The 230686-nt window shown below is 72.0% G+C and carries 192 protein-coding genes, 5 tRNA genes, 9 pseudogenes and 1 CRISPR repeat array (2 of these 207 only partly in view); of the genes and pseudogenes, 84 read left to right on the top strand and 122 right to left on the bottom strand.

All coding sequences use genetic code 11. The features are described 5' to 3' along the window. The 8 genes and pseudogenes from EJG53_RS28015 to EJG53_RS27975 all read left to right on the top strand — a co-directional run. A protein-coding gene (locus EJG53_RS28015) for a glycosyltransferase family 4 protein (protein WP_125047202.1) crosses the window boundary here: on the top strand, positions 1-127 show its end. The gene continues 1181 nt to the left of window position 1, outside the view; only the last 127 of its 1308 coding nucleotides appear in the window; its start codon lies beyond the left edge, outside the window; the stop codon is at positions 125-127. A gap of 7 nt (positions 128-134) precedes the next feature. Continuing rightward, a complete protein-coding gene (locus EJG53_RS28010; protein WP_125047201.1) occupies positions 135-860 on the top strand; it encodes a class I SAM-dependent methyltransferase in 726 nt (241 codons plus the stop codon). Beyond that, a pseudogene (locus EJG53_RS28005) lies at positions 857-5385 on the top strand (alpha-(1->3)-arabinofuranosyltransferase domain-containing protein). The gene EJG53_RS28010 and the pseudogene EJG53_RS28005 overlap by 4 nt, the downstream one beginning before the upstream one ends. Further along, the gene (locus EJG53_RS28000) at positions 5382-6941 is read left to right on the top strand and encodes a condensation protein (protein ID WP_244955368.1); all 1560 of its coding nucleotides are present in this window, start codon (positions 5382-5384) and stop codon (positions 6939-6941) included. Before EJG53_RS28005 ends, EJG53_RS28000 begins: the two are co-directional and overlap by 4 nt. Positions 6942-6961: 20 nt before the next feature. Continuing rightward, positions 6962-7726 (top strand): class I SAM-dependent methyltransferase, encoded by a 765-nt coding sequence (locus EJG53_RS27990; protein WP_125049644.1) that lies wholly within the window; start codon positions 6962-6964, stop codon positions 7724-7726. 4 nt (positions 7727-7730) lie between these two features. Beyond that, positions 7731-8729 carry a DMT family transporter gene (locus EJG53_RS27985; protein ID WP_371858740.1) on the top strand — a complete coding sequence of 333 codons (999 nt, stop codon included), beginning with the start codon at positions 7731-7733 and terminating at the stop codon, positions 8727-8729. Next, complete coding sequence (locus tag EJG53_RS27980) at positions 8726-9004, top strand: Trm112 family protein (protein WP_050510374.1); 279 nt, start codon at positions 8726-8728, stop codon at positions 9002-9004. Before EJG53_RS27985 ends, EJG53_RS27980 begins: the two co-directional genes overlap by 4 nt. After that, positions 9001-9630, top strand: a complete 630-nt coding sequence (locus EJG53_RS27975) for a hypothetical protein (protein WP_125047200.1) — start codon at positions 9001-9003, stop codon at positions 9628-9630. Before EJG53_RS27980 ends, EJG53_RS27975 begins: the two co-directional genes overlap by 4 nt. On the opposite strand, the gene EJG53_RS27970 is transcribed toward EJG53_RS27975, so the two are convergent. Next, positions 9610-12003 (bottom strand): ATP-binding cassette domain-containing protein, encoded by a 2394-nt coding sequence (locus EJG53_RS27970; protein WP_125047199.1) that lies wholly within the window; start codon positions 12001-12003, stop codon positions 9610-9612. The genes EJG53_RS27975 and EJG53_RS27970 overlap by 21 nt on opposite strands. Positions 12004-12064: 61 nt before the next feature. Here EJG53_RS27970 and EJG53_RS27965 point away from each other — a divergent pair, with 61 nt between their 5' ends. Together EJG53_RS27965 and EJG53_RS27960 are read left to right on the top strand one after the other, a co-directional pair. Continuing rightward, positions 12065-13069, top strand: a complete 1005-nt coding sequence (locus EJG53_RS27965; RefSeq protein ID WP_125047198.1) for a helix-turn-helix transcriptional regulator — start codon at positions 12065-12067, stop codon at positions 13067-13069. A gap of 148 nt (positions 13070-13217) precedes the next feature. Continuing rightward, the gene (locus tag EJG53_RS27960) at positions 13218-14249 is read left to right on the top strand and encodes a rod shape-determining protein (RefSeq protein ID WP_125047197.1); all 1032 of its coding nucleotides are present in this window, start codon (positions 13218-13220) and stop codon (positions 14247-14249) included. Positions 14250-14332: 83 nt separating this feature from the next. Here the strand turns inward: EJG53_RS27960 and EJG53_RS27955 are convergent, their stop codons facing one another. The 4 genes and pseudogenes from EJG53_RS27955 to EJG53_RS42815 all read right to left on the bottom strand — a co-directional run. Next, positions 14333-14929, bottom strand: coding sequence for a histidine phosphatase family protein (locus tag EJG53_RS27955; RefSeq protein ID WP_125047196.1), 597 nt, complete (start codon positions 14927-14929; stop codon positions 14333-14335). Beyond that, entirely contained in the window at positions 14922-15323 is a 402-nt protein-coding gene (gene trxA, locus EJG53_RS27950; protein WP_031003414.1) for a thioredoxin, read from the bottom strand. Before trxA ends, EJG53_RS27955 begins: the two co-directional genes overlap by 8 nt. A 68-nt stretch (positions 15324-15391) precedes the next feature. Further along, on the bottom strand, positions 15392-18307 hold the full coding sequence (locus EJG53_RS41755; RefSeq protein WP_371858811.1) for a molybdopterin-dependent oxidoreductase: 2916 nt from the start codon (positions 18305-18307) through the stop codon (positions 15392-15394). A 3-nt stretch (positions 18308-18310) separates the two neighbouring features. Then, positions 18311-19189: pseudogene (locus EJG53_RS42815) on the bottom strand (FAD binding domain-containing protein); the annotation flags it as partial. Between the two features lie 253 nt (positions 19190-19442). On the opposite strand from EJG53_RS42815, the gene EJG53_RS27940 reads away from it, so the two are divergent. Next, positions 19443-19799, top strand: coding sequence for a PucR family transcriptional regulator (locus tag EJG53_RS27940; RefSeq protein WP_125047194.1), 357 nt, complete (start codon positions 19443-19445; stop codon positions 19797-19799). A gap of 68 nt (positions 19800-19867) precedes the next feature. On the opposite strand, the gene EJG53_RS43410 is transcribed toward EJG53_RS27940, so the two are convergent. The 7 genes from EJG53_RS43410 to EJG53_RS27910 all read right to left on the bottom strand — a co-directional run bounded on the left by EJG53_RS43410 (position 19868) and on the right by EJG53_RS27910 (position 26364). Continuing rightward, a complete protein-coding gene (locus EJG53_RS43410; protein WP_280526787.1) occupies positions 19868-19990 on the bottom strand; it encodes a hypothetical protein in 123 nt (40 codons plus the stop codon). A gap of 339 nt (positions 19991-20329) precedes the next feature. After that, entirely contained in the window at positions 20330-21040 is a 711-nt protein-coding gene (locus EJG53_RS27935) for a type I-E CRISPR-associated protein Cas6/Cse3/CasE (RefSeq protein WP_244955367.1), read from the bottom strand. After that, on the bottom strand, positions 21037-21942 hold the full coding sequence (locus EJG53_RS27930; protein WP_125047193.1) for a type I-E CRISPR-associated protein Cas5/CasD: 906 nt from the start codon (positions 21940-21942) through the stop codon (positions 21037-21039). The genes EJG53_RS27935 and EJG53_RS27930 overlap by 4 nt, the downstream gene beginning before the upstream one ends. Next, the gene (locus EJG53_RS27925) at positions 21939-23294 is read right to left on the bottom strand and encodes a type I-E CRISPR-associated protein Cas7/Cse4/CasC (protein ID WP_125047192.1); all 1356 of its coding nucleotides are present in this window, start codon (positions 23292-23294) and stop codon (positions 21939-21941) included. The genes EJG53_RS27930 and EJG53_RS27925 overlap by 4 nt, the downstream gene beginning before the upstream one ends. Then, positions 23291-23854 carry a type I-E CRISPR-associated protein Cse2/CasB gene (gene casB / locus EJG53_RS27920; protein ID WP_125047191.1) on the bottom strand — a complete coding sequence of 188 codons (564 nt, stop codon included), beginning with the start codon at positions 23852-23854 and terminating at the stop codon, positions 23291-23293. The genes EJG53_RS27925 and casB overlap by 4 nt, the downstream gene beginning before the upstream one ends. Next, on the bottom strand, positions 23851-25350 hold the full coding sequence (locus EJG53_RS27915) for a type I-E CRISPR-associated protein Cse1/CasA (RefSeq protein WP_244955366.1): 1500 nt from the start codon (positions 25348-25350) through the stop codon (positions 23851-23853). Before EJG53_RS27915 ends, casB begins: the two co-directional genes overlap by 4 nt. Positions 25351-26184: 834 nt before the next feature. Further along, positions 26185-26364 carry a hypothetical protein gene (locus EJG53_RS27910; RefSeq protein WP_125047189.1) on the bottom strand — a complete coding sequence of 60 codons (180 nt, stop codon included), beginning with the start codon at positions 26362-26364 and terminating at the stop codon, positions 26185-26187. Between the two features lie 173 nt (positions 26365-26537). Here EJG53_RS27910 and EJG53_RS27905 point away from each other — a divergent pair, with 173 nt between their 5' ends. The 4 genes and pseudogenes from EJG53_RS27905 (at position 26538) to cas2e (ending at position 31592) form a co-directional block, all read left to right on the top strand. Further along, a complete protein-coding gene (locus tag EJG53_RS27905) occupies positions 26538-30047 on the top strand; it encodes a helix-turn-helix domain-containing protein (protein ID WP_167515175.1) in 3510 nt (1169 codons plus the stop codon). A gap of 146 nt (positions 30048-30193) precedes the next feature. Further along, a pseudogene (locus EJG53_RS27900) lies at positions 30194-30286 on the top strand (type I-E CRISPR-associated protein Cas6/Cse3/CasE); the annotation flags it as partial. Next, a complete protein-coding gene (gene cas1e / locus EJG53_RS27895; protein ID WP_125047187.1) occupies positions 30283-31230 on the top strand; it encodes a type I-E CRISPR-associated endonuclease Cas1e in 948 nt (315 codons plus the stop codon). The pseudogene EJG53_RS27900 and the gene cas1e, both read left to right, overlap by 4 nt. Continuing rightward, the gene (cas2e, locus tag EJG53_RS27890; protein WP_125047186.1) at positions 31227-31592 is read left to right on the top strand and encodes a type I-E CRISPR-associated endoribonuclease Cas2e; all 366 of its coding nucleotides are present in this window, start codon (positions 31227-31229) and stop codon (positions 31590-31592) included. Before cas1e ends, cas2e begins: the two co-directional genes overlap by 4 nt. Positions 31593-31720: 128 nt before the next feature. Then, positions 31721-32054: direct repeats of the CRISPR family, unit length 29 nt; unit sequence GTGGTCCCCGCGCGTGCGGGGCTGTTCCC. 439 nt (positions 32055-32493) lie between these two features. On the opposite strand, the pseudogene EJG53_RS27880 reads toward cas2e, so the two are convergent. After that, positions 32494-33161: pseudogene (locus tag EJG53_RS27880) on the bottom strand (class I SAM-dependent methyltransferase). Positions 33162-33304: 143 nt separating this feature from the next. Further along, positions 33305-33751 carry a glycine-rich domain-containing protein gene (locus tag EJG53_RS27875; RefSeq protein WP_125047185.1) on the bottom strand — a complete coding sequence of 149 codons (447 nt, stop codon included), beginning with the start codon at positions 33749-33751 and terminating at the stop codon, positions 33305-33307. Between the two features lie 191 nt (positions 33752-33942). Here EJG53_RS27875 and EJG53_RS27870 point away from each other — a divergent pair, with 191 nt between their 5' ends. Then, positions 33943-35232: a helix-turn-helix transcriptional regulator gene (locus EJG53_RS27870; protein ID WP_174856465.1), complete on the top strand. Its 1290-nt coding sequence runs from the start codon at positions 33943-33945 to the stop codon at positions 35230-35232. Between the two features lie 62 nt (positions 35233-35294). On the opposite strand, the gene EJG53_RS27865 is transcribed toward EJG53_RS27870, so the two are convergent. From EJG53_RS27865 to EJG53_RS27850, 4 genes are all read right to left on the bottom strand, one after another. Next, on the bottom strand, positions 35295-35792 hold the full coding sequence (locus tag EJG53_RS27865; protein ID WP_125047184.1) for a tyrosine-type recombinase/integrase: 498 nt from the start codon (positions 35790-35792) through the stop codon (positions 35295-35297). A 113-nt stretch (positions 35793-35905) separates the two neighbouring features. After that, a tRNA-Ile gene (locus EJG53_RS27860) sits at positions 35906-35979 on the bottom strand. 180 nt (positions 35980-36159) lie between these two features. Continuing rightward, positions 36160-36232: transfer RNA gene (locus EJG53_RS27855), tRNA-Asn, on the bottom strand. Between the two features lie 5 nt (positions 36233-36237). Then, positions 36238-36310 (bottom strand) — tRNA-Asn (locus EJG53_RS27850). 255 nt (positions 36311-36565) lie between these two features. On the opposite strand from EJG53_RS27850, the gene EJG53_RS27845 reads away from it, so the two are divergent. Next, positions 36566-36865 carry a YtxH domain-containing protein gene (locus tag EJG53_RS27845; RefSeq protein ID WP_125047183.1) on the top strand — a complete coding sequence of 100 codons (300 nt, stop codon included), beginning with the start codon at positions 36566-36568 and terminating at the stop codon, positions 36863-36865. 214 nt (positions 36866-37079) lie between these two features. Beyond that, complete coding sequence (locus tag EJG53_RS27840; protein WP_125047182.1) at positions 37080-38549, top strand: FGGY family carbohydrate kinase; 1470 nt, start codon at positions 37080-37082, stop codon at positions 38547-38549. A gap of 15 nt (positions 38550-38564) precedes the next feature. Here the strand turns inward: EJG53_RS27840 and EJG53_RS27835 are convergent, their stop codons facing one another. From EJG53_RS27835 to EJG53_RS27810, 6 genes and pseudogenes are all read right to left on the bottom strand, one after another. After that, positions 38565-39761, bottom strand: coding sequence for an RNA polymerase sigma factor (locus EJG53_RS27835; protein ID WP_031013466.1), 1197 nt, complete (start codon positions 39759-39761; stop codon positions 38565-38567). A 257-nt stretch (positions 39762-40018) separates the two neighbouring features. Next, a complete protein-coding gene (gene dnaG / locus EJG53_RS27830; RefSeq protein ID WP_125047181.1) occupies positions 40019-41941 on the bottom strand; it encodes a DNA primase in 1923 nt (640 codons plus the stop codon). Positions 41942-42041: 100 nt separating this feature from the next. After that, positions 42042-43004 (bottom strand): pyridoxal-phosphate dependent enzyme, encoded by a 963-nt coding sequence (locus EJG53_RS27825; protein ID WP_125047180.1) that lies wholly within the window; start codon positions 43002-43004, stop codon positions 42042-42044. A gap of 79 nt (positions 43005-43083) precedes the next feature. Further along, a pseudogene (locus tag EJG53_RS27820) lies at positions 43084-44360 on the bottom strand (NAD(P)/FAD-dependent oxidoreductase). Positions 44361-44686: 326 nt separating this feature from the next. Continuing rightward, positions 44687-46036 carry a deoxyguanosinetriphosphate triphosphohydrolase gene (locus EJG53_RS27815; RefSeq protein WP_125047179.1) on the bottom strand — a complete coding sequence of 450 codons (1350 nt, stop codon included), beginning with the start codon at positions 46034-46036 and terminating at the stop codon, positions 44687-44689. After that, a pseudogene (locus tag EJG53_RS27810) lies at positions 46033-46988 on the bottom strand (sirohydrochlorin chelatase). Before EJG53_RS27810 ends, EJG53_RS27815 begins: the two are co-directional and overlap by 4 nt. 325 nt (positions 46989-47313) lie before the next feature. Between EJG53_RS27810 and EJG53_RS27805 the strand changes: the two are divergent. Beyond that, the gene (locus tag EJG53_RS27805; RefSeq protein WP_244955683.1) at positions 47314-49407 is read left to right on the top strand and encodes a molybdopterin oxidoreductase family protein; all 2094 of its coding nucleotides are present in this window, start codon (positions 47314-47316) and stop codon (positions 49405-49407) included. On the opposite strand, the gene EJG53_RS27800 is transcribed toward EJG53_RS27805, so the two are convergent. The 6 genes from EJG53_RS27800 to EJG53_RS27775 form a co-directional block, all read right to left on the bottom strand. Next, a complete protein-coding gene (locus tag EJG53_RS27800) occupies positions 49382-50041 on the bottom strand; it encodes an HAD family hydrolase (RefSeq protein ID WP_125047178.1) in 660 nt (219 codons plus the stop codon). The genes EJG53_RS27805 and EJG53_RS27800 overlap by 26 nt on opposite strands. A gap of 48 nt (positions 50042-50089) precedes the next feature. Then, positions 50090-50539, bottom strand: coding sequence for a nuclear transport factor 2 family protein (locus tag EJG53_RS27795; protein WP_125047177.1), 450 nt, complete (start codon positions 50537-50539; stop codon positions 50090-50092). Positions 50540-50654: 115 nt separating this feature from the next. After that, positions 50655-51641, bottom strand: a complete 987-nt coding sequence (locus tag EJG53_RS27790; protein WP_125047176.1) for an NAD-dependent epimerase/dehydratase family protein — start codon at positions 51639-51641, stop codon at positions 50655-50657. 84 nt (positions 51642-51725) lie between these two features. Further along, entirely contained in the window at positions 51726-52181 is a 456-nt protein-coding gene (locus EJG53_RS27785) for a MarR family winged helix-turn-helix transcriptional regulator (RefSeq protein WP_125047175.1), read from the bottom strand. A 138-nt stretch (positions 52182-52319) separates the two neighbouring features. Beyond that, positions 52320-53354: an adenosine deaminase gene (locus tag EJG53_RS27780; RefSeq protein WP_125047174.1), complete on the bottom strand. Its 1035-nt coding sequence runs from the start codon at positions 53352-53354 to the stop codon at positions 52320-52322. 75 nt (positions 53355-53429) lie between these two features. Beyond that, positions 53430-53918, bottom strand: a complete 489-nt coding sequence (locus EJG53_RS27775) for a gamma-glutamylcyclotransferase family protein (RefSeq protein WP_125047173.1) — start codon at positions 53916-53918, stop codon at positions 53430-53432. Between the two features lie 118 nt (positions 53919-54036). Between EJG53_RS27775 and EJG53_RS27770 the strand changes: the two genes are divergently transcribed. Further along, a complete protein-coding gene (locus tag EJG53_RS27770; RefSeq protein ID WP_125047172.1) occupies positions 54037-54741 on the top strand; it encodes a SanA/YdcF family protein in 705 nt (234 codons plus the stop codon). A 31-nt stretch (positions 54742-54772) separates the two neighbouring features. On the opposite strand, the gene EJG53_RS27765 is transcribed toward EJG53_RS27770, so the two are convergent. From EJG53_RS27765 to EJG53_RS27750, 4 genes are read right to left on the bottom strand one after another with little or no spacing between them, the layout of a single operon-like run. Continuing rightward, complete coding sequence (locus EJG53_RS27765; RefSeq protein WP_218041932.1) at positions 54773-55117, bottom strand: DUF6092 family protein; 345 nt, start codon at positions 55115-55117, stop codon at positions 54773-54775. Continuing rightward, positions 55068-55667, bottom strand: coding sequence for a nitroreductase family protein (locus EJG53_RS27760; RefSeq protein WP_244955365.1), 600 nt, complete (start codon positions 55665-55667; stop codon positions 55068-55070). Before EJG53_RS27760 ends, EJG53_RS27765 begins: the two co-directional genes overlap by 50 nt. Then, the gene (locus tag EJG53_RS27755) at positions 55664-56899 is read right to left on the bottom strand and encodes a cytochrome P450 (RefSeq protein WP_125047171.1); all 1236 of its coding nucleotides are present in this window, start codon (positions 56897-56899) and stop codon (positions 55664-55666) included. The genes EJG53_RS27760 and EJG53_RS27755 overlap by 4 nt, the downstream gene beginning before the upstream one ends. Further along, entirely contained in the window at positions 56896-57666 is a 771-nt protein-coding gene (locus tag EJG53_RS27750; RefSeq protein ID WP_125047170.1) for a tRNA-dependent cyclodipeptide synthase, read from the bottom strand. Before EJG53_RS27750 ends, EJG53_RS27755 begins: the two co-directional genes overlap by 4 nt. A 305-nt stretch (positions 57667-57971) precedes the next feature. On the opposite strand from EJG53_RS27750, the gene EJG53_RS27745 reads away from it, so the two are divergent. Then, a complete protein-coding gene (locus EJG53_RS27745; protein WP_167515174.1) occupies positions 57972-58655 on the top strand; it encodes a class I SAM-dependent methyltransferase in 684 nt (227 codons plus the stop codon). A gap of 34 nt (positions 58656-58689) precedes the next feature. Here the strand turns inward: EJG53_RS27745 and EJG53_RS27740 are convergent, their stop codons facing one another. Both EJG53_RS27740 and cutA read right to left on the bottom strand, forming a co-directional pair. Next, positions 58690-59607 carry a trypsin-like serine peptidase gene (locus EJG53_RS27740; RefSeq protein ID WP_125047168.1) on the bottom strand — a complete coding sequence of 306 codons (918 nt, stop codon included), beginning with the start codon at positions 59605-59607 and terminating at the stop codon, positions 58690-58692. Positions 59608-59722: 115 nt separating this feature from the next. After that, positions 59723-60019, bottom strand: a complete 297-nt coding sequence (gene cutA / locus EJG53_RS27735) for a divalent-cation tolerance protein CutA (RefSeq protein ID WP_031002013.1) — start codon at positions 60017-60019, stop codon at positions 59723-59725. 326 nt (positions 60020-60345) lie between these two features. Between cutA and EJG53_RS27730 the strand changes: the two genes are divergently transcribed. After that, positions 60346-60678 (top strand): cupin domain-containing protein, encoded by a 333-nt coding sequence (locus EJG53_RS27730; RefSeq protein ID WP_031002012.1) that lies wholly within the window; start codon positions 60346-60348, stop codon positions 60676-60678. 47 nt (positions 60679-60725) lie between these two features. Here EJG53_RS27730 and EJG53_RS27725 read toward each other — a convergent pair whose 3' ends face one another. The 3 genes from EJG53_RS27725 to fes form a co-directional block, all read right to left on the bottom strand. Continuing rightward, on the bottom strand, positions 60726-61511 hold the full coding sequence (locus EJG53_RS27725; RefSeq protein WP_125047166.1) for a sulfite exporter TauE/SafE family protein: 786 nt from the start codon (positions 61509-61511) through the stop codon (positions 60726-60728). Between the two features lie 186 nt (positions 61512-61697). Continuing rightward, positions 61698-62039 (bottom strand): hypothetical protein, encoded by a 342-nt coding sequence (locus tag EJG53_RS27720; RefSeq protein ID WP_125047165.1) that lies wholly within the window; start codon positions 62037-62039, stop codon positions 61698-61700. Then, positions 62036-63592, bottom strand: a complete 1557-nt coding sequence (gene fes / locus EJG53_RS27715) for an enterochelin esterase (protein WP_125047164.1) — start codon at positions 63590-63592, stop codon at positions 62036-62038. Before fes ends, EJG53_RS27720 begins: the two co-directional genes overlap by 4 nt. Positions 63593-63812: 220 nt before the next feature. Between fes and EJG53_RS27710 the strand changes: the two genes are divergently transcribed. Beyond that, the gene (locus EJG53_RS27710) at positions 63813-65843 is read left to right on the top strand and encodes a glycoside hydrolase (RefSeq protein ID WP_125047163.1); all 2031 of its coding nucleotides are present in this window, start codon (positions 63813-63815) and stop codon (positions 65841-65843) included. A 182-nt stretch (positions 65844-66025) separates the two neighbouring features. Here EJG53_RS27710 and EJG53_RS27705 read toward each other — a convergent pair whose 3' ends face one another. From EJG53_RS27705 to EJG53_RS27695, 3 genes are all read right to left on the bottom strand, one after another. Then, positions 66026-66655: a hemerythrin domain-containing protein gene (locus EJG53_RS27705; RefSeq protein WP_371858739.1), complete on the bottom strand. Its 630-nt coding sequence runs from the start codon at positions 66653-66655 to the stop codon at positions 66026-66028. Then, positions 66652-67857, bottom strand: coding sequence for a hypothetical protein (locus EJG53_RS27700; protein WP_125049637.1), 1206 nt, complete (start codon positions 67855-67857; stop codon positions 66652-66654). The genes EJG53_RS27705 and EJG53_RS27700 overlap by 4 nt, the downstream gene beginning before the upstream one ends. Before the next feature lie 294 nt (positions 67858-68151). Then, positions 68152-69093, bottom strand: coding sequence for a beta-ketoacyl-ACP synthase 3 (locus EJG53_RS27695; protein ID WP_125047162.1), 942 nt, complete (start codon positions 69091-69093; stop codon positions 68152-68154). A 203-nt stretch (positions 69094-69296) separates the two neighbouring features. Between EJG53_RS27695 and EJG53_RS27690 the strand changes: the two genes are divergently transcribed. From EJG53_RS27690 to EJG53_RS27655, 8 genes are all read left to right on the top strand, one after another. After that, on the top strand, positions 69297-69920 hold the full coding sequence (locus EJG53_RS27690; RefSeq protein WP_125047161.1) for a TetR/AcrR family transcriptional regulator: 624 nt from the start codon (positions 69297-69299) through the stop codon (positions 69918-69920). Then, complete coding sequence (locus EJG53_RS27685) at positions 69917-70699, top strand: GNAT family N-acetyltransferase (RefSeq protein WP_125047160.1); 783 nt, start codon at positions 69917-69919, stop codon at positions 70697-70699. The genes EJG53_RS27690 and EJG53_RS27685 overlap by 4 nt, the downstream gene beginning before the upstream one ends. Before the next feature lie 137 nt (positions 70700-70836). Next, on the top strand, positions 70837-72195 hold the full coding sequence (locus EJG53_RS27680; protein WP_125047159.1) for an NAD(P)/FAD-dependent oxidoreductase: 1359 nt from the start codon (positions 70837-70839) through the stop codon (positions 72193-72195). 2 nt (positions 72196-72197) lie between these two features. Beyond that, entirely contained in the window at positions 72198-74825 is a 2628-nt protein-coding gene (nirB, locus tag EJG53_RS27675; protein ID WP_125047158.1) for a nitrite reductase large subunit NirB, read from the top strand. Then, complete coding sequence (gene nirD, locus EJG53_RS27670) at positions 74822-75169, top strand: nitrite reductase small subunit NirD (RefSeq protein WP_125047157.1); 348 nt, start codon at positions 74822-74824, stop codon at positions 75167-75169. Before nirB ends, nirD begins: the two co-directional genes overlap by 4 nt. A 110-nt stretch (positions 75170-75279) precedes the next feature. Then, complete coding sequence (locus tag EJG53_RS27665) at positions 75280-76215, top strand: oxidoreductase (protein WP_125047156.1); 936 nt, start codon at positions 75280-75282, stop codon at positions 76213-76215. Next, positions 76215-76439, top strand: a complete 225-nt coding sequence (locus EJG53_RS27660) for a DUF1737 domain-containing protein (RefSeq protein ID WP_125047155.1) — start codon at positions 76215-76217, stop codon at positions 76437-76439. The genes EJG53_RS27665 and EJG53_RS27660 overlap by 1 nt, the downstream gene beginning before the upstream one ends. A gap of 56 nt (positions 76440-76495) precedes the next feature. Then, positions 76496-77038 (top strand): RDD family protein, encoded by a 543-nt coding sequence (locus EJG53_RS27655; RefSeq protein ID WP_125047154.1) that lies wholly within the window; start codon positions 76496-76498, stop codon positions 77036-77038. Positions 77039-77060: 22 nt separating this feature from the next. Here EJG53_RS27655 and EJG53_RS27650 read toward each other — a convergent pair whose 3' ends face one another. Then, entirely contained in the window at positions 77061-77570 is a 510-nt protein-coding gene (locus tag EJG53_RS27650; RefSeq protein WP_125047153.1) for a hypothetical protein, read from the bottom strand. 405 nt (positions 77571-77975) lie between these two features. Between EJG53_RS27650 and EJG53_RS27645 the strand changes: the two genes are divergently transcribed. Together EJG53_RS27645 and EJG53_RS40740 are read left to right on the top strand one after the other, a co-directional pair. After that, complete coding sequence (locus EJG53_RS27645; protein ID WP_125047152.1) at positions 77976-79865, top strand: APC family permease; 1890 nt, start codon at positions 77976-77978, stop codon at positions 79863-79865. 103 nt (positions 79866-79968) lie between these two features. Continuing rightward, positions 79969-80133 carry a hypothetical protein gene (locus EJG53_RS40740; protein WP_154806406.1) on the top strand — a complete coding sequence of 55 codons (165 nt, stop codon included), beginning with the start codon at positions 79969-79971 and terminating at the stop codon, positions 80131-80133. Here EJG53_RS40740 and EJG53_RS27640 read toward each other — a convergent pair. Continuing rightward, a pseudogene (locus tag EJG53_RS27640) lies at positions 80096-80524 on the bottom strand (integrase core domain-containing protein); the annotation flags it as partial. The gene EJG53_RS40740 and the pseudogene EJG53_RS27640 overlap by 38 nt on opposite strands. After that, a complete protein-coding gene (locus EJG53_RS27635) occupies positions 80520-80885 on the bottom strand; it encodes a VOC family protein (protein WP_125047151.1) in 366 nt (121 codons plus the stop codon). The gene EJG53_RS27635 and the pseudogene EJG53_RS27640, both read right to left, overlap by 5 nt. A 96-nt stretch (positions 80886-80981) precedes the next feature. On the opposite strand from EJG53_RS27635, the gene EJG53_RS27630 reads away from it, so the two are divergent. Together EJG53_RS27630 and EJG53_RS27625 are read left to right on the top strand one after the other, a co-directional pair. Beyond that, a complete protein-coding gene (locus tag EJG53_RS27630; protein ID WP_125047150.1) occupies positions 80982-81947 on the top strand; it encodes a helix-turn-helix transcriptional regulator in 966 nt (321 codons plus the stop codon). A gap of 142 nt (positions 81948-82089) precedes the next feature. Then, positions 82090-82767: a dioxygenase family protein gene (locus tag EJG53_RS27625; protein WP_125047149.1), complete on the top strand. Its 678-nt coding sequence runs from the start codon at positions 82090-82092 to the stop codon at positions 82765-82767. Here the strand turns inward: EJG53_RS27625 and EJG53_RS27620 are convergent. Then, a complete protein-coding gene (locus EJG53_RS27620) occupies positions 82709-83176 on the bottom strand; it encodes an ATP-binding protein (protein ID WP_125047148.1) in 468 nt (155 codons plus the stop codon). The two genes, EJG53_RS27625 and EJG53_RS27620, sit on opposite strands and share 59 nt — an antisense overlap. A 193-nt stretch (positions 83177-83369) precedes the next feature. On the opposite strand from EJG53_RS27620, the gene EJG53_RS27615 reads away from it, so the two are divergent. The 8 genes from EJG53_RS27615 to EJG53_RS27575 all read left to right on the top strand — a co-directional run bounded on the left by EJG53_RS27615 (position 83370) and on the right by EJG53_RS27575 (position 94014). Beyond that, positions 83370-84221 carry a helix-turn-helix domain-containing protein gene (locus EJG53_RS27615; RefSeq protein WP_125047147.1) on the top strand — a complete coding sequence of 284 codons (852 nt, stop codon included), beginning with the start codon at positions 83370-83372 and terminating at the stop codon, positions 84219-84221. Between the two features lie 3 nt (positions 84222-84224). Beyond that, the gene (locus tag EJG53_RS43990) at positions 84225-84602 is read left to right on the top strand and encodes a DUF397 domain-containing protein (protein ID WP_371858738.1); all 378 of its coding nucleotides are present in this window, start codon (positions 84225-84227) and stop codon (positions 84600-84602) included. A 270-nt stretch (positions 84603-84872) separates the two neighbouring features. Beyond that, positions 84873-86462, top strand: coding sequence for an AbfB domain-containing protein (locus EJG53_RS27600; RefSeq protein WP_125047146.1), 1590 nt, complete (start codon positions 84873-84875; stop codon positions 86460-86462). 65 nt (positions 86463-86527) lie between these two features. After that, positions 86528-87067 (top strand): RICIN domain-containing protein, encoded by a 540-nt coding sequence (locus tag EJG53_RS27595; RefSeq protein ID WP_125047145.1) that lies wholly within the window; start codon positions 86528-86530, stop codon positions 87065-87067. A gap of 64 nt (positions 87068-87131) precedes the next feature. Next, on the top strand, positions 87132-87671 hold the full coding sequence (locus EJG53_RS27590) for an RICIN domain-containing protein (RefSeq protein WP_125047144.1): 540 nt from the start codon (positions 87132-87134) through the stop codon (positions 87669-87671). 161 nt (positions 87672-87832) lie between these two features. Then, positions 87833-88945: a hypothetical protein gene (locus EJG53_RS27585; RefSeq protein WP_244955364.1), complete on the top strand. Its 1113-nt coding sequence runs from the start codon at positions 87833-87835 to the stop codon at positions 88943-88945. 182 nt (positions 88946-89127) lie between these two features. Beyond that, positions 89128-93444 (top strand): Hint domain-containing protein, encoded by a 4317-nt coding sequence (locus EJG53_RS27580; protein WP_125047143.1) that lies wholly within the window; start codon positions 89128-89130, stop codon positions 93442-93444. A gap of 105 nt (positions 93445-93549) precedes the next feature. Beyond that, positions 93550-94014, top strand: coding sequence for a hypothetical protein (locus EJG53_RS27575; protein WP_125047142.1), 465 nt, complete (start codon positions 93550-93552; stop codon positions 94012-94014). 379 nt (positions 94015-94393) lie between these two features. On the opposite strand, the gene EJG53_RS40735 is transcribed toward EJG53_RS27575, so the two are convergent. After that, positions 94394-94570, bottom strand: a complete 177-nt coding sequence (locus EJG53_RS40735) for a hypothetical protein (protein WP_154806405.1) — start codon at positions 94568-94570, stop codon at positions 94394-94396. Positions 94571-95515: 945 nt separating this feature from the next. Here EJG53_RS40735 and EJG53_RS40730 point away from each other — a divergent pair. Further along, on the top strand, positions 95516-97651 hold the full coding sequence (locus EJG53_RS40730; protein ID WP_154806404.1) for an FG-GAP repeat domain-containing protein: 2136 nt from the start codon (positions 95516-95518) through the stop codon (positions 97649-97651). 89 nt (positions 97652-97740) lie between these two features. Here the strand turns inward: EJG53_RS40730 and EJG53_RS27560 are convergent, their stop codons facing one another. Beyond that, positions 97741-98364 (bottom strand): hypothetical protein, encoded by a 624-nt coding sequence (locus EJG53_RS27560; RefSeq protein WP_125047140.1) that lies wholly within the window; start codon positions 98362-98364, stop codon positions 97741-97743. 399 nt (positions 98365-98763) lie between these two features. Here EJG53_RS27560 and EJG53_RS27555 point away from each other — a divergent pair, with 399 nt between their 5' ends. Further along, positions 98764-100833, top strand: a complete 2070-nt coding sequence (locus EJG53_RS27555) for an FG-GAP repeat domain-containing protein (protein WP_125047139.1) — start codon at positions 98764-98766, stop codon at positions 100831-100833. A 130-nt stretch (positions 100834-100963) separates the two neighbouring features. On the opposite strand, the gene EJG53_RS27550 is transcribed toward EJG53_RS27555, so the two are convergent. After that, the gene (locus tag EJG53_RS27550) at positions 100964-101248 is read right to left on the bottom strand and encodes a putative quinol monooxygenase (protein ID WP_125047138.1); all 285 of its coding nucleotides are present in this window, start codon (positions 101246-101248) and stop codon (positions 100964-100966) included. Positions 101249-101588: 340 nt separating this feature from the next. Between EJG53_RS27550 and EJG53_RS27545 the strand changes: the two genes are divergently transcribed. The 3 genes from EJG53_RS27545 (at position 101589) to EJG53_RS27535 (ending at position 104716) form a co-directional block, all read left to right on the top strand. Next, a complete protein-coding gene (locus tag EJG53_RS27545) occupies positions 101589-102854 on the top strand; it encodes an ABC transporter substrate-binding protein (RefSeq protein WP_125047137.1) in 1266 nt (421 codons plus the stop codon). 104 nt (positions 102855-102958) lie between these two features. Then, a complete protein-coding gene (locus EJG53_RS27540) occupies positions 102959-103837 on the top strand; it encodes a carbohydrate ABC transporter permease (RefSeq protein ID WP_125049633.1) in 879 nt (292 codons plus the stop codon). Positions 103838-103840: 3 nt separating this feature from the next. Continuing rightward, the gene (locus tag EJG53_RS27535) at positions 103841-104716 is read left to right on the top strand and encodes a carbohydrate ABC transporter permease (protein ID WP_125047136.1); all 876 of its coding nucleotides are present in this window, start codon (positions 103841-103843) and stop codon (positions 104714-104716) included. 34 nt (positions 104717-104750) lie between these two features. On the opposite strand, the gene EJG53_RS40725 is transcribed toward EJG53_RS27535, so the two are convergent. Next, positions 104751-104891: a hypothetical protein gene (locus EJG53_RS40725; RefSeq protein ID WP_154806403.1), complete on the bottom strand. Its 141-nt coding sequence runs from the start codon at positions 104889-104891 to the stop codon at positions 104751-104753. Positions 104892-105029: 138 nt separating this feature from the next. On the opposite strand from EJG53_RS40725, the gene EJG53_RS27530 reads away from it, so the two are divergent. The 3 genes from EJG53_RS27530 to EJG53_RS27525 all read left to right on the top strand — a co-directional run bounded on the left by EJG53_RS27530 (position 105030) and on the right by EJG53_RS27525 (position 106816). Then, positions 105030-105476: a GNAT family N-acetyltransferase gene (locus tag EJG53_RS27530; RefSeq protein WP_125047135.1), complete on the top strand. Its 447-nt coding sequence runs from the start codon at positions 105030-105032 to the stop codon at positions 105474-105476. Between the two features lie 55 nt (positions 105477-105531). Beyond that, the gene (locus EJG53_RS40720; protein ID WP_154806402.1) at positions 105532-105672 is read left to right on the top strand and encodes a hypothetical protein; all 141 of its coding nucleotides are present in this window, start codon (positions 105532-105534) and stop codon (positions 105670-105672) included. 184 nt (positions 105673-105856) lie between these two features. After that, positions 105857-106816 carry a TauD/TfdA dioxygenase family protein gene (locus EJG53_RS27525; RefSeq protein WP_125047134.1) on the top strand — a complete coding sequence of 320 codons (960 nt, stop codon included), beginning with the start codon at positions 105857-105859 and terminating at the stop codon, positions 106814-106816. Between the two features lie 34 nt (positions 106817-106850). Here EJG53_RS27525 and EJG53_RS27520 read toward each other — a convergent pair whose 3' ends face one another. The 3 genes from EJG53_RS27520 to dusB form a co-directional block, all read right to left on the bottom strand. Then, positions 106851-107759, bottom strand: coding sequence for an ArsR/SmtB family transcription factor (locus EJG53_RS27520; protein WP_125049632.1), 909 nt, complete (start codon positions 107757-107759; stop codon positions 106851-106853). A gap of 552 nt (positions 107760-108311) precedes the next feature. Then, positions 108312-111050: a pyruvate, phosphate dikinase gene (gene ppdK, locus EJG53_RS27515; protein WP_125047133.1), complete on the bottom strand. Its 2739-nt coding sequence runs from the start codon at positions 111048-111050 to the stop codon at positions 108312-108314. A gap of 430 nt (positions 111051-111480) precedes the next feature. Next, the gene (dusB, locus tag EJG53_RS27510; protein ID WP_125047132.1) at positions 111481-112608 is read right to left on the bottom strand and encodes a tRNA dihydrouridine synthase DusB; all 1128 of its coding nucleotides are present in this window, start codon (positions 112606-112608) and stop codon (positions 111481-111483) included. Between the two features lie 275 nt (positions 112609-112883). Between dusB and EJG53_RS27505 the strand changes: the two genes are divergently transcribed. Continuing rightward, positions 112884-114362, top strand: coding sequence for an MFS transporter (locus tag EJG53_RS27505; RefSeq protein WP_125047131.1), 1479 nt, complete (start codon positions 112884-112886; stop codon positions 114360-114362). Here EJG53_RS27505 and EJG53_RS27500 read toward each other — a convergent pair. Further along, positions 114335-115225 (bottom strand): helix-turn-helix transcriptional regulator, encoded by an 891-nt coding sequence (locus EJG53_RS27500; protein ID WP_174856464.1) that lies wholly within the window; start codon positions 115223-115225, stop codon positions 114335-114337. The two genes, EJG53_RS27505 and EJG53_RS27500, sit on opposite strands and share 28 nt — an antisense overlap. Before the next feature lie 101 nt (positions 115226-115326). Between EJG53_RS27500 and EJG53_RS27495 the strand changes: the two genes are divergently transcribed. The 4 genes from EJG53_RS27495 (at position 115327) to EJG53_RS27480 (ending at position 119406) form a co-directional block, all read left to right on the top strand. Beyond that, complete coding sequence (locus tag EJG53_RS27495; RefSeq protein ID WP_125047130.1) at positions 115327-116784, top strand: MFS transporter; 1458 nt, start codon at positions 115327-115329, stop codon at positions 116782-116784. A 205-nt stretch (positions 116785-116989) separates the two neighbouring features. After that, a complete protein-coding gene (locus EJG53_RS27490) occupies positions 116990-117997 on the top strand; it encodes an aldo/keto reductase (RefSeq protein ID WP_125047129.1) in 1008 nt (335 codons plus the stop codon). Positions 117998-118110: 113 nt separating this feature from the next. Further along, positions 118111-118695, top strand: a complete 585-nt coding sequence (locus EJG53_RS27485; RefSeq protein ID WP_125047128.1) for a TetR family transcriptional regulator — start codon at positions 118111-118113, stop codon at positions 118693-118695. 75 nt (positions 118696-118770) lie between these two features. Next, complete coding sequence (locus tag EJG53_RS27480) at positions 118771-119406, top strand: Uma2 family endonuclease (protein WP_125047127.1); 636 nt, start codon at positions 118771-118773, stop codon at positions 119404-119406. Here EJG53_RS27480 and EJG53_RS27475 read toward each other — a convergent pair. Both EJG53_RS27475 and EJG53_RS27470 read right to left on the bottom strand, forming a co-directional pair. Beyond that, positions 119364-119996, bottom strand: coding sequence for a response regulator (locus EJG53_RS27475; RefSeq protein ID WP_125049630.1), 633 nt, complete (start codon positions 119994-119996; stop codon positions 119364-119366). The genes EJG53_RS27480 and EJG53_RS27475 overlap by 43 nt on opposite strands. Positions 119997-120016: 20 nt before the next feature. Further along, entirely contained in the window at positions 120017-121228 is a 1212-nt protein-coding gene (locus tag EJG53_RS27470) for a sensor histidine kinase (protein ID WP_125047126.1), read from the bottom strand. 177 nt (positions 121229-121405) lie between these two features. On the opposite strand from EJG53_RS27470, the gene EJG53_RS27465 reads away from it, so the two are divergent. Then, positions 121406-121813: a hypothetical protein gene (locus tag EJG53_RS27465; RefSeq protein WP_125047125.1), complete on the top strand. Its 408-nt coding sequence runs from the start codon at positions 121406-121408 to the stop codon at positions 121811-121813. 109 nt (positions 121814-121922) lie between these two features. Here the strand turns inward: EJG53_RS27465 and EJG53_RS27460 are convergent, their stop codons facing one another. Then, on the bottom strand, positions 121923-123305 hold the full coding sequence (locus tag EJG53_RS27460) for a glycine--tRNA ligase (protein WP_125047124.1): 1383 nt from the start codon (positions 123303-123305) through the stop codon (positions 121923-121925). Between the two features lie 199 nt (positions 123306-123504). On the opposite strand from EJG53_RS27460, the gene EJG53_RS27455 reads away from it, so the two are divergent. The 4 genes from EJG53_RS27455 (at position 123505) to EJG53_RS27440 (ending at position 126798) form a co-directional block, all read left to right on the top strand. Beyond that, a complete protein-coding gene (locus tag EJG53_RS27455; RefSeq protein ID WP_125047123.1) occupies positions 123505-124503 on the top strand; it encodes a metal ABC transporter substrate-binding protein in 999 nt (332 codons plus the stop codon). A 70-nt stretch (positions 124504-124573) separates the two neighbouring features. Continuing rightward, complete coding sequence (locus EJG53_RS27450; protein ID WP_125047122.1) at positions 124574-125347, top strand: metal ABC transporter ATP-binding protein; 774 nt, start codon at positions 124574-124576, stop codon at positions 125345-125347. A 16-nt stretch (positions 125348-125363) separates the two neighbouring features. After that, positions 125364-126272 carry a metal ABC transporter permease gene (locus EJG53_RS27445; protein WP_125047121.1) on the top strand — a complete coding sequence of 303 codons (909 nt, stop codon included), beginning with the start codon at positions 125364-125366 and terminating at the stop codon, positions 126270-126272. A 97-nt stretch (positions 126273-126369) separates the two neighbouring features. Next, entirely contained in the window at positions 126370-126798 is a 429-nt protein-coding gene (locus tag EJG53_RS27440; RefSeq protein ID WP_031001961.1) for a Fur family transcriptional regulator, read from the top strand. A 77-nt stretch (positions 126799-126875) separates the two neighbouring features. Here the strand turns inward: EJG53_RS27440 and EJG53_RS27435 are convergent, their stop codons facing one another. The 4 genes from EJG53_RS27435 to leuA form a co-directional block, all read right to left on the bottom strand. Next, on the bottom strand, positions 126876-127694 hold the full coding sequence (locus EJG53_RS27435; RefSeq protein ID WP_031001960.1) for an isoprenyl transferase: 819 nt from the start codon (positions 127692-127694) through the stop codon (positions 126876-126878). Positions 127695-127796: 102 nt separating this feature from the next. After that, complete coding sequence (gene recO / locus EJG53_RS27430; RefSeq protein WP_125047120.1) at positions 127797-128543, bottom strand: DNA repair protein RecO; 747 nt, start codon at positions 128541-128543, stop codon at positions 127797-127799. Positions 128544-128676: 133 nt separating this feature from the next. Then, entirely contained in the window at positions 128677-129402 is a 726-nt protein-coding gene (locus EJG53_RS27425; RefSeq protein ID WP_125047119.1) for a TerB family tellurite resistance protein, read from the bottom strand. 250 nt (positions 129403-129652) lie between these two features. Further along, a complete protein-coding gene (gene leuA, locus EJG53_RS27420) occupies positions 129653-131431 on the bottom strand; it encodes a 2-isopropylmalate synthase (RefSeq protein ID WP_125047118.1) in 1779 nt (592 codons plus the stop codon). A gap of 303 nt (positions 131432-131734) precedes the next feature. On the opposite strand from leuA, the gene EJG53_RS27415 reads away from it, so the two are divergent. The 4 genes from EJG53_RS27415 to EJG53_RS27400 all read left to right on the top strand — a co-directional run bounded on the left by EJG53_RS27415 (position 131735) and on the right by EJG53_RS27400 (position 135909). Then, positions 131735-132799 carry a M4 family metallopeptidase gene (locus tag EJG53_RS27415; RefSeq protein ID WP_125047117.1) on the top strand — a complete coding sequence of 355 codons (1065 nt, stop codon included), beginning with the start codon at positions 131735-131737 and terminating at the stop codon, positions 132797-132799. 61 nt (positions 132800-132860) lie between these two features. Further along, the gene (locus tag EJG53_RS27410) at positions 132861-133127 is read left to right on the top strand and encodes a protealysin inhibitor emfourin (RefSeq protein ID WP_125047116.1); all 267 of its coding nucleotides are present in this window, start codon (positions 132861-132863) and stop codon (positions 133125-133127) included. Between the two features lie 77 nt (positions 133128-133204). Continuing rightward, positions 133205-134611, top strand: coding sequence for a GH1 family beta-glucosidase (locus EJG53_RS27405; RefSeq protein WP_125047115.1), 1407 nt, complete (start codon positions 133205-133207; stop codon positions 134609-134611). Beyond that, positions 134608-135909, top strand: a complete 1302-nt coding sequence (locus EJG53_RS27400) for an MFS transporter (protein WP_371858737.1) — start codon at positions 134608-134610, stop codon at positions 135907-135909. The genes EJG53_RS27405 and EJG53_RS27400 overlap by 4 nt, the downstream gene beginning before the upstream one ends. Before the next feature lie 69 nt (positions 135910-135978). Here the strand turns inward: EJG53_RS27400 and era are convergent, their stop codons facing one another. The 5 genes and pseudogenes from era to EJG53_RS27375 all read right to left on the bottom strand — a co-directional run bounded on the left by era (position 135979) and on the right by EJG53_RS27375 (position 142489). Continuing rightward, positions 135979-136926: a GTPase Era gene (gene era / locus EJG53_RS27395; RefSeq protein WP_371858735.1), complete on the bottom strand. Its 948-nt coding sequence runs from the start codon at positions 136924-136926 to the stop codon at positions 135979-135981. A gap of 42 nt (positions 136927-136968) precedes the next feature. Next, entirely contained in the window at positions 136969-138237 is a 1269-nt protein-coding gene (locus EJG53_RS27390; RefSeq protein ID WP_125047113.1) for a cation:proton antiporter, read from the bottom strand. 79 nt (positions 138238-138316) lie between these two features. Continuing rightward, positions 138317-139795 carry a cytochrome P450 gene (locus tag EJG53_RS27385; protein WP_125047112.1) on the bottom strand — a complete coding sequence of 493 codons (1479 nt, stop codon included), beginning with the start codon at positions 139793-139795 and terminating at the stop codon, positions 138317-138319. Beyond that, positions 139792-140892: an alpha-hydroxy acid oxidase gene (locus EJG53_RS27380; protein WP_125047111.1), complete on the bottom strand. Its 1101-nt coding sequence runs from the start codon at positions 140890-140892 to the stop codon at positions 139792-139794. Before EJG53_RS27380 ends, EJG53_RS27385 begins: the two co-directional genes overlap by 4 nt. Beyond that, positions 140889-142489 (bottom strand): annotated as a pseudogene (locus tag EJG53_RS27375) (NAD(P)-binding domain-containing protein). The gene EJG53_RS27380 and the pseudogene EJG53_RS27375 overlap by 4 nt, the downstream one beginning before the upstream one ends. Positions 142490-142796: 307 nt before the next feature. Between EJG53_RS27375 and EJG53_RS27370 the strand changes: the two are divergent. Continuing rightward, positions 142797-144335: a class I adenylate-forming enzyme family protein gene (locus EJG53_RS27370; RefSeq protein ID WP_125047110.1), complete on the top strand. Its 1539-nt coding sequence runs from the start codon at positions 142797-142799 to the stop codon at positions 144333-144335. Positions 144336-144386: 51 nt separating this feature from the next. Here EJG53_RS27370 and EJG53_RS27365 read toward each other — a convergent pair whose 3' ends face one another. Next, the gene (locus tag EJG53_RS27365; RefSeq protein WP_032926488.1) at positions 144387-144740 is read right to left on the bottom strand and encodes a cytidine/deoxycytidylate deaminase family protein; all 354 of its coding nucleotides are present in this window, start codon (positions 144738-144740) and stop codon (positions 144387-144389) included. Between the two features lie 88 nt (positions 144741-144828). Next, on the bottom strand, positions 144829-145605 hold the full coding sequence (locus EJG53_RS27360; RefSeq protein ID WP_125047109.1) for an AraC family transcriptional regulator: 777 nt from the start codon (positions 145603-145605) through the stop codon (positions 144829-144831). A 102-nt stretch (positions 145606-145707) separates the two neighbouring features. Here EJG53_RS27360 and EJG53_RS27355 point away from each other — a divergent pair, with 102 nt between their 5' ends. Then, the gene (locus EJG53_RS27355; RefSeq protein ID WP_244955363.1) at positions 145708-146940 is read left to right on the top strand and encodes an MFS transporter; all 1233 of its coding nucleotides are present in this window, start codon (positions 145708-145710) and stop codon (positions 146938-146940) included. Between the two features lie 59 nt (positions 146941-146999). Here the strand turns inward: EJG53_RS27355 and EJG53_RS27350 are convergent, their stop codons facing one another. The 4 genes from EJG53_RS27350 to EJG53_RS27335 all read right to left on the bottom strand — a co-directional run bounded on the left by EJG53_RS27350 (position 147000) and on the right by EJG53_RS27335 (position 151302). Further along, complete coding sequence (locus tag EJG53_RS27350; RefSeq protein WP_125047108.1) at positions 147000-148316, bottom strand: hemolysin family protein; 1317 nt, start codon at positions 148314-148316, stop codon at positions 147000-147002. Between the two features lie 13 nt (positions 148317-148329). Continuing rightward, entirely contained in the window at positions 148330-148827 is a 498-nt protein-coding gene (gene ybeY / locus EJG53_RS27345) for an rRNA maturation RNase YbeY (RefSeq protein ID WP_125047107.1), read from the bottom strand. 20 nt (positions 148828-148847) lie between these two features. Further along, on the bottom strand, positions 148848-149858 hold the full coding sequence (locus tag EJG53_RS27340; RefSeq protein WP_125047106.1) for a PhoH family protein: 1011 nt from the start codon (positions 149856-149858) through the stop codon (positions 148848-148850). 229 nt (positions 149859-150087) lie between these two features. Continuing rightward, complete coding sequence (locus EJG53_RS27335) at positions 150088-151302, bottom strand: carbohydrate kinase family protein (protein WP_125047105.1); 1215 nt, start codon at positions 151300-151302, stop codon at positions 150088-150090. 66 nt (positions 151303-151368) lie between these two features. On the opposite strand from EJG53_RS27335, the gene EJG53_RS27330 reads away from it, so the two are divergent. Further along, positions 151369-152706: a family 4 glycosyl hydrolase gene (locus tag EJG53_RS27330; RefSeq protein ID WP_125047104.1), complete on the top strand. Its 1338-nt coding sequence runs from the start codon at positions 151369-151371 to the stop codon at positions 152704-152706. A gap of 13 nt (positions 152707-152719) precedes the next feature. Here EJG53_RS27330 and EJG53_RS27325 read toward each other — a convergent pair whose 3' ends face one another. The 4 genes from EJG53_RS27325 to EJG53_RS27310 form a co-directional block, all read right to left on the bottom strand. Next, entirely contained in the window at positions 152720-153358 is a 639-nt protein-coding gene (locus EJG53_RS27325) for an MBL fold metallo-hydrolase (protein ID WP_125047103.1), read from the bottom strand. Next, positions 153358-154443, bottom strand: a complete 1086-nt coding sequence (locus tag EJG53_RS27320) for an S-(hydroxymethyl)mycothiol dehydrogenase (protein ID WP_125047102.1) — start codon at positions 154441-154443, stop codon at positions 153358-153360. The genes EJG53_RS27325 and EJG53_RS27320 overlap by 1 nt, the downstream gene beginning before the upstream one ends. A gap of 128 nt (positions 154444-154571) precedes the next feature. Further along, on the bottom strand, positions 154572-155915 hold the full coding sequence (locus EJG53_RS27315; RefSeq protein ID WP_125047101.1) for a glucarate dehydratase family protein: 1344 nt from the start codon (positions 155913-155915) through the stop codon (positions 154572-154574). A gap of 119 nt (positions 155916-156034) precedes the next feature. After that, complete coding sequence (locus EJG53_RS27310) at positions 156035-156676, bottom strand: flavin reductase family protein (RefSeq protein WP_125047100.1); 642 nt, start codon at positions 156674-156676, stop codon at positions 156035-156037. Between the two features lie 172 nt (positions 156677-156848). Here EJG53_RS27310 and EJG53_RS27305 point away from each other — a divergent pair, with 172 nt between their 5' ends. After that, complete coding sequence (locus tag EJG53_RS27305) at positions 156849-157652, top strand: HAD family acid phosphatase (protein ID WP_125047099.1); 804 nt, start codon at positions 156849-156851, stop codon at positions 157650-157652. 34 nt (positions 157653-157686) lie between these two features. Here the strand turns inward: EJG53_RS27305 and EJG53_RS27300 are convergent, their stop codons facing one another. The 3 genes from EJG53_RS27300 to EJG53_RS27290 form a co-directional block, all read right to left on the bottom strand. Further along, positions 157687-158592, bottom strand: coding sequence for a ribonuclease Z (locus EJG53_RS27300; protein WP_125047098.1), 906 nt, complete (start codon positions 158590-158592; stop codon positions 157687-157689). Positions 158593-158616: 24 nt separating this feature from the next. Continuing rightward, complete coding sequence (locus EJG53_RS27295; protein WP_031001933.1) at positions 158617-158973, bottom strand: histidine triad nucleotide-binding protein; 357 nt, start codon at positions 158971-158973, stop codon at positions 158617-158619. Positions 158974-159163: 190 nt separating this feature from the next. Further along, positions 159164-159958 (bottom strand): hypothetical protein, encoded by a 795-nt coding sequence (locus EJG53_RS27290; RefSeq protein ID WP_125047097.1) that lies wholly within the window; start codon positions 159956-159958, stop codon positions 159164-159166. 182 nt (positions 159959-160140) lie between these two features. Here EJG53_RS27290 and EJG53_RS27285 point away from each other — a divergent pair, with 182 nt between their 5' ends. Next, entirely contained in the window at positions 160141-160569 is a 429-nt protein-coding gene (locus EJG53_RS27285) for an OsmC family protein (RefSeq protein WP_125047096.1), read from the top strand. 139 nt (positions 160570-160708) lie between these two features. On the opposite strand, the gene EJG53_RS27280 is transcribed toward EJG53_RS27285, so the two are convergent. From EJG53_RS27280 to hrcA, 4 genes are all read right to left on the bottom strand, one after another. Beyond that, positions 160709-161452, bottom strand: coding sequence for a 16S rRNA (uracil(1498)-N(3))-methyltransferase (locus EJG53_RS27280; RefSeq protein WP_125047095.1), 744 nt, complete (start codon positions 161450-161452; stop codon positions 160709-160711). Next, entirely contained in the window at positions 161449-162600 is a 1152-nt protein-coding gene (locus EJG53_RS27275) for a nitronate monooxygenase (protein ID WP_125047094.1), read from the bottom strand. Before EJG53_RS27275 ends, EJG53_RS27280 begins: the two co-directional genes overlap by 4 nt. A gap of 214 nt (positions 162601-162814) precedes the next feature. After that, positions 162815-163951, bottom strand: a complete 1137-nt coding sequence (gene dnaJ, locus EJG53_RS27270) for a molecular chaperone DnaJ (RefSeq protein ID WP_030021994.1) — start codon at positions 163949-163951, stop codon at positions 162815-162817. Continuing rightward, positions 163952-164968: a heat-inducible transcriptional repressor HrcA gene (hrcA, locus tag EJG53_RS27265; protein ID WP_030021995.1), complete on the bottom strand. Its 1017-nt coding sequence runs from the start codon at positions 164966-164968 to the stop codon at positions 163952-163954. A gap of 252 nt (positions 164969-165220) precedes the next feature. On the opposite strand from hrcA, the gene EJG53_RS27260 reads away from it, so the two are divergent. Together EJG53_RS27260 and EJG53_RS27255 are read left to right on the top strand one after the other, a co-directional pair. Continuing rightward, positions 165221-165955, top strand: coding sequence for an MBL fold metallo-hydrolase (locus EJG53_RS27260; protein WP_125047093.1), 735 nt, complete (start codon positions 165221-165223; stop codon positions 165953-165955). A gap of 28 nt (positions 165956-165983) precedes the next feature. Continuing rightward, positions 165984-166811 (top strand): DUF3097 domain-containing protein, encoded by an 828-nt coding sequence (locus EJG53_RS27255; RefSeq protein WP_125047092.1) that lies wholly within the window; start codon positions 165984-165986, stop codon positions 166809-166811. 15 nt (positions 166812-166826) lie between these two features. Here EJG53_RS27255 and EJG53_RS27250 read toward each other — a convergent pair whose 3' ends face one another. The 3 genes from EJG53_RS27250 to EJG53_RS27240 all read right to left on the bottom strand — a co-directional run bounded on the left by EJG53_RS27250 (position 166827) and on the right by EJG53_RS27240 (position 170899). Beyond that, a complete protein-coding gene (locus EJG53_RS27250) occupies positions 166827-167417 on the bottom strand; it encodes a Uma2 family endonuclease (protein ID WP_125047091.1) in 591 nt (196 codons plus the stop codon). A gap of 105 nt (positions 167418-167522) precedes the next feature. Then, a complete protein-coding gene (hemW, locus tag EJG53_RS27245; protein WP_125047090.1) occupies positions 167523-168755 on the bottom strand; it encodes a radical SAM family heme chaperone HemW in 1233 nt (410 codons plus the stop codon). 119 nt (positions 168756-168874) lie between these two features. Further along, positions 168875-170899 (bottom strand): SpoIIE family protein phosphatase, encoded by a 2025-nt coding sequence (locus EJG53_RS27240; RefSeq protein ID WP_244955681.1) that lies wholly within the window; start codon positions 170897-170899, stop codon positions 168875-168877. Positions 170900-171593: 694 nt separating this feature from the next. Between EJG53_RS27240 and EJG53_RS27230 the strand changes: the two genes are divergently transcribed. Continuing rightward, positions 171594-175733: a HAMP domain-containing protein gene (locus EJG53_RS27230; protein WP_174856463.1), complete on the top strand. Its 4140-nt coding sequence runs from the start codon at positions 171594-171596 to the stop codon at positions 175731-175733. Beyond that, positions 175730-176326, top strand: coding sequence for a response regulator (locus EJG53_RS27225; RefSeq protein WP_031001921.1), 597 nt, complete (start codon positions 175730-175732; stop codon positions 176324-176326). Before EJG53_RS27230 ends, EJG53_RS27225 begins: the two co-directional genes overlap by 4 nt. Before the next feature lie 224 nt (positions 176327-176550). Here EJG53_RS27225 and EJG53_RS27220 read toward each other — a convergent pair whose 3' ends face one another. The 3 genes from EJG53_RS27220 to lepA form a co-directional block, all read right to left on the bottom strand. Beyond that, a complete protein-coding gene (locus EJG53_RS27220; protein WP_125047089.1) occupies positions 176551-178440 on the bottom strand; it encodes an AMP-dependent synthetase/ligase in 1890 nt (629 codons plus the stop codon). A 600-nt stretch (positions 178441-179040) separates the two neighbouring features. Continuing rightward, the gene (locus EJG53_RS27215; RefSeq protein ID WP_125047088.1) at positions 179041-179328 is read right to left on the bottom strand and encodes a hypothetical protein; all 288 of its coding nucleotides are present in this window, start codon (positions 179326-179328) and stop codon (positions 179041-179043) included. Between the two features lie 294 nt (positions 179329-179622). After that, positions 179623-181491, bottom strand: a complete 1869-nt coding sequence (gene lepA, locus EJG53_RS27210) for a translation elongation factor 4 (protein WP_125047087.1) — start codon at positions 181489-181491, stop codon at positions 179623-179625. Positions 181492-181682: 191 nt separating this feature from the next. On the opposite strand from lepA, the gene rpsT reads away from it, so the two are divergent. After that, complete coding sequence (gene rpsT, locus EJG53_RS27205; RefSeq protein ID WP_030023016.1) at positions 181683-181949, top strand: 30S ribosomal protein S20; 267 nt, start codon at positions 181683-181685, stop codon at positions 181947-181949. A gap of 533 nt (positions 181950-182482) precedes the next feature. Beyond that, positions 182483-183217: a hypothetical protein gene (locus EJG53_RS27200; RefSeq protein WP_125047086.1), complete on the top strand. Its 735-nt coding sequence runs from the start codon at positions 182483-182485 to the stop codon at positions 183215-183217. A gap of 34 nt (positions 183218-183251) precedes the next feature. On the opposite strand, the gene holA is transcribed toward EJG53_RS27200, so the two are convergent. Then, positions 183252-184235: a DNA polymerase III subunit delta gene (gene holA / locus EJG53_RS27195; protein WP_031001916.1), complete on the bottom strand. Its 984-nt coding sequence runs from the start codon at positions 184233-184235 to the stop codon at positions 183252-183254. An 84-nt stretch (positions 184236-184319) separates the two neighbouring features. Here holA and EJG53_RS27190 point away from each other — a divergent pair, with 84 nt between their 5' ends. Beyond that, a complete protein-coding gene (locus EJG53_RS27190; RefSeq protein ID WP_030023012.1) occupies positions 184320-184565 on the top strand; it encodes a hypothetical protein in 246 nt (81 codons plus the stop codon). Between the two features lie 106 nt (positions 184566-184671). Here EJG53_RS27190 and EJG53_RS27185 read toward each other — a convergent pair whose 3' ends face one another. Together EJG53_RS27185 and EJG53_RS27180 are read right to left on the bottom strand one after the other, a co-directional pair. Next, a complete protein-coding gene (locus EJG53_RS27185) occupies positions 184672-185466 on the bottom strand; it encodes an arylamine N-acetyltransferase family protein (RefSeq protein WP_125047085.1) in 795 nt (264 codons plus the stop codon). 236 nt (positions 185467-185702) lie between these two features. Beyond that, positions 185703-186188 carry an RrF2 family transcriptional regulator gene (locus tag EJG53_RS27180; protein ID WP_125047084.1) on the bottom strand — a complete coding sequence of 162 codons (486 nt, stop codon included), beginning with the start codon at positions 186186-186188 and terminating at the stop codon, positions 185703-185705. Positions 186189-186369: 181 nt separating this feature from the next. On the opposite strand from EJG53_RS27180, the gene EJG53_RS27175 reads away from it, so the two are divergent. Continuing rightward, positions 186370-187932 (top strand): substrate-binding domain-containing protein, encoded by a 1563-nt coding sequence (locus tag EJG53_RS27175; protein WP_125047083.1) that lies wholly within the window; start codon positions 186370-186372, stop codon positions 187930-187932. Here the strand turns inward: EJG53_RS27175 and EJG53_RS27170 are convergent. From EJG53_RS27170 to leuS, 5 genes are all read right to left on the bottom strand, one after another. Beyond that, entirely contained in the window at positions 187835-190516 is a 2682-nt protein-coding gene (locus EJG53_RS27170; RefSeq protein WP_125047082.1) for a ComEC/Rec2 family competence protein, read from the bottom strand. The genes EJG53_RS27175 and EJG53_RS27170 overlap by 98 nt on opposite strands. Continuing rightward, entirely contained in the window at positions 190513-191262 is a 750-nt protein-coding gene (locus EJG53_RS42800; protein ID WP_244955362.1) for a ComEA family DNA-binding protein, read from the bottom strand. The genes EJG53_RS27170 and EJG53_RS42800 overlap by 4 nt, the downstream gene beginning before the upstream one ends. 573 nt (positions 191263-191835) lie before the next feature. Beyond that, positions 191836-192681 carry a DegV family protein gene (locus EJG53_RS27160; protein WP_125047081.1) on the bottom strand — a complete coding sequence of 282 codons (846 nt, stop codon included), beginning with the start codon at positions 192679-192681 and terminating at the stop codon, positions 191836-191838. A gap of 224 nt (positions 192682-192905) precedes the next feature. Beyond that, positions 192906-193655, bottom strand: coding sequence for a hypothetical protein (locus tag EJG53_RS27155; protein ID WP_125047080.1), 750 nt, complete (start codon positions 193653-193655; stop codon positions 192906-192908). A gap of 163 nt (positions 193656-193818) precedes the next feature. After that, positions 193819-196692, bottom strand: a complete 2874-nt coding sequence (leuS, locus tag EJG53_RS27150) for a leucine--tRNA ligase (RefSeq protein WP_125047079.1) — start codon at positions 196690-196692, stop codon at positions 193819-193821. Between the two features lie 537 nt (positions 196693-197229). Here leuS and EJG53_RS27145 point away from each other — a divergent pair. Together EJG53_RS27145 and EJG53_RS27140 are read left to right on the top strand one after the other, a co-directional pair. Further along, entirely contained in the window at positions 197230-198219 is a 990-nt protein-coding gene (locus tag EJG53_RS27145) for a hypothetical protein (protein ID WP_125047078.1), read from the top strand. Then, positions 198216-199757: an NADH-quinone oxidoreductase subunit NuoF family protein gene (locus tag EJG53_RS27140; protein WP_125047077.1), complete on the top strand. Its 1542-nt coding sequence runs from the start codon at positions 198216-198218 to the stop codon at positions 199755-199757. Before EJG53_RS27145 ends, EJG53_RS27140 begins: the two co-directional genes overlap by 4 nt. Positions 199758-199817: 60 nt before the next feature. On the opposite strand, the gene EJG53_RS27135 is transcribed toward EJG53_RS27140, so the two are convergent. Then, complete coding sequence (locus tag EJG53_RS27135; RefSeq protein ID WP_125047076.1) at positions 199818-200528, bottom strand: SDR family NAD(P)-dependent oxidoreductase; 711 nt, start codon at positions 200526-200528, stop codon at positions 199818-199820. A 141-nt stretch (positions 200529-200669) separates the two neighbouring features. Between EJG53_RS27135 and EJG53_RS27130 the strand changes: the two genes are divergently transcribed. After that, positions 200670-201077 (top strand): winged helix-turn-helix transcriptional regulator, encoded by a 408-nt coding sequence (locus tag EJG53_RS27130; protein ID WP_125047075.1) that lies wholly within the window; start codon positions 200670-200672, stop codon positions 201075-201077. A 157-nt stretch (positions 201078-201234) separates the two neighbouring features. Here the strand turns inward: EJG53_RS27130 and EJG53_RS27125 are convergent. Next, positions 201235-201307, bottom strand: a tRNA-Ala gene (locus tag EJG53_RS27125). Positions 201308-201475: 168 nt separating this feature from the next. On the opposite strand from EJG53_RS27125, the gene EJG53_RS27120 reads away from it, so the two are divergent. Further along, on the top strand, positions 201476-202819 hold the full coding sequence (locus EJG53_RS27120; RefSeq protein WP_125047074.1) for a glycosyltransferase 87 family protein: 1344 nt from the start codon (positions 201476-201478) through the stop codon (positions 202817-202819). Between the two features lie 77 nt (positions 202820-202896). Here EJG53_RS27120 and phsA read toward each other — a convergent pair whose 3' ends face one another. The 10 genes and pseudogenes from phsA to EJG53_RS41215 all read right to left on the bottom strand — a co-directional run bounded on the left by phsA (position 202897) and on the right by EJG53_RS41215 (position 210341). Further along, positions 202897-204732, bottom strand: coding sequence for an O-aminophenol oxidase PhsA (phsA, locus tag EJG53_RS27115; protein ID WP_125047073.1), 1836 nt, complete (start codon positions 204730-204732; stop codon positions 202897-202899). 271 nt (positions 204733-205003) lie between these two features. After that, complete coding sequence (locus EJG53_RS27110) at positions 205004-205237, bottom strand: hypothetical protein (protein WP_031001900.1); 234 nt, start codon at positions 205235-205237, stop codon at positions 205004-205006. A 3-nt stretch (positions 205238-205240) separates the two neighbouring features. Then, positions 205241-205480: a hypothetical protein gene (locus EJG53_RS27105; RefSeq protein WP_125047072.1), complete on the bottom strand. Its 240-nt coding sequence runs from the start codon at positions 205478-205480 to the stop codon at positions 205241-205243. A gap of 257 nt (positions 205481-205737) precedes the next feature. Further along, positions 205738-205810 (bottom strand) — tRNA-Ala (locus tag EJG53_RS27100). A gap of 148 nt (positions 205811-205958) precedes the next feature. Continuing rightward, positions 205959-206612 (bottom strand): histidine phosphatase family protein, encoded by a 654-nt coding sequence (locus EJG53_RS27095; protein ID WP_125047071.1) that lies wholly within the window; start codon positions 206610-206612, stop codon positions 205959-205961. Continuing rightward, positions 206609-207043 carry a ribosome silencing factor gene (gene rsfS / locus EJG53_RS27090; RefSeq protein ID WP_031001897.1) on the bottom strand — a complete coding sequence of 145 codons (435 nt, stop codon included), beginning with the start codon at positions 207041-207043 and terminating at the stop codon, positions 206609-206611. The genes EJG53_RS27095 and rsfS overlap by 4 nt, the downstream gene beginning before the upstream one ends. 177 nt (positions 207044-207220) lie before the next feature. Next, positions 207221-209103: pseudogene (locus EJG53_RS27085) on the bottom strand (LCP family protein). A gap of 60 nt (positions 209104-209163) precedes the next feature. After that, a complete protein-coding gene (gene nadD / locus EJG53_RS27080; protein ID WP_050510248.1) occupies positions 209164-209793 on the bottom strand; it encodes a nicotinate-nucleotide adenylyltransferase in 630 nt (209 codons plus the stop codon). A gap of 52 nt (positions 209794-209845) precedes the next feature. Continuing rightward, on the bottom strand, positions 209846-210007 hold the full coding sequence (locus EJG53_RS41220) for a hypothetical protein (protein ID WP_031001894.1): 162 nt from the start codon (positions 210005-210007) through the stop codon (positions 209846-209848). Positions 210008-210173: 166 nt separating this feature from the next. Then, positions 210174-210341 carry a hypothetical protein gene (locus tag EJG53_RS41215; protein ID WP_167515173.1) on the bottom strand — a complete coding sequence of 56 codons (168 nt, stop codon included), beginning with the start codon at positions 210339-210341 and terminating at the stop codon, positions 210174-210176. A 140-nt stretch (positions 210342-210481) separates the two neighbouring features. On the opposite strand from EJG53_RS41215, the gene EJG53_RS27075 reads away from it, so the two are divergent. Continuing rightward, positions 210482-211609 (top strand): M48 family metallopeptidase, encoded by a 1128-nt coding sequence (locus EJG53_RS27075; protein ID WP_125047070.1) that lies wholly within the window; start codon positions 210482-210484, stop codon positions 211607-211609. On the opposite strand, the gene EJG53_RS27070 is transcribed toward EJG53_RS27075, so the two are convergent. The 11 genes from EJG53_RS27070 to EJG53_RS27020 form a co-directional block, all read right to left on the bottom strand. Further along, a complete protein-coding gene (locus EJG53_RS27070; RefSeq protein WP_125047069.1) occupies positions 211572-212690 on the bottom strand; it encodes an SCO2583 family membrane protein in 1119 nt (372 codons plus the stop codon). The two genes, EJG53_RS27075 and EJG53_RS27070, sit on opposite strands and share 38 nt — an antisense overlap. Before the next feature lie 226 nt (positions 212691-212916). Beyond that, on the bottom strand, positions 212917-213549 hold the full coding sequence (locus tag EJG53_RS27065) for an SCO2584 family spore wall biosynthesis protein (RefSeq protein ID WP_125047068.1): 633 nt from the start codon (positions 213547-213549) through the stop codon (positions 212917-212919). A gap of 149 nt (positions 213550-213698) precedes the next feature. Then, complete coding sequence (locus EJG53_RS27060; protein WP_031001890.1) at positions 213699-214967, bottom strand: glutamate-5-semialdehyde dehydrogenase; 1269 nt, start codon at positions 214965-214967, stop codon at positions 213699-213701. Positions 214968-215065: 98 nt separating this feature from the next. Continuing rightward, a complete protein-coding gene (locus EJG53_RS27055; protein WP_030020521.1) occupies positions 215066-215563 on the bottom strand; it encodes a hypothetical protein in 498 nt (165 codons plus the stop codon). Positions 215564-215920: 357 nt separating this feature from the next. Then, on the bottom strand, positions 215921-217039 hold the full coding sequence (gene proB, locus EJG53_RS27050; protein WP_125047067.1) for a glutamate 5-kinase: 1119 nt from the start codon (positions 217037-217039) through the stop codon (positions 215921-215923). Positions 217040-217276: 237 nt separating this feature from the next. Then, positions 217277-218713 carry a GTPase ObgE gene (gene obgE / locus EJG53_RS27045; protein WP_031001887.1) on the bottom strand — a complete coding sequence of 479 codons (1437 nt, stop codon included), beginning with the start codon at positions 218711-218713 and terminating at the stop codon, positions 217277-217279. A gap of 142 nt (positions 218714-218855) precedes the next feature. After that, positions 218856-219113 carry a 50S ribosomal protein L27 gene (rpmA, locus tag EJG53_RS27040; RefSeq protein ID WP_030020524.1) on the bottom strand — a complete coding sequence of 86 codons (258 nt, stop codon included), beginning with the start codon at positions 219111-219113 and terminating at the stop codon, positions 218856-218858. Positions 219114-219127: 14 nt separating this feature from the next. After that, entirely contained in the window at positions 219128-219448 is a 321-nt protein-coding gene (gene rplU / locus EJG53_RS27035; RefSeq protein ID WP_031001886.1) for a 50S ribosomal protein L21, read from the bottom strand. Positions 219449-219677: 229 nt separating this feature from the next. Beyond that, complete coding sequence (locus EJG53_RS27030) at positions 219678-223673, bottom strand: Rne/Rng family ribonuclease (protein WP_125047066.1); 3996 nt, start codon at positions 223671-223673, stop codon at positions 219678-219680. A gap of 251 nt (positions 223674-223924) precedes the next feature. Beyond that, positions 223925-224668 (bottom strand): TIGR03936 family radical SAM-associated protein, encoded by a 744-nt coding sequence (locus EJG53_RS27025; RefSeq protein ID WP_125047065.1) that lies wholly within the window; start codon positions 224666-224668, stop codon positions 223925-223927. Positions 224669-224786: 118 nt separating this feature from the next. Next, the gene (locus tag EJG53_RS27020; RefSeq protein WP_125047064.1) at positions 224787-225983 is read right to left on the bottom strand and encodes a hypothetical protein; all 1197 of its coding nucleotides are present in this window, start codon (positions 225981-225983) and stop codon (positions 224787-224789) included. 247 nt (positions 225984-226230) lie between these two features. On the opposite strand from EJG53_RS27020, the gene EJG53_RS27015 reads away from it, so the two are divergent. Next, a complete protein-coding gene (locus EJG53_RS27015; protein ID WP_244955360.1) occupies positions 226231-227646 on the top strand; it encodes a recombinase family protein in 1416 nt (471 codons plus the stop codon). Positions 227647-227693: 47 nt separating this feature from the next. On the opposite strand, the gene EJG53_RS27010 is transcribed toward EJG53_RS27015, so the two are convergent. Both EJG53_RS27010 and EJG53_RS27005 read right to left on the bottom strand, forming a co-directional pair. Further along, on the bottom strand, positions 227694-229622 hold the full coding sequence (locus EJG53_RS27010; RefSeq protein WP_125047063.1) for a TIGR03960 family B12-binding radical SAM protein: 1929 nt from the start codon (positions 229620-229622) through the stop codon (positions 227694-227696). A gap of 230 nt (positions 229623-229852) precedes the next feature. Continuing rightward, positions 229853-230686: the final stretch of a CYTH and CHAD domain-containing protein gene (locus tag EJG53_RS27005; RefSeq protein WP_125047062.1), read on the bottom strand. 921 nt of this gene lie beyond the right edge of the window; only the last 834 of its 1755 coding nucleotides appear in the window; the start codon falls outside the window, past its right edge; the stop codon is at positions 229853-229855.

Genomic DNA, 230686 nt, shown 5'->3' with positions numbered 1-230686 from the left:
AGCGCTGGGCGCCGCCGCCGCGCAGCGCGCCGCGCGCTTCCGGTGGAGCGCCACGGTCCGCAGCTTCCGCGCCGTGGCGGCCGAGTCGTACGCCGAAGCGCACCTCGACCTCCCCGCCGGGCGGTGATGCTGAGGTGCGGGACCCTTCCCTGCGCAGATCTCTCACCCTCTTCCGCGCCTTCCTGCGCGAGCAGCACGACCCCGAGCACTGCTACGGCCTGCTCGCCCGGGACGCCGCCGACCAGATCGAGCGGTACGAGCCGCTGAAGGGCCGGGTCGTGGCGGACATCGGCGGCGGCAGCGGGCACTTCACCGAGGAGTTCCGGCGCCGCGGCGCGCACGGCTACCTCTTCGAGCCGGACCTGCGCGAGCTGACCGCGCGCGGCCGTCCACCGAGCGGCGCGGTGCTCGCCGACGGCTATCTCCTCCCGATGGCCGACGGCACCGCCGACATCTGCTTCTCCTCCAACGTCCTGGAGCACGTGGCGGACCCGCAGACCTTCCTCAGCGAGCTGGTGCGGATCACCCGGCCCGGCGGTCTGATCTACCTGTCGTTCACCAACTGGCTGTCCCCCTGGGGCGGGCACGAGACGGCGCCCTGGCACTACCTGGGCGCCCGGCGGGCCCGTGAGCGCTACCGGCGGCGTACCGGCCGGGCCGCCAAGCACACCCTGGGCGAGAACCTGTTCGCGCTGCACGTCGGCCGGACGCTGCGCCAGGTCAGGCGGCGGGACGACGTATGGATCGTGACGGCCCGCTCCCGGTACGCGCCGTTCCTCGCCGAAACGATCCCGCGCCTGCCGGGCGTACGGGAAGTAGCCACCTGGAACCTCCTCCTCATCCTGCGGCGGTTGCCATGACCCAGACGCTCGTGTCCAGCTCACCGGGATCGCCGGACGCCGGAGGCACCCCGGCGTCCGCGCCGGGCGCGCCGCCGCCCGGACCGCCGCGCTCCCGGCGCTGGCTGCTCGCGTTCTGGGCCGTCACCTTCGTGCTCTTCCTCGCCCCGTCGGCCGGGAAGATGACCTTCGAGACGAAGCTGGGGGTGACCACCGACCCCTGGCGCTTCCTGAGCGACCTGGGGCAGCTCTGGCACGACCGGGCGGGCTTCGGCGGCATCACGGACCAGTACGTCGGCTACGCGTTCCCGTCCCTGCCGTACTACGCGCTGACGGACCTCGTGCACCTGCCGGTGTGGCTCGCCGAGCGGCTGTGGATGTCGCTGATCGTCACCACCGCCTTCTGGGGCGCGCTGCGGCTGGCCGAACGGCTGCGCGTCGGCACGCCGCCGTCCCGGCTGCTCGCCGCCGCCGCGTACGCGCTGTGGCCGACGTTCACCATGGTCGTCGGGTCCACCTCCGCCGCCGCGCTGCCGGGAGCGCTGCTCCCCTGGGTCCTGCTGCCGCTGACCAACCACCGCGCGTCCGCGCGCTTGGCCGCCACCCGCTCTGCGCTGCTCATCCCCTTCATGGGCGGCGTCAACGCAGCATCCACCCTGGCGTCGCTGCTGCCCGTCCTGCTGTACGTGCTGTCGCGTACGGGCGCCCGGCGCAGAGCGCTGCTCGTGTGGTGGATACCGGGCGTCGTCCTGGCGACCGCGTGGTGGGCCGTACCGCTGCTGCTGCTCGGGGTGTACGGCGAGGACTTCATGCCGTACATCGAGCAGGCCGACACCACGACCGGCACCATGTCGGCGACCGAACTGCTGCGCGGCGCCGGCAACTGGACCGGCTACCTCAACTTCGGCGAACCCTGGCTGCCGGCCGGCTGGACCATGGCGGCAGGCGTCGTCGCGATCCTCGGCTCGGCGCTGGCCGCCGCGCTGGGCCTGGCCGGGCTGGCCCGCCGGGACGCGCCGGAGCGGCGCTGGCTGCTGCTGACCGTGCTGGTGGTGGCCGGTATCTGCCTGACCGGGTACGCCGGTGCGCTGGGCGGCCCGTTCCACGGGCTGTGGCAGGACTGGCTCGACGGCTGGCTGCGGCCGTTCCGCAACATCTACAAGTTCGGGCCGGGCCTGGCGCTGGCCCTCGCGTTCGGCCTGGCCCACCTGGTCGGGGTGGCCGGCGAGCGGCGCGGCACCCGGCGCATCCCCGGGCGCCGCCACATCCCGCTGGTCGTCGCGCTGCTGACCCTGCCCGCGCTCGCCCTGCCGTTCCTCAACGGAACCGTCCTCCAGCCCGGCGCCTTCAAGAAGCTGCCGAACGCCTGGGAGCGGACCGCCGACTGGCTGAAGAAGAACACCCCCGACAACCGCGCCCTCGTCGTCCCCGCCACCGCGCACGGCATCTACACCTGGGGCTCCCCGATCGACCAGCCCCTGGACGTGCTCGCCCGCTCCCGGTGGGCGCAGCGCGACTACGTGCCGTTCGGGACGCCCGGCGTACGGCGCGCCATGGACGCCGTCGAGCAGGCGCTGCTGTCCGGCTCCGAAGTGCCGGGGCTGCGCGACTTCCTGGGCCGGGCGGGCCTGTACGACGTCGTCGTCCGCAACGACCTCGACCCCGACCAGATCGGCTACCTACCGACACAGACCGTCAAACGCACCCTGGAGGCGTCCGGCTACCGCCGGGTCGCCGCGTTCGGGCCGCTGACCACGGACGGGAAGATCGCCCCCGACACCCCCGTACAGATCCAGGGCCTGTACCCGCGCCAGCGCTCGGTGGAGATCTACGAACCGGTGGACACCCCACGCCCCGGACCGGTCACCGCCCAGCCCGTGTCGGACACCGCGCAGGTCAGCGGAGGGCCGGAGGCACTGCTCCCGCTGTCCGCCGACCCCACGCTGCGCCACCGGCCGGCCGTGCTGACCGGCGACAACCACCCGGGCGTCGGCACCCCGCCGCTCCAGTTGACCGGCGACGGACTGCGCCGTGCCGACACCCGGTTCGGACTGGTCAACTCCAACACGTCGTACACGTACGCGCCCGGGGAGAAGAATCACCCGGACAGCGTCCAGGACCCCGGACGCCCGCCGCGGCAGATCCTGCCCTCCGAGGGCATCGACCACCAGACCACCGGGGTGCTGCGGGGAGCCGCCTCGGTCACCGCCTCCAGCAGCGGCAACTGGCTGTTCCACCTTCCGCAGTACGACCCGGTGAACGCCTTCGACGGCAACCCGGACACCGGCTGGGCCGAGGGCAGCGCGGGCGAACCGGTCGGCCAGTGGCTGCGGATCGGCTTCACCCGGCCCACGTCCGTACCGTCCGAGATCGGGCTGACACCGCTGCCGGGGGACGGCATGCGGGCGGCGCCGACCTCCGTACGCGTCCAGACCGACCGGGGCAGCATCGAGAGCCAGTTGCTGACCAACGGCGTGAAGCAGCAGGTCAGAGCACCGGCCGGGGTCGCGAAGTGGCTGAAGATCACCATCACCGGGTCGCAGACGCCGCGCGCCGGACTGTCCGGCGCGGGCTTCTCCGAGGTGTCGATACCGGACGTACAGGTCACCCGGCTGCTGCGACTCCCCACGGACGACGAGAAGTCCACGGCACCGTCCGCCACGTACTCCCTGCACCGCGGCAGCGACCCCGGCGGCCTCTCGCCGGTCTCCGCCGAGGTCGGGCTGCACCGCCAGTTCCGTACGGGCGCGAGCGCGTCGTACGAGGTGTCGGCCAAGGCCCTGGCCGTACCGGGGCCGGAACTCGACCAGTTGCTGGACCGGGTGGCCCCCCAGCAGAAGGAACGCATCACCGCCACCGCCGACTCCACCAGCTTCGGCTCCGGCCGTTCGCTCAGCCCCCGCAACCTCGTCGACGGCGACCTGACCACCGCCTGGATCTCGGGCGACAAGCCCACCCTGCACCTGCGCTGGCCCGGAAAGCGGCCCGTCGACGAGATCGTGCTGGCCGCGGCGGGCGGCCTCTCCACCCGCCCCGAACAGATCCTGGTCAACTCCCCCGACGGGGCCGCGACCGCCGGCGTCGACGAGAACGGCCAGGCCCGCTTCGACCCGATCACCACCGACCGCCTCGACATCACCATCAGCAAGGTCAAGGAACTCACCGTCCACAACCCGGTCGCCGACCAGGCCCTCCAACTGCCCGTCGGCCTCAGCGAGGTCTACATCCCGGCCCTGGACGCGCTGCGCGTCCCGCCCCCTCGGCCGCCGACCGGTTCTCGCTGCCGTGCGGCCAGGGCCCGCCCCTGGCCGTGGACGGCACCCTGCACGCCACCAAAGCCTCCGGATACGTACGCGACCTGACCGAACGCCGACCCGTCACGGTCGAACTGTGCGCGGGCGAAGCACGCGACGGAAACCTCGAACTCCCCTCCGGACAACACCGGGTGGAGGCCGGCGACCAGGGCCCGCTGGCGCTGACGGACATCACCCTCAGCCGGGGCAGCGCCCCCGCGCCCGCGAGCGAGCGGCGGACGGTGGCGGCGGAGGACTGGGCGGGCGACCAGCGGTCGGTCCGGGTGGGCACCGGCGCCGCCGCGTACCTCCAGATGTACGAGAACGCCAACGCGGGCTGGCACGCGACGCTCGACGGCCGCGAACTGTCGCCGGTCCGGCTCGACGGCTGGCAGCAGGGCTTCCTGATCCCGGCGGGCCGAGGCGGGCTGGTGAAACTCTCGTACGCGCCCGCCACCACGTACGATCTCGGACTGCTCGGCGGCGCGCTGGGCATCGCCGTACTCATCGGCTCCGCCCTGGTACGCCGCACACCGCGCACACCACCGGAACCGCAGGCGCCGCCCGCGCCCTCCTGGGTGCTGGGCGTCGTCGCCCTGACCGTGGTCGTGGTGCTCGCCGCCGGGCCGTACGCCGTGATCGTGCCGCTGGTGGCACTGGCGGCCCGGTTCCGGCCGGGGATCCTCGTACCGGTCGCGCTGCTGGCCATGGTGGGTGCCGGCGTCACGGCGGCACTCGGCGCGGGCGAACCGGCCGCCGCCGATGCCGGGGCCTTCAGCGCCACGGCGCAGGCACTTGCCCTGCTGGCGCTGGCGGCCGCGGTGGTGACGGTGCCCGGGTCATGGGGGCGGCGCGGGGCGCGGGCGCGGGGTGGGGCGGGACCTCGGAGGGAAGGGGAATTGGCGGAGGAACCGGGGGCGGCGGCTACGTCGGCGTCTGTCGGAGGAACGGTGGCGGCGGGGACGCAGGCACCACCGTTGCCTCGCCGCCGACGGCGTGACGCGGCGTCGGAGAGTGCGGAGCCTTCGGGTGGCGCGCAGACTCCGGACAGTGCGCCATCTCCGGGCAGCGCGCCGCCTCCGGGCAGCGCGCCGCCTCCGGGCAGCGCGCCGCCTCCGGGCAGCGCGCCTTCGGACGACACACCGCCTCACGGAACACCGCCTCACGACACGCCACCTCACGGCACGCCACCTCAGGGCACACCACCTCACGGCACTTCACCGGACCGGAGCGGGGAGGAACCCACTCGATGACCGCACTGCAGCCGGCACGACGGGGACCGGCCGGGGACGGGCCGCCCGGCGCGGCGGACCGGACCGTACGGCGCATCCCGTTCCCGGTGGTCGACGAGATCACCCGGCACTGCCTCACGGACGACGAACCGGAAACCGTGCACATCGAGGTGCACCTGCCCGGGAGGCCGGACCCCGACCGGCTGCGGGCGGCGTTCCGGGAGGCGCTGTGCCGGCACCCCCGCATCCTGATGCGCCAGGCTCCGCACCGCTGGTGGCGGCGGCGGTACGCGTGGGAGCTGACCGGCGTGCCGGACGTCGACCCGGTCGTCTTCCCGCCACCGGGCCCGGACGCCCTCGAACGCGCTCGGGAGCGGGCCCTGGCCGACTGCCCGCCGCTGGACACCTCGCCGCCGGTACGGCTGGAGGTCGTCGAGCAGGGGCCGGACGGGGATGAAGACAAGGCGGGGGTGGCGGACGGCGGCACCGTACTGCTCGTCACCATCAACCACACCGCGCTGGACGGTCCGGCCTGCCTACGGGTGCTGGCCACCGCCGCCCAGCTCTACGGAGGCGCCGACAACTCCCCGGCGCCCCCGCCCGTCCGCGCGCCCGGGGCCGCCACGGGCGGCATTCCCCCGGACACGCCGCCGCTCGGCGGGCACCGTCTGGCCCGGCCGGTACGGATCGCCGCCGAACGCGGGCCCCGGAGGACGGACGGCCGGGGCGGCTCGGGCACCATGAGCGGCTCGGCCTGTCGGGGCAACGGGATGCTCATCACCGAGCTGCCCGTACCGGCCCGGCCGCCCCGCGTCGGCGGCGTCGCCGCCTTCACCGTCAACGACCAGCTCCTCGTCGCCACCTGCCTGATGGTGGCCCGCTGGAACCACGTCCACGGGCGTCCGAGCGCCCCCGTCGTCGTGACCATGCCGGTGGACGACCGCCCACGCGGTACGGACATGCCCATCGGCAACGGCACCCGGCTGGTCTCCGTCGGATTCGGCCCGGAGGAGCAGCAGGACGCGCCGCTGCTCACGGCCGACCCGCCCGACCCGGCGGCGGTCGCCCGGCTGCTGCGGCGCACCGCCGCCCGCACCCGTTCCCTGAAGGCCGCGCCGGGATCCCAACTCGGCCTCGGTGCGGCGCTGCTGACCGCGCCGGTGCTCCCGGTCGGCGCGCGCGGCGTCCTCACGCGGGCGCTGCGCACCGCCGCCGCGCCCCTGGCGTCCACCACGCTGCTGTCCAACATCGGCCGCATCCCCTATCCGCTCGACTTCGGGGACGCGGGACGCCCCACCGCCGTGTGGTTCTCGGCCCCGGCCCGGATTCCACGCGGCCTGACCGTCACCACCGTCTCCGTCGGCGGACGCGTCCAACTGGCGCTGCGCTGGTCGCACGCGCTCCTGGACGACGAGGCGGGCGCCCGTCTGGGCACCCTCTTCGCCCGGTCGCTAGCGGCCACGTCCTGGACGCCGGAGGCCGGAGACGACGGCACGGGCCGCACGGGCCCTTCGGACCGCCCGGACCCCACGGACCACCCGGACCCCACGGTCCGCCCGGAAGGAACCACCCCGTGACCCGGCAGACCGCCACCCCTCTGGGCAGCGGTCCACGAACCACAGCGGACCGCGAACCGCCGCACACCCTCCGGGAGTTCTACGAGGACCCCGCCGTCCCCGTCGCCTCCGGTGACGCCCGGAGCCGCCGCCAGGCGCTGATGCTGGCGCGGGCCCTGGGACCGGTACGCCCCGGCGCGCCCCCGGCCACGGTCCTGGACATCGGCTGCGGCGACGGGAGCGCGGCCGCCGTCGCGGCCACCGTCCTCTCCGGCCACCGCATCGTCGGCGTCGACTGGTCGCAGGACGCGCTGCGCCGCGCCGCGACCCGGGTTCCGTACGCCGTACGGGGTGAACTGGGCGACAGCGGGCTGCCATTCGCGGACGGCAGCGCCGACGCTGTTCTCTTCAGCGAGGTCATCGAGCACCTCGTCGACCCCGACGCGGCCCTCGACGAACTGCGCCGGGTCCTGCGCCCCGGCGGTCACCTGATGCTCTCCACCCCCAATCTCGCTGCCTGGTACAACCGCGGACTCCTCCTCGCGGGGGTCCAGCCCGTCTTCTCGGAGGTGAGCATGCGCGGCATCCACGGACGGCCCGGCACCCAGGTCGTCGGCCATCTGCGCCTCTACACCGCCCGCGCCCTGCGCGGCTTCCTGCCGGCCTGCGGTTTCGAGGTCGTACGGATCGCGGGCGCGCCGTACCACGACGTGCCGCGTCCGCTGCGGCCCCTGGACCGTGCCGCCTGCCGACTGCCTTCGCTGGCCTCCGTCCTGCTCGTCCATGCCCGCCGGAGAAGGGAGTAGGGCAGTGCTGTGGTGGGGCGTGGCGGCCGCACTGTTCGCCAACGTCCTGTACAGCACCGGGTTCGTGCTGGAGAAGCGCGCCCTGTCCGCGCTGCCCGCACTGAACACCCGCCGGCCCGCCCGACTCGTCCGCCACCTGCTGAGCAGCCCGCTGTGGCTGGCCGGCTCGCTGGCCCTCGCCGCCGGTTTCGCCGCCCAGCTCGCGGTCTACCGCACCCTTCCCATCGCCGCCGCCCAGGGCATCTTCGTCTCCGGCCTGGTCCTGCTGCTCCTCCTGTCGTCGGTCTTCCTCGGCGAGCGCACCACCGGCCGCGAACGCCGGAGCATCCTGGCGATCCTGCTGGCGCTCGGCATGGTCGTCGGGTCACTCCAGGGCAGCGGCGCCGGCACCGTCACCCGTACCGCGCCCACCGGCACCCTGCTCGCCATCGCCCTGCCGTCGCTGGCCGCGGGGCTGTGGCTGTACGGGTCCGCCGAGCGGCGCGCGAAGCGCCGCCACCGCCAGCCCACCTCGGGCGTCCCCTACGGTGCGGCCGTCGGCCTGCTCTACGGCGTCAGCTCGCTCGCCATCAAGGGCGTCTCCGGACTGCTGAGCGCGCACGACCCCGCGGGCGCCGTCCGTGACGTGTTCACCTCCCCGTATCCGTATCTGCTGCTCTTCACCGGCGCGGTGGGCCTGGTGCTGTCGCAGACCGCGCTCCAGCGCTGCCGTGCCTCCCTCATCGTCCCCGTCTGTACCACCGTGACCTGCGTCTTCACCGTCGCCTGCGGCACGGTCGCGTTCGGCGAGCCGCTGCCCGCCGATCCCCTGCGCCTGGGCCTGCGCCTGGGCGGCACCGCGGTCGCCGTACTCGTCCTGCTGGCCCTGCCCCGCCAGGACGCCCCACAGGAACTGGAACCGGAACTGGAACCCGTCCTGGACCCGGAGCCGAAACCAGCACCAGAGCTAGGAACGGACACCCCCGACACCCGCCCCGCCCCACCCCAAGGAGCTGAGCCGTGACCCCCGACGACCCCCTGCTGCAGATCCTGGCCTGCCCGATCGACAAGGGCCCGCTGACCCTGCTCGTGCCGGACGACGTCCTCTACAACCCGCGGCTGCGCCGCCGTTACCCGATTCTCGACAACATCCCCCAGCTCCTCCCCTCCTGCGGTGAACAGGTCACCGAGACCGAACACGAAGCCATCCTGCGCCGGCTGCCCCCGGACGAACGCCCACCCGACGAGCCCGGTCAGGGTGCTCGCCCGCCCGGTCGTCCGCGAACATGTCCATCATGAACCCCACCACTGACAACGGCCCGGACGACGCGTCCGGCGACGGCCCCGGCAGCGGTGCGGGCGGGCCCGCCGACGGCCCCCGCGCCTTCCAGCTCGTCCTGCTGCGCCGCATGGCCGACCACCAGCCCGGCCTGGTCGAGGACGCGCTGCGCGCCCTCGGCGCCTCCCGCGCCGAGCTGCGGGAGGCCAACCGCCGCTGGCAGGCGTGGACCCACTCGCCACGGTCGCGCGGTGCGGTACAGCGTTACCGCTCGCTGCTCGGCCGCCCCGAGTCCGTCACCGCCCGCCGCATCGGCGACCTGACCTGCGAGGCGCTGACCTGGCCCGTACCGCTCTGGCCCGATCTGCGGTTCGAGGTCCTGACCGGTCCGCAGGGCACCGCGTGGAACGCGTGGCTCGTCCGGGCGCCGGGCGCCGCCGCCCCCGCCCTGCGGACGACCGGCGATCTGGTCCCGTGGTCCTGCACGGTCGACGAGGTGGCTCGCGCGTTCGCCCCGGCGCGCCCCATGGAGGGCACGGCCCCCACCCGCTGGCGCCTCGCGTTCACGGTACCCGACGCCGACGGCGAACCGCGGCCCACGGTCGCGGAGTTCACCTGGGGCCTGCTACAGCGCACCGTCGACTGAGGCCGTGGACGGCCGATCGACGGCTGAAGCCCCGGACAGCCGGCCATCGGCCGAGGCCCCGGACAGCCAACCGTCGAGCGACCCCCGCAGGCACTCGGCCGTGACCGACCCCCGCGCCGCCAGCAGCCCCCGCGGCGTCCCGGCGTACACGATCTCGCCGCCGCGCCGGCCGCCTCCGGGCCCGAGGTCGACCACCCAGTCCGCCCGCTTGACGACATCGAGGTCGTGCTCGATCACCAGGACGGTGTTGCCGCCGTCCACCAGCCGGTCGAGCAGTTCCAGCAGGCCCGCCACGTCGGCCATGTGCAGTCCGGTGGTCGGCTCGTCGAGCACGTACACGCTCCCCGTACGGTGCAGCCGGGTGGCCAGTTTGAGGCGCTGCCGTTCGCCGCCCGACAGGGAGGACACCGACTGCCCCAGCGTCAGGTAGCCGAGCCCGACCTCGACGAGGGCCGACAGCCTCCGTACGACACCTGCCACCTCGTCGCCACCGGCGGAGGCGAGGTCGCCCGCCCCGAAGAACGCCACCGCCTCCTCCCCCGTCATCTCCAGCACGTCCGCGACCGACCTGCCGCTAAGGGTCAGGCCGAGCACCTCGTCCTTGTAGCGCCGCCCCCGGCACGCCTCGCAGGTCGAGGTCACCGGGTCCATGTACGCCAGGTCCGTATGGATCACCCCGCGCCCCCGGCACTCATCGCACGCCCCGGCCGCGTTGAAGCTGAACAGCCCCGCCGGTACGCCGTTCGCGCGCGCGAAGAGCGCCCGTACCGCGTCCATCGCCCCGAGGTACGTGGCCGGGGTGGACCGAGCGGACACCCCGATCGCCGACTGGTCGACCACCACGGCCTCCGGGTGCGCCCCCACGAACGCCTCGGACACCAGCGTGCTCTTGCCGGAGCCCGCCACCCCGGTCACGACCGTGAGCACCCCGGTGGGCACGCGGAAGTCCACGCCCTTGAGGTTGTGCAGCGTCACGTCCCGTACGGTCAGCCAGTCCGTCGGCGTACGGACGTCCGCCTTCACGCCCGTCACGCGGCGCAGCCCGCGCCCCGTAGGCGTGTCGGCCGCCGCCAGCCCCCGCGCCGTCCCCGCGAAGACCACCTCGCCGCCGTGCGTACCGGCGCCGGGCCCCATGTCCACCACATGGTCCGCGACGGCGATGACGTCCCGGTCGTGTTCGACGACGAGCACGGTGTTGCCCTTGTCGCGCAAGCGCACCAGCAGGTCGTTGAGGCGGCGTACGTCGCTGGGGTGCAGCCCGGTGCTCGGCTCGTCGAAGATGTACGTCATGCCCGTCAGGCTGCTGCCCAGATGGCGCACCATCTTCAGCCGCTGCCCCTCGCCGCCGGACAGGGTGGCGGCCGGCCGGTCGAGGCTGAGGTAGCCGAGGCCGATGTCGGTCAGCCGGTCCAGCGCGGTGACCGCCCGTGCCGCGATGGCCGCGCCCAACGGCTCCTCGGCCGGGTCGATGCCGCGCAGCACCTCGCTCAGTCCGGTGACCTCCAGCGCCGCCATCTCGGCGATGTTCTGCCCCGCGACCTGGGACTTCAGGGCCGCCGCGGTCAGCCGCGCGCCCCGGCACTCCGGGCAGGTCCCTTCGCGTACGAAGCCGCGCACCATGTCCCGGGTCTTCTCGGAGAGCGCCGAGACGTCCCGCTTCACATAGCGCCGGTCGAAGTTCTCGACCAGTCCCTCGTACGTGTTGTTGTAGGCCCGCCCACCGCGCTTGACGGTGAACCCCTTGCCGTACAGGAGCAGGTCCCACTCCTTCGGGGTGTACCGGTCCAGGGGCTTGTCGGGGTCGAAGAGGCCGGAGGCCGCGTAGATCTGCCAGCCCGCCGTGCCGACGGCGAGCGGCGGGAAACGGATCGCGCCCGCGTTGAGGGAGCGGCCGGTGTCCAGGAAACGGTCGAGGTCGATGCGGGTGGTGCGGCCCAGCCCGGCGCACTCGGGGCACATGCCGGCCGGGTCGTTGAAGGAGTACGCGGTGGCTTCACCGGCGCTCGGCGTGCCGCAGCGGGAGTAGAGCACCCGCAGGATCGCGTAGATGTCGGTCAGCGTGCCGACGGTGGAGCGCGCGCCGCCGCCGAGGGGCCGCTGGTCCACGACGATCGCCGGGGAGAGTCGCTCGATGGTGTCGGCCTTGGGCCGTTCGTGTTTGGGCAACTGGTTGCGTACGTACCAGGTGAAGGTCTCGTTGAGCTGGCGCTGCGACTCCACCGCCACCGTGTCGAGGACCACCGAGGACTTGCCCGAGCCGGACACCCCGGTGAAGACGGTGATCCGCCCCCTGGGGATCTCCAGGTCCACGTCCTTGAGGTTGTGCTCCCGTGCGCCGGTGATCCTGATGCTGTCGTCGTGCGTTGCTCCCATACGGCCACGCTAGGAACGAATTAGGTCAGAACATGGCCGCCTTCTGCGGCACCCTGGGACCATGAGCGACACCCCGGCGCGCCTCCTGAAGCTGCTCACGCTCCTCCAGACCGGCCGCGAGCGGACCGGCACCGAACTGGCCGGACGGCTGGGCGTCAGCCCGCGCACGGTCCGCCGCGACATCGACCGGCTGCGCGGCCTCGGCTACCCCGTGGACGCGGCCATCGGCGCCGTCGGCGGCTACCGCCTCGCCTCCGGCACCGCGATGCCGCCGCTCCTCCTGGACGACGAGGAGGCCGTCGCCATCGCCGTGGGCCTGCACGCCGCGGCGGGCGGGACGGTCGCCGACGTGGCGGAGACCTCCGTACGGGCGCTGGCCAAGCTGGAACAGGTGCTGCCCGCCCGGCTGCGGGACCGGGTCACCGCCCTCCAGGAGGCCACCGTCCCGCTCTACGGCCTGCTCACCGGCGGCGGCGAGGCCCCCGCCACCGACCCGGCCGTGCTGACCGCCCTCGCCACCGCGTGCCGCCGCCGCGAGCGGGTGCGCTTCGGGTACGCGGCGGCGGACGGCGCCCCGAGCAGGCGGCACGCCGAGCCGTACCGCCTGGTCAGCGCGGACCAGCGGTGGTATCTCGTCGCGTACGACCTGGACCGCGCGGACTGGCGTACGTACCGGGCGGACCGGATCGACGGCCCGCGGCTCACCGGGGCCCGCTGCGTACCGGACCGCCGGCCGCCCACTCCGGACGCCGCCGCGTTCGTCGCCGAATCCGTCACCAGCCATCGCGCGCGGCACCGGGCGCTGGTCACGCTGCACACCACCCTGGAGGACGCGACCGCGCGGCTCCCCGAGGGCACCGGCCTCCTGGAGCCGCTCACCCCGGACTCCTGCCTGCTGCGTACGGGAGGGGACGCGCTGGACTGGCTCGCGTTCCGGCTCGGCCTGCTGGGCGTCCCCTTCGAGGTGCACGAACCGCCGGAACTGATCGCTTACTTGCACGATCTGGGCGACCGGCTGCTGGACGCCGCACGGCGCTCCACGGCCCCGCCGCCCTCCGGCGTCTAGCGGCACCCCCGCCCCTCAGGCCCCGGTGTCCCCCAACCGGACCTCCCCAGCGCGCACCTGACGACCCGTTGGCACACGATGGATCACGAGTGGCCGCCGGCGGCCACTCGGCCCGTACTGCCGAACGCTCCCCGGGGAGGCACCATCCATGACCGCCAGCCTGGCACAGTTGCTCCGTTGCTCGGTCGCCGTCGACCTGGGCGCGGCCCGCACCCGGATGTACATCAAGAACCAGGGCCTGGCGGTGGACCAGCCGACCGTCGCGGCCGTCAACATCCGCACCGGCGCGCTGATCGCCGTCGGGGACCGCGCCGAGGTGATGGACGGCCGCACGCCGGACCACATCCGCGTCGTGCGCCCGGTCGCCGGCGGCACCGTCGTGGACATCGACATGGCCCAGCGGCTGCTGCGCAACCTGATCGACGACCGGCTGCGCAAGGCGTGGCGGCGCAGACCCACCATGCGGGCCGCGATCTGCCTGCCGTACGGCAGTGAGCCGCTGGCGCAGCGGGCCGCGGTGGAGACCCTGAACGGGATCGGGGCCCGCCGGGTGGAGATGGTCGACACGCTGGTCGCCGCGGCGGTCGGCTGCGACCTGCCGGTGGAGCAGCCCGAAGCCACCATGATCGTGGTGTGCGGCGCGGGGACCACGCAGATCGCGGTGCTCTCGCTCGGTTCGATCGTGGCGGCGGAGACCGTCTCGGTGGGCGGCAACGCCATCGACCACGCCGTCGTCCAGCACCTGCGGCTCCAGCACAAGCTGCTGCTGCCGGGTCAGTCCGTACGGCCGCTGCACCTGATGCTCTCCAGCGACGGCGACCTGGCGGCGGGGCCGACCGAGGTGCACGGCCGGGACGTGGTCAGCGGGCTGGCCCGTTCGGTCATGGTCGAGACCGAACCGGTCCAGCGGGCCATCGCCTCACCGCTGACCACCATCCTGGACGGGATCGGGTCGGTGCTGCGGCGCTGCCCGCCGGACCTGGTGGCGGACCTGGGCGAGCGCGGGATCATGCTGGCGGGCGGCAGCGCGCTGATTCCCGGCCTGCAGTCGATGATCCGGCAGGCCACGACCATGCCGGTGCACATCGCGGACCGGCCGGACACCTGTGCGGTGCTGGGGCTGGGCGCCATGATCGAGGGCAAGGTGGAGCCCCTGCACCTCGATCCGATGGCCACCTGAGGGGCCGGGCGGTACGGGTACGGCCGGGCCGACCGAGAGCCCCGAGAGGCGGGCCTTTCAGCCGGTCGCCCCGCCCCCGCCCCTCACAGCGTCCGGGTGTTCCACCCCACCACCGCGGGCCGCCCGTGCTCCTCGCCGAGGATGCCCACCGTGCCCGTCTCGAAGGTGAACAGCGCGCCCGCCGACGCCGGCAGGCCCAGCCGACGGGCCGTCAGCACCCGCTGGAAGTGCCCGTGGCCGACCAGCACCACATCGCCGTCCGCCATGCGCAACTGTTCCTCGATACGGGCGAGCACCCGGTCGGCGCGCGCGCCGACCTGCTCGGGCGACTCGCCCGGGTGTTCCGGGGGCCCGGCGGTCACACCGTCGGTGAACAGGAACCAGTCGGGCCGGGTCCGGTGGATCTCGTCGGTGGAGATCCCCTCGTACCCGCCGTAGTCCCATTCGACCAGGTCGGCGTCGACCTGCGGCTCCGGCAGACCGGCCAGCTCGGCGGTCCGCCGGGCCCGCTGCAACGGGCTGGAGAGCACCGCGCCGATCTTCCGGCCGGCCAGCACCGGCCGCAGGGAGCGGGCCTGCTCCTCACCGCGGGCGGTGAGCGGCAGATCGGTCCAGCTCGTGTGCTGCCCCGATCTGCTCCACTCCGTCTCGCCGTGGCGGATCAGGAGCAGTTCACTCACCGGCGGCCTGCCCCTCCTGCTTCTGGGCCTCCTGCTTCTGGGCCTCTTCGACGGAGGCGCGGACCTCGTCCATGTCCAGGTTGCGAGCCTGGCCGATGACGTCCTCCAGGGCCTCCTCCGGCAGCGCGCCGGGCTGCGAGAACACCGCGATGTTCTCGCGGACGATCATCACGGTCGGGATCGACTGGATCTGGAAGGCGGCCGCCAGCTCGGGCTGCGCCTCCGTGTCGACCTTCGCGTAGACCAGGTCGTCGTTCTTGTCGGACGACCGTTCGAAAACCGGGCCGAACTGCTTGCACGGGCCGCACCACTCGGCCCAGAAATCGATCAGGACGAAATCGTTGCCGGAGACGATCTCGTCGAAGTTGTCCTTGGTGAGCTCTACCGTGCTCATGCGTACTTCCCTGCTTCCGGTTCCGGTCTCTTCTCGGTCCCGCTGCGACAACGGGCTCATCGCCCGCCCTATTCCGCACGCCGGACCGTCCCGCACCCCTGCCCAGCAAACGCCGTCCTATCCATATGAATTTCCTCGCCCGTACGGCGGCGTCCCCGGCCCCCTCGCGCCAGCTCCCGCCACACCCGGTCCCGGGTCAGCGGCAGCCGGGTGAAGCGCACCCCGGTGGCGGCGCGGAGCGCGTTGGCCAGGGCCGGCGCGACCGGATTGAAGGGGCTCTCACTCATCGACTTCGCGCCCGCCGGGCCGATCGTGTCGGACGTCTCTGTGAGGTACACCTCGGTACGGGGCACGTCCGCGAAGGCCGGCAGCCGGTACTCGCGGAACGCCGCGGTGCACACCGCGCCGCGCCCGTCCAGCCGTACGTCCTCGAAGAGCGCCGCCCCCAGTGCCTGCGCCACCCCGCCCTCGACCTGCCCCCGGCACTGCATGGGGTTGATCACCGTGCCCGCGTCCGCCACGTGCACGCTGCGCAGGATGCGGATCTCCCCGCTGTCCGGGTCGACCGCGACGCGGAACCAGTGCGCGTTGAAGGCGACCGTGCGCGGCGTCCCGGTGGCGTGGCCGTACCCGGTCAGCGGCCCGTCGCCGCCCCCGCGCGCGGCCCGGTCCCGTACCAGCCCCGCCAAGGCCCGCGCCGCCCGCAGCACCGCCTCTCCCCCGACCACGGTCCCGGCCGAGCCGAAGGCGCCGGTGTCGTGCCCGACCGCGTCGGTGTCCGCCTGCCGTACGGCGATCCGCGCACTCGTGGTGCCGAGCTCGGCGGCGGCGATCTGGCGCAGTGCGGTGGTGGTGCCGCTGCCGGATTCGATCGATCCGACGGCCAGTTCGTACGTGCCGTCGGCGGTGAGGGTGATCCGGGCGTCGGCGAAGTGCCCGCCCGGCCCGGCTGCGGCGATCATCGATACGGCGCTGCCGTGGCCGATCAGCCACCCAGGGGGCGCCTCCGACCCATCCGGTCCATCCGGTCCATTCACCCCTTCCGACCCGTCCAGCCCGTCCGCCCCTTTCGGCTCTGCCGACGCGGAAGCCTTCCGCAGCCTCCTCAGACACACATCCAGCCCATAACTCCCGATGCGCAGATCGGTCACCCCGTCCACCACCGTCTCCAGCGCGTCGCCGGGCCGCACCACATTGTGCTCCCGCAACAGCAGCGGATCGATGCCCAGCCGCCGCGCCAGCTCGTCGAGCGCGCTTTCCAGCGCGAAGACGACCTGCCCGAGCCCGTACCCGCGGAAGGCACCGGCGGGGACGGTGTGGGTGTGGACGGCGAAACCGTCCGCCTTCTTGTTCGGGCAGCGGTAGAGGGCCAGGGCGTCACCGCACCCGTGCGACAGGACGGTCCGGGCGTGGTTGCCGTACGCGCCGGTGTCGGACACCACGTGCAACTGGAGCGCGGTCAGGGTCCCGTCCCGGCGCGCGCCGGCCTTGACCCGTACGGTGAACGGGTGCCGCGTCGTCGCGCCGTGGAACTGCTCGGCCCGGGTGAACTCCAGCTTGACCGGCCGCCCGGTCCGCAACGCCGCCAGCGCCACGACGTCCTCGACGAGCATCTCCTGCTTCCCGCCGAACGCACCGCCGACCCGCCCCGCGACGACCCGTACCGCCTCGGACGGCAGGTCCAGCAGCGAGCAGAGGGAGCGGCGCACGAGGTACGGCACCTGCGTACTGGTACGGACGACCAGCCGCCGGCCGTCCGGTCCGCTGCCCTCGAAATAGGCGACCGCGCCATGCGTCTCCAGACTCGCGTGCTGCGCCCGCGGCGTGCGAAAGGTCTCCTCGTACACCGCGTCGGCCGCCGCGAACCCGCGCTTCACATCTCCGATCTCCCCATGCACCTCACCCGCCACATTGGCCCCGGACAGCTCCGCGGACCCCTTGACGTACACCACGGGGGCACCCGGCAGCATCGCCTCCTCCGGGGTGAGGACCGCGGGCAGCACCTCGTACGTCACCTCGACACGGCGACAGCCCTCCTCCGCCGCCGCCTCACTGTCCGCGACCACCGCGGCTACCCGCTGACCCACATGGCGGACCGTGTCGTCCAGCAGCCGGGTGTCGTGCGGATCGTCTTCGGGATGCTCGTGCTGAGCGGTGGAGAAGCGGCGGTCAGGGGCGTCGTGGTGGGTGAAGACCGCGTGCACGCCCGGCACCCGCAGCGCGGCCCGGGTGTCGATGGCGATGATCCGGGCGTGGGCGTGCGGCGACCGCAGCAGCTTCATGTGCAGGAGGCCGGACAGGGCACCGGAATCGATGTCGATATCTGCACCGAGGTCGAAGGTGTAGCGGGCCGTGCCGGTGACCACCTCTCGGCCGCCGGATGCGGGCGCGTTGCGGCCGATGGCGGCCGCCGCCGCAGGTTCCTCGATGTGCCGGACGCCCCGTACGGCATCCTCGATGGCCCGGTAACCGGTACAGCGGCACAGGTTTCCCTTGAAGGCGCGCGGCAGATCGGCGAGCAGCCCCTCGTCGAGCACGGCAGCCGTCATCACGAACCCGGCGGTACAGAACCCGCACTGAAACCCCTGCGCCTCCAGGAACTGCCGCTGTACGGGATGCAGCCGACCACCCGCCTCAGGCTCCATCTCCGCATCGGCATCGGCATCGACATCGGCCAGCCCTTCGATGGTCGTGATCGACCGCCCCTCGCCGCGTACGGCCGGATACACGCAACTGTGCACGGGCTCACCGTCCACGTGCACCGTGCACGCCCCGCAATCCCCGGCGTCACACCCCTTCTTGACGCCGAGGCAGCCACGCTCGCGCAGGTAGGTGCGCAGGCACTGGCCGGGGCGGGGTGCGGTGTGGGTGGGGATGCCGTTGACCTCGGCGCGGAAGGAAGCACAGAGGCGCGGACGTACGGACGCGGACGGGAGCGGAACACCCGACCGAACCAGAGCCTGCGAAGCCGCCCCCGCTTCCACCCCCGCCTCCGCCCCCAACTCCTCCCGAATCTCCTCCCCCATCCGATACGTCATGTGCCGCCGCCACTCGGGCAGCCCGTGCACGTCGTCGAACCATCCGTCGTCCGGTACGGCCCGTCCGATCGCCGCGCGCAGCTCGGATGCGGACGGCGGCTCCGGGAACCGCAGCCGCACCGGCCGTACGGTGGCGGCGGTGATCGTCAGGGTGAACGCCCCGTCCACCGGGTCCCGCGTCCCGATCAGCAGCGCGGCGGAGCGCCCGAGCCCGTACAGCGACGTCTGCCGGAACGCCGTACGACACTCCAGCGCGCGGGCCGGCAACGTGACCGAGCGCAGCAACTCGCCCTCCGTCAGCGCGTTGCGCCCGGCGCCGGTGACGAGGTCCGTCACAGGCAGTCGCCGCTCCGTCCCGTCCACGGCCAGCAGCAGGCAGGTGCCGTCCAGCGCCGCCGTAAGGGAGACCATCGGCGCGGCGGGCAGCGCGAGGCACAGGTTCCCGCCGACGGTGGCCGTGTTCCAAATCTTGAACGAGGCCAGAAAGGCACGGCAACACTGCTCGAAGAGCACCCCCACCGACGACCCACCGATGCCGCTACTACTACAGCCGCCACCACCGCCGCCGCTCCTCCCGAACCGGGACACCTCAGCAACAGTGCACGTAGCCGCGATCTCCAGCGCACCGTCCGGTAGCCACCGAAACGGTTCCCAGCCCACCCGGCTCAGATCCAGCAGCCGCCGCACCCCCGGCTGAGGCACGGAAAAGAGGTACGTACCGCCCCCCAGCCAGGCATCACCCGCCCGCCACCCGGGACGTCCCCTCGCCCCCGGAACCTCCCCGCTCTCCCCAACCTCCAGAACCTCCCGCACCTCATGCAAATCCATCCCCCGAGTGAAACAAGCACCCCTCTCCAACAGCCGCCGCCACGCACACAACACACCCCCACCACTCCACCCCACCTCACCCCATCCCCTCCTCGCCCCCTTCCCCCTCCCCTCCCTCCCGCCCTGCATAAGCGCAACTACACACCCACCCCCCTGGCATTTACGATGCTTCTCCGCGCCCTCACCTGGCGAGTGCGCACGGCAAGGTCCGGGCCCTACGCCCGGCGCCCGGACGGTACGAGGAGCACGCCCCATGCCGCACACCACCCCACCCGCCCCCGGAGGCAGCTCCGCCCCCGCCACCCTCGAACGGCTGCTGTCCGCCGTACCCGCCGACGTCCGCGCCGTCTTCAGTGCCCGCACCCTGCGCCCGCTCCTCCCCGAGCACGACAGGACCGGCACCCTGCTGCACACCCTGGAGGTCTTCCTCCGCCACGACGCCTCGTGGTCCCGCACCGCCGCCGCGCTCCGCCTTCACGTCAACACCGTCCGCTACCGCATCCAGCGCATAGAACACCTCACCGGCCGCGACCTGACCCGCCTTCCCCACCGCCTCGACCTGCACGCCGCCCTGCTGTGCCGCGCGGGGACGGCCGGCGGCGAAGCGTAGGCCGCAGCCCCCGGCACACCGCGCGAAAGGCGGGACGGCAACCACCGCCCCGCCCGGAACCGGCCCGATCAAAGGTGCAGCAGGTACACGTACTTCCCGCCCGCGCCCGCGTTCAGGTCCTTGCTGATCTTCGTCCAGCCCTCGGGCTCCTGCTCGTCCCCTTCAAGGATCATGAGGTTGACGACCGCCATGGCGCCCGTTCCTTTCTCGTCGGCGTACGGACAAGAGGCGGGCTCACGCTATGGCCGCCACCCGTGGACCACATCGGACGCAACCGGCCGGCGGACCGTTCGAATCGCCATCAGGTCACAGCACGGCTGAGCTGCTGACCATGTGGTTCACCCCGCAAACCCCCTCGAACACGAACGCCGCACGGCACGCGGACCACTGACCGGTCCCGACACCGCTCCCCTCTCACATCACGCTGGCGTCCCTCGGGTGGGCGGACGGCGCGAATGACACCGACGGGGACCGGCCGAACCGCCTGTGCTCCTCTCTTCGCGGGTAGGCAGAGAAGCACAGGCGCGCCGTCACCGAGTCAGAATGAGCCCGCAGCTGTACGCCCGAGCGTGGCCGATGCCCTCGGAGAGGGCGGTGACGAATGCGGCGGGGTCGGTGATGGTCAAGGAGCCGCGCAGCTCGGCGCGAGCGATCTTCAACCCCTTGTGGGGTGCGGGGCTGGACACCGTGGGCAGCATGCGCACGGAGATGCTGTCGGGGTCGGCAGCGGCGCCGACGCGGCCGGGGGTGTGCCCGTCCCCGAAGCGGCTGCCGCACCACTTCCTGACGCCGTCCGGCTTGGTGTGCGCCACCCGCCGGCCTCGGACCGCTCGCCCGTCCGGGCCGGTCCGGTACTTGCTGTAGGTGGGGTTGACGACGGACCGGAAGCCGACGGTGTCACCGGCGCGGAAGGTGCTGTCGACGGTGATCAGGTGCGGGGCGTCCCTCAGTGCGGCTTTGGGTACGTGTCCCCAGTCCGCGGCGACCTTGGCTTGTACGACCAAGACGAGCGCCGCCGCTTTGAGGTCCAGCGCCCACGTCGACAGGACGCCCATCTGGGCGCGGGCGTCCGGACTGCCGTCGTCGACCCACCCTTGGAACCCGCTCATCACCGTGCGGTGCATGTCTTGCGCATCGATCAGCGACTTGGCCACGTAGGGGTGGCGTGCGTCCAAGGTGAGCACGGAATGCGTCGCGACGAAACGAGCCGTCGCCGTGCGGGGCTGCGGAGAAATGCTCACGGAATGATGTCTTTCCAGTCGGTGGCGTTCGCGGCGATCGTGACCCTGCGGCGGACCTCCCAGCGGGTGGTGTGCTCAGGCCGCAGCGAGTCGAAGCTCACCGGCTGGTCCTGCACCGGCGTGGCGCCCCGCTCGGACGGCGGGACCTGGAGCCACGCCCAGGGCTTGCGCGCCGGGTCGGCCGTACCTTCGGGCCCGGGCAGCAGTCGGCGGGTGCGGAACGCCGTGTCCAGGTCACCGGCGACGGTTTCGAGGGCGAGGGTGCCGGACGGCGGGCAGGACTTGCGGCCCAGCCACAGCAGGTGCTGCGGGTGCTCAAGTGCTCGCGCCACGGTCCGCAGGAAACCCTCGTCCGGGTGCTGGAGCCCCACCAGGAACGTTGCGTCGGCGAGATACCACCGCTCGGTGATGAGGCTGGAGCGGCGCACTTCACCGGAGACCAGTACGCCGGAGTGGGGGTCGGTCGCGATCTTCTTGGGTGCTCCGTACCATCCGGCCAGAGTGTGATGGCCGAACTGGTCCCCGGTGGCCGCATCAAGACCGGCAGATACGGCGGCGGCGCGCCGGTGGTCGGTGATGACGTCGCGAGGGCGCAGTGGGTAGGAACCCGCGCCGACGGTGTGGTAGTCCCGGACGGGGACGCCGGGATGGTCGGCACGCACCCCGAAGACGGCCCCGGCCAGTTGCCCCAAGAGGGTCGGTGTCCTTCGTTCCTTTCCCTCCGCTGACCTGCCCGGTTCGACCAGGCCCATGGACCGGGGCAGTCCCAGGGCCGCCGCGCACATGCCGATCACGGCCGACTTGGTGGGACGGCTGTGCGAGTCGCGGCGGGCGGCGAAGCGGCTGGCCACGCCCCACGACTGCAGGGGCCCGGCCAACCGGAGGAGCAGTACGTAAGTCACGGCGTCAGGCCCCCGACAGAGTCCACCCGGGTCGCGCCCAGGGCGTCCAGTTCGTCGAGGAGCGCGTCGATCTGCGGGTCGTACGTGAGCAGACGGGCCGTACGGATGTCCGGGCGGCGCCGGCTGACGAAGACGTGGTGCTTGAGCAGGCGCTTGACCCCGGCGGGCCCGGCCGGCCCTTCGCCGCCCCTGCCCTCCTTACCCTCCTTGTCCTCCGGATTTTCGTCGACTGGCTTCTGGAAGGCGCCGGCGTAGCTGTACGGACGCTCGCCCTCGAAGGCGAGGACCAAGACCGGCAGCGAGCCGGTGGAGGCCGTGGAGTTCTTCTTCGCCTCGGGAAACGCCTCGACGAAAGCGTTGACGAATTCCTGCTCCGCAGCGACCGCGGCCTCTGCTGCCTCCGCCTCGGTCATGCCGGCGGCCTGGAGGTTCACCTTCAACTGGCGCCGGTCGAGCACGGCGTGCCGGTAGAACGTGCCGGAGATGAGCGACTGGTAACCCGTCATTCCCGCGCCCGCGTCGTCCGCCGCGTCCAGGAAATCCAGCGCGTTCTTCTTCCGTTCCAGCTTGGCATCGTCCGCCGCGGCGTAGAAGTCGTCGACCTGTTCGGCCTCCTGGATCGTGAAGGCATGCGCGCTTTGCACGGCGCCGTCCACGTTGGGCGAATCGGCGATCTCCGCGAGGAAGCGGCCATACAGCGCGATGTCGATGGCGTCGCGCGGAGCCAGTGCCGTGAGCACCGCGGCACGCGTCTCCTTCGGGAGCGGTGGCAGATCTTTCGTCTCCGCGGCCTCACTGTCTCCGTTCGCGGCCTCTTCGGCTGCCTTGCGCGCACCCCGCTTCGGCTTGGCGTTGGCTGCCTGGGCGGCGAGGTATTCGTCCCGCCACCCGCGCAGGCTGTCGGCCGCTGCCGCGATGTGCCCGGCGATCCGCTCGCCGGTGTCGGCCGGTGCGAACAGCAGCACCTTGGTGAGGTTGGCGACCGTCTTCTTGGCCGGGTCGCCGAACTTCAGGCCCGTGGCCTCCAGCACGGTTCGCGCCGTGACGACGGCCTCGTCCTTCTCCCAGCCGTGGGCTGTTTCCAGTACGCGCGCGGTGAGCAGCGCCCACTCACGGGTACGCACCCCTGTGGTGCGCCCGGCCAGCGGGCCGACTCCGGCGTTGGCCCGGTTGCGGGCGTGCACCCGCTCGGCCCGCCGCCGCGCCTGGCTCGTGATCATGTGCCGTTCGACGCCGCCGAAGACGATCGTTTTCGGTGATCCGTTCTCATCACGTACCGGCAGGACCGCGACCAGTGTCTCCAGCAGATGGAGGGAGAGGAACTGGCCGCGTGGGGCGGAGGTCTCGGTCACGTGCTGCTGCCCTTCTGGGTGCTCTTCCTGCCGGTGTCGTACGGTGCGTGGAAGTCGACCGCCCAGTGGTAGGCGATGCGGACCTTCCGGTCGTTCCATCGCTCAAGGTCGGCGACGAGGCCGGTCCAGGACGGCGGTTGCTGCTCGCAGGCGCGCAGCCGGGCGATGCCGTGCTGGAGGTGCCGCCACGGAATGCGTCGGCTGGCCACGATCCGGTCCACCAGCCGCGTGGCACCGGGGTCTTCGGGGCCGCGGCCGCCGGGCCTGCCGATCCTCCGGGCCGCGGTACCGAAACTGCCGAAGCCCTGGGTGGGCCGCCCCACGCCCCGGTGGTAGACGGCGAACAGGAAGGCGACCTGCTCGTAGATCTCCCTGCTGGTCTGGTTGTCCTGGTCCGGGGCGTACCAGCCGGCCCGGATACTGGCGCTGGTGCCGACTGTGGCGCGCCGGAGCTGGGCGAGAACGCCGTATTCACGGTTGTGCACCAACGTGAGGAGCCAGGCGGTGAGCCGGGCTGCCCCCAGCTCCGTGGTCTCCCACCCGGATGATTCGCTGGTCATGCTCCTCCGTTCTTGAGGGCGGTGAGGTCGGCCGGAGCCCGGGAACTGGTGAGTTCGGCCTCGAAGCTTCTGCGGGCCGCCGCGCGGGCACGCAATCCCGGCCCGTTCTTCGGCAACGAGTCCAGTCGGGCGTCCAGAAACTCTCGTGCCATCTGCACCAGCCACTCCACGTAGCCGGGCATGCAGTCGGTCACCATCGCGCCCTCGGCCACGTCCAGGAGCAGGGTGTGGAAGGGCTCCTCCGTCGCCTTCCACTGCTCGCCCCGCGCGTCGAAGCGGGCGAGTTGCGCCTTCTTGTCGCTGGGTCTGGGATTGGGGTACGTGATGGCCCAGGCCGCGTAGGCGGCTCGGTCCAGGCTGCGGGCGATGTGTTCTGCCACCTCGGAGCCGCGCAGCGAGGCCTGGTAGAGGGCCGGGGCCTGTCCCGGAGCGAAAGGGAAGACGCTGCTGACCCAGCCGACGGGAGTGGTCTTGTTCGAGAGGAGGCCGACCGCCAGCAGGTCGAAAGGGTGGCGTTCGGGTCTCCGCTCCTTGGGGAGCTTCGCGAGGCGTGCGTACAGGCCGCCGGCCTCGTTCTTCACCGCAGCGTAGAGTGCGTGCGCTTCACGCCAGAGATCACGGGTTGGCGAAGGCCACAGTGGCTTCTTCTCCCCCGTACGGGTCTGGGACATGACGGCGTCCTGAAGGTGCAGTTCGGTGTCCAGCTCAAGCAGTTCACCGGCTCCGATGAGCACCCGGTCGACGCCGGCCTCTTCTCCGTCGCACCCAGGCTTCGGACGCATCAGCACCGAACGGCCCAGATAGCTGTGCAGGTCCGCGTAGCCGCGCACAGGACGAGCCGGCGGCTTGACCTTGAACCCCCGCCGCTCGATCGGTCCCCGCGTCCAGGTCAGGTTGAGTACGCGCGGGTCGTCGGCGGTCGGCACCAGGTTGAGACGCAGGGTGTGGCCCAGGGTCCGTCCCAGAGCCAGAATCCGGATCCGGCCGCCGAGCCGCCCGGTGGCCAGGTTGGTGATGGCCGGCCCCAGCGTTGCCTTGCCTGAGAGCCGGGCGCGGCCGGACAGGCCGAAGACGTGCTGGGTCAGCATCGCCCGGAACGCTTCGGCCGCGGGCAGCGGATCAGGGTGCTTCAGGTGGTGGTGATCGGCGAACTGGTTGTAGTCACCCGCACGTTCGATCACCAGTTGGGCGGCCCCTGTGCCGTACTCCTCCAGGAACGGTGCGAGCAGGGTGTTCTGTCCCAGGGGCCGCTCGGGGTGGAACAAGTTCCAGTCGTCGTCGGATTGCCTCGTGAGCCACGAGGCAACCTCTCCAAGAGGTTGGCCCTCTTCCACCCAGTGCTGCCACTCCTCCGTCGACCTGGGGTACGTACCCGAGGCGTAGCACAGAGCGAGCAGAAACTCGACGAGAGCGACCTTTTCCCCAGGGGTGTCGCCAGCGATGTCCGTCAGTTCATCGGCCTGAGAGAACAGCCCCGTCAGGGTCCGTGCGACCACCTCACCGTCCAACGACAGAGCTCGTACACATACATGCACGCGAGGGTCCCAACGTGGGCGATCACTCATTGCGTCGAGCGGGGGCTGATCAGCCAGCTGCATGGTGTGTGACCTCGGTATTTCGCATCCGTCTGCGTGAAGTCGGGAGTCATCGGGTGGTTGGGTCCGAGGTGGTGGAGGAGTCACGTGCCCGCCGGAGGCACCGGCTCAGCCGGGCCGGCAGGTGCTGCGCATGCAGCCCGTCGACGCGCCTGCCGGTACCGGCCTTTCGTCCCCGCCGACGCGGGGAAGGCTGAGACGTGTGCGCCAACGAACGCCACCGATGGATCAACCCTACTGGTGCAGGGAACGGGACGGCTCGGGCCCGAAAGCTTCCGGTAGGGTCCCGGAGTAATGGCACATGTGCCGTCACGGTGGACACAGCACGCCCCTTCGGCGAGAGCCGTGCCCCGTGCCCCGAAGACGGTCTCTCCCGGCAATATCGCTGCCGGGAGAGACCTCTTCACATGAGCATCATGAGACGTGAGACCACGGCCGAGACGACGACTTCGAACAGCAGCCACCCCATGTCGCCCCGACGTCTCCGTAACCACCCCCTTGCGTCGACCAGGCGGGACCTGAGCCAGCGCCGTGTACGCACGTGCGCGGTCCTCCTCCCTCACTCTGCTCTCTGGCGTCTGCCAACGAGCGGACCAACGGGAGGAGCGGGGCACCGCCAAGGACCACTCTGGCACGCTGCGATGCGGCGTGCCCGGCCTTCGAGGGAACCAGTCCAACAAACGTGACCGAGTAGCTTGATCACGTCACCGGAGTGACGTACGTCCCAACAGCAGCTCACTCGCGGGGCTTTCGCCGAAGCAGGATCGCCAGCGTCGCCCGCGCATCACGGCGACGGGCCGAGGAGCGGGAGGCGACCGAGACGAGTGCGACGCCGAGCAGAGTCACGGAGTAGCTGAACCCCGTGGCGGCGGCCAGTACCGTGGCATCAGTCAGCAGGGTCGGCAGTGCGGACATGGTCAAGTTCCCTCCCATACAGGCCGGCCAGCGGGTCTGCCGGGCGGCGGGTGGGGCAGTTGTCCCACGTCCAACGGGTTTCCAACGATGTCGAAAGCCCTGGGCAGAGAGCGTTCGCGCTGCTCTCACGCGTCGCAAAAAGTTTCCAGGGACTTTCCCGGGTGGGAGATGACGTGAACGCTCAGGAGGCCGGAGGCACCGACGGTCGCCCCGAACTCGCCCGCATACGGCTCGCTGGTTGCTTGCGGGCGCTGCTTGAGGAAGCCGAAAGGGCATGCGGACGAAGGATCACGCTCGAAGAACTCGCGCCCAAGCTGGGCATCTCTACCTCAACGATCAGTAACTGGCTGAACGGCACGGCCGCGCCGTCCCAGCGAGGCGTCGTCAAGTACCTTTCCCTGATCGACTACTTGGAGGGGCGCGCCCAAAGACCTGCTCGCCCCCGCAGGGAGTGGCAGCGACTCATCAAGGAGGCCGTGGACGAAAGCCGGAGCAACCGCGGTGGGCGGCCGACCATCGCATCCCGTCCGGCCAAGATCGCCCCCTTCCGGTACTTCCACACCGCCGAGAGTTACAAGCCGTTGGAACTGGCGGGCCGGCAGGAACACCTGGGCCGACTCCCGGAGTTGATCCGCAGCGCGAAGGGATACCTGTCCCTCGTCGCCCCGCCCTGGGCCGGCAAGTCCGCGTTCCTGGCCACTTTCGTCACAACGTATGAGGCCGACGACATGGACCTCATCGCTTACTTCGTCCGGTGGGGGCACGGGACGGACAACGCTGCGCACTTTCGCAAGGTCATGATCGAGCAACTGTCGCAACATGCGCGAGGCACGCCGTCGGACGCAACCGACGAAGCCACCCTGCTGACCCTCTACAAGGAGGCCTCCCAGAAGAGCGTCGCGCTTGGCCGGCATCTTCTCCTGGTCATCGACGGACTGGACGAGGACGCCGGAGAATGCAGGCGCAGACAGAGCATCGCCTCGCTGCTGCCACCACAGCCCTACCCAGGTCTCCGCGTCCTCGTCAGCCGCCGGTGGCACCCGCCCCTGCCCGGTGACGTACGCCAGGACCACCCGCTACGGCACGCCGAGCAGATACCGCGATTCCGGCCTTCTCCGGAGGCCGGCGTACTGCGGCAGACCGCCAACGACGATCTGGCCGCACTGTTCGAGGACACCAGGGGCTGGGTACGCGACTTCCTCGGCTACCTGACCTTGGCAGACGGTGGGCTCAGCGTCACCGAACTGGACGATCTGCTCCAGTACTGCGGGCACACGACCGAGCTGATGCCCGCGGACTTGGAGAGACTGCTGCACAGCGTGGCCGGCCGGGTCTTCGGGCCGGAAGACCTGGAACCCGACACCCTCGTCCTGGCACACAAGGAACTGTACGCGGCGACCGAGAAAGGGCTGGGCCCCAGGAAGCTTGCCGAACTGACCCGGCACCTGCACACCTGGGCCGACCGCCACCGGGCCGCCGGCTGGCCCGACTCCACCCCCGCGTATCTGCTCCACCACTACCCTGAACTGCTCTGGGAAGGCGACGACCTCGACCGCTGCCGCGCCTTCGCGCTCGATCACCGCCGTCTGCTGTGCCTCGCGAACCGAGGAGGTACCGACGTCGCGCTCGCCTCGCTCGACCGCGTCATGCGGGCGCTTCCGACGCCCACCGTCCTGGCATCGGCAGCCGCCTCCCGGGCTCTCCTCGATACGAGGAGCCGACCGGTACCACGTGAGGTCCTTCGCGCTCTGGTCGTGGTCGGAGATCTCACCCGCGCCTGGTCGCTCGCGCTCTCGGCCGTCGACCCGGCCTCCAAGGCGGTACGGCTCATGGAGGTGGCTCATGCAGCCCTGGCCATGGGAGCGCTGAAGACCGCGGCTTCGGAGCAGGTGAAAAGCCTGGCGTGCGACGCTGCCGCGTGGGCCACCCACGCCAAGCTGCAGCATCCGGAGGCCACCCCCTCAGCGGAGCTGGAGACCCAGGCGCTCGTCCCCCGGGCCGCCGCCACGCTCGCCGCAGCGGAATCACCGGGCGAGGCGGTCCGCTTGCTGGCAACGGTCGACATCTGCCGGCCCGAGAACGTCGCGGCGGTTGCCGAGACCGCGGCTCTGCTGCTCGTTCCCGAACCGGCCGTCGCGGCTGAGCTGCTCGACGAACTCCTGCTGGAGGCGGAGAGTCATGCGGATACGGCAGAGGGGCGCCCCGTCTTCGCGGTGGAGATCTGGTCAGCCGTAGCCACGGCTGATCCGAGCCGGGCAGAGTCGGTCCACCGCAGGATGAAGGAGTTCGCCGAAAGCGTGGCCCTGGCGGCTCCGGGCCTGGCAGCAGTCGACTGTTGCGCGCTCACGGCCTCCGCGCTCGCCGAAGCCATGCCGGAGGAAGCCCGCCGGCTGGCGTACACCGCCATGCGCGAGGCGGAGAGAGCTTCGGGCTACGTCCCGGAGGGGCGGCTCCGGGAGTCCATGAGCCGGGTAACCCAAGCGCTGCTCGACGTGGGGGAGACACCCAGGAAGGTGCGCGCTCTGCTCCCCGACGCGACCACTGACGACACCTCATGTGCCGGGCAGTCGCTCGACGGTCGTCTCGACGATGAGAGCGCAGCACGGGAAGCCGCCGAAGCAGCGGAGGCTGCGGAATATGAAGAGCTGCTCAAGGAAATGACGCGTCTGTCCGACCTCGGAGACGGCCCCCACTTACGCCGGTGCCTGTACCGGTACACGAAGCGGGATGCCGACGGGAGCGCGCCCGTCACCTGGCTGCCCTTCCTCGCGGAAGCTCTTTTCGGCGTTCTCGATCCCGTCGAAGAGGTCAACTCGCTCTTGAGGGCCGAGCTGTCCGGCACTTCCCTGCGTCTACAGATTCTGACCTCGGCCGCAATGGCTCACGCAGACGCACAGCGCCGCGACGAGGCGTTGCGGTGCGCGGAAGGGGCAGCGGACATTGCCCAGCACATGTCGGACCCACTGCAACCGAAGATCAGGGCCCTGGTCGCCCAGGCGTTCGCTCATACAGGTGACTCCCAACGGGCCAGGCAATGGGCCGCTCCTCCTCACGGAGGCAAACCGCTCGGCAGGGCGGGCGTTCCGTACCGGCGGGCCACCCTGGCCGTTGAGATGGGTCTCGCACCGGAGGCCGTCGTCGCACGTGCCATCGCTGACGGCTTGCCGGGAGCTGGACTCGACACACCCGGAACCGAACTGCTCAAGGCGCTGTGTGATCGCGCCACCGGTGCTCGGACGGACACCCAGCTCGCCTCCCTGGAGGTCGCAGCTCACGCGCGGCTCGGCAAGGACCCCCTGTTCGCTACCGGACTCGCCCTTCTCAGGGCTGCCCACGGTGACGGCAAGCGTGCGTACTGCACAATCGGCAAGTTGCCTGACCCTGCTGCCCGGGGCGTTGCCCAGTCGGTCGTGGCCGCTTACTTGGCCGGCGTACCGCCGCATCTGGATGTGGCTGCCGACGAGGGTTACTGGACCCTTTCTGTGCTCAGAGCCCTCGCACACCACATGCACCCAGCGGAGGCTGTCGACACCGCCCTTGGGCGAAACTCCCTCCTCGAAGCCCTGGCCACCGACAGCTGGTACTGGACGTTGCCGGTGCTGGGCCGCACAGCCCCGGACGCGGTGTCCCAGGTGGTGGGTGTTCTCGAGCAGCACCGGATGGCAAGGAGGACGAAACCGTAAATGTTGCCCGTACGGCCCGGCCGGTCACCCACCGCGCGCTCACACTGAGAGCCGACCTGTGGTCCCCAAGCCCACCGACCGCCGACTGACGCAGTTCGGCGACGCATATGACCTCATCGTGCGCGACCAGCAATCACTCCAGTTCCGCCGCCTTCCGCCGCACCCTCACCCACGGCCTGGGCAAGTCCAAGGCGTACGGCTGCGGCCTGATGACCCTCGCCCCGACAGGAACCCCATGAGCACCGTCAGCCGCCGCAGCACCTCCACCCCACGGGAGCTGGCCCGCGTCGGCGACCGGCTCTCCTTCATCTACCTGGAGCGGTGCACCGTCCACCGCGACGACAACGCCATCACCGCCACCGACGCGGACGGCATCACCCACATCCCGGCCGCCACCATCGGCACCCTCCTGCTAGGTCCCGGCACCCGTGTCACCCACCAGGCCATGAGCGTCCTCGGCGAGTGCGGCGCCGGCGTGGCCTGGGTCGGCGAGCACGGGGTGCGCTTCTACGCCGGCGGCCGCGCCCTGACCCGCTCCTCGGCCCTGGCCGAAGCTCAGGCCACTGCCTGGGCCAACCAGCGCACCCGGCTGGAGGTCGCCCGCGCCATGTACCGCCTGCGCTTCCCCGACGAAGACCCTGCGGGCCGCACCCGCCAGGATCTGCTGTCCATGGAAGGCCGCCGCCTCAAGGACTGCTACCGCCACGGATCAGCCCGCACCGGCGTCCCCTGGACCCGCCGCGACTACCACCGCGACAACTTCGCCGCCGGCGACGCCCCCAACCAGGCCGTCACCGCCGCCGCCCAGTGCATGTACGGCATCGCCCATGCCGTCGTCACCGCCCTCGGCTGCTCCCCCGCCCTCGGTTTCGTCCACTCCGGCCACGAACGCTCCTTCGTCCTGGACATCGCCGACCTCTACAAGACCGACATCGCCATCCCCGCAGCCTTCGACGCCGCCGCCGACGGCCCCGACGACGTGGCCTCCGGCACCCGCAGAGCCCTGCGCACCCGCATCAACGAGGCCAGCCTGCTCGACCGTTGCGTCAACGACATCAAAACCCTGCTTCATTACGATGACACCCGAGACACCCCGGCCGACGACGACCGCATGACCCTGCAATCGGACGGCGGCACCCACCTGGAAAGCGGCCGCAACTACAGCGACGAGGTGCTGTGGTGACCGTCATCATCCTCGCCAACTGCCCCGCCGGCCTGCGCGGCTGCCTCACCCGCTGGCTCCTGGAGATCTCCCCCGGCGTCTTCATCGGCTCGCCGAGCGCCCGCATCCGCGACCTCCTGTGGGACGAAGTCCGCCAGTACTCCGACAAAGGCCGCGCCCTCCTCGTCCAGCAGGCCGACACCGAACAAGGCTTCACCTTCCACACCCACAACCACGCCTGGCACCCCACCGACCACGAGGGCCTCACCCTCCTTCACCGCCCCGCTCCCCGTACCACCCAACCGGAAACAGGCCGCTCACCCAAGCCACCGAAACAGAACTGGAGCAAGGCCGCCCAACGCCGCAAATACGGCCGCCGATAACTACACGGGCCCACATCCTTCACGAACGGAGCACCCCGCCGATGCGCGAACAAATGTCACTTATGCCGGAATCCCTGAAAGTAAGTAAAACCCGCTCCTTCGCCTGACAAAACTGCTGGTGACGTCCTGTGGTCCCCGCGCGTGCGGGGCTGTTCCCGGCCCGTACCGCGAGGGCGTAAAGGCCGCCTGGTGGTCCCCGCGCGTGCGGGGCTGTTCCCCGCCGGGCTCTCACACACCGGCAGCCGGGGCCGTGGTCCCCGCGCGTGCGGGGCTGTTCCCCTTGCGTCCATTCCGCCCGCGGAGCTGTACGGGTGGTCCCCGCGCGTGCGGAGCTGTTCCCGAGTCCCTGCTGTCGATCAGTGACACCGGTTCGTGGTCCCCGCGCGTGCGGGGCTGTTCCCCCTCCGGCCGCAGGTGCAGCACGACACTGGTGGTGGTCCACGCGCGTGCGGGGCTGTTCCCTGGCCCCAGCGGGTGCGGGCTTCCTCCACGCCGTGGTCCCCGCGCGTGCGGGGTCCGGGGTTCAGCCACAGAAGGCTCCCACTCGTGGTGTGCTCCCTGCCCGTGCAGGGATGGCCCCCGCACTGGCGGGCCGTTACTGAGCTTGCAGGCGTGCTGTCGTCAGGTGGGTCTGTGGGGCCGGAGGCATGTTGCGGCAAGGCAACCGTCGATGATCTCTCTGCGGTACTGGATCATGCGGAGTCCGTGTCGTAGAACGCGCACGAAGTGCGTGGGGTCGGCAAAGGCGGTATTGGCCTGGGAACTGCGTCGCAGTAGCGACCAGAACGTCGGCCGCGCCGCGCCTTCCCCCATTACGGCGCACCGCCTCCGCAGCAGCCCGACCGCGCGCATCTTGTGACTACCGGTCGTACACGCGTCCTCGACGTACCGAGCAGGCGGCTCAGCAGTGGGCGACGACCAGCAACGTGCCCAACTGCTCCCCGTTCGGTGCTGCCAGGACGCGCGCGTCCGCATGGGTGAAGCCGGCCCGCTTGAGGTGGTCGGCCCAGGACTGGGGCGGGTATTGCCAGCGCGGTACGGTCAGCTCGCGCTCGCGGCCCTCCAGCCATTTGCCCCGCATGGCCTGTGGCCCGTACGCGCCAGGGGACGGCTCGGCCTGGGAGAACGCGAGCACGCCGCCGGGGCCAGGCGGGCGGCGATGAGCGGGAGGAGCTGTTCGGGGTCGGTGAACCACACGGCGCCCCACACCGAGTAGATCGCGTCGAACGTCTCCTCGGTGCCGGTGAGGTAGGCGCACACCTCGGCGTGGACGAAGTCCAGGTTCGCCATGTCGTGCCACCAGGCGCGGGCGCGGGCGACCTGGACGGCGGAGAGGTCGAGGCCGGTCACCCGGACGCCGCGTTCGGCCAGGTGCGCGGCCTCCTTGCCTTCAGCCGAGCCGAGGTCCAGGGCGCGGCGGGGCGAGCCGAGGAGTTCGGCGCCGGGGCCGTGGCCGGGGTACTGCGTCCATGCGAACCGGCCGGTGGCGGGACGGGGCTGGGGGCCGTCGCCCCGGTGCGGCTTGTACGTGTCCCAGTATTCGGCCGGGGTCTGTGGCGCGCGGGGCATACGGCTCCTCGTGAGGACGGCGGGACCTGGCACCGTACCGGCCCGTCCTCCCGCTCGCGGCGGTTCGCCGTGAAGTCACCCGAGCAGCCGTCGGCCCCGGGAACGCACAGGCGTTCCCGGGGCCGACGGCGGTGTGCGGGCGGTCAGTGGCACTCCTCCCCCGGGCGGCACGGGCCGCACGCCGCGTAGTCGCGCTCCCACAGCTTCCAGTCCACCTCGAAGCCCGCGTCGGCGATCACCTTGGCGGTGCGCTCCACGCTGCCGTCGTACTTGAACGCGATCTCCGGGATGTGCTCCAGGAACTTCCCGCCGAAGTGCCGGTGGCAGAAGTCGCGGTAGTGCTTCGTGTCCAGGATGAAGTTGTGGACCGCGAGATCCACGAGGCGGCCGGCGCACAGTTCCAGGTGCTGGCCCCACTTCTCCATCGCGGTGATCAGGTACGAGACCGCGGCCCCGAACAGCCGGTCGGCCATCACCTCGTCCACCGGGTGGTCCCGCATCAGAAGCTGGATCTGCCGGTCCCACACCTCGCGCGTCACGTAGTGCCGCGGATCGCGGACCTGCGCCGTGGTCTCGATCGCTGTCGCCATCGTGTCCTCCCGTGTGCTGCGACTGTCCGGCCCGTTGCGGGCCGTACGACCACGACACCACCGGCCGGGCCCGGCCGGTGGTCAACTTGCTTACTGTGCAGACGATTTGCAGAAGCCGCACACGACGTCGACGCGGGCACGATGAGTCACTACCGTGGACGGGACCCCGGCCCCGGCGCGCGGGAGGTGCGGTGTCCGGCGACACTCTGTGGTCCTCCGACAAGGTCCGCTCCCTCGTCGCGGCCCGGCACGCCGGCGGGCTGGTCAAGGTCGGGCGCACCGCGCGCGGATGGCGGCAAGAGGACCTGGGCGGGCGCCTGGGGTGCTCGACCTCCACGGTCTCCCGGCTCGAAGCCCGCCGCTGCCCTTCCGACCTGCGTCTGCTGCGACGCGCCGCCGAAGAGGTGGGGGTCCCGACGGATGTTCTGACGGCGTCGCTCGCTCTCAGCGGGGCCCCGGCCACTAGGGTGTCGCTCGATGGTCCACAAGTCGAGGAGGACCCGATGCGCCGCCGCACCCTGCTCGCCGCCGCCGGACTCGCGGCCCCCGCGCAGTTCCTGATCGGCGTCGACGTCGCACTGGCGGGCGTCCCCGACCCCAGCGGCCTGGCCGCGCCCCTCGAACAGCGCCTGGCCCGCGCCCGCAGCCTGTTCGACTCGGGCCGGCACGCCCGGCTCCTGGAGGCGCTGCCCGGCCTGCTGGGCGACGCACACGTGGCGGCCCGCTCCCGCCAGGAACTGGCCCTGGCCCGTCTGTCGACCACCTACAGCCTGCTCGCCCAGGTCCTCACGAAGATCGGCCGCTACGAGCAGTCCCGCCAGGCCGCCGACCGCGCCACCGTTTACGCCGACCTGTCCGGCTCCCCGCTCGCCGCCGCGGCCGCCGCCCGCGAGATGAGCATCGTCCTGCGCCACCAGGACCAGCCCGCCGCGGCCCAGCGCCTGATCCTCAAGGCCGCGGCCCAGGTCGAGGCCACCGGACTCACCAGCAGTGCGCAGACCTCCGCGTACGCCCAGATGCTGTGCACCCAGGCGTACAGCGCGGCCCGCGCGGGTGACCGGGCCCAGGCCCTGGCCACGATCGGCGAAGCCCAGCGCGCCGCCCGCCTCCTGCCCGAGCAGGCCCCGGCCGGCCGCCTGTTCCCGCTGACCCCGGCGGCCGTCGCCCTGTACACCGTCGGCGTCCACTGGGCTCTCGGCGACGCCGGCGCCGCCCTGGAAGCCGGCACGAACCTGCACGAGGGCCAGTTCCGTACGCCCGAGCGCAAGGCCCGGATGCACACCGACCTCGCGCGCGCCTGGTGGCAGATGGCCAGACCCGAACCGGCCGCCGACGCCCTGCTGCACGCCGTACGGGCCTCGCGCGGTGAAGTCCGCGACCGGCCCGCCATCCGCCAGATCGTCACCGACCTGGCTCAGCGCCACCCCCGTACGGCCGGAGTCCGCGAGCTATCGGCTGCCGTCTCCACTCGGCCCAGCTAGGTGCTTTCTCGGAAGCAACGGCTGCTATCGGCGTTCACTGCGCACCTGTCACGCCGCACTTCTTAGATCCTCAGCGGTCGGCGTCGCCCCTGCGGGGTTCTTGGCCCACTGCACGGCCGCCACCGCCTAGTCGTCCGCCGATTCCAGGAGATGGCGTACCGGTCGACCGTGGTGGTAGTGAGGAGCTCGTGTCCGAACCTTTTCTGGATCACGGGCAGCGGGACCTTTCCGGCGATCAGCCCCGAGGCATGTGTGTGGCGGAGGTCATGGATGCGGGGTCTCTTCGACCGTCCTCGGCCTCGTCTCCCTTCGGCAGGCGTGTGTAGGCGCAGGGGTTCGAGTCGTGCAGAGCCAGGGCGGTGGTCACGGCAGTCTGTAGATGCTGAGGAGCAGACCGTGAAGGTTGGCTGTGGCCTTCGGGACGTAGGCCCGCCACGTGGTTCCGGGCTCGTGATGCGGCCCCGGGCGCCCCTCTTCAGCACGGCCTCCGCCGACGCGCCGGACGACCCTGTGTAGGTCGAGGCGCCTGGCTGCCTCGTGTAGGTCTTGATGTTCGCCATGACGACCAGCGCACGGCGGTCGTGTGGGCAGAAGGGTGGCAGAAGTTCCTGCGGAAACTCTCTCGGCGAGACGTTTCCGCAGGCCACATCGTTTCTGCACCGTGATGCAGGAGTGGGGCGGGTGGGACTCGAACCCACGGCCGACGGATTATGAGTCCGCTGCTCTAACCGGCTGAGCTACCGCCCCGATACGGCGCGCCGCGCACATTTGTGCGCGCCGTCTGCCGCAGCATAGCCGCTCATACGATCTGTTGCGCGGGTGGGTCCTCGTTGGGCTGCCATGCTCGTCCAAGAGGACTTCGACTGCCGGGCGTTCGGTTCCCGCGCACAGGAAAGAGGACCCCCTCGGGGGTCCTCTTCCGTCCTGCTCCCCCGACTGGACTCGAACCAGTAACCCTCCGGTTAACAGCCGAATGCTCTGCCAATTGAGCTACAGGGGACCGAGCTCCCCCGACTGGACTCGAACCAGTAACCTGCCGGTTAACAGCCGGCTGCTCTGCCAATTGAGCTACAGGGGAATGCTCTGTGTGCCTCGAATGCACTCCGATCCGGGGACTCCGGACGGCGTGCGCTCGCTGCTGCACATACATTAGCGCAAGCAGGGGGGTGCTCCGCCAATCGGTATGGCCGCGGGTGGTCCCGGATGATCTTCTGGTCTACGGGTAGGCGGGCAGCACAGCCCGGCGGACGCGCGGGTGGGCGGGCGGCGCGGACCGGCGGGGCCCTGCACAGTGCGCGCGAGCGAGACCGACGAGAGGGAAGGTGGAGCGACGATGCGCTACCGGCTGACGTTCATCACGGGACTGGCCATCGGATACGTGCTCGGCAGCAAGGCGGGCCGGGAGCGGTACGAGCAGCTCCGCAAGAGTGCCCGGCGGATCGCGCAGAACCCGGCTGTCCGGAACACCGCGGAGTCCGCCGCGCTCGGCGGCCGCGAGGTGGCCACCAAGGCGTTCGACAAGGTGTCCGCCAAGGTCGGGGACCGGATGCCGGGGCCTGTGGCGGAGCGCATCCGTGCGCTGCGCGAGCAGCGCGGCAGCGGTGAGGACGACTGGGGGACGAGCAACACCTGAGCAGCACCTGAGCGACACCTGAGCAACGACCCGCGCGGGCGGCCGGGGCCCGGCAGCCGGGACCGGTCGCCGGGACCGGTCGCCCGCGCGGCGCCCCGCCCCCGGCCCGGCCTCCTGCCCGGGCCCCCGGCCACCGGCCGCCCGCCCACCCCCCACCCCAACGGTGTGAACCTGGCAGCCGCCCCGTCCCGTCCATGGGGCATCATCTGGGGGCATGGGGATAGTCGCCGGGCTGGACAGTTCGTCCGAGAGCACACGGATCGTCGTCTGCGACGCGGACACGGGTGCCGTCATCAGGCAGGGGTACGCGCCGCACCCCGCCGAAAAGGGACACGAGATCGACCCGCAGGCGTGGCTGATGTCACTCGGCGAGGCCGCGGGCAACGGGCTGCTGGAGGGTGTGCAGGCGATCGGGGTCTCCGCCCAGCAGCAGGGGATGCTGCCGCTGGACGCGGACGGCGCTCTCGTGCGGGCGGCGCTGGTCGGGAACGACAAGCGGGCGCAGAGCGCGGCGGCCGACCTGGTCGACGCGCTCGGCGGGCGGGCCGCGTGGACGCAGGCCGTCGGTGCCGTGCCGCACGCCGCGCAGCCGCTGACGAAGCTGCGCTGGCTGGCGCGGAACGAGCCGGCGAACGCGGCGCGCGTCGCCGAGGTCCTGCAGCCGCACGACTGGCTGGTGTGGCAGTTGCTGGGGCGGCCGGCGCGGCGTACGACGGACCGGGGCGGCGCGTCCGGCACCGGGTACTGGTCGGCGGCGGCCGGTGCGTACCGGCCGGATCTGGTGGAGCTGGCGCTCGGGCACCAGGTGCGGTTGCCGGAGGTGCTGGGGCCGTCCGGCACCGCCGGGTTCACGCCCGAGGGGCTGCTGATCTCCGCCGGGACGGGCGAGACGATGGCCGCGGCGTTCGGGCTGGGGGTCGGCGCGGGTGACGCGGTGGTGTCGCTGGGCGCCTCGGGCTCGGTCTTCGGCATCCACCACGAGGCGCTGGCGGACTCCAACGGCACGATCACCTCGTTCGCCGACGCGACGGGGATGCATCTGCCGGTGGTGCACACGAGTAACGCCGTACGGGTGCTGCGCGGCACGGCCGAGATGCTGGGCACCGACCTCCAGGGGCTGTCCGAGCTGGCGCTGAAGTCGACGCCCGGCTCGTACGGCATGGTGCTGCTGCCGTACCTGGAGGGCGAGCGGACGCCGCACCTGCCGCACACGGCGGGCTCGCTGCACGGGCTGCGGCGGGAGAGCATGAAGCCGGAGCATCTGGCGCGGGCGGCCTTCGAGGGCATGCTGTGCGGCCTCGCGGACGCGCTGGACGTGCTGCGCGGGCGGGGCGTCGAGGTGCGCCGGGTGTTCCTGCTGGGCGCGGCGGCGGAGCTGGGCGCGGTGCAGGCGGCGGCGCCGGGACTGTTCGGTGCGCAGGTCGTCGTGCCGCAGCCGGCGGACTACGCGGCGCTGGGCGCGGCACGGCAGGCGGCCTGGGCGCTGGGCGCGGCACGGCAGGCGGCCTGGGCGCTGGGCGCGGCGCACGGCACGCTGGCTCCGCACGAGCCGCCGCGCTGGCCCGCGGCGGCCAGCCAGGTGTTCGAGCCGGGCGAGGATCTGCCGGTCGGGCAGGCGGTGCGCCAGCAGTACATCGCGGTGCGGGAGGAGAGCTACGCGGGAGCGTTTCTCTCCGCGCAGTAGGGGGGCGAACGGCCCTCAGTCCAGGTAGCCCCTCAGTTGGTCCGCGAAGGCGTGGTCGCGGAGTTTGTTGAGGGTCTTGGACTCGATCTGGCGGATGCGTTCGCGGGTGACGCCGAAGATCCGGCCGATCTCCTCCAGGGTGCGCGGGCGGCCGTCGACGAGGCCGTAGCGCAACTGGACGACCTTGCGTTCCCGTTCGCCGAGGGTGGACAGGACCGCTTCGAGGTGTTCGCGCAGGAGCAGGAAGGCCGCCGACTCGACGGGGGACGCGGCGTCGCCGTCCTCGATGAGGTCGCCGAGGGCGACGTCGTCCTCCTCGCCCACGGGGGCGTGCAGGGAGACCGGTTCCTGGGCCAGGCGCAGCACCTCGCTGACCCGTTCGGGGGGCAGGTCGAGCTGGGCGGCGACCTCCTCGGGGGTGGGCTCGTACCCCCGTTCCTGGAGCATCCGGCGCTGGACCCGGACGACCCGGTTGATCAGTTCGACGACGTGCACCGGGACGCGGATCGTGCGGGCCTGGTCGGCCAGCGCGCGGGACATGGCCTGCCGGATCCACCAGGTGGCGTAGGTGGAGAATTTGTAGCCCCGGGCGTAGTCGAACTTCTCCACGGCGCGGATCAGCCCGAGGTTGCCCTCCTGGACGAGGTCGAGCATGGTCAGGCCGCGGCCGACGTAGCGCTTGGCGACGGAGACGACCAGGCGCAGGTTGGCCTCGATGAGGCGGCGCTTGGCCATCCGGCCCAGGACGACCAGCTTGTCGAGGTCCAGGGCGAGTTGGGAGTCCAGGTCGGGGGCGAGCCGCAGCCGTTCCTCGGCGAACAGGCCGGCTTCCACGCGGCGGGCCAGTTCGACCTCCTCCACGGCGGTGAGCAGCGGTATCCGGCCGATCTCGCGCAGGTACTGGCGGAACAGGTCGGAGGAGGGGCCGCCGGCCTCGGCACGCGGCGGCGGCTCCGGGGCGATCTCCTCCACGAGGATTTCGGGCGCGGGCGGCTCGGCCTGCTGCGGCACGGTGGCCGGTTCCGCGGCCGGCGCGTCGGCGAGGGTCCGGGTCTGCACGGGGGCGACCTCCAGTGTGATCGCTGCTGAGGCGGCGGAAAGGCCGGGACCGTCTGCGGCCGAGCCGCTGTCCGTCCCGTACATCAAGAGCGGTTCCGCGGGGGTTTCCGGTTCCGTACGTCCGGACCCGCCGCGCTCCGAGGACTCAGGCACCGCTCCTCAGTGTGGAGTACGACACAGTCCCGCCACGAGGGGCGTGCGGGCACTTTTTGGGTCCGGACGGTGACCGGGCGGCTACGGCGGGGTGGGTATGGGGGTGCGGGATACGGGTGCGGGGTACGGCAGCGCGGAGTGCGGCGGCACGGAGTACGGGTGCGGGGCGTCCCGCGTGCACGGGGCCGTGTCCCGCGCGTACGGGGCCCTTCGCGCGGGCGGCGGCCTTCTGGTGCCCGCCCGCCGGCCTCCGGCGGTTACAGCGCCGCGTAGCCGCGTTCGCGGAGGGACTGGCCGTACTGCTGGAGGACCCAGAGCTCGTTCTGGACGGCGGCCAGGTGCTGGGGGTCGGCGTTCGGGCCGAGGCGCTGGAGGGCGCCGCGGATCTCCGTGACGCGGCGGTTGACGGCGGCCAGCCGGACGGCGACCAACTGGACGCCCGCGTACGCCTCGTCGGGGTCGCGGCGGGTGTGCAGCGGCTCCACGGCCAGCTCGGTGACCATGGCGCGGACCGTGTCGTCGGGGGCGGCCTCGCGGACCCGGGCGAGGTAGGTGTTGTCGCCCGCGGCGGACAGGGCGCCGCCCGCGTCCTCGATGCAGCGGCGGACGGTGGCGTACGGGGGCGCGGTGAACTCGTCGGCGCCGTACGCGTCGAAGGCGGGCGAGACCAGGTCGGGGCGCTGGAGGGCCAGCTTGAGCAGTTCCCGTTCGACGCGGTGGGCGGGGCTGCGGAGGTTCAGGGCGGGGCCGCGCGGGCCGGCCGGCGCCTGGGCGGCCTCGGGGCCCTGCGGGCCGGCGCGGCGGCCCGTACGGGACGGGTCCTGGCCGTTCTGGCCGTCCCGGCCGCGCTCGCGGGCCCAGCGGGCGAGCTGGCCGACCCGGCGGACGACGAACTGGGTGTCGAGGATGCCGAGCATCCCGGCCAGTTGTACGGCGGACTCGTGCTGGATGGAGCTGTTCTTGATGTTGGCGACGATGGGCGCCGCCTCGTCGAGGGCGGCGGCGCGGCCCACCGTCGTGTCGAGGTTGTGCCGGGCTACGACCTGGCGCAGCGCGAACTCGAACAGCGGCGTACGGGACTCCACCAGCCCGGCGACGGCGGCGTCGCCCTGGGCCAGGCGCAGGTCGCAGGGGTCCATGCCGCCGGGGGTGATGGCGATGGAGGTCTGGGCGGCGAACTTCTGGTCGTCCTCGAAGGCGCGCAGCGCGGCCTTCTGGCCGGCCGCGTCGCCGTCGAAGGTGAAGACGACCTCGGAGCCGGAGTTGTCCATCAGCAGCCGGCGGAGGATCTTGATGTGGCCCTCGCCGAAGCTGGTGCCGCAGGTGGCGATGGCGGTGCGGACGCCGGCCAGGTGGCAGGCCATGACGTCGGTGTACCCCTCGACGACGACCGCCCGGTTGGTCTTGGCGATCTCCTTCTTGGCGAGGTCGATGCCGTACAGGACCTGGGACTTGCGGTAAAGGGGGGTCTCCGGGGTGTTCAGGTACTTGGGGCCGTTGTCGTCGTCGCGCAGTTTGCGGGCGCCGAAGCCGACGACCTCGCCGGCGATGTCGCGGATCGGCCACATCAGGCGGCCGCGGAAGCGGTCGATGGGGCCGCGGCGGCCGTCCTGGGAGAGGCCGGAGAGGATCAGTTCCTGGTCGCTGAAGCCGCGGCCGCGCAGGAACCGGGTGAGGTGGTCCCAGCCGGCCGGGCTGTAGCCGACGCCGAAGTGCTGGGCGGCGGCCTGGTCGAAGCCGCGGTCGGCGAGGAACTTGCGGCCGATCTCGGCCTCGGGGCTGTCGAGCTGCTCGGCGTAGTACTGCGCCGCGATCTTGTGGGCCTCGACCAGACGGGTGCGCTCGCCCTGCTGGCGGCCCGGGGCGTAGCCGCCCTCCTCGTAGCGCAGCGTGATGCCGGCCTGGGAGGCGAGGCGCTCGATGGTCTCGGCGAAGGAGAGGTGGTCGAGCTTCATGATGAAGTCGACGACGTCCCCGCCCTCTTGGCAGCCGAAGCAGTGGTAGAGGCCCTTGGCCGGGCTGACGTGGAACGACGGGGACTTCTCGTCGTGGAAGGGGCACAGACCCTTGAGGTTGCCGCCGCCCGCGTTGCGCAACTGGAGGTACTCGGACACGACGGCGTCGATCGGGACCGCGTCCCGCACCGCCTTCACGTCGTCATCGTTGATCCTGCCAGCCACCCCTGAATTCTACGGGTGGGGTACGACAGTCCCCGCCGGGCCCGCCCGGCGGGGCGGGACGGGCCGCCCGGAACGCCCGGTACGCCCGGAACGGCGGCCCTCAGGCCATCAGCTCCAGAAAGCGGTCCAGCCCGATGTTGCCGCCCGAGATCACCACCCCGACCCGGCGCGGCAGCGGGTCGACGGCGCCGGCCAGCAGGGCGGCCAGCGCGGTCGCCCCGCTCGGCTCGGTGACGATCTTCAGCCGTTCGAAGGCCAGCCGCATCGCGGCCTTGATCTCGTCGTCGCCGACCAGCACCACCGAGTCCAGCAGCCGCCGGTTGATCGGGAACGTCAGTTCGCCGGGCTCCGGCAGCGCCTGCCCGTCGGCGATGGTGCGCGGTACGGGGATGCGGACCCGCTCGCCGGCCGCCAGCGAGCGCCGGGTGTCGTCCCCGCTCTCCGGCTCGACGCCGATCATGCGGATGCCGGGGACGAGCGCGGTGGCGGCGACGGCCGAGCCCGCCATCAGGCCGCCCCCGCCGACCGGGGTGAGCAGGGCGTCCAGCGGGCCGGTCTCCTCGATCAGCTCCAGGGCGGCGGTGCCCTGCCCGGCGATGACGTGCGGATGGTCGTACGGCGGGATCAGGGCCAGGCCGCGTCCGGCGGCGAGCCGCGCGCCGATCTCGGTCCGGTCGCCGGTGTAGCGGTCGTACGTGACGATCTCGGCGCCGTAGCCCTCGGTCGCGTCCCGTTTGGAGCGCGGCGCGTCCTCCGGCATGAGGATGACGGCGCTGCTGCCCAGCTCCCGGGCGGCCAGGGCGACCGCCTGGGCGTGGTTGCCGGAGGAGAACGCCGCGACGCCGCGGGCGAGCTGCTCCGGTGCCAGCCGTGACATGGCGTGGTAGGCGCCGCGGAACTTGAAGGCGCCGGCCCGCTGGAAGTTCTCGCACTTGAGGTGCACCTCGGCGCCCACGAGGGCGTCGAGGGTGCGGGACCGCAGTACGGGGGTGCGGTGGACGACGCCCTTGACGCGGGCGGCGGCGTCCTGGACGTCGGCGAGCGTGACGGTGACTCCGCTCACGGGTGGGTCTCTCCCTGGGCGTCGGCTGCGGTACGGGGGCTCCGGCGCCGGGCGCGCGGACGCGCCCGGCGTCCCGGACTCAGAGCAGCGAGTCCAGGGCCACCTGCGGATCGGCCAGCGCGTTCGGGTCGAGGGTCCGGCCCGAGCGGATGAGCTGCTGGATCGGCCCGGTGACGTCCCACATGTTGACGTTCATGCCCGCCAGCAGCCGCCCCTCGCTCAGCCAGAAGGCGATGAACTCGCGCTTGCCGACGTCGCCGCGGCAGACCACCTGGTCGTACGAGCCCGGGGGCGCGTAGCCGGAGTACTCCAGTCCGACGTCGTACTGGTCGGAGAAGAAGTAGGGAATCCGGTCGTACGTGACGTCCTGGCCGAGCATGGCGCGGGCCGCGGCGGGGCCGCCGTTGAGGGCGTTGGCCCAGTGCTCGACGCGCAGCCCGGCCGGTTCGCCGTGCTCGGCGGCCAGCAGTGAGTACGGGAAGGCGGCGATGTCACCGGCCGCGTAGATGTGCGGATCGGAGGTGCGGAGCGCGGCGTCCACGGCGACGCCGCCGCCGTGCGCCGGGTCGACCAGGGTGAGGCCGGCCTGTTCGGCCAGGGAGGTGCGGGGGGCGGCGCCGATCGCGGCGAGCACGTCGTGGGCCGGGTGCTCCTCGCCGTCGTCGGTGCGCGCGGCCAGCACCACGCCGTCCTGCCCGGCGATCTCGGTCAGCCGGGCGCCGAAGTGGAAGCGGACGCCGTGCTCGCGGTGCAGGTCGGTGAAGAGGCTGCCCAGTTCGGGCCCGACGACGCTGTGCAGCGGGGTCGGCTCGGGCTCCACGACGGTCACCTCGGCGCCGTACGAGCGGGCGGCGGCGGCGACCTCCAGGCCGATCCAGCCGGCCCCGGCGATGACGAGGTGGCCGTTGTCCCGGCCGAGGGACTGCAGGACGCCGCGCAGCCGCTCGGCGTGCGCCAGGCGCCGCAGGTGGTGGACGCCGACCAGGTCGGTGCCGGGGATCTCCAGGCGGCGCGGCTCGGCGCCGGTGGCCAGCAGGAGCTTGTCGTACGCGATCAGGGTGCCGTCGCCGAGCCGGACCGTGCGGGCCACCGGGTCGAGGTGGACGGCGGGCTGGCCGAGGTGCAGTTCGATGTCCGCGCCGGCGTACCAGGCGGGCTCGTGGACGAAGACGCTGTCGCGCTCCTCCTTGCCGAGCAGGTACCCCTTGGAGAGCGGGGGGCGCTCGTACGGGTGGTCGCGCTCGTCACAGATCAGTATCACCCGGCCGGTGAAGCCTTCCGCACGAAGGGTCTCGGCGGCCTTTGCCCCGGCCAGGCCACCCCGACGATGACGAACGTCTGGTGTGCGTCGACCACTTGCTTCCTCCTCGCTGCGGCGCGGTGCGTCCGCGTCCGTGAACGCCCCCGGTCGTGTCCCCGTTCTACCCCCCGCAGTGCTTGCGCCGCGTACTGCCCGGCGCGGGCGGCCGCGTGTTACCGCCCGGTCGTGTGACGCGGATCTGTCATATCGCGTTCCGCGGCCGTCCACCCCGGCGTGTCGTCGTGCACCTGTTTTTGTTTCCCCCGGTACGCGGCACTCAAGCCCGAGCGTCCCGCAGCGGGCGTGCCGCGGGAAGAGGGCCCGTCCCCCAGGGGGCGCGCCGGCCCCGTCCATGGTGGCCCGGCGGCGCGGGCGCCGCTGGTCAGAGCGTGCCCCGCGGCCGGGTGAGCCGGGCGTGCAGGGAGCGTGCCGAGGCGTCGGTGAGGGCGGCGATCTGGTCGATCAGGGCGCGCATCCTGGCGGTGTCGTCGCCCGCCGCCTCGGCCCGGTCGTACAGGGCGCGGAACTGCGGGTCCAGGCCGTCGGGTGCGCGGGCGACCAGTGCCTCGGCCAGTTCGGCGATGACGATGCGCTGGTCGGCGCGGAGCGCCTCCTGGTCGGGGCGGCGCATCACGTAGCGTTCCGCGACGGCCTTCAACACGGCGCATTCCAGCCGGGTTCCGGGCGGTACGACGAGCCGGGCGCGGTGCCGGGTGAGTCCCCCGGTGCCCGGCCGGCCCGGGAGGTGTCCCCACTCGGCGCGGGTGGCGGTCTCGGCGGCGAGGCAGAAGCGGCCGATGAGCTGGCTGGTGGCGTCCTTCAGGCGGGCCTGGGCGACGGCCGTGCCGTCGTAGCCGTGCGGCCACCACTCCTGGTCGAGCAGGCGGTCGAGGGCTTCGCCCAGTTCCGCCGGGTCGGCGCCGGGTGCGTAACGGGTGGCGGCGATCGCGAACACTTCGGCACGTTCGGGCTCGGCGAGCAGGCAGTTCGGGTCCAGGTAGCCGGCGTGCAGGCCGTCCTCCACGTCGTGCACCGAGTACGCCACGTCGTCGGCCCAGTCCATGACCTGCGCCTCGAAGCTGCGGGCCGCCTCCGGCGCGCCCTGCCGGAACCAGGTGAAGACCGGCAGGTCGTCCTCGTAGACGCCGAACTTGGCCGAACCGGGGTCGGTGGGGTGGCCGCCGCGCGGCCAGGGGTACTTGGTCGCGGCGTCCAGGGCGGCGCGGGTGAGGTTGAGGCCGACGCTGACGGCCGTGCCGTCCGTGTCGGGGACGAACCGCTTGGGTTCCAGGCGGGTGAGCAGCCGCAGCGACTGGGCGTTGCCCTCGAAGCCGCCGCAGGGCGCGGCGACCTCGTTCAGCGCCTGTTCGCCGTTGTGCCCGAAGGGCGGGTGGCCCAGGTCGTGGGCGAGGCAGGCGGTCTCCACCAGGTCCGGGTCGCAGCCGAGCGCCGCGCCGAGTTCGCGGCCGACCTGGGCGCACTCCAGGGAGTGGGTGAGGCGGGTGCGCGGGCTGGCGTCCCACAGGTGTTCGGTGCTGCCCGGGGTGACGACCTGGGTCTTGCCCGCGAGGCGGCGCAGCGCGGCGGAGTGCAGCACCCGGGCCCGGTCGCGCTGGAAGGCGGTGCGGCCCGGGCGTTTGTCGGGCTCGGGGACCCAGCGTTCGGTGTCGGCCGCTCCGTACCCCGTACCGTCGTGGCCCGCTTCGCGGCCCGTCGTTCGTGTGCCCGTCATACGGTGACGGTAGCCGCCCCGGGGGAGTCCTGAACGCACTCGCCGCGTGCAGCGAGTGCCTGGTCGTAACGGTGCAGGACCAGCCGGGCCAGCGCGGGGTGGTCGCCGAGCGGCGCGGCGGCGGGCCCGGGGGCGGCCGCGGCGCACTGGGCGGCGAAGCGGCCGGGCGCGGTGAAGCAGGAGGCGAGGGCGGGCCGCCGGTGGCCGCGGGCGGCGAGGGCGCGCAGCGCGGCGGGGACGGAGAGCGGGGTGCCGGGCGGGCCGCCGTCCGCGGGGCCGAGGCGTAGGCGGGCAGGACGGGTACGCCGCCGAGCCGGTCGGACAGGAGCCGTGCCGTACGGGCGGTGTCGGCGGCCGATTCGGGGGCGCGGGACCCGGCGGCGGCCAGGACGACGGCGCTCGGCCGCCGGGCTCCGGCCTCTTCGAGGCGGGCGTGCAGGGCTTCGGCGAGCAGGGGGTGCGGGCCGAGCGGGCGGGCGAGGCGCGTGGCGAGGTGCGGCGCGTCGGCCAGCGCGGCGGGGATGTCGTGGTTGGCGTGCAGTCCGCGGGCCAGCAGCAGGGGTACGGCGACGGCCTGGCCGTGCAACTCCGCCAGGGTGTCCGGGAGCAGGGGCGCGTTCAGCTCGATGTGACCGAGGCGGACGGCGAGGCCGGGGCGCAGTTCCCGTATCCGGTCCAGGAGGGCGGTGACGGTGCGCAGCGCGGCGGGGTCACGGCTGCCGTGCGCCACGGCTAGGAGGGTGGGGTGGGCGGCGTCCGGCGGATGGACGGGGCGAGGGGCATCCGGTGGGCGGTCGGCCCGGGGCCGCGGGGGCAGGCCGCGCAGCCGGACCCGGCTGAGCCGGTCGCCGAGCTGGATGCTGATCTCCGTCATGAGCTGCGCCGTACTGTCGAAGGGGACCGCGGTGCCCGAAGGGGCCGCGGGCGGCGGGGGCGGGGTCGACGCCTGCATGAGGGGAGCCTGGCAGCCGGGCGTTGCCGGGCCGTTGCGCGGGTGTGACGGCTGGTTTCCGGTGGCTGACGGGCCGCCGGGGGCGGGCGTGAGCGGCCCCCCGGCCTCCTCACCTCCCCCGTACGGGCGCCGTGAGGCACCCTTCCCCGGCCCGTAACGCCGCCCCGGACCGGCGGAAACACGGGCGCCGCAGGCTGGCCGCATGAACGCCGCCACCCCCCGCACCACCGCCACCCCGGCGGCCCCGCTCCCGGGCGCGGACGCGCGTCCGGCCCCGGCGTCGCCCGTGGACACCCACTGCCCGTACTGCTCCCTCCAGTGCGGCATGGGCCTGCGCCGCCTCCCGGCGGGCAGCGCGGACGCCCCCGCCGAGGTGGTGGAGCGTCCCGCCTTCCCCGTCAACCGGGGCGCCCTGTGCGGCAAGGGCCGTACCGCCGCCCACCTGCTCGCGCCGGGCGCCCGGCTGACCGAGCCGCTGGTCCGCGACACGGCGACCGGCCGTCTCGTACCGGCGGACTGGGACACCGCCCTCGCGCGGGTCGCCGCGGGCCTGTCCCGTACGGGTGCCGCGTACGGCAAGGACGCGGTGGGCGTCTTCGGCGGGGGCGGGCTGACCAACGAGAAGGCGTACGCGCTGGGCAAGTTCGCGCGGGTGGTGCTCGGCACGTCGCAGATCGACTACAACGGCCGGTTCTGCATGTCCTCGGCCGCCGCCGCGCACCAGCGGGCCTTCGGGCTGGACCGCGGGCTGCCCTTCCCCCTGGCCGACATCGCCCGCACCGGCTGCGTCGTCCTGGTCGGCTCCAACCTGGCCGAAACCATGCCGCCCGCGCTGCGCTACCTGACGGAGCTGAAGGAGAACGGCGGGCGGCTGATCGTCGTCGACCCGCGCCGCACCCGTACGGCCGAGCAGGCCGACCTGCACCTGGCGCCGCGCCCCGGCACGGACCTGGCCCTCGCGCTCGGCCTGCTGCACCTGGTGGTGGCGGAGGGCCGTACGGACGAGGAGTTCATCGCGGCGCGCACCAGCGGCTGGCCGGCGGCGCGGGCCGCGGCGATGGCGCACTGGCCCGAACTGGTCGAGCGCATCACCGGCGTACCGGTCCCCCAACTCCGTTCCGCCGTACGGCTCTTCTGCGCGGCGGACAGTGCCATGGTGCTCACGGCACGCGGCCCCGAGCAGCAGTCCAAGGGCACGGACACGGTCGGCGCGTGGATCAACCTGTGCCTGGCGACCGGCCGCGCCGGCCGCGAGTACTCCGGCTACGGGTGCCTGACCGGCCAGGGCAACGGGCAGGGCGGCCGCGAACACGGCCAGAAGGCCGACCAGTTGCCGGGCTACCGCAAACTGTCCGATCCGGCCGCGCGGGCGCACGTCGCGGAGGTGTGGGGCGTACCGCCGGAGTCCCTCCCTGGCCCCGGACGCAGCGCGTACGAGCTGCTGGACGCGCTCGGCCGGGACGTACGCGCCCTGCTCCTGATGGGCTCCAACCCCGTCGTCTCCGCGCCCCGCGCCGCCCACGTCGAACAGCGCATCCGGGCACTGGACTTCCTCGCGGTGGCCGATGTGGTGCTCTCGGAGACCGCGGCCCTCGCGGACGTCGTCCTTCCGGTGGCCCAGTGGGCCGAGGAGACCGGGACGACGACCAACCTGGAGGGCCGGGTCCTGCTGCGGCGGCGTGCCCTGCCCCCGCCTCCCGGCGTCCGTACAGACCTCCAGGTCCTCCACTCCCTCGCCGCCCTCCTCGGGTGGGAGAAGGGTTTCCCCGCCGACCCGGAGGAGACCTTCGACGAACTGCGCCGCGCCTCGGCCGGCGGCCCCGCCGACTACGCCGGCATCACCTACCGCCGGATCGCCGCCGAGGACGGCGTCTTCTGGCCCTGCCCCGGCGAGGACCACCCCGGCACCCCGCGCCTCTTCCTGGACCGCTTCGCGACCCCCGACGGCCGGGCCCGTTTCATCCCGGTCACCCACCGCCCGGCGGCCGAGGAGCCCGACGACCGCTACCCGGTGGTGCTGACGACCGGCCGCGTGCTGGCCCAGTACCAGTCGGGCGCCCAGACCCGCCGCGTCCCGGAGCTGGCCGCCGCGGCGCCGGGCCCGTACGTGGAGATCCACCCCCGGCTCGCCCGGCGGTACGGCATCGAGGACGGCCGGCCGGTCGCGGTGGTCTCCCGCCGCGGCCGGGCGGTGGCCCCCGCCCGCTTCAGCGAGGCGATCCGCGCGGACACCGTCTTCATGCCCTTCCACTGGCCGGGCCCCGGCCGCGCCAACACCCTGACCAACCCGGCGCTGGACCCGGTGTCGGGGATGCCGGAGTTCAAGATGTGCGCGGTGCGGCTGGAGCAGGTGATGGGGGCGGAGGAGGTACCGGAGACGGAAGGGACGGCTCTCAAGGGACGTCGAGAATCCGCGTGATCGCGGTGGCCGCGTCATGGGCGATGCGGGTGGGCGCGAACGGCATCCCGGTCCACGGTCGCCCGCCCGACACCCACACACTGCGCAGGCCGAGGCGGTGTGCGCCGGCGATGTCGGCCTGGGGCGAGTCGCCGACGACCCAGGCGCCGCGCAGCGGGGCGCCGACCGTCGCGGCTGCCGCGCGGAAGATCTCGGGGGCCGGTTTCTTGTGGCCGACGGCCTCGGAGACCACCCAGCCGTGCACCACCCCGTCGAGCCCGCTGCGCCGGATCTTCGCCTCTTGCTGCGCGGTACGGCCGTTGGTGACGATGACGCAGGGCCGGCCGGCTGCGGCCCGCTCCAGGGCCGCGCGGGTCTCGGGCGGCAGGACGACACGGTCGGCCGCTCCCTGGTCCAGCAGGGCCTCGACCGCGCTCTCGGGCACCCGGCCGCCGTAGCGGCCGGCCATGGCGCGGGCGACGTCCTGCCTCGGGGTGTAGCCGCTCGCGTCGACGGTCATCAGCCACTCGACGTCCGGCACGGGAAGCTGCCAGGTGCCCAGGAACGCGGTCAGGGCGTCCCGGAACGCGGCGTCGCGGTCGATCAGGGTGTTGTCGAGGTCGATCAGCAGCGGCGGCGGCACGGCTTCAGCCATCCATCGGCTCGGGGCGGCGCCGCTTCGGAGGGACGGCCGCCGGTGCCTTCACGGCGTGCAGGCTTCGGCGATCGAGAGGCTGTTCTCGTAGAGGTGGTGCCGGGTGATGCGGCCGTTCTCGACGGTGAGGCGCAGGGCGAACGGGCCCTCGAAGGTCTTGCCCGTCGTCCGCACCCTCCCCGCCACGTGCCCCGTCAGCACGGCGTCGGTGCCGTCCACGAGGAAGGCGTCGACGGAGGCGCGCGACTCCTCGGGCACCGTGTGGGCGGCCAACTCCTCGGCTTGGGCGGCGCATTCGGCACCCGTGGTGCGCGGGCGTATCCACGGGACGGCGGGGTTCTCGGCGAGCAGCCAGTCGACCTCGTCGGCGAAGAGCGCGGTGAGCCGTACGGTGTCCCCGGCCATCCGGGCGGCGAGGAAATCCTGCACGACGGCCCGGGTGGTCTCGGCTACGGAAGGGTCGGGAGTGGCTGAACTCGTCGTGCCGGTGGCGGTCATCGCGTGCTCCTCGCTGCTGCGGGCGGTTCGGTGGGTGCGGGTTCCTCGATGGGGCCGATCCTGCCGTGGGAGGGGCGTGCGGGCGATTACTCCGGGGGTAATGAGGGGGCGGGCGTCAGCCGAGGGCGGCCAGCAGGTCCCGTTCGCGGTGGGTGCTCAGGCCCGCGCGTCGTGTCCGGTCCAGCCCCTGGCCGCGTTCCCAGTGCAGTACGTCGGTCAGCAGGTCCACGCGGGGGCGGTGGCGCAGGCCGGCTGCCCGCGCAACGGCGCCGCTGCGGGCCGACAAGCCTTCGAAGCCCGGCCGGGGCATCCACATCGGCAGCGACCCGGGGCCCAGGTACGGGGCCACCCCTTGGGCGAGCAGCCATGCGGAGTCGGCGGTGACCACGGGGCCGGTGTGCCCTCCGACCTCGCGGGACAGCTCGATCCACGTGCTGAACGGGAGGACCGGGCCGACCGCGTCGAAGGCGCCGGTGCTCTTCGCCTCCGCGGCGTCCAGCAGCCAGGCGGCGAGGTCGCGCACGTCGACCGCCTGGGTCGGCATGTCCGGTACGTCGGGGACCAGCATCGGGCCGTGCGGATCGCGTGCGGCGCGGGCCACCCAGTAACCGACCCGGTCGCTGGGATCGCCGGGCCCGCCGATGAGCCCGGACCGCGCGACGAGGAGACGGTCGCCCACGGCGGCGGCCGACGCCTGCTCGCAGGCGGCCTTGGCCTCGCCGTACAGCTCGCGGCCGACGGTGTCCCGGTCGGTCGGCGGGAGGAGGGCGGCGGACTCGTCGGCGTCCGCCGCGGTGTGGGTGGCGTAGGCGCTGACGGAGGACACGTACGTCCAGTGCCTGGCCCGGCCGCCCAGCGCCGCGAGGGCCCCGCGGACGAAGGCGGGCTGCCAGGACAGCTCGACGACCGCGTCCCACTCCCGGCCGGGCAGCGCCTCGTAGGCGGCCGGGTCGTTCCGGTCGGCGGCCACCAGCCGCGCCCCCGCCGCCACTTCGCCGCTCGCGCCGCGGGCCAGACAGGTCACGTGGTGGCCGCGCTCGATCGCCTGCCGGGACACCTCGCGGCCCAGCCAGGCCGTACCGCCCAGTACCAAGATCTCCATTCCGTCACTCAAGCACCACCCGCCCCTGGACGGGGGCGGGTTCGCCGTGGGCGGATCCCAGCGGTGCGCGCCAGGGGCGCCGCCTCAGTGGTGCCACATCTTCCCGCCGACGTTGTGGATCATCCGCTGGAGCACCTTCAGCGTGCGGACGTACTCCTCGTCGCTGATGCCGTCGTGGATGCGGGCGCGCATCTCCTTCTGGAGGGCGGCGCAGCGGGCGTGCAGGTCCGCGCCGTCGGCGGTGATGTACAGCCGGTCACCGTCGAGGGTGAGCAGGCCGCGGTCGAGGAGGTCGTCGGTGTCCGTGGTGAGGACGTCCGAGCCGGTGTCCAGGTAGCGCTTGAGCATGTCGGTGACCTCCGCCCGGTCGCGGCCTCCGGCGTGGCCCGCCACCTGGTTCAGCACCCACCACTGGGGCTGGCTGAGGCCGTGGCGGGCCAGGCCGGCGCGGATGTGGGTGACGGCCGCCGTGTGGGCGGCCCAGGCCCAGTAGCCGATGGGCTGGCCGGCCAGTTCGGCGTCGCTGTGCGAGTACTCCATGGTGGTGCCTCCTCTGCCCGCTGCGGGCGTCGTGCCTGATGAGGAAGAACCTAGGAACTCGACCGAACTTGAGGTCAACGGTGGCGTCGGTCACGCGGCCGGGACCGGGGGCCGTCTGTGCCCCGGCCCGGCGCACGGTCACGTACGGCCGTGCGCCTCGACCTCCTTGAGGTACGCCTCGCGGGTCGGCTCGTCCAGGAAGGACGCGCGGAAGGAGTTCCGGGCGAGGGTGCGCAGGGTCTCCTCGTCCAGCTTCAGGGCGTCGCGTACGGCGGTGAAGTTGTCGTCGGCGTAGCCGCCGAAGTAGGCGGGGTCGTCGGAGTTGACGGTGACCAGCAGGCCCGCTTCGAGCATGGCGGGCAGCGGGTGGTCGGCCAGTTCGTCGATGACCCGCAGCCGGACGTTGGACAGCGGGCAGACCGTGAGCGGCACCTGGTCGGCGACCAGGCGGGCGACCAGCCGCTCGTCCTCCAGGCAGCGCACGCCGTGGTCGACGCGGTCCACGCCGAGGACGTCCAGCGCCTCCCAGACGTACGACGGCGGGCCTTCCTCGCCCGCGTGCGCCACGCACTTGAGCCCGGCCTCCCGCGCCAGCGTGTAGACCTCCTCGAACTTCGACGGCGGGTGCCCGACCTCCGCCGAGTCCAGGCCGACGGCGGTGATCCGGTCGAGGTAGGGGCGGGCCGCCTCGAAGGTGGCGAGGGCCGACTCGGCGCTCTCGTCGCGCAGGAAGCACATGATCAGGCGGGTGGTGATGCCGTACCGCTCCTCGGCGGTGTCCAGCGCGCGCGTCAGGCCCTCGATCACCGTGCCGACGGGCACGCCGCGCGCGGTGTGCGCCTGCGGGTCGAAGAAGATCTCCGCGTGCCGGACGCCCTGCGCCTCCGCGCGGGCCAGGTAGGCGTGGGTGAGGTCGGCGAAGTCGTCCTCGGTGCGCAGGACGGCCATCAGCGCGTAGTAGAGGTTCAGGAACGACTGGAGGTCGCTGAAGGAGTACGCGCGGCGCAGTTCGTCCTCGGTGGCGTACGGCAGGGTGACGCCGTTGCGCTCGGCGAGGGCGAAGGCCAGCTCGGGTTCCAGGGTGCCCTCGATGTGGAGGTGCAGTTCCGCCTTGGGGAACGGGCGGTCCGCCGCGTTCTGGGCCGGGTCCGGGGCCGGGGAGGTGGGGGGCACGCTGGGATCACACCTGTCTGCTGCTGGGACTGCCGGGGCTGCCGGGTCCTGTGCGGTTCGGGGAAGTCGTCCAGATTAACGGGGCGGCGGCGCCGGGCGGGCGGCCGGGGCGGCCGTACGGTGCGCCGTTCCCGCAGCTCGGGAGCGCAGCCAGTCGCCGCCGGGTATCGGCGTGCCGGACGCGCGCAGCCGGGCGGCGAGGGGTTCGGCGGCCACGTACACCCAGGCCCGTACGGTCCGGCCGTCCGCGCACTTGGCCTGCCGCGCCACCCGCTCGTAGAGGTTGCCGGGGCCGCCCGGCACGTACCCCTCCAGCCGGTCCAGGGCGGCGCGCACGGCGTCGTGGACGTCCTCGCGCGGCGTGACGAGGTCGCCGAGCACGACGGCTTCGGCGGGGCCCGGCACGGCGTACGGGTAGCCCGGCCCCTCGTACAGCGACACGCCTCTGACCAGCGCGGATTCCTCGGCCGCCGTGCGGCCGCGCAGGCACCGGGCGTAGTTGGCCCGGCCGGGGCGCAGCGTTCCGTAGACGAAGAACGGCAGGCGCTCGGGCTCGGTGGTCATCCGGGCGGGCTCCTTCGTGTGGGGTACGGGGCGGAGGTCCCGCCCCGCGTTCCCGCAACCATGCCAGGCCCCGGCGCGTCGCTGCTTGCGGTGGCAACGAGAACAACGGGGGCAGCAGATGACACAGCAGGCACAGCGGGAAGGCCGGCTACGGCGCATATGGAGCCGGGTACGCCTTCCCCGGACGCGGCGCGGGCAGCGGCGGGCCTTCCAGGTCGCCGTGCTGGCCTGCGTCCTGGCGCTGCTGCCGGCGACGTGGATGAACGCCGCCGCGGCGTCCCGCATCCGTATGGTCGAGGACGTGCCCGCCGCGCCGGTGGCCGTCGTCTTCGGCGCGGGCCTGTGGGACGGTGAGCCGTCCCCGTACCTGGCGCACCGGCTGGACGCCGCCGCCCGCCTCTACGAGCGGGGGAAGGTCCGCGCGCTGCTGGTGACCGGCGACAACAGCCGCGAGGACTACGACGAGCCGGACGCCATGCGCCGGTACCTGGTCGCGCACGGCGTCCCCACGGACCGGATCGTCAGTGATTTCGCCGGTTTCGACACCTGGGACTCGTGCGCCCGCGCCCGCCGGGTCTTCGGCGTGGACCGGGCCGTCCTGGTGAGCCAGGGCTTCCACATCCGGCGCGCGCTGGCGCTGTGCGGTGCGGCCGGTGTCGACGCGTACGGGGTCGGCGTGGACGACCGGCACGACGTCACCTGGTACTACGGCGGGACCCGCGAGGTGTTCGCGGCGGCGAAGGCGGCGGCCGAGGCCGCAGTACGGCCCGATCCGCAGTTCCCCGGGCCGAAGGAGGACGGGGTGTCGGTGGCGCTGCGGTGACGACGGCGCGGCGGTTTCGCGGTGTGCGGCGTCAGCCGTCGGCAGGCCCGTGCGGCGCGCCCGCCCGGCGGGCCGTGACGACGTCCAGCATCTGCTCGCACGCCGTACGGAGCAGGGTCGGCAGGTCCACGTCGGCCATGGAGCCGCACATCGCGTCCTCCAGCCGCGTGCGGACGTTCAGCAGTGCCGGGTCCGGCTCCCCGTACGCGTCCAGCAGTTCGAGGGCGCGCCGGGCGCCGTCGGCGCAGCGGGCCGGTCCGTACGCCGGGGGTTCGTCCAGCAGGCCGTGGGCGCTGCTGAGGAGGAAGGCGGCCAGCAGGACGATGTCATCGGTCAGGTCCGGTGCTGTCGTCGGCCGGGGGTGTCCAGGTGCCATGGCGGATCACTTCGTCACGGTGGCGTCGGGCGGAGGGGCGCACCGGGTCCGCCGGGTGGCCGACCGGTACGAGGAGGACGGGTTCGAGGCGGGGCGGCAGCGCCAGCAGGCGGCGTACGGCGGTCCGGGAGAAACTGCTGACGGGACAGCCGCCCAGACCGGTCGCGTGCGCGGCCAGGAGCAGGTTCTGTACGGCCATGGCCACGCAGAGCAGGCCGATGTCCGTGGGCCCGCTGTCCTCGCGGGCGGCGCGCTCGCGGTCGAAGCACGCCGTCACCACCAGCGGCGGCAGGCCGATCATGCCCGGCGCGAAGGCCCGTAGGCAGCGCACGGTGTAGGGGTCCTGGACGGCCACGAAACCCCATGCCTGTTTGTTGGCGGCCGTGGGCGCGGCCGGCATGACGTCCAGCAGTGCGTCGAGCAGCGTGTCGTCGACCGGTTCGCGGGTGTAGCGGCGCACCACCGCCCGCGTCCGCAGCAGTTGCAGGAACGCCGTCCGTGCCGCCGCGGAGCCGGCCGCCTCGGGCGCGGTCCCGGCGGGACAGGTCACCAGAGCACCGGCAGGCGTTCGGGGGTGCGCTTGATCCAGCCGGAGCGCCAGCCGATCTCCTCGTCGGGCACGGCGAGGCGCAGGCCGGGAAGGCGCGCGAGCAGGGCGGTGAGCGCGGTGGCCGCGTGGGCCCGGGCCAGCGTGGTGGCCGGGCAGTAGTGGCGTCCGCTGCCGAACGCCAGGTGGGGGTTGGGCGTCCGGGTCAGGTCCAGCCGGCCCGGGTCGCGGAAGACGGCCGGGTCGTGGTTGGCGCCTTCGACCAGGACGAGGACGAGATCGCCCGCGGCGATGGGGGTACCGCCCAGTTCGGTGTCCCGGGTGGCGATGCGCGGCAGTGCGTCACCGATGGACAGGTTGTAGCGCAGCAGTTCCTCCACCGCCGGGCCGATGGCCTCGGGGTGGTCCCCCAGCCACCGCCGTTGCCCGGTGTCGCGGAGCAGCAGCATGATCGCCAGCGTCAGGAAGGCGGAGGTGCTGACGGCGCCCGCTTCGAACAGGGAGTGCAGCGTCATCGTGAGGTGTTCGTCGGTGTCCGCGCCCGCCTCGCCGCCGCTGTCGGCGCGGACCCGTGCCAGCGCGCCGAGGAGGCCGGGCGCTTCGGCCGCGCCGGGCGCCCGCAGCAGCCCGGCCATGTAGGCCATTCCCTTGTCCCAGTTGGCCATAGCGCCTTCGAAGGGACGGGGCGCGGTCATGATGCTGATGTCCAGGCCGCTCATCAGCCGCCGCCAGTCGTCGTCGGGCAGCCCGAGGACGGTGCACATCACGTGCGCGGTGTAGGGGTCGGTGAACCGGTCCTTGAGGTCGACGGGCGGTCCCTCGGCCAGCAGCTCGTCGATCAGCGCCTCGGCCCGGCGGCGGAACTGGCCGGTCGCCTCCTTGATCGCCCGGGGCGACAGGGCCTGCATCACGGCGTCCCGCATCCCCTCGTCCTTGATGCGCGACAGGTTCTTGCGGATCTCGATGGGGAAGGTGGGCGCGTACTGCTGGCGCGCGCCGGGGGCGGCGGTGGCCGAGAGGCTGAAGGTCTCGTCGTCCAGGACGCGGGTGGCCAGCTCGTAGGTGGACACCAGCCACGCCGGGTCGCCGGCCAGTGTGCGCACCCGGGCGACCGGGCGCTCGTCGCGCAGCCAGGCGCACTCGTCGGGGACGATGTCACCGCGCCGGGAGAGCGGGAAGGCCACGTCCGTGCCGGCCGGGTGGGCGGTCCGTTCGCCAGGAGGCTGTCCGCTCACGTCACGTCCCTTTCTCCGTCCGTGGGGGTGTCGTCCGGCGTCACCGCCAGGAACGCCTGGTTGTCCGCGGCCCGCAGGCCGTTCTCCCTCATGCACAGCGGCCCGAGGATGGGCGTGAACAGGTGGTAGCAGGAAACCGACGAGGGAACACCGAGAATGCTCGGGGTGTCCACGAAGAAAGGCAGTTCGCCGCACAGGTACTGCAGCCCGGCCCGTAGCCGGCCGGCTTCCGCCCCGTCTGCCGGGCCGCCGTCCCCGGAGTCGGCGGCGGAATGCGCTCCGCCCGCTTTCTGTGGCTGCCCCAGCATATGGAGACGGACCATGTCGTGGCAGGCGTCCGCGAATTCCGGGTCCTCGCGCAGGGCCCTGTCGATGTCCGCCCGCAGACGCTGGTAGGCGTCATTGTGCTGGAAGTCCGACAACAGATGGGCACCGGGCTGCGGACCGTCGGGCGAGGCCGCCTGGACGGCTTTGCGGATTCTGCGGCGCACATCGGTGACGCGTCTGCGAGCACGCTTTCCGACACTCTCCGGAGCCGCCCCCTCGGCGGTCAGCACGGTGTCTATGTGAAGGTCGGCGCAGATGATGTCGACGGCCCGGAACTGCCCCTGCGCCCAGTGCACCAGCGCGGTGAGCCGTTGCGCACTGAAATAGCTGTTGTTCGTGCTCACTCCGATCAACGCGTGATCGCCACGCCGGCGAATACGGTCACACCGGTCAGTGAGTGGACGTGTGCGAAAATTTACCGCAGCCTGCGGCGCACCCATACCCGACCTCCTGACTATCGGAAACGGGACAGGGAAAGCGGCCGCCCGGTCACCCCCGCGGATCTTCGCGCCCTGCCCGCACCACCGAGTGCGTTACTTTCTGAGTGCCCGGAGCCGCCGCATGCTGACCGTCACCCCTGCCCATTTCACCCATTCAGCCCACCTGAATGTTTCCCGGATGGCGCGCAGGCCCAATGAATGCACCGGCGCGCGCCGGTGCGCATTCTTTTCGACGAGTTCCGCTTGAGGGCCCGGCAAACGGGACAGCCTTGCCAATGAAGCGCATCGGGAAAGGCGAACTCCGCATGACAGCAGAGGAAATGACTCCGTACGGCAGAGAGGCCGCGCGAGTGGCCGATCAAGTCGCCACGCGCTATGCCGAAGTGGCACCCGCCCACCAGCATTCCCAGATCGCCGTCGTCGAGCGGCTGCTGACCCGCCTGCCACGCGGGGCCCGGGCACTCGACGCGGGCTGCGGCACCGGACGGCCCACCTGTGCGCAGTTGTGTGCGGGCGGGCTGGACGTCACCGGGATCGACGTGTCGGAAGCGATGCTGGCGGCGGCGCGCGCCAACGTGCCCCAGGCCCGGTTCCTTCAACTGGACCTGCTCGGCGAACAGGCCACCGGGCTGGGCACGTTCGATGCCGTGGTCAGCTTCTTCTGCCTGATGAACCTTCCCGAGCCGGTGTTCGTCTCGGCGCTGGCCCGCTTCGCCTCGCTCGCCGGGCGCGACGGAACCGTCGTCGTCGGCGTTCCCGAACGCCCTGGTGACACACCCGTGGAGGGCCTTTACGGGACATATCAGCCACCTCGGTGCACCCGCCAGGACTTGCGGCACCGCGCCGAGCAAGCCGGGCTGGCGGTCGAGGAGATCGAGGTCCGGCCGGGCACCGGCCTCATGGGCGCGGAGGAGGAACACCTCTTCCTGTACGCCCGGCCGGTCCCGCCGGGGGCCTCGGCCGCGTCCCCTGCGGATCACTCCGGGTAGTCACTCAGCCGTACGGCACCGCGCTTCGCACCCGTCACCGGGACACGGCGCGGGCGTAGAGCCGGAAGACCTCCGAGCCGTAATACGGGCTGTAGGACGTCCGGTGGCCGTCCGGGCCGGACGGGCCGCCGCCGTTCAGGCCGCCGATGTTGCCGACCACGTACCCGGTCTTCGTCCGCTCGTCGAAGCGGCTCAGCCACGGGCCGCCCGACGTGCCGCCGTAGAACCCGCCGCACTCCATGCGCAACTGCCGCTGCCCGGTGAGCCGGCTGGTCCGTACGTCGCACCGTACGGCCTGGTCGGCGGGGTCGCTGCGGACGGTCGGGTAGCCGATGATGGTGACGTCCGTGGTGTAACCGGGGGTGCGCAGCAGGATGTTGCCGCCGGTCACCGACTCCAGCGCGCGGCCCTCGGCGTCCGGCGCGACCGTCGCGAACGCGAAGTCCAGGTCCGAGCCGGGGCCGTCGCCGGTGCGCCGCGGGTCGGTGAAGCCGCGCTCGACCGCCCAGACTCCGTACGGCTGCGCGGTGGCGCCGGAACGATACTGCGGGACAAAGGCCGCACGGGACCCCGGCTTGCAGTGCCCGGCCGTCAGGATCAGGTTGCGGTGCGGGCTGCGGACGACGCTCGCGGTGCAGTGGTGGGCCCGCGCGTCCTTGTCCACGGAGAACAGCACGCCGACGGAGGGCACGCCGTCGAAGTGCCGGGCGGACCGGGCGGCGCCCGCCGTGGCACGCGCGCCGGGCGCGGCGGCGCTCTTGCCGCTGCCCGAGCCCGCCGGGACGGCCGCCGCCATCCGCCCGGCCGTCCAGTACCGGGCCGCGGCCTCACTCGTCCAGCCGCCCGCGCCATCGCCGCTGACGCTGCCACCGGTCTCGTCGGCGGCGGTGGTCGCACCGCTCGCGGGCGCCACGAGGAGGCACAGCGCGAGCCCGGCACCGACGGCGCTCACCCGGCCGCGGACCGGCCACCCGCCCCGCCGCCCGCGTCCGCGCCGCCCCGCCGGCCCCCTTACCTCGGGTCCCCCTGCCCCGGGCCCCCGTGCCTCCTCGGCTCGCCGTCCCACGTCAGCTCGTCTCCTCCGCGACCCACGCGAGATAACCGGCCCCGCCCCGTGTGACGGGCGTGGCGATGATCTCCGGCGTGTCGTAGTCGTGCGCCGCGACGAGGTACGTCTCCAGTGCCTCGTACCGCGCGGCCGCCGTCTTGAACAGCACCTGCCACTCCTGTGCCGTCTCGATCGCCTGCTCCCACCGGTACACGGACGTGACGGGCGCGCTGATCTGGGCGCACGCCGCCACCCGCGCCTCCACCGCGCCGCGCGCCAGCGCCTCCGCCTTCTCGGCGCTGTCGGTCGTCGTCATGACGGTCAGGAAGCCGGCCGGGCCGCCGTCCGCCGCCGCGGCGGCTTCCCGCCGCCCGTCGTGTTCCGCCGGTTCGTCTCGCATCCGGACGCCTCCTTCGGGCACTGGGCCGCTGATCAGGTTCCTCGCATCGTACGGACCCCGGTGATCACCCGGCCGCCGGCCACCGGCCATTCGGCAGCCGACCGGCCACCCGTCAGGATGGTCCGGGTGGCCCTGTGATGCGGTTGGCGCGGTTGGCGGAGGTGATACGGGTACCAGTACCGGCACCGGTGCCGGCCCCGGCACCGTGGACACTCGACGGACCCCGATCGAAAGGCCGCGTCATGGACGACCTCAGCTCGCTCACCCGCCGCCAGCTCGACGACGCCAGGGCCTCCGCTCACGGGCGCAGCGCCCACCTCTTCCTCCAGGACGGCCCGCTCCGGCAGACCGTGATCGCGCTCATCGAGGGCGCCGCCCTGGACGAGCACGTCACGCCGCCGGCCGCCAGCCTCCAGGTGCTGCACGGGCGGGTGCGGCTGACCGGGACGAGCGACGACCGGGACCTGATCGCCGGGCAGGTCGTGCCGGTGCCCCACGAGCGGCACGGCCTGAAGGCCCTTCAGGACTCCGCCGTCCTGCTGACCGCCGTCACCGCGACGAAGTCCATGAACTGACGGCGACCGGCCACGGCCGGCCCCCGGGCCGGTCACCGGCCGGGCCCTCAGGCCAGCCACTGGTCGAAGGCCAGCTTGCACAGCAGCGACACGACGACCACGACCAGCACCCCGCGCACGAACCCGGCCCCCCGCTTCAGGGCCATGCGCGCGCCGACCGTGCCGCCGACGAAGTTGAACACCGCGAGCAGCGCGCCCAGTTGCCACAGGACCGTGCCCTGGTAGGCGAACATGGCCAGGGCGCCGATGTTGGTGCACACGTTGACGACCTTGGCGGTGGCCGACGACGTCACCAGGTCCATGTGCAGGATCGCGGCCAGCGCGACGACGAGGAAGGCGCCGGTGCCGGGGCCGATGAGGCCGTCGTAGAAGCCGATGCCCAGGCCCGCCACCAGCAGCGCGAGCAGGAGGCGGCGCCGGGTGACCGGCCCCGAGGGCGGCGGGGCGGTGCCGAAGGCCGGGCGGAGCAGGACGAACGCCAGGACGCCCACCAGGACGGCCATGATCAGTGGGCGCAGCACCTCGCTGTCGATGCCCGCCGCGAAGAACGCGCCGCCCAGCGAGCCGCCGAGTGCGGCCAGGCCGATGCGCAGGGCGGTGCGCAGGTCGATCGGGGCCTTGCGTACGTAGGTGCAGGCCGCGGCGGCGGTGCCGACGACGGCCGTGGACTTGTTGGTGCCCAGGACGTACGCGGCGGGCGTGTGCGGAAGGCCGACGAGCAGGGCCGGCAGGAGCAGCAGACCGCCGCCGCCCACGACGGCGTCGATCCAGCCCGCCGCCAGGGCGGCCAGGCACAGCAGGAGAGTCGTCGTCAGAGATATGTCTGCGGGCACCGGGCGATCTTAAGGAGCCGGGCGGGGCGGGAGGGTGCTGCGTGGCGGGAGTCACAGAAGTGGCGTGCGAGGAGGCGCGGGAACCGCGCAAGGGGCGGGCGATGGGCGGCCCGTGACCGCCGCCCACCACCCGTCCGTATCAGGGGCGCCCCGCCCCGGCACTGGTGGGGCGGGGCGCCGCGTCCGTCATCCGGCGAGGGCCTTGGTACGCCGGTGAGGACGGTCAGGGACGGACCGCTGCGGGCGGTCCTTGGCGGGCCGCTGGGGACGGTCCGCGAGCGGCCGTTGCGCGCGGTCCGGTGCGAGCCGGGGCGCGCGCTCCGTCGTGACGAGCTGCGCGCGGTCCGTCGTGGCACGATTCGGGCGCTCCGTCGTGCCGCGTTTCGGACGGTCCGGATGGCGTTCCGTGGCCGCCGGAGCTGCCGGGGCCGCCGACTTGGCCGTACGGAAGCGGGGCGTGCGCAGGATCGCGTGGTACGCGCGGGACTTGAGGACGTAGTACGCGAGGCGCGGCGTGCGGGCCTTCATGCGGGCCCCGGTGTTCCGGCGTCGGTGTCCGGCCGGCCCAGCAGGTCCGCCAGCCCCTCCGCCAGTCCGCCCGCCCAGCAGGCGTGGTCATGACCGCCGTTGTACTCCCTGTACGTGACCGGATGGCCGAGGACACGCAGCGTGTCGCGCAGTTCCCGGGAGCGGGTGCGCGCGTCCCCCGCGTACCGGCCCGTCCGCAGGTGGGTCCGCAGCTCGCGGCGGCCTCCCCCGGCGAACCGTTCCGCCAGCCAGGACGGCCGTTCCGCGGCGTCCGTCCCGTTCACGGGCCCCGCTCCTTCCGGCCGCCACCAGAGCGCGGGCGACTGGGCCAGCACGTTGCCGAACCGGCGCGGTGCCGCGAATCCGGCGTACAGCGCGGTGAGTCCGCCCAGGCTCTCGCCCGCGACCACCGTGCGCGACGGGTCGAACGTCACCGGCAGCCGCGCCGCCGCCCAGGGCAGCAGTTCGGCGGCGAGGAAGTTCGTGTACGCCTGCCGGCCGCCGAACTCGCGGGCGCGGGTGGCGTTGTCCACGGCGTCCGGCGCCAGCACGACCAGCGGCGGCAGCACGCCGTCCGCGATCAGCCGGTCGAAGAGGTCCTGCACACCGAGCCGCCCGAACCACATGTCGCCGTCCAGCAGCACCAGCGTGTCGGCCCCACTGTCCGGGAGCGGCCCCGGCGGTACGTACGTCCAGACGTCGCGGCGGGCGGCGAGGGCGGCACTGGTCAGCCGGTGCCGTTCCACCGTGCCCCGGGCCATGCTCCCGTCCGGCCCGGCAGCGCAGGCCCATGGCCGCCACCGCTGCGGCGGGGCGTCCGGCAGCTCGAAGACCGAGCCGCCCTCACCGCGCCAACGGGACGGCAGGACGTACGGATTGAGCGGGTCGGGCCGGGCGGCGGCGAGCAGCGGGAGCAGCCGGGCCTGGAAGTCGTCCGCGGGCTCGGAGTCCGGCGCGGACGGCAGCGCCGACACCTCCCGCATCGCCACGGACACCTCCCCCGTATGGGCCCGCCCGCCCTCCAGCCCCGTGTCGGGCGCGATGACGTACGAGCCGCGGTGGTCGGAGGGCAGCCGGTAGGTGAGGTGCCAGACGTCGGTGCCGTGGATCCGGCGCATCAGGCTGCCCGCGAGGTGCGAGCGGTCCACCAGACGGTTGACCAGCAGGAGGACCCGGCGGGTCCGGTCCGTGCCGCGCCACAGGAAGGTGACGGCCCGGTGCTCGGGGTCCCAGGGGATCGGCTCGACGAGCGGGGTGCCCTGCGCCTCGGCCTCGGCCCAGAACTCGCGTACGGCGGCGTCGCGTCCGCCCGCGACGGAGGCGGCCAGCGCGACGATCCGCGGGCTGTCCACGATCTCGGCCGGTGCCGGGCGCGACGTGTGCGGCGGGCCGGCGGGTACGGCTTCCGCCGCCCCCGTCGCCGCCGGTCCGCCGCACACGCCGGAGGGTGCGCCCGGCACCGTCCCCCGTACCGCCCCCGCCGCCGTACCCGTCGCGGCGCCCGGCAGGGTTGCCCCGACCGGGCCCGTCGACGTGCCCACCGATGTCTTCATCGACGCTCCCATCGACAACCCGCTTCCCGCCCGGCGCTCCGGCGCGGGCACAGACGACGTCGGCCGAAGCCGTACGCATCTCGCCCCGACCTCGACTTAGGTAAGCCTAACCTAATCGCATATCGGTCGCCGGGACAACACCCACGGGGAGGGCTGGTCAGGCCGCCGCCCGAGCCCTTCTCTTAGAGAGTTCTTAACCCCGCGCACTATTCACGTGTCCATGGATCCCAAGATCGCCCCAACCGGCGGCGCACCCCGCCCCGGCACCCGACCCCGCAACCGCACCCGCACCGGTCCGCGCGTGCTCGCCGTCTCCCTCGCGCTGACGGCCACGGCCACCGTCGGCGCCTCCGGGTGCAGCGGCCAGGCCGTGGCCGGGACCGTCGAAGGGCGGCACGTCGACATTCCCGTACGGGGCGGTACGGCCACCGTCGACACCGGCAGCCTGGCCGTCAACGCCCGTACGGCGGACGGCAGGAGCCTGGCCCTGTCCGCCCCGTCCGGCACCGACCTCGGCAAGCCCGGCCCGGTCCGGCGCACCGACGGCGGCGCCCGCTGGAGCTACCCGGACAAGGGCCTGACGGTGACCGCGCGCGCCGACCAGGGACGGCTGCGCGTCAGCATGAAGGCGGACCGAGACGGCTCGCTCACCTGGCCGGTGACCGGCACCGACCGGGCCGCGTCGTCCGTCCAGCTTCCGCGCGGCGAAGGCCTGGACATCCCCGTACGGGACACCTTCTGGAATTCCGCGAAGGCCGGTCTCACTGGCGACGCGATCGACATCGGCGGCCAGCTCGAACTGCCGCTGTGGGGCTACTCCCTGGGCAAGGGACAAGGCGTCAGCTACCTCACCCCCACCGACATAGGCACCTCACTCAAGTTCCGCTCCGACGCCGGTCAGCTACGCACCTCCACCACCCACGACTTCAACGGCGGCGACGGCACCCGCGACTACACCGTCACCTTCGCCCTCACCGACGGAAACCCCGTCGCACCCGGCGCCGACTACCGCTCCTGGCTCTCCGAACACGGACAGCTCGGCAGCCTGCGCGAAAAGATCCGCAAGAACCCGGCGAACGGGCGGCTGCTCGGCGCCTTCCACGCGTACGTGTGGGGCGACGCGCGCAAGGCCGGGGGCGTCGAGCAGCTCAGGAAGCTGGGCGTGGACCGGATGTGGCTCGGTTACGACGCCGGGGCCGACCCGATGGACGCCGCGGCCGCCAAGGCGGCGAAGAAGGCGGGCTACCTCGTCGGCCCGTACGACACGTTCGCCAACGGCCAGGACCCGAAGACCGCCGACTCCCCCACCTCCGTCTGGCCCGGCACGGTCTACCCGGACTTCTGCGTACGGGACGCCCAGGGCAAGCCGGAGACCGGCTTCGGCGACCGCGGCTGCTACCTCAGCTCGCGCGCCTTCGAACAGGCCGAGCCGGAGCACCACTACCTCGCCGGCCGCACCCGCGCCATGACCGCCAACGGCGCCGACAGCTACTTCCTCGACGTCGACGCGACCGGCGAGGAGTTCCGCGACCACAGCGCCGCCCACCCGATGACCAAGGCGGACGACCGCGCGAACCGGCTGGCCCGGATGCGGCGCCTGGGCCAGGACAAGAAGCTCGTCCTGGGCTCGGAGAGCGCCCAGTCCTGGGCCAACCAGGTGCTCGCCTTCAACCACGGGGCGGCCACCCCGGTCGCCGACGGCCTGTGGAAACTCCAGCGCGACAAGGAGACCTGGGGCAACTGGTACCCGCAGAACGCCCCCAAGACGTTCTTCAAGCCGGTGGACCTGCCGGCCGACCTGGCGAAGGCGATGTACGACCCGGCCTACCGGGTGCCGCTGTACGAGACCGCACTGCACAGCTCGCTCGTCAACGCCGAGCGGTGGGAGCTGTCGTACAACAAACTGCCGAAGCAGAAGACCGACCGCGCGCTGCTGGCAATGCTCTACAACATCCCGCTGAACTACGTGCTCGACGGCCCGTCCATCAAGAAGTCCGGACCGGAACTGGCAGCGCTGCAAAAGTACTTCGCGCCGCTGCACAAGGCGGCGGCCACCGAGAAGCTGACCTCGTTCCGCCGCCTGACCGGCGACAACCTCGTGCAGCGTACGGAGTTCGGCAACGGCAAGCTCACCGTCACCGCCAACTTCGGTAGCACACCGCACGCCGGCCTCCCCGGCGGCTGCGTGGACGCCGAGCTGCACGGCGACAAGCAGCCGCGGCGCCTGTGCCCGGCGAAGGCCACGGGCTGAGCCCGGCCGGAGACTGAGAGCCTGGTCGGGGACCGCCCCCGGCCGGGGCTGACGAATGGAGTGAGGGCGGACGTCCGGCAGCTACTCGCCCTGGCGGCTCCGGCCGCCCTTCCGGCCGGGAAGAATCCGGCAGACCGGTTCCGGTAGCGGCCGGCCCTGCCCGAAGCCGGCCGGGCCGCCGCTCACCCGTCCTTGCCCAGGGCCTTGCGTACCGCGTCGCGGGTACGGTCCACGACGGCCGTCAGGGGGCCGAGCACGGCGTTCGCGGCGCCGGACTCGACGCCGGGGTGCGGATGCGTGGGCGCGGTGCCTTCGGCCGCCTTGACGGCCCTGGCCATGGCGGCCAGCCGGGCGGGGTCGTTCAGCCGCCGCAGCCACGAGAACTCATAGCGCTCCTCCGCGCGGGCGTGCTCCATCACGTCCGTGCGCAGCGACAGCAGCCGCGGCAGGAACGCCTCGTCCTCGACGTCCATGCCGTCCAGCGCGGACAGGGCCTGCTTGGCCGTCTTCTCCTCGCCGAGCCGGTCCGCGACGATGTCGTCCCCGCCGTCCGCCGTCCGCTTCACGTACGGGTGGACGGCCTCCTCCTCGGCCGTCTCGTGCACCGCCAGCAGCCGCACCAGCCGGCGGAACGCATCCCGGCGGGCGTCCCCGCTGCTCTGCTCGACCTCGTCGAAGAGGTTGCGGATCTGTCCGTGCTGGGCCATCAGCAGCGCCACCACATCCGTGTCCGGAGTGGGGTTCCGGTCGGTGGCCGGGTCGGTCGTCGCCGTGGTCCGCCCGTCCTCGGCGCGACCCGTCGGCGCCGTCACCGCTGCTCCGTCCGCAGCGCGGCGACCGGGTGCTCGCCCTCGGTCTCCAGCCGGTAGTCGCCGCCGATCAGCTTGTCGTGCTCGGCCAGCACCCGGTCACTCGGCGTCGTCCCGCCGCCGTTGAGGGCTTCCTGCATCGCCTCGAACCGCTCATGGGCCTCGCGGACATAGCCCGCGCCCAGCGTGGTCAGGTCCAGTTGCTCGGCGATCAGTTCCCGCAGGTACCCCTTGTTCGGCTCGAACGTCAGGACGTTGGGCAGCTCGGGGGCCAGTACCTCGGCCGGGTCGCGCCCGTCGTGGCGGCGCATCAGGTCGCAGGCGATGTGCAGGTGCTCCAGCTCCATGTTCAGGTGCAGCTCCCAGATGGCCTTCACCTTCGGATCGCTCTCCTGCTCCATGAAGGAGTGGTAGAGGTAGCACTCGTTGTACTCGTGGTTGACCAGTTGCTCCCACCACGTCTCCCCCGGGTCGACCAGCGACTCGTAGTGCGTGACGTGCTCCTCCTCGATCAGCCCGATCTCCTGGTAGAGCCGGCGGGCGATCGGCTCCATGTAGGTGGGGCCGGTGTTCATGTAGAAGTTCATGGTCTGCTGCTCCGCCGACATGATCGTCAGCGCGTGCAGCTTCGACAGCGGGTCCGTTTTGGTCCGGTCGTACGGCTCGCGCACGTTGTCCACCGGGTGGCGGTGGTGCAGCGGGGTGGGCCGGCCCGGCATCACCTCGGTCAGCCCGTCCACGATCGTCTCCGCCTTGCGGTGCTCGATGATCTCGTACAGGTTCGCGTACCGGTACAGGTGGTCGAAGTCCTCCAGCACCCCGAACTGGTACGCCTGCTTGAGGTACGGGTCGGGCTCCATCCGCGCCACCCACGCCGTCAGGTCCACGGCCACCTGCTCGTAGGCGATCGTCGTCTCCAGCACCGACGCGACGCCCGGCAGCAGCCAGTTGACCGCCTTCTGCTGCTGCGCCTCGATGTAGCGGGTCCGTGCGAGCTGCTGCTTGACCTCCATGTCCGGACAGTGCCGCGCCAACTGGTGACTGAACAGGATCGCCTCCACCTCGATCCCGTTCATCGTGATGATCCGGCACCGGGTGTACGGGTCGCAGTGGTCCGGGTCGACCGGCGTCACGTTCAGCTCACGCCAGTTGCGTAGCTGCCGGTCCAGCGGGATGCCCCGCTGTTCCAAGGGGTTGAACGGCATCAGGCTCTCCAGCCGTAGCGGAATGGGAACGGTCCAGCGACCGAGTGCCCCCATTCCGCGGAAGAAACGGCGGAACCCCGCCCGGTTGCGCCCTGGAGGCAGACATGACAGATGAATATGCCGCTGTCAGCCTGGCACCGGGGCCCGGACGGCGCGCCCGGCCACCGCCGTGGTCACGGCGGAGCCACCTGAACAGCGCACCCACGGGAGCCGACCCGAAGCTCATCGCGGCGCAACCGTCCGGCCGGACCCCCGCACACGCCCAGCCGGGGCCCGTCCGCCCCCCGCCCTGCCCTACGGGCAGTCCACCACCTGCCCCGCGTACGACAGCCCGCCCCCGAAGCTCAGCAGCAGCACCGGCCCGCCGGACGGCAGGTCGCGGCGTTCGGCCATCTTGGAGAGGGCGAGCGGTACGGACGCGGCGGAGGTGTTGCCGGACTCGACCACGTCGCGCGCGATCACCACGTCCTCGGGCAGGCCGAGCTGCTGCACCACGGCCTCGATGATGCGCAGATTGGCCTGATGGGTGACGACCCCGGCGAGGTCGGCGAGGGCGACACCGGCCCGTTCGCAGGCTTCCCGGGCCAGCGGGGTGAGTTCGGTGGTGACCCAGCGGAACACCGTCTGCCCCTCCTGCGCGAAGCGCGGGTGCCAGTCGCCCGTCAGGCGCACCGCCTGCGCGCGGGTGGGGTCGGAGCCCCAGACGACGGGCCCGATGTGCGCGGACCCGGCGGCGCTGACCACGGCGGCGCCCGCGCCGTCGCCGAGCAGGACGCAGGTGCTGCGGTCGGTCCAGTCCGTCACGTCCGACATCTTCTCGGCGCCGATGACCAGGGCGTGCCGGGCAGCGCCCGCCCGGACCGCGTGGTCGGCGGAGGCGAGCGCGGTGCAGAAGCCCGCGCAGCCGTTGTTCAGGTCGTACGCGACGGCTGCGGGGATGCCGAGCGCGGCGGCGACCTGGGCGGCGGTGGACGGGCAGCGGTCGATGGCCGAGCAGGTCGCCACGGTGACCATCCCGATGTCGGCGGGGGCCAGCCCGGAGGCGGCCAGGGCCTTGGCGGCGGCGGCCGTGGCCAGGTCGGCGACGGACTCCTCGTCGGCGATCCGGCGGGTGGCGATGCCGGTACGCCGCCGGATCCACTCGTCACTGGTGTCGACCATGCCCGCCAGGTCGTCATTGGTCAGGACGCGGGCCGGCTGGTGGTGGCCCAGCGCGGCGATACGGGTTCCCGGCACGGTTGCTCTCCTCGGCTTCGTGGACGACTCGGCTCATGGGCGCACGACGACTCGTGGACGGCACGACTCATGGACGGCACGGCACGGCGCGGCCGGTGCGCCGCCTGGCGCGCCGGTGCCGGCCGCACCGGCCGGAAATATAGCAACCGATCGGTCGGAAGTTAATTGCGGGCCGGGCGGGACGCGCTGGCTACGATGGCGGCATGAGCCCACGCAAGTCCGCCGCCGAGTCCCGCCGGACCCGGGACCGGATCATCGACCGCAGCATCGCGATCGCCTCGGTCGAAGGGCTCGACGGGCTGACCATCGGCCGCCTCGCCACCGACCTGGGCATGAGCAAGGCCGGTGTCCTCGGCCACTTCGGCACCAAGGAGACGCTCCAGCTCGCCTCCCTGGACGGCGCGTCCGCGATCTTCTCCAGGGCGGTGTGGGAACCCGCCGCCGGCACGGCCCCCGGTCTCGCCCGGCTCCGGGCCATCTGCGAGTACTGGATCACGTACCTGGAACGGGAGCACGGCGCCTTCCCCGGCGGCTGCTTCTTCACCACGGCGGCGGTCGAGTTCGACGCGCGCGGCGGGCCCATCCGCGATGCGGTGGTACGCCGTTCCCTGCTCTGGCGCCGTCGCCTGGCCAACGAGATCCGGTACGCCGTCGACGCGGGCGAACTGCCCCCGGACACCGACCCGGACCAGCTCGTCTTCGAGCTGATCGGCCTCTACACCGGCCTCAACCAGGCCATCCAGCTCTTCGCCGACCCCCAGGCCCAGGACCGCACCCGCCGCGCGCTCGCCCGGCTGCTGGCTCCCGCGTCGGAGGGGGCCCGGTGACGGGCATACCCGTGCCCCACGTCGCGGACCTGCTCAGGACCGAGATCGAGGTCAACTGGCCCACGGACGCGCGAGGCCGCTTGCAGGGCCCGCACCACCTGGTGCTCGCCGTATCGGCCGACGGCCGTCACCAGGTCCCGGCGGCAGCCGCCCACCTCCCGGACGCACTCGCCGCCGACCTGCTGGCGGCCGTCGCGCCGCGGCCCACCCCCGCGGGCCCCGGTTTGCCGCCCCCGGCCCTCCCCCACGTCCAGCACCTGCTGGAGGCGGCCCTCGGCCCCGTACACATCACCACGGGCCCCAGCTACCTCATCCACCCCGACCGCATCCGGCACGCCCCGACCGCACCCGTCATGCCCTCAGACGCGCCCCCGGCCGCCATCGCGTCCCTGCGCACCGCCAACCCCGGCAACTGGGGCGCCGACGAGTGGCACGACCTCCTCGACGGAAAGCTCGGCCCCTGGGCCATGGCCCTCGACCCCGCCGCCCCGCCCCCGGCCACCGGTCACCCCGCGCACGTCGTCTCCATCAGCCACACCCCCTGCTGGACCGCCCACGGCGCGGAAGCCGGCGCATGGACCCGCCCCGGCCACCGCGGCCGGGGCCACGCCGCGACCACCACCGCCGCCTGGTCCCGCCTCCAGGCCCCCACCGGCCGCCACCTCTTCTACAGCACCACCGACACCAACCACTCGTCCCGGAACGTCGCCGCCCGCCTGGGACTCCGGCCGCTGGGCCACTTGTGGAAGGTGTCACCGCTGCCCGACGCGGCGCCGTAGCCCCGCTCCTGGCGGCACGGGCATCACCCCACGACGCCGGTCCTCACACCCCGCCCTCCCCCACGCTGAGGGCAGCGTTCCCCGCGGGTAACAACGCAGATGCGGCCGGGTAACAGCGGGACCGCACGCTGGCGGACATGACCTCGCAACAGCGTGTGCGTGTGGTGGTGATCGGCGGCGGGATGGCGGCCGCCCGGCTCGCGCAGCGCCTCCGTCCGGCCGATGCCGGTGGCGGTCCGGCACTCACCGTCCTCGGCGCGGAGCCGCACGCGCCGTACAACCGTGTCCTGCTCGCCGAGGTGCTGGCCGGCCGGTACGCGCCCGAGGTCATCGCGCTGCCCGCCCCGCACGACGGCGTGCGGTGGCTGAGCGGGGTGCGGGCGGTACGGATCGACCGGGCGACCCGTACGGTGCTGTGCGACGACGGGCGGGCCGTACCGTACGACCGGCTCGTCCTCGCGACCGGCTCCAACCCGGTGCTGCCGCCGCTGCGCGGCCTCTTCCCGTCCGGCCACGGCGATCTCCCTGACGGCGTCCACCCCTTCCGCACCTTGGACGACTGCACGGCGCTCGCCGCGGCCGCCGCCCGGCCGGGGGTGCGCGCCGTGGTGATCGGCGGCGGGCTGCTCGGTGTCTCCGCGGCCCGTGCGCTGGCCGAGCGCGGTGTATCGGTTCTGCTCGCGCAGCAGGGCGAGCATCTGATGGAACGGCAGTTGGACGCCGGGGCCGCGGCCCTGCTGCGCGCGCACATCGAGGCGCTGGGTGTGGAGGTCCATACGGAGTGCCGGGTGCGCGGGCTGCGTGTCGAGGACGGTTCCGTACGTGGCGTGGAACTCGCGGACGGTTACGTGCCCGACGCCGACGTGGTCGTCCTCGCCTGCGGGGTACGGCCGCGCACCGGGCTCGCGCGGGCCGCCGGACTGCCGGTGGACCGCGGCATCGTCGTGGACGACGAGCTGCGGACGGCCGATCCCCGCATTCACGCGATCGGCGACTGTGCGCAGCACGACGGCGTGGTGTATGGCCTGGCGGGTGCCGCCCTCGAACAGGCGGATCTGCTGGCGCGCGTCCTCTCGGAGGAGGCCGCCCGTTACCGAGGCACCCGCGCCCTCACCCGCCTCACCCTCACCGGCCCGAGCCCCGGCCCGGACTCCGGCGCGCACCCCAGCCCAGGCTCCGGCGCGCACCCCGGCCCAGGCTCCGGCGCCCACCTCGAACCGGACTCCGGCGCGCACGACACCCCCCTCGACCTCGCCGCCTTCGGCACCCCTTCCCCCCGCCCCGGCGATGACGTGATCCACCTGTCCGACGCCACCCGGAGCGCCTACCGCAAGGTCATCGTCCGCGGTGACCGCCTCGTCGGCGGCATCCTCCTCGGCGACCTCGGCGCCGTCGGCACCCTCGCCCGTACCTGGGAGGCCGACGACCCGCTGCCCGACGCCCCCCTTCTGCACCTGCTCACCACCGACCGCCCCATCCCCGACGGAGGCTTCTGACCATGGCCGCAACCGCCGTTCCCACCCTCGTGCTCATCGGCCACGGCATGGTCGGCCAGCGGTTCCTCGAAGCCCTCGCCGACCGTGGGGTGACCCGCCGGTCCCGGGTCGTGGTGCTCTGCGAGGAGCCCCGGCCCGCCTACGACCGGGTCCAGCTCACCTCGTACTTCGCGGGCCGCACGCCGGACGACCTGTCCCTCACCGACCCCGGGTTCATGGCCCGGCACGGCATCGAACTGCACCTCGGCGACCCGGCCACCGCGATCGACCGCGCGGCGCGCACCGTCACCGCCCGTTCCGGCCTGACGGTCCCCTACGACACGCTCGTGCTGGCCACCGGCTCGTACCCCTTCGTACCGCCGGTGCCCGGCGCGGACAGCACCGGCTGTTTCGTCTACCGGACCGTCGAGGACCTGCTCGCCATCGAGGAGTACGCCAAGAACTCCCGCACCGGCACGGTCGTCGGCGGCGGCCTGCTCGGCCTGGAGGCGGCCGGTGCCCTCAAGGGCCTCGGACTGCGCACCCACATCGTGGAGTTCCAGCCGCGGCTGATGGCGGTCCAGGTGGACGAGGGCGGCGGCAGCGCGCTGCGCCGGACCGTGGAGGAGATGGGCCTGAGCGTCCACACGGGCGTGGGCGGCAAGGAGGTCGTCACGGGTGCGGACGGGGCCGTACGGGCCATGGAACTGTCCGACGGCTCGCGCGTCGAGACCGACCTGGTGGTCTTCTCGGCCGGAGTGCGCCCGCGCGATCAGCTCGCCCGCGACTGCGGGCTGGCGGTGGGCGAGCGCGGCGGCATCGTCGTGGATGAGCGGTGCCGTACCGGCGACCCGGCCGTGTACGCGATCGGCGAGTGCGCGCTGGCGGCCGACGGCAGGGTGTACGGCCTGGTGGCGCCCGGGTACGAGATGGCGGAGACGGCGGCCGCCGCGATCGCCGGCGACCGGGACGGGCCCGCCTTCACCGGCGCCGACACCTCCACCAAGCTGAAGCTCCTCGGCGTGGACGTGGCCTCCTTCGGGGACGCGCACGGCACCACCCCGGGCTGTCTCGACGTCGTGTACGCCGACTCCCGTTCCGGCGTCTACAAGAAGCTGGTCGTCGGCGCGGACGGCGAACTCCTCGGCGGTGTGCTGGTCGGCGACGCCGAGTCGTACGGGCTGCTGCGCCCGCTCACCGGCACCGTGCCGCCGGTCGCCCCGGAACAGCTCGTCCTCCCCGTGGGCACCGGCGCACCCGCCGGCGCGCTCGGCCCCGCCGCGCTCCCCGACGACGCGGTGATCTGCAACTGCCACAACGTCACCAAGAGCACCATCCGCACCGCGGTCTCCGAGCACTCCTGCACCACCGTGCCCGAGGTGAAGAAGTGCACCAAGGCGGGCACCGGCTGCGGCAGTTGCGTCAAGGCGCTGACCACGCTGGTCAACGACGAGCTGACGGCCGGCGGCGTGACCGTCGACCAGGGCCTGTGCGGCTGCTTCCCGCACACCCGCGCCGAGCTGTACGAGATCGTCCGCACCCGCCGCCTCACCTCGTACGCCGCACTGCTGGACGGCCACGGCCGGGAGGAGGCGCGCGGCGGCGACGGCTGCGAGACCTGCAAACCGACGGTCGCTTCGATCATCGCCAGCCTCGCCCCCACGGTCGGCGCCGACGGGTACGTCCTGGACGGCGAGCAGTCCGCCCTCCAGGACACCAACGACCACTTCCTCGCCAACCTCCAGCGCAACGGCTCCTACTCGGTCGTCCCGCGCATCCCCGGCGGCGAGATCACCCCGGAGAAGCTGATCGTCATCGGCGAGGTGGCCCGCGACTTCGGGCTCTACACCAAGATCACCGGCGGCCAGCGCATCGACCTGTTCGGCGCCCGCGTCGACCAGCTCCCGCGCATCTGGGCCCGCCTGGTCGACGCGGGCTTCGAGTCCGGCCACGCGTACGGGAAGGCGCTGCGCACCGTGAAGTCGTGCGTCGGACAGACCTGGTGCCGCTACGGCGTCCAGGACTCCGTCCGGATGGCCATCGACCTGGAGCTGCGCTACCGGGGCCTGCGCTCCCCGCACAAACTGAAGTCGGCCGTCTCCGGCTGCGCGCGCGAGTGCGCCGAGGCGCGCGGCAAGGACTTCGGCGTCATCGCCACCTCCAACGGCTGGAACCTCTACGTCGGCGGCAACGGCGGCGCCGACCCGCGCCACGCCGACCTGCTCGCCCAGGACCTCTCCGACGCCGAACTGGTCCGGCTCATCGACCGCTTCCTGATGTTCTACATCCGCACCGCCGACCGCCTGGAGCGCACCTCCGCCTGGCTGGAACGCATCGAGGGCGGCCTCGACCACGTACGGGACGTGGTCGTGCACGACTCGCTCGGCCTCTGCGACGAGCTGGAGGCCCTGATGGCCGCGCATGTGACGGCCTACCGCGACGAGTGGGCCGACACCCTCGCCGACCCGGAACGCCTCGCCCGGTTCGTCTCCTTCGTCAACGCGCCGGACGCCCCCGACCCGGCCGTCCGCTTCGTCCCGGAGCGCGACCAGATCAAGCCGGACCTGCACCTGCTGGCCGGAGCGACGCTGCCGGTCCGTACCGCTGCCGACAGCCGCCCCCGCACCCTGGAAGGGACCGCCGCCCGATGACTCTCGCCGTCGAACTCCCCTCGGACCGGCACTCGGACCGCACCTGGTTCCCGGTCTGTGCCCCCTCCGCCCTCGTCCCCGGCCGGGGCGTCGCCGCCCTCCTCCCCGACGGCGGGCAGGTGGCGCTGTTCATGGACCGCGCGGGACGCCCGTACGCCATCGGCAACCGTGACCCGTTCACAGGTGCGTACGTGCTGTCCCGCGGCCTGACCGGCACGGCGGACGGCCGCCCTTTCGTCGCCTCGCCCCTCCTCAAGCAGCGCTTCGACCTGGAGACGGGCGCCTGCCTGGACGATCCGGCGGTGTCGGTGCCCGTCTACCGGGTGCGGGAGATCGGGAGCTAGCCCCCACGCCCTCACTCCCGTGCCCCACGACCCACCCGGCCTGGGAGTATCCCCACCGGTCCGGGCGTAGGCTGGTGCCCCCGACGCCCCGACGAAGGAGCGCAGCAGGCGTGACCCGTTGGACCACGAGCCACATCCCCGACCAGACGGGCCGCTCGGCCGTCGTCACCGGCGCAAACAGCGGCATCGGCTACATCACCGCGCGCGAGCTGGCCCGCCGTGGCGCCCGTACCGTACTGGCCTGCCGCAACGAGGCCCGCGGGCACGCCGCGCTCGCCCGGCTGCGCTCCGAAGTACCGGCCGCCGAGGCCGAGTTCCGGCAGCTCGACCTGGCCGACCTGGCGTCCGTACGCGCCTTCGCTGCGGGCCTGGACGACTTCGACGGCGACCGTCTCGACCTCCTCGTCAACAACGCCGGTGTGATGGCGCTCCCGCACCGCCGTACCGCCGACGGCTTCGAGATGCAGTTCGGCACCAACCACCTCGGCCATTTCGCGCTCACCGGCCTCCTCCTGCCCAAGCTGCTGGCCACGCCCGGGGCGCGCGTCGTCACCGTGTCCAGCGGCTTCCACATGCTGAGCAACGTCGACCTGGGCGACCTCAACAGCGAGCGCGGCTACCGTCGCTGGATCGCCTACGCCCGTTCCAAGAGCGCCAACCTGCTCTTCGTCCACGAACTGTCGCGCCGCCTGGCACGCGCCGGTTCGCAGGTCCTGGCCGTCGCGGCGCACCCCGGGTACGCCGACACCAACCTGCAGACCGCCGGCGTGCGGATGGAGGGCCGTACGGGCGCCGAGCGCGTCGTGGCGCTGGCCAACCGCATCATCGGCCAGTCCGCCGAGTCCGGCGCCCTGCCGACGCTGTGCGCCGCCACCGCCCCGCACATGAAGCCGGACGCCTTCCTCGGCCCGCGCACCGGCCTGCGCGGCGCGACCGCGCCGTCCCCCCGCGCCCCGTGGACGCGCAACGACGAGACGTCGGCGCGGCTGTGGGACGCGTCGGAGGAGCTGACCGGCGTACGGTACGACTTCGGCGGTGCTGCCTGATGAACGCCCCCACCCCGAGCACCCCGCCGGACGGCATGCCCGTCTACCGCGTCCTGACCGGCCCGGACGACGCCACGTTCTGCCACCGGGTGAGCGAGATGCTCGCCCTCGGCTACGAGTTGTACGGCGGCCCCGCCGTGACCAGCAACGGCGGGCATGTGATCGTCGCCCAGGCGCTGCTCTGGCCGTCCGCGGCGCAAGGGGCCCGGGCAGCCGGATCGTAGGAGGTCCGGGCGGCGCGTTCGTAGCGGTCCCGGCGGCCGTGGCAAGATCCGCTCTCATGTACGACGAGCGTCACGCCCCGCCCGCCCCGGCCCCCACCAACCCCTATGCGCCGTACCAGTCCCACCCATATGCCCCACCACACCCCCATCCGTACCCCCACCAACCCCCCGTATACCGCCTCCCCGACATCCCCGAACCCGCCGGTGACCTCCGCCGCCTCACCGCGATCGTCATCGACAGCGTGCTGCTCACCGGCCTGCTCGGCGTGCTGTCCCTGGGCGTCCGGGTCGGCGGCGACCGCCCGTTCGGGGCGTTCTGGGCGGTGGCGATCGGGTGCGGGCTCGGGGTGTCGTTCCTCAACCACGTGGTGCTGACGCGGATGCTCGGCGCGAGCGTCGGCAAGTTCCTGGTCAGGACGCGGGTCATCCTGGAGAAGACCGGCACCCGGCCCCGCGTCCCCCGGCTGGTCAAGCGCTGGCTGGCCGGTTACGGATTCCTGGTGCTGTGGCTGATCACGGCGGTCTTCGACGATGCGGAGGACCCGGAGGACCTGTGCGGCGTACGCATGGTGCGCCGCCGCGACCTGCTGTCCGTATGAGCCCCGGGAACCGGACGGCCGGTCACTCCATCCCCGAAGCCTCGAAGATCCTCCGGGCACCGTCGCGGTCGACGCACTCGCCCAGCACCCGCAGCACCTCGCTCCCCGACCGCAGCAGCCCGCGCTCCCGGGACAGCCGGGCGCCGGTGTCGAGGAGGTGCCAGAGGGCCGGGTCGGCGGTGAGGACCTTGGGGTCCAGTTCGACGCGGTCGCCCAGCGCGTCGCGCAGCACCAGCCGGGGCGCCATCCCGTCGCTGCGGTGGACGAGGACCAGCAGATCGGTACGGACCCGGCGCTCCCGCAGCAGCCCACGTACGGCGAGCCAGCCCGCGCCGACCGTCACCCGTGCCGGGAAGAGCGCCGCGAAGAGCACCAGCGCGAGGGCCGTCCAGCAGGCGGCGCGCAGCGGGTCGAGGGTGCGGCAGGCGAGGTCGACGCCGAGCATGAGGCAGAGGACGCCGGCCGTGCCGCAGGCCGACGTGCGCAGTTCGGCCGTCCACCGGCGGTCGCGGTACGCCGTCGGGCCGTGCACCGGGGGTGGAAGGGCGTACCTCCTTCGCGTATGCCGTCCATCGCGCGTCACACCGCCTCTCCGTTCCATGGCCGTGACGGTAGGCCCGTGGCGGGCACGTCGCCCGGACATTGACGCGACACTGACGGCGCGTCGCGGCTGCTTGACGCACCGCTGACAACGCGGTCACCGCCGTACGCCGTACGCGTACCGGTGCCCGCGCCACCTGATGTCCCGGCCAACCGGTGCCCCGGCCACCCATCCGCATCGGTACGCGCCCGCCGGGCATCAAGAAGGCGTGAAGAAGGCCGGATCATCCGCCAAAGCCACGCCAAGAACCGGCGCGCCCGTACGAACCGGCACTCACGCTGGGCTGGCCCCGTCACCGGGGTTCTCTTCCCGCAGCGCACGGAGGTACGGCGAACGATGTCGATGGTGTGGAAATCCACGGGCCGGACCGCGGACCGGACAACCGGCCCGTCCCCTTCCGGTTCCGCCCCCACTCCCGCCCCCGCCTCCGCTCCCGATCCGGACGCCCGGCACCGTCTCACCTCCGTCCAGGGCCTCGCCGCCCTCTCCCTCGACGCGATGGCCTCCGTCGCGTACGGGCCCGAGTCCGTCGTCCTGATCCTGGCCGCCGCCGGCGCGTACGGCCTCGGGTTCACCCTCCCGGTGACCCTCTGCATCGCCGCCCTGCTCGCCGTCCTGGTCGCCTCGTACCGGCAGGTGATCGCGGCCTTCCCGAACGGCGGCGGTTCGTACGCCGTCGCCAAGGCGCACCTCGGGCGCCGCACGGCCCTGGCCGCCGCGGCCTCCCTCCTCCTCGACTACGTGCTGAACGTCGCCGTGTCGGTGACGGCCGGCGTCGCCGCGCTCACCTCCGCCTTCCCCGCCCTCTACGGCCAGCGGCTCTGGCTGTGCCTGGGGGTGCTCGTGCTGGTGACCGCGGTCAACCTGCGCGGCATCGTCGACTCGGCGAAAGCCTTCATCCTTCCCACCGCCGTCTTCGTGGGGTCGATCCTCACCGTCGTCGCGGTCGGCCTGTTCCGGGACGCGCCCGCCTCCACGGTGTCGGCCACCGGGCATGCCTCCGTCCTGGCGGACAACGCGACCTCGGTGGGCGCGCTGCTGCTGCTCAAGGCGTTCGCCGCCGGGTGTTCGGCCCTGACCGGCGTCGAGGCGGTCGCCAACGCCGTACCGTCCTTCCGCGCGCCCGCCGCCAAGCGCGCGCAGCGCACCGAGGTCGCCCTGGGCGCCCTGCTCGGCGTGATGCTGATCGGCCTCTCGGTGCTCATCGGGCGCTTCCACCTCCAGCCGGTCGAAGGCGTCACCGTCCTCGCGCAGCTCGCGGACGCGTCACTCGGCCACAACTGGGCTTTCTACGTCGTGCAGTTCGCGACGATGGTCCTGCTCGCCCTCGCCGCCAACACCAGCTTCGGCGGGCTGCCGGTCCTGATGGGCCTGCTGGCCCGCGACAACTACCTGCCGCACGTCTTCGGCCTCAAGGCGGACCGGCAGGTGCACCGGCACGGCGTCCTCGCGCTGGCCGCCGTCGCCGCCGTACTCCTCGGCTTCTCCGGCGGCGACGTGAACACCCTCGTCCCGCTCTTCGCCATCGGCGTCTTCGTCGGTTTCACCATCTGCCAGGTCGGCATGGTCCGCCACTGGCGGCAGGAACGTTCTTCCGGCTGGCGCGGCAAGGCCGCGCTCAACGGCTTCGGCGCGCTGCTGACCGGCGTCTCGGCCGTCGTCGTCACCGCGACGAAGTTCACCGAGGGCGCCTGGCTCATCGTCGTCGCGCTGCCGCTCCTCGTCCTCGCCTTCGAGGCGGTCCACCGGGCGTACGGCAGGATCGCGGACCGCCTGCACCTGGGCCGCATCCCCGAACCGCCGCACCGCGACCGCTCCCTCGTCGTCGTCCCCGTCTCCCACCTCTCCAAGCTCACCTGCGAGGCGCTGAACGCCGCGGTCTCGCTCGGCGACGAGGTGGTGGCCGTCACCGTCACGTACGCCGCGCCCGAGGACCGCCGCGCGGCGGAGTCCCTGCGCCGCGACTGGGAACTGTGGAACCCCGGCGTCGACCTCCTCGAACTGCCCTCCACCACCCGCACGGTGGGCCGCCCGATCGCCGCGTACGTACGCGAACTCGCCGGCCGGCACCCCCGTACCCGGGTCACCGTCCTGATCCCCGAGGTCGAACCGGCCCACCTCTGGCAACGCCTCCTCCAGAACCAGCGCGGCGCGGTCGTCGCCCACGCGGTGCGCCGCACGACGGACGCGACGATCTGCCGGCTGCGGTTCCGGGTGACGGCGTGAGCCGTGGTGGCCGTAGCCGTCGGGGGCCCGGTACCACTGTTAGGGTCGCTGGGGACGGAAACCGGTGGGACACCACCACCCCCTACTACCGCGGCCCTTCCTCATGCTTCTCGCCCGGATACTCTCCACCCTCGCGCTTCTCTGCGCGCTCGCCGTGACGGCCCTCGGGATCTGGCTCGGTGACACCTGGAACATCGTCCTCGGCGCCATCCTGATCTGCAGCGGGACCATCAGCGTCGTGACGGCCTGGCGAGCCCGCCGCCGCTGATGTACTGACCGGGCCCGTTGATCAATCGTGAGAATGGCGGCTGGTTGCCGCACGCGGTGTGGGGCCGGTGGTGGTTGTACCGGTGGAGCCAACCGGCCGGTGCGTCGCGTCGTTCTTGCTCGCTGGTGCAGCAGCGGGCGTAGGCCCAGCCCTCGGCCATGGTGCGGTGGAAGCGCTCGGCCTTCCCGTTCGTCCGCGGGCGGTAAGGGAGCGTGAACTTCGAGGTGATCGATAGCACTTCGCAGTTGTCGCGCCACAGGTACGAGCGGTAGGCGCCGCCGTTGCCCGACAGGACCCTCTCAATGGTGACGCCACGGTCAGCGAACCAGTCGACAGCCCGGTGCAGGAAGCCGACGGCGGTGACGGCTGTTTCGCCGTCGAGGAGGTCAGTCGACCGGGGAGACTCGGATGAGGTTGCCGTCAGGGTCCGTAATCACGAACGTGCGGCCGAAGACAGCATCATGCGGCTCCTGCACAACGTGGACCCCCTTCGAGACCCACCTCGTGAAGATCTCGTCAATCGCCTGCGATGGCCCCGGCGTCATGAGTCCGATCTCTGTCGTACGGGGGAGGCTCGGGACCGCGTGCTCGCTGTAGCCCGTCCACAGTGCGAACAGGACACCGGGGGCAGCTTCGAAGGCTACGTAGTGGGGACTGGTGAAGGTCGGTTCGATCTCGAACAGGTCGCTGTAGAAGGCGGTGGCGGCCTCGGCGTCGCGGACGCCGATCAGGAACAGGTTCGGTGCGGGCATGGAGCGCTCCTCAACTCGTTGATCTCTCGGTCCAGCACCCAGTGGATCAACCAATCGCGACAGAACCTGTCACCTTTTCCGAGAACATGGGTCAGCATGAAGGCTTCAAGACTCCTGCATCTCCTGCTGCTCCTGCAGACCCGTCAGCGGCTCACTACCACCGAGCTCGCCGCGCGCCTTGAGGTGTCCCGGCGGACTGTGCTGCGCGACGTCGAGGCGCTATCGACAGCGGGCGTGCCCGTCTATGCCGAACGTGGGCGGAACGGCGGGATCGTCCTGCTCCCCAGTGCACGGCTCAGCGCATCCCATCTGGAACCACCAGAACTGGAGGCCCTGTCCGTGGCCGGCTTGGACAGCGCACTACGTGAGCGAATGGGCCTGACTGCGGCATGGGAGTCGGCCGAGCGCAAGATCGCCGCCCGCCAGGCCGCAGCACCTGAGTCGCCGAGCCCGCTGCGGCTGGCTGACCTTGTGCTTGTCGACAGCACCGCGTGGTTTGCTGCCTCCGAGGCAGCGGTCGAAGTATCGGATCTGGCCTCGACCCTGCGACACCGGCGACGCCTTCGAATCCTGTACCGCCGCAGCGCCGAGAGCCAGGCCTCGACACGGGTGGTCGACCCGTACGGGATCGTGGCGAAATCAGGCCGCTGGTATCTCGTCGCCGATGACCAGGGCGACAGCAGGCTGCTCGCTCTGGAACGACTGTCGGCCTTCGAACAGCTAGACGCACCAGCCGTGCTCCAACCAGGCGAAACCCTCCACACCAGATGGGCCGTGCTGAAGAAACGCACTGAGGAGCAAGATCGCGTGAGCGTGACCATCCGCCTGCCGGAAAAGGGTCTCGACCTGGCGCGGCGCATCCTCGGCACCCGCATCCACCATGTCTCCGACGCGGAAAATGGCTCGTGCGTCGTCGTCGTGCGCTACCCCGACATCGAGTCGGTGCGTCAGCTTCTTCAGTTCGGCGACCACATCGAGGTGCTCGCCCCTGAGACGGCCCGCGCACGCATCAGTCAGCTCGCCAGGGACCTGGCTGACAGGCACTCAACCTCCGCATCGTGATTGCCGATCAGGCCCCCTGCTCTCCATCAACGTGCCCGGTCAGTACAGCGACAAGACGCCGGCATACGGTCAGTACCGACACCTCCCCTCCCGGCGGGTTCGCGGTCTTGCCCCTCCCCCCGCCAAGTGCGACAACGTCCCCATGCCGACCTCACCCACCCCGTACCGGGGCTTCCCTCTACGCCGACCCTCCCGGCCGCCGTTCCTCCTCCCCGCCGACCCGGAGAGCGCCGAACTGTACGGCCCCGTATTCGGCCAGGCCGACGTGTCACCCCTGGACAGCGACCTCACCCGCCACCACTCGGGCTCGGGCGCCCCCATAGGCGAACGCATCACCGTCACCGGTCGCCTCCTGGACAACCGGGGCCACCCGATCCCCCACCAGCTCCTGGAACTCTGGCAGGCCAACGCCGCCGGCCGTTACGCGCACCAGGGCGACCGGCACGACGCCCCGCTGGACCCCCACTTCACGGGCGCGGGCCGCACCCTCACCGACGCCGACGGCCGCTGGACCTTCACGACGATCAAGCCGGGCCCGTACCCGCTCGGCACCCCCGACCACGCCTGGCGCGCCGCCCACCTGCACTTCTCCCTCTTCGGCCGCGCGTTCACCCAACGCCTGGTCACCCAGATGTACTTCGAGGGCGACCCCCTCCTGGCCCACGACTCGGTACTCCACGCGGCCCCGGACGCGGAGGCCCGCCGCCGCCTGACCGCCACCTACACCCCAACGCCCCTGCTACCTGGCTGCCCCACGTCCCTCACCTACCACTGGAACATCGTCCTCGGCGGCCCGTCACCGATGGTCGCTCCCGCCTGACGTCCAGCTCGCACCACACCGTCTTGCCGACCTGCCGCTCCCGCACACCCCACCGCACGGCCACCTCCTGCACGAGCACCAGCCCGAGCCCACCGGGACTGTCGTCCCCCGGCCCCCGCACATGCGGCCACGCTTCCCCATGCGCATCACTGACCGCCAGCCGCAACACCTCCTTCCCCACCGTCAGGTGCACACGTACGAGCCGACCGGGCACCCGGCCGTGCGTGATCGCGTTCGTCAGCAGCTCGGACACCAGCAACTCGGCGTCGTCCACGAGGTGCCCGTACCCCCACTCCCACAGCAGCCGGGCCATCCGGTACCGCGCGAGCCGCACACTCTTGGGGAACGGCGAGTAGTCGAGCAGGTCCTCGTAGAGGACGGTTCCTGTGGGGTCATGCGGAGAGATCATCGACGGCCACCTCCGGATTACGAGCAGCGCGCACCCTTGCGCCAACTGATGCGGCCGCGCGAGCAGTTCGTTCGTTACGGACGGTAGGGGCGCCACGACGTCCACCACAATCGAGCGGTGCAATTTTCACCCGTGAGGGTTGCCGGGTCGCAATCCCGCACCCAAGCCGCTCCCCACGAGCGAAGGTGAGCGCATGGAACGCAGCCAGACATCACAGGGCAACCGCATGTCGACCGTGCTGGGCCGCCGCCTCGGCGGCGAACTCACCAAGCACCGCCTCGCCGCCGGCCTCACACAAGGCCAAGCGGCCAAGGTCATCAGCGCGTCGACCGGCAAGGTCGCCAGGATGGAAAGCGGCTGGGTCCCGATGCGCGACCCGGACATCCGCATCCTGTGCGAGCTGTACGAGGTGAGCGACCCGGCAACGGTGGGCGGGCTACTGGAACTGGCCCGCGTGGACCGGGAACGGCGGAAGGCGAAGGGGTGGTGGAGCGACGCTTCGGTCTTCCCCGCGATGAAGGAGTACGTCACCCTGGAGAGCGCCGCGACGACGATCAAGACCTGGCAGATTGTCTTCGTGCCTGGCCTCTTGCAGTCCGAGACTTACATTCGAGCCCTCAACCCCGACGACAGGTTCGTAGCCACGCGGCTCGCCCGCCAGAAGCGTCTGGTTGACAACCCGCCGCTCCAGCTTCGCGCCGTCATCTACGAGGCTGCCTTGAGGAACCTGGTGGGCGGAGCTGAGACGATGCGTGGCCAGCTCGACCACCTTGTGAACACGGCGACCCTGCCCAACGTCACCGTGCGCGTGCTTCCGTTCCGAGCCGGCCATCAGCTGGGCATGGGATGCGGCTTCAACGTCATCTCCTTCGCAGAGCCTGGCTCGATGGACGTGGTCTACATGGAGATCCCTCGCTCTCAGACGTGGATTGAAGGTGGAGCGGAGGCTTCCGCACACGATGACATGTTCGAGAGGATCGCCGAGCAGGCACTCAGCGAGCATGAGTCGCGCACCTTCATTCGCAACTTGAGCAAGGAGCTATGAACCATGCCGGAGCTCGTTTTCCGCAAGTCCACCTACAGCGACCACGACCACGAGTGCGTCGAAGTAGCCGCCAACCACCCCCGCACCATCGCCATACGCGACTCCAAGCGCACCGACGGCCCCACCCTCCACGTCAGCCCCGCCGCGTGGACGGCCTTCCTTACCACACTCCACACGGAGCAGTGCCCCATGGCCACACAAGCATTCCGCAAGTCCAGCTACAGCAACGCCCACGAAGAATGTGTCGAGGTAGCCGTCAGCTCCCCCGACGCAGTCGCCATACGCGGCTCCAAGCACCCCACCGGCCCCATACTCCACCTCTCCCCCGCCGCTTGGGCCTCTTTCCGGACCTCCGTACGCAGCGGTTGGTTCGAGCACTAAGACACTTGGCTCCTGGATAGTGCCGCGGAGCCGAATGACCATCGCGGCATGGCCGCCCCACTGGCCTGGCGGCCTCTCCCAGACCAGCCCGCTGAGCTCCCGAATGGGTGCGCCGGCGAGTGTCAGGTTCCCTGTTCCTAACGAAAACGGACAACTTAGGCAAGTCCCCTTTGACTCTCATTAAGAACACATCAGAGACTTCACGGGCGTTCGTCGTGTACACGATCAGGTCGCCCGTACGGGGGGCTAGAGGGGTTCCTGAGAACAAAAATGAACAAGAGCAACATCGGTCCCGCGCGTGCGGGTTCCCTCCGCGCGCGGCGCCTCGTCGCGCACGCAATCGTGACCGCCACGGCGCTGGCGGCCGTCAGCGGCATGGTGGCTCCGGTCGGCGCCTTCGCCGCGCCCTCGGATGTGGTCAGCGCGGCGGATGTCATCCGCACCAGCGAGAGCGACCGGGTCGGCGCGGGGCGGAAGATCGAGTACGAGGTGACGGCGGAGCAGCTCGGACTGAGCGACCGTGACTTCATCATCATGCTGTGGGGCAAGGCCATGGACGCCGGCGACAAGTGGGAGGCGGTGTGCCGGGCCGCGGAGAAGGCCATCGCCAGCGCCTCCGCCGACGACCACGTGCGCTTCATCACCACCGGCATCGGCGAGGCGCGCGAGCTGGACTGGCAGCGTGAGCAGGAGCAGAAGTCCGCCGACCGTATGGCGCGGAAGCTCAAGTCCCAGGCTCTGATCGCGGTCGGCATTCCCGTCAACCCCGACCTGCTGACGCTCAGCGACGACAACTTCATCCGCGCGATCATGTTGCATGACGCCGCCTCGCCGGAGGTCAAGAAGGCCGCCTCTCGCGCTCTGGGGGACAAGGACCCGGCCGTCTGGCGTGCTTTCATCGCTGACGGCGCGCGTGAGGCGCACGACCGTGACATGGAGAACGAGCGCAAGGAACTGGAGGAGAAGGACCGCGACGAGGCCCGGCGGCGCGCGGAGCTGGACGCCCGCCGGAGTGCCGCGTCCCTGTTCGACCTTGAGCTTTCCGAGGCGATGAAGAACTCCGGCGACGACGACTTCATCCGCACGCTGTTCAACTCGATAAAGGCTGAGGACCGGAGCACGGTCCTCTATGACGCGACTCTGAAGGCTTTGAGCAGCTCCGACCCGGCGGACTGGCGGACGTACATCCACTCCGGTGCCAAGCAGGCCCGCAAGCGTGACTCCGAGATCGCGGCAGAGAAGAAGGCGAAGGAGGACCTCGACAAGGTCCGCACGATCCGGGCCGATGCGGCGAACACCGGCGTGCACCCCAATCTGGTCGCTGCGGCGGACAAGGCGCTCAAGGGCAGCCCCGGGGACGTTGCCGCGTTCCTCAGGGAGGGCCAGGGCCGGGCCCTGCGGCAGTCTCTCCAGTCCGGCAACCCGAAGCTGAGCGGCTGGTACCTCCGCCAGTCCAGTGTTGACGGCGGGAACAGCTTCCTGACCCCGGTCAGCGCCAAGAGCAAAGAGACCGACCGTGAGGACGCCACGTGGGTCGTCACGAAGGCGCTGGTCAAGGCTCCCGGCTGCTACTCCTTCGAGTCCGTACGCAAGCCCGGCCACTATCTGTCGCTGAAGGACTCCCGGGTGCGGATCGCTCTGAACGACAAGAGCGAGGGCTTTCTCAACGGCGCCACCTGGTGCGTGCACGTCACCAAAGCCGGCACGACCTTCGAGTCCAAGGCCAAGGCCGGTCACATGCTGCGGCAGTACAAGGGAGACCTTTACGCGGCCGTCAAGAACGGCAAGCGCGCCTACGACACGGCCAAGGACTTCGAGCTGGACACCACCTGGAACATCTCCACGCCGCTCGCCGGCTGACCGGCACACCTGAACCATTCGACGTCACGGACGTCGTCAGCTTGAGAAGAAGAACGGACATCACGATGCCTCGGCCCATCCGAGCCGCGCTGGCCACCGCCGCCGGTCTCACCGCGCTCGTCGGCGGCGCGGCCACCGCCCACGCCGCTCCCGCCGCCTCCACACCGGCGGCGGTACAGCTCCAGGCCGCGCACAGCGGCAAGTGCCTCACCATCGCGGGCGGCAGCTTCAACAACGGTGCCAACGCCGTGCAGTCGGCCTGCGTCGACGGCCTGGACAACCAGACCTTCGAACTCGTCCCCGCCGGGGGCGGAACGTTCGAGGTACGGGCAAAGCACAGCGGCAAGTGCCTCGAAGTGCGCGGCGCAGGTACGGCGGCGGGCGACAACGTCTGGCAGTGGTGGTGCGGCGAGGGCGACCACCAGCGCTGGCGGTTCCGCCTGGTCGAGGTTGCCAAGGAGCTGTTCGAGCTGCGTCCCGAGCAAGCGCCGAACCTCTGCCTGGAGGTCAACCGCAGCAATCTGGCCGACGGCGCCAACGTGGCGCAGTGGACGTGTCACGGGGGCGACAACCAGCGCTGGCGGATCCTGCCGGTGACCGCCTGACGTGGCGCCTGCCGACCGCATTGCCCTGAATGACGACAGAACCACGAAGAAAGAGAACCGCACGATGGCACGGACCACCCGAGCTGCGCTCGTCACGGCCGGTATGGTCGCCGCGCTGACCGGCGGCGCGACGACCGCCCACGCGGCGAACGTCGCTCCCGCGCCGGTCGCGGAAACCGTACAGTTCCAGCTTGCCGCCACCGGCAAGTGTCTGGACGCCTCCCCCTACACGGCAGGGGATCAGACGAAGGTGCAGCAGCTCTCCTGCGATGGCACCGACGCCCAGAAGTGGCGCGTCGTCCCCGCCGCGGAGTCCACCTTCGAGGTGCGCAACGTGGTCAGCGGACGCTGCCTGGAGGTGCGCCGGTCACAGACCCAGTCCGGTGCCGAGGTGTGGCAGTGGCCCTGCAACGGCGGTGAGCAGCAGCGCTGGACGTTCGGTCTCCTGGACGCGGTCAACAAGCTCTACGAGATCCGCCCCAACCACATCGGTGACCAGTGTCTGGACATCGGTCACGCCCAGGACACCGAGGGTGCCGCGATCTGGCAGTGGAAGTGCAACCAGGGCGCCGCCCAGCAGTGGCGCATCCAGCCGGTCAAGTGACCTACTGAGCCGTGCCGTTCGAGGCACGGCGGACAACGCCGTGAGGAGACGGTGCCGCACCGGTTCGGCGGTGGCGGCACTGTCCTCACGTGCGCTCTTTCGCGTAACCGGTCGCAGCCGTGCCGTGCTGCCTGCTGGTTTTCTTCTCCGAGGGGACTTGAGTGAGACGTCAGTGGTGGATCGCCCAGGCGTTGACGTGCAGCGTGCTGACCGGCGGCGGCGCAGTCGCGGGAACGGCGCCGGCCTGGGCCGAGGCTCAGGGGGGCGTTCCGGCAGCCCGGAGCCAGGCCTTCGCCCAGGACTCCGACGCGGCCGCGCTCGTGATCGCCGAGGCGGCCGAGGACGCCAGAAGGGAAGTGCGTCACTACGCGTTGACGCATCCGTTCGCGGAAGTCCGCGTGTCGGCCTGGAACGCTCTGCGCAGTGAGGACCCGGAGGCGATCGCGAAGTGGCTGGCTCCGGACGGCGGTTACGACTTCGCCAGCAACCGGGGACGTACCCTTCGGGCCCGGAACCGGGCGTACATCGAGCGGATCATCCGCACCCACCCCAAGAGCTACTCACCTGAGGTGCGGGCCGCTGCCGAGAAGGCACTGAAGGGCACTCCTGACCAGCAGGCCGCATTCGTCCGCACGGGATACGCCGAGGCACAGAAGCGCGACCGTGCCCAACGCGACGCCGACACCCAGCACCAGCAGGAGGTCGCAGCCGCGGAGCGCGAGTACGTGCGCGGTCGCGGCGAACGCGACCCGGGTGAGCACGTACGGACGGCGGCACAGTGGGCACTGCGGCCCGGTGCCACCGACGACGACATCGCGGAGTTCTACGGCTACGGGTGGATGTCCGGCGCGGCGCTGGACCTGGAAGGCCGACGGTCGCGGATCGCGGACGCGGAGACGCGCCGCCACCACCAGCTGAGCCGCCTGATCCAGGTGGCCGTGGCGGCCGAGGAGGCCGTCACGGGCGCCGCCGACACGGCGAAGGCCCGAGCAGAGGCCGAACAGGCCTGGCGGGCCGTGGCCGAGCACGCCGACGCCGCCCGCAAGGCGTGGTTGGCCGAGCAGACCGCCGCCGAGAAGCAGGCGGAGAACTGGCGGGCCATCGCCGAGCAGGCCAAGAACTCCGCCGCGCTCACCTGGAAGAACATCGCCGAGTCGGCAGAGAGCAACAGCGCGGCGTGGGCCAAGGAACTGGCGGACTCCGCGGCATCGACTGCCTTTTGGCAGAAAATGTTCGACCGGGCCAGGGAAGGCGAGATCCGGGTCAAGGGCTGACCTTCGGCTCTCCTCTTTCATGTCACCCTTTTCGACTTTCCCGTACCTGCCCTGCTCGGACGCCGAACGCTACCGAGCAGGGCAGGGCTCATTTCTGTGTCCATTAACTAAGGGGGGTTCTTCCCTTGACAGGTAGATTCCGGCTCAGAGCCGGACGGCCACGCACCGCCGTGACCGGAACCATGTCCAAGGCCGTTTCCGCGGTCGTGGCCATGGCGGTGCTCGGCACCACGGCGACCGAAGCCGTCGCCGCCGTTCCCGCCAAACCCGCCCGGGCATCGTCGTTCGCCCAGGCGATGGCGACACTCGACGCGGCTACCGCGTCGCTGCCGAAGCCCGGGGCCACGACGAAGGCGCCGGCCGAATCCCGGCTCGCACGGCTCAGCGCGGAACGCGACCGCCAACTGGTCCAGGACTTCGCGGACTGGGACCCGGAGGAGGAAGTCAAGGAAGCCGCCAAAAAGGCCCTGGAGAGCGACGACCCGAACGCCATCCGGGAATTCCTGGAGCACGGCGAGGCCGAGGCCCGAAAGCGCGCCAAGGACAAGAAGACCGACCACGACGCCGAGTACCGCCAGAAGATCGAGGCGATGCGCGGCACCGGCGGGCCGCACTTCAACACCGAGGTCGAACGTGTCCTGGGCCCCAAAGCCACGGCACAGGACCGCGAGGCCTTCCTGGAATACGGTGCGCAGATCGCACGGGACCGGGACGCGAAGGACGAGAAGACCGCCAAGGAGCGCGCGGCCGAACTTCGCAGGCGAGTGGAGATGCTCGCCACGGTCGGCGGCACCCATGTGCAGGCGGCGGCCAAGGCCGCACTCGCCACCGGCACCGACGCGGCCATCACGGAGTTCCTGGAAAAGGGCTACCAGGTCGCCGCGCAGCAGGACGCCGATGACCAGGCAGCCCACGAAAAGGCCCTGAAAGAGGAGCAGGAAGCCGCCGACAAGCTGGCGGAACTGGCGATCAAGACGGCTCGCGCCGCCAAGGCCCGTACCGCGCTGATCGGCTTCCACGGGGATGCCGTCAAGGCCCTCAAGGACGCGTCCAACGCCATGACGTCGGCCGCCAGGGCCGCACGCGAGGCCGACCAGATGCTCTCGGCCGACCGGGCCGGCAAGACCCTGTCCTCCTACGACGAGGTCAAGGCCGAGGCCGCCCGCCAGGTGAAGTACGCGACCCAGGCGGCCAAGGAAGCCCGTCAAGCGGCCGCCCAGGCCAAGGTCCAGGCCGACATCCTGGTGGAGACCGGACTGACTCACGGCACGGAGTGGTCCGAGGTCGCCTCCGGCCTCGCGGCCGCCGCGGACGCGGCGGTCAAGGCGAGTGAGACCGCCCAGCACGCCGTGGACGCCACGGCCGCCGACGCCGCGGCGCTCAACTCCAAGAACGCGGCCGAGGCGCACGAGCAGCAGGCCAAGCAGTGGCGCGCCAACGCCGAGCAGCACGCCAAGGCGGCGGCCACGATGGCCGCGGCCGCCGAGAAGCAGGCCAAGATCGCGGCCGACGCGGCGGCCCGGGCCAAGACCGCTCGTATCGAGGCGGAGAAGGCTGAAGCGGAGGCGTGGGAGCACGCCAAGAAGACCCGTGCGGCCCGCCTCGAAGCCGAGCGGCAGGCGAAGATCGCCGCCGAGCAGCGCCAGATCGCCGAACGCGAGCGCAAACTGGCCGCCGAGGCCCGCGCCCGTGCCGAGCGCGAACGCGACGCCGCGGCTGCGGCACGGGCTCGCGCGGAGGCCGAGGCCCGTACCGCCTCCGCCCTGAGGGCCCAGGCCCAGTCGGCCGCCGCCACCGCCGCCTCGGCGCGCGCGAGTGCCGAGGAGAAGGAAGGCATCGCGGCCAAGGCCGACGAGCGGGCCCGCGGCGACGAGCGGGCGGCTCACGAGGCCCGGGACAAGGCCTTCCAGGCCGAACAGAACCACCGGGCCGCGGAGGCCAAGGCCAAGGCCACCGAGGCGATCGCCGCCTCCGGCCGCGGCACCCTCAACGCTGCCGAAGCCCGGGCTGCAGCGGACGGCGCCCGTCAGGACGCCAACGCCGCCGGAGCGGCGGCCGGTCAGGCACGCAGCGCCGCCGACGGCGCCAGCGGTGCGGCCGTACGCTCCCGCGCCGCCGCTACCGAAGCCGCCGGGCACGCCGCCCGGGCCCGCGCCGCTGCGGCCGAGGCCACCGCGCACGCCGCCAAGGCCGACGCCGCAGCCAACAAGGCCGAAGCCGCTGCCGCTGCCGCCAATGCCGCAGCGAACAAAGCCGAATCCGAGGCAGCCGCCACGCACGCCGCGGCGCAGCGCGCCAACGCCCAGGCCGCCGAGGCCACCGCCCAAGAGGCCCGCGCGGGCATCGCCGCCCACGAATCCGCCCGCCTGGCGGACCTGGCCATGCGGGAGGCCAAGAACGCCCTCAACGCGGCCAACCGCACCAAGGAAGAAGCCGAAGGCGCGGTCCGCGAAGCCGCGATGGCCCGACTCCAGGCCACCACCGCGGTCCAGGCATCGGTGGCCGCCCGCGGCACGGCGGCCGGCATCGCCGACCCGGCCAACACCGCCATCGAAATGACCGCGCCCTTCACCGGCTCGGACGTCGACGCGGACTTCGCCACGCAGGTCGCCAAGGCCGCCCTGGAGACCGGCCAGGAACAGGTCGAATCCGCCGAGGCCAAGGCCACCGAGGCGCTCAAGGCCGCCAAGGCCGCCGAGGACGCCGCCAAGCGGGCCAACGCCCAGGTGGCGCCCGCCTTCAAGGCCGCCGCCGACGCCGCGAACTCCGCGGCGAACGCCGCACGTTCGTCCGCCAACGCCATGAAGTCCGCTGCCCAGGCGGCCGACGACGGCGCCAAGGCCCGTGCCGCGGCAGCCAGCGCCAACAAGGCCGACGCCCAGGCCCAGGCCGACGCGCAGGCCGCCCGCCAGGCCGCCAACCAGGCCTACGCCGACGCCAAGGCAGCCCGCGACGCAGCCAACGCGGCCGAGGCCGAAGCATCCCGCGCCCGCGGCGCCGCCGCCGAGGCCACGCAGCACGCCAACGCCGCTGCCGCCGCCGCTTCCAAGGCCGAACACGAGGCCGCGGTCGCCCAGAGCGCCGCCACCCAGGCCGAGAACGACGCAGCCGCCGCAAGCAAGCTCGCCGACTCCGCCGAACAGCACGCCAAGTCGGCAGAGGAAACCGCGAAGAAGGCCAACCAGTACGCCCAGGAGGCGAAGGAATCCGCCGAAAAGGCGGAGGCTTACGAGCGTGAGCAGGAGCGGAAGCGGCGCGAGGAATCGCTGAAGGAGGAGAGCGGCAAGGGCGACTCCGAGGAACTCACTGCGGGCCAGGAGGCAGCTCTCAAGGCCGCCGGCATCACGCCTGAAGAGTACAAGGCAGCTCTCGAACTCGACGACAAGGGATTCCTCGGCTTCCTCAAGGAACACGGCGCCGAAATCCTGGTCTCCCTTCTTGGCCTTGACGACGTCAAGGCGTGTTTCACCAAGGGGGACATCGAGGCTTGCGTCTGGACTCTCATCGGCGCGCTCCCTTGGGGCAAGGCCTTCCAGGCCATCAAGGAAGCCCCGGCGATCACCAAGGCCATCTACCGGACTGTCACGGGCATCGGCAAGTTCATCGAGGAGTCCGACAAGGCGAAGAAGCTGATCCGCAAAAGCAAGGAGATCATCGACAAGCTTCGTAAAAACCCCTGTTTCTCAGAGAAGGAAAAAAATAGCTTCACTCCAAAAACTCCGGTGCTGATGGCCGACGGTTCACGTAAGGCTATCCGGGACGTGCGAGTCGGTCAGCAGGTTCTTGCTACCGATCCGACAACCGGCCGGACAGAGTCGCGCGCTGTCACCGCCGTCATCGTCGGCGAGGGACAGAAGCACCTGGTAGAAGTCACCATCGACACCGATGGTGCAGCCGGAAACGCCACCGGAACACTCATGGCCACCGACGGCCACCCGTTCTGGGCCGCCAACCGCAGCCAGTGGGTGGACGCCAAGGACCTCAAGACGGGTGACCAACTCCGCACCTCCGACGGTGACCTGCCCGAGGTCGTCGGCACCCGCGCCCGGACCGAGGTCCGTAGGGTCTACAACCTCTCCATCGCGGGCATCCACACCTACTACGTGATGGCGGGCGGGACTCCGGTTCTCGTTCACAACAGCGGCTGTGATCCCGGGGTTCGCCCGACTGTCAAATGGTCGCGACCTGACTGGGACGGCTGGAAGCACGTACAGGAAACACACCGCGAAGGCGCAGTGGAATACTTGAAGGACCCGCTCAACAAGGGTGTATTCTCTGGGAAGTTCGTCAAGGGTGAAGAGCTGAAGAAGCGCCTGCAGGAGGTTATCGACAACGGCAGGGCCTCCCCCAACACCATGGGGAGGGAAGGCACGGTGTACGAGTATGACTTCCATAAGCGGATCGGCCGCCTCTCAACGGCGGAAGGCGGTCGCGAAGCAACCGCAATTCGCGTGATCATCCTCGATGACGGAACCCTGAAGACCGCCCATCCCATATAGTCTCGGCAGGCGGGGGTGATCCGCGAGTGGGGATGCCCCCGCTCGCGGATCACCCCCGCCATCATCTCTCGCCTCCGCAGCAGTCAAGGAATACGAGGAAAACGCATGATCCTGTTGACTTTCTCGCCAGACGAACAGTCCGACTTCCCCGGTCCAGCCGCGCGTCCCGGCACGATTGACCTCACTACTGAAAGCTCCATGAATCTCCGGTATGGTTTCTTCGTGTATCCAGTGAACCTCAGGGTAGACGGAGTGGAGTTCCTTTCTGCTGCGCGCGTTCCGTTGATCGACATCATGTTCACGGTCGCCTACTCGCTGAAAGGCCTCGACCACAAGGGGGCCGGCGAGATCGACTTCACCGAAAACGCGCGCGTGATCTATATTACACAGCAAGGGGACAATGCCGTTTTCACCGACCTTCATGCGGGTACGGCAAGCTGTCTCCGCAGTGAGTATTTCGATGCAGTGCACGATTTCGTACGCCAGGGGATCCAACACCTCGCAGATCGCCACCCTGAAATACTCAGTAACAAGACCATCAGTGAGCTTCGGGAACTAATTTCCGCATAAAAGCGACTTGGACAGGCGGGCGCCAGAAACGCTCCGCGAAGTCGTCGTGGTGGGCGCCGGCCAGCGGCAGCCGCAGCCGGATTCCGCCGCCGAACAGCACGTGCAGCTTGGAGTCCTGAATGACAGTGGTGCAGTGACGGGCCCCGATGCCCTTTTCACCCGGACCCGCCAGCATGGCTGGGTGGAAACCTGGGACGATGGGCCGCTGTCATCCACCCAAGCCTGGCGCGCGGCGTCCCGGGGAGGCCGGTCGGCTCTACCACTTCACCGCGGCAACGGGCGACGTGAACGCAATCGCGAAACAGAATGCGTCCGGTGAGGCCCTGGCCGTGGTCTCCACGCTGGCCTGAACTGTCACCGCAGACGTGCCGTTGCAAGCTCAGACGGTGGATTCGGTGTTGATAAGGGCGATCGTCTGCGCGAAGGATTGGCGGTCGGCGATGAAATGCCGCCCTCTGGGCCAGAACCAGCCGAAGAAATGGCGCTGCACCGGCAGTGTCAGCGCTGTCAGGGCCTCCGTTTTCCTGGCCTCCTCCCGCTCGGAGAGCACCACCATGCGGGCGTTGCCGGCGTACTGGACGGCGAATTCGACGAGGTGAGCCCCAGCTTTCCGCGTACGCCGCGACGTTGTTGATCAGCCACCGGGTGGGCTCGTCGAGCTGCTGCCAGCAGCGTTCCCGTTCGCCTGCCAGGCGTTGGCGCATCACCGGGGTCCAGCCCGGCTCGCCGTCCGCCGGAAGGGGCACCTGCCGCAGCAGGGCGTACACCGATGTGATGCGGGAGAGATGCGTTCGGAAGGCGTCACGGGCGGCATGGACGTCCCCGAGCCGCCCTGTCCGTCCACCACCGAATCATTTCGGATCCGGCGGCTGAGACCTCCTTTCGCACCCCCTCCTCCCGCAACTTCGCCGATATCAATGCGTACGCCTCTGCACGCCGGATCTCGCTTTCCGCATCCTTCTTCAGGTCCTTTTGTGTAAGGGTGAGACGATATCGCAAGAGCAGTATGAAAGATTCCAAAGCTTCGGCGCGGACCTCCGCCATGGAGAGTTTTTGATCTCGGCGCCGGAACACCTGGCCGCAAGGTAATGGGCGGCTACGGGGGCCGGGACCTCGTGGTCGTCATCGTGGCCACTGGCCAAGGCCGTGGTCGCCGTACCGATCTGCCGAAGTGTCGTCTCACCGGGGAGCGACAAGGCGGTCCGCGCGCGGCGCGTGCCCCTGCGCCCCGCAAGTGCCCGGCGCCCCCTCCCTGTTGTTAGGATTTGCCTCATCTTGGGGGGCTCGTACTTTTAGTCGGTCGGGAGAGGCATGGCCTCTTCCTGCCCTCCGTCACCCACCGCGGCGCTCACGCCGCGACTTGCCTGGAGGGCATGTGAAACGTTCCACCGCGCCGGAGCCGAGACGGTCCCGGTTGTCCCGGCGCCTTCTGGGCGGGGCCGTCGCGCTCGGGCTCGCGGTGAGCGGCGGGGCGCTCGTGTCTCCCGCTGTGGCCGCGCCCGTGGAGCCTCCCACGTGGGACTACGTGCAGGATGTGGCGCTGAAGATCGCGCCGGGGTCCGAGATCGTCAGTGCGGGCCGTACCGGGTTCCTGTCCGTGGACCCGCAGAACAACGTGGTGTGGACGGACTACCAGGGCCGTACGACCAAGGTGGCCCAGGACGACTGGCAGTACACCCACACCACGGGACACGGCGCCGTGTCCGACGTCGTGGCGCTCGGGAACACCCCGTACATCCAGACGTTCAGCAAGATCACCCTGCGGGACATGGCCACCGGGGCCACCACACTCATCGACCTGACGAAGTACGGGTACCGGTACGCCGGCACCGTCGAGGGCTGGGTGGTCGCCACCAAGAAGGCCGCCCTCGGCGAAGAGGTGCACGTCCTCGGGCTTCAGGGCGGCGGGACGCTGACCGACCGGACCGTCACGGGCCTGCCCACCGACGGAACCGAGTTCGAAATGGAGGCGGGGGCTCCGGGCAAAGCCCTGCTGCGATACGCCAGAGGCGTCAGCGGCACGGGGCTTCACGGGTACGAGGTGGTCGACCTGGCCGCGGCCAAGGTTGTTCCCACCCGCGGCATGGTGAGCCATCTCTCGTCCAACGCGGCCCTGTCGGCTACGCACATGGCCTCGATCGGGTCGGTGAACTACGGCGACGAGAAGATCTACCTGAGCGTCACCGAGACGCGCGCCGACAACCCTAAGGCGTGGAGCACACGCCTGCCCGGCTCCTACATGCCGACCATGGGCCTGGTCGGCGACTGGGTGATGTACGGGAACCGAGGCAGGGTCCGAGAAGGATCCTCGCCGGATGAACTGGCCATCCGGGCCGTCCCGGCCGGCGGTGGCACCGCCCGCAAGGTGATGGACCATGCCACGTCCTCCGCACCTACTCCGGACGGCGATCTGCTGGTGATGGGCGGCACCGTCGCCCAGGGCGAAGGGCTCTACCGGGTCTCCGCGAAGGCCGGTGGCGGGGCGCCGACCGTGGAACTGGTCGCGGGCACCGGGCAGCCCACCAAGGTCACCCTGCTCGGCTCCGACGTATCGAACACGGCACGGTTGGACCAGCGCCGGTGGCACCCGCGCTGGCATCTGTCCCGGCGCAACGTCAGCATGACCATCACCCTGCGCCACAACGCCTCGGGCAAGCGGGCCGAGTACCACCTGGTCCCGGACCAGGGAGGCGAGAACTGGGACGGTTGGGTCGACCTGAACTGGGACGGCCTGGTCAACGTGCGCGGCCGGGACGAGGCAGCGCCCAACGGCGCCTACACCTGGGAACTGACCGCCGCACCCCGTAACGGCATCGGTCCCGCCCTCCACCAGAAGGGCTCCTTCACGGTCGAGCGCAAGCCCGCCGCGCACGACTACACCGACAACGGTTCGCCGGACGTGATCGTGCGCGACCGGGCGGGCAAACTGTCGCTCGAAGACACCGCCCACGATCCTCTGAACCCGCACTCTCACAAGCGCCGCATCGTGGTCGGCGGGGGCTGGAACATCTACGACCAGGTTGTCGCCGTCGGCGACGTGGCCGGTGCCTCCCACGGTGACGTGGTGGCGCGGGACTCGGCGGGCGTGCTGTGGCTCTACCTCGGCAAGGGTGACGGGAGCTTCGACAAGCCGCTGAAGGTCGGCGCCGGATGGAACGCGTACGATGCGATCACCGGCGGCAGCGACCTGAACGGTGACGGCCGCGGCGACCTGCTGGCCCGCGACCGGTCCGGCGTGCTGTGGCTGTATCAGGGCACCGGCAACTGGCGGGCACCGTTCGCGCCGCGCAAGAAGATCGGCGGCGGCTGGGGCAGCTACGACAACATCACCGCCGTCGGTGATGTGGCGGGTGCTTCCGCCGGTGACGTGGTGGCTCGCGACCGTTCCGGCGTCCTCTGGCTCTACCTCGGCAAGGGCGACGGCACCTTCGACGGACGCGTGCAGATCGGCGCCGGCTGGGGCGGCTACCGCCAACTGATCGGCATCGGCGACTCCAACGCCGACGGCCGCGCCGACCTCCTCGTCTCCGGCCCGGACAACGGCACGTACGTCTACCACGGCACGGGCAACTGGCAGGCACCGTTCGCCCGGCCCGAGCTGGCCGGGATCACCACGTCGGACGAGACCCTCGCCTGACGACCGGACGACGGCGGACACCCACGCGCCCACCGGGGCCGGGACCGGGGCCCTCACCTCGCGAGCACCCGATCCCGGCCCCTTCGCGGTCACTTGGTCCAAGCGCCACCGCACAAGTCCTCGCCAAGCTTCGCGATCACGGCGGGGGCCAGTGCGGGCGCGTAACCGTGAACCCACTGCTCGGCGAGGGCGAGGAAGCCCTTGAGGTCGTCGTGCACGGTGCGGAGGAGGGCCGGCAGTTCGGCCGAAGGAAGCTCGATGGGGCGGCTCGCCGGAGCCTCCGTGTCGGGCCAGATCCTGACGAGCGGGCCGCCATGCTCGACGTGTGCGACGGTGCCGTGGCCGAGCCAGGGTTCGTCGCCGTCCAAGAGGTCGTACCAGTCACGCCAGTTCTCCAGGCCGAAGCAGCAGCCCGGGGCGATCACAGTGCCGGTCGTGGTGTCCTTCAGGCGGATGCCGCCCGGAGCTGTCACGAGATCGACGCTCAGCAGGTGCGCCAAGCGCCGGGCCACGGCCTCGGCGCCCGCGGCGTGAGCCGGGGCCTCGTGGTCGTCCTCGTGGCCGCTGGTCAGGACTGCCATCGCCGTACCGACTTGCCGAAGTGACATCTCGCCGGAGAGCACCAGAAGCCGGTCCTCGCTCGGCGCGGCGGCGGGCCACCGGGCGAAGTCCACGGCGTCGTAGGTCTCCATGACGGCATCAATGATCAGCACGGATTCATTCTCGGCGGCCGTCGGCGTGGGCGCTTCCCCTTTTGCCGGTGCCCGACGGCGCCATGCCCTCGCCGGCCCTCGCTCCTCACGTCCTGTAAGCCTCTGCCCTCCCGGTTGTTAGGATTTGCCGGAACTTGGGGGGCTCGTACATTTAGTCGGTCGGGAGAGGAATGGCCTCTTCCTGCCCTCCGTCGCACACCGTGGCGCTCGCGCCGCGTCCTGCCTGGAGGGCACATGAAACGTTCAGCCGCGCCGGGACCGAGACGGTCCCGGCCGTTCCGCCGGGTACTGGGCGGAGCCGTCGCGCTCGGGCTCGCGGTGAGCGGCGGGACATTCGCGTCCTCTGCTGCCGCCGCCCCCGCGAAGCCGGTTCTGAAGATTACGCCGGGGTCGGAGATCGTGAGCGCCGGCACCACCGGCTTCCTCTCGGTCGACACGAAGAACACCCTGCGGTGGACGCGTTACGCCGACGGCACGACGACCGAGGTGGGCCAGGACAGCGGCCAGCACACCCAGGACATCGCGCACGGTGCCGCGTCCGACGTGGTGGCCGTGGGCGACAATCCGAGCATCACCGCGTCCCGCGAGATCACCTTGCGCGACATGGCCACCGGGTCGTCCACCCTCGTCGACCTCGCCGCGGGCGGCTACACGTACAAAGGCGCGGTCGGCCCCTGGGTGATCGCCGTCAAGCCCCTGGAGGGCGCCGAGGAAGCCCACGTCCTCGGGCTCATGGACGGCAAGCTCACCGACCGGAAGATCACCGGGCTGCCGGAGAAGACGCGGAAGTTCACCGCGGTGGCCGGGACACCGGGCTCGGCTCTGGTGCGGTTCGCCGGGAAGACGCACCCCTTCGAGAGCAACGACTACGCGGTGGTCGACCTGGCCGCCGCGAGGGTCAGCGACAACGGCGGGCTGACGACCGACGACAGGGCCACCGCCGCCCTGTCCCCGACGTACATGGCGTCGGTCGGAGCCCCCCACAGCGGTGGCAAACGCGTAAGCGTCAGCGTCGCGCAGCGTGGGCCGGAACGGCGGCCGTGGAGCGAGGAGCTATACGCCGACGACGCCGCCAACATGGTGGGCCTGGTCGGCAACTGGGTGCTGCACGGGTACGCGGACAAGGTGTACGAAGGGTACGCCGCGTATGCATCGGCCCTCTACGCCAACTTCATCGGTGGCCCCATGCACAAGGTGCTGGACCACGCCACCTCCACGACGCCCACGCCCGAGGGCGACCTGCTGGTGATGGGCGGCACCGTCGAGCAGGGCGAGGGCCTCTACCGGATCTCCACCGAGGCCAAGGGCGAGCCCGTCACCAAGCTCGTCGCGAGCACCGGCGAGCCGACCAAGCTCACCCTCCTCGGCTCTTCCGTACCCGCCGTTGCCGACCTGAGCCGCGGTAGCTGGAGGGCACACTGGCAGCTTTCGCGGCGCAACGCCTCCGTGTACATCACGCTGCGCCACACCGCGTCCGGCAAGGAGCGCTACATCGACTTGCCCACCATGGACAGGGCCCCGGGGCCGAAGTCCCTGGACGTGGAGTGGGACGGCCTGCTCGGCCACGGCAGCGACACCATGGCCGCTCCCAACGGTGACTACACCTGGCAGCTCACCGCCCGGCCCAACAATGGAATCGGCCCCGACCTGGACCTGAACGGTAAGTTCACCGTCCGCCGCAAGCCCGCCCCGCACGACTACACCGACAACGGTTCGCCGGACGTGCTGTCCCGTGACGCGGCGGGCAACCTGTCGCTCCAGGACACCTACCACGACTCGCGGGACACGCCGCAGCTCAAGGGCACGGAGTCGAAGACGGCCGGCTGGGGCTGGAACATCTACGACAAGGTCACCGCCGTCGGCGACGTGGCCGGTGCCTCCGCCGGTGACGTGGTGGCACGGGACGCGTCGGGCGTGCTGTGGCTGTACCTCGGCAAGGGCGACGGGACCTTCGACGGACGGCTGAAGGTCGGCGCCGGGTGGGACCCGTACGACGCGATCACCGGCGGCAGCGACCTCAACGGTGACGGCCGCAGCGACCTGCTGGCCCGCGACCGGTCCGGCGTGCTCTGGCTCTACGAGGGCACCGGCAACTGGCGGACACCGTTCGCGCCGCGCAAGAAGATCGGCGCGGGCTGGGACATCTACGACAGCATCACCGCCGTCGGTGACGTGGCCGGTGCCTCCGCCGGTGACGTGGTGGCCCGCGACCGTTCCGGTGTCCTATGGCTGTTCCTGGGCACCGGGGACGGCAATGTCGACTCCCGGGTGAAGATCGGCGCCGGCTGGGGCGGTTACCGCCAGCTGGTCGGCATCGGTGACGCGAACCGTGACGGCCGCGCCGACCTCTTCGTCACCACGCCGGACGGCGCCTCGTACCTCTACCAGGGCACGGGCAACTGGCAGGCACCGTTCGCCCCGCGCGAGCTGACCGACATCAAGACGCCGTCGCACGCGACCATCGCCTGACGAGCAACACCGACGGCAGCGACACCGGGCAAACCCGCCCACCGGCGCCGGGGCCAAGGCACTCAGATCATGAGTGCCTTGGCCCCGGCCCTGTTCCGTTCAGCCGGCCCTGCTCCGTTCCCGTGCCTGCTCAGGACGCCTCGACGCCGGATATCCGGTACTTCCGTATGTCCGCGTCCAGGATGGCCGCCGTCTGCCCGGCCTCCGGTCCGCTGCCTCGGAACGCGGCCAGTTCGGCGTCGGATTCCCAGCGTTCGTAGACGTTGATGCGGCCGGGGCCCAGGCGGTCGGCCGTGAGGGTGAAGTCCAGGCAGCCGGGGGTCTTCCTGGCCTGTTCGGTCACCGCGTCGCAGTCGGCCAGGTATGCCTCGCGGGCGTCGGGGGCTACGTGGAGCGTGCCGGACACGATGATCATGGGCGTCTCCTTCGGACGGGCGGACGGGCGGACAGATGGATGGACGAGTGGGCGGGTGGACGGACGAACGGCCGTGCGGTGAATGCCTTGTACCGAATCATGCACCAGGGGTCTGACAATCGGCCCGAGCGCGGCCCAGCAATGGCCTGAGCTGCGCGGACGCGGGCGACGGCACCGACACCCCCCGGCCCTTTTCGCGCAGGTGCAATGCGTTCTTCACGGTGGTGCGGCAAAGTAGGCGCTCGCGGCGGACGGTGATCGACGATCACCGGAAGCGGCACGACAGCCGGACGACGACCGGCGCGCGACGCGCGGCGGGCCACGTAGGGGGCGATCGGGCATGACTCGCGACATCGGCAGACGGCGGCTGCTCGGGGTGGCCGGAGGGGCGGCCCTCACGGCGGTCCTGGCGGCCTGCGGTTCCAACACGGGCCGTAACGGCAAGGGTTCGGGTCCGGAGCTCAGCCAGTGGTACCACCAGTACGGGGAGCCGGGCACCGAGCAGGCCGTCAAGCGGTACGCGGCCGCGTACGGCAAGGCGCGGGTCACGGTGCAGTGGCGGCCCGGCGATTACGACCGGCAGACCGCCGCCGCGCTGCTGACGGACTCCGGGCCGGACGTCTTCGAGGTCAACGGGCCGAAGCTGGACCAGATCAAGGGCGGGCAGGTCGTGGACCTGACGGCGGAGATCGCGTCCGCCCGGGACGACTTCAACCAGGCGGTGCTCGCGCCGAAGATCTGGCAGGACAAGGTCTGGGCGGTGCCGCAGACCATAGACACCCAGTTGCTGTTCTACCGGAAGAGCCTGCTGAAGGCGGCGGGCGTCGAGCCGCCGCGCAGCGTCGACGAGCTGGTGGAGGCCGCGAAGGCGCTGACCGCGCGGCACCGGAAGGACAAGGTCAAGGGGCTGTTCCTGGGGAACGACGGCGGGGCCGCGGTGCTGGGCGGTACGCCGCTGTTCGCCGCGGGGCTGAGTCTGATCACGGAGGACGGGAAGGTCGGCTTCGACGATCCGGCCGCCGCCCGGGTCCTCGGGAAGATCCGGCAGTTGTACGCCGACGAATCGTTGCTGCTGGGAGCGCCGACGGACTGGTCCGCCCCGGCGGCCTTCGTACAGGGGCTGACCGCCATGCAGTGGTCGGGCCTGTGGGCGCTGCCGCAGGTCAGGAAGGCGCTGGGGGACGACTTCGGGGTGCTGCCGTTCCCGAAGGACGGCGCCGGGAAGCCGGCCGTACCCGTAGGGGCGTACAGTTCGGCGGTCAGTGCGCGCAGCAAGCACCGGGCGGAGGCCAAGGCGTTCGTGAAGTGGCTGTGGGTGGACGGGACCGACAAGCAGGAGGACTTCGCCCTCGCGTACGGCTTCCACATCCCCGCCCGCACCTCGCTCGCCAAGAAGGCGAAGCAGCTCCGGGAGGGCGCGGCGGCCGACGCGGTCTCGTACGCCACCCAGTACGGCCACGCCGAGCCGCTGCTCTGGACGACGCCGAGCAGCACCGCCTACCAGGACGCGCTCAACCGCATCATCAAGGGCGGCGCGAATCCGGAGAGCGAGCTGAAGGGTGTGGTGCGCAAGGTGGAGGCCGAGTTGCAGCGGGCGAAGAAGTGAGCGGAGCGGGGACCGCCGGTACGAAGGCAGGCAGCGGAGCCGGCACCGGCGCACGCCCCGGAGGCGGGCCCCTCGCCCGCCTCCGGGGGCAGCAGAACCGGAACCTGTGGTTCTGGGCGTTCGTGGGGCCGTTCGCGATCGGGCTGGGGCTGTTCACGTACGTACCGCTGGCCTGGAGCGTCTACCTCAGCTTCTTCGACGCCCACAACACGGTCACGCCGACGGACTTCGTCGGGCTGGACAACTACACGGCGATGCTCGGCGACGACGCCTTCGTGAGCAGCCTGGGCACGTTCCTGCTGTTCACGGCGTTCATCGTGCCGGCGACGTACGTGCTCTCGCTCGGCCTCGCGCTCATGGTCAACCGGCTGCGCTTCGCCCAGGCGTTCTTCCGCTCGGTCTTCTTCCTGCCGACCGCGTGCTCGTACGTGGTCGCGGCGCTGATCTGGAAGCTGTCGATCTTCAACGGGGTGCGGTTCGGGCTGGCCAACACCGTGCTCGGGTGGTTCGGCGCGGACCAGACCGCGTGGCTGTCCACGACCGACCCGCCCTGGTACTGGCTGGTGATCGTGACCGTACGGCTATGGCTGCAGGCCGGTTTCTTCATGATCCTGTTCCTGGCCGGGCTGCAACGGATCTCGCCCCGCCTGTACGAGGCCGCCGCGGTGGACGGCGCGCGGCCCGGCTGGCAGACGCTCCGGTACATCACCCTGCCGCAACTGCGCGCCACCTCGGTCGCCGTCGTCCTGCTGCTCGTGATCAACGCGTTCCAGGCGTTCGACGAGTTCTACAACCTGATGTCCGACGCCCGCGGCTACCCGCCGTACGCCCGCCCGCCGCTGGTGTACCTCTACTACACCGCCCTCGGGCAGGAGCAGAACCTCGGGCTGGGCAGCGCGGGCGCGGTGATCCTGGCGCTGATCATCGCCGTGGCGACCGTCGTCCAGGCGCGCTGGTTCGGCCTCGGGCGGAAGGAGGACTGAGCGATGACGAACAGGCCAAGGTTCACGGAACGCCCGCGCGCGCCGCAGGACCCCCGCGTCCGGGCCGGGCGCGCGCTGCGCGCGGTGATCGTCACCGTCCTCGCCCTCCTCTTCCTCCTCCCGTTCTACCTGCTCGTACGCAACGGCCTGGCCACCGAGCAGGACATCACCGCCCCCGACTGGACGTTCTTCCCGCGCGACCTCCAGTGGTCGAACCTCACCGAGGTCTTCGACGACCCGAACCTGCCGATGGCCCGCGCGCTGCTCAACTCCACCCTCATCGCGGTCTCCACGACCGTGGGCACGGTCCTGCTGGCCTCACTGGCCGGATACGGGCTGGCCCGCATCCCGTACCGGCACGCCAACCTCGTCTTCTACGCGATCCTCGGCACCCTGATGGTCCCGGCGGCCGTCACCTTCGTCCCCAGCTTCGTCCTCGTCTCGTCGCTCGGCTGGATCTCGACCCTGCGCGGACTGATCGTCCCGACCCTGTTCAGCGCCTTCGCCTGCTTCATGTTCCGCCAGTACTTCCTCGGCTTCCCCCGGGAACTGGAGGACGCGGCGCGGGTGGACGGGCTCGGGTACTGGCGTACGTACTGGCGGATCGTGGTGCCCAACTCGCGGCCCGTCTTCGCGGCCGTCGGCACGATCGTCTTCATCGGCGCCTGGAACGCGTTCCTGTGGCCGCTGGTCATCGGCCAGGACCGGCAATCGTGGACGGTGCAGGTCGCGCTGTCCACGTTCACCACGGCGCAGAACCTCAACCTGCACGAACTGTTCATCGCGGCGGCGATCTCGATCGCGCCGCTGGTAGTCGTGTTCGTGCTGCTCCAGCGGTACATCGTGGCCGGGGTGGAGCGGTCGGGGATCGACGACTGAGGCGACTGGGACGAACGCGCGCGGGCCGAGGAGTTCACGGCGAGCCGATGGTTTCGGCCACCGTCGCGCCCGCGTGCGCCATCCCCGTACCGTTCGGGTGGTACGGGGCCGCCACCGAGCCCGGCAGCAGTCCTTCCGTCCACCGCTCGCCGGCGCGGCGCGGGTTTCTGGCCATCGCACTCTCCTGCTGCTCGCCGGGGGGACAACCGTGACGATCTCTGACAAGGAAGATTCCCCGTCAGCCCCGGCCGCCAAAAGCGGCGGCACGGAAAATCGGTGGCGGTGCGCGGGAAACGTGTGGGAGAACTCAGCCATGAGCGATGCCACCACCCCGGCCCAGGAGACGGTACTCACGATCGGCGCTCACGACGCCGCCCTGGAGAAGCGCCTGGAGGACGAGCTCGACGCCTTCAACGCCGCTGCCACGGTCGGCGCCGAGCGGGCCGAATTCTCGGTACAGGTGACGGACACGGAGGGTGAGTTGATCGGCGGGCTGAGCGCCTGGGTGTGGGGCGGGCTGTGCGGGATCCACCTCCTGTGGGTACGGGAGGAGAGCCGGTCGGCCGGCTGGGGCGCGAAGCTGCTGCACGCCGCGGAGCAGGAGGCGGTACGGCGCGGCTGCGACCGCGCGACGGTGTCCTCGTACACGTTCCAGGCGCCGGGATTCTACGAGCGGCAGGGGTACACCGAGGTCGGGCGGGTGCCGGGGATGCCGGGCGGGCACGCGGACGTGTACCTGTACAAGGAGTTGAAGGGCTGAGGGGGCGAGGGGCGTACGGTGTCCCTTCCCCTGGCCATGAGGTACGGTGCGTGCCATGACCACGTACTCGACCTTCCGTGAGGCGGAGCCGCTGCGCTGCGGCCCCCACGGCGAGTGCGCGCCCCGCGGCATGACGTTTCTGCGCCGCCGCGGCCGGGTGGGTTCGCCCCCGGCCGCCGCTCTCCGCTGTCGGTGACCTTCCGGGCGTAACGGCCCTTCCGGCGGCAACTTCCGCGCACCGCCGCGGCAGCTCCGCACCCGTACGGCAACGGTGCTTGTTCCCGTGATCCCGGCGTTCCTTGGACGCGGGACGCCGGATGCCGGTGCGGGCGCCGCGCCTCTCTCCGTACCTTTCGCTCCTCTCCCTCCAGGAGGAACCCTTGACGGCCATCGCCGACCACACCGCCCCGACCCCGGCCTCGCCCGCTCCCTCCCCCGCCCTCCGTGACCACCGCATCCCCGCCGACGGCCTCTACGAGGGCACCCGCGTCCTGCGCCGCACGCCCGAGGACTGGGAGGACCGGCCCTACGAGCGGTTCGAGATCGTCCCGCAGGCCGCGACCATCGGCGCGGAGATCCGCGGCCTCGACCTGTCCCGCCCTCTCGACCCGGCACTGCGTGAGGAGTTGAACCGTGCGCTGCTGGAGTGGAAGGTGCTGTTCTTCCGGGGGCAGCACCTCACCTCGGCCGCACAGCGCGCGTTCGCCCGCAACTGGGGTGAGCTGGAGACCAATCCGCTGCTGGCCACCGGGGACGCCGAGGACGTCGTACGGTTCGACCGCAGCGCGGTGTCCACCTTCGAGAACGTGTGGCACACGGATGTGACGTTCCGCGAACGTCCGGCGCTGGGCGCGGTGTTGCAACTGCGCGAGGTCCCGCCGTACGGGGGCGACACCATGTGGGCGGACATGGCGGCCGCGTACGACAACCTGCCGCAGGACGTACGGGACCGTATCGACGGCGCGACCGCCGTGCACGACTTCCTGCCGGGCTTCGCGCGCTTCTACTCCGCCGAGCGGCTGGCGCCGTTCCAGGAGCAGTTCCCGCCGGTCGAGCACCCGGTCGTACGGCGGCACCCGGAGACCGGCCGCCGGATGCTGTTCGTCAACACCTCCTTCACCACCCGCATCGTGGGGTGGGAGCGGGCGGAGAGCGACCGGATGCTGCGGCTGCTGTTCCAGCAGGCGCACGTACCGGAGTTCCAGGTGCGGTTCCGCTGGCAGGCGGGGGACGTCGCCTTCTGGGACAACCGCGCCACGCAGCACTACGCGGTCAACGACTACGGGGCGGGGCGCCGGGTCGCCGAGCGGGTGGCGATCACGGGCGATCGTCCGTACTGAATGGAGGCCGTCCTGGGTGCGGGGCGCTGGAACGTTACTGCACAGCCCCCGCCCCCGGCACCCGCACATCCGCCTCCCGCGCCTCCAGCGCCGATATCTCCAGCCCTCGGGTGTCCACCCCCCGGACGTCCACCTCCGGACCGCCCCGCAGCAGCGCCGCCCCCAGCGGCGTCAGCGTGTGGAGTACGGCGTTGCCGTGGCGCAGTGTCAGCAGCAGCCCCGCATCGCGCAGCACCGTCGCGTGCTGGCTGGCCGAGGCCAGCGACACGTCGACGCGCCGCGCCAGTTCGCTCGTCGTGCAGCCGCCGCCCACGCCGTGCAGGATCGCCGAGCGGGTCCGCCCGACGAGCTTGCCCAGCGAGTGGCCGGGCGTGACGGCCGGCATGACGCGGGGCGCGGGGTGCTCCAAGGGGTAGACGAGGACGGGGGTGAGCTCGGGGTCGGCGAAGGTGACGGGCGTGTGACGGCAGAAGAACGACGGGAGCAGGAGCAGCCCCCGGCCGTTCAGGAACAGGTCGCGGTCGACCGGGTAGTCCACTTCCAGGACGGGCGGCCGCCAGCGCATCGTGGGCGGGAGCGAGGCGAGCAGATGGTCCGCGCCGCCGTCCAGCAGGGCCCGGCCGCGGGCGGCACGGTCCGCCTCGATACGGGCCTGGAGCAGCGGCCAGTACGGCGCGACGGCGTTCTCGTAATAGCTCCGCAGCGCGCCGGCGAGCCGCCCGAGCGCCGCGGAATCGCCCTCGCTCAGCTCCCGCAGCCACGTCGGCAGCGGCCGGGTCGCGGGCAGCCGCGAAAGTTCGGCATGCAGTCGCGCGGGCGGGGTCGCGCGGAGCGCCGCCAGCCCTTCGTCGATGCCGAGGAGCCCCTCCGGCGGCGTCAGGAAATCCGGAAAATAGCCGCGCGTGGGAACGAGCGGCGCCAGCAGTCGTGTTTCACCATTCAACCTGCACCGGGCATCGGAGCGCCATTTGCCGAAGGCCGCGCCGGGCCGCCGGTCGCGCAGTCGGTGAAAACTTAAAACGGTCTCCCACAGCACGTCAGGGCGCGCGGCAATGCGCACCCGGGCCAGATCCGGTCCACTGAAATGGACGCGTAGCACCGAACCCCCACCAATGCTCCCTAGTCGACCCCCGGCCATCTGAGTATGCACGCAGACACAGCCTGTCACCACGCCCTTTTGGCCAGAGTTGAAAGGGGTCGCGCCAACGCGGCGGGCAGGGAAAGCTGTAACTCAATTCGACGGCAGTGCGAATGGAACGGATTGCTCGATCCCGTGGGGGGTGACGAGGCAATGACCGACCGCTCAGCATTTGCCGTGGAAGGCCGTCAACCAGGCCGACATGGCTGACGGCAGCTCCCGAGGGGGGAGTCCGGAGAAAAGCGAGGGCGGCACCTCCGCACAGGTGCCGCCCTCGTCGGGTTCCGGAGCCGGCGTCAGGGTGAGGGTCGGTACGGTCCGACACCAACTCCGGTTGGCCTACCGGGTGTCACGGGTTCAGCGGCTGTCACTGCCCAGGGACTCCGCCGCCGCGCGACCCGCTTCGAGGCGGGCGACCGGGATGCGGAACGGGGAGCAGGAGACGTAGTCCAGGCCCACCTCGTGGAAGAAGTGCACCGACTCCGGGTCGCCGCCGTGCTCGCCGCAGACGCCGAGCTTGAGGTCGGGGCGGGTGGCGCGGCCGGCCTCGGCGGCGCTGCGGACCAGGGAGCCGACGCCGTCCTTGTCGATGGTCTCGAACGGGCTGACGCCGAAGATGCCCTTCTCCAGGTAGGCGGTGAAGAAGCTGGCCTCGACGTCGTCGCGGCTGAAGCCCCAGACCGTCTGGGTCAGGTCGTTGGTGCCGAAGGAGAAGAAGTCGGCGGACTCGGCGATCTGGCCGGCGGTCAGCGCCGCGCGGGGCAGTTCGATCATCGTGCCGAGGGTGAGCTTGAGGTCCACGCCGTGGGCCCGCTCGACCTCGGCGATGACCTGCTCGGCCTCCTCGCGGACGATCTCCAGCTCCTGGACGGTGCCGACCAGCGGGATCATGATCTCGGCCCGCGGGTCGCCCTTGGCGGCGTTCTTGCGCTCGGCCGCCGCCTCCGCGATGGCCCGTACCTGCATGGCGAACAGGCCGGGGATGACCAGGCCGAGGCGGACGCCGCGCAGGCCCAGCATCGGGTTCTGCTCGTGCAGCTTGTGCACGGCCTGGAGCAGGCGCAGGTCGTTCTCGTTGGCGTCCTTGCGGGACTCGGCGAGGGCGACGCGTACGGAGAGTTCGGTGATGTCGGGCAGGAACTCGTGCAGCGGCGGGTCCAGGAGGCGGACCGTCACCGGCAGGCCGTCCATGGCCTCGAACAGCTCGACGAAGTCGGCCTTCTGGAGGGGCAGCAGGCCACCGAGGGCCGCCTCGCGGTCGGCGTCGGTGTCGGCGAGGATCAGGCGCTCGACCATCTCGCGGCGCTCGCCGAGGAACATGTGCTCGGTACGGCACAGGCCGATGCCCTGGGCGCCGAAGCGGCGGGCGCGGGCGGCGTCCTCGGCGTTGTCGGCGTTGGCCCGTACGCGCAGCCGGCGCACCCGGTCCGCGTACGCCATGATCCGGTGCACGGCCTTGACCAGCTCGTCGGCGTCGTCGGCGCCGGCGTGCATGCGGCCCTCGAAGTACTCGACGACCGGGGACGGCACGACCGGCACCTCGCCGAGGTAGATCTTGCCGGAGGAGCCGTCGATGGAGACGACGTCGCCCTCCTCGACCACGATGCCGCCGGGCGCGGTCAGGCACCGGCGCTTGGTGTCGACCTCCAGCTCCTCGGCGCCGCAGACACAGGTCTTGCCCATGCCGCGGGCGACCACGGCGGCGTGCGAGGTCTTGCCGCCGCGCGAGGTGAGGATGCCCTCGGCGGCGATCATGCCGTTGAGGTCGTCGGGGTTGGTCTCGCGGCGGATCAGGATGACCTTCTCGCCGGAGCGGGACCACTTGACCGCGGTGTAGGAGTCGAAGACGGCCTTGCCGACGGCGGCGCCCGGCGAGGCGGCGATGGCCCGGCCGATCTGCTGCGTCTTCGCGTTCTCGTCGAAGCGCGGGAACATCAGTTGCGCGAGCTGCGCGCCGTTGACCCGCTGGAGCGCCTCGGCCTCGTCGATCAGGCCCTGGTCGACGAGCTGGGTGGCGATGCGGAACGCGGCGCCCGCGGTGCGCTTGCCGACGCGGGTCTGGAGCATCCACAGCTTGCCGCGCTCGATGGTGAACTCGATGTCGCACAGGTCCTTGTAGTGCGTTTCGAGCGTTTCCATGATCTGCATCAGCTCGTCGTAGGACGGCTTGTCGATGCCTTCGAGGTCGGCGAGCGGCACGGTGTTGCGGATGCCCGCGACGACGTCCTCGCCCTGCGCGTTCTGCAGGTAGTCGCCGTAGACGCCCTGCTGGCCGCTGGCCGGGTCACGGGTGAAGGCGACGCCGGTGCCGGAGTCCGGGCCGAGGTTGCCGAAGACCATGGAGCAGATGTTGACGGCGGTGCCGAGGTCGCCGGGGATGCGCTCCTGGCGGCGGTAGAGCTTGGCGCGGTCGGTGTTCCACGAGTCGAAGACCGCGCGGACGGCGAGGTCCATCTGCTCGCGGGGCTCCTGCGGGAAGTTCCGGCCGGTCTCCTTGGAAACGATGTCCTTGAACTGGCCGACGAGGTTCTTCAGGTCGGCCGCGTCCAGGTCGACGTCGACGCGTACGCCCTTGGCCCGCTTGGCCTCCTCCAGCGCCTCCTCGAAGAGGTCGCCGTCCACGCCGAGCACGGTCTTGCCGAACATCTGGATGAGACGGCGGTAGGAGTCCCACGCGAAGCGCTCGTCGCCGGCCTGGGCGGCGAGGCCGGAAACCGACGCGTCGGACAGGCCGATGTTCAGCACGGTGTCCATCATGCCGGGCATCGAGAACTTCGCCCCGGAACGCACCGATACGAGAAGGGGGTTGTCGGCCTGGCCGAGCTTCTTGCCCATGGTCGCTTCGAGCGCTTCGAGGTGCTCGGTGACCTCGGCACGCAGTGCCGCGGGCTCCTGGCCGCTGTCGAGGTAGACCTTGCACGCCTCGGTGGTGATCGTGAACCCCGGCGGAACGGGAAGCCCCAGGTTGGTCATCTCGGCGAGGTTGGCGCCCTTGCCGCCGAGAAGGTCCTTGAGGTCCTTGTTGCCCTCGGTGAAGTCGTAGACGAACTTCGAAGGCTCGGACGGGGTTACGTGGGGATCTTGTGTTTCCGGCACGGGACTCTCTCCTCGCCGCGGGCTGCCCTGACGGCGAGGAACATACCCAGATCGAAGGCGTCTGGGTACGTCCACTCGGTCGACATACGCCCGTAACCCGTCGTCCGCCAGCAGATCGAAAGTCGCGGCGGAGGGAGGGGCGACTTCAATGTTTGAAGACATGGTGGCGTAGAGCGAACACTCGCCTGCGGATTCGCTACGGAATGCGACATTCGCTTGAAGAGGCGAACGCGAGATGGGCGGCACCCAGTGCCAGCAATTGGAGAGATGCACTCCCGCCCGAAACGCTCATCTGAGCGCAACCCCTATCAGGGGTGGCGAGAATCACGCCGTTGCGCCGGCCCCGGCCCCGCGATGCGGACCCGGAATCGGACCCGCCGAAAGACGGGAGGCCGGGCTCTCGCCCGGCCTCTCGCGTCGCGTTTGCTCCTCAGCCGCCCGAAGTGTCCAGTTCCGCGTCGGCCGTGACGCCCGTGCGGTCGTACGGGTCGTCCAGCCAGCCGTCGGGCAGGACCACCCGGTTCCGGCCAGATGTGCGGCCACGGGGTCCGTCGGCGCCTGCGGGCCAGGGCTGGTCGAGGTCCAGCTCGCTCATCAGAGCGTCCAGTTCGTCCAGCGACGAGGCGATTGCCAGCTTCTTGCGCAGCTCCGAGCCGATCGAGAAGCCCTTCGTGTACCAGGCGACGTGCTTGCGGAAGTCGATGACTCCGCGCGCCTCGTCCCCGATCCACTCCCCCAGCAGCGTGGCGTGCCGCAGCATCACGGCCGCGACCTCCTTGAGGGTCGGCTTCGCGTACGTACCCGTGCCCTCGAAGGCGGCCACCAGGTCGCCGAAGAGCCACGGCCGCCCCAGGCAGCCGCGCCCCACGACCACTCCGTCACAGCCGGTCTCGCGCACCATCCGCAGCGCGTCGTCGGCCGACCAGATGTCCCCGTTGCCCAGCACCGGGATCTCCGGCACGGCCTCCTTCAGGCGCGCGATGGCGTCCCAGTCGGCCGTGCCGCCGTAGTGCTGGGCCGCGGTCCGGCCGTGCAGCGCGATGGCCGTGACGCCCTCCTGGACCGCGATCCGGCCGGCGTCGAGGAAGGTGATGTGGTCGTCGTCGATGCCCTTGCGCATCTTCATGGTGACCGGCAGGTCGCCCGCGTTGGTCACCGCCTCGCGCAGGATGGAGCGCAGCAGATGCCGCTTGTACGGGAGGGCCGAGCCGCCGCCCTTGCGGGTCACCTTCGGCACCGGACAGCCGAAGTTCAGGTCGATGTGGTCGGCCAGGCCCTCCTCGGCGATCATGCGGACGGCCTTGCCGACGGTGTCCGGGTCGACGCCGTAGAGCTGGATGGAGCGCGGCTTCTCCGTCTCGTCGAAGTGGATGAGCTGCATGGTCTTCTCGTTGCGCTCGACCAGCGCCCGCGTCGTGATCATTTCGCTGACGAACAGGCCCTTGCCGCCCGAGAACTCCCGGCACAGCGTCCGGAAGGGGGCGTTGGTGATCCCGGCCATCGGCGCGAGGACCACGGGCGGCTGCACCGCGTGCGGGCCGATCTGCAGCTTAGTCATGAGGAGCGGGTTTCCTTCGGCGGTCGACGGGCGGACTGAGCGACCTCCCATTGTCGCGCACTCGCGCGGGTGCCTCGCCAGAGCCGTAGGTCCCCTGGCCGCGGACGCCCGCGACGGCTCGTCGCGCCCTTCGGCGGCGGCCGGTCGCGAGCTCCCGCAGCGGCTCGTCCCGTCCCCCGGCGGCGGCCGGTCGCGGACTCCCGCAGCGACGCGTTCGGCCCTCCCCCGGCGGTACCTCAGGAGCCGCCGCCCCCCGTTCGTTGTACCGTTCACCTATGCCCGAGCCGAGTCACCGGCGGCGTCTGCTCGTCCTGGCGATCTGCTGCATGAGCCTGCTGATCGTCAGCCTCGACAACACCGTCCTGAACGTCGCCCTGCCGTCCATGCAGAAGGATCTGGACACCTCGGTCTCCGGCATGCAGTGGACGATCGACGCCTACACCCTGGTCCTCGCCTCGCTGCTGATGCTGGCCGGCTCCACCGCCGACCGGCTCGGCCGCCGCCGGGTCTTCCAGGCGGGCCTGGTGGTCTTCTCGCTCGGCTCGCTGCTGTGCAGCCTGGCGCCGAACCTGGAGTGCCTGGTCGCGTTCCGCATGGTGCAGGCCGTCGGCGGCTCGATGCTCAACCCCGTCGCCATGTCGATCATCACCAACACCTTCACCGAGCCGAGGGAACGGGCCCGCGCGATCGGTGTGTGGGGCGGCGTGGTCGGCATCAGCATGGCGGCCGGGCCGATCGTCGGCGGGCTGCTGGTGCAGACCGTCGACTGGCGCGCGATCTTCTGGATAAACGTCCCCATCGGGGCGCTCGCCCTCTTCCTGACCATGCGGTACGTGCCGGAGTCGCGCGCCCCCAGGCCGCGCCGCGTCGACCCCGTCGGCCAACTGCTGGTGATCGTGCTGCTCGGCGCGCTCACGTACGCGATCATCGAGGCACCCGCGGTCGGCTGGACCTCGCCGCTGATCCTCGGCTTCGCCGCGACGGCCGTCGCCGCGCTCGCCGGACTGCTGCTGTACGAGCGGCGCCGCATCGAGCCGCTGATCGACCTGCGGTTCTTCCGCAGCGCGCCGTTCAGCGGCGCCACCGTCGTGGCGGTCTGCGCGTTCGCCGCGCTCAGCGGCTTCCTCTTCGTCAACACGCTCTACCTCCAGGACGTGCGGGGCCTGTCCGCCCTGGACGCCGGGCTCTACATGCTGCCGATGGCGGGCATGACGCTGGTCTTCGCGCCGCTGTCCGGGCGGCTGGTCGGCTCGGTGGGGCCGCGGCTGCCGCTGCTGCTGGCCGGGCTGGCGATGGCGGCCAGCGGAGTGCTGTTCGCGGGCTTCGAGGCGGAGGCGAGCACACCGCTGCTCTTCACCGGGTACGTGCTCTTCGGCGTCGGCTTCGGCCTGGTCAACGCGCCCATCACCAACACCGCGGTGTCCGGGATGCCCCGTACGCAGGCGGGCGTGGCCGCGGCCGTCGCCTCCACCAGCCGGCAGGTGGGCGGCTCACTGGGGGTCGCGGTGATCGGCGCCGTACTGGCCAGCGGCACCCGCGCCGCCGCCACCGGCAGCCGGTTCGTCGAGGCGAGCCGCCCCGCCTGGTGGATCATCGCCGGATGCGGCGCGGCCGTGCTGCTGCTGGGCGCGCTGACCACCGGCCGCTGGGCCCAGGGCACCGCGCGCCGCGCCGCGGAGCGCCTGGAGTCCACGGGGGACCAGGCCCCGCCGCAGGGTCACGGCGGTCAGCCTGCCGCGCGGATCAAAGCCTGAAGCTGTTCCAGCTTCTCGCGCGTCGCCTCGTCGTCGGGCGTGTAGGTGATCATCTTGGGCCCCTGGCCGGGGCCGGTGTACAGGTTTGTGGAGGACAGCCGCAGCAGGCCGACGTCCCGCTGACGGAAGAGCTTGGACTGGCTGACCGGCCGTACGACCTCCTGCCGCGCCCAGATCTCGCGGAACTCCGGCGAGGCCGCCTCCAGCCGCGCCACCATCGCCTTCCAGGGCGGCTCGGCGACACGGCCCGCCATGGACGCGCGGAACTTGGCGGCCATCACACGCAGCGTCTCGTTCAGATCCACCAGACTCGCCCGCCACTCCGCGTTGGTGAACGCCAGCCAGAGGCAGTTGCGGTCCTCCTCGGGCAGCGCGTCCAGGTCGCACAGCAGCCGCCCGTAGGTGCTGTTGTAGGCGAGGAGGTCGAACCGGCTGTTCTGGACGGCGGCGGGGAACGGCGTGAGCCGGTCGAGCATCTGCCGCATCGCCGGTGACACGCCCGTGCACTCGCTGTTCCGCACCGGGTCGGGCACGCCGGCCAGCGCGAAGAGGTGGCCGCGCTCGGCCCGGTCCATCTGGAGTGCGCGGGCCACGGCGTCCAGCACCTGGGGCGAGACCTTGATGTCCCTCGCCTGCTCAAGCCACGTGTACCACGTGACACCGACGGCCGAGAGGTGGGCGACCTCCTCGCGGCGCAGGCCCGGTGTACGGCGGCGGGGGCCGCGCGGCAGACCGACCTGTTCCGGGGTGATCCGCTCGCGGCGGCTGCGCAGGAAGGCGGCCAGCTCGCCGCGCCTGACGTCGCCGTCGGTCCGCGGGGGCCCTGTTCGCTCCGGCGTTCTCTCCGGCATGGTGGCGGTCATGATCCCATGGTGCCGGAGAGCTCAGCGGGTTGCCAGGTAGCGCCGCTACCAGGATAAGGAGACTCTGGTACCCCCCTGGGCGACGGACGATCGTCATCCCTGTGAGCGATACCGACGTACGCGACGTACCCACCGTCCCGACGCGGGCCCCCGAGTCCGCACCCACCCGTCCCACCCACCCCGCGCTGACCCCGGTCGGCCTGGTCACCGTGCTCCTCGGCGCCGCCCTGCCGATGATCGACTTCTTTATCGTCAACGTCGCGCTGCCGACCATCGACCGCGACCTGCGCGCGGGCCCGGCCCTGCTGGAGATGGTCGTCGCGGGCTACGGCGTCGCGTACGCGGTCCTGCTCGTCGTCGGCGGACGGCTCGGTGACATGGTCGGCCGGCGCCGGCTCTACCTGTGGGGGCTGGCGGCCTTCGGGCTCACCTCGCTCGCCTGCGGCCTGGCGCCGGACGCCTGGACGCTGGTCGTGGCGCGCGTCGCCCAGGGCGCGGCGGCCGCGCTGCTGCTGCCGCAGGTGCTGGCCACCATCCAGGCCACGACGAGCGGGGCACGCCGTGCCAAGGCGCTCAGCCTGTACGGCGGTACGGCCGGAGTTTCCAGCGCGCTCGGGCAGGTGCTCGGCGGGCTGCTGGTCGCCGTCGACCTGGCCGGGACCGGCTGGCGCGCGGTGTTCCTGGTCAATGTGCCGATCGCCGCGGTGGCGCTGCTGCTCGCGCTGCGCACCGTGCCCGAGACCCGCTCGCCGCACCCCAGCCGGGTCGACGTGCCCGGCACCTTGCTGCTGGCCGTCGCGCTGGTCAGCCTCCTGCTGCCGCTGACCGAGGGCCGCGCGGCCGGTTGGCCGGTGTGGTCCTGGCTGCTGCCGGCCGTCTTCCCGTTCGCCGCCGCGGCGTTCGTCGTCGTCGAGCGGCGCGCCGAACGGGCCGGACGCACCCCGCTCGTGCCGCCGTCCCTGCTGCGCCTGCGCTCCGTACGCAGCGGCCTGGGCGTGATCCTGCCGTTCTCGATCGGCTTCGGCGGGTTCATGTTCGTGGTGGCGGTCGCCCTCCAGGACGGCCTGCGGTACGGGCCGCTGGCGGCCGGGCTCGCCCTCGTCCCGCTGTGCGCGGCGTACTTCGTCGCGTCGCTGGCCGGGCCGCGGCTGGTGGCCCGCTTCGGGCGGCGTGTGGTGGTGGCCGGGTCGCTGATCCAGAGCGCCGGGCTGCTCGCGCTGGCGCTCGTCTTCCGTACGCAGTGGGCCGACGTGTCCACCCCCGCGCTGGCGGCGGCGATGGCGGTGCTCGGCGTGGGCCAGGGCCTGGTCCTGCCGACCCTGCTGCGGATCGTCCTCAGCGAACTGCCGCCGGCCCAGGCAGGGGTGGGTGGCGGAGCGATGGTCACCACCCAGCAGGCCGGTCTGGCGCTGGGCGTCGCGACGCTCGGCACGCTCTTCCTCACGCTGCTGCCGTCGCTCGGCGTGCAGAACGCCCTCATCGTCGCGCTCCTCGCGCAGTTGGCGACGGTCGGGCTCAATGTGGCGCTCACGTTCCGGTTGCCGCGGGTGGTGCGGTAGCGGGCGGGGACCGGAAGGGGGCGGGTGGCGCCGTAGGGGCGCGGCGCGCCGGACGAGGCCGACCCTGGAATGCGCGAATGACAGATATTGAAATCTGTCATCGCGCATGCCAAGGTTGAGGAGCGCCGCCGCCACGCGTCGTGTTCCCCCGCGACGCGTGGCGGCCGGCCCTCCACCCCCCTCCCGCGCCCCTGAGGAGCACCCCGTGCAGACCCGCCCCCTCGGCACCACAGGCCCGCAGTCGTCGGCCCTCGGCCTCGGCTGCATGGGCATGTCCGCCGCGTACGGCGACCCCGGCGACCGCGCCGAGTCCGTCGCCACCATCCACGCGGCGCTCGAAGCCGGCGTCACCCTGCTGGACACCGGCGACTTCTACGGCATGGGCCACAACGAGCTGCTGATCAACGAGGCGCTGCGCAGCGCGCCCGCGGCCCGTCGCGAACAGGCGCTGATTAGCGTCAAGTTCGGCGCCCAGCGCACCGTCGAGGGTGAGTTCATCGGCTTCGACGGCCGACCCGCCGCGGTGAAGAGCTTCGCCGCGTACTCGCTCCAGCGCCTGGGCACCGACCACATCGATATCTACCGGCTGGCCCGCGTCGACCCCGACGTACCGGTCGAGGAGACGGTCGGCGCCATCGCCGAGCTGGTCGAGGCCGGTCACGTACGGCACATCGGCCTGTCCGAGGCCGGCGCGGACACCCTGCGCCGGGCCGCCGCCGTCGCCCCGATCTCCGACCTCCAGATCGAGTACGCGATCATCTCCCGCGGCATCGAGGAGAAGATCCTGCCCACCGCGCGCGAACTGGGCATCGGCATCACCGCGTACGGCGTGCTCTCCCGCGGCCTGCTCAGCGACCACTTCGCGCGCGACCGCAAGCTGGCCGCCGGCGACTTCCGCGCGGCGAGCCCGCGCTTCCAGGGCGAGAACCTGCACCGCAACCTCGACCTGACCGACGCGCTGCGCGCGATCGCCGGGCAGAAGGGCGTCACGGTCGCCCAGATCGCCATCGCCTGGGTCCTCGCCCAGGGCGAGGACATCGTGCCGCTGATCGGCGCGCGCCGCCGGGACCGGCTGACGGAGGCGCTGGGCGCGCTGGACGTCACACTGGACGCCGGCGACCTCGCGGCCATCGAGCGCGCCGTCCCGGCGGGCTCCGCGTCCGGCGACCGCTACCCGCAAGAGCACATGGCCCTTCTGGACAGCGAGCGCTGACCTTAGGGGCACAGTCGGGGAGCGTACGGGTACGGTCCGTGGAAGGACGCCTCCGCGTCCGCACCAGGACGCCGCGCCCGGCGCCCCCGACCTGAAAGGCCCGTACGCCCGCCATGCCACCAGCCGAGACCCTGACACCCGAACGCATCCTCGAAGTGACCGAGGACGTGCTGCGCCGCTACGGCCCGGCCAAGGCCACCGTCGTCGACGTGGCGCGCGCGCTGGGCGTCAGCCACGGCAGCGTGTACCGGCACTTCCGCACGAAGACGGCGCTGCGCGAGGCGGTCACGCAGCGCTGGCTGGACCGTACGAGTACGCGGCTGCAGGCCGTCGTCGCCGAGGACGGCCCGGCGCCGGAGCGGCTGAGCCGCTGGGTGCGCGAGCTGTTCACCGCGAAGCAGCACAAGGCGGGCGACGACCCCGAACTGTTCGCGACCTACATGACGCTGGTCGGCGAGAGCGGCGGCGTCGTGGAACAGCACGTCGCCGACCTGACCGGCCAACTGGCCGCGATCATCCTCGACGGCATCGAACAGGGCGCTTTCGCGCCGGGCGACTCGGCGACCCTGGCCCGCGCGGTCTTCGACGCGACCGGCCGCTTCCACGACCCGTGCTACGCGGCGGAGTGGTCGCGGCCGGGGATCGAGGAGGCGCTGGGGGCGGTGGTGGAGTTGGTGTTGCGGGGGCTGCGGAGCTGACGGACCGGCCGGCGTTGTCAGTGGCACCCCCTACGCTGAGTATCAGCCTGATCACTCAACGGGGGAAGGTGCGTCATGACACTGATGCTCGAACGGCAGACGACCGAACGCGTTCCGCACGACCCGGCCTGGTTCCCGCGCGTGCTCGGTGACCTCCTGAGCATCGACGTACCCGCCGGCCACCGGGCGGAGATCGTCGCGGACAGCATCGTCCTGTCGCCGTGGCCGCCGCCCTACTACACGCTCACGATGCTGGCGATCGAATCGCAGTTGTCGCCGCTCACTCCGGACGGTCACGTCCTCATGGGCGCCCCCTTCCTCTTCACCTTCCCGGCGCAGGAGCGCGCCCTGCAACCGGAGATGTACGCCGTCGCCGACAGCGCGTTCGACACGGACGAGTACCACCTCGACGGCCAGAATCTTTCGCTGGCCGTCGAACTGACCTGTCCGGTGACGCGTCACCACGACTACGGGGACAAGCTCGCGACGTACGGGAAGGCCGGCGTTCCGGTGTATCTGCTGGTCGACATGGAGGAGCAGCGGACCACCGTGTTCTGGGAGCCCGGTGAGGACGGCTACACCGCGCGGGAGTCGGCCGCCTTCGGCAAGGAGCTGCGGGTACCGGCGCTGTTCGCCCGTGAGCCCGGGCGCCGACGGCGCCGCTCCCCTCACACCCCCAGGAACCGCAACACCGCCAGCACCCGCCGATGATCCGCGTCGGCCCTCGGCAGGTCCAGCTTCGCCAGGATGTTGTTGATGTGCTTGGCGACCGCCGACTCGCTCACCACGAGTGCTCCCGCGATGCCCGCGTTCGAACGGCCCTCGGCCATCAGCGCCAGGACCTCCCGTTCGCGTTCGGTCAGCCGCTCCAGCGGGTCGCTGCGGCGCCGTACCAGCAGTTGCGCCACGACCTGCGGGTCCAGCGCGGTCCCGCCGTCGGCGACCCGGCGCAGCGCCTCGATGAACTCCTCGACGTCCGCGACCCGCTGCTTGAGCAGATAGCCGATACCGCTGGTGTTCGAGGCGAGCAGGTGGGCGGCGTACCGCTCCTCCACGTACTGCGACAGCATCAGTACGGCGGTGTCCGGCCACCGCTCCCTGATCTCCAGCGCCGCGCGCACCCCCTCGTCCGTGAAGCCCGGCGGCATCCGTACGTCCACCACCGCGAGGTCAGGACGGTGCCCCTCCACCGCCGCCAGCAGCGCCTGCGCGTCACCGGCCTCGGCGGCCACCTCGAACCCGGCCGTCTCCAGCACCTTCACCAGCCCGACCCGCAGCAGGACGGAGTCCTCGGCGATCACGGCGCGGCGTACGGCGGGCGTCAGGTCATGCACGGCAACTCCACGGTCATGGTGGTCGGGCCCCCGACGGGGCTGCTCATCCGGAACGCCCCGTCCACGGAGCGCACGCGCTGGGCGAGCCCCTTCAGACCGCTCCCCCGGGCCGGATCGGCACCGCCCACCCCGTCGTCGGCGACGACCACCCGCAGTATCTCCCCGAGGCGGGTCACGTCCACCTCGGCCCGGGTCGCCTCGGCGTGCTTGGCCACGTTGTTGAGGGCCTCGGAGACGACGAAGTAGGCGACCGCCTCGACGGCGGGGGCGGCCCGGCCGGGCAGGTCCGTCCACAGCCGTACGGGCAGCGGCGCCCGGGCCGCGAGGCCCGACAGGGCGGCGTCCAGGCCGAGTTCGTCCAGCACGGCCGGGTGCAGCCCGCGGACCAGGCTGTTCAGTTCCTCGATGGCTTCCTTGGCGTCCCGGTGCGCCTCCTCGATGACCTGCCGTGCCTCGGGCGGCAGATCCTTGAGTGTGGCCTTGGCGAGCCCCAGGTTCAGCGCGAGCGCGACCAGCCGCTGCTGCGCGCCGTCGTGCAGGTCCCGTTCGATACGGCGCCGCTCGGCGTCGGCGGCGTCGACCGCACCGGCCCGGCTCTCGGTCAGGTCCTCGACGCGCCGCTCCAGTTCCTCGGAGCGGCTGACGTACAGCACTGCCCGGCCGACCACGTTCTCCAGCCGTACGAGAGCGCCGGCCAGGGCGGGTACGGCGGCCAGTACGAGCAGGCCCGCGACGGTGGCGTATCCCGCCCACGTCCAGTATCCGATGTGTTCGGCCCGCAGGTCCCACGCGAGCGCCCCGACCCACAGCAGGCTCGTCGCCGCCGTCAGGGCCGTCACCAGCACCGCCAGCACGGCGAGTTCGAGAAACCCGAGGAGCGGACCGATCAGGCAGTTGTAGCCCCACTGCCGCTTCCCCTCACGCAAGCGCAACCTTGGCAGGTCGACGCCGCACAGCGTCCGGAAGCGCCACCGCTGGGCCTCGGTCAGGCCGTAGGCGGAGATGACGAGCAGCGTCACCGGGATCAGCAGCCCCAGGGTTCCCCAGGTGGTCCCCGGCCCGAGGATGTCGGCGATGTGCAGGCACGCCCAGATGCACAACAGGGGCGGTATGCCGTGCAGCGGCACCCCGGCGCCGATGAAGAGGAGGTCGCGGCGCAGCCGTACGAGAACACGGCGCAGCCGCGGCGGGATGGTCATGAGCAGAACGGTATGCGGCGGCCTGTCAGGCGAGCCATGAAGCCACTGCCCGTTCCCGGGGTGCAACTAGTGCCACCCCAAGTCGGACACCGGTGTTACTGACCGCGACCGCCCTCGCCGGAAGAGTGGATCACGAGCCCGAAAGCCGGGCCGACCCGGCCCGGAAGAGGCACACCCATGGCACTCATCGCCTTCAACGCCCCTTGCGCAGCACGCCCGTTCACCCTGACGACGAGCCGTCGCACCTGGGCGGGTCGCGTCCTGACCGGCGCCGGACTCGCCCTGCTGCCGTGGATGGGCTACCTCGCGGGAACCCTGCCGCCCTCGGAGGCGGCGGCCTGGGTGGCGCTGGACGCGGCCGAGGCGGCGTGCCTGCTGGTCGCCGGTACCCGGCTGATGAACGGGCGGTCCGGCCACCGCGCCGCCGCGGCGGCGGCAGCGGTGCTGCTCGTCGCCGACGCGTACGTCGACGTGGCGACGGCCGGGCCGGGCAGCGAGTTACTGGGCGCCATAGCCATGGCGGTCGGCGCGGAGCTGCCGCTGGCAGCGCTGTGCGGGGTACTCGCCGCGCGGGCGGTCCGGTGAAAGACGGCCTCAAACGCCGGCCGGGCTTGATTGTCCCGGCCCAGGCGCACACGCATCGGCCGGGCCGGGGATTCCCCGGCCCGGCCGATGCGCTGAGAACCGACTGGCGTCAGCAGCCCAGCAGACGCGCCCCCAGGTACGCCTGGATCTGGTCCAGCGACACCCGCTCCTGCTTCATCGTGTCGCGCTCACGCACGGTGACCGCGTTGTCGTCCAGGGTGTCGAAGTCGACGGTGACGCAGAACGGCGTGCCGATCTCGTCCTGGCGGCGGTAGCGGCGGCCGATGGCGCCCGCGTCGTCGAAGTCGATGTTCCAGTTCTTGCGCAGGTCGGCGGCGAGGCCCTTGGCCTTCGGCGAGAGCTGCGGGTTGCGGGACAGCGGCAGGACGGCGACCTTGACCGGCGACAGGCGCGGGTCGAGGCGCAGCACGGTGCGCTTCTCCATCTTGCCCTTGGCGTTCGGGGCCTCGTCCTCGTTGTACGCGTCGAGCATGAAGGCGAGCATCGCGCGGCCGACACCGGCCGCCGGCTCGATGACGTACGGGGTGTAGCGCTCGCCGGCCTCCTGGTCGAAGTACGACAGGTCCTGGCCGGACGCCTTGGCGTGCGAGGACAGGTCATAGTCCGTGCGGTTGGCGACGCCCTCCAGCTCGCCCCACTCCGAGCCGCCGAACTGGAAGCGGTACTCGATGTCGGCGGTGCGCTTGGAGTAGTGCGAGAGCTTCTCGGCGGGGTGCTCGTACCAGCGGATGTTCTCCTCGCGCAGGCCGAGGTCGCGGTACCAGTTGTACCGCTGCTCCATCCAGTACTCCTGCCACTGCTCGTCCTCGCCCGGCTTGACGAAGAACTCCATCTCCATCTGCTCGAACTCGCGGGTCCGGAAAATGAAGTTGCCGGGCGTGATCTCGTTGCGGAAGGACTTGCCCATCTGCGCGATGCCGAACGGCGGCTTCTTGCGGGAGGTCTGCTGGACCTGGGCGAAGTTGGTGAAGATGCCCTGCGCGGTCTCGGGACGCAGGTAGGCGACGGAGCCGCTGTCCTGGGTCGGGCCGAGGTGGGTGGAGAGCAGGCCGGAGAACTGCTTGGGCTCGGTGAACTGGCCCTTGTTGCCGCAGTTCGGGCAGTTGACGTCGGCCAGGCCGTTCTCGGGGAGGCGGCCGTGCTTGGCCTCGTACGCCTCTTCGAGGTGGTCGGCGCGGAACCGCTTGTGGCAGGCGGTGCACTCGGTCAGCGGGTCGGTGAAGGTCGCGACGTGACCGGAGGCCACCCAGACCTCGGGGGCCAGGATCACCGACGAGTCGATACCGACCACGTCGTCGCGCGAGGTGACCATGGAACGCCACCACTGGCGCTTGATGTTCTCCTTGAGCTCGACGCCGAGGGGGCCGTAGTCCCAGGCGGCGCGCTGGCCACCGTAGATCTCACTGCACGGGTATACGAAGCCACGGCGCTTGCTCAGGCTGACGATTGTGTCGATCTTGTCGGCGGCCACGGTGCTCTCTTCATTGCGACGACGAACGATTAATAGGAGCGGCGCCCTGCTGCCTCCGTGGGGGTGATGGCCGGGAGGCGGGCGGGCGAATGACTCAGGTTACCGGCGGCCCTGCCCCCCGGATCAAATCGGTTCCCCGGCAGCCCTCCCCGGAGGCCGTTGTTGACAATCGTTTCCACTTTTGTTGAAAATGAGTGTCATGAACGTACGACGTCACATACCCACCGCCGTCCTGGCCGGAGCCTCCGTACTCGGCGTGCTCACCCTCTCCGCCTGCTCCGGCTCGGGCGGAGGCAAGGCCGACGGCAAGCTGAACGTGACGGCGTCGTTCTACCCGATGGAGTTCCTCGCCCAGGAGATCGGCAAGGACCACGTCCAGGTCACCGACCTGACCAAGCCGGGCACCGAGCCGCACGACCTGGAGCTCAGCCCCCGCCAGACCGCCGAACTCGGCGAGTCCGACGCGATCGTCTACCTCAAGGGCGTGCAGCCCGCCGTCGACAAGGCCGTCCAGCAGTCCGGCGTGAAGCACACCGTCGACGCGGCGTCCCTGACCAAGCTGAAGAAGCACGGCTCGGAGGTCGACGGCCACGACCACACCACCGGCGACAACGGCACCGGCCACGACGAGCACGGGCACGAGGGCCACGAAGGCCACGATCACGAGGGCGACGGCAACGACCCGCACATCTGGCTCGACCCGGTGAAGCTCGCCCAGGTCGCCAAGGGAGTGGGCAAGACCTTCGCGGACGCCGACCCCGCGCACAAGGCGGACTACGCCCGTAACACCGACGACCTGGTCAAGAAGCTGACCGATCTGGACAAGAAGTTTCAGGACGGACTGAAGAACAAGAAGTCGGACACCTTCATCACCACCCACGCCGCCTTCGGCTACCTCGCCGAGCGCTACGGCCTCACCGAGGAAGCCATCAACGGCATCGACCCCGAGTCGGGCGACGTCAGCGGCAGCCGGATGAAGGAGCTGCAGAAGCTGGCGAAGGACCACCACGTCAACACGGTCTTCTTCGAGACGCTGACCAGCCCGGCGTTGGCGCAGACCCTGGCCAAGGACCTCGGCGTGAAGACCGACGTGCTCGACCCCATCGAGGGGATCACCGAGAAGTCCCGGGGCAAGGACTACGTCCAGGTCATGGAGGCCAACCTGGCGGCGCTGCAGAAGGCGCTCGGCGCCAAGTGAGCGGGCGGACGGCACGGCGGCCGGCGACCGGGCGCGACCAGCAGGTACGGCACGACGGGAGGATGCGGCCATGAAGGACCAGGACACGGTCATATCGCTGCGCGGGGCGGGTGCGGCGCTCGGCGCACGCCCCGTCCTGCGCGGCGTCGACCTGACCGTACGGCGCGGCGAGGTGGTGGCCCTGCTCGGCGCCAACGGCTCCGGGAAGTCCACCGCCGTCCGCGCGGTGGTCGGCCAGGTGCCGCTGTCCAGCGGCGAGCTGGAGCTGTTCGGCACCCCGCAGCGCCGGTTCCGGGACTGGGCGCGCATCGGGTACGTCCCGCAGCGCACCACCGCGGCGGGCGGCGTGCCCGCCACCGTCCGCGAGATCGTCGCCTCCGGCCGGCTCTCCCGTACGAAGCTGAAGTGGCCAGGACGGGCCGACCGGGACGCCGTCCACCGGGCGCTGGACCTGGTGGGCATGGCGGACCGCGCCAAGGACAGCGTCGAGGCGCTCTCCGGCGGCCAGCACCAGCGGGTGCTGATCGCCCGCGCGCTGGTCGGCTCCCCCGAACTGCTGATCATGGACGAGCCGATGGCCGGGGTCGACCTGGCCAGCCAGGAGGTGCTGGCCGAGACGCTGCGGGGGCAGGTCGCGGCGGGCGCCACCGTCCTGCTCGTACTGCACGAGCTGGGCCCGCTGGAGCCGCTGATCGACCGCGCGGTGGTGCTGCGCGACGGCTGTGTGGTGCACGACGGGCCGCCCCCGGAGGCCGTGGGCCAGCACGCCCTGCCCGGCCACGACCACGTCCACCCGCACGCGGGCCCGGCCGCCGAGCCGGTCCGCACCGGGCTGCTGACCTGAGACGGACTGACCTGACATGGACCTCCTGAACTACGCCTTCATGCAGCGCGCGCTGCTCGCCGCCCTCCTGGTCGGCGTCACCGCGCCGGCCGTCGGCATCTACCTCGTACAGCGCCGCCAGGCGATCATGGGCGACGGCATCGGCCATGTCGCGCTGACCGGCGTCGCGCTGGGCTTCCTGCTGCGCACCTCGCCCGTGTGGATGGCGGTGCTGGTCGCCGCGCTCGGCGCGATCGCCATGGAGCTGGTGCGCTCCAAGGGCCGCACCCGAGGGGACATCGCGCTGGCGATGCTCTTCTACGGCGGCATGGCCGGCGGCGTGCTGATCGTCAACCTGGCGCCCGGCGGCTCCACCGCCAACCTCACCAGTTACCTCTTCGGCTCGATCACCAGCGTCTCCGCCGAGGACGTCACGGTCACCTGCCTGCTGGCCGCCTTCGTGATGGCCGTCACCCTCGGACTGCGGCGGCAGTTGTTCGCCGTCTGCCAGGACGAGGAGTTCGCGCGGGTCATGGGCCTGCCCGTGCGGTGGCTGAACCTGCTGCTCGCGGTGACCGCCGCGCTGACCGTCACGGTCGCGATGCGCGCCGTCGGCCTGCTGCTGGTCAGCGCGCTGCTGGTGGTGCCGGTGGCCGCCGCGCAGCAGGCCACCCGCGGCTTCGCGATGACCCTCGCGCTGGCCGTCGCCATCGGCGTCGTCGTCACCCTCTCCGGTACGGTCTTCTCCTTCTACGTGGACGTGCCGCCCGGCGCGAGCATCGTGCTGCTGGCCATCGCGGTCTTCGCGCTGATGGCGGGCCTGGCCGCCCCGCTGGCCAGAAAGCGCGCGCGGGCCGCCGCCGCGGCCGCCGAACAGTGCACTCTGGATCTGCCCGGCGGCCGCTCCCCCGGCGACGATGTCAGCGTGCAAGGGGCCAAGAGGTAGGCATCCGCGTAAGCGTTGCACCCGGGCTCCGGTCATCACCTGGCACAATGGCCGGACTGATGTGCAGGGGGACGTCCCGAGACCTAGGGAGGCAACGGTGGCGAGCGCTGGATCTCCGGTGCGCGGCCGGTCGACGCGGCAGCGGGCCGCCGTGGCAGCGGCACTGGACGAGGTGGACGAGTTCCGCAGCGCGCAGGAACTGCACGACATGCTCAAGCACCGGGGGGACTCGGTCGGGCTGACCACGGTCTACCGGACGCTGCAGTCCCTCGCCGACGCGGGCGAGGTCGACGTACTGCGGACCAACGACGGCGAGGCCGTCTACCGGCGGTGCAGCACCGACGACCACCACCATCACCTGGTCTGCCGCAACTGCGGCAAGGCCGTCGAGGTGGAAGGCCCGGCCGTGGAGAAGTGGGCGGACCAGATCGCCGCCGAGCACGGCTTCCAGGACGTCGGGCACACCATCGAGATCTTCGGTACGTGCGGTGAGTGCGCGGCCAAGGCGGCCGCCGGCTCCGCCTGACGCGGAGCACACCGGCAACGGCACACGAGAGCGGCCGGTCCCCTGGCTCAGGGGACCGGCCGCTCTCGTGTGCGGCTTTACTGCTGCGGCGCGGGCTCCGCCTCCGGGGCGGCGCCGAACCGGCGGTCCCGCTTGGCGTATTCGAGGCAGGCGTCCCACAGGTTCCGCCGGTCGAAATCCGGCCAGAGAATGTCCTGGAACACCATCTCGGCGTAGGCGCTCTGCCAGATCAGGTAGTTGGAGGTGCGCTGCTCGCCGGACGGCCGGACGAACAGGTCCACGTCCGGCATGTCCGGGTAGTACATGTACTTGGCGACGGTCTTCTCGGTGACCTTCGACGGGTCCAGCTTCCCGGCCCGTACGTCCGCCGCGATGGCCGCCGCCGCGTCCGCGATCTCCGCCCGGCCGCCGTAGTTGACGCAGAAGTACAGCGTCATGGCGTCGTTGTCCTTGGTCTGCTCCTGGGCGACCTGGAGTTCCTGCACCACGGACTTCCACAGCTTCGGCATCCGGCCGACCCAGCGGATGCGGATGCCCAGCGCGTCCATCTCGTCCCGGCGGCGGCGGATGACGTCCCGGTTGAAGTTCATCAGGAAGCGGACCTCGTCGGGCGAGCGCTTCCAGTTCTCGGTGGAGAAGGCGTACAGCGACAGGTTCTTGACGCCCATCTCGATGCAGCCCTTGAGCACGTCGAGGACGACGCCCTCGCCGACCTTGTGGCCCTCGGTGCGGGGCAGACCGCGCTCCTTGGCCCAGCGGCCGTTGCCGTCCATGACGACCGCCACATGGTTCGGGACGAGCTCGCCGGGGATCTTCGGCGGACGCGCACCGGACGGGTGCGGCTCGGGCGTCTCGTACTCGCGTCGGCCGCGCCCCAGGAATCCGCGTCGTGCCATCCGGTCCACATCTCCTATGCCGTAGTGCCTGATGCGTGGTGCCTCGTGTCCGGGCCGCCGTCCGTCGCCGGCCGACGGTCGCTCCCGAACTGCTGAGCCTATCTATTTCTCCACGTACCGCAGCGAGCGCAGGCCGCGCTCCAGATGCCAGTGCAGGTAGGCCGCGACGAGCCCGCTGCCCTCCCGGACGTGCCGGGGTTCGCAGGCGTCCGCCGTCGCCCAGTCGCCGGACAGCAGCGCCGCCAGCAGCCCGATGGCCTCGGAGGAGGGTACGACGCTGCCGGGCACCCGGCAGTCGCCGCACACCACACCGCCCGACCCCACGGAGAAGAACCGGTTCGGGCCGGGCAGGCCGCACTTGGCGCAGCCGTCGAAGCTGGGGGCGTAGCCGTTGACCGCGAGTGAGCGCAGCAGGAAGGCGTCCAGCACCAGGTGCGGTTCGTGCTCGCCGCGCGCGAGCGTACGCAGTCCGCCGACCAGCAGGAGGTACTGCTGCACGGCCGGCTCACCCTCGTGGTCGGTGAACCGCTCGGCGGTCTCCAGCATGGCCGTACCGGCGGTGTACCGGGCGTAGTCGGTGACGATGCCGCCCCCGTAGGCGGCGATGGTCTCGCTCTGGGTGCACATCGGCAGGCCGCGCCCGACCAGCTCGCTGCCGCGGGCGTAGAACTGCACGTCGACGTGGGAGAACGGCTCCAGCCGGGCGCCGAACTTGGACTTCGTCCGGCGTACGCCCCGGGCCACGGCGCGTACCCGGCCGTGACCGCGGGTGAGGAACGTGATGATCCGGTCCGCCTCGCCCAGCTTCTGGGTGCGCAGCACAATGCCGTCATCGCGGAACAGACTCATGCGGTCCATTCTCGCGCACCCGGCGGGGACGGCCGCACACGGGCGGGCCCGGCCGGACGGGCCCGTGCGGGCCTCTCAGGGCGCTCGGAGCACTCCGGGCACTCGGGAGCCGCCCCGGGGCCCCCGGACCCGCTCAGGACGGCGTACGGGCCGCCGCCAGCAGCCGGGCGGTGTCGTCCGGGCACAGCAGCAGGGCCGCGCCCACGGTGGTCAGGACCTCGCGCTCGGACGGCAGGTACGGGCCGTCGGCCAGGGCGATCCGCGCGCCCTGGAGGAGCAGCGACTCCCGGCCCGCCGGGGCCAGGTGCGGGGCCAGCGGCTCCAGCGCCTCGTGCAGCTCTATGGCGAGCGCCGTGCCGCACGGGTCGAGGCCGCCGCCGGGACGGACGGCGCTCCCGGAGGCGGCGCGCGACAGGGCGCCGTCGTGCGCGCCGGGCAGCCGGCCGGTGTCCGCCGCGAGCGCGGCGAGCAGGGTCAATAGCTGGTCCTCCGTACAGTCCGCGAAGCCCGCAGCGCGCACCGTGCCCACCGCGGTGCCGCGCACCCCGGGCGAGGCCGTGCCGCCGGCCGCCAGCACGGCCAGCGTGACGGTGTGCACGGCGTCCCGGAGCATCGCCGAGAAGCGCGTGGTGGTGGGGTGGTCCAGCGCGTCCAGCGCGAAGTGGCCGCGGCAGGCGGAGCACTCGACGACCGGGCCCGCGGTGCCGCGCGGCAGCAGCGGCACACCGAGGACGGTGAGACGCCGGCGGCCGGTCCGCCGGAGGTAGTTGCGGTCCCCGCCGCACTCGGGGCAGAAGAACTCGCCGTCGGCGACGGTGCGCCAGGACGTCCGCACACCCATCACAGCCAGCTTGTGCATCACGTCGACCCTCCGTAACGCTCCGGCGTCTTTGCCGCGTTGACGTGATGTTAGCCACATCCGTGATGCGGCGTCAGTAGCGCGGACCGGACAAGACGGCCGTTTAAACCGGTTGAACGCCCAAGCGCCCCCCGGCGCTCGCGCGAAGAACCGGGGGACGCTCGGTGCACCGCAGGTCACAGCCGGTGTGCGGCCCGGCTGCCGGTCCGGCCCGGGGGCCGGGGGCGCGGGTCGCACGACGGCCCGGTGATCAGCGGCTCGCGCGGTTGACCGCGGAGACGGCCGCCTTGATCGAGGCGCGCACGATGTTCGCGTCGATGCCGACGCCCCACAGCACCTTGTCGCCGATCGCGCACTCGATGTACGCGGCGGCCTGGGCGCCGACGCCCTCGCTCATCGTGTGCTCGACGTAGTCCAGCAGCCGTACGTCCACGTCGATCGCGTGCAGCGCGTCGAAGAACGCCGCCAGCGGACCGTTGCCGGTGCCGGTCAGGACCGTGTCGGCGCCGTCCACGACCGCCTCGACGGTCAGCGCGTCGGTGCCCTCGGTCGTCGTGGAGGTCTGCGCGCTGCGCAGCGCGATCCGGCCCCAGGCGTTCTCGGGGGTCGGCAGGTACTCGTCCTGGAAGACCGACCAGATCGCGTCCGGCGTGACCTCGCCGCCCTCCGCGTCGGTCTTGCCCTGGATGGTCTTGGAGAACTCGATCTGCATCCGGCGCGGCAGGTCCAGCTTGTGGTCGTTCTTCAGGACGTACGCGATGCCGCCCTTGCCTGACTGCGAGTTGACGCGGATCACGGCCTCGTAGGAGCGGCCGACGTCCTTGGGGTCGATGGGCAGGTACGGGACCGCCCACTCCAGGTCGTCCACGCTCTTGCCCTGCTCCGCGGCCTGCGCCTCCATGGCCTCGAAGCCCTTCTTGATGGCGTCCTGGTGGGAGCCGGAGAAGGCGGTGTAGACCAGGTCGCCCGCGTACGGGTGGCGCGGGTGGACCTCCATCTGGTTGCAGTACTCGGCGGTCCGGCGGACCTCGTCGATCTGCGAGAAGTCGATCTGCGGGTCCACGCCCTGGCTGAACAGGTTCATGCCCAGGGTGACCAGGTCCACGTTGCCGGTGCGCTCGCCCTGCCCGAACAGGCAGCCCTCGATCCGGTCCGCACCGGCCATGATCGCCAGCTCGGCGGCGGCCACCGCGGTGCCCCGGTCGTTGTGCGGGTGCACGGACAGGCAGATGTGCTCGCGACGGGACAGGTTGCGCGACATCCACTCGAAGCGGTCGGCGTGCGTGGAGGGGGTGGAGCGCTCGACGGTGGCCGGCAGGTTCAGGATGATCTCGCGGCCCTCCTCGGGCTGCCAGACGTCCATCACGCCCTCGCAGACCTCCAGCGCGAAGTCCAGCTCGGTGTCGGTGAAGATCTCCGGGCTGTACTGGTAGCCGAACGCCGTCTCCGGGCCCAGGATCTTCTCCGCGTACTCCACGACCAGCCGCGTGCCGTCCACCGCGATCTGCTTGACCTGCTCGCGCGAGCCGCGGAAGACCACCCGGCGGAAGACCGGCGCGGTGGCGTTGTACAGGTGGACGGTGGCCTTGTGGGCGCCGCGCAGCGACTCCACGGTCCGCTCGATCAGCTCCTCGCGGGCCTGCGTCAGGACGGAGATCGTCACGTCCTCGGGGATCGCGCCCTCTTCGATGATCGACCGTACGAAGTCGAAGTCGGTGGCCCCGGACGAGGGGAAGCCGACCTCGATCTCCTTGTAGCCCATCTTCACCAGCAGGTCGAACATCTCGCGCTTGCGGGCCGGCGACATGGGGTCGATCAGCGCCTGGTTGCCGTCGCGCAGGTCCGTGGACAGCCAGCGGGGGGCCTGGGTGATGCGGTTGTCCGGCCAGGTGCGGTCCGGGATGTCCACGGCCTCGTAGGCGCCGTAGCGGTGGATGGGCAGGCCGGACGGCTTCTGGGTGCGGGTCGCGTTGGTGATGGGCGTGGGGCGGCCGACGGAGTTCTCAGCAGGAATCGACGGATTCGTCATGATGACGCGGGGCTCCTCGTGTGTCCGCGGGGGAAGAGGCCGACGGGGCGAAGATCGCAGCACCGAATCCCGCGGGGAGGGGGTCGGCCCTACGACAACAGACCCTCGCCGCGGCAGCTAAGGAGAAGCAGCCCGTAACGCATGATGCACAGCACCCTAGCCGAGGTGACGCGGAATCCGCGGCCCCGTATCAGTATGCGGGACCGGGCCCACGTAACCCCCGAACAGCGATCTACCACACGTTTTCGGGAATCATGGCGCCAGGGAGTGACATGCCGATGACCCAGTGCCACATTGCCGTGCATGAACCCTGAAGCCACTGCGAGCCACCCGGTCTTCTGCACGATCGTGCCGCCGCACGTCCTCGACAAGCTGGCCCGGCTCGACGACCCCGCCCGTTCCCAGCGCGCCCTGAGCACCCTGGAGCACGACGCCCTGCAGCGCACCCGCCGCCGCATCACCACCGTCCGCGGCCTCGGCGCACCCACCGCCACCCCGTCGGACAAGCCGAACCGCACCATCTACGACGCCAAGCACCAGGAGACCCTGCCGGGCAAGAAGGTGCACTCCGAGGAGGACAAGCCGTCGAAGGACGCCTCCGTCAACCGCGCGCACGCGGGCCTCGGCGCCACCTTCGAGCTGTACCTGAAGGTCTACGGCCGGCACTCGATCGACGACTCCGGGCTGCCGCTGAACGCCACCGTCCACTACGGCGAGAACTACGACAACGCCTTCTGGGACGGCCAGCGGATGGTCTTCGGCGACGGCGACAACGACCTGTTCCTCGACTTCACCATCCCGGTCGACGTCATCGGCCACGAGCTGACCCACGGCGTCACCCAGCACACCGCCAACCTGGACTACTTCGGCCAGTCCGGCGCGCTCAACGAGTCCATGTCGGATGTCTTCGGTTCGCTGATCAAGCAGTACGCGCTCGGCCAGAACACCTCCCAGGCCGACTGGCTGATCGGCGCCGGACTGCTCGGCCCGAACGTCACCGGCGAGGCGCTGCGCTCGATGAAGGCCCCGGGCACCGCGTACGACGACGACGTGCTGGGCAAGGACCCGCAGCCCGCGACGATGGACGACTACGTCAAGACGTCCCGCGACAACGGCGGCGTGCACATCAACTCCGGCATCCCCAACCACGCCTTCTACCTGCTCGCCACCGCCCTCGGCGGCAACGCGTGGGAGCGGGCCGGCCACATCTGGTACGCCACGCTGACCGGCGGCGAACTCGACAAGGACGCCCAGTTCGCCGACTTCGCACGCCTGACGGTCGCCAGCGCACGCACTCTGTACGGTGAGGGTGACGCCCTTCAGGCCCTTCTGAAGGCATGGTCGCAGGTGGGCGTGCCCGCCACCTGATCCGCCACCATCTGGCCCGTTCTGTCCGTTTCCCTCGGCCCCACTGGGTAGGAAGCCCGTCATGCGGATTCAAGTACGACGCACCGGCGGCTTCGCCGGCATCGAGCGCCACGCCGAGGTCGACACCTCCGGCCGCCCCGATGCCGCGGAATGGCACGCCCTGGCCGAGCGGGCAGCCGCCGCCGGCCGGGGTACGCCCCCGGTAGGCGTCCCCGACGGTTTCAGCTACCAGATCACCATCGACGGCGACACGGTCTACGCCTCCGACCCCCGCCTCACCGAAGAACAGCGCAAGCTGATCAGCAGAGTGCTGAAGGAGGGCTGCTGAGCGGCCGCCGGATCAACAACTCCCGTCCGCCGCGCACCTCTTGACACTTGTTCCCGGCGGTAACCACTATCCGGGGCATGGACGGTTCACAGGCGCCGGGCGGGTTCTCGCCGGACGGTTCCTCGTCGGGTGCGCTGCCGCGCTTTCCCCCGGGGTTCGTGTGGGGGGTGTCGACGTCCGCCTACCAGATCGAGGGGGCGGTGGACGAGGACGGGCGCGGGCGGTCGGTGTGGGACGCCTTCGTGGAGCGGGCCGGGCGGGTCAAGGACGGCTCGGACGGCCGGGTCGCCACCGGGCACTACCACCGGTACCGCGAGGACGTCGCGCTGATCAAGGAGCTGGGGGCCGGCGCGTACCGGTTCTCGGTGGCCTGGCCCCGGGTGATGCCGGACGGCGGCCCGCGGGTCAACGCGGCGGGGCTGGACTTCTACGACCGGCTGGTCGACGAGCTGTGCGCGGCGGGCGTCCGGCCGGTGCCGACGCTCTTCCACTGGGACACGCCGGAGGCCGTCGAGGCGGCGGGCGGGTGGCTGGAGCGGGACACGGCGCGGCGGTTCGCGGCGTACGCGGACGCCGTGGCGGCGCGGCTCGGGGACCGGGTGGACCGGTGGATCACGCTCAACGAGCCCGCCGAGCTGACGCTGCTCGGGTACGGGCTGGGGCAGCACGCGCCGGGCCGGAAACTGGGGTTCGGGGCGCTGCCGGTGGCGCATCACCTGCTGCTGGGCCACGGGCTGGCCGTGCAGGCGCTGCGGTCGCGAGGGGCTGACAATATCGGGATCGCCAATTCCCACGGGCCCACGTGGGCCGCGTCGGAGTCGGCCGCCGATCAGGAGGCGGCGGGGCTGTACGACCTGCTGCTGAATCGTTTGTTCGCGGAGCCGGTGCTGCTCGGGCGCTACCCGGAGGAAGAGCTGACGGCGCCGCTGCTGTCCGGGGCCGGTCCGGTGGACGAGGACCTGCGGATCATCGGTGAGCCGCTGGACTGGTACGGGGTGAACTACTACCAGCCGACGAAGGTGGGCGCGCCTGCGGCGGAGGGCGCCGGAGCGGTCGGCTTCGCCGGGATCGAGCTGCCGCCCGGGCTGCCGTTCGCACCACGGGAGATCGAGGGCTACCCGCTGACGGACTTCGGGTGGCCGGTGGTGCCTGAGGCGCTGACCGAGCTGCTGACCGGCTTCCGCGACCGGTACGGCGACCGCCTGCCGCCCGTCGTCATCACCGAGAACGGCTGCTCGTACGAGGGCGTCGAGGACCGGGAGCGGATCGCCTTCCTGGACGGGCACCTGCGGGCCCTGCACGACGCGATCACCGCCGGGGTCGACGTCCGCGGCTACTTCGTCTGGTCGCTGCTGGACAACTTCGAGTGGGCCGAGGGGTACGCCCGGCGCTTCGGTCTGGTGCACGTCGACTACGAAACGCTGACCCGGACGCCGAAGGCTTCGTACCACTGGCTCCGGGACGCGCTGCGGGCCCAGCGGTGACCGGCGCGGGGGCCGCGGGCACGCCCGGGGTCCCCGCGGGCGCATCGGGGTCTCCCGCCGGCCCGCCCGGGGCCTTCGCCGAGCCGGCCGAGCGGGTGGGCCGCGGCTGGACCGCGGCGCTGGCGCTGGCCAACGGGGCCGTCTGGGCCGGCTGGTACGGCCCGATCCAGGTCCTGCTGGCCCTCCAGGCGGCCGGGCTGGCACCGCCGGGCACGTCGAAGGAGTCGGTGCTGGCCTGGGTCACGGGCCTGGGCGCCGCGGTCTCCCTCGTCGCCAACCCGCTCTTCGGCGCGCTGTCGGACCGTACGGTGTCGCGCTTCGGCCGCCGTACGCCGTGGATCGTGGCCGGGGTCCTCGGCGGCGCGGCGGCCCTGTGCCTGCTGGCGACGGCCCGGAGCGTCGCCGCGATGGCGGCCGGGTGGTGCCTGGTGCAGTTCGCGCTGAACGCCGCGTTCGCGGCGGTCACCGCGGCCGTGCCGGACCGGGTGCCGCACCTTCAGCGCGGCGCGGTGGGCGGCTGGCTGGGCGCGGCGCAGATCCTGGGCGTGGTGGCCGGTACGGGGCTGGCGACCGTCGCGGGCGGTGTCGCGGCGGGGTACGTGGCCTGCGCCGGCTTCACGGTGCTGGCCACGCTGCCGTACGTGCTGCGGTACCGGGATCCGCGGATCGGGCCCGGCGACCGGCCGCCGTTCGCGTGGCGGTCGTTCCTCGCCGGTTTCTGGATCGGTCCGCGCCGCCACCCCGACCTCGCCTGGGCCTGGCTGACCCGCTTCCTGGTCAATCTCGGCAACGCGATCGCGCTGCTGTACCTGCTCTACTACCTGCGGGACGCCCTGCACCGGCCCCGCCCCGAGGACGGCGTGCTGATCCTGACCGCCGTGAACGGGGTCATGCTGCTCGCCACGGTCGTCGTCGGCGGGATCTGGTCGGACCGTACGGGCCGCCGCAAGCCGTTCGTGCTCTGGTCCGGCGTGATCATGGCGTCGGCCACCGCGCTGCTCGCCGGATGGCAGACCTGGACCGGCGCGCTGGTCGCCGCCGCGCTGCTGGGCGTCGGCTTCGGCGTCTTCACGTCGGTGGACTTCGCCCTGATGACGGACGTGCTGCCGGCCGCCGCCCACCGGGGCCGGGACCTCGGCGTCGTCAACGTCGCCAACTCGCTGCCGCAGGTGGCCGCGCCCGCGCTGGCCGCGCCGGTCGTGACGTACCTGGGCGGCTACCGGGCGCTGTACCTGGTCGCGGCGGGCATCGGGCTGGCCGGGGCGCTGCTGGTGCGGCGGATTCGCGGGGTGGAGTGAGGAACGGCGTCCCTCAGCGGTCCGGTCCCAGCAGTCCGGTCACAGCGGCCCGGCCTCGACGGTCCGGACTCAGAAGCCCAGCTTGCGGAGCTGCTTCGGGTCCCGCTGCCAGTCCTTGGCGACCTTCACGTGCAGGTCGAGGAAGACCGGCGTGCCGAGCAGCGCCTCGATGTGCTTGCGGGACTTCACGCCGACCTCCTTGAGGCGCTTGCCCTTGGGGCCGATGATGATGCCCTTCTGGCTGGGCCGCTCGATGTAGACGTTGGCGTGGATGTCCAGCAGCGGCTTGTCCGCCGGGCGGTCCTCGCGCGGCAGCATCTCCTCGACGACGACCGCGATGGAGTGCGGCAGCTCGTCCCGTACGCCTTCGAGCGCCGCCTCACGGATCAGCTCGGCGACCATGACCTGCTCGGGCTCGTCGGTGAGGTCGCCCTCGGGGTACAGCGGGGGGCTCTCCGGGAGCATCGGGACGAGCAGGTCCGCGACGAGCTGCACCTGCTGGTCACCGACCGCGGAGACCGGAATGATCTCCGCCCACTCGATACCCAGCTCCCGGCCGAGCCGGTCGACCGCGAGGAGCTGCTCGGCGAGCTGCTTGGAGTCCACCAGGTCGGTCTTGGTGACGATGGCGATCTTCGGGGTCTTCTTGATGCCGGCCAGCTCGCCCGCGATGAAGCGGTCGCCGGGGCCCAGCTTCTGGTCGGCGGGCAGGCAGAAGCCGATCACGTCGACCTCGGCCCAGGTGGTCCGTACGACGTCGTTGAGCCGCTCGCCGAGCAGGGTGCGCGGCTTGTGCAGGCCCGGGGTGTCGACCAGGACGAGCTGGGCGTCCGGGCGGTGCACGATGCCGCGCACGGTGTGCCGGGTGGTCTGCGGGCGGTTGGAGGTGATCGCCACCTTCGTGCCGACCAGAGCGTTCGTGAGGGTCGACTTGCCCGCGTTCGGGCGGCCGACGAAGCACGCGAAGCCGGCGCGGTGCTGGGCGGAGGACTCTGTACGAACGCTCATGGCGCCCATTGTCCCCGATCGGCGGGGCGGCGCCGACCACCAGCCCCGGGCTCAGGGCGCGGCGCCGACCCGCTCGGCCCGCGGCCGGTCCGGCGCCCGGCGCGCGTCGACGCGCTCCCACAGGGTCAGCATCGGGGACGCCATCACCGTCGTCACCAGCGCGACCACGACCAGCACCGCGAACATCGACGGGGTGACGATGCCGGCCGCCAGCCCGATGTTGATCGCGATGAGCTGCATCAGGCCCCGCGCGTTCATCAGCGTGCCGATGCGCAGCGCCACCCCGCTCTCCTCGCCGGCCAGCCGTGCCGCCAGCCAGCACGCGCCCAGCTTGCCGAGGACGGCCAGGGCGACGCAGCCCGCGGTGAACAGCAGCAGGCCGGGCGAGGCCAGCAGCGCGAAGTCGGTGTTCAGTCCTGAATAGGTGAAGAACAGGGGCAGGAAGACGATCCGGCTGATCGGCGCGATCGTCTCGACGGCCCGGTCCACCGGGGCGGAGCGCGGGAAGACCACGCCCAGGCTGAACGCGCCGAAGACGGCGTACAGGCCGATGCGGTCGGTGTACCAGGCGGCGAGGAACAGCGCGACGACGGTGATCAGCAGCAGCTCGTCGGGGCCGCGGCGGTTCACCAGGTCCGTGAGCCGGGGCCCGGAGCGCGCGATCAGGACCAGCACGACCACCAGGCCGGCGCTCCCGGCGAGGGCGAGGACCAGCGGCCCGGCGCCGGTGCCGGTCAGGCTCAGCACCCCGGCGAGCAGCACCCACGCCAGCGCGTCGTCCACCGCTCCGGACGCCAGCGACAGCGAGCCGAAGCGGGTGCCGGTCAGCCCCCGCTCGGTGATGATGCGGGCCAGCATGGGGAACGCGGTGATGGCCAGGGTCACGCCGACGAAGAGGGCGGAGACGGTGACGGACACGTCCGCCGGGAAGACGTCGACGCGGCCGTGCACGGCGTAGGTCAGTCCCACGCCCAGCGCGAGCGGTACGAAGATCCCGGCCCCCGAGATCATCGCGGCCGGCTTGGCCACCGCCCGGATGCCGGCCGAGCGGAACTCGTACCCGGTCTGGAACATGAAGACGACCAGACCGATCTGCCCGGCGACGTACAGCGCGGGCCGCAGCTCCGGCGGGAAGAGGGCCGTCTCCAGGCCGGGCGCCAGCAGGCCCAGCACGGACGGCCCGAGCACCACACCGGCGACCATCTCCCCCACCACGGGCGGCTGGCCCAGCGCGCGCAGGGCGCGGCCCACGAGCCGGCAGACGAGCAGGATGACGACGACGGCCAGGAAGAAGACCGGCCCTAACTCCGTGACGGTCATGGCGGAGGGTCCTTCGGCTCGCGGGGGGAGGTGAGGGTGTACGGATCAGGCGTACGGACGTACGGACCAGACGTGTGGGTCAGGCGTGCGGATACGGACAGCGCGCCGGTCCGTCGGTACCGGCCGGCAGCGGGACGCCCTGGGTGTCGTGGGCGGCGAAGTACCGCTCGGCCGGACGCAGGCGGCGGGCGTCCAGCACCATCCACGTACCGAGGACGAGCTGGACGCAGCTCCGCCACACGTCCTCCCACCGGTCGCGCACCCGCAGGAAGGCGCGGGCGGCGAACAGCCGGAGCGGCGGCAGCGGGCGGCCGCGCCGGACCAGCAGGCAGGGGGCGCGGTGCGGGATGGAGCGGGTGTGCGCGACGTCGGAGTGGAGGGTGAAGCGGCTCAGCACCTCGCGGGTCGCGGCGCGCATGACCAGCGGGGCCAGCCGCCAGGCCGGGCAGGGCCGGTTGGCGGCGACGCCGAACGGGATGTGGTGCTGGTTCTTGGCGACGAGGTGTTCCCAGCGGGCGGGGTCGAAGACGTCCGGGTCGGAGTAGCCGGTGGCGTGGTAGTCGGGGTAGTTGAAGCACAGGACGGAGCCGGCGGGGATGACGGTGTCCGGGCCGAGCGGGATGTCGTCCGTGCTGATGCGGTGGGCGACGCCGAAGAGGGGATAGAGGCGCAGCGTCTCGTCGAGGACGTTGGCGAAGTACCGGTCGTCGTCGGGTGCCGCGGCCAGCTTCCGCTGTACGTCCGGGTGCTGGGCCAGGACGAGCAGCAGGTGGACCATGGCCTCGGACAACTGGACGACGGCCGTGTTGAAGAAGGTGCCCTGGAGGTAGTACGCCTGCTCGTCGGGGGTGAGGGAGCCCGGCAGGTGGTGCGGCGGCACGTGCCCGGCGGCGATGCGCTGCCGCAGGTGCCGGGTGAGGCGGGCCCGGCGGGCCAGATGGCGTGGCCGGGTGCACTTCAGGGAGTTGACGACGTCCTCGGCGTTGTCGACGATCAGGCGCCGGACGCCGGGCGGGCACGGTTCGCGGAAGACCAGACCGTAGAAGAATTCCGCCCAGACCGGCATCATCAGGTCGCGCAGCCGGACGAACGTGGCGCGGCCGATGCCCTGTTCGTCGAGCACGGCGGCGGTACGGCGGGCCGCCGCCGCGGACAGGTCCTGGCTGGGTCCGGCGAGCACGGTGAGGGTGGTGCGGGCGACGTCGTCGTAGCGCGGGCCGTCCTCCAGGTGCTCCTGGTGGACCTCGGGGCCGGGCGCGAGCCAGTACCAGAAGAGGTCGGAGAGGGCGGCGCCGCGGCTGCGGCCGTTGGCGGCCGGGTGGGAGTAGACCTCCTGGAAACGCTCGGCGGGGACGGCGGCGTTCGGGAAGGCGATCCCCTCGTCGCCGTTGATCCGGGCGAAGAGCGCGACGCGGGCGGCGACGACGGAGCGCGGCAGCCAGTACGGGACGGAGAGGGCGGCGGCCGTGGCGGCGAGCAGCCGGACGGTGCGGGGGCGGGCGGCGATACGGAGGCGGCCCGGATACGGCGTACGGCCCGTGGCCCGGAGGCGGCTCATCGCTCCTCCCCCTTCCGTGCGCCCCGGACGCTCCCCCGCGCGACGACGAGGTCCGGTCCGAGGTCGGCCGGGCTGCCGCCGCCGCACAGCGCCAGGACGTGGTCGAACTCCGCGCGCAACAGCTCCAGTACGTGCCGTACGCCTTTCTCGCCGTCCGCGGCCAGACCCCACAGCACCGGACGGCCGACGCCGACGACGGACGCGCCCAGCGCGAGGGCCACGGCGGCGTCGGAGCCCCGGCGGACACCGCCGTCCAGGAGGACCGGCACCCGGCCCGCGACCGCCTCGGCCACGGCGGGCAGCGCCTCGACGCTCGCCGGTGCGGCGTCGAGCTGCCGGCCGCCGTGGTTGGAGACCAGCAGACCGTCCACGCCCTCGGCGACGGCGATCCGCGCGTCCCCGGGGTGCAGGACGCCCTTGAGCAGCACCGGCAGCCGGGTCTGTGCCCGCAGTCTGCGCAGGTCGTCCCAGGAGAGCCCCGGGGACATGGCGATGTCGCGGGGGCGGTCGTCGGGCGCGCCGGGCAGGCCGCGCATGTTCTCGGCGGCCAGGCCGGCGGGCAGGTCGTCGAAGCCGTGCCGGGCGTCCCGCTCACGGCGGCCGAAGACGGGCGAGTCGACCGTGACGACCAGCGCCGTGCAGCCGGCCCGCTCGGCCCTGCGGACGAGGGCGAGGGTGACCTCCGGTTCGGGCTGGAGGTAGAGCTGGAACCAGACGGCCGCTTCGGCCTGTACGGCGCGGGCGGCGGCGGTGACCTCGGCCACCGGCACGGTCGCCGCCATGCCGGTGACCAGGACCGTGCCGGCGGCCGCCGTCGCGCGGGCGGTGGCCAGCTCGCCCTCGGGGTGCGCGAGGCGGTGGAAGGCGGTGGGCGAGACCAGGACGGGCATCGCCAGGCGGTCGCCGCACAGCGTCACGGACAGGTCGCGGGCGGCTTCCCCGCGCAGGACGCGTGGCAGCAGGGCGAGCCTGCGGAACGCCGCCTCGTTCTCGTGGAGGGCCGTCTCCCCTCCGGCGCCCCCTTCGAAGAAGTCGTACACCCGGGGGTCCAGCCGCTCCCGGGCCCGCTCGCGCAGGTCGGCGAGGGTGGGGATCACGGCCGGGCCGCCGGGGCCGGGCCGGTGAGCCGGGGGCGCAGGAAGGTCCGCAGGGGTGCGCGGTGGACCTCCTCGCTGTCCCACTCGTTCTCCAGGTTCTCGGTCAGGTGGTGTTCGGCGGTCGCCTTGCCGGGGGCGGCGCCGTCGAAGACGCGCACGACCGGGTGCAGATAGCGGCCGTCCAGGCCGGTGGTGTCCTGCTGGGAGACCCGGCCGGCGGTGATGTCGAACGGGTTCACCCGGTCGTGGCCCTCGCCGTATTCGAGGGTGACGGTGAAGTAGGAGCCGACCTCGCCGAAGCCGCCCTCGCCGACGGCGGTGTGCAGGTGGTCGACCGGGACCTCCTCGCAGTAGCGGACCGTGCCGTCCCGGTCGACGAGCACCGCGTCGGAGAGGAAGCCGAAGACCTGGAAGAGCGCCGAGCTGCGGTTGACGCGGGCGATCACGGCGTCGGTGACCGCCTCGGCGGTGGCGGGCAGGGCGCGGGCGGGCCAGGGGCGGTCGTGGTGGCGGGCTTCGAGGATGCGGTGCAGGGCCCGTACGCCGTACCGGAAGCCATGGATGAAACCACTGGTGGATTTCTTGAAATCGCGTACCTGGGTGATGGTGCCGGCGAAGTACAGGCCGGGGACGTTCGGGGATTCCCAGGCGTCGGTCTGGGCCGGGAAACGGTCGTTGACGGCGAGTTCGGGGCGGCACTCCGGGGCGAATATCGACGGGTCGAAGCGGAATCCGGTGGCGAGGATGACCCGGTCGTAAGCGATGTCCTTGACGACCTCGTCGACCCGGGAAAAGGATACGGACACCACGTATGAGCCGTCCGGCTGCTGCCGGATACGCTCGATGTTTCCGTCCAGCACCGCGTTCTGCAATTTAAGCTGATAGGTGTCGAGGAAGTTGTTGTTGACGGCCCTCAGGTGTCCCACGAAATGGGTCTGCCAGGCGAGCTTCAGCGAGCCGGGTCCGGCGACGTGGATGACGGCGGCGGTCTCGATGAGGTTGTCGGCGGTCTCGAACGCGGAGTTGGCGCGGCCGATGATCAGCACCCGCTGCCCGGTGAAGCCGGCCGGGTCGACGGAGACCTCGTCGTAGCGCTCGACCGTCTCCACGCCCTCGATGGCGGGGACGTACGGGCGGGTGACGCCGGTCGCCACGACGACCCGCCGCGCGCGGTAGGTGGTGCCGTCGGCGGCGCGGGCGAGGAAGTCACCGGGGCCGTCCGGCCCCCGAACGGCCGGGATATCTCGGTGATACGGGTGTGGTAGCGGACGCGGATGCGGTGGGTGGCGGCGAAGTCGGCGAGGTAGCCGACCATTTCGTCGGCGTCCGGGAAATAGCGCGAGGTACGGGCCGTGAACAGCGGGGTGCGCTCGTCGGAGAGCAGCGAGTTCCAGTCGGTGCGCATGTTCAGCTCGGGGTCGTCCCACCCGGTGTGCACCTTGTTGATCGAGATCAGGGTGCGGTGCCGGGGGAATCGGGTGAAGAATACACCGGGAGCCGCGCCCGACTCCACGATGAGATGACTGCGCCCGGCCTGTTGCAGGAAATATCCGGCTTGTAATCCCGCGGGGCCGGCGCCGACCACCAGATAGTCCATCGTTTCGTCGTGGCTCACGCAATTCTCCTGTCACCTGCGGGGGTATGGAGATGGAGCGGAAACCGACAGTACTTGAGCATTAAAGAACGACACCAGAGTGCATATAAGTGATCTGCGTCACACTCAATCCGAGGTTTACGAGTACGCTGCACAAGCCAGTGTCACAGGGTCCGGGTCATTTACCGGGAACGCCCTTCTGTCGCGCCCTGGCGGGTCGCCGCATTACTCTCCCGCACTCCCGGCCCCGCTTGTCCCGCCGGTCCCGTGACGCATTTCAGCCGTTCACACCCACCGGAGCGGACACGAAATGAGCCAGCCCACCGCAAGCCCTTTCCCGCAAACCCTTGTCGACGCGTTCCACCGGCAGCCGGACGTACCGGCGTTTGAACACCTGGGGCGCGCCGTTCCGCGCCGCGCGGTCCTGGACCTGGCCGGCCGCTGCGTGCGCGGGCTGCGCGCGGCGGGCGTCGGCCCGGGGTCGTCCGTCGCGGTGGCCGCCGGCGTCACTCCCGAGGCGTTCGCCCTGCACCTCGCGGTGCACCTGCTGGGCGCCCGGCTGACCGGCCTGCGCCCCGGACTGCCGCCGGGCCACCTCGCCCGCGTCCTGGCCGACGGAATCGACGTCCTCGTGCACGACGAGCCGTCGGACTCCCCCGGACTCCGCGCGGCCGCCGCCCCCGTCACCACCCGGCTCGGCCTGGAGAAAGACCTGCTGAACACGGCGGAACCGGCCTCCCCCGACGACCTCGTGGTGCACGGCCGCCCGGACGACATCGCCCTGATCACCCTGACCAGCGGCAGCACCGGACAGCCCAAGGAGTGCGCGCACACCTACCGCAGCCTCACCACGGGCTGGTCGTGGCAACCCGCCCGCAGGACCGGGCGGATCGCCGGACTCGCGGCGGCCTACGCGCGCTTCCTGCTCTTCGGCACCCTCACCAGCGCGGTGATCTTCGAGCACCTGGGGCTGTGCCTGCTGGGCGGCGGCACCGCCGTCATACCGGACCCGCCGCTGTCCTTCCCGGAGGTCTTCGCACGGCACCGCGTCACCGCCTGCCTGCTGACCGTCCCCCGGCTGCACCACATCCTCAACACCCTGCGCACCGAGCCCGAAAACACCCTGGACCTCACGAGCCTCCGCGCTCTCCTTGTGGCCGGATCTCCCCTGGCGCCCCACAAGCTCGCCGAGGCCACCGAACGCCTCGGCCCCGTCGTGCACCAGGGCTACGGACAGACCGAGACCGGCATGCTCACCCTGCTCACCCCCGACGACCTGGCCCAGCGGCCGGACACCGCGTACGGCTCGGTGGGGCGCCCCCTGGACGGGGTGGACATCGACGTACGGGACCCGGCCGACGGGCGGCCCCTCCCCGACGGCGCCACCGGCGAGATCTGGGTCCGTACGGCCGGAGCACTGGCCGGCTACCGCCGGGACGAGGCGGAGACCCGCGCCGTACTACGGGACGGCTGGGTCCGCACCCGCGACCTCGGCCGCCTCGACGAGCACGGCTTCCTGCGCCTCACCGGGCGCACCCGTGACGTCATCATCGTCAACGCCGTCCTGCACTACGCGGGCGCCATCGAACAGGCCCTGGCCGCGCACCCGGACGTCGACCAGGCGTATGTCGTGGGCGCGCCGGACGAGCGGACCGGCGAGGCCGCCCACGCGTTCGTCGTACCGGCGGCGGGACGGCGGCCCGGTCTCGCGGCGCTGCGTGCCCACGTCGCCGACGCGCTGGGCCCGGCGAGCGTGCCCGCCACGATCACCGTCGTACGGGAGGTGCCGGTGGCGGCGAGCGGCAAGCCGGACAAGAAGGCGCTGCTGGAGCGGGTACGGGCGGAGTGAGGGCGGACGCGCCGTTGCGCCGGCCCGCCCGGCCGCCCCGGTGTCAGCCCGTCAGCCCGCCTGGACCGTGGCCCGCAGCGTGCCGTCCGGACCGGCGACCAGCACCGGCGTACCGGCGCCGCCGAGGTCCCGTACGGCCGCGCGGTCCGCGTCCGACGCCGACTCCGCCTCGGTCACCACGGCCGCCGCCTCCAGCGACTGCGCGCCGCTCGCGACGGCCATGGCGACCGCCGTACGCAACGCGCTGAGCTGCAACGACTCCAGGGCGACGGTCCCCGCGACATAGGTGCGCCCGGTCTCGTCACGGACGGCGGCGCCCTCCGGCACCCCGTTGCGGGCGCGCGCGGAACGGGCCAGCGTGATGATCTTGCGGTCTTCCGGGTCCAGCGGTGCGGCTTCGCTCATACGGGCGAGCATATGCGTCCCGCGGCCCGATGGGCACGAGGGGGCGTACGGCAGTGGCGGACGCCCGTTCCCTTCCGTCCCGTACGGACTACACGCCCGCGAAATAGGCCGACGGAGTGGTGCCCAGCGCCCGCCGGAACATGGCCGTGAAGGCGCTGGGAGTGGCATAGCCGAGGCCGGTGGCGACCGAGGTGACCGGGGTCCCCCTGGCCAGCAGGGTGACCGCGTGGACGAGCCTGGCCTGCTGCACCCAGCGGGCCGGGCTCATCCCCGTGGCGGCGGCGAACCTGCGGTGCAGGCTGCGCGGGCTCAGATGGGCGCGGGCCGCGGCGTTCGGGGTCGTCCAGTCCTCGCCGGGGCTGCGCCGGATCGCCGCGCACAGGTCGTGCAGCCGGGGATCGCCCGGGGCGGGCAGGTGGAGGGCCGGTACGGGGCGCGGCGCGAGTTCGTGCAGGAGCAGGTCCATCACCGTGCCGTCGCGGCCCCGTACGTCGTACTCCACCGGAAGCCGGGTGGCCTCGTCGATCAGCTCCCGCAGCAGCGGCGAGACCGAGACGACGGTGGGGGCGTCGGGCAGCCGCCAGGCGGACTGCGGCTCGATGTAGAGGGTGCGCATGGCGACCGCGCCCGCGCAGGTCATCGCGTGCGTCAGCCCGGCGGGCACCCACACGCCGCGGGTGGCGGGCACCACCCACACGCCGTGTCCGGTGGCCACCGAGATGGCGCCGGTGGTGCCGTAGATGAGCTGGGCCCGGAGGTGCCGGTGGTCGGGGATGTGGTGGCCGTCGGGCAGGTCACGGGCCATCGCGGCGACCGGCCGGGGCACCCGCTGGTAGTCCTCCCGGTCCTCGCTCTTGCCGTACACGCCGCCGCCCTTCCGCCTTCTCCCCCGCCTGGCACGTCCTCGACAGAACTTGGCACTCCCGCACAAGCCTGCCACGCCCGCCCCGGCCTAGCGTCGGCTCATGTGATCGAACCAGCTTCCGCTCCCCCGCGCACCGACCGCCCGCCCCGCTCCGGCCTGACCCGCCCGACCGCCCTGCTGCTCGCCGCCACCAGCGCCGTCACCGCCGCCAACGTCTACCTGAACCAGCCGCTGCTGGGCGCCGCCGCCCGGTCCCTCGGGGTGGCCCCGGACGTCCTCGGCGCGGTGCCCACCGCCACCCAGCTCGGCTACGCGGCCGGCATCCTGCTGCTGGTCCCGGCGGGCGACAGCCACGACCGCAGGCGGCTCATCCTCGGCCTCGGCACGGCGTCCGCGCTCGCCCTCGCCGCCTGCGCCGTGGCGCCCAGCGTGACCTGGCTGGTGGTGGCCGGTTTCGCGGTCGGCCTGCTCTCGCCCGTACCGCAGCTCGTCACGCCGCTCGCGGTGGCCCTGGCCGCCGACGGCGGCAACGCCGACCGGGGCCGCATCGTCGGCACCGTACAGGCCGGCCTGCTGGTCGGCGTGCTCGCGTCCCGCGCGTACTCGGGGGCGCTGGCGGAACAGGTGGGCTGGCGGGCGGTCTTCGGCTGCTCGTGCGTCCTGACACTGCTGACCATGCTGGTCCTGAGCCGGGCCCTGCCCCGCGTCCCGGCGGCCGCGGCCGCCTCGTACCGGTCCACGCTCGCCTCGCTGCCGCGGCTGTTCGCCGCCCACCCGCTGGTCCGGCGGATCACCGTGTCCGGCGCGCTGGTGGGCATCGCGTTCGGCGCCTTCTGGACGACGCTGACGTTCCTGCTGTCGGAGGAGTACGGGTACGGGTCCACCGAGATCGGCCTGTTCGGGCTGGTGGCCGCGGCGAGCGCGCTGGCCTCCCCGTACGCCGGACGGCTGGCCGACCGGCTCGGACGGCGCGGCGCGCTCGCGGCACTGATCGGCCTGGTGATCGCGGGCTGGCTGCTCCTGCTGCCGGGCGGCGGCTCGCTCTGGTGGCTGCTGGCCGGCGTGGTCGTGCTGGACGTCGGGGTCTGGGGCAGCCAGGCCGCCTCACAGACCTCCCTTTTCAGCCTCGACCCCGCCGTCCACAGCCGCCTCAACACCCTCTACTTCACCCTGCGCTTCTCCGGCATCGCCGTCGGATCGCTGGCCGGCACGGTGGCCTGGTCGGGCGGCGGCTGGCCCGCCGTGGTGGTCACCGGGACCGTCACGGCGCTCGCCGGGCTGTGCGTCGCGGTCAGCCCCGACCGCTTCGCACTCCGTCGCCGCGGCCGGTCCTGACCGTCACTCCGTCGCCGCGGCCGGTCCTGACCGCTTCCCGCTCCGCCGCCGGCCGTCGGTCAGTCCTGACCGTCCGCGCCGTCCTCGCCCCGGACCGGCTCGCAGAGCACCGTGACGATCTTGTTGCGGCGGCCGGCCGGGGCCTCCGCGGTCAGCCGCAGCGCCTTCGGCGAGAGCGCGGACGCGTTCTCGCTGAGGTCGATCTCGGCCGTGGCACCCGCGATCGGCACCCGGCCCAGATGCTTGGCGAGCAGCCCGCCGACCGTCTCCACGTCCTCGTCGTCCAGCTCCGCGAAGCCGTACAGCTCCCCGAGGTCGCCGATGTCCAGCCGCGCGGTCACCCGGTACCGCCCGTCGCCCAGATCCTCCACGGGCGGCAGCTCCCGGTCGTACTCGTCGGTGATCTCGCCGACGATCTCCTCCAGGATGTCCTCGATCGTCACGATGCCGGCCGTACCGCCGTACTCGTCGATGACGACCGCGACGTGATTGCGGTCCTGCTGCATCTCGCGCAGCAGATCACCGGCGTTCTTCGTGTCCGGCACGAAGACGGCGGGCCGCATCGCCGTGGAGACCAGCTCCGTCTCCGCGTCCCGGCTGATGTGCACCTTGCGGGCGAGGTCCTTCACGTACACGATGCCGACCACGTCGTCCTCGTTCTCGCCGGTCACCGGGATGCGGGAGAACCCGGAGCGCAGCGCGAGGGTCAGCGCCTGGCGGATGGTCTTGAACCGCTCGACCGAGATCAGGTCCGTCCGCGGCACCATCACCTCCCGGACCAGGGTGTCGCCGAGCTGGAAGACGGAGTGCACCATACGGCGCTCCTCGTCCTCGATCAGCGACTCCTTCTCCGCGAGGTCCACCAGCGAGCGCAGCTCGGCCTCGGAGGCGAAGGGGCCCTGCCGGAAGCCCTTGCCGGGCGTCAGGGCGTTGCCCAGAAGGATCAGCAGCCGCGGAATCGGCCCCATGACCCGGGCCAGCGGCAGCAGCACGTACGCGGCGGCGGTGGCGGTGTTCAGCGGATGCTGGCGGCCGATCGTACGGGGCGAGACGCCCACCGCGACGTACGAGACCAGCACCATCACCGCGATGGCCACGGTCAGCGCCTGCCAGGTCTCCTCGAAGGAGCGCAGACAGGCGTACGTCACCAGCACCCCGGCCGCCATCTCGCAGCCGACCCGCACCAGCAGCGCGACATTCAGATAGCGGACGGGATCGGCGGCGACGGCGGCCAGCTTCGCGCTGCCCCGCCGCCCCGACCGCACGGCTTCCTCGGCACGGAAGCTGGTCGTACGGGCGAGCCCCGCCTCGGCACACGCCGCGAGCCACGCGACGACGACGAGCAGGACCGCGACCGCGATGAGCTGGGTGGTCACCGGATCTCCCGCCTCAGGTGACGGTCGGGGCCGGCGACGGACCCGTCAGCCCGCGCTCGGCACGCCAGCCGTCGATGATCGCCGCCTGCAGACCGAACATCTCGGCCTTCTCCGAAGGCTCCTCGTGGTCGTACCCGAGCAGGTGCAGCACCCCGTGCACGGTCAGCAACTGGAGCTCCTCGTCCATGCTGTGCCCGGTCGGCGCCTCCGCACCCTGCTTCGCGGCGACCTCCGGGCAGAGCACGATGTCCCCGAGGAGCCCCTGCGGGGGCTCCTCGTCGTCCTTGGCCGGCGGACGCAGCTCGTCCATCGGGAAGGACATGACATCGGTCGGCCCCGGCAGGTCCATCCACTGGAGGTGGAGCTGTTCCATGGCGTCGGCGTCGACGACGATGACCGACAGCTCGGAAAGCGGGTGAATACGCATCAGGGCCACGGCGTAGCGCGCGACATCCAGAATCGCCTGCTCGTCGATGTCCGTTCCGGACTCGTTGTTGACGTCGATCGACATGTGGTGCTGCGTCTCGTTTCTCAGGTTCGCCGGCCGTTTTGGCTGTCGTACTTCTCGTACGCATCGACAATACGGCCGACGAGCTTGTGCCGGACGACGTCCTGGCTGCTGAGCCGCGAGAAGTGCACGTCGTCCAGCCCCTCCAGAATGTCCTGGACCTGCCGCAGACCGCTCTTCGTACCGCCCGGGAGGTCGATCTGCGTGATGTCACCGGTGATGACGATCTTCGAGTCGAACCCGAGGCGGGTGAGGAACATCTTCATCTGCTCGGGGCTGGTGTTCTGCGCCTCGTCCAGAATGATGAAAGCATCATTCAAGGTACGACCGCGCATATAGGCGAGCGGCGCCACCTCGATCGTCCCCGCCGCCATCAGCCGCGGGATCGAGTCCGGGTCGAGCATGTCGTGCAGGGCGTCGTACAGCGGGCGCAGGTACGGGTCGATCTTTTCGTAGAGGGTGCCGGGGAGGAAACCCAGGCGTTCGCCGGCCTCGACGGCGGGGCGGGTCAGGATGATGCGGTTGACCTGCTTGGACTGCAGGGCCTGGACCGCCTTGGCCATGGCGAGGTAGGTCTTGCCCGTGCCGGCGGGGCCGATGCCGAAGACGACCGTGTGCTGGTCGATGGCGTCGACGTAGCGCTTCTGGTTCAGGGTCTTGGGGCGGATGGTGCGGCCGCGGTTGGAGAGGATGTTCTGGGTGAGCACCTCGGCGGGGGTCTCGCTCGCCGCGCCCTCGCCGTCCGCCGCCGAGCGCAGCATGGCGATGGAGCGTTCCACCGCGTCCTCGGTCATCGGCTGGCCGGTGCGCAGCACCAGCATCATCTCGTCGAAGAGGCGCTGGATGAGGGCGACTTCGGCGGGGTCGCCGGTCGCCCGGATCTCGTTGCCCCGTACGTGGATGTCGGTGGCCGGGAAGGCGTTCTCGATGACCCGCAGCAGGGCGTCTCCGGACCCCAGGACCGTCACCATCGGGTGCTTGGCGGGGACGGTGAACTGGGCGTGCGCCTGCGGTCGTGTAGGTGTCTGAGTCATGGGCCGGCTCTCTGGCCTGCTCATCCCCCATTCGTTGCGCTGCGGAGGCGGTGCCCGGCAGCTCGGCTCCTTGGGATACCCAGGGTACGACGGTGCACTGACAAGCCCGAAGCCTTTTCCGGCGTTCGCCTGTTCTCGTGTTCCTCCGGTGACGGAGTGCTCATGGGTGGGTGGGGTGTGGTTGGCCGGTTGTTCACGTGCGGGGCCCGTGCGGGACCCGTGCGGGCGCTCACGCGGGCCGGCGGAATCCGAGGGTCGGCAGGGCGCGGGCCAGCGGCCAGGAGCGGTCCGCGGCGGGCAGCAGGGCGTCGAGGAAGGCGTAGCGGCGGCGCAGGGCGGCCGGGTCGTGGGGGGAGCCCGCCGAGGTGGTGGCGCCGTCCGGAGTCCGGCCGCACGCCTCCGCCTGCACTACGCGCTGCCACCAGGCGGCGATCTCGATCCAGCCCGGTGCGGACAGCGAGCCGCCGAATTCCTGGACGGAGAGCGCGGCGGTGAGCCCGGCGAAGGCGAGCCGGTCGGCCAGCGGCCAGCCGGCCAGTGAGCCGGTGACGAAGCCCGCCACGAAGACGTCGCCGGCGCCGGTGGGGTCCATGGCCTCGACCGCGATGGCGGGCACCTCGGCGGTCTCGCCGGTGCGGCCGTCGACCGCGTACGCGCCCTCGGCCCCCAGGGTGACCACGGCGACCGGCACCCGGTCGGCCAGCTTGCGGGCGGCGGCGCGCGGGCAGTCCAGGCGGGTGTAGCGCATCGCCTCCTCCGCGTTGGGCAGGAAGGCTTCGCAGTGCTCCAGTTCGGCGAGGTCGGCCGGGTCCCAGCGGCCGGAGTCGTCCCAGCCCACGTCGGCGAAGATGCGGCTGCCGCGGTGGGCGGCGCAGCCGAGCCAGCCCTCGGGGCGGCCCGGTTCGAGGGAGGCGACGCAGGCCCGGGACGGCGGCGGGCAGCCCGGTGCGTGCTTGCCGTCGAAGGCGGTGCGGGCGGGGCCGCTGGGCGCTTCGTGGCCGTGCGAGACCATGGTGCGCTCGCCCTCGTACGCCATGGAGACGGTGACGGGAGAGTGCCAGCCCGCGACGGTGCGGGACAGCGACAGGTCGACGTGTTCGCCGCGCTCCAGCGCCTCCCAGCAGTACTCGCCGTACATGTCGTCGCCGAAGGCCGCGGCGAGCGAGGTGCGCAGGCCGAGGCGGGCGAGTGCGGTGGCCATGTTGGCGACGCCGCCGGGGCTGGAGCCCATGCCGCGGGCCCAGGACTCCGTGCCGCGTACCGGCGCGGAGTCCAGGCCGGTGAAGATGATGTCGAGGAAGACCGTGCCGGTGAGATAGACGTCGGTGGCCGGGTCGCCCTCGGCCCGTACGGCGGCGAGGGGGTCGAGCGCGGGCGCGGGGCCCGGCGGGACGTGGCCGGCCGGGCCGTTGCCCGGGGTCCGCTGGACATCGTGTGCGCTCACCGTGCCTGCCCCTCTCATCCGTGCGCGTGACGCCAGTCTGCCCGATGCTGCGGTACGTTCCGGCCCATGAGGCTGACGATTTTGGGCGGCGGGGGTTTCCGGGTACCGCTCGTGCACCGTGCGCTCCTGGACGATCCCGCGCAGGCCGTCACCGAAGTGACCCTGTACGACACCGATCCGCGGCGGGTGGCCGTCATCGCCTCCGTGCTGGCCCGGCAGGCGGAGCGGCGGACCGGTCCAGGGCGGCCGTCGCCGGTCCGCGTGCGGGTCGCCGAGTCGCTCGACGACGCGCTGCGGGGCACGGACTTCGTCTTCTCGGCGATCCGTGTCGGCGGTACGGCGGGGCGGATCGCGGACGAGCGGATTCCGCTGGACGCCGGGGTGCTGGGGCAGGAGACGGTGGGTGCGGGCGGTGTGCTGTACGGGCTGCGTACGGTGCCCGTCGCGCTGCGCATCGCCGAGCGGGTGGCGGCGCTCGCGCCGGACGCCTGGGTCGTCAACTTCACCAATCCCGCCGGGATCGTCACCGAGGCGATGGCGCAGGTGCTGGGCGAGCGGGTGATCGGTATCTGTGACTCGCCGGTCGGGCTGGTGCGGCGCGCCGCGCGGGCCGCGGGCGCCGATCCGGACCGGGTGACGTACGGCTACGTCGGGCTCAACCACCTGGGCTGGCTGCGCTCCTTGACCGCCGAGGACGGCACGGACCTGCTGAAGAAGCTGCTGTCGGATTCCGGCGCGCTCACCTCGTTCGAGGAGGGCAAGCTGTTCGGGGCGGACTGGCTGCGGGCGCTGGGTGCCCTTCCCAACGAGTACCTGCATTACTACTACCTCCGCCGCGAGACGCTGGCCTCCGTACGGGACGCCTCCGAAACCCGCGGGGAGTTCCTGGACCAGCAGCAGAGCGGCTTCTTCGAGGCGGCGTCCGGCGTCTCGCCCGAGGAGGCGTACGCGCTCTGGGAGCGCACCCGGCAGGAGCGCGAGGAGACGTACATGGCCGACAGCCGGGAGGCGTCCGGCGGCTGGCAGCGCGACACCTGCGACATGGAGGAGGGCGGCGGTTACGACCAGGTGGCGCTGGCCGTCATGCGGGCCGTCTCGGGTGACCGGCCCGCGCGCCTCATCCTGAACGTGCGCAACGGGACGACCGTGCCGCAGCTCGCACCCGAGGCGATCATCGAGACGGTGTGCGAGGTGGACACGGACGGCGCGCGGCCGCTGCCGTGCGCGCCCCTGCGGGAGGACCAGTTGGGGCTGATGCTCCAGGTCAAGGCCGTCGAGCTGGCCACGGTCGAGGCGGCGGAGTTCAAGGACCGGGACGCGGCGCTGCGGGCGGTGGCGCTGCATCCGCTGGTGGATTCACCGGCGGTGGCCGCCCGCATCCTGGAGCGGGCGGCCACGGACTGACGGGGGCGGGGGTTCAGTGCCCCCGCTTCACCCACTCGTCCAGGTGCGGTGCCTCGGCGCCGATCGTGGTGCCGTCGCCGTGTCCGGTACGGACCTCGGTACGCGGGGGCAGCGTCAGCAGCCGTTCCCGGATCGAGTCGACGATGGTCGGGAAGTCGGAGAACGACCGGCCGGTGGCGCCGGGGCCGCCCTGGAAGAGGGTGTCGCCGGTGAAGACCGTGCCGTGCTCCCCCAGGTCGGGCGCGTACAGGCAGACCGCGCCCGGCGCGTGGCCGGGGGTGTGCAGCACGGTCAGGTCGACGCCGGCGATGGTGAGCACCTGCCCGTCCGCCAGCTCCTCTTCCGGCGCCCGGTCCGGGTGGGTCTGCTGCCAGAGCGGCAGGTCGGCCGGGTGCAGATGGATGGGCGCGCCGGTACGGGCGGCGAGGGCCGGGGCCGCGTCGATGTGGTCGTTGTGCGCGTGGGTGCAGATGATGGCGCGCAGCGTACGGCCATCGAGCGCCGCGAAGATCGCGTCGGCGTCGTGGGCGGCGTCGATGACGACCGCCTCGGTGTCGTCGCCGATGATCCACACGTTGTTATCGACGTCCCACTCACCGCCGTCGAGCGCGAAGGTGCCGGACGTGACCAGATGGTCGATGCGGGCCGCCATCAGAGCACCACCACCGAACGCAGTACGTCGCCCTGGTGCATCCGCTCGAATGCCTGCTCGACGCCGTCGATGCCGATCGTCTCCGTGACGAAGCCCGCCAGGTCGATCCGGCCCTGCTGGTGCAGGTCGACCAGCATCGGGAAGTCGCGGGACGGCAGGCAGTCGCCGTACCAGGACGACTTCAGCGCGCCGCCCCGGCCGAACACGTCCAGCAGCGGCAGCTCCAGCTTCATCTCCGGTGTCGGCACGCCGACCAGGACCACCGTGCCGGCCAGGTCGCGGGCGTAGAACGCCTGCCGGTAGGTCTCCGGGCGCCCCACCGCGTCGATCACCACGTCGGCGCCGAAGCCACCGGTCAGCTCGCGGATCGCCTCGACGGGGTCGGCGGCGCGGGAGTTGACGGTGTGGGTGGCGCCCATCGTCTTGGCCATGGAGAGCTTGCGGTCCTCCACGTCCACGGCGATGATCCGCGCCGCGCCGGCCAGCCGGGCGCCGACGATCGCCGCGTCGCCCACGCCGCCGCAGCCGATCACCGCGACGCTGTCGCCGCGGCCCACCGCGCCCGTGTTGATGGCCGCGCCGATGCCGGCCATCACGCCGCAGCCCAGCAGCCCGGCCACGGCGGGCGACACCTCGGGGTCGACCTTGGTGCACTGCCCGGCCGCGACCAGCGTCTTGTCGGCGAACGCGCCGATGCCGAGGGCGGGCGTCAGCTCCGTGCCGTCCTTCAGCGTCATCTTCTGCCGCGCGTTGTGGGTGTCGAAACAGTACTGCGGACGGCCGCGCTTGCAGGCCCGGCACTTCCCGCACACCGCACGCCAGTTGAGGACGACGAAGTCCCCGGGTTCGACGTCGGTCACGCCCGCCCCGACGGACTCCACGACGCCCGCCGCCTCGTGCCCGAGCAGGAACGGGAACTCGTCGTTGATCCCGCCCTGCTTGTAGTGCAGGTCCGTGTGGCACACCCCGCAGGCCTGCACCTTCACCACGGCCTCGCCCGGTCCCGGATCCGGCACCAGGATGGTCTCCAGCCGCACCGGCTCGTTCTTCCCCGGCGCGATGACGCCGCGCACTTCCTGTGCCATCGGGACAGCTCCCTCCAAAGATCACGTACGGGATGAATACGGTACGCGTCCTCGGCGCCGGAAGCGCCGGTGCGGGGTGCGCCGACGGCACGGGGCGACGGCCCTGGGGCGGCGGCCGTGGGCGGCGCTCACCACCGCGGCACCCGGGGCGTCACCCACCCCGGGTCGGCGGCCCGCATCGCCGCCGCGTCGTCGCGGTCCCGGAACGTCCCGTCGTCGGCCAGCCAGCGCGCGTGCAGAGCCGACAGCCGGTCGCGGTCGAGCGTGACGCCGAGGCCCGGCGCGTCGGACACCGGCAGTGCGCCGTCCGTGAAGGCGAGGCGTTCGGTGAGGACGTCCTCCGTCTGCCAGGGGTAGTGGGTGTCGCAGGCGTAGCGCAGGTCGGGGACGGTCGCGGCGACGTGGTTCATGGCGGCCAGGCTGATGCCGAGGTGGGTGTTGGAGTGCATGGACAGGCCGACGCCGAAGGCGCGGCAGATCGCGGCGAGTTCGCGGGTGTTGCGCAGGCCGCCCCAGTAGTGGTGGTCGGAGAGGACGACCTGGACGGCGTCCCGGGTGAACGCCTCCCGGATCTCGGCGAAGGTGGTCACGCACATGTTCGTGGCGAGCGGGAGGCCCGTACGGGAGGCGACCTCGGCCATGCGGTCGGTGGTGGCGGCGGGGTCCTCCAGGTATTCGAGGACGTCCCGGAGCTCGTGGGCGACCTTCAGGGACGTGGGGACGCTCCATGCGCCGTTCGGGTCCAGGCGCAGGGGGTGCCCGGGGAAGGCGTCGGCCAGCGCCCGGATGGCGGCGATCTCCTGCGCGGGCTCGAAGACGCCGCCCTTCAGTTTGAAGGAGCGGAAGCCGTACGTGTCGCGGAGGCGGCGGGCCTGGTCGACGATGCCGGGCGGGTCGAGGGCCGCGCCCCAGTCGTCGGGCTCGCCGCGGCCGCCGGGGTGTGCGGCCCAGCGGTAGAAGAGGTAGGCGCTGTAGTCGACACGGTCGCGGACCTTGCCGCCGAGCAGGGCGTGGACGGGCAGGCCGGTGAGCCGCCCCCAGGCGTCCAGGCAGGCGACCTCGAAGCCGGAGAGGACGGAGAGCCGCAGTTTGTCGGCGGTCTGCACACCGCGCAGGCCGCCCGCGGTGACCTCGGCGGCGCCGGTGGCCGCCGGGGAGTCGCCGCACACCTCGGCGGCCAGGCGCGGCAGCATGTTCAGGTCCGTGACCGGGCGGCCGATCAGCGCGTCGGCCAGCGGACCCGCCAGATCGAGGTACTGCGTGTCGCCGTAGGTCTCGCCGAGGCCGGTCGCGCCGCCCGCCGTGGCCACCTCGACGACCAGGCGGGGCGTGTAGGGCTGGTGGACGCCCTGGGTGTTCAGCAGGGGCGGGTCGGCCACGAGGACCGGGGTGAGGCGGACGGCGGTGATGACGGTGGGAGCGGCCGGCGCCCGGGGCGCCTCTGTCTGCGTATGTAGACGTGATCCGTCCATGGGAACGGAGGGTAAGGAGGCGCGTCCGGGGCGTCAATGGGGGCTCGCACAAGTCGGGTGGAACAAGGCCGAGTTGGGTGCGGCTCCGGCGGACACGGCTCGCTCCGCCGGGCGCGCCGCTACGCGTCCCGGGGCGTCTGCGTACGGTACGACTGGCCCAGCTCCGGCCCGAGCCCGAAGTAGTGGCGGAAGTTGTAGACGAGCGGGCTCCAGGCGGCCGGGTCGATGTGGTCGGTGCCGGGAACGACGATGCGGGGATCGGCGTACACCGCGCTCACCACGGTCTCGACGAGGACGAAGGCGCCGGAGACGTCCGGCCGCACCCGCTCGGCACGGGCCTCCATCTGGAGCGGGCATTCGGCGACGCGGGGCGGCCGTACCGAGCGGGACGGTACGGCGGTCAGCCCGGCCGCGCCGAACTTGTCCGGCTCGTACCGGCAGCCCGCGGGCTTGCCCGGCGGCACCGGGTCGCGGCCGGTGAGCGGCGCCAGCCGCTCCACCGCGGGCCACAGCCCGGGGCCCGGCAGGCTGAGCACCAGTCCGGGCCGGCTGCCGAGGTTGTGCGCGGTCTGTCCTTCGCGGCCGAGTCCGAGGACGACGGTCCGGCCGAGCGCCCAGGCGGAGGAGATGGGGGCGAGGTTGAACGTGCCGTCCTCGTTCTCCGTGGACACGAGGACCACCGGCGTCCCGAAGTACAGGACGCCGGGCGCTATCTCCAGGTGGCCGGCGGCGGGCGCGGCGGCAGGGGGTGCGGTGTTCATGGCGGGGAGCCTAGGAGCCGGTCGTTTCGGTGCGGACCGAAGCATGCCGGCCCGTCCGGTGCTGGTCCGTTCGGTCCAGCCTTTGCCAATCGTTGAATCTTCGCGCGTAGATGTCCGTGTAAACGCTCTGTTAAACCTAGGTGGCCCCCACCGGTCCACCTAGGAGCAGCACATGCGCCACCCCCTCCTCTCCCGTCGCCGTGTCCGGCTCGGCGCCGCGGCCGCCACCGTGGTCGTCGCCGGTACCGCGGCGTTCGGCGTCGGCCAGGCCACCGCCGAGCACTCCGTACCGCGTACGGACAAGGAGATCCCGAACCTCACCCAGGTCCAGGACAAGATCAAGGCGTACTACGGCGACACGGTGACCGCGGACGGGCAGCACTACGCCTCCCCGCACAGCAACTACGCCAAGCAGGTGCGCGGCATCACGGACTCGGCCCGCCGCTACCTCGACAAGGTCGCCAAGGACGCCCGCACGCACCACCACGGCAAGAAGCCCGCCATCGTCCTGGACATGGACGACACCACGCTGCTGACGTACAACTACGAGCTGCAGGTCGGCTTCCACCACACCGAGGCCGCCCAGGACAAGTACCTGGCGAGCACCGACATGGAAGCGGTCTACGGCATGGACCGCCTCGTCAACCGGGCGCACCGCCAGGGGATCGAGGTCTTCTTCGTCACCGGCCGCAAGGAGGCGCAGCGCGAGTGGAGCGTGCGCAACCTCAAGAACGTCGGCTACGGCGTCCCGCTGGACCGCGCGCACGTCTACCTCAAGGACAAGAAGAACCCGCCGGCCTACCTGCCGTGCGGCGCCACCTGCTCGACGGTGGAGTTCAAGGCGGGCACCCGCAAGCACATCGAGTCGCGGGGCTACGACATCGTCGCCAACTTCGGCGACCAGTACAGCGACCTGAACGGCGGCTACGGCGACAAGACGTTCAAGCTGCCGAACCCGATGTACTTCCTGCCCTGATCCGGCGGCACGGGCTCCCGGGGCGGCGAGCTCCTCAGGCGCGCTTGGGCACCGGGACGCGCATCAGGTCGCGGGCGACGGTCAGTTCGCCCGCGAACCCGGCCGCCCGCGCCTGCCGCTCGAACTCCGAGGGGTCCGAGTAGCGCTGGGAGAAGTGGGTGAGGACCAGGTGGCGCACGCCCGCGTCGGCGGCGACGCGGGCCGCCTGGCCCGCCGTCAGGTGCCCGTGGTCGGCGGCCAGCCGCTCGTCCTCGTCGAGGAACGTCGACTCGATGACCAGCAGGTCACAGCCCTCGGCGAGGGCGTGCACCCCGTCGCACAGCCGGGTGTCCATGACGAAGGCGAAGCGCTGGCCCCGCCGTACCTCGCTGACGTCGTCGAGGGTGACCCCGTTCAGCTCCCCCTCGCGCTGGAGGCGGCCGACGTCCGGCCCCGCGATGCCGTGCGCGGCGAGCCGCTCCGGCAGCATCCGGCGCCCGTCCGGCTCGACGAGGCGGTAGCCGAACGACTCGACCGGGTGGGAGAGCTTGCGCGCCTCCAGGACGTACGACGGGGTACGGGCCAGCACCCCGTCGGCGGCCACCGGCCGCTCGCCCAGCCGTACCGTCTCGCGGTAGGCGGTGGCGTACCGCAGCCGGTCGAAGAACCGCTGCCCGCTCGCCGGGTAGTGTGCGGTGACCGGGTGCGGCACCCGGTCGAGGTTGATCCGCTGGATGACGCCGGCGAGCCCCAGCGAGTGGTCACCGTGGAAGTGGGTGACGCAGAGCCGGTGCAGGTCGTGCGCGGCGACCCCGGCCCGCAGCATCTGCCGCTGGGTGCCCTCGCCGGGGTCGAACATGATGCCTTCGCCGTCCCAGCGCAGCACGTAACCGTTGTGGTTGCGGTGCCGGGTGGGCACCTGACTGGCGGTGCCGAGGACGACGAACTCGCGTACGGACACGGTGCTGCGGCTCCTTCGCCCCGGTCAGACCAGGCGCTGGAGGTCGCGGCCGCCCAGCACGTGGGCGTGGGCGTGGAAGACGGTCTGGCCGGCGCCCGGACCGGTGTTGAAGATGATCCGGTAGCCGGTCGCGTCGACCTTCTCGTCGGCGGCCACCGCGGCGGCCTCGCTCAGCACCTCACCGGCGATCCGCGGCTCGGCGGCGGCCAGTTCCCCGGCGTTCGCGTAGTGCACCTTGGGGATCACCAGGACGTGCGTCGGCGCCTGCGGACTGATGTCCCGGAAGGCGACGGTCGTCTCGGTCTCCCGCACGATCGTCGCGGGCACCTCGCCTGCCACGATCTTGCAGAACAGGCAGTCGGCCTGCGGTTCTCCCGCCACCGGTGGGCTCCTCCCGGGTCGCCGGCCGGTACGCGGCGCCCCCGTCCGTCCGGAGCCGGGCCACCCGTACCGCGCCGTGTCACATCACCATCACGTCTACGGGACCGGATGTTACCGGGCCGCCCGTGGGCGGTGGTGCGGCGGCCGGGCCGGAGGCGGGAGGAGCCCGGGGCGGCGCGCCGGGCGGTGGTCAGTGTTCGGCGGCCCAGGTCTGCTTCTGGCCGTCGTCTCCGTCGTGGTTGTTGCCGTCGTGGTTGTTGCCGTCGTGGTTGCCGTCGTCGTGGCCGTCGTCGTTCTGGCCGTCGTGGTCGCCCTGGCCGTCGTGGTCGTGCGAGTCGTCCGAGCAGGTTTCGCTGGGCGACGGGTCCGGGTCCGGGTCGGGGTCCGGATCCGACGGCTGAGCCGTGACCGTGACCGTGACGGGCGGTGTGGACGGCGGCTCGTGGGACGTGTGGCCGCTGCTGGGCGGCTGGACGGTGTGGGTGACGGTCGGGCGCGGGGTGCCGGTCGGCTGGTCCTGCTCGCAGTTGCCGAGCACGCCCACCTTGAAGACGACCTGCCCGGCGACCCGCGCGGTCAGCCGCCCGCGCACACAGCGGCCGTCGACCTCGGAGGTGACCCGGCCGGTGATGGTGATCTTGCTGTGGTGGGCGGTCTGGCCCTGGCAGTCGACGGTGACGACGGTGTGGCGGGTCGCCGTCGCCGTGGCGTTGCCCGTGGCCTGCTGGTCCCGCGGCACGGTCGCCGTACAGCTCAGCCAGCTCACGTTCACGCCGATGCGCTCCAGCGCCACGGTCCCCGCCTGATCGGTGGTGTAAGCGATCGACGAGGTGTTCAGTCCGCCGGCCGGCTCACAGGCGGACACCGCGACGACCGCCGCGCCCGCGGCGCCCACCGCCGCGAACAGCCGGCCGCGCCGCGTCGATCCGGCCCGGGACCTGCCGGTCCGCGCGAGCCGCGTCCGTACGTCTCGTAAGCGCCCCATGGACCCCATGCCCGGCAGCGTCCCACCATGGCCCCCGGACCAACAGTCCCGGCTCGGCCAGTGTGCGCCGCCGCCCGTACGGGCCGCCTCGTGCCGCCTGTCCGGGTGCCGCCGTACGCCGTGCCGGAATCACTAAGCTGATCCACAGACCGCCATCACCCCACGACCAGGAGTCATCCACCATGGCAACGACCCGCACCGCGCAGACCCACTGGGAAGGCAACCTGCTGGAGGGCAAGGGCCAGGTCGCCCTCGCCTCCTCCAACGTCGGCACGTTCGACGTGAACTGGCCGGCCCGCGCCGAGCAGCCGAACGGCGTCACCAGCCCCGAGGAGCTGATCGCGGCGGCCCACTCGTCCTGCTACTCGATGGCCTTCTCGCACGGCTTGGCCGGCAAGGGCTACACCGTCGCGGCGCTGGACACCAAGGCCGACGTGACCTTCCAGCCGGGCGAGGGCATCACCGGCATCGTGCTGACCCTCAAGGCCAGCGTGCCCGGCCTGTCCGAGGAGGACTTCCAGGCCGCGGCCGAGGACGCGAAGAAGAACTGCCCGGTGAGCCAGGCGCTGGCCGGCGTCAAGAACATCACCCTCCACGCCGAGCTGGTCTGATCCGGCCGTCGCGGAAGCGGCGGGGCCGCGGCGTACGTCACGCCGCGGCCCCGCCGTGCTTCTTCCGGCGCTGTCTCTGGCGTGCCGCCCCGACCGGGCGTCCTTGTCGCGCCGCCCCGGCCGGGCGTCCGTCGCGCCGTCAGCTCCAGCGGCCGGTACGGCCCAGCAGCAGCGCGGTGGCCGCCGTACCCGCCGTGGACGTCCGCAGGACGCTCCACCCGAGCCGGTACGCCTTGGCGCCCGCCTCCTCGAAGGCCGCCAACTCCTCGGGCGACACGCCCCCTTCGGGGCCGACCACGAGCACGATCCGGCCGCTGGACGGCAGTTCGGCGGCGGCCAGCGGGGCGCTGCCCGCGTCGCGGTCCTCGTGCAGTACGGCGGCGAAGTCCGCCTCCGCGAGGAGCGCCGCGACCTGCTTGGTCGACATCAGGTCGGCGACCTCGGGAAAGCGCAGCCGGCGCGCCTGCTTGCCCGCCTCCCGGGCGGTGTTGCGCCACTTGGCCAGGGACTTCGCGGCCCGCTCGCCCTTCCACTGCGTGATGCACCGGGACGCGGCCCACGGGACGACGGCGTCCACGCCGGTCTCCGTCATGGTCTCCACGGCCAGTTCGCCGCGGTCGCCCTTGGGGAGGGCCTGGACGACGGTGATGCGCGGCACCGGCTCCGGCTCGGTCTGCGTACCGGTCACCTCGACGACGAGCCGGTCCTTGCCCTCGGCGGCCCGCACCACGCCCACCGCGCCGCTGCCGTTGCCGTCCGTCAGCACCACGGGTTCGCCCGCGCGCAGCCGCCGTACGGAGACCGCGTGCCGCCCCTCGGGCCCGTCCAGCACGGTCTCCCCCGTGCCCGGGACACTGTCGACGAGAAACACCGGCGCCGTCACAGCGCACCTCCCAGCTCGCCCGGGAGCCCCGGACCGGCCTGATAGCTCTCCGGCGCGGCGGAGTCGCGCACGTCCTCCCGGACCGATCCGGCGCGTGCCGCCTCCAGTTCGGCCACCAGCACCTCGACCAACTGACCGGCCGGAAGCTGCCGCGCCATCCGGTGCCCCTGGCCCGCCCACAGCGCCATGCCCTGCGCGTCGCCGGTCTTGGCGGCGGCCTTGCGCAGGCCCGAGGTGAGGTGGTGCACGGCCGGGTAGGCGGCCGGGGCGTACGGGCCGTGCTCACGCAGGAAGCGGTTCACCAGGCTGCGGGCCGGGCGTCCGGAGAAGGCCCTGGTCAGCTCGGTACGCGTGAACAGGGGGTTGGTCATCGCCTGCTTGTGCAGCGGATTCGCGCCGGACTCCGGGGTGACCAGGAACGCCGTGCCGAGCTGCGCCATCGACGCGCCCGCCGCCAGCACCGCGGCGATCTGCGAACCACGCATCAGACCGCCCGCCGCGACGATCGGTATCTGCACGGCCTCCCGCACCTGCCCGATCAGCGACAGCAGTCCGACCCCGGCACCGGTGCCGTCGGCCTGCGGGTCGTCGCGGTGGGTGCCCTGGTGGCCGCCGGCCTCTATGCCCTGGACGCAGACCGCGTCGGCGCCGGCCCACTGCGCGGCCTGTGCCTCGGCGGCCGTGGTGGCGGTGACGATCGTGAACGTACCGACTTTGGCGAATCCGTCGAGAACGGCGCGCGACGGGCACCCGAAGTGGAAGGAGACGACCGGCACCGGGTCCTCGCGCAGGATGGCGAGCTTCGCCTCGTACCCGTCGTCGACACCCTCGTACGGGTCGATGTCGTCCAGCGGCGTCTCGTACCAGGCCGACTCGCCCGCGAGCTGCTCACGGTAGACCTCGACGGCCGCGTTGTCGGCGAGCGCGGGCTGCGGCATGAAGAGGTTGACGCCGAAGGGGCGGTCGGTGAGCCCGCGCAGTTGTTTGATCTCCTGATACATGCCGTCCGCGGTCTTGTACCCGGCGGCCAGGAAGCCGAGTCCGCCGGCGCCGCTGACGGCGGCGGCCAGCTCCGGGCGGGCGACGCCGCCTGCCATGGGGGCCTGCGCGATCGGATGACGGCAGAGATCGGTCAGCGCTGTGGGCATGACCACATCGTGTCACGCCGCACGCGGGGTCCCGAACCGGGCCCGGACCCACCAAGATCAAACAGGTCCGGCGATCAGGGCAGTTCGGGCGGGAACGGCGAACGGCGGCCGGGCCGAGAAGCCCGGCCGCCGCCGTGTGCCGTAACGGGGGGTCACCGCCCGGTGCCGTGCCCATCCGGGGGACAACCCCCGGACCCCCGGCAGGACGGAATGCCTACCGCCCGTTGAAAGCGTCCTTCAACCGCGAGAACAACCCCTGCTGCCCCGGCTGGAACTGCCCCGTCGGGCGCTCCTCCCCGCGCAGCTTGGCGAGCCGCCGCAGCAGCTCCTCCTGCTCCGCGTCCAGCTTCGACGGCGTGATGACCTCGACGTGCACGATGAGGTCGCCGCGCCCGTTGCCCCGCAGGTGGGTGACGCCGCGGCCGTGCAGCGGGATCGACTGGCCGGACTGGGTGCCGGGCCGGATGTCGATCTCCTCCATGCCGTCCAGCGTCTCCAGCGGGCACTTGGTGCCCAGCGCCGCCGCCGTCATCGGGATGGTGACCGTGCAGTGCAGGTCGTCGCCGCGCCGCTGGAACGTCGGGTGCGCCAGTTCGTGGATCTCCACGTACAGGTCGCCGGCCGGGCCGCCGCCGGGGCCGACCTCGCCCTCGCCCGCGAGCTGGATACGGGTGCCGTTGTCCACACCGGCCGGGATCTTGACCGTGAGCGTACGGCGCGAGCGGATGCGGCCGTCGCCGGCGCACTCCGGGCACGGGGTCGGCACGACGGTGCCGAAGCCCTGGCACTGCGGGCACGGCCGCGAGGTCATGACCTGGCCCAGGAAGGACCGGGTGACCTGCGAGACCTCACCGCGGCCGCGGCACATGTCACAGGTCTGCGCCGAGGTGCCGGGCGCCGCGCCCTCACCCGAACAGGTCGTACAGACGACGGCGGTGTCCACCTGGATGTCCTTGGTGGTCCCGAAGGCCGCCTCGTCCAGTTCGACGTCCAGCCGGATCATGGCGTCCTGGCCGCGCCGCGTGCGGGACCGGGGTCCGCGCTGCGACGCGGTGCCGAAGAACGCGTCCATGATGTCGGAGAAGTTGCCGAAGCCCGCGCCGAAGCCGCCGGCCCCGCCACCGCCACCCGCCTGCGAGAGGGGGTCGCCGCCGAGGTCGTAGACCTGCTTCTTCTGCGGGTCCGAGAGCACCTCGTAAGCGGCGTTGATCTCCTTGAACCGCTCCTGGGTCTTCGGATCCGGGTTCACATCCGGGTGCAGCTCGCGGGCCAGCCGCCGGAAAGCCTTCTTGATCTCGTCCTGCGAGGCATCGCGTCGTACGCCCAGGACCGCGTAATAGTCCGTGGCCACTTACGACTCCGCGAGGATCTGTCCGACGTAACGTGCCACTGCGCGTACCGCTCCCATCGTTCCGGGGTAGTCCATGCGGGTCGGTCCGACCACGCCGAGTTTGGCGACTGCCTCGTCGCCCGAACCGTAGCCGACCGCGACGACCGATGTGGACGTCAGGCCCTCATGGGCATTCTCATGCCCGATGCGTACGGTCATGCCGGAGTCCTTGGCCTCCCCCAGCAGTTTGAGGAGCACCACCTGCTCCTCCAGGGCCTCCAGCACCGGCCGGATGGTCAGTGGGAAATCGTGCCCGAAGCGCGTGAGATTGGCGGTGCCGCCGATCATCAGCCGCTCCTCGGTCTCCTCCACCAGAGTCTCCAGCAACACCGACAGCACTGTCGAGACCGTGCCCCGGTCCTCCTGCTCGAAGGACTCCGGGAGATCCTGCACGAGCTGCGGCACGTCCGTGAACCGCCGCCCCACCACGCGGCTGTTCAACCGCGCCCGCAGGTCCGCCAAGGAGGTCTCGCCGAACGGCGCCGGGCAGTCCACCATGCGCTGCTCGACCCGGCCGGTGTCCGTGATCAGCACCAGCATCAGCCGGGCCGGCGCCAGCGACAGCAGCTCCACGTGCCGCACCGTGGACCGGGTCAGCGACGGGTACTGCACGACGGCGACCTGCCGCGTGAGCTGCGCCAGCAGCCGTACCGTACGGCCCACGACGTCGTCCAGGTCGACGGCGCCGTCCAGGAAGTTCTGGATGGCGCGCCGCTCGGGGCTGGAGAGCGGCTTGACGCCGGCCAGCTTGTCGACGAAGAGGCGGTAGCCCTTGTCCGTCGGGATGCGCCCCGCGCTCGTGTGCGGCTGGGCGATGAAGCCCTCGTCCTCCAGCGCGGCCATGTCGTTGCGGACCGTGGCGGGAGAGACACCGAGCTGGTGCCGCTGGGTCAGCGCCTTGGAGCCGACCGGCTCCTCGGTCCCGACATAGTCCTGGACGATGGCGCGCAGCACTTCGAGTCTGCGTTCACTGAGCATCGCGCACACCTCCAGTCCGGCCGTGTCACCGGCGCGCGGCCGGGTTCTTCCGGGTCGTCTTCCCTGGCACTCATCAGGTCCGAGTGCCAGACCCTGACCAAGTGTACGGCCGGGTCGCACGGGCAGGGCAAGGGCGGCGGTACCGGAGTCGTGCTCCGGACTCCCGCGAAACGCGTACCGCGGGCGGCGGCGGGCACCCGGAACCCCCCGGTCCGGCGGGCAACGCTATCGCGATACGGCTAGCGTCTCGGTATGCGTACGACTTGGGAAGAGGCCGGGTGGGAACGGCTCGGCGCGGGCGTCGGGCGGCGCCGGATGCCCGGCTGGGACGAGACGGTGGGCGCCGTCGTCGGCTCGTCCGGTGTGCTGATCGTGGACACCGGCGCGACGATCCGGGACGGCGCCGAGCTGCGCCGTCAACTTCGCGACATCACAGGGCAGAACGTGACATATGTCGCGCTGACCCATCCCCACTTCGACCACGTCCTGGGCGCCGCGGCCTTCGCGGGCGTCCAGGTCTTCGGCGCGGCCGGGCTCGACGAGTTCCTGCCGCGCGCCCTGGACGACCTGCGGCGCGACGCGGTGTCGCACGGCGTGGACCCGGACGCCGCCGCGGAGGCCGCCGACCTGCTCGTGCGCCCGCACCACCTGGTCTCCGGCGAACGCACCGTCGACCTCGGCGACCGGCAGGTCCTGCTCGCCAACGTCGGCCCCGGCCACACCGCGCACGACCTGGTCGTCCTGGTACCCGGCACGCACGGCTCGCCCGAGGTCGTCTTCTGCGGCGACCTGGTCGAGGAGTCCGGCGAACCCCAGGCCGGACCGGACGCGATCCCCGGCCGGTGGCCCGCCGCCCTGGACCGGCTGCTGGCCCTCGGCGGCGAGGACGCGGTGTACGTACCCGGGCACGGAGCTGTCGTGGATGCCCGATTCGTCCGTGAGCAACGCGACGCGCTGAGCCGCCGCTTCGGCGTGTCGCGGCACTGACCGGCCATCCCTTCTTATCGTCTGTCCAATGCGCAGCAGAGAGTACGGCCCGGACCTCACCCCGCCGTGGAAGAAGCAGCAGCCGGCCCCCGAGGTCGAGGCCGAGCCGGACCTCGTCGTGGAAGAAGCCGTCACCGGGTTCTGCGGCGCGGTCGTCCGCTGCGAGAAGACCGCCGAGGGCCCGACCGTCACCCTGGAGGACCGCTTCGGCAAACACCGGGTCTTCCCGATGGTCCCGCGCGGCTTCCTCCTGGACGGCAAGCCCGTCACCCTCGTACGCCCCTCTTCCCGCGCCGCCGCACGCGGACCGGCCCGTACGGCCTCCGGCTCCCTGGCCGTCCCCGGCGCCCGCGCACGGGTCGCCCGCGCCGGGCGCATCTACGTCGAAGGGCGCCACGACGCCGAGCTGGTGGAACGCGTCTGGGGCGACGACCTGCGCATCGAGGGCGTCGTCGTGGAATACCTCGAAGGCGTCGACGACCTCCCGGCCATCGTCCGCTCCTTCTCCCCCGGCCCGGACGCCCGCCTCGGCGTCCTGGTCGACCACCTCGTCCCCGGCTCGAAGGAGTCCCGCATCGCGGCCTCGGTCACGGACGAGAACGTCCTGGTCGTCGGCCACCCGTACATCGACATCTGGGAAGCGGTGAAACCCGCCGCGGTCGGCATCCCCGCCTGGCCGTCCGTCCCCCGCGGCCAGGACTGGAAAACCGGCGTCTGCCGCGCCCTGCGCTGGCCGGAGAACACCGGGGCGGCGTGGCAGCACATCCTCTCCCACGTCCACTCCTACAAGGAGCTGGAGCCGGCGCTGCTGGGGCGGGTGGAGGAACTGATCGACTTCGTCACTGCGCCGGGGTGAGCGGCGTCGGCTCTGTTACGGGCGGGAGTGGGGCCTGGCGTCGGGGAGGGTCTGGAACTCACTGGTGTCCAGCTCGATGCCGAGGAGGTCGATCGGCACGGGGTCGCCGAACTTGGTGATGCGCCGCACGGCGTAGTCGGCGTCCTTACCGGTGCCGGTGGGCTCGGTGAACAGGACGCACTGGGCCATGACGGGATCGATGATCAGGTAGGCGGGGACCTTGCCCGCCGCGTAGACGCAGCGCTTGATGTCGTAGTCACGTTCGACGCTGGTCCTGGAGACGACCTCGACGAGCAAGGTGACGACTTCGGAGGGGAGCAGCCGCCCCGCTTCCGGCCCGGCGTCACGGTGAAGCACGACGAGGTCCGGCTGTGGCTCACTGGTCTCGCTCAGCAGATCGATGTCCTGAGTTTGCAGACAGTCCCACTTCTGGTCCGGGATCTGCCGCAACACCCTCAGCACGATCCGGTTGTGCACCAGATCAGGGCCCGCCATCATCACGATTTCCCCCCGCAGGAGTTCCGCCTTGTATCCCTCGGGGACCTCAAGGTCCTCGAAGAACGCGACGAGGGGGTGAGTGATCGGTCGGTCATCCACAGCCGTCATCTCCGTGGTCCTCCGCTTCACGCCGTCGTCATGAGTACGACAGCCGGCCAGGGAGCAGCGTAGGCCGATCCGCGCGGAAAGCACATGATTCACCCTGGCGAGCGATCAGTCCACCAGATCCCGCACCACCGCGTCCGCCAGCAGCCGCCCCCGCAGGGTCAGGACGGCGCGGCCCTCCTCGTACGGGCCAGGTTGCAGGAGGCCGTCGGACAGGGCTCGGGCGGCGGCCTTCGCTCCCGCCGGGGCGAGGAGGTCGAGGGGGCAGCCGGCCGCGAGGCGGAGTTCGAGGAGGATGCGTTCGACGCGGCGGTCCTCGTCGGAGAGGAGTTCGCGGCCCGCGCCCGGGGACCGGCCCTCGCCGAGTGCCTGTGCGTACGCGCCGGGGTGCTTCACGTTCCACCAGCGCACGCCGCCCACGTGGCTGTGCGCGCCGGGGCCGGCGCCCCACCAGTCCGCGCCCGTCCAGTACAGCTCGTTGTGGCGGCAGCGGCCCGCCTCCGTCGTGGCCCAGTTGGAGACCTCGTACCACTGGAAGCCGGCCGCGGAGAGGGCCTCCTCCGTGATCAGGTAGCGGTCCGCGTGCACGTCGTCGTCGGTCATCGGCACCTCGCCGCGCCGGATGCGGCGGGCGAGCTGGGTGCCCTCCTCGACGATCAGCGCGTACGCGGAGACGTGGTCGGGCGCCGCGCCGAGCGCCGCGTCCAGCGTGGCCCGCCAGTCGTCGTCGGACTCGCCGGGCGTCCCGTAGATCAGGTCCAGGTTGACGTGGTCGAAGCCCGCCGCGCGTGCCTCGGCGACGCAGGCTTCGGGGCGGCCCGGGGTGTGCGTACGGTCCAGGATCTTCAGGACGTGCTGCCGGGCGCTCTGCATGCCGAAGGAGACCCGGTTGAAGCCGGCCTCCCGCAGTTCGGCGAGGTAGCGCGGGTCGACGGACTCCGGGTTGGCCTCGGTGGTGACCTCCGCGCCGTCCGCCAGCCCGAACTCGTCACGGATCCCGGCGAGCATCCGCCCCAGGTCGGCGGCCGGGAGCAGGGTCGGTGTGCCGCCGCCGACGAAGACCGTCTCGACCGGCCGGGGATCGTCGCCGAGCACCTTGCGGGCGAGCCGGATCTCCTCGGCGACGGTCTCCGCGTAGTTCTCCCGCGAGGCGAGCGCGCCGCCCGAGCCGCGCAGCTCGGTGGCCGTGTACGTGTTGAAGTCGCAGTAGCCGCAGCGCGTCGCGCAGTACGGCACGTGCAGGTAGAACCCGAGCGGCCGGGCGGCCGCCCCCGTCAGGGCGTGACCGGGCAGCGACCCGTCTTCGGGCATGGGCTCACCGTCGGGGAGTGCGGAAGGCATGTGGTCCATTGTCCGGCATCGGGAGGGGAACGGTTGCGGGCGGCGGGGGTGGGGCCGTACGGGAGCGCGGTGGGCGGCCGGGGCAGGTGCCGTCCGGCCGTCTCCGCCCGGTCCGGCCGCTACCGCTGCCCGGTCGCCTGGAGCACCAGCAGCGCCAGGTCGTCGTCCGGCGGCGTGTCCGCGAACGCGTGCACCGCCCGCCGGATGTGTTCGGCGACCGCGGTGGCCCCCAGGCCGGTGCAGGCGGCGAAGTGGTGGGCCAGGCCGTCATCGTCGTCGAACTGGCGGTGGCCCGAGCGCCGCTCCGTCACCCCGTCCGTGACGCACAGCAGCGTCTCGCCGGGCGCCAGCTCGAAGGACTCGGACTCGTACGACGTGTCCTCCACCACTCCGACCAGCATCTGCGGCGCGGCGGCGATCCGTACCGCGCCGTCCGTGCCGAGGACCAGCGGCAGCGGGTGACCGGCGCTGGCCAGGGTGCACCGGGCGCCCGCCGTGCCGTCGGCGTGCGGCTCGATCTCGCCGTACAGGAGGGAGAGGAAGCGGGTCTGCTCGCCCTCGGCGCGCAGTTCGACGGAGGGCTCCAGCCCGGTGCCCGCGGCGGCGACCGCCGCCGTGACGGCGGCCACCGAGTCCGCGGCCTCGCGCGCCATGGTCTTGTTGAGCCGGTCCAGCACCTCGCCCACGCCGAATCCGTCGCGGGCCAGCAGCCGCAGCACGGGGCGGGCGAGGCCGGTGACCGCCGCGGCTTCCGGGCCGTTGCCGCACACGTCGCCGAGGGCGAAGCACCAGCGGCCGTTCCCGGCGTCGAACAGATCCCAGAAGTCACCGCCAGCCCAGGCGCCCTCACGCGGCTCGTACACCACGTAGGACTCCAGACCGGGGACGGCAGGCCGGCCCCTGGGGAGGAGACGGCGCTGGAGCACCTGGCTGATCCGTTCCTGGTTCCGGTACGCGCGGGCCGTGGCCAGGGCCCGCGCGACCCGGCGGGTCAGGTCCTCTATGAGGCCCACGACCTCGTCGGGGAAGCGCATCAGCCCGGCCCGCCCGATCAGCAGCGTGCCGTGGTCGCGGCCGCCCGCCACCAGCCGGCAGGCCAGCGCGGCGCCCCCGGGCCCGTACCCGCTCGGCTCCTGCGGCCAGGGCCACGGCACCGCGGCCCCGGCGCCCTCCCGCTGCGGGCCGGGGACCGGCATCACCGGCGGCTCCTTCTCCAGAGCCATGCGCAGGGCGTCGATCCGGCTCTCGCTGGAATGCCAGACGCGGGCGAGCCGCGGTGCCTCGCCCGTGCCCTCCCGGCCGCCGCTGTGCAGCCAGACCGCGCACCAGTCGGCGAGGCGCGGTACGACCAACTGGGCGGCGAGCAGCGCCACCTGCTCCTCGTCGAGCTGCCCGGACAGCAGGTCGGACGCCTCCGCGAGGAAGGACAGGGCACCGTGGTTGATCCAGTCCGCTTCGGACCGCCGCGCCGGGGAGCGGCGGACGGGTGCGGGGGCGAGCAGTTCGGCGGCGCGCAGGCCGCGCTGCAGCTCCAGATCGTGGTGCGAGAACCGAGCCGGCGGCCCGTAGGCGTGGTGCCGCGGACCGGCCAGGAGCCGGAACCACACGGTCTTCAGGTCGCGCCGGTAGGTGATGCCCCAGGACTCGGCGACGGCGCCGACCAGTTGCAGGCCGTGGCCCCGGCTCTCGTTCGCGGAGGCCGACTGGCGCGCCCGTACGGCGCGGGCGGGGTGGTGGTCGGAGACTTCGATGACGACTGCGGTGTGGGGGAGGTTCGGGGCTGGGTCTGGGGCTGGGTCCGTGTTCGGGTCCGGAGCTGTGTCAGGGGCCGGGTTCGGGGCTGTGTCCGTGGCTGCGTCAGCGGCGCCCGTATCCCCGTCGGCGCCCGCGTCCGGGTCCGTACCCGCTTCCGCCCCTGCCTCCGTCCCCGCGTCCAGATCCGTCTCCAGGCGGCACAGCAGTTCCACGGTGGTGCCCGCGTGCACCACGACGTTCGTGACCAGCTCGCTGACCAGCAGGACCGCCTCGTCGGCGAGGCGGTCACCGATGGCGTCCGCGCCGGGCAGCGACCGGGTCACCCAGTCGGCCAGGACGGCCCGTACGAATTGACGCGCTGCCGCGGCCGCACGCGGATTGCCGGGCAGACTCGACCGGCGGACGCTGTCCCGTCCGTCGGTGGCGGACCCGGCGTCGGGGCCGGGGCCGGAAGCCGGTCTGGAGGGCGGGGCGGCGGGAGTCTCCGCGGGGACGGTTTCGGCAGGTACGGCTTCGGCGGAGGCGGCTTCCACCGGTACGCCTTCGGCAGGCGCAGCTTCCACCCGTACGCCTTCGGCAGGCGCGGCAGGTGTCCCCGTCACCTCCGGAGCCCCTGGAGTCTCCGGCGTCCCACACATCTCGCCGCCCCCCTCCGTCTCACCGTCCCCCTCCCCCGCACCCGGCCCCATGGCCGAATCCGTCACCTCGGCCTCCTTCGCCCCGGTGGCCGGATCCGTCGCCTCCGTCACCCCCTCCCCCACGGCCGCGTCCGTCGCGCCGGCCGCCTCCATGGCTGGGTCCGAGTCCGCCTCCGTGCGGGAATCCACCGGCCTGCCTCCTTCGGGACGTGCGTCGGTGAACTCCTCGCGAGGCCCGCCGGGAGCCGCCCTGCCGGGGCCGCCGCGGGCGGGGCGGAACGCCGCCCGGGCCACCGCGGCGCCCCGGGCCGGGGCGCCCCTGTCTGACGAAGTTGTCGTCCTCATTGAGCAACTCCCGAGCAGTTCCGCAATAGCGCCGAATACGCCACTCCAGAGTGACAGACTGAGCGCACCCATAAGCACCGAGTTACTGAAGTGGGGAGACATGGCGGTCGATTCGGCAGTGCCCCGAGTGTCCCTCGATCCCGGTGGTGACGTCGTGCGCACCGCCGATCTCAGACCGCTGCTGACCGCGCTGACGTCGATGGCGGCCGGCGACTTCCGTACGCGGCTGCCGGTGGCCCAGGAGGGGCTGCTGGCCGAGCTGTCCGCGGTCTTCAACCAGATAGCTTCCCGCAACCAGCACCTGTCCGACGAGCTGTTACGCCTGCGGTCGGAGGTCGTGCGCCAGGGCCGGCTGGACGAACGGATGTCGGCCAGCCCGGGTCCCGGCACCTGGGCCACCTCCGTACAGGCCGCCAACGCCATCATCGACGCCCTGGTCATCCCGACCACCCAGGCCACCCAGGTGCTGGACGCGGTGGCGGGCGGCGACCTGACCCTGCGGGTGGACCTGCACGACGGCAACCGCCCGCTGCGCGGCGACCGCCGGCGGCTGGGCCGGGCGGTGAACCGCATGGTCGACCAGTTGTCGCTGTTCACCGGCGAGGTGACCCGGGTGGCCCGCGAGTCCGGTACGGAAGGGCGGCTCGGCGGGCGGGCGAAGGTGGCGGGGCTGTCCGGGAGCTGGCGTGACGTGACCGAGGCGGTCAACACGATGGCGGCCAGGCTGACCGCCCAGGTACGGGACATCGCGCTGGTGACGACGGCGGTGGCGCGCGGCGACCTGACCCGGCAGGTGACGGTCGAGGCGGCGGGCGAGCTGCTGGAGCTGAAGCTGACCGTCAACACGATGGTCGACCAGCTCTCCGCCTTCGCCGACGAGGTCACCCGCGTCGCCCGCGAGGTCGGCACCGAGGGGCAGCTCGGCGGCCGGGCCCAGGTGCGGGGCGTGTCGGGTGTCTGGAAGGACCTCACCGACAACGTCAACTTCATGGCGTCCAACCTGACCAGCCAGGTACGCAACATCGCCCAGGTGACCACGGCGGTGGCCAACGGCGATCTCAGCCAGAAGATCACCGTGGACGCGCGCGGCGAGATCCTCCAGCTCAAGCTGACCGTCAACACGATGGTCGACCAGCTCTCCGCCTTCGCCGACGAGGTCACCCGCGTCGCCCGCGAGGTCGGCACGGAAGGGCGGCTCGGCGGCCGGGCGCACGTACGCGGTGTGTCGGGCGTCTGGAAGGACCTCACCGACAACGTCAACTTCATGGCCGACAACCTCACCTCCCAGGTGCGCAACATCGCCCTGGTGGCGACGGCGGTCGCGGAGGGCGACCTGGGCCGGAAGATCACGGTCGAGGCGAAGGGCGAGATCCTGGAGGTGAAGTCGACGATCAACACGATGGTCGACCAGCTCTCCGCCTTCGCCGACGAGGTCACCCGCGTCGCCCGCGAGGTCGGCACCGAAGGCAATCTCGGTGGTCAGGCGCAGGTGCGCGGCGCCTCGGGCGTCTGGAAGGACCTGACGGACAACGTCAACTTCATGGCGTCCAACCTCACCTCCCAGGTGCGCAACATCGCGCAGGTGACCACGGCGGTGGCCGACGGCGACCTGTCGAAGAAGATCACGGTCGACGCGCGCGGCGAGATCCTGGAGCTGAAGGACACCGTCAACTCGATGGTGGAGCAGCTACGGGCGTTCGCCGACGAGGTCACGCGAGTGGCGCGGGAGGTCGGCACGGAAGGCAACCTGGGCGGCCGGGCGCAGGTCCGGGGCGCGTCCGGGGTGTGGAAGGACCTGACGGACAACGTCAACTTCATGGCGTCCAACCTGACCACGCAGGTGCGCAACATCGCGCTGGTGGCCACCGCGGTCGCCCAGGGCGACCTGTCGAAGAAGATCGACGTGGACGCGCGCGGCGAGATCCTGGAGCTGAAGACCACGCTCAACACGATGGTCGACACCCTGTCGTCGTTCGCGTCCGAAGTCACCCGGGTCGCCCGCGAGGTGGGCAGCGAGGGGCAGCTCGGCGGCCAGGCCCGGGTCGAAGGTGTGTACGGCACCTGGAAACGGCTGACGACGAACGTCAACGAGCTGGCGTCGAACCTCACCACCCAGGTACGGGCCATCGCCGAGGTGGCCTCGGCGGTGGCGGCCGGTGACATGACCCGTAACGTGACCGTGGAGACCCAGGGCGAGGTCGCGGAGCTGCGCGACAACATCAACCTGATGGTCTCCAACCTCCGGGAGACCACCCGCGCCAAGGACTGGCTGGAGTCGAACCTCGCGCGGCTGGCGGGGCTGATGCAGGGCCACCGGGACCTGATGGAGGTCGCCGACCTGATCCTGCGGGAGCTGACGCCGCTGGTGAACGCCCAGTACGGCGCGTTCTTCCTGGCCGACACCGACCGCGACGACCTCCAGATGGCCTTCATCGCCGGGTACGGGTCGTCCCTGGACACCACGATCGACACGCCGGGCTCCATGGATCACGGCCTGGTGCGCCAGGCGGCCCTGGAGAAGAAGCGCATCCTGGTGGAGGACGCCCCGCCGGACTACATCAAGATCAATTCGGGGCTGGGCGAGGCCAACCCGGCGACCGTCGTCATCATCCCGGTGCTGTTCGAGGACCAGACGCTGGGCGTCATCGAGCTGGCGTCCTTCTCCCGCTTCTCCGACGTGCACCTGGCCTTCTTCGACCAGTTCGTGAACACCATCGGCGTGGCCATCAACACCATCGTCGCCAACTCCCGGACCGAGTCGCTGCTCGGCGAGTCGCAGCGGCTGGCCCGCCAGCTCCAGGAACGGACCGACGAGCTCCAGCGGCGGCAGGCGGAGCTCCAGCGGTCGAACGAGGAACTGGAGGAGAAGGCGGCGCTGCTGGCCAGCTCGTCCCAGTACAAGTCCGAGTTCCTGGCGAACATGTCGCACGAGCTGCGCAACCCGCTGAACTCGCTGCTCATCCTCGCCCGGCTGCTCGCCGACAACCCGGACGGGCACCTGAACGAGCAGGAGGTGCAGTTCGCGATCACGATCCACCGGTCCGGGTCCGACCTGCTCCAGCTCATCAACGACATCCTCGACCTGTCGAAGATCGAGGCGGGCCGGATGGACGTACGGCCCAAGCGGCTGCCGCTGATCAAACTGCTCAACTACGTCCACGACACGTTCCGGCCGATGACCCTCGACCGGGGGCTGGCCTTCGAGGTGTCGGTGAGCGAGAACGTGCCCAAGGAGCTGTTCTCCGACGAACAGCGCCTCCAGCAGGTGCTGCGCAACCTGCTGTCCAACGCGGTGAAGTTCACCGCCGCCGGCAAGATCGACCTGCGGGTGGACCGCTCCGGGGACGGCACCGTCGCCTTCACCGTCACGGACACCGGCATCGGTATCGCGCCGGAGAAGCTGCCGGTCATCTTCGAGGCGTTCCAGCAGGCGGACGGCACCACCAACCGCAAGTACGGCGGTACGGGCCTGGGCCTGTCGATCAGCCGGGAGATCGCGGGGCTGCTCGGCGGCCGGATCACCGCGAGCAGCCGCCCCGGCGTCGGCAGCGTCTTCACCCTGCACGTCCCCGTGGACTGCCCCGGCTACGCCGAGCCGCTGGACAGCCTGGACGGCCTGGACGGCGGTGAACAGCGCGCGGACGGTGCGCTGCACCTGGCGAAGACGCCGCGGCACCACCCGCGCTCGGGGCCGCCCGCCCCGCGCGACGAGGCGCCGTGGCCGACCACCACCCGGCTGGAGGACTGGGTGACCGGGCCCTCGGGCCCGCTGCTGTCCGGCTGCCAGGTCCTGGTCGTCGACGACGACATCCGCAATGTCTTCGCGCTCACGAATGTGCTGAGCCGGGTCGGTATGCGGGTCCTCTACGCCGAACACGGCCGGGAGGGCATCGAGATGCTGGAGAAGAATCCCGGTGTCAACCTGGTCCTGATGGACATCATGATGCCGGAGATGGACGGCTACGAAACCATTCGCGCGATCCGGCGTACACCGCGTTTCGCGGAGCTGCCCGTCATCGTGCTCACCGCGAAAGCGATGCCCGGTGACCGTGAGAAATCCCTGGAGAGCGGAGCCAACGAATACGTCCCGAAACCCGTCGACGTGGACCGCCTGCTGGCGGTGGCCGTCGATCTTCTGTCCCGGCACGGCTCCGGCACCCCGGCCCCGGGCGGTGAATCAGGCAAGCACGACCCCGACGCGACCTCTCCGAGGTCCCAAGGCACCGAAGGCCCATCATGACCCATGCACCCGACACCGGCGCCGGCGCCGGAACCGACGACCGGGCGGGCATCCTTCTCGTCGACGACATGGAGGACAACCTCGCCGCGCTCGAAGCGGTCCTGGGCTCGCTCGGCGAGCCGCTGGTCCGGGCCCGGTCCGGCGAGGAAGCCATGAAGGCACTGCTGCGGCAGGAATTCGCGGTCGTCCTGCTGGACATTCTCATGCCCGGCATGGACGGATTCGAGACCGCCTCCAACATCAAACGTCTCGACCAGACCAAGGACATCCCGATCATCTTTCTGACCGGGACGGACAGCGACTCCGGATTCGCCTTCCGCGGCTATTCGACGGGCGCCGCCGACTACCTCACCAAACCCTTCGATCCATGGGTGCTCCGCGCCAAGGTGAACGTCTTTCTCGACCTGCACCGCAAGAACCGGCAGTTGCGACGACTCATAAAGCAGGACCACGCCCGGATGGGCGAGTTGGCGGACCGTATCTCCGAGATCGAGCGCCGGCTTTCCGGCAGTTCCGACCCCGGTGAACGGGAGCTGAGCGAGAGCGTGGCGCGGATGGGCGAATCGGTGCGGGCGCTGCGGCGGGGGCAGTAGCGGCCGGGAGACGGGCGGGCGGTTCGGGGCTCAGGTTCTTGGAGCTCTCGCGGCTCTCACGGCAGGGTTCGGGGCTCGGGGTCCGGTGTTCGTACGGGCTCCGGGCGGTACGGGCACCGGTGTGCGCCGGTGTTCGTACCGCCCGGAGTCTGCGCGGCCGCCGCCCGCCCGGGGGGCCTGCCGCTACGCCGCACCAGGAGCCACGGCCCCCTCGGGCGCGGCCGTCACGCCTCGCGGGCGCCCTCGTACATCTCCTCCAGCAGGTCCTTGAAGGCCCGTTCCACCACCGGCCGCTTGATCTTGAGGCTGGGCGTCACCTCGCCGTGCTCGATGTCCAGATCCCGCGGCAGCAGCCGGAACTTGCGGATCTGCTGCCAGCGCTGGAGCCCCTCGTTGACCCGCTCGACGTAGCCCTCGATCAGCTCGCGGGTCTGCGCCGCGCCCACGACCTCGGCGTACGGCCTGCCCTTGAGGCCGTGCTCGGCGGCCCAGCCCATGATCGTGGGCTCGTCGAGGGCGATCAGCGCGGTGCAGAAGTTCCGGTTGGCGCCGTGCACCAGCACGTTGGAGACGAACGGGCAGACCGCCTTGAACTGCCCCTCGACCTCGGCCGGCGCGATGTACTTGCCGCCGGAGGTCTTGATCAGGTCCTTCTTGCGGTCGGTGATCCGCAGATAGCCGTCCGGGGACAGCTCGCCGATGTCGCCGGTGTGGAACCAGCCGTCCGACTCCAGCACCTCGGCCGTCTTCTCCGGCAGCCCGTGGTAGCCCTCCATGATGCCGGGCCCGCGCAGCAGCACCTCGCCGTCCTCGGCGATCCGCACCTCCGTGCCGGGCAGCGGCTTGCCGACCGTGCCGGTGCGGTACGCCTCGCCGGGGTTCACGAAGCTGGCCGCGCTGGACTCGGTGAGCCCGTACCCCTCCAGGATGTGGATGCCGGCACCGGCGAAGAAGTAGCCGATCTCGGGGGCGAGGGCCGCGGAGCCGGAGACCGCGGCGCGCAGCCGGCCGCCGAAGGCTTCGCGCAGCTTGGCGTAGACGAGCGCGTCGGCGATCTTGTGCTTGGCGCCGAGGGCGAAGGGGACGGAGGCGTTGCCGGTGCGGCGGAAGTTCTCCTGCGAGGTCTTGGCGTACTCCCGTGCCACGCCTGCCGCCCACTGGAAGATCTTGTACTTGGCGGCGCCGCCCTCCCGGGCCTTGGACACCACGCCGTTGTAGACCTTCTCGAAGATCCGCGGCACGGCGGCCATGTAGGTGGGCTGCACCACCGGCAGATTCTCGATGATCTTGTCGACCCGGCCGTCCACCGCGATCACGTGCCCGACGGAGATCTGCCCCGCGGTCAGCACCTTGCCGAAGACGTGCGCCAGCGGCAGCCAGAGGTACTGCACGTCGTCCTCGGTGACCAGGCCGGTGGCCTGGATCGCCCGCGCCATGTACGACCAGCAGTCGTGCGGCAGCCGTACGCCCTTGGGGCGGCCGGTGGTGCCCGAGGTGTAGATCAGGGTCGCGAGCTGGTCCGCGCGCAGCGCCGCGATCTGCTCCCGTACGCAGTCCGGGTTCTTCTCCAGGTGGGCGGCGCCGCGCCGCTCCAGCTCGGCGAGGGAGAGCACCCAGTCCTCCGGGTCGCCCTCGGCGGACCGGGCGTCGGCTTCCTCGATCACCACGACATGGGCCAGTTCCGGCAGGCCGGCGCGCTTCTCGCGGGCCTTGGCGAGCTGCCCCGCGTCCTCGGCGATCAGCACCCGGCTGCCGGAGTCGGCGAGGATGTACGCCGTCTCGTCCGCGTTGGTGCTGGGGTAGACGGTGGTGGTGGCCGCGCCGGAACACAGCACGCCGAGGTCGCTGAGGATCCACTCGACGCGGGTACTGGCGGCGAGCGCCACCCGCTCCTCGGGCCGGACGCCCAGCGAGATCAGGCCGGCGGCCACCGCGTACACCCGCTCGGCGGCCTCGGCCCAGCTCAGCACCTTCCAGTCGTCGGGCCCCCGGCCCGCGGCGGACGGCACCGGATAGCGGTACGCCTCGTGGTCGGGGGTTGCCGCGACACGCTCCAGGAAGAGGGTCGCCACGGAAGGTGGCCGGTTCTCGATCAGCGTCTGGGTGTCCGTCACGGCATCCTCCGGGGCCCGCTACGTTGCTGGTGACTCGCGAGTAACCTTCGAGCAGTGATCAGACTAGAGCGCGTCGCGCCATGGCGTAAGGGGCTGCGGCGGACTGGTTCAGGAGGGGACCAACGCGGTGGGTGTCCGGTACACGTTTCAGCCGGGCCGGATGCTCGGCGGGTCTGCGGCGAGCTGCCGGAGCGCAGGCACGCGGCCCTGACCAGCGCTGATGTCCACCCTCTGCGGTGCGGGCGGTGCGGCCGACCGGTACGCGCGGGGGTGCCCACCGGTACGGGCGGGAGGCGGACCGCTGTGTGAGCGAGGTCATCGGGCCCGCGCGGCACGCCGGTTGTGACGTGGCATACGCCATTCGTGGGGTACGGCGTCAGCCGATCGTGTGACGTGGAGGTGCGCCGTCGCCCGCGCGCCGGCCGGTGATGGGGAGTGGCCGGCGGAGGCCGGGAGCCAGTCCGTCAAGGGCGGGGCGTCCCGGGGAGGCCGCACCGGGCGGCGGGCGCGAACTGCGGGCACGGGCTTCGGGCGCGCGGACTGCGGGCGCGCGGGCTTACGGGCGCGCGGACTGCGGGCGCGCGGGCGACGGGCGGCCGGTCAGTGGCGGAGCGAAGCGGCCTGGATGCCGATGCCCTCGGCGCCGGGCGCGTTCGCCGAGGCCGAGTCGCCGACCATGTGGCCGATCTTCTCGTCGCCCCGCAGCGTGCCGTTGACCTTCTTCAGACCGTCACCGACCTGGGTGACGGCCCGCTGCGCACCGCCGACCGTCCCGCTGACGCCGCTCTTGAACTTGTCCGCCCCCGTCTGGTCGGCGAAGGCGGGCGCGGCGACGCCCACGGACAGCGCGGCCCCGGCCAGCAGCGCGGCGGCCTTGATGTACTTCATTCCCGTCCCTTTCCGGCGCGGCCTTTTCGGCGGCACGGCGCTCATGCCGCCCGGACGCCCCTGGGCCGCCCGGAACTCCGCTGCCATCCCCCACAACGGCGTCCGGCGCGTCCCGGAAACCGCCTGGCCGCCGATTTCCCCGCCGACCGCCCGGATGCCGTACGGACCGGACGCCCGTTCCGTGACAGCACTCAGCCCCCGGCCGGGATCGGCCGGGGGCTGGACGGAGGGGGCGCCGGGGCGTCCGGGCGGCGGGCACGCCGGGCCGCGGACCCGGACCACCCGCCTACGCGGCTACTTCTTGCCCTTGGAGTCGCCGTCGGAGTCCGAGGACAGGACGGCGATGAAGGCTTCCTGCGGGACCTCCACGCTGCCGACCATCTTCATCCGCTTCTTGCCTTCCTTCTGCTTCTCCAGCAGCTTCCGCTTACGGGAGATGTCACCGCCGTAGCACTTGGCGAGCACGTCCTTACGGATCGCGCGGACCGTCTCACGGGCGATGACCCGGCTGCCGATGGCGGCCTGGATCGGCACCTCGAAGCTCTGCCGCGGGATCAGCTCGCGCAGCTTGGCGACCAGCCGTACGCCGTACGCGTACGCCTTGTCCTTGTGGCAGATCGCGGAGAACGCGTCGACCTTGTCGCCGTGCAGCAGGATGTCGACCTTGACCAGGTCGGCGGCCTGCTCGCCGGTGGGCTCGTAGTCCAGCGAGGCGTAGCCGCGGGTCTTGGACTTGAGCTGGTCGAAGAAGTCGAAGACGACCTCGGCGAGCGGGAGGGTGTAGCGGATCTCGACCCGGTCCTCGGAGAGGTAGTCCATGCCGAGGAGGTTGCCACGGCGGTTCTGGCACAGCTCCATGATCGCGCCGATGAACTCGCTGGGCGCCAGGATGGTGGCCCGTACGACCGGCTCGTGGACCTTGTCGATCTTGCCGGTCGGGAACTCGCTGGGGTTGGTGACCTCGTGCTCGGCGCCGTCCTCCATGTCCACGCGGTAGACCACGTTGGGGGCGGTGGCGATCAGGTCGAGGCCGAACTCGCGCTCCAGGCGCTCGCGGATGACCTCCAGGTGCAGCAGGCCCAGGAAGCCGACGCGGAAGCCGAAGCCGAGGGCCGCGGAGGTCTCCGGCTCGTAGACCAGCGCGGCGTCGTTGAGCTGGAGCTTGTCCAGCGCGTCGCGCAGCTCCGGGTAGTCGGAGCCGTCGAGCGGGTACAGACCGGAGAAGACCATCGGCTTCGGGTCCTTGTAGCCGCCCAGCGGCACGTCGGCACCCTTGCTGAGCTGGGTGATCGTGTCGCCGACCTTGGACTGACGGACATCCTTCACGCCAGTGATCAGGTAACCGACCTCGCCCACGGACAGGCCGTCGGCGGCCGTCATCTCGGGCGAGTTCGTGCCGATCTCCAGCAGCTCGTGGGCGGCGCCGGTGGACATCATCCTGATGCGCTCGCGCTTGCTGAGCGTGCCGTCGACGACCTTCACGTACGTCACGACACCGCGGTACGCGTCGTAGACCGAGTCGAAGATCATCGCGCGGGCGGGCGCGTCCTTGACGCCGACCGGGGCCGGCACGTCACGGACGACCTTGTCGAGCAGCTCGGCGACGCCCTCACCGGTCTTCGCGGAGACCTTCAGCACGTCCTCGGGCTCGCAGCCGACGAGGTTGGCCAGCTCCTTGGCGAACTTCTCGGGCTGCGCGGCCGGCAGGTCGATCTTGTTCAGCACCGGGATGATCTGGAGGTCGTGCTCCATCGCCAGGTACAGGTTGGCGAGGGTCTGCGCCTCGATGCCCTGGGCGGCGTCCACGAGGAGGATGCAGCCCTCGCACGCGGCGAGGGAGCGCGAGACCTCGTACGTGAAGTCCACGTGGCCCGGGGTGTCGATCATGTTGAGGATGTGGGTCGCGCCACTGTCCTCGTCGGTGCGGGCCCAGGGCAGCCGGACCGCCTGGGACTTGATCGTGATGCCGCGCTCGCGCTCGATGTCCATGCGGTCGAGATACTGCGCGCGCATCTGCCGCTGCTCGACGACGCCGGTTAGCTGGAGCATCCGGTCGGCAAGCGTGGACTTGCCGTGGTCGATGTGCGCGATGATGCAAAAGTTACGGATGAGAGCCGGGTCGGTACGGCTCGGCTCCGGCACGTTCGTAGGGGTCGCGGGCACGCAGGGTCCATTCAGAAAACGCGGGTAGGCGGGACTCGGTTGTTTTTCGTCCCCCCATGGTCCCATGCGCGGCGGTCCTGGTCCGGTTTGGGAGGCCGCGGAAGCTGCTGGTAGCCTGGTCCACTGCGCTTTGTGCCCTCTCTCGTACGAGGCGCGACTCGAAATTCCAACGAACCTGAAAAGGCTCTTTCGTGGCGAACATCAAGTCCCAGATGAAGCGGATCAAGACCAACGAGAAGGCTCGTCAGCGCAACAAGGCTGTCAAGTCCTCGCTGCGCACCGCGATCCGTCGCACCCGTGAGGCCGTGGAGGCCGGTGACCTGCAGAAGGCCGCCACCGCCCAGGCCGAGGCCGCCAAGAAGCTGGACAAGGCCGTCAGCAAGGGTGTCATCCACAAGAACGCCGCCGCCAACAAGAAGTCGGCGCTGGCCAAGAAGGTCGCGGCCCTCAAGGCCTGACCTGTTCTCGACGCTTCACCACTGCCGGTAAGGGCCCAGCGGCCCCTCTCTCCGCTCCTTCCGGTGCACCACCGCGCCGCACACGGCCTGCGTTCGCCACGCGGGTGCGGCGCACACACAGCTTGAGACGAAGGACCTCGCGGTCACCCTTCCCCAGGGTGGTGCGGGGTCCTTTGTCGTGGGGTGGGGGTTCGGTCCTGAGACGGGTTCGGGGTGGGGCGGGGGGCTCGGTCCTGCTGCGGGTTCGAGGTAGGTGGCCGCTTGGTACCGGGGCAGCGGCAGGGTGGGCGGTGGGTGGGTGCTGGGCGGGCGCGGGCCGCGTGTGGCCCAGGTCACGATTACGGCCATGCGGCCGGTTCCGTTCCGCTACGCTGCCGCGCATGTCGATTCCGGGGGACCAGCAGCTTCCCTACGCGCAGCCACAGCCGACCGCTTCCTCCCAGCCGCCGCTCCTGCCGCCCCAACCGGGGGCCGGACCGGGGGCGGGAGCGGGCCCGGCGCCAGGGGTAGGACCGGGGCCGTACGGGCCCGGGATGCCGCAGCACAATCCGTACGCTCAAGGGCCCGAGCCCGGCGCGGGCGGTACCAACGGAGGTGCCCAGCACTGGCTGTGGGCGCTCGGCGGCGCGGTCGCCGCGTCGGCGATGGGCGGTGCGATCCTCTTCGCCGCCGGTGCCTTCGGGGACGCGCGGCCCGACCCCGACCTGGCGGGGTACTCGTACACGTCCGACCTGTGCAACCGCACCGCGTTCACCCCGTTCGAGAGCGCGAACTACAAGATCAAACCGGCCGGGAGCTCCTCGTCGTCGGGCTCCTCCGGCAGCAGCGCGCAGAATCCGCAGTACAGCGGCGTCCAGCAGGGCGCGGTGGACTCGATGTGGTGCAACGCCGAGCTGAAGCCGTCCGGCGCGGACAGCAACGACTACTCCTCGACCTGGGTCTACAGCAGCGCCACCCTGCACAAGAAGACCGACCCGTCGGCCGAGTTCGCGGACAGCTACCGCGCGTACGGGAGCCAGCGCAGCTCGGTCTCGTACCAGGTCACCCCGGTGCCGGGCATCGGTGACGAGGCGTATCTCGTCAGCCGGTCCGACGACAGCAGCGGCTCGTACGTGATCCTGGGGGTCCGCGACGGCTGGGCGACCTATCAGCTCACCTGGTCGAGCTACACCTCCCGCAGCAGCTCGGTGAAGCCGCCGACGACCGAGCAGGTCACGGGGCTGCTCAAGGCGAGCGCGACGGAGACGCTCCGGAAACTGCGGAGCTGAGGCCGGCCCCCTGCCCTTTCCGCTCCCCCGGCGGTCAGCGGGAGCGGGCCGCGCGGGCGATGGTGACGACGGCCTTCTCCAGTGCGTACTCGGGGTCGTCACCGCCGCCCTTGACGCCGGCGTCGGCCTCGGCCACCGCCCGCAGCGCCGTCGCCACGCCGTCCGCCGACCAGCCGCGCATCTGCTGCCGCACCCTGTCGATCTTCCAGGGGGGCATGCCCAGCTCGCGGGCGAGGTCGCCGGGGCGGGCGCCGCGCGGGGCGGAGGCCAGCTTGCCGATGGCGCGGACGCCCTGGGCGAGCGCGCTGGTGATCATGACGGGTGCGACGCCCGTCGACATGGCCCAGCGCAGCGCCTCCAGCGCCTCGGCGGCCCGGCCCTCCACCGCACGGTCCGCGACGGTGAAACTGGACGCCTCTGCCCGGCCGCGGTAGTAGCGGGCCACGATGGCGTCGTCGATGGTGCCCTCGATGTCGGCGACCAGTTGCGAACAGGCCGAGGCCAGCTCGCGCAGATCACTGCCGATCGCGTCCACCAGCGCCTGGCACGCCTCCGGGGTGGCGGACCGGCCCGCCGTACGGAACTCGCCGCGCACGAAGGCGAGGCGGTCGGCGGGCTTGGTCATCTTGGCGCAGGCGACCTCCCGCGCGCCGGCCTTGCGGGCGGCGTCCAGCAGGCCCTTGCCCTTGGCGCCGCCGGCGTGCAGCAGCACGAGGGTGATCTCCTCGGCCGGGGAGCCGAGGTACTTCTTGACGTCCTTGACCGAGTCGGCGGACAGGTCCTGGGAATTGCGGACCACCACGACCTTGCGCTCGGCGAACAGCGAGGGGCTGGTCAGCTCGGCGAGCGTGCCCGGCTGGAGCTGGTCGGGCGCGAGGTCGCGCACATCGGTGTCCGCGTCGGCGGCGCGGGCCGCCGCCACCACCTGCTGCACGGCGCGGTCCAGGAGCAGGTCCTCCTGGCCCACGGCGAGCGTGAGCGGGGTGAGCGGGTCGTCGTTTGCTGCTTTCCTGGCCATCGCGCTCCAGCATCCCACGCCCCACCGACAGCGGTGTCCGGCGCCCGGCCCGCGCCGCCGGACGACGACCGGGACAATGACCGGGTGAGCGATGTACGACATGTTCTGGTGCTGCCCGACCGCGACTCCGCCGAGGAGGTCGCCGAAGCGCTGGCCGAGCGCTTCGGCGTCACGGAGGAACCCCAGCTCGTCCGCGACGCCCTGGCGGGCGAGGACGACGCCGAGGACGCCCAGTGGCTGGTGGTCGTCGAAGACCCCACGGGGGTCCACGACCCGGCGAAGCTGGACGCCCTGGCGGACGAGTACGAGGGCTGGCTGGAGGCCGAGTGACGCACCGACCGCCTGGCGGGCAGGCGCACGTCAGCGGCGTTCCGGACAGGAACGGTCAGCGGCCTGCCGATCAGGAACGCGTCAGCCCCCGCCGGGCGGACAGCCGTCAGCCGCGCAGCTCCGGTATGCGGTCCAGCGTGATGCCGAAGTGGGTGCGGTAGGCGGGGAGCACCTCGGCTTCGGACAGTTCGCGCTCGTCCCGGCCGCCGTCGGCGTCGGTGATCACGAGCGTACGGCCGGAGAGGGTGACACGGCCGGTCTCCGTCAGCCGGGAGCAGACCAGTGACCGGGTGAAGGGCGAGTCCGGCGAGGTGCGGTGGTACCAGCAGCCCGCCACGAAGTCGGCCAGGGCGCGCGGCCGCTGTTCCAGCCGGTACTGGGGCACGCCGTCCCGCAGGACGTCGAGGTCGCCGTCGGCGGTCTCCTCGATGCGGAACAGTCCGGCGGGGTCGGGCTGCTGGTCGCGACTGTCCAGGCGCAGCGGGTACTGGCTGTTCCTGCCGAAGCCGATGTCGGCGAGCCACGGTCCGCCCGCTCCGTCGGCGGTGTGGACGCGCAGCGCGAGGTGGTCGTACGGGATACCGGGGCCTTCCGGGCCGAAGACCCGGGCGGCGAGCAGCTCGACGCGGTAGCCGAGGGCGCGGAGCAGGGCGGCGAAGGCGCCGTTGAGTTCGTAGCAGAAGCCGCCGCGCGAGGCAGCGACGACCTTGTCCACCAGCGGCTTGTACTCCAGCGCCACGTCCTCGGCGAGGTGGACGGAGAGGTTCTCGAAGGGGACGGTCCGCAGGTGCCGCAGGTGCAGGTCGTGCAGCGCCTCGGCGTCGGGCACCGCCGGCCGGTCGGCCCCGATGCGCCGCAGGTAGGCGTCGGTACGTGCCGGGTCGAGCGGCTCGGCCCGCATCCGTTCGGCGTCCGAGGGGCGGCCGGACGGCTTCCCGCCGTCCGATGGGGATGCCGCCGGGGCCGGAGATGCCTGCGGGGCCGGAGATGCCTGCGGGGCCGGGGAGACCTCCGGGGCCGGAGATGCCGCCTGAGCCGAGGGCGGGGACGCCGGCGACTCCTGAGGTGCCGGCTGCGGGGAGGCCGGCGGTCTCGGCGGGGCGGGCTGGGACGCGGACCGGGTCTGCGGGGAGTCCATCAGGTGCTCGTCCTCTCGGTCGCGAACCAGCGGCGGGTGCGCTCCGCGGCCGGTCCGGGGACGCCGGCCAGGAGGTCGGCGACGGTCTGCTTGGCCAGTTCGCGGCGCCAGGCCAGCTCCGCCCTGCGCATCGCGGTGGAGATGCCGCAGGGGCGGCGGAAGTCCCGGTCGGGTGCTCCGGAGCCGGGGCCCTGGCGGCGGATCTCGGTGCACCGGAAGACGTCGTCGGTGCCCTCGATGGCGGCCACCACGTCCATCAGGGAGATCTGCTCGGGCGGCCTGGCCAGCCGGAATCCGCCGCGGGCGCCCGGGGCCGAGGTCAGGACGCCGGCCCGGACCAGGGACTGGAGGCGCTTGTTCAGATACGCCTGGGGCAGATCGAAGGAGGCGGCGAGCCGGGCTGTCGACACGGGACGCGCGTCGCCGAGCGAGGCCAGGGTCACACAGCAGTGCAGGGCCCATTCGACGCCCTCGCTCATCCTCATATTTCTGGAGTTTACAGGTCCTGATTAACGGGGTGGTCTGATGCGGCAGGCCCCCGGCCGTCACCGGCCGCGCGGACGGCGGATGAACCTCTGGTGACGGGATGCCGAAGCCGTACCGGGCCGCTTTTCCCCTCCCTACATTGCAGGCATTCCGCCATCCGATCAGCCGTGCGAGGTAGTCGTGACCCTGCCGGACACCGAGACGCTCCTCGCCGCGGCGGGGCTCGTCGCCACGGCCGTGCTCTGGGCCGTCGAGCGGTTCCTGCCGGGCCGCAAGCGCATCGGTTACCGCGTCCAGATGGACACCGCGATCGGTATGAACCCGCGGGACGCCCACAGCCTGGTGCAACTGCGGCTGCTCCGGCAGGACCAGGAGATCACCGACGCCACCCTGGCGCTGCTGCGGTTCGAGAACGACGGCGGCAAGGACATCGTGCGGCAGGACTACCAGGAGCCGCTGACGGTCGAGTTCACCGGGCGTACGGTCATCGGGGTGGAGGTGCCGGACGCCAACCCGCCGGACCTGGTCGGGATGCTCACCCGCAACGGCGGCGGCCTGCGGCACGACGGCGGCCGGCTCTTCATACCCAAGGTGCCGTTGAACAAGCGCAACCACTTCAAGCTGCTGGTCCTGCTGTCGGCGGAGGCCGGGGACGGGAGCGGGGACGGAGACGCTGGCGGGGCGCACCGCGGCCGTGCCGGGGGCGCGGACGGCGGCCGACCGGGCGAGGTCGTCGTCGGCGGGTTCATCAGCGGCGGGCGGATCCGGCGCAACGCGCAGCGCTGGGGTCCGCGCAAACTGAGCCTCGGGCTGGGCGGCGTCTGCATCATCCTGGTCGGCCTGCTGGCCGGGCTGCTGCTCAACGGGCCCACAGTGGCGGCGAGTGCGGAGTGCGCGACCGGGCGGCTGACCGTCGACGGCTCCAGCGCCTTCGCACCGCCGATGCGGGACATCGCCCGGCAGTACGCGGCACGCTGCCGGGGCGCCGAGATCGAGGTGGTGGAGAGCGGCAGCCTGTCCGGGCTGGGGCGGCTGAACCGGGCGGGGAGATCCGCGCCGGCCGGCGGGCCCGCGTTCCTGGCCGCGTCGGACGTCGCCGCGCCGGCCATCTACCGGGAGCTGGCGGGCCGACGGATCGGCATCATTCTGCTCGGCATGGTCGTCAACGGCCGCACCGGCGTCGGCAACCTCACCTCCGAGCAACTGCGCGGCATCTACGACGGCCGGTACACCAACTGGAAGCAGCTCGGCGGCAACGACCTGCCGGTCCGCATCGTCGGCCGGGACGCGGCGTCCGGCACCCGGCGGGCGTTCGAGACGGCCGTGCTGCGCGGCTCGGAGCCGGGCACGGTGTCGTCGTACGACTGCAGCGGCAAGGACCGTGACGCGGCGGCCCGCGTCACACGCTGCGAGGTGAACAGCACCGGCAGCCTGCTGGAGACGGTCGGCCGCGTGCCGGGCGCGATCGGGTACGCGGAGGTGTACGCGGCGGCCAAGAACCCGCGGGTGACCCGCGTCCGGCTGAACGGGCGGGAGCCAGACATCGAATGGGCCGGTCAGCATAGCTATCCCTTCTGGACGGTGGAGTACCTCTACACGTACGGGCAGCCCGAGGCGGGCTCGCTCGCCGCGAAGTTCCGGGCGTTCATGGACTCCGACACGGCGAAGAACATCCTGCGCAAGTACCAGCACGTGCCCTGCGCCGATCTGGCGAGCGCGCCGAACTCCGCCTGCGGCCCTTGACGGTGGTGGTCATCCGGTCCGCGCCGCCCAGTACCGCGATGGCGCCGTCGGTGTCCGTACGCAGCACCCGTGCTCCTTGATGGCGCAGCGACTGGACGGTGCGGGGCGCCGGGTGGCCGTACGGGTTGCCGGCGCCGCAACTGATCAGCGCGATACGCGGCGCCAAGCGCCGTATCAACTGCGGATCTTGGTACGCGGAGCCGTGGTGCGCGACCTTGAGGACGTCCACGGCACCCAGGTCGGGGCGCATGGTCAACAACGCTTGCTGCGAGACCGGTTCGAGGTCGCCGAGAAGGAGGAAGTTCAGCCCGGCCGTACGCAGCAGCAGCGTGACGCTGGCGTCGTTGGGGCCTTCGACGGCCTGTGTGGCGGGCCCGGAGAAGGGGAGGCCCGGCCCGGCGCCGGGCGGCCACAGAACCTCCCAGTTGAGCGGGCCGAGACTGCGCCGCTCCCCCGGCGTGGAGCTGATCACCGGCACGCCCGCGGCTGCCGCGGTGCGGTGCACGAAGGCGGCCTGGCCGGGCGGCTCGGGCAGGGTCGTGGTCTCGATGGCGCCGACCGAGCGCCCGCGCAAGGCACCGGGCAGTCCGCTGACGTGGTCGGCGTGGAAGTGGGTGAGGACGAGCAGCGCGATACGGCGTACGCCCAGGTCGGTCAGGCACCGGTCGATGGCGTCCGGCTCCGGGCCGGTGTCCACGACCAGGGCGGTGCCCTCCCCCGCCGCGAACACCAGACCGTCGCCCTGCCCCACGTCACAGGCCACCGCCCGCCAGTCCGGAGGCGGCCAGCCGGTGATGACGCGGGTGACCGGCACCGGCCGCAGCACCGCGACGAGCAGTGCCAGGACACCGAGGACGCACAGCCAGGGCCGACGGGACAACCGTCGCCCCACCAGGACGAGCGCCAGCGTCACGACGGCCAGCAACAGCGCGCCGCCCCACCCTCCCGGCCAATCCACCTCCGCCCCGGGCAGGTTCGCCCCCGTACGGGCCACACCGGCGATCCACTCGGTCGGCCAGCTCGCGCACCAGGCCAGGGCCTGGGCCAGGGGCGGCGCGAACGGTGCGGTGGCGAGCGCCGCGAACCCCAGGACGGTGGCCGGGGCGACGGCGAGTTCGGCCAGCAGGTTGCAGGGGACGGCGACGAGACCGACGCGTGCGGAGAGCACCACGACGACGGGTGCGCAGACCGCCTGCGCCGCGGCCGCCGCGGCGAGCACCTCGGCGAGGCGGGGCGGCACCCGGCGGCGTTGCAGGGCCGCGCTCCAGCGAGGGGCGAGGGTGAGCAGGGCGCCGGTGGCCAGTACGGACAGCAGGAAGCCGTAACTGCGGGCGAGCCAGGGGTCGTAGAGCACGAGCACCAGGACGGCGGCGGCGAGCGCGGGGACGAGCGAACGGCGGCGTCCCGTCCCGATCGCGAGCAGGGTGATCAGTCCGCAGGCGGCGGCGCGCAGCACGCTGGGGTCGGGGCGGCAGACGATCACGAAGGCCAGGGCGATCGAGCCGCCGATGAGGGCGGTGGCGCGCAGCGAGAGGCCCAGGAGCGGTGCCAGGCCACGGCGTTCGGCCCGTACGGCGAGGTGGGGCGGGCCGATGAGCAGGACGAGCAGGATGGTCAGGTTGCTGCCGGAGACAGCGAGCAGGTGGGTCAGGTCGGTGGTGCGGAAGGCGTCTTCGAGATCGGGCGGAACCTGCGCGGTGTCACCGACCACCAGGCCCGGCAGGAGGGCGCGGGCATCGGGGCTCAAGTCGTCACTGGCCTCCCGGAGTCCGGCCCGCAGGCCACCGGCGAGTCGCTGCAAGGCGTCGGGGGCGCCCACCACGAGCGGTCCTGGGCCGGTGGTGACCCGAAGGGCGGCTGCGGCCGGGTCGGACGGCTGGAGGGGCGGTGCCGCGCGGGCCGCAACACGGACGCGGGTCGAGGGCAGGAGGCGCTGCCAGTCGGCGAGACGTTTCGTGCGGTGCACGACGACCAGGACGGGGGTGCGGGTGGCGGTCACCGAGCCGTCCGGTGCGGTGACGCGTAGGACGTCCGCGCTGAACACGACGGCGGGCGGCGCTTGCCGGGCACCGCTCACCCGTGGGCGGGTCAGCCGTGGATCGCCGGTCAGTTCCACCTCGGCCGTGACCTGGGCGTTCCGGCGTGCCAGCTCCGGCAGCGGCCCGCGCCGTACGTCCGCCGCATGCAGGGCGGCGGACGCGGCTCCGGCGACCGCGCCCAGCAGCACCGCGGCGAGGGCGACCAAGGCCCCGGTGGCCCACGGTCGCGGCCGGCGGACCGCGACCACGACCGCGAGCGCCGCCAACACCACGGCCATGGCACACGCCGCCGCCACCGAGCCACCGGACCATCCCAGGGCCAGTGCCGCCGCGCCCCACGCGGCCGCCGCGGGCCCGGCCAGTCGAAGATCGACGGCTTCGTCCGGCCGGCGGGGGTCGGCGGCGCCGTAGGGGGAGGATGCCGCCGCGTGGACGGCGGATCGGGCGGTGGTTCGGTCGGTGGTGGTGCCGGATGCGGTGTGGGGATCGGAGGGCTGGGGCGGCTGGAACGGCGGGAGCGCCGGCGGGGAGGGGTGCGGGCTCATGGCTGGACCAGAGGCCGCAGGTCGGCGAAGCGGCGGTCGCCGATGCCGTTCACTTCGCGGAGCTGTTCCACGGAGGTGAAGCCGCCGTGCGCGGTGCGGTATTCGATGATGTGCCGGGCCAGGACGGGGCCGACTCCGGGAAGGCCGTCGAGCTGTTCCGCGGTCGCGGAGTTCAGGCTGACGGGTGCGCCTCCGGCGCCCGTACCACCGGACCCGCCGACGCTTCCGGACGTCGCACCACCGCCCGTGCCCGCCCCGGCAGCCACTCCGGACCCGGCTTCCGTGGCCGCTCCAGAGCCCGCGCCCGGCGCCGCCCCCGCGACATCCACGGCGATCTGCTCCCCGTCGACCAGCAGCCGCGCTCGGTTCAGCCCCCGGGTGTTCGCACCGTCCAGCACCCCGCCCGCCGCTCCCAACGCGTCGGCGACCCGGGCGCCCTGCGGCAGCCGATGGATGCCGGGACGGTGCACCTTCCCGACCACGTCGACCACGAGAAGCCGCCCCGCGGCGGTCGGCGGCCCGCCTCCCGGTGTCGGCGCCGCCACCTGCGGCTGCGGCGCCGGGGCCGGAGCCGGCAGCGCCGGGGCCCGGGCGGCGGGCGGTACGCGGACGGGCTCGGGCCGGGCCATCCAGAAGTGGAGGACCGCGAAGGCCACCGCCACCGCGAACACCACGATCAGGGCAGTCAGCGCTTTCGGGGCGATCGCACATCTCGACTGCACCCACAGCGGCAGCCGCTCCCGCACGGCGAGCGCCAGCCGGGCGGCACGGTCGGAAGGTGCGCCCTCGCGGGCGACTTGGGTCCGGTCAGTCGTCGGGGTACCAGCGACTGACGCATCTCGGGTATCGGGAGCACCTGGAGTATCGGACGCGTCCGGCGCTGGTAAGCCGCCCGCAGACAGTGGACTGCCCGAGGGCGATGGGCTGCCGCCCGATTCCGCGGGGCTCGCCCTCCGGCCCGGACCAGGCGGCCCCCGGAACAGACCCGCGGCCCGCGTACGTACCGCCGCGGCGGTCTCCGCACGCCGGGCAGCCCGCCCGCGCGGTACGGAGTGCGAGCCAGGACCTGATTTCGGCCCGAGGTCGGGACTCCGGCCGAGGTCGGAATTCCGGCCAGGATCGGAGCCCGGGCCAGGATCGGCATCCGACCCACCGAAGAAACTGATTACAGAGAGTGATTGCGGCGTCATGCCCACGAACGTTAGACACTTCACGCAGATCCCGCCGCGACCCGTCAAATCCCGGGGATAACCGGTCCGTTGTGGATAACTCCGTCACCCGAAGGAGATCGTCCGCACCAATGCAAGATGCCGTCCGCCCTAACGCGGCGAGACCACAACCCCCAGCAGCCCCGGCCCCGTGTGCGCCCCGATCACCGCTCCCACCTCGCTCACATGCAGCTCGGCCAGCCCCGGCACCCGCTCCCGCAGCCGTTCCGCGAGCGCCTCCGCCCGTTCGGCCGCCGCGAGATGGTGCACGGCGATGTCCACCTGTGCCTCCCCGGCCCGCTCCGCGGCGATCTCCTCCAGCCGGGCGATCGCCTTGGACGCCGTACGGACCTTCTCCAGCAGGTCGATCCGCCCCTCGGCGAGCTGGAGCAGCGGCTTGACCGCGAGGGCCGAGCCGAGGAGCGCCTGCGCCGCCCCGATCCGGCCGCCCCGTCGCAGGTAGTCGAGGGTGTCGACGTAGAAGTAGGCGGACGTCTGCTCGGCACGCTTCTCGGCCGCGGCCACCGCCTCGTCCAGGCTGCCACCGGTCTCCGCGGCCTCGGCCGCCGCCAGGGCGCAGAAACCGAGCGCCATGGCGACCATGCCGGTGTCCACGACCCGCACCGGTACGGGGGCCTCGGCGGCCGCCAGTACCGCCGCGTCGTACGTGCCGGAGAACTCCGAGGACAGGTGGAGCGAAACGATGCTCTCGGCGCCCGCCTCGGCGATGGCCCGGTAGGTGGACGCGAAGGCCTCGGGGCTCGGCCGCGATGTCGTCACGTACTTGCGCTTCTGCAGGGCCTGGGCGACCGATCTCGCCGAGATCTCGGTGCCCTCCTCCAGGGCCTGGTCACCGAGGACGACGGTGAGCGGTACCGCCGTGATCCGGTGGCGCCGCAGTGCCGCCCGCGGCAGGTAGGCCGTTGAATCGGTGACGATCGCGACATGGCGGGACATGACTGGGAGGTTATCCGGGGATCACGGGAGCCGACAGTGCGGGCCCTGCCAAGATCCGCCGGTACCGGCCGGACCCGGAGTAAGGACGCCCGGCAGCAGCTTCCGGTTGCGCACCCGGGCCGACGTGATCAGACCGCCCGCCGCACGCCGGATCACCTGTCCGACCGGCGCTCCCTGCCCGGCCGCTCAGCTTCCTTCGCCTCAGGCCCTCCGTCCCATCGCCCTCAGGTCGTCCGCTCCGTACGCGGCGCCTTCTGCCATGCGTACGTGGGCTGCGTACGCGGGTCCCGGGCCGTGATGGCAGGCTTCTCGTCCTCGGCGGGCCCCCACGGCTTCCGCCCCGCCGCCCCTTCAGGAGCAGCCCCGGACGCCCCCGCCCCGGCGGTCGCCGACGCACCCCCGGACGCCTCGATGCGGTCCTCCAGCGGCTCCTTCGACCAGTGCCGCAGCGCCCCGGCCTCCATGTCGATCTGCTCGCCGAGCGCGGCGAGGTCGTCGTCGGCGAACTGCCGCGCGCGGTCCCGGGCGGCCCAGCGCAGCGACTCCGCGGAGTGCGTGATGCGATCCAGCCGCTCGCGCAGCTCGGGCAGCCGGGCCGTGATGCTGGCCTTGTCGGGCTCCCGCTCCAGCCGCTTGAGTTCGTCGTCCAGCTCGTGGCCGTGGGCGCTGAGGCGCTCGAAGAGGCCCAGCGCCTCGGTCAGCGAGGTGTCCCGCTCGGCGCCGGTGTGCAGCGCGTCCTGGGTGGCCCGCATGGACGTACGCAGCGACAGCCGCAACTGGGCCAGCTCACCGGCCACACCGGGCTGGGTGAACTGGCGGGCCCGGAGGGTGGTGTCCTCGACGGTCCGGCGCGCCTGTGCCACGCCGCGGTCCACCCCGCGCTTGGCCGCCTTGACGGCCTTGACCGTGACGAAGACGCCGGCCGCGACGAGCAGCAGGAAGAGGAGCCCGAAGATCGCGGCGACGGCTTCCATGGTTTCTCCTCGATGGCAACGGCACGGTGGGCGGCGCCGGGGTCCCGGCTCTTCCACCGTAAACGCCACGGGCAGGTCGGGGGTTCCCTTCGAACCCCCAACCTGCCCGTAGTGGTCATCCCTTAGCCACGCCCCGAAGGGCCCCGGCGCCGGGATCAGCGCGTCACGCGGGGACGATGTTCACCAGCTTCGGCGCCCGCACGATCACCTTGCGGATGCCCGCATCGCCCAGGGCCGCCACGACCGCCGGGTCCGCCAGCGCCGCCGCCTCCAGGTCCGCGTCCGAGACGGCCGGCGAGACCTCCAGGCGCGCCTTGACCTTGCCCTTGATCTGCACGACGCAGGTCACGGTCTCGTCGACCACGTAGGCCGGGTCGGCGACGGGGAAGTCCTGGTGGACGACCGAGTCGGTGTGGCCCAGCTTGCGCCACAGTTCCTCGGCGATGTGCGGGGCCAGCGGGGCGACCAGCAGCACCAGGCGCTCGGCCACCGAGCGCGAGACCGGGCCGCCCGCCTTGGTCAGGTGGTTGTTCAGCTCCGTCACCTTGGCGATGGCGGTGTTGAAGCGCAGGTTGGCCAGGTCCTGGTTGACGCCGTCGATCGCCTTGTGCAGCGCGCGCAGCGTGTCCTCGTCCGGCTCGGTGTCGACGACGGTGGCTTCGCCGGTCGCCTCGTCCACGACGTTGCGCCACAGCCGCTGGAGCAGGCGGTACTGGCCGACCACGGCGCGGGTGTCCCACGGCCGCGAGACGTCCAGCGGGCCCATCGCCATCTCGTACAGGCGCAGGGTGTCCGCGCCGTACTCCTCACAGATCTCGTCGGGCGTGACGGCGTTCTTCAGGGACTTGCCCATCTTGCCCAGGACGCGGCTGACCTTCTCGCCCTGGTAGTAGTACGCGCCGTCGCGCTCTTCCACCTCGGCGGCCGGTACGGCGATGCCACGGCTGTCCCGGTAGACGAACGCCTGGATCATGCCCTGGTTGTACAGCTTGTGGAACGGCTCGGAGGACGCGATGTGCCCCAGGTCGTGCAGCACCTTGGACCAGAACCGCGCGTACAGCAGGTGCAGTACGGCGTGCTCCTGGCCGCCCACGTACAGGTCGACGCCGCCGTGCGGCTGCCCCTCGCGCGGGCCCATCCAGTACTGCTCGACCTCCGGGTCGACCAGCGCGGTGTCGTTGCGCGGGTCGGTGTAGCGCAGCTCGTACCAGCAGGAACCGGCCCAGTTGGGCATGGTGTTGGTCTCGCGGCGGTACTTCTTCGGGCCGTCGCCCAGGTCCAGCTCGACGTTGACCCAGTCCTCGTTACGGGACAGCGGGGTCTCGGGCTGGGTGTCGGCGTCGTCCGGGTCGAAGGTGCGCGGCGAGTAGTCGTCGACCTCGGGAAGCTGCAGCGGCAGCATCGACTCGGGCAGCGCGTGCGCGACGCCGTCCTCGTCGTAGACGATCGGGAAGGGCTCGCCCCAGTAGCGCTGGCGGCTGAACAGCCAGTCGCGCAGGCGGAAGTTGACGGTGCCCTCGCCGATGCCGTTGGCGGCCAGCCACTCGGTGATCTTGATCTTGGCGTCCGGGACGGTCAGGCCGTCCAGCGTGATGCCGGCGCCCGCCGAGTTGACGATCCTCGCCTCGTACGAGTCGAAGGCCTCGTCCCAGGTGGCGGGGTCCTGGTCACGGCCGTCCGACGGCTCCACGACACAGCGCATGGGCAGTTCGAAGGCGCGCGCGAAGGCGAAGTCGCGGCTGTCGTGCGCCGGGACGGCCATGATCGCGCCGGTGCCGTAGCCCATCAGCACGTAGTCGGCGATGAAGACCGGGACGCGCTCGCCGCTGACCGGGTTGGTCGCGTACGCGCCGGTGAAGACGCCGGTCTTGTCCTTGGCCTCGGCCTGCCGCTCGACGTCCGACTTGGCCGCGGCCTGCTTGCGGTAGGCGGCGACGGCCTCGGCCGGGGTGCCGTACCCGCCGGTCCAGACCTCGTGGGTGCCCTCGGGCCAGGCGTCCGGGACGATCGAACGCTCGCCGGAGACCAGCTCGTGCTCGGGCGCCAGCACCATGTAGGTGGCGCCGAACAGGGTGTCCTGGCGGGTGGTGAAGACGGTGATCTTCTCGTCCCCTACGGGGAAGTCCACCCGCGCGCCCTCGGACCGGCCGATCCAGTTGCGCTGCTGCAGCTTGATGGCGTCCGGCCAGTCCAGCCCGTCCAGGTCCTCCAGCAGGCGGTCCGCGTAGGCGGTGATGCGCATGTTCCACTGGCGCAGCTTGGCCTTGAAGACCGGGTAGTTCCCGCGCTCGGACCGGCCCTCGGCGGTGACCTCCTCGTTGGCCAGCACGGTGCCCAGGCCGGGGCACCAGTTGACCGGCGCGTCCGAGGCGTACGCCAGGCGGTACTCACCCAGGATCTCGGCGCGCTCGGCGGCGCTCAGCGCACTCCAGGGGCGCCCGTCCGGCGTCGTACGCTCTCCGGCCTCGAACTGCGCCACCAGCTCCGCGATGGGGCGCGCCTTCTTCGCGTCGGCGTCGTACCAGGAGTTGAAGATCTGGACGAAGATCCACTGGGTCCACTTGTAGTAGTCCGGGTCGATCGTCTCGACGGAGCGGCGCGGGTCGTGGCCCAGGCCCAGCCGGCGCAGTTGGCGCCGCATGTTGACGATGTTGGCCTCGGTGGAGACGCGCGGGTGCGTGCCGGTCTGCACGGCGTACTGCTCGGCGGGCAGGCCGAAGGCGTCGAAGCCCAGGGTGTGCAGCACGTTGTGGCCGGTCATGCGCAGGTGGCGGCCGTACACGTCGGTCGCGATGAAGCCGAGCGGGTGGCCCACGTGCAGGCCCGCACCCGAGGGGTACGGGAACATGTCCATGATGAACTTCTTGGGCTTGGCCACCAGCTCCGGGTCGCCCGCCAGGTCGCCCTTCGGGTTCGGGGCCTCGTACGTGCCCTCCGCCTCCCAGAAGTCCTGCCAGCGCGCCTCGATGTCGGCGGCCAGCGCTGCCGTGTAGCGGTGCGGCGCTGCCACCTCGGCAGCCGAAGTCGTCTCGGTCATCGTCCTCAAAGCTCCATCGGTCGTCTCTGCCTGCGGCTACTGCGAAAAAGTGCGACTTTTGCGGAAACAAAAAGACCCCTCGCACAGGAGGGGACGCCGCGCCGATGCCGACCGGAAGCTCACCGGTCGGTACTGATCAGCGCGGCCCGCTAAGCAGAAGGCGTACGGCACGCATGGCGTCAGGGTACCGCAGGGGCCGCCGGGCCCGCTGGGAGCCGTCCAACCGCGGAACGGGCGGCGGCCTGGCGGGCGGGGGTCTCCGGGGCGGGACGGAGGCCGGACGAGGGCTGGTGGCGGGCGTCCGCGGCCGCCCTCCCGTGCTTCCTCGGACGAGCCCCGACGGGCCTCCCCGGTCCGGACGGACCTCTCTTCGGCCGAGCCCGACGAACCTCCGCAGTACGGGCGGACCTCCTCGGCCGAGCCCGTACGGACTCCTTCGAACAAGCCCGACAGCCGACGGTAGCAGCGCGCCGCCCCGCAGCACGCCGCTTACGCAAAGCCCGCCGTCCCGACCCCGCACCGCCCTACTTTTTCCGCATGCGTCCCCACCGCAAGAGCCGTGCCGCCTCCGGCCCGCGGCCCCCTGGCTTACCCCGCCTCCCGGTCCGCCTCTCCGTCCGCCTCCCCGTCCGTCTCCCGGGTCTGTCCCGCCCGTCCCCCGGCCCGCGCCGTCATGGCCCCCGGGACGGCCCGCGCCACACCGCCCCTCCCTGCCCGGCGACGGCCCCGGCCTCCGTCCCGCGCCGCCCGATCCCGCGCCGTCCGCGTCTGCGCCGCCGCCCCGCAGTCGCCGCCGGAGCCGTCGCCGCCCTCGCTCTCCTCCTGCTCTCCGGGACCGCCCCGCTGCGCGGCTTCCTCGACTTCACGGGCGGTGTACTGACGCTCGTCTCCCTCACGGCCGCCGTCGTCTGGGGGCTGGTCGCCGCGGGCCGTACGCTCCTGCTGCCCCGCAGCCGGCTACTCGCCCAGGGCGTCCACCGGGCCCTCGGCACCGCCTCGCTCGGCTTCCTGGCCCTGCACATCGCGGTCAAGGTAGCCGAGGGGCACGCGCACGTACTGAACGCGGTGCTGCCGTTCACCAGGACGCCCGCCGGGGCTTCCGCGCTGATCGGCTTCGGCGCCGTGGCCGGCTACCTGATGGTGCTGGCCGCCGCGACCGGCGCGCTCCGCAGCGCCTTCGCCGGCCGCGGCCGGGCCTCGGAGCGCTGGCGCGCCCTGCACGCCTGCGCGTACCCGGCCTGGTGTCTGGCGCTCGTCCACGGCCTGAAGGCCGGGCGTGCCCCCTCCGGGTGGGTCACCACCGGGTACGCGCTGTGCCTGGCGGCCGTCGCCGCCGCCCTCCTGGCACGCGCCTTCCTCCCGCGCGTCCTACGGGCCCGCCTCCGCGCCCGTACTGCCGACACCCCACCACCGCCTCCACACCCGTCTCCCGCGCCCCCCTACCCGACCTCCTCGCCGCCGTACGGACCGCACGCCCTCCACCCCGTATGGGCGCAGCCCGCCTCGCACGGCAGGAGCCGGTCGTGACCGGCCCGCTGCCCGACGTCCCGCCCGTCCAGGCCATCGGCCCGCCCCGGCTGACCGCGGGCTTCGACGAGGCCGAGCGCCTCGACCGCCGGGCCCACCTGCTCACCCACGGCTCACCGCCGTCGCTGTCGGCGGACCGGCTGACCGAGCTGGCCGGCGCCATCGCGCTGCGCGGCCGTGGCGGCGCGGGCTTCCCCCTCGTACGGAAGCTGGAGGCGGTGGCCCATCACGCGCGGCGCTCCGGCGTCCGGCCCGCGGTCGTCGTCAACGGCTGCGAGGGCGAGCCCGCCTGCCGCAAGGACACCGTCCTGCTGTGCCGCGCGCCCCACCTCGTCCTGGACGGCGCGCTGCTCGCCGCCGACGCGCTCGGCGCTCGCACGCTGGTGGTGGGGGTGACCAAGGACGCGGCCGAGCGCTCGGTGCGGGACGCGCTGGCCGAACGCGGTCTGAGCGACCGGCGGCGCGGGCGGTCGTTGCGCGCCCGGCTCGTCCGCGTACCGGAACGGCTCGTCTCCGGCGAGGCGTCCGCGCTGATCCGGGCCGCGGAGGGCGGGCCTGCGCTGCCTCCGGGGCGGCGGGTGCGGGCCGCGGAGTCCGGACTGGGCGGCGCGCCCACGCTCTTCTCCAACGCCGAGACGTTCGCCCAGCTCGCTGTCGCGGCCCGGACGGGCGCCCACCGGTACGCCGCGACCGGAGCGCCCCACGAACCCGGCACCCTGCTCCTGACCGTGTCCGGCGCGGTGCCCTCCCCCGCCGTCGTCGAGGCGCCGAGCGGGGTGCCGCTTCCGTACGTCCTCCAGGCGTGCGCCGCCGATCCGGTCCCTGGCGGCGTCCTCGTGGGCGGCTACCACGGCGCCTGGCTGGCCGCCGCGACCGCGTACGGAACGGTGGTCACCCGCGAAGCGCTCGCGGCCGGCGGCGGGGCGCTCGGCGCGGGCGCGGTGCTGCCGGTGCCCGCCGGTACTTGCCCGCTCGGCGAGACCCTGCTCGTAGCGCGCTGGCTCGCGGCTGAGTCGTCGGGCCAGTGCGGGCCTTGCCGCCTGGGCCTGCCCTCCGTGGCAAGCGCGCTGGCGGACACGTTGGCGGGCGGCGGCCAGGAAGCGCTGGAGAGCGTACGGCGTGCCACGCAGACCGCGAACGGGCGCGGCGCCTGCAAACACCCCGACGGCGCCGTGCGGTTCGTGCTCTCCGCCTTGGACGCCTTCCCGGACGATCTCGCCGCGCACACCCTGGGCGGCGGATGCGGCCGGGAGACCATCGGTGTCCTCCCCCTCCCCGCGCCGGAGACAGCCGATGCGGCCGACGGTACGGGCACGGGTACCGCGGGCACGACGGCTGCCGCGGGCCGGTTGGCGGTGGACTGGACCCTGTGCGAAGGGCACGGCCTGTGCGCCAGGCTCCTCCCCGAAGCCGTACGTCTCGACGCGGACGGCTACCCGCTCCTCCCGGAGACCGCTCTCCCACCCCGGCTCCACCAGCGCGCCCAGCGCGCGGTCAGCCGCTGCCCTGCCCTCGCCCTGCGCTTGGAGAAGCCCTGAGGAAGGCCGCCACACACTGGCCCGGCAACCGGACGGCACGGTCATTGCGGAGCATGTGCGTCACCGGTCGACTGCGGGCGGCCCCTGCCCGCTGTCGACCAGGACCTGGAAGGCCGCCGGGTCGCCAATGATCTCTTCGGCGCGATCCCGCTCCTCGTACATGCGGTAGTACCGGTCGCCGATGAGGTCGGGGTCGGCCTCACCGCCCGGGACGACCGCGGACGCGATGGTCACCGTGCCGACGTAGAGCCCGGCCGGCGCCAGTTCGGCATGCAGGGTGAGCGCCCAGTTCCGCAGGCCTGCCATGGCCATGCCGACATTGGCCAGGAAGGGCGCCGGAACCGTCGAGGAGACGCCGGTGGTCAGCAGCAGCGTGCCGTCGCCCTGGCGGCGCATTTCCGGCAGAACGTGCTGGACTGCGGCCACGGCGCCCAGCACGTGCAGTTCGAACTGGGCCGTGACGTCCGCGATCGTGGTCTGCGCGGCGTGGGTGATCGGCCCGGTCGGGCTCGGACCGAACTCCAGGACGTCGATCGGTCCCAGCGCGCTCCTCGCCGCGGACAGCGCGGCCGTCAGGCTCTCGCGGTCGCGGATGTCGGCGGGAAAGGCGGCGGCCGTGACCCCCAGCCCGGCCAGTTCCCCGACCAGGGCATCCAGCTTCTCCTTGGTCCGCGCGATCAGCCCGACCCGGAAACCGCGCCGACCGAACGCGCGGGCCACCCCCATCCCCACTCCCGGTCCCGCACCGACAACAACGAGTGTCTTCGTCACATCTGCCCCTCCGGTCGCAGCGACCGGACACGGAGGGGCCGGCGCTGATACTTACTCTTTGTGCGTAGCCACATGCTTGGTCACGGTGAGAATCCTGACAAGACGGCACATTTCTGTCAGTTGCGCACAAGGAGGTAACCGTTGTCCCACCAGAAGAACGCCGGAGGACAGGGACCCGGCGAGACGGAGGAGGAAGCGTGCCGGGACGTACTGCAGATCCTCGCCCTGATTGGGGACAAGTGGAGCATTCTGGTCATCGGTCAACTCCGCGACCGCACCCTGCGCTTCGGAGAACTGCACCGTGCCGTCACCGGCATCTCCCAGCGGATGCTCACACTGACGCTGCGACAACTGGAGCGCGACGGCCTCGTGACCCGTACCGTCCACGCCTGCGTCCCGCCCCGCGTGGATTACGCGTTGACGGAGCTCGGGACGACGCTGCTGGACTCCGTCGTCGCCCTCGGGGAATGGGCCGCCACCCACCGGAAGGAGATCGGCGCCAACCGTCGGCGCTACGACGCGGCTCATCCACCGCGGAAGCAGCCCTGATCGCGGCGGGCTCCGCCCTCGCACTCCGCCACGATCGCCCCGCGCAGGCCCGAAGCCCCAGGTCCCCAGGCCCCACAAACGCAAGATCCCGCCCGATCATTAAGACCGGACGGGATCTCGTGGACCTCTGTGAGTCACCTCACTGTTGATCCTTCTGTGGAGCTAAGGAGAATTGAACTCCTGACCTCCTGCATGCCATGCAGGCGCTCTACCAACTGAGCTATAGCCCCTTGCTGTGGTCCGCCGCGGTTCTTTTCCTTGCGGCTCCCCGCTGCGGCATCGCCTACATTACACGGCCCTCCCCGCCTTCTGCCAAATCGGTTGTCCTGGGCCCCCGGGGAAGGGGTCGATGTACTGTCGGCGGGCCGTGCCCGATTCGTCCTGGGGAGCTGTACGCCGTGTCCGCGCTGGAGCTGGAACAGTCCGCTGCACCCGGCGGTCCCTCCCCGCTGAGGGGCTTCGTCCGCCGCCGTCCGCTGCTGGTGGCGGCCGTCGGCTGTGTGGTGTCCTTCGCCGCCTTCTGGGTCGCGCAGCGGCTGGCGCACGTGACGATGGTCGACCTGATGGTCTACCGCGCCGAGGGCTGGACGGCCCGCAACGGCGAGGATCTCTACGACATGGTCGCGACCTCCGCGAACCTGCCCAACACCTACCCGCCCTTCGCCGCGCTCCTGTTCACGCCGCTCACGCTGGTCGGTGTGCCGGAGACGCGGACCCTCGCCACCCTCGGCAACCTCCTGCTCATGGTCGCCGTCGCCCATCTCGGTCTGCGGCTCGCGGGGCGGCCGAAGCGGGTACCGCCGCTCGCGGCGGCGCTGGGGTTGGCCGCGCTGCTGGTCTGGTGCGAGCCGGTGTGGACGACGCTGCGCTACGGGCAGATCAACCTGCTGCTCGCCGTCCTGGTCCTGTGGGACCTGACCCGTAAGGACACCAACCGGTGGGCCGGTGTCGGCATCGGTCTGGCGGCCGGCATCAAGCTCACCCCGGCCCTCTTCGCCGTCTTCCTCGCGCTGGCCGGGCTCGTACGGGCCTGGCAGCGTCTGCGGGCGGGCGCGGGGCCGCGGGGCGCCTGGAACCCCTGGCTGCGGCAGGCCGTCGTCGCCTGTCTCACCTTCCTGGGCACCGCGCTGCTGTCCGCGCTCGTCCTGCCGCACGACTCCCGCCGCTTCTGGACGGAGATCATCTTCGCCGCCGACCGGGTCGGCGAGGTGGAGATCACCGCCAACCAGTCACTGCGCGGCGCGCTGGCCCGGCTGCTGCACACCCACGACCCCGGCCTGTGGTGGCTGGCCGCCGCGGCCGTCGTGGCGGTCTTCGGGCTGGCCGTGGCGGTCGGCGCGCTGCTGCGCGGCCGCCGGGCCTGGGCGGCCGTCGCCTGTGCGGTGACCGCGCTGCTGGTCAGCCCGATCTCCTGGTCGCACCACTGGGTGTGGGGCGTACCGATGCTGATCCTGCTCGGCTCGGAGGCGATCGGCCGCGGCGGCTCCGGCAGCCGGGCCGGCCGACGCTGGTGGGCGGGGACGCTGGCGATGGGCCTCCTCTTCTGCTCGTTCGCGCTGTGGTTCGTGCCGCACCGCTACCACCATCACGAGGAACTGCACCAGAACGGCGGCCAGATGCTGCTGTCCGGGATCTATCCGATCGCCGGGCTGGTCTTCCTGGCCCTGACCGCCGTGCTGGTACGGAGGGACGGTGCGGCCGCACCGGACGCCGGTCCGGAGGCGGTCGCACCGGGGCGCTGAGCCGGGACGCCGGGCCGGAGCGCCGGGCCGACACCGGCCACGCACCAGCCCCGTCTCAGCGCCTGCCCCTCCCCCTCTCAGCCGTGCCCGTGCCCGCCCGGCTGGTGATGATGGAACTTGAGCACCTCACGCGGCATGACGACGAACGGCCGCATCATCCCCATGTCCTCGTGCTCCAGCAGATGGCAGTGGTACATGAACCGGCCCGTCGCGCCCTGGAAGCGGGCGAGCACGTTGACCATCTGGCCCGGCGGGACCTGTATGACGTCCTTCCAGCCCTGGTCGCCCGGGGATATCGGGGCCGTACCGCCGTATTCGAGCGGGACGCGGGTGCCGCCGGTCTTGTTGTCGTACGGGCTGTTCGGGTCGCCGTCCGCCGGGTAGCGGTCGCGGCTGAGGACCTGGAAGTCCACGAGGTGGATGTGCATCGGGTGGGTGCCGGCGCCGCCCAGGTTCAGGAAGCTCCACTGCTCCCAGTCGCCGAGCCGGACCATGTGGTTCAGCGTGTCGTCGAACATCCGGGCCGTACGGCGGTACGTGCGGGTCTTTCCGTCCGGGCCGTGGATCTGGACGACTCCCTCGACGGGGAACTTCAGGCCGGTGTCGGGGATCTCCTCCATCTCCCACATCTCCGGGTGGAAGTTGCCGACCGGACCGGGCGGGGTGAGGACGACGAGCCGGTGCCCGTGGTGGGGCGCCGAGCCGTGGGTGAGCCGCTCGAAGGACGGGGAGATCACCTGCGGGAGCACGAACGGGTCGCGCACCTGCGTGTCCCCGACCCGGAACTGCATCACGTCCGGATACGTCACCCCGGGCGCGGCGTTGACGAGCCGCAGCGTACGGCCGCGCAGCCGGCCGAAGTCGACGAGCAGGTCCATCCGCTCGGCGGACGCGACCGACAGCGGGCCGTCCACCGGGACCGGCCGCGGCAGCAGGCCGCCGTCCGAACCGATCTGCCACACCGCGCCCGTCACCGACGCGCCCGTCGCGTCGTCCACCAGGCGCAACTGGAAGGTGCGGCTGTTCGCCGCGTTCAGCACGCGGAAGCGGTACCAGCACGCCGCGACGTCGGCGTGGGGCCAGATGACCCCGTTGACGAGGGTGTACGGGCCGGTGAAGGGCAGGGAGACGTTCTTCCCGTCCTTGTCCTGGGCCACGACCTGCGTCTTGTGCAGCAGACGGCCCGTCAGGCGGCCTTCCTCGTCCGTGTCGAGGTTGCGGTCCTGGATGACCAGCGGTATCTCCCGCCTGCCGGAGGGCAGTTGCAGCATGTCCTCCTCGTCGTCGCGGACCAGGTACATCCCGGCCAGGCCCGCGAAGACGTTCCACCGCGTGATGTCCATGGCGTGGTCGTGGTACCACCAGCTCGTCGCGCGGTGGTCGTTGGGATACTCCGAGAGCTGGGAGTCGCCGGGCGCGACGGCGTTCTCCGACCAGCCGTCGTTGCCGCCGCCGGTCACCGCGCCGTGCAGGTGGGTGACCGTCCAGGGCGGCAGATCGGCGACGCCTTCCACGAGTGTGCTGTTCGCGCGGCCCGGCTCGTCGGTGGGCAGGGGCGCGCCCGGTAAGGGCTTGGCCTCGGCGGCGGTGACCGGATAGCCGCCGGTGAGACGGTTGTGCCAGTTGATGCGGAGCCGCCGGCCGCGGCGTACCTCGATCGTCGGGCCCGGGTAGTGCCCCTCGTACGCCCACACCTTGGTCGGCGGGAGTTCGGAGTGCAGCCGGACCCAGGTGGCGGTCTGGTCGATGTCGATGCCGCGCAGCGCCTCCTTGCGGCCGGGCCGCAGGACGGGCGGTATGCGCAGTTCGTCGACGAAGGGTGTCAGTCCGGCCACGGCTTCGCGCTTGGCCGGCGCGCCGGACGGCCGGTCCGGCACCGCTTCCCGGACAGGATGAATCGTCAGATCACTCACGATGCGACCCCCGTATCGCTTCCCCCGTGCCGCCGGCCGTCTCCGGCGGCAGCTTCACGCGTACAACGCCCCGCCCTTCGCACGGAGTTCCGCGTTCCCCCGGAAATTTCGTACTGATGCCCGCAACGGCGGCTCAACCCGCCCATGCGGTAGCTGACAGGCCATCCATGGCCAAAGCTGGGCGGCCGTCAAGAACCGTCACAGGGGCAACGATCCAGGTGGCACCGCAGGCGCGCACCACCCGCCCCGCCGCCGGGCGTACGCACCGCGCTCAGGCGGTCGCGAAGGAATAGAAACGCTTCAGCGTGCAGTGTTCGTCGAGCAGGCGCCCGTAGATCGGCTCCCCGTCGAGTTCGCGGTACGTCTCGATCGGGTCGCCTTTTATGACCAGGGCCCGCGCGCACTCCTCGCACCAGTACTGGTACTCGGGGTTGAGCGGCTCCATGTCCCGGACGATCGGCGTCCCGCTGCCGCACCAGTCGCATTTCCTGCTGTGAGCGCCCATCAGTCAGCTCCAGCTATGGCCGCAGGCCGTACAGACGAACGAGATGCCGCCGTTGTCGCCCAGCATCTGCGCCACGTGGGCCGAGCCGCAGGAGGGGCACTGGAGCACGGCGCCGCCGGTGCCGTTCGCGCCACGGGCGGGGCGGGCCGGGCGGGGAGCGTCCTCGGGCAGCGGGCCGGCGCTCTGCGCGGGAGCGGTCGCATCGAGCAGGTCGTCGACCTCCTCCATGATGCTCGTGGGCATCGCGTTCTCTCCTCCCCTGCCGGCGCCGTCCGAATTCTGCCACGGACCGCCGACCGGGTCAGTCCCGCCGCCGTACCCGTTGTACCAGCACACCGCCGTACGGCGGCCGGAGGGACCGGCGTGGAACGCGGGCGGGCCGCGTGGTCCCGTATCGCGGGCCCCTGGCGAGGTCTACCCCGTTACGCACCGGTTCGTGCGCCCGTCCGTGCACGAAATGATCCCGCCTCCCAGAGTGGGAGACGGGATCATCCGAGGTGTGGAGCTAAGGAGAATTGAACTCCTGACCTCCTGCATGCCATGCAGGCGCTCTACCAACTGAGCTATAGCCCCGGGTCTTGTTCCGCTCCTCCGGGGTTTTCCCCGGCGGCGCCGCGAACAAGAAGAACTCTAGCCTGCGACCAGCCCAAATGTGAAATCCGGTCGCTCCGGGCCCCGGAGCGGCGGTCCACCGGGCCCCGGGCACCGGCCGCGGGACCGCTCAGTCGTCGTCGCCGAGCACCGGCTCCGGCAGCGTGCCGGCGTTGTGCTCCATCAGGCGCCAGCCGCGGGCACCCTCGCCCAGCACGGACCAGCAGCAGTTCGACAGCCCGCCCAGCCCCTCCCAGTGGTGGGACTCCAGGCCCAGCAGCCGCCCGATGGTCGTACGGATCGTGCCGCCGTGGCTGACGACGACCAGGGTGCCGCCGTCCGGCAGCTTGTCGGCGCTGCGCTCCACGACGGGGGCCGCGCGGTCGGCGACCTCGGTCTCCAGTTCGCCGCCGCCGCGCCGTACGGGCTCGCCGCGCTTCCACGCCGCGTACTGCTCCCCGTACCGCGCCACGATCTCCTCGTGGGTCAGGCCCTGCCAGGCGCCCGCGTACGTCTCGCGCAGCCCCTGGTCGTGCGTGATCTCCAGGCCGGTGACGGCCGCCAGCTCACGGGCCGTGGCGGCGGCCCGGCGCAGGTCGGAGGCGATGATCGCGTCCGGCTTGAGGGCCGCGAGCAGCCGGGCGGCGCGCCGCGCCTGCGCCACGCCCTCCTCGGTCAGCTCGATGTCCGTGGAGCCCTGGAAACGGCGCTCCAGGTTCCACGCCGTCTGGCCGTGGCGCCACAGGACTATCCGGCGGCCACGGCCGCTGCTGGTCCCGTTCAGCTCAGGTCTCCGTCCTGCTCGGCCGACGTGGCCTCGGCGTGCGCGGCGGCCTTGCCGCGGGTGGCCTTGGCCTCCTCGGGGAGGTCCAGCTCGGGGCAGTCCTTCCAGAGGCGTTCGAGGGCGTAGAAGACGCGCTCTTCGCTGTGCTGGACGTGGACGACGATGTCGACGTAGTCGAGCAGCACCCAGCGGGCCTCGCGGTCGCCCTCGCGGCGCACCGGCTTGGCGCCCAGGTCCTTGTTCAGCCGCTCCTCGATCTCGTCGACGATCGACTTGACCTGGCGGTCGTTGGGGGCCGAGGCCAGCAGGAACGCGTCGGTGATCGAGAGCACGTCGCTGACGTCGTACGCGATGATGTCGTGCGCGAGCTTGTCGGCGGCCGCCAGCGAGGCGGCCTTGATCAGCTCGATGGAGCGGTCGGTGGCGGTCACAGTCCAGCTTTCGGAATGGATGGTCAGGTACCCACCAAGGGTCTCACGGACCGCCGACACTCCCCTCGGGCTTTGTGCACGGGCGCCACAGCCCCGGATGCGGCCGGGGGCGGCACGGGCTCCGTGCCCCGTACCGCCCCCGGACCACCGGGCACCGGCCTTCCGGTCCGGTGCCCCTCAGCCCTTGTAGTCCTGCCCCAGCACCACCGTCACGTCGGCGTTCGAGGCGGCCTTGCCCTGCTTGACCGCGCCGGCCGGCAGGCCCAGCGTCTTGGCGGCCTCCTCGGCCTTCGCCTTCTGGGCGGCGTCCGCGTACGTGACCTCGGAGGCCGGCCTGGCCGCCGCGGTGCCGCCTTCGACGAAGGAGTACCCGCCGTTGACCAGGGCGATCCGCGCCTTGTCGGTCGCTTCCTTCTTGCCGGTGGCGTTCTGGACGCTGACCCTCGGGGTCGAGCTGGGGTCGGTCTTCTTGACCGTGCCGCCGAGCACCTCCTTGACCACACCGTCCGCCGCCTGCCGGCTCAGCGTGCCGTCCTGCTGCACCGGCAGCAGGGTGGTCCCGTAGGCGCCGGACTTCGCCAGCTCTGCGCGCTGCGCGAGCGAGCTGCCCAGTTCCGCCTCGGTGAGCGGCGGGTCCAGCACCTGGAGCAGCGACTTCACGGTGGCCGTGGCGCCGTCCGCGTCGCTGGAGACCTTCTTCATGGTGGCCTGCATCACCTGGCCGAACCGCTCCAACTGCTTGGTCTGCGGTTCGCCGGGCCCCTGGAACGTGGCGTACGCCACGGCCGCCTGGCCGTTCAGCTCCTGGCTCTTGCCCTGCTTGACGAGGGGGCCGTCGCCCTTCTTGGCGCCGGGGACGGTGGTGTCGGTGTCCAGCGTGATGCCGCCGGTCGTCTCGACCAGGTTCTCCAGGTACGGGGTGTCCAGCCGCCAGCTTGCCTTGATGTCGGCGCCGAAGAGGGTGTTCAGGGCCTCCCTGGTGGGGTCGATGCCCTGGTCCTTGACCGACTTGGCCAGCGTCGTGGACCCGCCGTCCTCGGTGGAGACCGCCAGGCTGTTCGGGAGCAGGACGGTGGTGCCCTTGTGGGTGCTCTCGTTGTCCACGAGGAGCGCGGTGGAGCTGTTGCCCTTGGGGTCCTTCAGGTGCACGACGAGCACATCGCGCTTCTGTCCGGCGCCCCCGGCCTCCGTGCCCGCCCCGGCCCCGAGAGGCCGGGCAGCTTGCCCGCCCACCAGAGATAGCCGACGCCGCCGAGGAGCAGCAGGACCAGCAGCACGATCAGCATGACCTTGCGGCTGCGGCCGCGCCGCTTGGCCTCCTCACGCCGCTCGGTACGGCTCTCGGTGAACTTGAGCCAGTCGATGACGTCCTCGGAGTCCTCGGTCGGCTCCTCGATGAACGAGAACTGCTCGGTGCGGTAGTCCGTGTCGTCCGCAGCGCTCCCGGGGCCCTGGGCGGCACTCTGAGCCGACGCACGGCCCGGGGCTCCCGCGGCCCCCGGCGCCCCGTCGCGCGGGGCCTGCGGGGCGGTGTCCTGGGCGGGCTGCCCGTATGGCTGGTGCTCCGGCTCCTGGCAGGAGACCTGCTCGTACGAGGGCTGCGCCGACTGCTGCGGGATCCAGCCCTGCTGCTGTTGCTGCTGAGCCTGCTGCGGCACACCGTGCTGCTGGGGCTGGTGGAACTGCTGGGGCTGCCCGTACGGGTCGTACTGCTGGGGGTACTGAGGCGTCTGCTGCGGCACCTGCTGCTGGCCGTACGGGTCGTAGCCGTACCCCTGGCCCGCCCCCGGCTGCTCAGGGACCTGCCGGCCCGGAACCTGCTGCCCCGGGATCTGCTGCCCGGTGCCCGGCTGCCCGCCTTGCCGGCCGTACGGGTCGTACTGGCCCGGAGCGCCGTACGGGTCGTAGCCCACCGGCTGCCCGTACTGGTCGTACGCGGCCTGCTGCGGCGCTTCCGGGTACACCGGCTGCCCGTAGGCGTCGTAGGTGTACCCCGGCTGCCCCTGCTGGTCCTGGGCATACGGGTCCCGCGGCACGTACGGGTCGTGTCGGTCGTTCACCGGTGCCCCTTTCCGTGAGCCCCGTCGGCGGCCGTCGTCGGCGGCCGTCGGCAACAGATGTCAACGGCCGTCGTGGCCGGTCAGGTCCTCGCGGTACAGGTCGCGCTTGTCGATGTAGCGCACGACGCCGTCCGGCACCAGGTACCAGACCGGGTCCCCCTGGGCGACGCGCGCCCGGCAGTCGGTCGAGGAGATGGCCAGCGCCGGCACCTCGACCAGGGACACCGCCCCTTCGGGAAGCCCGGGGTCGGCGAGTATGTGCCCGGGCCTGGTCACCCCGATGAAGTGGGCGAGCGAGAACAGCTCCGGCGCGTCGTGCCAGGTCAGGATCTGGCCGAGCGCGTCGGCGCCGGTGATGAAGAAGAGGTCCGCGTCACGGTGCTGTTCGTGCAGCTCCCGCAGCGTGTCGATGGTGTACGTCTTGCCGCCGCGGTCGATGTCGATCCGGCTGACGGAGAACTGCGGGTTGGACGCGGTCGCGATGACCGTCATCAGATAGCGGTCCTCGGCCGGCGACACCGTCTTGTGGCTCTTCTGCCACGGCTGCCCGGTCGGGACGAATATGACCTCGTCGAGGTGGAACTGGCTGGCCACCTCGCTGGCGGCGACCAGGTGTCCGTGATGGATCGGGTCGAACGTCCCGCCCATCACTCCGAGCCGCCGCTTCACGGGCCCTGTCTGCTCTCCCATGCGTGCAGACCCTACTGGGCGCTGCGCGGTGCCGGGGTCCCGGTGCCCGCCCTCAGCGGTCCCGGTTGAAGCGGGTGGTGATCCAGAGCAGCAGGAGCAGGGCGATCAGGGCGCCGCCACCCGTGACGAACGGGTTCAGGCTCTCGTGCGCGCCGCCCTCCTGACCGCCTTCGGCGAGGGTGACCAGGTGCTGTGCGGTGGTGTGCAGGCTCATCGTCGGCAGAACCAATCCGGGATGGGGTCGGACAGAGACTTCCGCCACATCGTATGCGCGAGCTCACCCGTGTCTCACGCCGACTCCGCCGGGAGGGCGTTCGTACGCCCGTCCGCGGGGCCGTTCCGGGCCCGCGGGCGGGTGGGCCGTCCGGGAAGGGGCGGGGTCAGTCCCGGTCGTCGTGGTCGTCCTTCCCGTAATTGCGCAGCAGGACCCATGCGAGGAACACGGCGCCGAGGATGCCGACGATCAGGACGGTGCGCAGGATCCACCCCGGGCCGTCGTTCTTCGAGGTCTCCGCCGCGGCGGCGAGCAGCACGCTCGGGTTCGGCATGGCTGAAGCGCTCCCTTTGTACGGGCATGTGGGCATCTGCGGGCCCCGGTGCGCTCGCCAGCGTACGCCTGGGCATCCAAATGGCTGTCAGTGGCGTCCTCTAGTCTGAATCACACGCAGTCGAACAGGGGGAGGCCCCAATGACGGAGAGCCCAGGCGGCAGCGAGCGCGTACCGAGCCGGGACCGCAGGCGGTTCCCGGGGATCTCGTCCCGCGCCTACGAGCACCCGGCGGACCGTTCCGCGCTCGTGGCCCTGCGCAAGCTCAGCGGGTTCGACACCGTCTTCAAGACGCTCAGCGGCCTGTTGCCGGAGCGCAGCCTGCGGCTGCTGTTCCTGTCGGACTCGGTGCGCGTCAGCGACCAGCAGTTCACGCACCTCAACGACATGCTGCGGGACGCCTGTTACATCCTGGACCTGGAGAAGGTCCCGCCGATGTACGTGAACCAGGACCCGGTGCCGAACGCCATGTGCATCGGGCTGGACGAGCCGATCATCGTCCTGACCACCGGCCTGGTCGAGCTGCTCGACGAGGAGGAGATGCGTGCGGTCATCGGCCACGAGGTCGGCCACGCGCTGTCCGGTCACGCGGTGTACCGCACGATCCTGCTGTTCCTGACGAACCTGGCGCTGAAGGTCGCCTGGATCCCGCTGGGCAACGTCGCGATCATGGCGATAGTGACGGCGCTGCGCGAGTGGTTCCGCAAGTCGGAGCTGTCCGCCGACCGGGCCGGACTGCTGGTCGGGCAGGACCTGCAGGCGTCCATGCGCGGACTGATGAAGCTGGCCGGCGGCAACCACCTGCACGAGATGAACGTGGACGCGTTCCTGAAGCAGGCCGAGGAGTACGAGGCGGGCGGTGACCTGCGCGACTCCGTGCTGAAGGTGCTGAACATGCTGCCGCGCAGCCACCCGTTCACCACCGTGCGGGCGGCCGAGCTGAAGAAGTGGGCGGCCAGCCGGGACTACCAGCGCATCATGGACGGCCACTACCCGCGCAAGGACGAGGACAAGGACACCTCGGTGTCCGAATCCTTCCGTGAGTCCGCCGCGCACTACGCCGAGTCGGTGCGTACCAGCAAGGACCCGCTGATGGGCCTGGTGCGCGACATAGCCGGCGGGGCCGGGGATCTCGGCGGCAAGCTGCGGGACACGGTCTTCCGCGGCGGCTCCCGGCCCGGCGGCTCCGGGGGCACGGGCGGCTCCGGCGGCGCGAACGGGTCGGACGGCGCTAACGGTCCGGACGAGCCGGGCTCGGCTGGGAAGTAGCCGCCAGCTTCCCGCACAGCCCCGTGTTCGAACGGCCGCGGGCGTACGGGTCGGTGGCCGCCGGCCCGGCGTCCCCGGCCCGCTGCCCCGCGAGCAGCGGCCGCAAGGTGCCCGACGCGTCGGCGGAGCAGGACATCGGCCCTGCCTGGAGGCTGCTCTGCAGCACCTCCAGGCGGTGGTCGTCCAGGTCGTCGCGGCTGATCCGGAAGCGCAGTTCACGGCGGACGGTGAACAGCGAGGCGGCGGCGGCCTGTTGACCTGCCGTGGCCTTGGCACCGGCACGGGTCCCGGCGCCCGCGGGGCGTACGGCGTACGCGAAGGTGAAGTCGGCGCTCACCTCCAGCGCGTCCGCGCCGACCTCGGTGGCCGACAGGGTGCCGGTCACCCGCACATCGGTGTCGGCCAGTTCCACCTCGTCCGGGTCGAAGCGGGTCAGCCAGCCGGTGGCCGCGTGCCGCCCGTCGTCGGCCGGGTGCGCCAGACTCCGGTCGAACTGGTCGAGTTGGCCGGGATCGAGCAGCAGCCCCACCGGCCGTACGGAGCCGCCCGTCAGGGTGGCCGGGTCGATCGAGGACCGCACGAGGTAGTTCTTGGCGAGGGTCAGGGCGGAGACGACCTGGCCGTCCGAGAAGTGCTCGGTCCGCGAGACCGCGGGCAGGTTCACGCCCGCCGCGCCGATGCGGTACTGCGCCGCGGGGCTGCGCGCGAAGAGGTCGGCCGGCTTGCCGCCCGGCACGGTGCCCTCCGGCGCCAGCGGCACGACCGTGGACCGCAGCGGCTCCGCCGCCATCGGCTCGGGGGGCCGGTAGGGGTGGCGGACCCCCATGTAGATCGCGGTGCCGAAGGCGATGAGGATCAGCAGCGCGAGAAGCACGGCCTGCCGGGCGCCGCCGAGCCGTGCCCAGGCGTGCCGGGTGCGTACGGCCCGTGCGTGGTCCTCCATGCGCTCCCTCGCCGAGTACTCCTGAAGGCGTGCAGCTCGTACGAACGATTCGTCGAAGACGACGGATCGGTATTCGTCCTCTCCGCCTCCCGCGGCGCCCTCGGGGGTCCCTTCGGGAGGGTCACCAGCACCGGCCATACCACAAGAGTAGGTCTGTGGAGGCGCCGGTAAACGCCCTGGTACGGGACAAGTTCGGCGGATTCTGCCGGAGCTGTGCCCCCGCTTGCGGCGGCCGGTCCCGCTCACGGGAGCCGCCCGGCGCCCCCGGAGGGCGTACGGGCCCCGGACGTCAACTGCCGCGCGGCTCCCGGACCTCAGCCGGCACGCGGCCCCCACCGCTCAGCCGTCGCACGGCTCCCGCGTCTCAGCCGGCGCGCGGAGCGGCGGAAGCGGGCGGCGGCGTCGACTCGGCCGAGGCGGACGCCGACGGCACCAGGCTGGAGCGGACGGGCGGTACACCGTCCACCCCGCTGGTCGCGGGCGGCGGCGCCGGAGTCTGCGTGCGCCCGCCGGACGCGCCGCGGTAGACCGCGGAAAACGCGAGCGCGACCAGACCGATGCCCATGAGGACGGCGAGCACCCAGGCCACCGGGCGGTGCCAGCGGACGCTGCCGCGGTACGGGCGCAGGGCGCCGCCGTACGGGCCGTACGGTCCGTGGGGGCCGTACGCGTCCGGGTCGGCGTCCCGCTCGCGGGCGGCGCCGGTGCCGCGGCCGTAGCGCCGGCCCGTGGCACGGGACCGGCCGGCCGGGTCGTCGGCGTCCGGATCGGTGCCGTACCCCGGGCGGGCGCGGGCGGCGTCGGCCTCCGCTCGTGCCTGGGCGGCGGCCAGCATCCGTTCCACCGCGGTGGGTTCGTGGAAGCGCGCGGACCGCACGAAGTCCTCGTCGAGGACCACGGAGGCGAAGTCCTCGTCCGCTGCCCCGTGGCTCGGCTGACTGTGCTCGTCGGGCTCCTCGCCGTCCGGGAACGGCTTGCCCCCCACGTCGTCCGGCACCCGTCCAGACTAGCCCGGCCCGGTCGGTCATGGGCGGGTAGCACGGGAATTCGGCCGCGGACCGGAGCGCGGCACCGGCCCCGGCCCACGCGAGACCCGGCCCGGCCCGCGCGAGCCCCCGGCCCGCCCGGAGCCCCCGCCCCGTACCGTCAGCGCGTGTGACCGTCCCCGGTCACGATGTACTTCGTCGAGGTCAGCTCCGGCAGCCCCATCGGACCGCGGGCGTGCAGCTTCTGCGTCGAGATGCCGATCTCGGCGCCGAACCCGAACTGGCTGCCGTCGGTGAAGCGGGTGGACGCGTTGACCGCGACCGTCGTGGAGTCCACGAGCTGGGTGAACCGGCGGGCCGCCGCCTGCGAGGTGGTGACGATCGCTTCGGTGTGCCCGGAGGACCAGCGGCGGATGTGCGCCACCGCGGCGTCCAGGTCCTGCACGACGGCCGCGGCGATGTCGTACGAGAGGTACTCGGCCGCCCAGTCCTCGTCCGTGGCCGGCGCGACCAGGCCGGGACCGGCCTGCTGCCAGGCCGTGTCGCCGTGCACGATCACCCCGGCCTGGGTCAGCGCCTCCAGCGCCCGCGGCAGGAACGTCTCCGCGATGCCCGCGTGCACCAGCACCGTCTCGGCGGCGTTGCAGACGCTGGGCCGCTGCGCCTTGGAGTTGATCAGGATGTCCAGCGCCATGTCGATGTCGGCGTGCTCGTCCACGTACACGTGGCAGTTGCCGGTGCCGGTCTCGATCACCGGGACCGTGGACTCCTCGACGACCGTACGGATCAGCGAGGCGCCGCCGCGCGGGATCAGCACGTCCACCAGGCCGCGCGCCCGCATCAGCTCGCGCACCGAGTCGCGGCTCTCCCCCGGCACCAACTGGACGACGTCGGCGGGCAGCCCGACACTCGCGACCGCCTCCCGCAGCACCTCGACGAGGACGCTGTTCGTGGCGTAGGCGGAGGACGAACCGCGCAGCAGCACCGCGTTGCCCGCCTTCAGGCACAGCGCGGCGGCGTCCACGGTCACGTTCGGCCGGGCCTCGTAGATGATCCCGACGACGCCCAGCGGGACGCGGACCTGCCGCAGGTCGAGCCCGTTGGGCAGGGTGGAGCCGCGCAGCACCTCGCCCACCGGGTCGGGCAGCGCCACCACGTCGCGGACGTCGGCGGCCATCGCGGTGACCCGCTCGGGGGTCAGGGTGAGCCGGTCCACCAGGGACTCGCCGGTGCCCGCGGCCCGGGCCTTGGCGACGTCCCCGGCGTTGGCGGCGACGATCTCTTCGGTACGGGCCACCAGGGCGTCGGCGATGGCGAGCAGCGCGCCGTCGCGCGCGGTGCGCGGCTGCGGCGCCAGGACGGCCGCCGCCTCCTTGGCGCGCCGGGCGGTCTCGATGACGGGTGAGGAGTGCGCTGATTCGCTGGTCATGGCGGAAAGCGTAACCGGGCGGCGGGGCGCGGCCCGGCCACGTTCCACCTGGCGGGACGCGGCGGTCCGCCACCCGCCCGTACGGGCGCCCCCACCGCTCAGTACGGATGCACCCCCACCCGGGACGCGGGCGGCGGCCCGTACCCCTCCGCGACGCGCTGGTGGTACGTCTCCCGGTCGATGACCTCCAGGCCCACGATCTCCCACGGCGGCAGCCCGGCCGAGGAGCGGTGCTCGCCCCACAGCCGCAGGGCGACCGCGGCGGCGTCGTGCAGGTCGCGGGCCTCTTCCCAGTAGCGGATCTCGGCGTGGTCGTTGGCGTAGCGGCTGGTCAGCAGGAAGGGGTGGTCGTGGGCGAGCTGCTCCAGCGCCCGCCGGACCTCCTGGACGGGGGCCTCGGCCCCCGAGACGCTGAGGGTCACGTGCCACAGCCGGGACGCCTCGCGGCGCCCGGGCGACGGCCGCTCGGACGTCGCCCGGCCCGGCCCGGCACGGTCCCCGGACGCGGAACCGCCGGCCGGTCCGGCGGGTCCGACGCTGGTCAGTGTGCGCTCCGCCGTCCCTCGGGGCAGCGCCCCTGAGCGCCCTCGTCTCACCGGCGGCCTCCCGTTGTGCGTAGCGCTCCGCCCGTACCCACGGGGGCGGAGCCGATCGGTGCTGTCGTCCGTCACCGGCACCGGCCCGCCGCCGGACGCGCCGCCGCGTACGGACCGCCCGGGTCCCCGCGGATCGCGCTGCTCCGGGGCCCGGTCGCGGGCGGTTCCTCGGCAGTGGTCCGGCACTGCTGTCCCTCGGCGCGCACTCGCGCGCGACGGACGGCGCTCCCCGGACGCCGTCCCCGCAACAAAGTTGACCAGCCCGCGGGCCGTCGCGGGGGCATTTTCGAGAAGGTCTCCGTGGAAAGGCTGGTCTTTGGATCTTTCCTGCCACTTGTTTCCCTGTTGTGACGGCCGTCAGTGGTGCAGTACGACCAGATCGTCCCGGTGCACGACCTCGCGTTCGTACGCGGGACCCAGCTCGCGGGCGAGGTCACGGGTGGAACGGCCGATCAGCCGCGGGATCTCCCGCGCGTCGAAGTTGACCAGGCCGCGGGCGACGGCGCGGCCCGCGGTGTCCCGGAGTTCGACCGGGTCGCCGGCGCTGAACTCCCCGTCCACGGAGGCGATACCGGCGGGCAGCAACGAGGAGTGCCGTTCGACGACGGCCTCGACGGCGCCGTCGTCCAGCACCAGCGCGCCACGCGGGGTGGAGGCGTGCGCCAGCCACAGCAGCCGGTCGGCGGAGCGGCGGCCGGTGCGCAGGAAGTGGGTGCCGGTGGGGCCGCCGGCCAGGGCGTCGGCGGCGTGCACGGCGGAGGTCAGCACGACCGGGATGCCGGCCGCGGCGGCGATCCGGGCCGCCTCGACCTTGGTGACCATGCCGCCGGTGCCGACGCCGGCCCGGCCGGCGCTGCCGATCGAGACGCCCTCCAGGTCGGCCGGACCGCTCACCTGCGCGATCCGGGAGGTGCCGGGCAGGCTCGGGTCGCCGTCGTAGAGCCCGTCCACGTCCGAGAGCAGCACCAGGAGGTCGGCCCGTACGAGGTGGGCGACCAGGGCGGCCAGCCGGTCGTTGTCGCCGAAGCGGATCTCGTCGGTGGCGACGGTGTCGTTCTCGTTGACGATCGGCACGGCGCCCATGGCCAGCAGTTGGTCCAGGGTCCGGAAGGCGTTGCGGTAGTGGGCGCGGCGGCTGGTGTCGTCCGAGGTGAGCAGGACCTGGCCGACGCGGCGGCCGTAACGCGCGAAGGAGGCGGTGTAGCGGGCGACCAGCAGGCCCTGGCCGACGCTGGCGGCGGCCTGCTGCCGGGCGAGGTCCCGAGGCCGCCTGTCCAGGCCCAGGGGCGCCAGGCCGGCCGCGATGGCGCCGGAGGAGACCAGCACGATCTCCTTGTCCTGGTGCTTGGCCAGCACGTCCACCAGCGCGTCCACCCGGTCCGCGTCCAGGCCGCCGCTCGCCGTGGTCAGCGAGGACGAACCGACCTTGACCACGATCCTGCGGGCGTCCGTCACGTCCTGCCTTGCGCCTGCCACTGCCTACCCCTGTGCTCGCCTGTGCGCCGCCGCGTACGGCCGGTCCCGGGTCCGGGAGGTGCCGTACGGGTGTTTCCGTACCACCGCAATCTACGGCAGGGCGACCGGCGGGCGCCTGCCGGATTCCCACGGCCCGCCTCATCGGCCGCTGACGGCACAGCACGGCGTACGGCACGGGAAAGGCCCCGGGAGCACCGGGGGCCTCTCTCACCCACGTACGTCCACGGGACCGGACGGTCAGAACGGACGGAAGTCCTGGTACTCGTCCTCCGCCTCGTCCCGCGCCGCCTCGCGGTCGCGGCGGCGCTGCGCGGCCGGGCGCGGCGCCTCCATGCGGTGGTCCTCACCGCGCCGGCCGAGCATCTCGGCGCCCGCCGCCATCATCGGCTCCCAGTCGAAGACGACCGCGTTGTCCTCGGGGCCGATCGCGATGCCGTCGCCGGCCTGCGCGCCGACCTTGCGGAGCTGGTCCTCGACGCCGAGGCGGTTGAGGCGGTCGGCGAGGTAGCCGACGGCCTCGTCGTTGTTGAAGTCGGTCTGGCGCACCCAGCGCTCCGGCTTCTCGCCGCGGACGCGGAAGAAGTTCTCGCCCTCCGGGGTGACCGTGAAGCCCGCGTCGTCCACCGCCTTCGGGCGGATGACGATCCGGGTGGCTTCCTGGACGGGCTTGGCGGCGCGGGCCTCGGCGACGATGCCGGCCAGCGCGTACGACAGCTCCTTGAGGCCGGTGCGCGCGACGGCCGAGACCTCGAAGACGCGGTAGCCGCGCTCCTCCAGGTCGGGACGGATCATGTCGGCGAGGTCCTGCCCGTCCGGAATGTCGATCTTGTTGAGGACGACCACCCGCGGCCGGTCGTCCAGGCCGCCGTACTGGGCCAGCTCCGCCTCGATGATGTCGAGGTCGGAGACCGGGTCGCGGTCGGACTCCAGGGTCGCGGTGTCCAGCACGTGCACCAGCACCTCGCAGCGCTCCACGTGCCGCAGGAACTCCAGACCCAGGCCCTTGCCCTGGCTGGCGCCGGGGATCAGACCGGGGACGTCCGCGATGGTGTAGACGGTCGAACCGGCCGTGACCACGCCGAGGTTGGGCACCAGGGTGGTGAACGGATAGTCGGCGATCTTCGGCTTGGCGGCCGAGAGCACCGAGATCAGCGAGGACTTGCCGGCGCTCGGGTAGCCGACCAGCGCGACGTCCGCGACGGTCTTGAGCTCCAGCACGATGTCGCGGGCCTCGCCGGGCTCGCCGAGCAGCGCGAAGCCGGGGGCCTTGCGGCGGGCGGAGGCCAGCGCGGCGTTGCCGAGGCCGCCGCGGCCGCCCTGCCCGGCGACGAAGGTGGTGCCCTGGCCGACCATGTCGGCGAGCACATTGCCCTGCTTGTCCAGGACGACGGTGCCGTCCGGGACGGGCAGGACGAGGTCCTGGCCGTTCTTGCCGGCGCGGTGGTCACCGGCGCCGGGCTGGCCGTTGGTGGCCTTGCGGTGGGGGTGGTGGTGGTACTCCAGCAGCGTGGTGACGTCCTGGTCGACGACCAGGATCACGTCGCCGCCGCGGCCGCCGTTGCCGCCGTCGGGGCCGCCGAGCGGCTTGAACTTCTCGCGCATCACGGAGGCCACGCCGTGGCCTCCGTTACCCGCGGCGACATGCAGCTCGACGCGGTCCACGAAGGTGGTCATGGTGGGGATGCCTCCAGATACGACGGAATTGTCTCTGTACTAACACGCCAAGGGCGGACCGGCCTTCCCGCGTACTGCGGGGAGAGGCGGTCCGCCCTCGGAGTGGTGCTGCTGAGCTATCGCTCGATGCCGAAGTGGTGGGTCACTCGGCGATCGGGACGATGTTCACGACCTTGCGGCCGCGGTGGGTGCCGAACTGCACCGCACCCTCGGCCAGGGCGAACAGGGTGTCGTCGCCGCCGCGGCCGACGCCCGTGCCCGGGTGGAAGTGGGTGCCGCGCTGGCGGACCAGGATCTCACCGGCGAGGACGGCCTGACCGCCGAAGCGCTTCACGCCGAGCCGCTGAGCATTGGAATCGCGACCGTTCCGAGTGGACGATGCGCCCTTCTTGTGTGCCATGTCTCCTCAGTCCCTTACTTCGCCGGCGAGTCGATGCCGGTGATCTTGATCGCCGTGTACTGCTGGCGGTGACCGATCCGCTTGCGGTAGCCGGTCTTGTTCTTGTACTTCAGGATGTCGATCTTGGCGCCCTTGTGGTGGTCCACAATCTCCGCCTGGACCTTCACCCCGGCCAGCACCCACGGGTCGCTGGTAACCGACTCGCCGTCGACGACGAGCAGCGTCGAGAGCTCGACCGCGTCGCCCACCTTGCCGGCAGAAATCTTGTCAACCTCGACGATGTCACCGACAGCAACCTTGTGCTGACGGCCACCGCTACGCACGATTGCGTACACGCGGATCTCACTCTCTCGCTAGATACGGGACCACTGATGCCAGCCGCCCACACGGGTTCGAGACGATCCCGTGAAATCCGAATGGACGAGCGGCCTCCCCCGGCGGACCGGGAGGTGTTTGCTCAGGGGTTTGGCGTACTACAGACGCCGACGGTCAAGGTTACGGGGCCTTGACCTGGGGGTCAAACCGGCCCCGGGCACGTACGGCCCGGGGCACGGTCCGCCCCGCTCAGTCCTCCGTCGAAGCCGACACCGACGCGGCCGGGGCCTGCTCGGCGGCGGCGGTCTTCTTGGCCGCCGCCTTCTTCGTCGTGGCCTTCTTCGCGGTGGTCTTCTTGGTCGCGGCCTTCTTGGCCGGGGCCTTCTCCGCCGCGGCCTTCTTGGCGGTGGTGGTCTTCTTCGCCGCCGCCTTCTTGGCCGTGGTGGTCTTCTTGGCCGCCGTCTTCTTCGCGGGCGCCTTCTTGGCCGCCTTCTTCGCCGCGGTCTTCTTGGCGGGCGCCTCCTCGGCGGCCTCCTCGACGGCCTCGGCGGCGTCCGTGCTCACGACGGCGTCGCTGCTCGCGGCAGCCTCGGCGGGAGCCTCCACGGCCGGTTCGACGGCCTCGGAGACCGCTTCGGCGGCCGGCTCGGGCGCGGGCTCGGCGGCCGGCTCCGGTGCGGCTTCCGCCGCCGGGGCCTCCTCCGCGACCTTGGGCGAACCCGCGGGAGCGGTCGCCTTACGGGTCGCACGGCGGCGCGGACGGGCCGGCGCGGGCTCCGCGGCCGGTTCCGGCTCCACGACGGGCTCCGGCTCGGCGGCCGGCGCGGGCTCCGCGGCCTCCACCACGATCGCGGCGGCCTCGGACGCCTTGGGCGCGCCCGCCGGGGCGGACACCTTGCGGCTGGCGCGACGGCGGCCTCGGCCGCGTACGCCGCCTGCTGCCGCCTCGGCCTCCGCCGGGCTGCCGAACCACTCGTCGCTGCCGTCCACCGTCGGCTGCAGCTCCGCCTCGGTCACCGCGACGGGCTCCAGCTCCGGGTGCTCACCGGCCCGCGCGCTCTCCGCGTCCTGGTGCTCGTCGTGGTGCTGGTGGTCGTGCTGCTGCTGGTCCTGGCCGGAGCCGCCGCCCTTGCCCTTCTTCTTACGCTTGCCGCCGCCACCGCCGGCCGAGGACGGCTGGTCCATGTGGACGATGACGCCGCGGCCGTTGCAGTGCACGCACGGCTCGGAGAAGGACTCCAGCAGGCCCTGGCCGACCCGCTTACGGGTCATCTGGACTAGGCCCAGCGAGGTGACCTCGGCGACCTGGTGCTTCGTACGGTCGCGGCCCAGGCACTCCAGCATCCGCCGCAGCACCAGGTCCCGGTTGGACTCCAGCACCATGTCGATGAAGTCGATGACGACGATGCCGCCCAGGTCGCGCAGCCGGAGCTGGCGCACGATCTCCTCGGCCGCCTCCAGGTTGTTCCTGGTCACGGTCTCTTCGAGGTTGCCGCCCTGACCGGTGAACTTCCCGGTGTTGACGTCGATGACGACCATGGCCTCGGTCTTGTCGATCACCAGCGAACCGCCGGACGGCAGCCAGACCTTGCGGTCCAGCGCCTTCATCAACTGCTCGTCGATGCGGTACGTCGCGAAGACGTCGACGTCCGAGGTCCACTTCTGGAGGCGGTCGACCAGGTCCGGCGCCACGTGCGAGACATAGCCGTGGATGGTCTGCCACGCCTCGTCACCGCTGACGATGACCTTGGAGAAGTCCTCGTTGAAGATGTCGCGGACGACCCGGACGGTCATGTCGGGCTCGCCGTACAGCAGGCTCGGCGAGCTGGTGGAGCCCGCCTTGGCCTTCTTCTGGATGTCCTCCCACTGCGCCTGGAGGCGCTCCACGTCGCGGCGCAGCTCGTCCTCGCTGGCGCCCTCCGCGGCGGTACGGACGATGACGCCCGCGTCCTCGGGGACGATCTTCTTCAGGATCTGCTTCAGCCGCGCCCGCTCGGTGTCCGGCAGCTTGCGGCTGATGCCGGTCATCGAGCCCTCGGGCACGTAGACCAGGTAGCGGCCGGGCAGCGAGACCTGGCTGGTCAGCCGGGCGCCCTTGTGGCCGATCGGGTCCTTGGTGACCTGCACCAGCACGGACTGGCCGGACTTCAGCGCGGTCTCGATGCGGCGCGGCCCGTTGGCCATGCCGAGCGCCTCGAAGTTGACCTCGCCCGCGTACAGCACGGCGTTGCGGCCCTTGCCGATGTCGACGAAGGCGGCCTCCATCGACGGCAGGACGTTCTGCACCTTGCCGAGGTAGACGTTGCCGACGTACGAGGTCGCCTGCTCCTTGTTGACGTAGTGCTCGACGAGCACGTCGTCCTCCAGGACGCCGATCTGGGTGCGCTCGCCGCTCTGGCGGACGACCATCACACGCTCGACGGCCTCGCGGCGCGCCAGGAACTCCGCCTCGGTGATGATCGGCACCCGGCGGCGGCCCTGCTCGCGGCCCTCGCGGCGGCGCTGCTTCTTGGCCTCCAGACGCGTCGAGCCCTTGATGGACTGGACCTCGTCGGACGGCTCGTCCTTCTTGCGGGGCTCGCGGACCTTGACGACCGTGCGCTCCGGGTCGTCGCCACCCTGGGCGGCGTCCCCGTCGCCGAGGTCACCGCTGCGACGGCGGCGGCGCCGGCGCCGGCGGCTGCTGCTGGAGCCGCCGCCCTGCTGGTCGTCGTCGTCCGAGGCGGGCGCGGCCTGCTCGGCCTGCTCCTCCTCGGCGGCCGGCTGACCGGCGTCGGACGGCCGGTCCTCGGGCTGCTCGTCGCTGCCGTCGGCGGCCTCGCCACGACGGCGGCGGCGGCCTCCGCGACGGCGGCGGCGGGAGGGGCGGTCGCCCGACTCGTCGTCGCCCTGCGCGCTGTCGCGCTCGTCGTCGGCGTCGTCGTTCTCGTCCTCGTCGGCGTCCTGCGCCTCCTGGACGGGCTTGGCCTGCTCCGCCTTCGGGGCGGGCGCCTGCTCGGCCGCGGGCTGCTGCTCGGGCTCGGCGGCGGCGCCCCGGCGGCGACGGCGGCGGCCGGACGCGGGCTGTTCGTCCTGCTCGGCGGCGGGCTCCTCGGCGGCCTGCTCGGCCGCGGCGGCCGCAGCCGCGGCGGCGGTCTCCGGGGTCTGGAACATCGGCTCGGTGAAGACCGGCGCCTGGAACACGGCCGTCGGCGGACGGCGGTCACGGCGGCGGGAGCCGCGGGTGGGCTCCTCCGGCGCGGTCTCCGCCTCGGCGCGCTGCTCGGCGGCGGGCTGCTCCTGCTGCGGGGCCTCGGCCGCACGGTCGGTACGACGGCGCGAGCGGCGGCGCGGGGCGTCACCGGAGGCGGGCGCCTCGGCGGTCTCGTCCCCGGAAGCGGCGGGCGCGGCGTTCTCCGCGGCGTCGCCCGCCTGCGGGGAGCCCGTGGGGGCGGTGGCCTTACGGGTGGCGCGGCGGCGCGTACGGGCGGGCTTGGTGTCCTCGGCGGGGGCGGCCGGAGCCGCTGCCGGGGCCTGCGCCGCGGCGGTCTCCTCGGTCTCCTCGTCCTCGGCCTCGGCGTCCGCCTGGGCCGGGGCGGCCGCCTGCGGCTGCTCGGCGGCGGACTGCGGCGAACCGGCGGGCGCGGTGGCCTTACGGGTCGCACGGCGGCGCGTACGGGCGGGCTTGGCGTCGTCGGACGCGGCGGGCGCCTCGGCGGCGGGCACGGCGGCCTGCTCACCGGACGCGGCCTGCGGCTCGGGGGCAGGCGTCCCGGCGGGCGCTTCGGCGGCCGGCGAGCCTGCGGGGGCGGAGGCACGGCGGGTGGCGCGGCGGCGGGGGCGGGCGCTCGGCGCCTCGTCCTCGGCGGCCGGCTGCGTCTCCTGCGGGGCCGGCGCGGCGGCGGGCGCCTCGGCGGCGGCCGGCGCGGCCTCGGCCGCCTGCGGGGAGCCCGCGGGGGCGGTGGCCTTACGGGTGGCACGGCGGCGGGTGCGCGCCGGCTTGGCGTCGTCACCGGAGACGACCGTGGAGGCGGCGCCCTGGTCGTCCGGCGCGGCGCTCGCGGCCGCGCTGCCGGTGGTTCCGGTGCCGCTGTCCGCGGTCACCGGGCTCCCGGCGGCGGCGCTCGCCGCCCCGGAGGGCGGGCCGGCCGGCCGGGAGGCGGCGCGGCGCCGGCGGCGCGGCGGCAGCGTGTCGCTGGGGGTGCCGCCCTCGGAGGACTGCTCCGAAGGGCCGCTGGGTTCGTTGGGCTCAATGGGTTCGAGCATGCGGGCGGTTCTCCCGTCACGCTCCCGGGCGCCGCGCCTGATTCCGGACGCGGCCCGCCGGTGCTGCACGGTGCCGCCCTCCGGGGCGCGGGCGCCGCACGGGAGCTGTCGTCTCGCTCGCCGGGCCCGTAGGTCGGGGACCGGCGAAAGTCTGCTGGTCAGTGCGTCTGCCGGGCCGGGGTGGCTCCCTGGCTGATCGGCGACGCGACGACGGCGGTCCTGTGACAGGACCGTCCGGCGCCTCGCGGCACTCAGCCGGTGGCCGTTGTTGTGCCGGCCTCGGCAGCGTCGCGGTCGGGCGCGAGCGGGTCGGTCACCGCGCCGGTCTCCTCATCGAGCAGCCCCTGCGCCAGCCTGGTCACCGCTGCGGGGACCGGCGGCGCCAGGTCGGCCGTAGCTCGGAGGCCGGACAGGACGTCGTCGGGTCGTACGGCAGGTGTCAAATGCCGAACAACCAGCCGCAGTATCGCACAGGCTTTGCCGTCCGGCCTATCGCCCTCCGGGGCGACGGCTTCCAGGCGGGTGACCGCGCCGCGCGCGTCGAAGGTCCGCATGCCGTTCTTCGTACGGCGTTCGACCTGTACTTCTTCGGCGGCGAGGAACATCTCGGCGGCCCGGGCCGCCTCGGCGGGCTCGACGCCGTCGAGCCGCAGCTCCCACACCGACGCCTGCAGCCGGTCGGCGAGGCCGGAGGTACGGGCCTCCACCGCGTCGGTGATGTCCAGACCCGTCGGCAGCGACTCGTTCAGCAGCTCCCGGAGCATGGCCGGATCGCGGCGCTCGGCGAGCTGGATCTCCAGGTACTCGGCCTCGCTGCCCGTACCGGTCGGCGCGGCGTTGGCGTACGAGACCTTGGGGTGCGGGGTGAAGCCCGCCGAATACGCCATGGGGACCTCGGCGCGGCGCAGCGCCCGCTCGAAAGCGCGCTGGAAGTCGCGGTGGCTGGTGAACCGGAGGCGGCCGCGCTTGGTGTAGCGCAGTCGGATGCGCTGCACCGCCGGTGCGGGCGGCGGGCCTTCGGGCTGTCGCTTGCCCAGTGTTACTTCTCCTTGGTGTGAGGGCGCTGCCGGACGTCACCCCGCGCGGGGCGGGGACGGTCCGTCCGGATGACGCCTACCCGGCGTCGCCCGGTCCGGGCCCCCGCCCAGGCGAGGACACGTCGCGCCCGGACGTCTTACCTAGAGTACGTGCCGGCGGTACCGCGGGTTCCCGCCGGGGCTGCGGCACCGCGGCGCGCTCCGGTTGTCGCGGTGCTCCGAACAGGGCCCGGCGGAGGTCGGCACGGGTCTGCCGTACGGACTGCCGGGCGGCCGCCAGCGCCTCCCGCACGGACCGGCCGGCCGCGCCCGCCGCGCGCCGCACCGGGCGCCACAGGCCGTCCCGTACGGCATGGCCCACCGGGGTGAGGACGGTGCGGTACATCCAGCGGAACGGCTCGACGAAGATCCACCGCAGGAGTGCGCCGAGGGCCCGGCCGACGGCCCGCGACACGTACCCGGCCACCCGCCAGCAGTGCCCGAACGCGGCACCGGTCTCGCGTACGACGACGGTCACGGCGGCGCCGACCGCCCGGCCCACCGGGGCGAGCACGTACTGCCACACCGCGACGGCCGGTACGACGACCGTCCACCGTACGAGGGCGGCGACGGCGGCCACGATGCCGCGGGCCGTCCAGGCGATGCCGTGCCCGATGGGAGCCAACACGTACCGGTAGCACCATTGGGCGGGGAGCACGACCAGATGCCGGCCGAGCCAGGCCAGCCCCGCACCCAGCCCGCGCACCAGCCGGGCGAAACCACCGCCGAGCCACCTGAAGGCGTGCCCGACCGGCGTGAGCACCCAGCGGTAGACCCAGAGCGCCGGCACCACGACCAGCTGCTGGACCAGCCAGGCGACGGCCACCCCGACCGGCACCAGCACATACCGCCCCAGAGCAACCCAAGGCCAGTAGAAAACCGCCTTGCCCAGCCAGGCCAGCGCCGTACCGAAAGCCCGCACGGCCCACGCGATGCCGTGCCCGACCGGCGTGAGGACCCAGCGATACACCCAGGCCAGCGGCGCGACGACGAGGAGATGCCCCAGCCAGGACAGCCCGCGCCCCACAGGACGCAGCACCCCACGGTGCAGAGCCCGCCCACAGGCCGCGAGCACGTCCCACACCATGCGCACCGGCACCACAACCACCAGCACGACCATGCGCACCGGCAACCGGACCACCCGCGTCAGACACCCCTCACCCGGCGCGTAAGGCTCAGGCACCTGACGCTGTTCACGCTCCTTGGACAGCGACGCCCCACCCGTGGACTCCATACGGTTTTCTCCCCCTCGCACCCGATATGGGCACTGCCGCGCACATGCCGCGGCCCGGAACGCTTGCTTACTTGACGACGTTCATCCGCAGCGACTTCTCGCTCGTCGGGCCGATCTGGAAGCGCGTGTCCATCTGCGACGGATGGACACACGTCACATCCAAGGCCACCCTTTCCTCGTTGGTGAGCTTATGACGAAGCAGGGGACACACGAGCCGCGGACCCGCGTCGCGGACGTGGTTTGGAGAATGACTGACCTGCAGTTGCTGGGAGAGTTAGAAGAGGAGGAGAGACGGCTTCCACCGGACGCGCCACGGGCCCTCCTGTCCGTGCGACTGTCCGTCCTCACGGCCGAGACCACTTCGCCCGTCCGGCAGGAACTCGACCTGCGCGTCCTCGCACTGGAAAGGGGCTACCGGGTCGTCGGCGTCGCCCGCGACCTGAATGTCTCCGCGACCAAGGTCCCGCCGTGGAAACGCACGCAGTTGGGGCACTGGCTCAACGACAGGGCGCCGGATTTCGACGTCCTGCTCATCTGGAGGCTCGACCGCTTCATCCGTCGGCTGACCGATCTGAGCACGATGACGGACTGGTGTCTCGGACACGGCAAGAATCTGGTGTCCCTGCACGACACGATCGACCTGTTGAGTCCGGCCGGCAGAACCATGGCCGGGCTCATCGCGGGCATCGCCGAACTGGAGACGGCGGGGAACAGCCGTCGCGTGACGAGCCTGTGGGGTTACACCAGGGCGCAGCCGGACTGGTTGGTCGGCAAGCCGCCGTACGGCTACGCCATCGATGACCGCGGCACGCTGGTCATCGACCCGAAGGCGTACCGCGTGCTCCGATGGTGTCTGGGCGCCGCGCGTCGTGGCGTGTCGGCGCGCCGCATGACCGCCGTGCTCACGCGGGCCCGGATCCCCACCGGGGGCGGTGGAAGCTGGACCACCTCCACGTTGTTGCGCAGGCTGAGAAATCCGGCGCTCAGGGGACTCCGGGTCCAGGAGGACAAGAGCGGCGGTATCCGCCGATCGAAGATCGTCCTTGGCAGGGACGGCAATCCGGTCAAGGTGGCGGACTCCGTCTTCACGGAAGCGGAGTGGCAGTCCCTCCAGGCGGCCCTCGACGCGCGTACGAAATCCCAGCCGCCTCGGAGGACGGGCGGCGCGACCGAGTTTCTGGGCACCCTGTTGTGCGCCGACTGCGGCACGAACATGACCGTGCACCGAACGCAGACAAAGCGACGCGCTTACGCCTACCTGCGCTGTCGCAGTTGCCGGAGCGGCGGTCTGGGCGCTCCGGACCCCGAGGCTGTCTACGCCCGTCTGGTGGACGCTGCCACCGGGGCGTTCGGCGCGGAACCGGTCAGGGTGCGGGAGTATCCGCCCGCCGTGGACCGCGATCCGCAGTGGTCCCTCGAAGGCGGCACCGCGGAACGGGGCCGTTGGGTCGTGGTCGACACCGGCGACACCTTCCGTGACCGTTGGAAACGTCACGGCCGGGAGACGGTGGCCGAGGACCTGCGACGGGCAGGCGTCACCTGCGCAGTGCACCGGAGCAAGGTCCCCGGGGTCAGAGCGCCCGAGGTCCGGCTGGAACTGGTCATCCCGGATGACATCGGGGAACGCCTCGTCATCAAGAACGACGCGTTCGCGGGCCGATAGGAACGGGTCTCCCCTGCCCCGGGGCAGGGGAGACCCGTCGACAGGTACTACTTGTTGACGACACTCAGCGGCAGCAGCTTCTTGCCCGTCGGGCCGATCTGGATGTCGAGGTCGAGCTGCGGGCACACCCCACAGTCGAAGCAAGGAGTCCAGCGGCAGTCCTCGACCTCGGTCTCGTCGAGGGCGTCCTGCCAGTCCTCCCAGAGCCAGTCCTTGTCCAGGCCGGAGTCCAGGTGGTCCCAGGGCAGGACCTCCTCGTACGTGCGCTCGCGGGTGGTGTACCAGGCGACGTCGACGCCGTACGCGGGGAGGGTCTCCTCGGCGGCCTTCATCCAGCGGTCGTACGAGAAGTGCTCGCGCCAGCCGTCGAAGCGGCCGCCGCCCTCGTAGACGGCGCGGATGACGGCGCCGACGCGGCGGTCGCCGCGGGAGAGCAGGCCCTCGACGATGCCGGGCTTGCCGTCGTGGTAGCGGAAGCCGATGGAGCGGCCGTACTTCTTGTCGCCGCGGATCTTGTCGCGCAGCTTCTCCAGGCGGGCGTCGGTCTCCTCGGCGCTGAGCTGCGGCGCCCACTGGAAGGGGGTGTGCGGCTTGGGGACGAAGCCGCCGATGGAGACGGTGCAGCGGATGTCGTTGGAGTTGGCGACCTGGCGGCCCTTGGCGATCACGTTGACCGCCATGTCGCCGATCTGCAGGACGTCCTCGTCGGTCTCGGTGGGCAGGCCGCACATGAAGTACAGCTTCACCTGCCGCCAGCCGTTGCCGTAGGCCGTGGCGACCGTACGGATCAGGTCCTCTTCCGAGACCATCTTGTTGATGACCTTGCGCATCCGCTCGCTGCCGCCCTCGGGCGCGAAGGTCAGTCCCGAGCGTCGGCCGTTGCGCGTCAGCTCGTTGGCAAGATCGACGTTGAAGGCGTCGACACGGGTCGACGGCAGCGACAGACCGATCTTGTCTTCCTCGTACCGGTCGGCGAGGCCCTTGGCGATGTCGCCGATCTCGGTGTGGTCCGCGGAGGACAGCGACAGCAGGCCGACCTCCTCGAATCCCGTGGCCTTCAGGCCCTTGTCCACCATCTCGCCGATGCCGGTGATGCTTCGCTCCCGCACGGGGCGCGTGATCATGCCTGCCTGGCAGAAACGGCAGCCGCGGGTGCAGCCACGGAAGATTTCGACCGACATCCGTTCATGGACGGTCTCGGCCAGCGGGACGAGCGGCTGCTTGGGGTAGGGCCACTCGTCCAGGTCCATGACGGTGTGCTTGGACACCCGCCACGGGACGCCGGAGCGGTTCGGCACGACGCGCGAGATGCGCCCGTCGGCCAGGTACTCCACGTCGTAGAACTTGGGGACGTACACGCTGCCGGTCTTCGCGAGGCGGAACAGCAGCTCGTCGCGCCCGCCGGGACGGCCCTCGGCCTTCCAGGCGCGGATGATGTCGGTGATCTCCAGCACGGCCTGCTCGCCGTCGCCGACCACCGCACAGTCCAGGAAGTCGGCGATCGGCTCCGGGTTGAACGCCGCGTGGCCGCCCGCGAGGATCAGCGGGTGGTCCTCCGTACGGTCCTTGGCCTCGATCGGGATGCCCGACAGGTCCAGGGCGGTGAGCAGGTTGGTGTAGCCCAGCTCGGTGGAGAAGGAGACGCCGAGGACGTCGAAGGCGCTGACCGGGCGGTGCGCGTCGACGGTGAACTGCGGCACGTTGTGCTCGCGCATCAGCGCTTCGAGGTCCGGCCAGACGCTGTACGTGCGCTCGGCCAGCACCCCCTCGCGCTCGTTGAGGACCTCGTACAGGATCATGACGCCCTGGTTGGGCAGCCCGACCTCGTAGGCGTCCGGGTACATGAGCGACCAGCGCACATCGCAGGCATCCCAGTCTTTGACGGTGGAGTTGAGCTCTCCACCGACGTACTGGATGGGCTTCTGGACATGCGGGAGAAGCGCTTCCAGGCGCGGGAAGACCGTCTCGACAGGCATCGCGGCGTCTTTCATGAGCTGGCAGGGGTGACCATCCAGCGTACCCCGGGAAAGCGGCCCTGTTGACGGGGACCGCCCTGGTGGGCAAGGGGTGACGGCGTGCGGACGGTGGGTCACCGGGCGGACGGGGGGCACCGGGCGGGTCGGGGGCTCCGGGCGGGCGGCGGCCCGCCGGGCGCGGCGCGGCACCGCTGCCCGGTGGACGTCCCCGACTCATCGCACGCGGTACGTCACCCGCGCAGCTTCCTGCGGTGCGCCGGCTTCGACGCCTTCCGCCACACCCCGGGCAGCTCCCGCTCCCGGGCCGCCGCGGCCGCCTCCTCCCGCCCGTACAGCAGTCCGAAACTGAAACCGCCCTCGCCCGCGCCGTGCGCCTGTACGGCGAGGTCCCGCAGCGCCGCGCGGGCCAGCACGCTGTCCTGGTGATCGCCGAGCAGTTGCTGCACCCGCTTCATACGGGTGGCGAACTTCTTCGCCGGGCGGCCCAGCACCGGCGTCGCCGCCTCCGCCGCGTACCGCACCCGCTTGGCCGCCTTGCGGGCGGCGTGCAGCGCCTCGTCGCGCTCCGGCCCGGGCGGCGCCGCCAGCGCGGTCGCGATCCGCCCGTCCAGCCGCCGGTAGTCCTTGAGCACGGCCTTCGCCATCGCGCGCCCCGGCGGGCGGTCCGCGGCCGGGCGCAGCGGCGGGTCCGCCAGGAGCGCGTGCAGGCTCTCCAGCAGCGTCAGGTGCCGTGCCCCGTCCAGAACCGTGAGCAGCGACTGCCGGGAGCCGAGGCGGCGGCGCTGCGACCACAGGCGCAGGCGCGCGGCCACCGGGCCCATCCGCAGCTCGCGCGGCAGCTCCCCCAGCCCTTCCCGCAGCCGCTCCGCCAGCACCTCGCGGTCCCGGTCGACGCCCAGCTCCCCCGCCAGCCACTTCAGTTCGTCGCCGATCGGATCGGTCACCGACCGGTCCAGCACGGCGCCGTACGAGCGGAAGGCACTGCGCAGCCGACGGGTGGCGACACGCATCTGGTGCACCGAGTCGGGTACGTCCCGGCGGACGGCCGGGTCCAGCTCGACGAG

The sequence above is a fragment of the Streptomyces chrestomyceticus JCM 4735 genome (assembly GCF_003865135.1).
Lineage (GTDB): Bacteria > Actinomycetota > Actinomycetes > Streptomycetales > Streptomycetaceae > Streptomyces > Streptomyces chrestomyceticus.
Note: the sequence above shows the minus strand (reverse complement) of the source record. Positions and strands in the feature narration are given on the sequence as shown.

Excerpts from the sequence above, each read along its gene's own strand:
- EJG53_RS27690 (WP_125047161.1), top strand. The coding sequence starts at position 69,297 with ATGAGCCCACGCAAGTCCGCCGCCGAGTCCCGCCGGACCCGGGACCGG.
- EJG53_RS27660 (WP_125047155.1), top strand. The coding sequence starts at position 76,215 with ATGAACGCCCCCACCCCGAGCACCCCGCCGGACGGCATGCCCGTCTAC.
- EJG53_RS41215 (WP_167515173.1), bottom strand. The coding sequence starts at position 210,341 with ATGCCGAACCCGAGCGTGCTGCTCGCCGCCGCGGCGGAGACCTCGAAG.
- EJG53_RS27975 (WP_125047200.1), top strand. The coding sequence starts at position 9,001 with ATGAACCCCACCACTGACAACGGCCCGGACGACGCGTCCGGCGACGGC.
- EJG53_RS27155 (WP_125047080.1), bottom strand. The coding sequence starts at position 193,655 with ATGGAAGCCGTCGCCGCGATCTTCGGGCTCCTCTTCCTGCTGCTCGTC.
- EJG53_RS27170 (WP_125047082.1), bottom strand. The coding sequence starts at position 190,516 with ATGAGCCCGCACCCCTCCCCGCCGGCGCTCCCGCCGTTCCAGCCGCCC.
- hrcA (WP_030021995.1), bottom strand. The coding sequence starts at position 164,968 with ATGCTCAGTGAACGCAGACTCGAAGTGCTGCGCGCCATCGTCCAGGAC.
- recO (WP_125047120.1), bottom strand. The coding sequence starts at position 128,543 with ATGAGTCTGTTCCGCGATGACGGCATTGTGCTGCGCACCCAGAAGCTG.
- EJG53_RS27840 (WP_125047182.1), top strand. The coding sequence starts at position 37,080 with ATGGGGATAGTCGCCGGGCTGGACAGTTCGTCCGAGAGCACACGGATC.
- EJG53_RS27775 (WP_125047173.1), bottom strand. The coding sequence starts at position 53,918 with ATGACCACCGAGCCCGAGCGCCTGCCGTTCTTCGTCTACGGAACGCTG.
- EJG53_RS27940 (WP_125047194.1), top strand. The coding sequence starts at position 19,443 with ATGCCGCACACCACCCCACCCGCCCCCGGAGGCAGCTCCGCCCCCGCC.
- EJG53_RS27310 (WP_125047100.1), bottom strand. The coding sequence starts at position 156,676 with ATGAACACCGCACCCCCTGCCGCCGCGCCCGCCGCCGGCCACCTGGAG.
- EJG53_RS27875 (WP_125047185.1), bottom strand. The coding sequence starts at position 33,751 with ATGGCGACAGCGATCGAGACCACGGCGCAGGTCCGCGATCCGCGGCAC.
- EJG53_RS27450 (WP_125047122.1), top strand. The coding sequence starts at position 124,574 with ATGAAGGACCAGGACACGGTCATATCGCTGCGCGGGGCGGGTGCGGCG.
- EJG53_RS27815 (WP_125047179.1), bottom strand. The coding sequence starts at position 46,036 with ATGACGGGCACACGAACGACGGGCCGCGAAGCGGGCCACGACGGTACG.
- EJG53_RS27370 (WP_125047110.1), top strand. The coding sequence starts at position 142,797 with ATGAGCCAGCCCACCGCAAGCCCTTTCCCGCAAACCCTTGTCGACGCG.
- holA (WP_031001916.1), bottom strand. The coding sequence starts at position 184,235 with ATGGCCAGGAAAGCAGCAAACGACGACCCGCTCACCCCGCTCACGCTC.
- EJG53_RS27250 (WP_125047091.1), bottom strand. The coding sequence starts at position 167,417 with ATGACGGCTGTGGATGACCGACCGATCACTCACCCCCTCGTCGCGTTC.
- EJG53_RS27710 (WP_125047163.1), top strand. The coding sequence starts at position 63,813 with ATGGATCCCAAGATCGCCCCAACCGGCGGCGCACCCCGCCCCGGCACC.
- EJG53_RS27305 (WP_125047099.1), top strand. The coding sequence starts at position 156,849 with ATGCGCCACCCCCTCCTCTCCCGTCGCCGTGTCCGGCTCGGCGCCGCG.
- EJG53_RS27365 (WP_032926488.1), bottom strand. The coding sequence starts at position 144,740 with ATGAGCGAAGCCGCACCGCTGGACCCGGAAGACCGCAAGATCATCACG.
- EJG53_RS27470 (WP_125047126.1), bottom strand. The coding sequence starts at position 121,228 with ATGACCATCCCGCCGCGGCTGCGCCGTGTTCTCGTACGGCTGCGCCGC.
- EJG53_RS27200 (WP_125047086.1), top strand. The coding sequence starts at position 182,483 with ATGCCGCAGCACAATCCGTACGCTCAAGGGCCCGAGCCCGGCGCGGGC.
- obgE (WP_031001887.1), bottom strand. The coding sequence starts at position 218,713 with ATGACCACCTTCGTGGACCGCGTCGAGCTGCATGTCGCCGCGGGTAAC.
- EJG53_RS27700 (WP_125049637.1), bottom strand. The coding sequence starts at position 67,857 with ATGCCGTTCAACCCCTTGGAACAGCGGGGCATCCCGCTGGACCGGCAG.
- leuS (WP_125047079.1), bottom strand. The coding sequence starts at position 196,692 with ATGACCGAGACGACTTCGGCTGCCGAGGTGGCAGCGCCGCACCGCTAC.
- cutA (WP_031002013.1), bottom strand. The coding sequence starts at position 60,019 with ATGACGACGACCGACAGCGCCGAGAAGGCGGAGGCGCTGGCGCGCGGC.
- EJG53_RS27535 (WP_125047136.1), top strand. The coding sequence starts at position 103,841 with ATGACGAACAGGCCAAGGTTCACGGAACGCCCGCGCGCGCCGCAGGAC.
- EJG53_RS27185 (WP_125047085.1), bottom strand. The coding sequence starts at position 185,466 with ATGCGGGCCGAGCCGCTCGACCCGGCACGTACCGACGCCTACCTGCGG.
- hemW (WP_125047090.1), bottom strand. The coding sequence starts at position 168,755 with ATGCCTTCCGCACTCCCCGACGGTGAGCCCATGCCCGAAGACGGGTCG.
- EJG53_RS27015 (WP_244955360.1), top strand. The coding sequence starts at position 226,231 with ATGACTGACCTGCAGTTGCTGGGAGAGTTAGAAGAGGAGGAGAGACGG.
- EJG53_RS43990 (WP_371858738.1), top strand. The coding sequence starts at position 84,225 with ATGCCGGAGCTCGTTTTCCGCAAGTCCACCTACAGCGACCACGACCAC.
- EJG53_RS27505 (WP_125047131.1), top strand. The coding sequence starts at position 112,884 with ATGCCCGAGCCGAGTCACCGGCGGCGTCTGCTCGTCCTGGCGATCTGC.
- EJG53_RS27745 (WP_167515174.1), top strand. The coding sequence starts at position 57,972 with ATGACAGCAGAGGAAATGACTCCGTACGGCAGAGAGGCCGCGCGAGTG.
- EJG53_RS27630 (WP_125047150.1), top strand. The coding sequence starts at position 80,982 with ATGAAGGCTTCAAGACTCCTGCATCTCCTGCTGCTCCTGCAGACCCGT.
- EJG53_RS27550 (WP_125047138.1), bottom strand. The coding sequence starts at position 101,248 with ATGATCATCGTGTCCGGCACGCTCCACGTAGCCCCCGACGCCCGCGAG.
- EJG53_RS27230 (WP_174856463.1), top strand. The coding sequence starts at position 171,594 with ATGGCGGTCGATTCGGCAGTGCCCCGAGTGTCCCTCGATCCCGGTGGT.
- EJG53_RS27480 (WP_125047127.1), top strand. The coding sequence starts at position 118,771 with ATGACACTGATGCTCGAACGGCAGACGACCGAACGCGTTCCGCACGAC.
- nadD (WP_050510248.1), bottom strand. The coding sequence starts at position 209,793 with ATGGGAGAGCAGACAGGGCCCGTGAAGCGGCGGCTCGGAGTGATGGGC.
- EJG53_RS27960 (WP_125047197.1), top strand. The coding sequence starts at position 13,218 with ATGACCGCCAGCCTGGCACAGTTGCTCCGTTGCTCGGTCGCCGTCGAC.
- EJG53_RS27075 (WP_125047070.1), top strand. The coding sequence starts at position 210,482 with ATGACGGAGAGCCCAGGCGGCAGCGAGCGCGTACCGAGCCGGGACCGC.
- EJG53_RS27595 (WP_125047145.1), top strand. The coding sequence starts at position 86,528 with ATGCCTCGGCCCATCCGAGCCGCGCTGGCCACCGCCGCCGGTCTCACC.
- EJG53_RS27330 (WP_125047104.1), top strand. The coding sequence starts at position 151,369 with ATGAGGCTGACGATTTTGGGCGGCGGGGGTTTCCGGGTACCGCTCGTG.
- nirB (WP_125047158.1), top strand. The coding sequence starts at position 72,198 with ATGGCCGCAACCGCCGTTCCCACCCTCGTGCTCATCGGCCACGGCATG.
- EJG53_RS27445 (WP_125047121.1), top strand. The coding sequence starts at position 125,364 with ATGGACCTCCTGAACTACGCCTTCATGCAGCGCGCGCTGCTCGCCGCC.
- EJG53_RS27965 (WP_125047198.1), top strand. The coding sequence starts at position 12,065 with ATGAGCGACACCCCGGCGCGCCTCCTGAAGCTGCTCACGCTCCTCCAG.
- leuA (WP_125047118.1), bottom strand. The coding sequence starts at position 131,431 with ATGACGAATCCGTCGATTCCTGCTGAGAACTCCGTCGGCCGCCCCACG.
- EJG53_RS27620 (WP_125047148.1), bottom strand. The coding sequence starts at position 83,176 with ATGATCTCTCCGCATGACCCCACAGGAACCGTCCTCTACGAGGACCTG.
- casB (WP_125047191.1), bottom strand. The coding sequence starts at position 23,854 with ATGACCAGCGAATCATCCGGGTGGGAGACCACGGAGCTGGGGGCAGCC.
- EJG53_RS27500 (WP_174856464.1), bottom strand. The coding sequence starts at position 115,225 with ATGACCGCCACCATGCCGGAGAGAACGCCGGAGCGAACAGGGCCCCCG.
- EJG53_RS27390 (WP_125047113.1), bottom strand. The coding sequence starts at position 138,237 with ATGACCGTCACGGAGTTAGGGCCGGTCTTCTTCCTGGCCGTCGTCGTC.
- EJG53_RS41220 (WP_031001894.1), bottom strand. The coding sequence starts at position 210,007 with ATGAGCCTGCACACCACCGCACAGCACCTGGTCACCCTCGCCGAAGGC.
- EJG53_RS27160 (WP_125047081.1), bottom strand. The coding sequence starts at position 192,681 with ATGTCCCGCCATGTCGCGATCGTCACCGATTCAACGGCCTACCTGCCG.
- EJG53_RS40720 (WP_154806402.1), top strand. The coding sequence starts at position 105,532 with ATGACCACGTACTCGACCTTCCGTGAGGCGGAGCCGCTGCGCTGCGGC.
- EJG53_RS27680 (WP_125047159.1), top strand. The coding sequence starts at position 70,837 with ATGACCTCGCAACAGCGTGTGCGTGTGGTGGTGATCGGCGGCGGGATG.
- EJG53_RS27225 (WP_031001921.1), top strand. The coding sequence starts at position 175,730 with ATGACCCATGCACCCGACACCGGCGCCGGCGCCGGAACCGACGACCGG.
- trxA (WP_031003414.1), bottom strand. The coding sequence starts at position 15,323 with ATGAGCACGGTAGAGCTCACCAAGGACAACTTCGACGAGATCGTCTCC.
- EJG53_RS27285 (WP_125047096.1), top strand. The coding sequence starts at position 160,141 with ATGGCAACGACCCGCACCGCGCAGACCCACTGGGAAGGCAACCTGCTG.
- EJG53_RS27255 (WP_125047092.1), top strand. The coding sequence starts at position 165,984 with ATGCGCAGCAGAGAGTACGGCCCGGACCTCACCCCGCCGTGGAAGAAG.
- EJG53_RS27790 (WP_125047176.1), bottom strand. The coding sequence starts at position 51,641 with ATGGAGATCTTGGTACTGGGCGGTACGGCCTGGCTGGGCCGCGAGGTG.
- EJG53_RS27290 (WP_125047097.1), bottom strand. The coding sequence starts at position 159,958 with ATGGGGCGCTTACGAGACGTACGGACGCGGCTCGCGCGGACCGGCAGG.
- EJG53_RS27485 (WP_125047128.1), top strand. The coding sequence starts at position 118,111 with ATGCCACCAGCCGAGACCCTGACACCCGAACGCATCCTCGAAGTGACC.
- EJG53_RS27805 (WP_244955683.1), top strand. The coding sequence starts at position 47,314 with ATGGGCCTGCGCCGCCTCCCGGCGGGCAGCGCGGACGCCCCCGCCGAG.
- EJG53_RS27750 (WP_125047170.1), bottom strand. The coding sequence starts at position 57,666 with ATGGGTGCGCCGCAGGCTGCGGTAAATTTTCGCACACGTCCACTCACT.
- EJG53_RS27865 (WP_125047184.1), bottom strand. The coding sequence starts at position 35,792 with ATGGCGAACATCAAGACCTACACGAGGCAGCCAGGCGCCTCGACCTAC.
- EJG53_RS27970 (WP_125047199.1), bottom strand. The coding sequence starts at position 12,003 with ATGGGAGCAACGCACGACGACAGCATCAGGATCACCGGCGCACGGGAG.
- EJG53_RS27575 (WP_125047142.1), top strand. The coding sequence starts at position 93,550 with ATGATCCTGTTGACTTTCTCGCCAGACGAACAGTCCGACTTCCCCGGT.
- EJG53_RS27260 (WP_125047093.1), top strand. The coding sequence starts at position 165,221 with ATGCGTACGACTTGGGAAGAGGCCGGGTGGGAACGGCTCGGCGCGGGC.
- EJG53_RS27910 (WP_125047189.1), bottom strand. The coding sequence starts at position 26,364 with ATGTCCGCACTGCCGACCCTGCTGACTGATGCCACGGTACTGGCCGCC.
- EJG53_RS27105 (WP_125047072.1), bottom strand. The coding sequence starts at position 205,480 with ATGCCCACGAGCATCATGGAGGAGGTCGACGACCTGCTCGATGCGACC.
- EJG53_RS27340 (WP_125047106.1), bottom strand. The coding sequence starts at position 149,858 with ATGACTCAGACACCTACACGACCGCAGGCGCACGCCCAGTTCACCGTC.
- rpmA (WP_030020524.1), bottom strand. The coding sequence starts at position 219,113 with ATGGCACACAAGAAGGGCGCATCGTCCACTCGGAACGGTCGCGATTCC.
- ybeY (WP_125047107.1), bottom strand. The coding sequence starts at position 148,827 with ATGTCGATCGACGTCAACAACGAGTCCGGAACGGACATCGACGAGCAG.
- EJG53_RS27030 (WP_125047066.1), bottom strand. The coding sequence starts at position 223,673 with ATGCTCGAACCCATTGAGCCCAACGAACCCAGCGGCCCTTCGGAGCAG.
- EJG53_RS27545 (WP_125047137.1), top strand. The coding sequence starts at position 101,589 with ATGACTCGCGACATCGGCAGACGGCGGCTGCTCGGGGTGGCCGGAGGG.
- EJG53_RS27720 (WP_125047165.1), bottom strand. The coding sequence starts at position 62,039 with ATGAAGGCCCGCACGCCGCGCCTCGCGTACTACGTCCTCAAGTCCCGC.
- EJG53_RS27070 (WP_125047069.1), bottom strand. The coding sequence starts at position 212,690 with ATGGCCGGTGCTGGTGACCCTCCCGAAGGGACCCCCGAGGGCGCCGCG.
- EJG53_RS27625 (WP_125047149.1), top strand. The coding sequence starts at position 82,090 with ATGCCGACCTCACCCACCCCGTACCGGGGCTTCCCTCTACGCCGACCC.
- EJG53_RS27785 (WP_125047175.1), bottom strand. The coding sequence starts at position 52,181 with ATGGAGTACTCGCACAGCGACGCCGAACTGGCCGGCCAGCCCATCGGC.
- EJG53_RS27730 (WP_031002012.1), top strand. The coding sequence starts at position 60,346 with ATGGACGACCTCAGCTCGCTCACCCGCCGCCAGCTCGACGACGCCAGG.
- EJG53_RS28000 (WP_244955368.1), top strand. The coding sequence starts at position 5,382 with ATGACCGCACTGCAGCCGGCACGACGGGGACCGGCCGGGGACGGGCCG.
- EJG53_RS27405 (WP_125047115.1), top strand. The coding sequence starts at position 133,205 with ATGGACGGTTCACAGGCGCCGGGCGGGTTCTCGCCGGACGGTTCCTCG.
- EJG53_RS27435 (WP_031001960.1), bottom strand. The coding sequence starts at position 127,694 with ATGGCACGACGCGGATTCCTGGGGCGCGGCCGACGCGAGTACGAGACG.
- dusB (WP_125047132.1), bottom strand. The coding sequence starts at position 112,608 with ATGACTAAGCTGCAGATCGGCCCGCACGCGGTGCAGCCGCCCGTGGTC.
- EJG53_RS27770 (WP_125047172.1), top strand. The coding sequence starts at position 54,037 with ATGACACAGCAGGCACAGCGGGAAGGCCGGCTACGGCGCATATGGAGC.
- EJG53_RS27180 (WP_125047084.1), bottom strand. The coding sequence starts at position 186,188 with ATGAGGATGAGCGAGGGCGTCGAATGGGCCCTGCACTGCTGTGTGACC.
- EJG53_RS27655 (WP_125047154.1), top strand. The coding sequence starts at position 76,496 with ATGTACGACGAGCGTCACGCCCCGCCCGCCCCGGCCCCCACCAACCCC.
- EJG53_RS27800 (WP_125047178.1), bottom strand. The coding sequence starts at position 50,041 with ATGGCTGAAGCCGTGCCGCCGCCGCTGCTGATCGACCTCGACAACACC.
- EJG53_RS27845 (WP_125047183.1), top strand. The coding sequence starts at position 36,566 with ATGCGCTACCGGCTGACGTTCATCACGGGACTGGCCATCGGATACGTG.
- EJG53_RS27410 (WP_125047116.1), top strand. The coding sequence starts at position 132,861 with ATGCGGATTCAAGTACGACGCACCGGCGGCTTCGCCGGCATCGAGCGC.
- EJG53_RS27795 (WP_125047177.1), bottom strand. The coding sequence starts at position 50,539 with ATGACCGCCACCGGCACGACGAGTTCAGCCACTCCCGACCCTTCCGTA.
- EJG53_RS40740 (WP_154806406.1), top strand. The coding sequence starts at position 79,969 with ATGCTTCTCGCCCGGATACTCTCCACCCTCGCGCTTCTCTGCGCGCTC.
- nirD (WP_125047157.1), top strand. The coding sequence starts at position 74,822 with ATGACTCTCGCCGTCGAACTCCCCTCGGACCGGCACTCGGACCGCACC.
- EJG53_RS27275 (WP_125047094.1), bottom strand. The coding sequence starts at position 162,600 with ATGCCCACAGCGCTGACCGATCTCTGCCGTCATCCGATCGCGCAGGCC.
- EJG53_RS27455 (WP_125047123.1), top strand. The coding sequence starts at position 123,505 with ATGAACGTACGACGTCACATACCCACCGCCGTCCTGGCCGGAGCCTCC.
- EJG53_RS27060 (WP_031001890.1), bottom strand. The coding sequence starts at position 214,967 with ATGACCAGCGAATCAGCGCACTCCTCACCCGTCATCGAGACCGCCCGG.
- EJG53_RS27425 (WP_125047119.1), bottom strand. The coding sequence starts at position 129,402 with ATGCACAAGCTGGCTGTGATGGGTGTGCGGACGTCCTGGCGCACCGTC.
- EJG53_RS27020 (WP_125047064.1), bottom strand. The coding sequence starts at position 225,983 with ATGGAGTCCACGGGTGGGGCGTCGCTGTCCAAGGAGCGTGAACAGCGT.
- EJG53_RS27110 (WP_031001900.1), bottom strand. The coding sequence starts at position 205,237 with ATGGGCGCTCACAGCAGGAAATGCGACTGGTGCGGCAGCGGGACGCCG.
- EJG53_RS27315 (WP_125047101.1), bottom strand. The coding sequence starts at position 155,915 with ATGGACGGATCACGTCTACATACGCAGACAGAGGCGCCCCGGGCGCCG.
- EJG53_RS43410 (WP_280526787.1), bottom strand. The coding sequence starts at position 19,990 with ATGGCGGTCGTCAACCTCATGATCCTTGAAGGGGACGAGCAGGAGCCC.
- EJG53_RS27415 (WP_125047117.1), top strand. The coding sequence starts at position 131,735 with ATGAACCCTGAAGCCACTGCGAGCCACCCGGTCTTCTGCACGATCGTG.
- EJG53_RS27765 (WP_218041932.1), bottom strand. The coding sequence starts at position 55,117 with ATGGCACCTGGACACCCCCGGCCGACGACAGCACCGGACCTGACCGAT.
- EJG53_RS27320 (WP_125047102.1), bottom strand. The coding sequence starts at position 154,443 with ATGGCACAGGAAGTGCGCGGCGTCATCGCGCCGGGGAAGAACGAGCCG.
- EJG53_RS27590 (WP_125047144.1), top strand. The coding sequence starts at position 87,132 with ATGGCACGGACCACCCGAGCTGCGCTCGTCACGGCCGGTATGGTCGCC.
- EJG53_RS27580 (WP_125047143.1), top strand. The coding sequence starts at position 89,128 with ATGTCCAAGGCCGTTTCCGCGGTCGTGGCCATGGCGGTGCTCGGCACC.
- fes (WP_125047164.1), bottom strand. The coding sequence starts at position 63,592 with ATGAAGACATCGGTGGGCACGTCGACGGGCCCGGTCGGGGCAACCCTG.
- EJG53_RS40735 (WP_154806405.1), bottom strand. The coding sequence starts at position 94,570 with ATGGTGGTGCTCTCCGAGCGGGAGGAGGCCAGGAAAACGGAGGCCCTG.
- EJG53_RS27325 (WP_125047103.1), bottom strand. The coding sequence starts at position 153,358 with ATGGCGGCCCGCATCGACCATCTGGTCACGTCCGGCACCTTCGCGCTC.
- EJG53_RS27145 (WP_125047078.1), top strand. The coding sequence starts at position 197,230 with ATGCGTCCCCACCGCAAGAGCCGTGCCGCCTCCGGCCCGCGGCCCCCT.
- EJG53_RS27010 (WP_125047063.1), bottom strand. The coding sequence starts at position 229,622 with ATGCCTGTCGAGACGGTCTTCCCGCGCCTGGAAGCGCTTCTCCCGCAT.
- EJG53_RS27615 (WP_125047147.1), top strand. The coding sequence starts at position 83,370 with ATGGAACGCAGCCAGACATCACAGGGCAACCGCATGTCGACCGTGCTG.
- EJG53_RS27530 (WP_125047135.1), top strand. The coding sequence starts at position 105,030 with ATGAGCGATGCCACCACCCCGGCCCAGGAGACGGTACTCACGATCGGC.
- EJG53_RS27215 (WP_125047088.1), bottom strand. The coding sequence starts at position 179,328 with ATGAAGTACATCAAGGCCGCCGCGCTGCTGGCCGGGGCCGCGCTGTCC.
- EJG53_RS27635 (WP_125047151.1), bottom strand. The coding sequence starts at position 80,885 with ATGCCCGCACCGAACCTGTTCCTGATCGGCGTCCGCGACGCCGAGGCC.
- EJG53_RS27385 (WP_125047112.1), bottom strand. The coding sequence starts at position 139,795 with ATGAGCCGCCTCCGGGCCACGGGCCGTACGCCGTATCCGGGCCGCCTC.
- EJG53_RS27465 (WP_125047125.1), top strand. The coding sequence starts at position 121,406 with ATGGCACTCATCGCCTTCAACGCCCCTTGCGCAGCACGCCCGTTCACC.
- EJG53_RS27600 (WP_125047146.1), top strand. The coding sequence starts at position 84,873 with ATGAACAAGAGCAACATCGGTCCCGCGCGTGCGGGTTCCCTCCGCGCG.
- EJG53_RS27645 (WP_125047152.1), top strand. The coding sequence starts at position 77,976 with ATGTCGATGGTGTGGAAATCCACGGGCCGGACCGCGGACCGGACAACC.
- cas1e (WP_125047187.1), top strand. The coding sequence starts at position 30,283 with ATGAGCACCGTCAGCCGCCGCAGCACCTCCACCCCACGGGAGCTGGCC.
- era (WP_371858735.1), bottom strand. The coding sequence starts at position 136,926 with ATGGGCGCCATGAGCGTTCGTACAGAGTCCTCCGCCCAGCACCGCGCC.
- EJG53_RS40725 (WP_154806403.1), bottom strand. The coding sequence starts at position 104,891 with ATGGCCAGAAACCCGCGCCGCGCCGGCGAGCGGTGGACGGAAGGACTG.